This window comes from Limnobaculum xujianqingii, assembly GCF_013394855.1.
GTDB lineage: Bacteria > Pseudomonadota > Gammaproteobacteria > Enterobacterales > Enterobacteriaceae > Limnobaculum > Limnobaculum xujianqingii.
Window position 1 is genome coordinate 1210340 of sequence record NZ_JABMLK010000002.1, and the last position, 230686, is coordinate 1441025.

At 45.2% G+C, this 230686-nt stretch carries 214 protein-coding genes, 7 tRNA genes, 4 rRNA genes and 5 pseudogenes (2 of these 230 cut by a window edge); 167 read left to right on the top strand and 63 right to left on the bottom strand.

Annotated features, from left to right (window positions below; all coding sequences use genetic code 11):
* The 5 genes from GOL65_RS19520 to rlmG form a co-directional block, all read left to right on the top strand.
* Nucleotides 1-162, top strand: the end of a protein-coding gene (locus GOL65_RS19520) for a 2-hydroxyacid dehydrogenase (RefSeq protein ID WP_140917858.1). 777 nt of this gene lie to the left of the window's left edge; only the last 162 of its 939 coding nucleotides appear in the window; its start codon lies off the left edge, out of view; it ends in the stop codon at nucleotides 160-162.
* A 68-nt stretch (nucleotides 163-230) separates the two neighbouring features.
* Nucleotides 231-968, top strand: coding sequence for a phosphatase (locus GOL65_RS19525; RefSeq protein ID WP_140917857.1), 738 nt, complete (start codon nucleotides 231-233; stop codon nucleotides 966-968).
* A 65-nt stretch (nucleotides 969-1033) separates the two neighbouring features.
* Complete coding sequence (locus GOL65_RS19530) at nucleotides 1034-2713, top strand: DUF4139 domain-containing protein (RefSeq protein WP_140917856.1); 1680 nt, start codon at nucleotides 1034-1036, stop codon at nucleotides 2711-2713.
* A gap of 35 nt (nucleotides 2714-2748) precedes the next feature.
* Nucleotides 2749-3315: a TorD/DmsD family molecular chaperone gene (locus tag GOL65_RS19535; protein WP_140917855.1), complete on the top strand. Its 567-nt coding sequence runs from the start codon at nucleotides 2749-2751 to the stop codon at nucleotides 3313-3315.
* Nucleotide 3316: 1 nt separating this feature from the next.
* The gene (rlmG, locus tag GOL65_RS19540) at nucleotides 3317-4492 is read left to right on the top strand and encodes a 23S rRNA (guanine(1835)-N(2))-methyltransferase RlmG (protein ID WP_140917854.1); all 1176 of its coding nucleotides are present in this window, start codon (nucleotides 3317-3319) and stop codon (nucleotides 4490-4492) included.
* A 65-nt stretch (nucleotides 4493-4557) separates the two neighbouring features.
* Here rlmG and GOL65_RS19545 read toward each other — a convergent pair whose 3' ends face one another.
* Nucleotides 4558-5127, bottom strand: a complete 570-nt coding sequence (locus tag GOL65_RS19545; protein WP_140917853.1) for a lipoprotein — start codon at nucleotides 5125-5127, stop codon at nucleotides 4558-4560.
* Nucleotides 5128-5220: 93 nt separating this feature from the next.
* Entirely contained in the window at nucleotides 5221-6426 is a 1206-nt protein-coding gene (gene mdtH / locus GOL65_RS19550) for a multidrug efflux MFS transporter MdtH (protein WP_140917852.1), read from the bottom strand.
* A 141-nt stretch (nucleotides 6427-6567) separates the two neighbouring features.
* Between mdtH and rimJ the strand changes: the two genes are divergently transcribed.
* The 3 genes from rimJ (at nucleotide 6568) to murJ (ending at nucleotide 9586) form a co-directional block, all read left to right on the top strand.
* Complete coding sequence (gene rimJ, locus GOL65_RS19555) at nucleotides 6568-7152, top strand: ribosomal protein S5-alanine N-acetyltransferase (protein WP_140917851.1); 585 nt, start codon at nucleotides 6568-6570, stop codon at nucleotides 7150-7152.
* Nucleotides 7153-7163: 11 nt separating this feature from the next.
* Nucleotides 7164-7838, top strand: coding sequence for a YceH family protein (locus GOL65_RS19560; protein WP_140917850.1), 675 nt, complete (start codon nucleotides 7164-7166; stop codon nucleotides 7836-7838).
* A gap of 212 nt (nucleotides 7839-8050) precedes the next feature.
* Nucleotides 8051-9586, top strand: a complete 1536-nt coding sequence (gene murJ, locus GOL65_RS19565) for a murein biosynthesis integral membrane protein MurJ (protein ID WP_140917849.1) — start codon at nucleotides 8051-8053, stop codon at nucleotides 9584-9586.
* A gap of 119 nt (nucleotides 9587-9705) precedes the next feature.
* Here the strand turns inward: murJ and argS are convergent, their stop codons facing one another.
* Together argS and GOL65_RS19575 are read right to left on the bottom strand one after the other, a co-directional pair.
* Nucleotides 9706-11448, bottom strand: coding sequence for an arginine--tRNA ligase (gene argS / locus GOL65_RS19570; protein ID WP_140917848.1), 1743 nt, complete (start codon nucleotides 11446-11448; stop codon nucleotides 9706-9708).
* 268 nt (nucleotides 11449-11716) lie between these two features.
* Nucleotides 11717-12412, bottom strand: a complete 696-nt coding sequence (locus GOL65_RS19575) for a RipA family octameric membrane protein (protein WP_456152046.1) — start codon at nucleotides 12410-12412, stop codon at nucleotides 11717-11719.
* A 741-nt stretch (nucleotides 12413-13153) separates the two neighbouring features.
* Here GOL65_RS19575 and GOL65_RS19580 point away from each other — a divergent pair.
* Nucleotides 13154-13384: a hypothetical protein gene (locus tag GOL65_RS19580; RefSeq protein ID WP_140917846.1), complete on the top strand. Its 231-nt coding sequence runs from the start codon at nucleotides 13154-13156 to the stop codon at nucleotides 13382-13384.
* 3 nt (nucleotides 13385-13387) lie between these two features.
* On the opposite strand, the gene GOL65_RS19585 is transcribed toward GOL65_RS19580, so the two are convergent.
* Complete coding sequence (locus GOL65_RS19585) at nucleotides 13388-13624, bottom strand: hypothetical protein (RefSeq protein WP_140917845.1); 237 nt, start codon at nucleotides 13622-13624, stop codon at nucleotides 13388-13390.
* A gap of 397 nt (nucleotides 13625-14021) precedes the next feature.
* Between GOL65_RS19585 and GOL65_RS19590 the strand changes: the two genes are divergently transcribed.
* A complete protein-coding gene (locus GOL65_RS19590; protein ID WP_130591517.1) occupies nucleotides 14022-14270 on the top strand; it encodes a GlsB/YeaQ/YmgE family stress response membrane protein in 249 nt (82 codons plus the stop codon).
* A 91-nt stretch (nucleotides 14271-14361) separates the two neighbouring features.
* Here the strand turns inward: GOL65_RS19590 and pth are convergent, their stop codons facing one another.
* Nucleotides 14362-14952, bottom strand: coding sequence for an aminoacyl-tRNA hydrolase (gene pth / locus GOL65_RS19595; protein WP_140917844.1), 591 nt, complete (start codon nucleotides 14950-14952; stop codon nucleotides 14362-14364).
* Nucleotides 14953-15258: 306 nt separating this feature from the next.
* Here pth and ychH point away from each other — a divergent pair, with 306 nt between their 5' ends.
* Nucleotides 15259-15543 carry a stress-induced protein YchH gene (gene ychH / locus GOL65_RS19600; RefSeq protein WP_140917843.1) on the top strand — a complete coding sequence of 95 codons (285 nt, stop codon included), beginning with the start codon at nucleotides 15259-15261 and terminating at the stop codon, nucleotides 15541-15543.
* A 171-nt stretch (nucleotides 15544-15714) separates the two neighbouring features.
* Here ychH and prs read toward each other — a convergent pair whose 3' ends face one another.
* The 3 genes from prs to lolB form a co-directional block, all read right to left on the bottom strand.
* The gene (gene prs / locus GOL65_RS19605; RefSeq protein WP_047781175.1) at nucleotides 15715-16662 is read right to left on the bottom strand and encodes a ribose-phosphate diphosphokinase; all 948 of its coding nucleotides are present in this window, start codon (nucleotides 16660-16662) and stop codon (nucleotides 15715-15717) included.
* A gap of 150 nt (nucleotides 16663-16812) precedes the next feature.
* Nucleotides 16813-17655 (bottom strand): 4-(cytidine 5'-diphospho)-2-C-methyl-D-erythritol kinase, encoded by an 843-nt coding sequence (ispE, locus tag GOL65_RS19610; protein WP_140917842.1) that lies wholly within the window; start codon nucleotides 17653-17655, stop codon nucleotides 16813-16815.
* The gene (gene lolB / locus GOL65_RS19615; RefSeq protein WP_140917841.1) at nucleotides 17652-18278 is read right to left on the bottom strand and encodes a lipoprotein insertase outer membrane protein LolB; all 627 of its coding nucleotides are present in this window, start codon (nucleotides 18276-18278) and stop codon (nucleotides 17652-17654) included. The genes ispE and lolB overlap by 4 nt, the downstream gene beginning before the upstream one ends.
* A gap of 239 nt (nucleotides 18279-18517) precedes the next feature.
* On the opposite strand from lolB, the gene hemA reads away from it, so the two are divergent.
* From hemA to GOL65_RS19650, 7 genes are all read left to right on the top strand, one after another.
* Nucleotides 18518-19780 carry a glutamyl-tRNA reductase gene (hemA, locus tag GOL65_RS19620; protein ID WP_140918403.1) on the top strand — a complete coding sequence of 421 codons (1263 nt, stop codon included), beginning with the start codon at nucleotides 18518-18520 and terminating at the stop codon, nucleotides 19778-19780.
* Between the two features lie 37 nt (nucleotides 19781-19817).
* Nucleotides 19818-20903, top strand: a complete 1086-nt coding sequence (prfA, locus tag GOL65_RS19625) for a peptide chain release factor 1 (protein ID WP_140917840.1) — start codon at nucleotides 19818-19820, stop codon at nucleotides 20901-20903.
* 9 nt (nucleotides 20904-20912) lie between these two features.
* Nucleotides 20913-21749: a peptide chain release factor N(5)-glutamine methyltransferase gene (prmC, locus tag GOL65_RS19630; protein WP_140917839.1), complete on the top strand. Its 837-nt coding sequence runs from the start codon at nucleotides 20913-20915 to the stop codon at nucleotides 21747-21749.
* Nucleotides 21750-21797: 48 nt separating this feature from the next.
* Nucleotides 21798-22190, top strand: a complete 393-nt coding sequence (locus GOL65_RS19635; RefSeq protein ID WP_140917838.1) for a SirB2 family protein — start codon at nucleotides 21798-21800, stop codon at nucleotides 22188-22190.
* Entirely contained in the window at nucleotides 22187-23002 is an 816-nt protein-coding gene (gene sirB1, locus GOL65_RS19640) for an invasion regulator SirB1 (RefSeq protein WP_140917837.1), read from the top strand. The genes GOL65_RS19635 and sirB1 overlap by 4 nt, the downstream gene beginning before the upstream one ends.
* A 58-nt stretch (nucleotides 23003-23060) precedes the next feature.
* Nucleotides 23061-23915 carry a 3-deoxy-8-phosphooctulonate synthase gene (gene kdsA / locus GOL65_RS19645; RefSeq protein WP_140917836.1) on the top strand — a complete coding sequence of 285 codons (855 nt, stop codon included), beginning with the start codon at nucleotides 23061-23063 and terminating at the stop codon, nucleotides 23913-23915.
* Nucleotides 23916-24201: 286 nt separating this feature from the next.
* Entirely contained in the window at nucleotides 24202-24582 is a 381-nt protein-coding gene (locus GOL65_RS19650; protein WP_140917835.1) for a DUF1090 domain-containing protein, read from the top strand.
* A 78-nt stretch (nucleotides 24583-24660) separates the two neighbouring features.
* Here the strand turns inward: GOL65_RS19650 and dauA are convergent, their stop codons facing one another.
* Both dauA and eco read right to left on the bottom strand, forming a co-directional pair.
* Nucleotides 24661-26361 (bottom strand): C4-dicarboxylic acid transporter DauA, encoded by a 1701-nt coding sequence (dauA, locus tag GOL65_RS19655; RefSeq protein WP_140917834.1) that lies wholly within the window; start codon nucleotides 26359-26361, stop codon nucleotides 24661-24663.
* Between the two features lie 516 nt (nucleotides 26362-26877).
* A complete protein-coding gene (gene eco / locus GOL65_RS19660; protein ID WP_140918402.1) occupies nucleotides 26878-27414 on the bottom strand; it encodes a serine protease inhibitor ecotin in 537 nt (178 codons plus the stop codon).
* A gap of 367 nt (nucleotides 27415-27781) precedes the next feature.
* On the opposite strand from eco, the gene GOL65_RS19665 reads away from it, so the two are divergent.
* From GOL65_RS19665 to rtcA, 11 genes and pseudogenes are all read left to right on the top strand, one after another.
* Complete coding sequence (locus GOL65_RS19665) at nucleotides 27782-28873, top strand: M42 family metallopeptidase (RefSeq protein WP_140917833.1); 1092 nt, start codon at nucleotides 27782-27784, stop codon at nucleotides 28871-28873.
* A gap of 42 nt (nucleotides 28874-28915) precedes the next feature.
* Nucleotides 28916-29194, top strand: coding sequence for a PTS sugar transporter subunit IIB SgcB (gene sgcB / locus GOL65_RS19670; protein ID WP_140917832.1), 279 nt, complete (start codon nucleotides 28916-28918; stop codon nucleotides 29192-29194).
* Between the two features lie 13 nt (nucleotides 29195-29207).
* A pseudogene (gene sgcC / locus GOL65_RS19675) lies at nucleotides 29208-30522 on the top strand (PTS sugar transporter subunit IIC SgcC).
* 50 nt (nucleotides 30523-30572) lie between these two features.
* Entirely contained in the window at nucleotides 30573-31379 is an 807-nt protein-coding gene (locus tag GOL65_RS19680) for a BtpA/SgcQ family protein (RefSeq protein WP_140917831.1), read from the top strand.
* 126 nt (nucleotides 31380-31505) lie between these two features.
* Entirely contained in the window at nucleotides 31506-31952 is a 447-nt protein-coding gene (locus tag GOL65_RS19685) for a PTS sugar transporter subunit IIA (RefSeq protein ID WP_140918401.1), read from the top strand.
* 2 nt (nucleotides 31953-31954) lie between these two features.
* A complete protein-coding gene (locus GOL65_RS19690) occupies nucleotides 31955-32605 on the top strand; it encodes a beta/alpha barrel domain-containing protein (protein ID WP_140917830.1) in 651 nt (216 codons plus the stop codon).
* Nucleotides 32595-33398, top strand: a complete 804-nt coding sequence (locus GOL65_RS19695; RefSeq protein ID WP_140917829.1) for a DeoR/GlpR family DNA-binding transcription regulator — start codon at nucleotides 32595-32597, stop codon at nucleotides 33396-33398. The genes GOL65_RS19690 and GOL65_RS19695 overlap by 11 nt, the downstream gene beginning before the upstream one ends.
* Entirely contained in the window at nucleotides 33376-34032 is a 657-nt protein-coding gene (gene hxpB / locus GOL65_RS19700) for a hexitol phosphatase HxpB (protein ID WP_140917828.1), read from the top strand. The genes GOL65_RS19695 and hxpB overlap by 23 nt, the downstream gene beginning before the upstream one ends.
* A gap of 349 nt (nucleotides 34033-34381) precedes the next feature.
* Nucleotides 34382-35965: a vWA domain-containing protein gene (locus tag GOL65_RS19705; protein ID WP_140917827.1), complete on the top strand. Its 1584-nt coding sequence runs from the start codon at nucleotides 34382-34384 to the stop codon at nucleotides 35963-35965.
* A gap of 720 nt (nucleotides 35966-36685) precedes the next feature.
* Entirely contained in the window at nucleotides 36686-37909 is a 1224-nt protein-coding gene (locus GOL65_RS19710) for an RtcB family protein (protein ID WP_140917826.1), read from the top strand.
* A 41-nt stretch (nucleotides 37910-37950) separates the two neighbouring features.
* On the top strand, nucleotides 37951-38976 hold the full coding sequence (gene rtcA / locus GOL65_RS19715) for an RNA 3'-terminal phosphate cyclase (RefSeq protein WP_218652061.1): 1026 nt from the start codon (nucleotides 37951-37953) through the stop codon (nucleotides 38974-38976).
* A 1092-nt stretch (nucleotides 38977-40068) separates the two neighbouring features.
* Here the strand turns inward: rtcA and GOL65_RS19720 are convergent.
* Entirely contained in the window at nucleotides 40069-40875 is an 807-nt protein-coding gene (locus GOL65_RS19720) for a sulfite exporter TauE/SafE family protein (protein ID WP_228723162.1), read from the bottom strand.
* Nucleotides 40876-41323: 448 nt separating this feature from the next.
* Here GOL65_RS19720 and GOL65_RS19725 point away from each other — a divergent pair, with 448 nt between their 5' ends.
* Both GOL65_RS19725 and GOL65_RS19730 read left to right on the top strand, forming a co-directional pair.
* Entirely contained in the window at nucleotides 41324-42508 is a 1185-nt protein-coding gene (locus GOL65_RS19725) for a 5'-nucleotidase (protein ID WP_140917824.1), read from the top strand.
* 38 nt (nucleotides 42509-42546) lie between these two features.
* Complete coding sequence (locus tag GOL65_RS19730; RefSeq protein WP_140917823.1) at nucleotides 42547-42864, top strand: GNAT family protein; 318 nt, start codon at nucleotides 42547-42549, stop codon at nucleotides 42862-42864.
* A 235-nt stretch (nucleotides 42865-43099) separates the two neighbouring features.
* Here the strand turns inward: GOL65_RS19730 and GOL65_RS19735 are convergent, their stop codons facing one another.
* Nucleotides 43100-43753, bottom strand: coding sequence for a LexA family transcriptional regulator (locus GOL65_RS19735; RefSeq protein ID WP_228723164.1), 654 nt, complete (start codon nucleotides 43751-43753; stop codon nucleotides 43100-43102).
* Nucleotides 43754-43886: 133 nt separating this feature from the next.
* Here GOL65_RS19735 and GOL65_RS19740 point away from each other — a divergent pair, with 133 nt between their 5' ends.
* The 48 genes and pseudogenes from GOL65_RS19740 (at nucleotide 43887) to GOL65_RS19970 (ending at nucleotide 81214) form a co-directional block, all read left to right on the top strand.
* A complete protein-coding gene (locus GOL65_RS19740) occupies nucleotides 43887-44135 on the top strand; it encodes a helix-turn-helix domain-containing protein (RefSeq protein WP_130590485.1) in 249 nt (82 codons plus the stop codon).
* Between the two features lie 10 nt (nucleotides 44136-44145).
* Nucleotides 44146-46185: a Mu transposase C-terminal domain-containing protein gene (locus GOL65_RS19745; RefSeq protein WP_140921522.1), complete on the top strand. Its 2040-nt coding sequence runs from the start codon at nucleotides 44146-44148 to the stop codon at nucleotides 46183-46185.
* Nucleotides 46186-46189: 4 nt separating this feature from the next.
* Complete coding sequence (locus tag GOL65_RS19750; protein WP_140921521.1) at nucleotides 46190-47086, top strand: AAA family ATPase; 897 nt, start codon at nucleotides 46190-46192, stop codon at nucleotides 47084-47086.
* Between the two features lie 9 nt (nucleotides 47087-47095).
* A complete protein-coding gene (locus GOL65_RS19755) occupies nucleotides 47096-47380 on the top strand; it encodes a hypothetical protein (RefSeq protein ID WP_179038117.1) in 285 nt (94 codons plus the stop codon).
* A gap of 22 nt (nucleotides 47381-47402) precedes the next feature.
* Nucleotides 47403-47927, top strand: a complete 525-nt coding sequence (locus tag GOL65_RS19760; RefSeq protein WP_140921519.1) for a host-nuclease inhibitor Gam family protein — start codon at nucleotides 47403-47405, stop codon at nucleotides 47925-47927.
* The gene (locus GOL65_RS19765; protein ID WP_140921518.1) at nucleotides 47927-48127 is read left to right on the top strand and encodes an ANR family transcriptional regulator; all 201 of its coding nucleotides are present in this window, start codon (nucleotides 47927-47929) and stop codon (nucleotides 48125-48127) included. The genes GOL65_RS19760 and GOL65_RS19765 overlap by 1 nt, the downstream gene beginning before the upstream one ends.
* Entirely contained in the window at nucleotides 48117-48323 is a 207-nt protein-coding gene (locus GOL65_RS19770; protein WP_140921517.1) for a hypothetical protein, read from the top strand. The genes GOL65_RS19765 and GOL65_RS19770 overlap by 11 nt, the downstream gene beginning before the upstream one ends.
* Nucleotides 48324-48411: 88 nt before the next feature.
* Nucleotides 48412-49134, top strand: a complete 723-nt coding sequence (locus tag GOL65_RS19775; RefSeq protein ID WP_140921516.1) for a DUF2786 domain-containing protein — start codon at nucleotides 48412-48414, stop codon at nucleotides 49132-49134.
* Nucleotides 49131-49640, top strand: a pseudogene (locus GOL65_RS19780) (HD family hydrolase); the annotation flags it as partial. The gene GOL65_RS19775 and the pseudogene GOL65_RS19780, both read left to right, overlap by 4 nt.
* Nucleotides 49641-49797: 157 nt before the next feature.
* On the top strand, nucleotides 49798-50169 hold the full coding sequence (locus GOL65_RS19785) for a gp16 family protein (RefSeq protein WP_179038505.1): 372 nt from the start codon (nucleotides 49798-49800) through the stop codon (nucleotides 50167-50169).
* A 23-nt stretch (nucleotides 50170-50192) separates the two neighbouring features.
* Nucleotides 50193-50627, top strand: coding sequence for a Mor transcription activator family protein (locus tag GOL65_RS19790; RefSeq protein ID WP_140921514.1), 435 nt, complete (start codon nucleotides 50193-50195; stop codon nucleotides 50625-50627).
* Nucleotides 50628-50641: 14 nt separating this feature from the next.
* Entirely contained in the window at nucleotides 50642-51139 is a 498-nt protein-coding gene (locus GOL65_RS19795; protein WP_140921513.1) for a hypothetical protein, read from the top strand.
* Nucleotides 51140-51218: 79 nt separating this feature from the next.
* A complete protein-coding gene (locus GOL65_RS19800) occupies nucleotides 51219-51743 on the top strand; it encodes an N-acetylmuramoyl-L-alanine amidase (RefSeq protein WP_179038118.1) in 525 nt (174 codons plus the stop codon).
* Entirely contained in the window at nucleotides 51740-52018 is a 279-nt protein-coding gene (locus GOL65_RS19805) for a hypothetical protein (protein WP_228723027.1), read from the top strand. The genes GOL65_RS19800 and GOL65_RS19805 overlap by 4 nt, the downstream gene beginning before the upstream one ends.
* Nucleotides 52011-52616: a hypothetical protein gene (locus GOL65_RS19810; RefSeq protein ID WP_140921511.1), complete on the top strand. Its 606-nt coding sequence runs from the start codon at nucleotides 52011-52013 to the stop codon at nucleotides 52614-52616. Before GOL65_RS19805 ends, GOL65_RS19810 begins: the two co-directional genes overlap by 8 nt.
* Complete coding sequence (locus GOL65_RS19815; protein WP_130590468.1) at nucleotides 52613-52867, top strand: hypothetical protein; 255 nt, start codon at nucleotides 52613-52615, stop codon at nucleotides 52865-52867. The genes GOL65_RS19810 and GOL65_RS19815 overlap by 4 nt, the downstream gene beginning before the upstream one ends.
* Nucleotides 52864-53091: a hypothetical protein gene (locus tag GOL65_RS19820; RefSeq protein ID WP_140921510.1), complete on the top strand. Its 228-nt coding sequence runs from the start codon at nucleotides 52864-52866 to the stop codon at nucleotides 53089-53091. Before GOL65_RS19815 ends, GOL65_RS19820 begins: the two co-directional genes overlap by 4 nt.
* A gap of 4 nt (nucleotides 53092-53095) precedes the next feature.
* Complete coding sequence (locus GOL65_RS19825) at nucleotides 53096-53623, top strand: DUF1804 family protein (RefSeq protein ID WP_130590466.1); 528 nt, start codon at nucleotides 53096-53098, stop codon at nucleotides 53621-53623.
* Nucleotides 53616-54395, top strand: a complete 780-nt coding sequence (locus tag GOL65_RS19830; protein ID WP_140918442.1) for a hypothetical protein — start codon at nucleotides 53616-53618, stop codon at nucleotides 54393-54395. The genes GOL65_RS19825 and GOL65_RS19830 overlap by 8 nt, the downstream gene beginning before the upstream one ends.
* Nucleotides 54388-56040: a phage terminase large subunit gene (terL, locus tag GOL65_RS19835; protein ID WP_179038506.1), complete on the top strand. Its 1653-nt coding sequence runs from the start codon at nucleotides 54388-54390 to the stop codon at nucleotides 56038-56040. Before GOL65_RS19830 ends, terL begins: the two co-directional genes overlap by 8 nt.
* Entirely contained in the window at nucleotides 56022-57590 is a 1569-nt protein-coding gene (locus tag GOL65_RS19840; RefSeq protein ID WP_140918444.1) for a DUF935 domain-containing protein, read from the top strand. The genes terL and GOL65_RS19840 overlap by 19 nt, the downstream gene beginning before the upstream one ends.
* Nucleotides 57577-58073, top strand: a pseudogene (locus GOL65_RS19845) (phage head morphogenesis protein); the annotation flags it as partial. The gene GOL65_RS19840 and the pseudogene GOL65_RS19845, both read left to right, overlap by 14 nt.
* Nucleotides 58074-58205: 132 nt before the next feature.
* On the top strand, nucleotides 58206-58898 hold the full coding sequence (locus tag GOL65_RS19850; RefSeq protein ID WP_228723123.1) for a hypothetical protein: 693 nt from the start codon (nucleotides 58206-58208) through the stop codon (nucleotides 58896-58898).
* Nucleotides 58899-59375: a phage virion morphogenesis protein gene (locus tag GOL65_RS19855; protein ID WP_140918446.1), complete on the top strand. Its 477-nt coding sequence runs from the start codon at nucleotides 58899-58901 to the stop codon at nucleotides 59373-59375.
* A gap of 225 nt (nucleotides 59376-59600) precedes the next feature.
* Nucleotides 59601-60731 carry a phage protease gene (locus GOL65_RS19860; protein ID WP_140918447.1) on the top strand — a complete coding sequence of 377 codons (1131 nt, stop codon included), beginning with the start codon at nucleotides 59601-59603 and terminating at the stop codon, nucleotides 60729-60731.
* A complete protein-coding gene (locus GOL65_RS19865; protein WP_140918448.1) occupies nucleotides 60731-61111 on the top strand; it encodes a hypothetical protein in 381 nt (126 codons plus the stop codon). The genes GOL65_RS19860 and GOL65_RS19865 overlap by 1 nt, the downstream gene beginning before the upstream one ends.
* 17 nt (nucleotides 61112-61128) lie before the next feature.
* Nucleotides 61129-62037 carry a Mu-like prophage major head subunit gpT family protein gene (locus GOL65_RS19870; protein ID WP_228723028.1) on the top strand — a complete coding sequence of 303 codons (909 nt, stop codon included), beginning with the start codon at nucleotides 61129-61131 and terminating at the stop codon, nucleotides 62035-62037.
* The gene (locus tag GOL65_RS19875; RefSeq protein ID WP_140918449.1) at nucleotides 62037-62435 is read left to right on the top strand and encodes an HI1506-related protein; all 399 of its coding nucleotides are present in this window, start codon (nucleotides 62037-62039) and stop codon (nucleotides 62433-62435) included. The genes GOL65_RS19870 and GOL65_RS19875 overlap by 1 nt, the downstream gene beginning before the upstream one ends.
* A gap of 2 nt (nucleotides 62436-62437) precedes the next feature.
* A complete protein-coding gene (locus GOL65_RS19880) occupies nucleotides 62438-62872 on the top strand; it encodes a gp436 family protein (RefSeq protein ID WP_140918450.1) in 435 nt (144 codons plus the stop codon).
* The gene (locus GOL65_RS19885) at nucleotides 62869-63531 is read left to right on the top strand and encodes a DUF1834 family protein (protein WP_140918451.1); all 663 of its coding nucleotides are present in this window, start codon (nucleotides 62869-62871) and stop codon (nucleotides 63529-63531) included. Before GOL65_RS19880 ends, GOL65_RS19885 begins: the two co-directional genes overlap by 4 nt.
* Complete coding sequence (locus GOL65_RS19890; RefSeq protein ID WP_140918452.1) at nucleotides 63524-63757, top strand: DUF2635 domain-containing protein; 234 nt, start codon at nucleotides 63524-63526, stop codon at nucleotides 63755-63757. The genes GOL65_RS19885 and GOL65_RS19890 overlap by 8 nt, the downstream gene beginning before the upstream one ends.
* Nucleotides 63747-65177 (top strand): phage tail sheath subtilisin-like domain-containing protein, encoded by a 1431-nt coding sequence (locus GOL65_RS19895; protein ID WP_140918453.1) that lies wholly within the window; start codon nucleotides 63747-63749, stop codon nucleotides 65175-65177. The genes GOL65_RS19890 and GOL65_RS19895 overlap by 11 nt, the downstream gene beginning before the upstream one ends.
* A 10-nt stretch (nucleotides 65178-65187) precedes the next feature.
* The gene (locus tag GOL65_RS19900) at nucleotides 65188-65562 is read left to right on the top strand and encodes a phage tail protein (RefSeq protein WP_130590454.1); all 375 of its coding nucleotides are present in this window, start codon (nucleotides 65188-65190) and stop codon (nucleotides 65560-65562) included.
* Entirely contained in the window at nucleotides 65562-65960 is a 399-nt protein-coding gene (locus GOL65_RS19905) for a hypothetical protein (protein ID WP_140918454.1), read from the top strand. The genes GOL65_RS19900 and GOL65_RS19905 overlap by 1 nt, the downstream gene beginning before the upstream one ends.
* A gap of 140 nt (nucleotides 65961-66100) precedes the next feature.
* Complete coding sequence (locus tag GOL65_RS19910) at nucleotides 66101-67219, top strand: phage tail tape measure protein (protein ID WP_140918455.1); 1119 nt, start codon at nucleotides 66101-66103, stop codon at nucleotides 67217-67219.
* Nucleotides 67143-68216 carry a hypothetical protein gene (locus GOL65_RS19915; RefSeq protein WP_179038507.1) on the top strand — a complete coding sequence of 358 codons (1074 nt, stop codon included), beginning with the start codon at nucleotides 67143-67145 and terminating at the stop codon, nucleotides 68214-68216. The genes GOL65_RS19910 and GOL65_RS19915 overlap by 77 nt, the downstream gene beginning before the upstream one ends.
* Before the next feature lie 107 nt (nucleotides 68217-68323).
* Nucleotides 68324-68764, top strand: a complete 441-nt coding sequence (locus tag GOL65_RS22320) for a DNA circularization N-terminal domain-containing protein (protein WP_228723166.1) — start codon at nucleotides 68324-68326, stop codon at nucleotides 68762-68764.
* A 213-nt stretch (nucleotides 68765-68977) separates the two neighbouring features.
* Nucleotides 68978-69628, top strand: coding sequence for a hypothetical protein (locus GOL65_RS22325; RefSeq protein ID WP_228723168.1), 651 nt, complete (start codon nucleotides 68978-68980; stop codon nucleotides 69626-69628).
* Nucleotides 69612-70835, top strand: coding sequence for a phage baseplate assembly protein (locus tag GOL65_RS19925; RefSeq protein ID WP_179038508.1), 1224 nt, complete (start codon nucleotides 69612-69614; stop codon nucleotides 70833-70835). The genes GOL65_RS22325 and GOL65_RS19925 overlap by 17 nt, the downstream gene beginning before the upstream one ends.
* Nucleotides 70819-71463, top strand: a complete 645-nt coding sequence (locus GOL65_RS19930; protein WP_140918458.1) for a phage baseplate assembly protein V — start codon at nucleotides 70819-70821, stop codon at nucleotides 71461-71463. Before GOL65_RS19925 ends, GOL65_RS19930 begins: the two co-directional genes overlap by 17 nt.
* Nucleotides 71464-71521: 58 nt before the next feature.
* A complete protein-coding gene (locus tag GOL65_RS19935) occupies nucleotides 71522-71872 on the top strand; it encodes a phage GP46 family protein (protein WP_140918459.1) in 351 nt (116 codons plus the stop codon).
* Nucleotides 71872-72942 carry a baseplate J/gp47 family protein gene (locus GOL65_RS19940; RefSeq protein ID WP_140918460.1) on the top strand — a complete coding sequence of 357 codons (1071 nt, stop codon included), beginning with the start codon at nucleotides 71872-71874 and terminating at the stop codon, nucleotides 72940-72942. The genes GOL65_RS19935 and GOL65_RS19940 overlap by 1 nt, the downstream gene beginning before the upstream one ends.
* Nucleotides 72935-74323, top strand: a complete 1389-nt coding sequence (locus GOL65_RS22510) for a YmfQ family protein (protein WP_140918461.1) — start codon at nucleotides 72935-72937, stop codon at nucleotides 74321-74323. Before GOL65_RS19940 ends, GOL65_RS22510 begins: the two co-directional genes overlap by 8 nt.
* A 15-nt stretch (nucleotides 74324-74338) precedes the next feature.
* Nucleotides 74339-75019 (top strand): gp53-like domain-containing protein, encoded by a 681-nt coding sequence (locus GOL65_RS19950; protein WP_140918462.1) that lies wholly within the window; start codon nucleotides 74339-74341, stop codon nucleotides 75017-75019.
* A complete protein-coding gene (locus GOL65_RS19955) occupies nucleotides 75016-75441 on the top strand; it encodes a tail fiber assembly protein (protein ID WP_407657488.1) in 426 nt (141 codons plus the stop codon). Before GOL65_RS19950 ends, GOL65_RS19955 begins: the two co-directional genes overlap by 4 nt.
* 135 nt (nucleotides 75442-75576) lie before the next feature.
* Nucleotides 75577-79692, top strand: a complete 4116-nt coding sequence (locus GOL65_RS19960) for an RHS repeat-associated core domain-containing protein (protein WP_179038509.1) — start codon at nucleotides 75577-75579, stop codon at nucleotides 79690-79692.
* A 12-nt stretch (nucleotides 79693-79704) separates the two neighbouring features.
* Nucleotides 79705-80325, top strand: coding sequence for a hypothetical protein (locus tag GOL65_RS19965; protein ID WP_179038510.1), 621 nt, complete (start codon nucleotides 79705-79707; stop codon nucleotides 80323-80325).
* A gap of 322 nt (nucleotides 80326-80647) precedes the next feature.
* Entirely contained in the window at nucleotides 80648-81214 is a 567-nt protein-coding gene (locus GOL65_RS19970) for a hypothetical protein (RefSeq protein ID WP_228723170.1), read from the top strand.
* A gap of 311 nt (nucleotides 81215-81525) precedes the next feature.
* Here the strand turns inward: GOL65_RS19970 and cyaY are convergent, their stop codons facing one another.
* Complete coding sequence (cyaY, locus tag GOL65_RS19975; protein WP_130590115.1) at nucleotides 81526-81849, bottom strand: iron donor protein CyaY; 324 nt, start codon at nucleotides 81847-81849, stop codon at nucleotides 81526-81528.
* A gap of 78 nt (nucleotides 81850-81927) precedes the next feature.
* On the opposite strand from cyaY, the gene lptM reads away from it, so the two are divergent.
* The 9 genes from lptM (at nucleotide 81928) to GOL65_RS20020 (ending at nucleotide 91704) form a co-directional block, all read left to right on the top strand.
* Complete coding sequence (lptM, locus tag GOL65_RS19980; RefSeq protein WP_140921398.1) at nucleotides 81928-82116, top strand: LPS translocon maturation chaperone LptM; 189 nt, start codon at nucleotides 81928-81930, stop codon at nucleotides 82114-82116.
* A 124-nt stretch (nucleotides 82117-82240) separates the two neighbouring features.
* Entirely contained in the window at nucleotides 82241-83491 is a 1251-nt protein-coding gene (lysA, locus tag GOL65_RS19985; protein ID WP_140921399.1) for a diaminopimelate decarboxylase, read from the top strand.
* 116 nt (nucleotides 83492-83607) lie between these two features.
* Nucleotides 83608-84432: a diaminopimelate epimerase gene (gene dapF / locus GOL65_RS19990; protein WP_140921400.1), complete on the top strand. Its 825-nt coding sequence runs from the start codon at nucleotides 83608-83610 to the stop codon at nucleotides 84430-84432.
* Nucleotides 84429-85145 carry a DUF484 domain-containing protein gene (locus GOL65_RS19995; protein ID WP_140921401.1) on the top strand — a complete coding sequence of 239 codons (717 nt, stop codon included), beginning with the start codon at nucleotides 84429-84431 and terminating at the stop codon, nucleotides 85143-85145. The genes dapF and GOL65_RS19995 overlap by 4 nt, the downstream gene beginning before the upstream one ends.
* The gene (gene xerC, locus GOL65_RS20000) at nucleotides 85142-86068 is read left to right on the top strand and encodes a tyrosine recombinase XerC (protein ID WP_140921402.1); all 927 of its coding nucleotides are present in this window, start codon (nucleotides 85142-85144) and stop codon (nucleotides 86066-86068) included. The genes GOL65_RS19995 and xerC overlap by 4 nt, the downstream gene beginning before the upstream one ends.
* Entirely contained in the window at nucleotides 86068-86784 is a 717-nt protein-coding gene (gene yigB, locus GOL65_RS20005) for a 5-amino-6-(5-phospho-D-ribitylamino)uracil phosphatase YigB (RefSeq protein ID WP_140921403.1), read from the top strand. The genes xerC and yigB overlap by 1 nt, the downstream gene beginning before the upstream one ends.
* 43 nt (nucleotides 86785-86827) lie before the next feature.
* A complete protein-coding gene (gene uvrD, locus GOL65_RS20010; RefSeq protein ID WP_140921404.1) occupies nucleotides 86828-88990 on the top strand; it encodes a DNA helicase II in 2163 nt (720 codons plus the stop codon).
* A gap of 574 nt (nucleotides 88991-89564) precedes the next feature.
* Complete coding sequence (gene corA / locus GOL65_RS20015; protein ID WP_140921405.1) at nucleotides 89565-90515, top strand: magnesium/cobalt transporter CorA; 951 nt, start codon at nucleotides 89565-89567, stop codon at nucleotides 90513-90515.
* Between the two features lie 127 nt (nucleotides 90516-90642).
* Nucleotides 90643-91704 (top strand): AbrB family transcriptional regulator, encoded by a 1062-nt coding sequence (locus GOL65_RS20020; RefSeq protein ID WP_140921406.1) that lies wholly within the window; start codon nucleotides 90643-90645, stop codon nucleotides 91702-91704.
* On the opposite strand, the gene rarD is transcribed toward GOL65_RS20020, so the two are convergent.
* Entirely contained in the window at nucleotides 91701-92588 is an 888-nt protein-coding gene (gene rarD / locus GOL65_RS20025; RefSeq protein WP_140921407.1) for an EamA family transporter RarD, read from the bottom strand. The two genes, GOL65_RS20020 and rarD, sit on opposite strands and share 4 nt — an antisense overlap.
* 351 nt (nucleotides 92589-92939) lie before the next feature.
* Between rarD and recQ the strand changes: the two genes are divergently transcribed.
* The 4 genes from recQ to GOL65_RS20045 all read left to right on the top strand — a co-directional run bounded on the left by recQ (nucleotide 92940) and on the right by GOL65_RS20045 (nucleotide 97785).
* Entirely contained in the window at nucleotides 92940-94769 is a 1830-nt protein-coding gene (gene recQ / locus GOL65_RS20030) for an ATP-dependent DNA helicase RecQ (protein WP_140921408.1), read from the top strand.
* A 10-nt stretch (nucleotides 94770-94779) separates the two neighbouring features.
* The gene (locus GOL65_RS20035; protein ID WP_140921409.1) at nucleotides 94780-95901 is read left to right on the top strand and encodes a polysaccharide deacetylase family protein; all 1122 of its coding nucleotides are present in this window, start codon (nucleotides 94780-94782) and stop codon (nucleotides 95899-95901) included.
* Nucleotides 95902-96027: 126 nt separating this feature from the next.
* Entirely contained in the window at nucleotides 96028-96660 is a 633-nt protein-coding gene (gene rhtC / locus GOL65_RS20040; protein WP_140921410.1) for a threonine export protein RhtC, read from the top strand.
* A gap of 21 nt (nucleotides 96661-96681) precedes the next feature.
* The gene (locus tag GOL65_RS20045) at nucleotides 96682-97785 is read left to right on the top strand and encodes a hypothetical protein (RefSeq protein ID WP_140921411.1); all 1104 of its coding nucleotides are present in this window, start codon (nucleotides 96682-96684) and stop codon (nucleotides 97783-97785) included.
* 316 nt (nucleotides 97786-98101) lie between these two features.
* Here GOL65_RS20045 and gntT read toward each other — a convergent pair whose 3' ends face one another.
* Nucleotides 98102-99436, bottom strand: coding sequence for a gluconate transporter (gntT, locus tag GOL65_RS20050; RefSeq protein WP_130590128.1), 1335 nt, complete (start codon nucleotides 99434-99436; stop codon nucleotides 98102-98104).
* 255 nt (nucleotides 99437-99691) lie between these two features.
* Here gntT and GOL65_RS20055 point away from each other — a divergent pair, with 255 nt between their 5' ends.
* Nucleotides 99692-100216: a gluconokinase gene (locus GOL65_RS20055; RefSeq protein WP_140921412.1), complete on the top strand. Its 525-nt coding sequence runs from the start codon at nucleotides 99692-99694 to the stop codon at nucleotides 100214-100216.
* A 6-nt stretch (nucleotides 100217-100222) separates the two neighbouring features.
* On the opposite strand, the gene gntR is transcribed toward GOL65_RS20055, so the two are convergent.
* On the bottom strand, nucleotides 100223-101218 hold the full coding sequence (gene gntR / locus GOL65_RS20060) for a gluconate operon transcriptional repressor GntR (protein WP_140921413.1): 996 nt from the start codon (nucleotides 101216-101218) through the stop codon (nucleotides 100223-100225).
* Between the two features lie 787 nt (nucleotides 101219-102005).
* Here gntR and edd point away from each other — a divergent pair.
* Nucleotides 102006-103817 (top strand): phosphogluconate dehydratase, encoded by a 1812-nt coding sequence (gene edd, locus GOL65_RS20065; RefSeq protein ID WP_140921414.1) that lies wholly within the window; start codon nucleotides 102006-102008, stop codon nucleotides 103815-103817.
* 210 nt (nucleotides 103818-104027) lie between these two features.
* Here edd and GOL65_RS20070 read toward each other — a convergent pair whose 3' ends face one another.
* Together GOL65_RS20070 and GOL65_RS20075 are read right to left on the bottom strand one after the other, a co-directional pair.
* Nucleotides 104028-106310, bottom strand: coding sequence for a zinc/cadmium/mercury/lead-transporting ATPase (locus tag GOL65_RS20070; protein WP_140921415.1), 2283 nt, complete (start codon nucleotides 106308-106310; stop codon nucleotides 104028-104030).
* Nucleotides 106311-106443: 133 nt separating this feature from the next.
* Entirely contained in the window at nucleotides 106444-107190 is a 747-nt protein-coding gene (locus GOL65_RS20075; RefSeq protein WP_140921416.1) for an SAM-dependent methyltransferase, read from the bottom strand.
* Between the two features lie 234 nt (nucleotides 107191-107424).
* Between GOL65_RS20075 and GOL65_RS20080 the strand changes: the two genes are divergently transcribed.
* On the top strand, nucleotides 107425-108300 hold the full coding sequence (locus GOL65_RS20080; protein WP_140921417.1) for a carboxylate/amino acid/amine transporter: 876 nt from the start codon (nucleotides 107425-107427) through the stop codon (nucleotides 108298-108300).
* Nucleotide 108301: 1 nt separating this feature from the next.
* Here the strand turns inward: GOL65_RS20080 and metR are convergent, their stop codons facing one another.
* Complete coding sequence (gene metR, locus GOL65_RS20085; RefSeq protein ID WP_140921418.1) at nucleotides 108302-109198, bottom strand: HTH-type transcriptional regulator MetR; 897 nt, start codon at nucleotides 109196-109198, stop codon at nucleotides 108302-108304.
* Between the two features lie 101 nt (nucleotides 109199-109299).
* On the opposite strand from metR, the gene metE reads away from it, so the two are divergent.
* From metE to rrf (GOL65_RS20140), 11 genes are all read left to right on the top strand, one after another.
* Complete coding sequence (metE, locus tag GOL65_RS20090; RefSeq protein ID WP_140921419.1) at nucleotides 109300-111576, top strand: 5-methyltetrahydropteroyltriglutamate--homocysteine S-methyltransferase; 2277 nt, start codon at nucleotides 109300-109302, stop codon at nucleotides 111574-111576.
* Nucleotides 111577-111684: 108 nt separating this feature from the next.
* Nucleotides 111685-113016, top strand: coding sequence for a Xaa-Pro dipeptidase (pepQ, locus tag GOL65_RS20095; RefSeq protein WP_140921420.1), 1332 nt, complete (start codon nucleotides 111685-111687; stop codon nucleotides 113014-113016).
* Entirely contained in the window at nucleotides 113016-113627 is a 612-nt protein-coding gene (locus tag GOL65_RS20100) for an IMPACT family protein (protein WP_140921421.1), read from the top strand. Before pepQ ends, GOL65_RS20100 begins: the two co-directional genes overlap by 1 nt.
* A gap of 37 nt (nucleotides 113628-113664) precedes the next feature.
* Complete coding sequence (gene trkH, locus GOL65_RS20105) at nucleotides 113665-115116, top strand: Trk system potassium transporter TrkH (RefSeq protein WP_140921422.1); 1452 nt, start codon at nucleotides 113665-113667, stop codon at nucleotides 115114-115116.
* 31 nt (nucleotides 115117-115147) lie between these two features.
* The gene (gene hemG, locus GOL65_RS20110) at nucleotides 115148-115681 is read left to right on the top strand and encodes a menaquinone-dependent protoporphyrinogen IX dehydrogenase (RefSeq protein WP_140921423.1); all 534 of its coding nucleotides are present in this window, start codon (nucleotides 115148-115150) and stop codon (nucleotides 115679-115681) included.
* Nucleotides 115682-116069: 388 nt separating this feature from the next.
* Nucleotides 116070-117612, top strand: a 16S ribosomal RNA gene (locus GOL65_RS20115).
* A 90-nt stretch (nucleotides 117613-117702) separates the two neighbouring features.
* Nucleotides 117703-117778 (top strand) — tRNA-Glu (locus tag GOL65_RS20120).
* A gap of 229 nt (nucleotides 117779-118007) precedes the next feature.
* Nucleotides 118008-120914, top strand: a 23S ribosomal RNA gene (locus GOL65_RS20125).
* A 126-nt stretch (nucleotides 120915-121040) separates the two neighbouring features.
* Nucleotides 121041-121156: ribosomal RNA gene (gene rrf / locus GOL65_RS20130) — 5S ribosomal RNA — on the top strand.
* A gap of 143 nt (nucleotides 121157-121299) precedes the next feature.
* A tRNA-Thr gene (locus tag GOL65_RS20135) sits at nucleotides 121300-121375 on the top strand.
* A 30-nt stretch (nucleotides 121376-121405) separates the two neighbouring features.
* A 5S ribosomal RNA gene (gene rrf / locus GOL65_RS20140) occupies nucleotides 121406-121521 on the top strand.
* Together the 16S, 23S and 5S rRNA genes with 2 tRNA genes alongside form the textbook arrangement of a ribosomal RNA operon.
* Nucleotides 121522-122224: 703 nt before the next feature.
* Here the strand turns inward: rrf (GOL65_RS20140) and aqpZ are convergent.
* From aqpZ to acs, 4 genes are all read right to left on the bottom strand, one after another.
* Nucleotides 122225-122926: an aquaporin Z gene (gene aqpZ, locus GOL65_RS20145; RefSeq protein WP_140921294.1), complete on the bottom strand. Its 702-nt coding sequence runs from the start codon at nucleotides 122924-122926 to the stop codon at nucleotides 122225-122227.
* Nucleotides 122927-123503: 577 nt separating this feature from the next.
* Nucleotides 123504-125159, bottom strand: coding sequence for a cation acetate symporter (locus GOL65_RS20150; protein ID WP_140921293.1), 1656 nt, complete (start codon nucleotides 125157-125159; stop codon nucleotides 123504-123506).
* Entirely contained in the window at nucleotides 125156-125467 is a 312-nt protein-coding gene (locus GOL65_RS20155) for a DUF485 domain-containing protein (RefSeq protein WP_140921292.1), read from the bottom strand. Before GOL65_RS20155 ends, GOL65_RS20150 begins: the two co-directional genes overlap by 4 nt.
* Nucleotides 125468-125521: 54 nt before the next feature.
* Entirely contained in the window at nucleotides 125522-127480 is a 1959-nt protein-coding gene (gene acs / locus GOL65_RS20160) for an acetate--CoA ligase (protein ID WP_140921291.1), read from the bottom strand.
* Nucleotides 127481-128324: 844 nt separating this feature from the next.
* Between acs and gltP the strand changes: the two genes are divergently transcribed.
* The 3 genes from gltP (at nucleotide 128325) to GOL65_RS20175 (ending at nucleotide 131803) form a co-directional block, all read left to right on the top strand.
* Nucleotides 128325-129626 (top strand): glutamate/aspartate:proton symporter GltP, encoded by a 1302-nt coding sequence (gene gltP / locus GOL65_RS20165; RefSeq protein WP_140921290.1) that lies wholly within the window; start codon nucleotides 128325-128327, stop codon nucleotides 129624-129626.
* A 148-nt stretch (nucleotides 129627-129774) separates the two neighbouring features.
* Entirely contained in the window at nucleotides 129775-130377 is a 603-nt protein-coding gene (locus GOL65_RS20170; protein WP_140921289.1) for a TetR family transcriptional regulator, read from the top strand.
* A 97-nt stretch (nucleotides 130378-130474) separates the two neighbouring features.
* Nucleotides 130475-131803, top strand: a complete 1329-nt coding sequence (locus tag GOL65_RS20175) for an MATE family efflux transporter (protein ID WP_140921288.1) — start codon at nucleotides 130475-130477, stop codon at nucleotides 131801-131803.
* A gap of 33 nt (nucleotides 131804-131836) precedes the next feature.
* Here GOL65_RS20175 and GOL65_RS20180 read toward each other — a convergent pair whose 3' ends face one another.
* From GOL65_RS20180 to GOL65_RS20190, 3 genes are all read right to left on the bottom strand, one after another.
* Entirely contained in the window at nucleotides 131837-133732 is a 1896-nt protein-coding gene (locus GOL65_RS20180; protein ID WP_140921287.1) for a diguanylate cyclase domain-containing protein, read from the bottom strand.
* A gap of 92 nt (nucleotides 133733-133824) precedes the next feature.
* Entirely contained in the window at nucleotides 133825-134142 is a 318-nt protein-coding gene (locus GOL65_RS20185; protein WP_140921286.1) for an AzlD domain-containing protein, read from the bottom strand.
* Nucleotides 134139-134855 carry an AzlC family ABC transporter permease gene (locus GOL65_RS20190; protein ID WP_140921285.1) on the bottom strand — a complete coding sequence of 239 codons (717 nt, stop codon included), beginning with the start codon at nucleotides 134853-134855 and terminating at the stop codon, nucleotides 134139-134141. The genes GOL65_RS20185 and GOL65_RS20190 overlap by 4 nt, the downstream gene beginning before the upstream one ends.
* Before the next feature lie 263 nt (nucleotides 134856-135118).
* Here GOL65_RS20190 and GOL65_RS20195 point away from each other — a divergent pair, with 263 nt between their 5' ends.
* The 10 genes from GOL65_RS20195 to GOL65_RS20240 all read left to right on the top strand — a co-directional run bounded on the left by GOL65_RS20195 (nucleotide 135119) and on the right by GOL65_RS20240 (nucleotide 144312).
* Nucleotides 135119-135700 (top strand): NAD(P)H-dependent oxidoreductase, encoded by a 582-nt coding sequence (locus GOL65_RS20195; protein ID WP_140921284.1) that lies wholly within the window; start codon nucleotides 135119-135121, stop codon nucleotides 135698-135700.
* Between the two features lie 95 nt (nucleotides 135701-135795).
* On the top strand, nucleotides 135796-136632 hold the full coding sequence (locus tag GOL65_RS20200) for a helix-turn-helix transcriptional regulator (protein ID WP_140921283.1): 837 nt from the start codon (nucleotides 135796-135798) through the stop codon (nucleotides 136630-136632).
* A 52-nt stretch (nucleotides 136633-136684) separates the two neighbouring features.
* Nucleotides 136685-137329: a LysE family translocator gene (locus GOL65_RS20205; RefSeq protein WP_140921282.1), complete on the top strand. Its 645-nt coding sequence runs from the start codon at nucleotides 136685-136687 to the stop codon at nucleotides 137327-137329.
* A gap of 64 nt (nucleotides 137330-137393) precedes the next feature.
* On the top strand, nucleotides 137394-138380 hold the full coding sequence (locus GOL65_RS20210) for a zinc-binding dehydrogenase (RefSeq protein WP_140921281.1): 987 nt from the start codon (nucleotides 137394-137396) through the stop codon (nucleotides 138378-138380).
* Between the two features lie 7 nt (nucleotides 138381-138387).
* Nucleotides 138388-139302 carry a ribonuclease Z gene (rnz, locus tag GOL65_RS20215; protein WP_140921280.1) on the top strand — a complete coding sequence of 305 codons (915 nt, stop codon included), beginning with the start codon at nucleotides 138388-138390 and terminating at the stop codon, nucleotides 139300-139302.
* Nucleotides 139303-139640: 338 nt separating this feature from the next.
* Nucleotides 139641-140135, top strand: coding sequence for a GNAT family N-acetyltransferase (locus GOL65_RS20220; RefSeq protein ID WP_140921279.1), 495 nt, complete (start codon nucleotides 139641-139643; stop codon nucleotides 140133-140135).
* Nucleotides 140136-140451: 316 nt separating this feature from the next.
* On the top strand, nucleotides 140452-141243 hold the full coding sequence (kdgR, locus tag GOL65_RS20225) for a DNA-binding transcriptional regulator KdgR (RefSeq protein WP_140921278.1): 792 nt from the start codon (nucleotides 140452-140454) through the stop codon (nucleotides 141241-141243).
* A 232-nt stretch (nucleotides 141244-141475) separates the two neighbouring features.
* Nucleotides 141476-142435, top strand: a complete 960-nt coding sequence (locus GOL65_RS20230) for a D-2-hydroxyacid dehydrogenase family protein (protein WP_140921277.1) — start codon at nucleotides 141476-141478, stop codon at nucleotides 142433-142435.
* A gap of 260 nt (nucleotides 142436-142695) precedes the next feature.
* Complete coding sequence (locus GOL65_RS20235; RefSeq protein ID WP_140921276.1) at nucleotides 142696-143013, top strand: FaeA/PapI family transcriptional regulator; 318 nt, start codon at nucleotides 142696-142698, stop codon at nucleotides 143011-143013.
* A gap of 297 nt (nucleotides 143014-143310) precedes the next feature.
* The gene (locus GOL65_RS20240; RefSeq protein WP_140921275.1) at nucleotides 143311-144312 is read left to right on the top strand and encodes a ParB/Srx family N-terminal domain-containing protein; all 1002 of its coding nucleotides are present in this window, start codon (nucleotides 143311-143313) and stop codon (nucleotides 144310-144312) included.
* Between the two features lie 9 nt (nucleotides 144313-144321).
* Here the strand turns inward: GOL65_RS20240 and GOL65_RS20245 are convergent, their stop codons facing one another.
* From GOL65_RS20245 to GOL65_RS20265, 5 genes and pseudogenes are all read right to left on the bottom strand, one after another.
* Entirely contained in the window at nucleotides 144322-145125 is an 804-nt protein-coding gene (locus tag GOL65_RS20245) for an energy-coupling factor ABC transporter ATP-binding protein (protein ID WP_140921274.1), read from the bottom strand.
* Nucleotides 145112-145951 carry an energy-coupling factor ABC transporter ATP-binding protein gene (locus GOL65_RS20250; protein ID WP_228723172.1) on the bottom strand — a complete coding sequence of 280 codons (840 nt, stop codon included), beginning with the start codon at nucleotides 145949-145951 and terminating at the stop codon, nucleotides 145112-145114. Before GOL65_RS20250 ends, GOL65_RS20245 begins: the two co-directional genes overlap by 14 nt.
* Complete coding sequence (locus GOL65_RS20255; protein WP_140921273.1) at nucleotides 145939-146631, bottom strand: energy-coupling factor transporter transmembrane component T; 693 nt, start codon at nucleotides 146629-146631, stop codon at nucleotides 145939-145941. The genes GOL65_RS20250 and GOL65_RS20255 overlap by 13 nt, the downstream gene beginning before the upstream one ends.
* A 1-nt stretch (nucleotide 146632) precedes the next feature.
* A complete protein-coding gene (locus tag GOL65_RS20260; RefSeq protein ID WP_140921272.1) occupies nucleotides 146633-147211 on the bottom strand; it encodes an ECF transporter S component in 579 nt (192 codons plus the stop codon).
* 42 nt (nucleotides 147212-147253) lie between these two features.
* A pseudogene (locus GOL65_RS20265) lies at nucleotides 147254-147663 on the bottom strand (PPC domain-containing DNA-binding protein).
* Between the two features lie 358 nt (nucleotides 147664-148021).
* Between GOL65_RS20265 and tehB the strand changes: the two are divergent.
* Together tehB and GOL65_RS20275 are read left to right on the top strand one after the other, a co-directional pair.
* On the top strand, nucleotides 148022-148885 hold the full coding sequence (tehB, locus tag GOL65_RS20270) for an SAM-dependent methyltransferase TehB (protein WP_140921271.1): 864 nt from the start codon (nucleotides 148022-148024) through the stop codon (nucleotides 148883-148885).
* A gap of 174 nt (nucleotides 148886-149059) precedes the next feature.
* Complete coding sequence (locus tag GOL65_RS20275) at nucleotides 149060-149407, top strand: DUF4156 domain-containing protein (protein WP_140921270.1); 348 nt, start codon at nucleotides 149060-149062, stop codon at nucleotides 149405-149407.
* A 67-nt stretch (nucleotides 149408-149474) separates the two neighbouring features.
* On the opposite strand, the gene GOL65_RS20280 is transcribed toward GOL65_RS20275, so the two are convergent.
* From GOL65_RS20280 to aspA, 9 genes are all read right to left on the bottom strand, one after another.
* Nucleotides 149475-151628, bottom strand: a complete 2154-nt coding sequence (locus tag GOL65_RS20280) for a polysaccharide biosynthesis tyrosine autokinase (RefSeq protein ID WP_140921269.1) — start codon at nucleotides 151626-151628, stop codon at nucleotides 149475-149477.
* Nucleotides 151629-151670: 42 nt separating this feature from the next.
* The gene (locus GOL65_RS20285; protein WP_140921268.1) at nucleotides 151671-152105 is read right to left on the bottom strand and encodes an arsenate reductase/protein-tyrosine-phosphatase family protein; all 435 of its coding nucleotides are present in this window, start codon (nucleotides 152103-152105) and stop codon (nucleotides 151671-151673) included.
* A complete protein-coding gene (locus GOL65_RS20290; protein ID WP_140921267.1) occupies nucleotides 152105-153373 on the bottom strand; it encodes a polysaccharide export protein in 1269 nt (422 codons plus the stop codon). The genes GOL65_RS20285 and GOL65_RS20290 overlap by 1 nt, the downstream gene beginning before the upstream one ends.
* Nucleotides 153374-153488: 115 nt before the next feature.
* Nucleotides 153489-154574: a UDP-N-acetylglucosamine--undecaprenyl-phosphate N-acetylglucosaminephosphotransferase gene (gene wecA / locus GOL65_RS20295; RefSeq protein WP_179038513.1), complete on the bottom strand. Its 1086-nt coding sequence runs from the start codon at nucleotides 154572-154574 to the stop codon at nucleotides 153489-153491.
* An 852-nt stretch (nucleotides 154575-155426) separates the two neighbouring features.
* Nucleotides 155427-155502: transfer RNA gene (locus GOL65_RS20300), tRNA-Phe, on the bottom strand.
* Between the two features lie 137 nt (nucleotides 155503-155639).
* Nucleotides 155640-157385 (bottom strand): protein-disulfide reductase DsbD, encoded by a 1746-nt coding sequence (locus tag GOL65_RS20305; RefSeq protein ID WP_140921266.1) that lies wholly within the window; start codon nucleotides 157383-157385, stop codon nucleotides 155640-155642.
* Entirely contained in the window at nucleotides 157361-157705 is a 345-nt protein-coding gene (gene cutA / locus GOL65_RS20310; RefSeq protein WP_140921265.1) for a divalent cation tolerance protein CutA, read from the bottom strand. The genes GOL65_RS20305 and cutA overlap by 25 nt, the downstream gene beginning before the upstream one ends.
* 137 nt (nucleotides 157706-157842) lie before the next feature.
* Nucleotides 157843-159144: an anaerobic C4-dicarboxylate transporter gene (locus GOL65_RS20315; RefSeq protein WP_179038514.1), complete on the bottom strand. Its 1302-nt coding sequence runs from the start codon at nucleotides 159142-159144 to the stop codon at nucleotides 157843-157845.
* 148 nt (nucleotides 159145-159292) lie between these two features.
* Nucleotides 159293-160717: an aspartate ammonia-lyase gene (aspA, locus tag GOL65_RS20320; protein WP_140921263.1), complete on the bottom strand. Its 1425-nt coding sequence runs from the start codon at nucleotides 160715-160717 to the stop codon at nucleotides 159293-159295.
* 406 nt (nucleotides 160718-161123) lie between these two features.
* Here aspA and GOL65_RS20325 point away from each other — a divergent pair, with 406 nt between their 5' ends.
* The 3 genes from GOL65_RS20325 (at nucleotide 161124) to groL (ending at nucleotide 163769) form a co-directional block, all read left to right on the top strand.
* Nucleotides 161124-161603, top strand: coding sequence for an FxsA family protein (locus GOL65_RS20325; protein ID WP_140921262.1), 480 nt, complete (start codon nucleotides 161124-161126; stop codon nucleotides 161601-161603).
* A 173-nt stretch (nucleotides 161604-161776) separates the two neighbouring features.
* On the top strand, nucleotides 161777-162070 hold the full coding sequence (locus GOL65_RS20330; RefSeq protein ID WP_108901213.1) for a co-chaperone GroES: 294 nt from the start codon (nucleotides 161777-161779) through the stop codon (nucleotides 162068-162070).
* Nucleotides 162071-162122: 52 nt separating this feature from the next.
* Nucleotides 162123-163769: a chaperonin GroEL gene (gene groL, locus GOL65_RS20335; RefSeq protein ID WP_140921261.1), complete on the top strand. Its 1647-nt coding sequence runs from the start codon at nucleotides 162123-162125 to the stop codon at nucleotides 163767-163769.
* 89 nt (nucleotides 163770-163858) lie between these two features.
* Here the strand turns inward: groL and fliB are convergent, their stop codons facing one another.
* Together fliB and epmB are read right to left on the bottom strand one after the other, a co-directional pair.
* Nucleotides 163859-165076 (bottom strand): flagellin lysine-N-methylase, encoded by a 1218-nt coding sequence (fliB, locus tag GOL65_RS20340; protein WP_140921260.1) that lies wholly within the window; start codon nucleotides 165074-165076, stop codon nucleotides 163859-163861.
* Nucleotides 165077-165355: 279 nt separating this feature from the next.
* Complete coding sequence (epmB, locus tag GOL65_RS20345) at nucleotides 165356-166381, bottom strand: EF-P beta-lysylation protein EpmB (protein ID WP_140921259.1); 1026 nt, start codon at nucleotides 166379-166381, stop codon at nucleotides 165356-165358.
* Between the two features lie 42 nt (nucleotides 166382-166423).
* Here epmB and efp point away from each other — a divergent pair, with 42 nt between their 5' ends.
* From efp to sugE, 4 genes are all read left to right on the top strand, one after another.
* Nucleotides 166424-166990 carry an elongation factor P gene (gene efp, locus GOL65_RS20350; protein ID WP_130590181.1) on the top strand — a complete coding sequence of 189 codons (567 nt, stop codon included), beginning with the start codon at nucleotides 166424-166426 and terminating at the stop codon, nucleotides 166988-166990.
* Between the two features lie 82 nt (nucleotides 166991-167072).
* Nucleotides 167073-167204: an entericidin A/B family lipoprotein gene (locus tag GOL65_RS20355; RefSeq protein WP_140921258.1), complete on the top strand. Its 132-nt coding sequence runs from the start codon at nucleotides 167073-167075 to the stop codon at nucleotides 167202-167204.
* 42 nt (nucleotides 167205-167246) lie between these two features.
* The gene (locus tag GOL65_RS20360; protein ID WP_108901218.1) at nucleotides 167247-167600 is read left to right on the top strand and encodes a DMT family protein; all 354 of its coding nucleotides are present in this window, start codon (nucleotides 167247-167249) and stop codon (nucleotides 167598-167600) included.
* A 136-nt stretch (nucleotides 167601-167736) separates the two neighbouring features.
* On the top strand, nucleotides 167737-168051 hold the full coding sequence (sugE, locus tag GOL65_RS20365; protein ID WP_140921257.1) for a quaternary ammonium compound efflux SMR transporter SugE: 315 nt from the start codon (nucleotides 167737-167739) through the stop codon (nucleotides 168049-168051).
* A 42-nt stretch (nucleotides 168052-168093) separates the two neighbouring features.
* On the opposite strand, the gene GOL65_RS20370 is transcribed toward sugE, so the two are convergent.
* Nucleotides 168094-168789 carry a TetR/AcrR family transcriptional regulator gene (locus tag GOL65_RS20370; RefSeq protein WP_179038515.1) on the bottom strand — a complete coding sequence of 232 codons (696 nt, stop codon included), beginning with the start codon at nucleotides 168787-168789 and terminating at the stop codon, nucleotides 168094-168096.
* Nucleotides 168790-169157: 368 nt separating this feature from the next.
* On the opposite strand from GOL65_RS20370, the gene GOL65_RS20375 reads away from it, so the two are divergent.
* The 12 genes and pseudogenes from GOL65_RS20375 (at nucleotide 169158) to rbsR (ending at nucleotide 180788) form a co-directional block, all read left to right on the top strand.
* Nucleotides 169158-169931, top strand: coding sequence for a cyclase family protein (locus tag GOL65_RS20375; RefSeq protein WP_179038516.1), 774 nt, complete (start codon nucleotides 169158-169160; stop codon nucleotides 169929-169931).
* Between the two features lie 15 nt (nucleotides 169932-169946).
* Nucleotides 169947-171206 carry an MFS transporter gene (locus GOL65_RS20380; protein ID WP_140921254.1) on the top strand — a complete coding sequence of 420 codons (1260 nt, stop codon included), beginning with the start codon at nucleotides 169947-169949 and terminating at the stop codon, nucleotides 171204-171206.
* 1 nt (nucleotide 171207) lies between these two features.
* Nucleotides 171208-172041: a BKACE family enzyme gene (locus GOL65_RS20385; protein ID WP_140921253.1), complete on the top strand. Its 834-nt coding sequence runs from the start codon at nucleotides 171208-171210 to the stop codon at nucleotides 172039-172041.
* Complete coding sequence (locus GOL65_RS20390) at nucleotides 172038-173216, top strand: acetyl-CoA C-acetyltransferase (RefSeq protein WP_140921252.1); 1179 nt, start codon at nucleotides 172038-172040, stop codon at nucleotides 173214-173216. The genes GOL65_RS20385 and GOL65_RS20390 overlap by 4 nt, the downstream gene beginning before the upstream one ends.
* A 13-nt stretch (nucleotides 173217-173229) precedes the next feature.
* Entirely contained in the window at nucleotides 173230-173889 is a 660-nt protein-coding gene (gene atoD, locus GOL65_RS20395) for an acetate CoA-transferase subunit alpha (protein ID WP_140921251.1), read from the top strand.
* Nucleotides 173886-174553 (top strand): annotated as a pseudogene (locus tag GOL65_RS20400) (3-oxoacid CoA-transferase subunit B). Before atoD (GOL65_RS20395) ends, GOL65_RS20400 begins: the two are co-directional and overlap by 4 nt.
* Nucleotides 174554-174947: 394 nt before the next feature.
* A complete protein-coding gene (rbsD, locus tag GOL65_RS20405) occupies nucleotides 174948-175367 on the top strand; it encodes a D-ribose pyranase (RefSeq protein WP_140921250.1) in 420 nt (139 codons plus the stop codon).
* A gap of 9 nt (nucleotides 175368-175376) precedes the next feature.
* Nucleotides 175377-176882, top strand: a complete 1506-nt coding sequence (gene rbsA, locus GOL65_RS20410) for a ribose ABC transporter ATP-binding protein RbsA (RefSeq protein ID WP_140921249.1) — start codon at nucleotides 175377-175379, stop codon at nucleotides 176880-176882.
* A 6-nt stretch (nucleotides 176883-176888) separates the two neighbouring features.
* The gene (gene rbsC / locus GOL65_RS20415) at nucleotides 176889-177857 is read left to right on the top strand and encodes a ribose ABC transporter permease (protein ID WP_140921248.1); all 969 of its coding nucleotides are present in this window, start codon (nucleotides 176889-176891) and stop codon (nucleotides 177855-177857) included.
* Nucleotides 177858-177881: 24 nt separating this feature from the next.
* On the top strand, nucleotides 177882-178769 hold the full coding sequence (rbsB, locus tag GOL65_RS20420) for a ribose ABC transporter substrate-binding protein RbsB (RefSeq protein WP_140921247.1): 888 nt from the start codon (nucleotides 177882-177884) through the stop codon (nucleotides 178767-178769).
* 83 nt (nucleotides 178770-178852) lie between these two features.
* Nucleotides 178853-179782 (top strand): ribokinase, encoded by a 930-nt coding sequence (gene rbsK / locus GOL65_RS20425; protein ID WP_140921246.1) that lies wholly within the window; start codon nucleotides 178853-178855, stop codon nucleotides 179780-179782.
* A gap of 4 nt (nucleotides 179783-179786) precedes the next feature.
* Nucleotides 179787-180788, top strand: coding sequence for a ribose operon transcriptional repressor RbsR (gene rbsR, locus GOL65_RS20430; RefSeq protein WP_140921245.1), 1002 nt, complete (start codon nucleotides 179787-179789; stop codon nucleotides 180786-180788).
* Nucleotides 180789-180838: 50 nt separating this feature from the next.
* Here rbsR and GOL65_RS20435 read toward each other — a convergent pair whose 3' ends face one another.
* Complete coding sequence (locus GOL65_RS20435; protein ID WP_179038556.1) at nucleotides 180839-181453, bottom strand: trimeric intracellular cation channel family protein; 615 nt, start codon at nucleotides 181451-181453, stop codon at nucleotides 180839-180841.
* A gap of 723 nt (nucleotides 181454-182176) precedes the next feature.
* Between GOL65_RS20435 and GOL65_RS20440 the strand changes: the two genes are divergently transcribed.
* On the top strand, nucleotides 182177-182497 hold the full coding sequence (locus GOL65_RS20440) for a hypothetical protein (RefSeq protein WP_179038517.1): 321 nt from the start codon (nucleotides 182177-182179) through the stop codon (nucleotides 182495-182497).
* Nucleotides 182498-182726: 229 nt separating this feature from the next.
* On the opposite strand, the gene frdD is transcribed toward GOL65_RS20440, so the two are convergent.
* From frdD to purB, 6 genes are all read right to left on the bottom strand, one after another.
* On the bottom strand, nucleotides 182727-183083 hold the full coding sequence (gene frdD, locus GOL65_RS20445) for a fumarate reductase subunit FrdD (protein ID WP_179038312.1): 357 nt from the start codon (nucleotides 183081-183083) through the stop codon (nucleotides 182727-182729).
* 13 nt (nucleotides 183084-183096) lie between these two features.
* Nucleotides 183097-183486, bottom strand: a complete 390-nt coding sequence (frdC, locus tag GOL65_RS20450) for a fumarate reductase subunit FrdC (RefSeq protein WP_140921527.1) — start codon at nucleotides 183484-183486, stop codon at nucleotides 183097-183099.
* A gap of 18 nt (nucleotides 183487-183504) precedes the next feature.
* Nucleotides 183505-184239, bottom strand: coding sequence for a succinate dehydrogenase/fumarate reductase iron-sulfur subunit (locus GOL65_RS20455; RefSeq protein WP_140921526.1), 735 nt, complete (start codon nucleotides 184237-184239; stop codon nucleotides 183505-183507).
* Nucleotides 184232-186040, bottom strand: coding sequence for a fumarate reductase (quinol) flavoprotein subunit (frdA, locus tag GOL65_RS20460; protein ID WP_140921525.1), 1809 nt, complete (start codon nucleotides 186038-186040; stop codon nucleotides 184232-184234). Before frdA ends, GOL65_RS20455 begins: the two co-directional genes overlap by 8 nt.
* 230 nt (nucleotides 186041-186270) lie before the next feature.
* The gene (locus GOL65_RS20465; RefSeq protein ID WP_140921425.1) at nucleotides 186271-187674 is read right to left on the bottom strand and encodes an anion permease; all 1404 of its coding nucleotides are present in this window, start codon (nucleotides 187672-187674) and stop codon (nucleotides 186271-186273) included.
* A 176-nt stretch (nucleotides 187675-187850) separates the two neighbouring features.
* Nucleotides 187851-189203, bottom strand: coding sequence for an adenylosuccinate lyase (gene purB / locus GOL65_RS20470; RefSeq protein ID WP_140921426.1), 1353 nt, complete (start codon nucleotides 189201-189203; stop codon nucleotides 187851-187853).
* Nucleotides 189204-189535: 332 nt separating this feature from the next.
* Here purB and GOL65_RS20475 point away from each other — a divergent pair, with 332 nt between their 5' ends.
* The 12 genes from GOL65_RS20475 (at nucleotide 189536) to hypE (ending at nucleotide 200914) form a co-directional block, all read left to right on the top strand.
* Complete coding sequence (locus GOL65_RS20475) at nucleotides 189536-190585, top strand: LacI family DNA-binding transcriptional regulator (RefSeq protein WP_140921427.1); 1050 nt, start codon at nucleotides 189536-189538, stop codon at nucleotides 190583-190585.
* 381 nt (nucleotides 190586-190966) lie between these two features.
* Nucleotides 190967-192085: a hydrogenase 2 small subunit gene (gene hybO / locus GOL65_RS20480; RefSeq protein ID WP_140921428.1), complete on the top strand. Its 1119-nt coding sequence runs from the start codon at nucleotides 190967-190969 to the stop codon at nucleotides 192083-192085.
* Nucleotides 192086-192087: 2 nt separating this feature from the next.
* A complete protein-coding gene (gene hybA / locus GOL65_RS20485) occupies nucleotides 192088-193077 on the top strand; it encodes a hydrogenase 2 operon protein HybA (protein WP_140921429.1) in 990 nt (329 codons plus the stop codon).
* Entirely contained in the window at nucleotides 193061-194242 is a 1182-nt protein-coding gene (gene hybB, locus GOL65_RS20490) for a Ni/Fe-hydrogenase cytochrome b subunit (RefSeq protein ID WP_130593080.1), read from the top strand. Before hybA ends, hybB begins: the two co-directional genes overlap by 17 nt.
* Entirely contained in the window at nucleotides 194239-195942 is a 1704-nt protein-coding gene (hybC, locus tag GOL65_RS20495; protein ID WP_140921430.1) for a hydrogenase 2 large subunit, read from the top strand. Before hybB ends, hybC begins: the two co-directional genes overlap by 4 nt.
* Nucleotides 195942-196427, top strand: a complete 486-nt coding sequence (locus GOL65_RS20500) for a HyaD/HybD family hydrogenase maturation endopeptidase (RefSeq protein ID WP_130593078.1) — start codon at nucleotides 195942-195944, stop codon at nucleotides 196425-196427. Before hybC ends, GOL65_RS20500 begins: the two co-directional genes overlap by 1 nt.
* A gap of 2 nt (nucleotides 196428-196429) precedes the next feature.
* Nucleotides 196430-196921: a hydrogenase-2 assembly chaperone gene (gene hybE, locus GOL65_RS20505; RefSeq protein WP_140921431.1), complete on the top strand. Its 492-nt coding sequence runs from the start codon at nucleotides 196430-196432 to the stop codon at nucleotides 196919-196921.
* On the top strand, nucleotides 196914-197255 hold the full coding sequence (hypA, locus tag GOL65_RS20510) for a hydrogenase maturation nickel metallochaperone HypA (RefSeq protein WP_140921432.1): 342 nt from the start codon (nucleotides 196914-196916) through the stop codon (nucleotides 197253-197255). The genes hybE and hypA overlap by 8 nt, the downstream gene beginning before the upstream one ends.
* Nucleotides 197256-197362: 107 nt before the next feature.
* Complete coding sequence (gene hypB, locus GOL65_RS20515) at nucleotides 197363-198499, top strand: hydrogenase nickel incorporation protein HypB (protein ID WP_140921433.1); 1137 nt, start codon at nucleotides 197363-197365, stop codon at nucleotides 198497-198499.
* Nucleotides 198490-198783 (top strand): hydrogenase maturation factor HybG, encoded by a 294-nt coding sequence (gene hybG, locus GOL65_RS20520; RefSeq protein WP_140921434.1) that lies wholly within the window; start codon nucleotides 198490-198492, stop codon nucleotides 198781-198783. The genes hypB and hybG overlap by 10 nt, the downstream gene beginning before the upstream one ends.
* Nucleotides 198770-199885, top strand: a complete 1116-nt coding sequence (gene hypD, locus GOL65_RS20525; RefSeq protein WP_140921449.1) for a hydrogenase formation protein HypD — start codon at nucleotides 198770-198772, stop codon at nucleotides 199883-199885. Before hybG ends, hypD begins: the two co-directional genes overlap by 14 nt.
* A gap of 3 nt (nucleotides 199886-199888) precedes the next feature.
* Nucleotides 199889-200914 (top strand): hydrogenase expression/formation protein HypE, encoded by a 1026-nt coding sequence (gene hypE / locus GOL65_RS20530; RefSeq protein ID WP_140921435.1) that lies wholly within the window; start codon nucleotides 199889-199891, stop codon nucleotides 200912-200914.
* 132 nt (nucleotides 200915-201046) lie between these two features.
* Here the strand turns inward: hypE and GOL65_RS20535 are convergent, their stop codons facing one another.
* From GOL65_RS20535 to atoD (GOL65_RS20550), 4 genes are read right to left on the bottom strand one after another with little or no spacing between them, the layout of a single operon-like run.
* A complete protein-coding gene (locus tag GOL65_RS20535; protein WP_140921436.1) occupies nucleotides 201047-202231 on the bottom strand; it encodes an acetyl-CoA C-acetyltransferase in 1185 nt (394 codons plus the stop codon).
* A gap of 38 nt (nucleotides 202232-202269) precedes the next feature.
* Entirely contained in the window at nucleotides 202270-203592 is a 1323-nt protein-coding gene (locus GOL65_RS20540) for a TIGR00366 family protein (protein WP_140921437.1), read from the bottom strand.
* Nucleotides 203589-204254 (bottom strand): CoA transferase subunit B, encoded by a 666-nt coding sequence (locus GOL65_RS20545; RefSeq protein WP_140921438.1) that lies wholly within the window; start codon nucleotides 204252-204254, stop codon nucleotides 203589-203591. The genes GOL65_RS20540 and GOL65_RS20545 overlap by 4 nt, the downstream gene beginning before the upstream one ends.
* A gap of 2 nt (nucleotides 204255-204256) precedes the next feature.
* The gene (gene atoD / locus GOL65_RS20550) at nucleotides 204257-204916 is read right to left on the bottom strand and encodes an acetate CoA-transferase subunit alpha (RefSeq protein WP_140921439.1); all 660 of its coding nucleotides are present in this window, start codon (nucleotides 204914-204916) and stop codon (nucleotides 204257-204259) included.
* A 573-nt stretch (nucleotides 204917-205489) separates the two neighbouring features.
* Between atoD (GOL65_RS20550) and GOL65_RS20555 the strand changes: the two genes are divergently transcribed.
* On the top strand, nucleotides 205490-207334 hold the full coding sequence (locus tag GOL65_RS20555) for a polyurethane esterase (protein ID WP_140921440.1): 1845 nt from the start codon (nucleotides 205490-205492) through the stop codon (nucleotides 207332-207334).
* A gap of 54 nt (nucleotides 207335-207388) precedes the next feature.
* Here the strand turns inward: GOL65_RS20555 and GOL65_RS20560 are convergent, their stop codons facing one another.
* The 8 genes from GOL65_RS20560 to GOL65_RS20595 form a co-directional block, all read right to left on the bottom strand.
* Nucleotides 207389-208396: a purine-nucleoside phosphorylase gene (locus tag GOL65_RS20560; RefSeq protein WP_179038518.1), complete on the bottom strand. Its 1008-nt coding sequence runs from the start codon at nucleotides 208394-208396 to the stop codon at nucleotides 207389-207391.
* Between the two features lie 201 nt (nucleotides 208397-208597).
* Entirely contained in the window at nucleotides 208598-209974 is a 1377-nt protein-coding gene (gene atoC, locus GOL65_RS20565; protein WP_140921442.1) for an acetoacetate metabolism transcriptional regulator AtoC, read from the bottom strand.
* Nucleotides 209971-211821: a two-component system sensor histidine kinase AtoS gene (atoS, locus tag GOL65_RS20570; RefSeq protein ID WP_140921443.1), complete on the bottom strand. Its 1851-nt coding sequence runs from the start codon at nucleotides 211819-211821 to the stop codon at nucleotides 209971-209973. Before atoS ends, atoC begins: the two co-directional genes overlap by 4 nt.
* Before the next feature lie 223 nt (nucleotides 211822-212044).
* Nucleotides 212045-212638 carry an ATP-binding cassette domain-containing protein gene (locus GOL65_RS20575; RefSeq protein WP_140921444.1) on the bottom strand — a complete coding sequence of 198 codons (594 nt, stop codon included), beginning with the start codon at nucleotides 212636-212638 and terminating at the stop codon, nucleotides 212045-212047.
* Nucleotides 212622-213425, bottom strand: a complete 804-nt coding sequence (locus GOL65_RS20580) for an ATP-binding cassette domain-containing protein (protein ID WP_140921445.1) — start codon at nucleotides 213423-213425, stop codon at nucleotides 212622-212624. The genes GOL65_RS20575 and GOL65_RS20580 overlap by 17 nt, the downstream gene beginning before the upstream one ends.
* The gene (locus GOL65_RS20585) at nucleotides 213413-214183 is read right to left on the bottom strand and encodes an ABC transporter permease (RefSeq protein ID WP_140921450.1); all 771 of its coding nucleotides are present in this window, start codon (nucleotides 214181-214183) and stop codon (nucleotides 213413-213415) included. The genes GOL65_RS20580 and GOL65_RS20585 overlap by 13 nt, the downstream gene beginning before the upstream one ends.
* Nucleotides 214184-214215: 32 nt before the next feature.
* Nucleotides 214216-215184 (bottom strand): ABC transporter permease, encoded by a 969-nt coding sequence (locus GOL65_RS20590; protein ID WP_140921446.1) that lies wholly within the window; start codon nucleotides 215182-215184, stop codon nucleotides 214216-214218.
* Nucleotides 215184-216752 carry an ABC transporter substrate-binding protein gene (locus tag GOL65_RS20595; protein ID WP_140921447.1) on the bottom strand — a complete coding sequence of 523 codons (1569 nt, stop codon included), beginning with the start codon at nucleotides 216750-216752 and terminating at the stop codon, nucleotides 215184-215186. Before GOL65_RS20595 ends, GOL65_RS20590 begins: the two co-directional genes overlap by 1 nt.
* 362 nt (nucleotides 216753-217114) lie before the next feature.
* Here GOL65_RS20595 and GOL65_RS20600 point away from each other — a divergent pair.
* The 13 genes from GOL65_RS20600 to rpoC form a co-directional block, all read left to right on the top strand.
* Nucleotides 217115-217190 (top strand) — tRNA-Thr (locus GOL65_RS20600).
* A gap of 11 nt (nucleotides 217191-217201) precedes the next feature.
* A tRNA-Tyr gene (locus GOL65_RS20605) sits at nucleotides 217202-217286 on the top strand.
* 215 nt (nucleotides 217287-217501) lie between these two features.
* A tRNA-Gly gene (locus tag GOL65_RS20610) sits at nucleotides 217502-217576 on the top strand.
* Nucleotides 217577-217579: 3 nt separating this feature from the next.
* A tRNA-Thr gene (locus tag GOL65_RS20615) sits at nucleotides 217580-217655 on the top strand.
* A gap of 114 nt (nucleotides 217656-217769) precedes the next feature.
* Complete coding sequence (gene tuf / locus GOL65_RS20620) at nucleotides 217770-218954, top strand: elongation factor Tu (protein ID WP_179038519.1); 1185 nt, start codon at nucleotides 217770-217772, stop codon at nucleotides 218952-218954.
* Nucleotides 218955-219191: 237 nt separating this feature from the next.
* Entirely contained in the window at nucleotides 219192-219575 is a 384-nt protein-coding gene (secE, locus tag GOL65_RS20625; RefSeq protein WP_140921489.1) for a preprotein translocase subunit SecE, read from the top strand.
* 1 nt (nucleotide 219576) lies between these two features.
* Nucleotides 219577-220122 (top strand): transcription termination/antitermination protein NusG, encoded by a 546-nt coding sequence (nusG, locus tag GOL65_RS20630; protein WP_108901157.1) that lies wholly within the window; start codon nucleotides 219577-219579, stop codon nucleotides 220120-220122.
* A 176-nt stretch (nucleotides 220123-220298) separates the two neighbouring features.
* Nucleotides 220299-220727 carry a 50S ribosomal protein L11 gene (gene rplK / locus GOL65_RS20635; RefSeq protein WP_130593057.1) on the top strand — a complete coding sequence of 143 codons (429 nt, stop codon included), beginning with the start codon at nucleotides 220299-220301 and terminating at the stop codon, nucleotides 220725-220727.
* 3 nt (nucleotides 220728-220730) lie between these two features.
* Nucleotides 220731-221438: a 50S ribosomal protein L1 gene (rplA, locus tag GOL65_RS20640; protein ID WP_140921488.1), complete on the top strand. Its 708-nt coding sequence runs from the start codon at nucleotides 220731-220733 to the stop codon at nucleotides 221436-221438.
* 325 nt (nucleotides 221439-221763) lie between these two features.
* Nucleotides 221764-222261: a 50S ribosomal protein L10 gene (rplJ, locus tag GOL65_RS20645; protein ID WP_140921487.1), complete on the top strand. Its 498-nt coding sequence runs from the start codon at nucleotides 221764-221766 to the stop codon at nucleotides 222259-222261.
* Nucleotides 222262-222323: 62 nt separating this feature from the next.
* The gene (gene rplL / locus GOL65_RS20650) at nucleotides 222324-222692 is read left to right on the top strand and encodes a 50S ribosomal protein L7/L12 (RefSeq protein ID WP_130593054.1); all 369 of its coding nucleotides are present in this window, start codon (nucleotides 222324-222326) and stop codon (nucleotides 222690-222692) included.
* Nucleotides 222693-223022: 330 nt separating this feature from the next.
* Nucleotides 223023-227051, top strand: coding sequence for a DNA-directed RNA polymerase subunit beta (gene rpoB / locus GOL65_RS20655; protein ID WP_140921486.1), 4029 nt, complete (start codon nucleotides 223023-223025; stop codon nucleotides 227049-227051).
* Nucleotides 227052-227189: 138 nt separating this feature from the next.
* A protein-coding gene (rpoC, locus tag GOL65_RS20660) for a DNA-directed RNA polymerase subunit beta' (protein ID WP_140921485.1) crosses the window boundary here: on the top strand, nucleotides 227190-230686 show its 5' portion. Its footprint extends 721 nt past the window's final position; only the first 3497 of its 4218 coding nucleotides appear in the window; the start codon lies at nucleotides 227190-227192; its stop codon lies off the right edge, out of view.

Sequence of the window (230686 nt, forward strand, 5' to 3'; positions counted from 1 at the left end):
CGACAACATGTGTTCTGGCAGCGCCCGGAAATTACCATCACGCCGCATATTTCAGCCATTACACAGCCACAAACTACGATGGACCAAATTTGCAGTCGGTTGCTGGCCTTTCAGGCTGGGGAGCCAATCAGCGGTATTGTTGATATTATTAAAGGATATTGATCCATAACCAAACAGGAAGTGGATTAGAAACGTTTTACCAGCACAGCAATAAAAGAAGGAAGTTTGTTATGTACCCGGTTGATTTACACGCCCATACCGTAGCCAGTACCCATGCTTATAGCACGGTAAGTGACTATTTTGCCATCGCCAAACAGAAAGGTATCAAGCTGTTTGCTATCACTGACCACGGGCCAGATATGGCTGATGCGCCGCACCGCTGGCATTTTATGAATATGGCTGTAATTCCTCGTATGGTGGATGGTGTTGGCATTTTGTATGGCATTGAAGCGAATATCAAAAACCTGCAAGGTGAAACCGACTGTGATGAGCAGATGGATAAGCAGTTAGATCTGATTATCGCCGGATTCCATGAACCGGTACTACAACCCATGAGTCGCGAAGAGAATACACAGGCGATGATAGCGACGATTGCCAGCGGTAAGGTACATATTATTAGTCATCCGGGGAATCCAAGATATCCTATCGATATTATGGCGGTGGCGCAGGCTGCGGCTAAACATAATGTTGCACTGGAAATCAACAACTCTTCATTTATCCACTCTCGTTTGGGCAGTGAGAAAAACTGCATTGAAGTAGCAAAAGCCATTCGTGATGCAGGAGGCTGGGTGGCGTTGGGCTCAGATTCCCATGTGGCATTTGCTTTGGGTGGGTTTGATCATTCTCTCAAAGTATTAAAGGACATTGAGTTTCCGGAAGAGAGAATTCTTAATGTAACGCCACGGAGATTGCTAAACTTCCTGGAATCACACGGTAAAAAGCCAATTCCTGAGCTGGCTTCGCTTTAAGCCTGTGGGTAATTTGTTATCTGAGCGGTTAAACGAAATTCATTAATATTTAAGGATAAATATCTATGTCATTAATTACTTCCGGTCGTTTCCAAACCACGCTACTGGGTGCCGCCGTGGCACTGGCGTGTTCCGTATCCGCTCAGGCTAATACTCTCACAGAAAAGATGACGTTAGATAATGTTACTGTATTTATTCGCGGTGCTGAGCTGTTTAACAGCGGAAAAGTAACCTTGCCTGCCGGTGAGAGTGAAGTGATCTTCACCAATATTGCTACTGGTTTGAATGAACAGAGTCTGATGGTTGAAGCAGATAACGGCGTAGTGGTTCAGTCATCGGGTATACGCCGGGATTTTCTCAGTGAAAACGTCTCGCCTGAAGTAGAGTCACTGAAGAAACAAATTGAAGCGGAAGTCCGTGAGCAAAGCAAACTGAACGTACAACGTGAGGTGATTCAGGCTCAACTGGCAGTGTTGGAGAGCAATCGCGCACTGGGCAATGAGAAAGAAGGTACTTCGGTTGAACAAGTAAGCCAAATGCTACAGTTAGTTAATGGCAAAATGAACGAACTCTTAATGAGTGATATCGACCTCAGAGAGAAGATGGTCGAAGTTGAAAAGAACATTAATAAGCTGAACAATCAATTGGAAGAAGCCCAACAGAAAAGCGCTCAGGCGGTTAATCAGGTGGTAGTGAAGTTTTATGCACCGAAAGCGGCATCCAGCAATATTAAACTTTCCTATGTCATTAACTCAGCGGGCTGGGTTCCTACCTATGATGTTCGGGTTGATAGCATTACTGAACCAGTAAAACTGGGCTATAAGGCTAATGTGTTCCAGAATAGCGGCATTAACTGGGATAAAGTTAATCTGACCCTTTCTACCGGTAATCCAAGCGAAGGCGCTCAGGCACCGCGACTCTCCCCGTGGTATGTTGATCTGTATCGACAGCCAATTTTGTCGTCGAAAAGTGCCCGATATGAGAGAAATGAGACTGCGCCAATGCCAATGGCGACGCCTGCACCTGTGATGGAAATGCAGGAGGACAGGGCAAGAGAAGCACAGATGGCCGCTGCTGAGAAGAGATCCAAGATATCCAAACCGCTGTCTGATTATGTGGTTACCGATGTTGGTGGTGTGAATACTCGTTTTAGTATCGCTTTACCGTATAATATTGCCGCCGATGGCAAAGGGCATTCAGTGTTGATTAAACAGGTGGACGTTCAGGGTGACTATCGCTATGTCGTGGTGCCTAAACTGGAGCCTGATGCCTTCTTGCAGGTGCAGCTAAAAGACTGGGAGAAACTAAACCTGCTGCCAGGAAAATCCAATATTTTCTTTGAGGGTTCGTTTGTAGGACAGGGATATATTGATATCCGCCGGGTTAAAGAGACGCTGGACCTCTCTTTAGGCCGGGATAAGAAGATTGTAGTAACGCGGGAAAATGAAAAGCAAGTAACAGGAAAAGCTGAATTTTTTGGTAACTCAGTCAGCCAGCAATATACCTATACGCTGGACATTAAGAATACCCGCAAAGAACCAGTGAAACTGGTGGTGCAGGATCAGGTTCCCGTCAGTAAAGATGCTTCCGTTACCGTTGAAGGGCTGAAGTATGACGGCGCAACCTTTGATAAAAATACCGGCGAGGTGCAGTGGTCGCTGGATCTGACGCCAAATGAATTACGTAAACTGGGCTTGTCTTATACGGTGAAGTATCCGAAAGATCAGCAGGTTATTGGTTTATAATTATCGTTTTTTACTTAAGTTAACAGGTCAATTTGATGAATGAGTTTTCTGTAGTCTGCCGTATTCTGGGTTCACTGTTCTATCGCAGTTCTCAGGATCCGGTTCTGGATCCGTTGTTTGCTCTGATAGTAGATGGCAAGTTGAAACAACACTGGCCGCTGGAGCAAGACGATCTGCTGGACCGTATGGGACAGGGATTAGATCGTAAGGTTCTGGAGGCGGACTATCAGGCGATGTTTGCCGTACAGGGCAGCGTTTCACCATATGCTTCTGATTACGAAGATGGCGCAGAGGAAGCCGCAACGCGTGCATTTATGACTCAATGTGGTATGCCGTTAACTGACGCACCTGCCGATCATTTTGGCCTGTTATTACTGGCAGCTTCATGGATTGAAGATAACGCACTGGAGTCTGATGAAGTTCAGGCTCAGCTGGCGCTGTTTGATGACCATTTACTGCCGTGGTGCGGGCGTTTTCTGGGTAAAGTTGAAGCCCATGCCACAACGACTTTCTTCCGCACCTTATCCATGGTGACTCGGGAAGCGCTGCAAGCAATGCGCGATGAACTGGCTGAAGTTTCCTCAGATGAAGGAAATGAATAAGATGGAAACTGCCATTAACAATGATGAATCAGAACTGGCACCTTCGGTGTTTGCCCATTTGTTGTTAGCCCGCTATCCGGAGTTTGATACCGCCAGTAGTTTACAGGCCTGGGATGCGGCAGACGAATATCTGATTAATACCGTCGATAAGCAAAAACTGGCGCAAGGGCCAGTGCTGATTCTTAATGATACTTTTGGTGCTTTAGCCTGTGAATTGCATCAATACCATCCGATAAGTTACGGCGATTCCTACGTTAGCCAGCTGGCAACCTTGCGTAATTTGCAGCTAAACAATCTGTCAGCGGATAACGTTAGCTTTATTGATAGCGTGACGCCGCTATCAGATAAACCTGCGGTGGTGTTGATCAAAGTCCCTAAAGCGCTGGCACTATTGGAACAGCAACTGTATGCGCTGCGGGAAGTAGTAGGGGAAGAGACCCAAATTATTGCCGCAGGGAAAACTCGTGATATTCACACCTCCACACTGCAATTGTTTGAGAAGGTTCTTGGTCCAACCCATACCAGTCTGGCATGGAAAAAGGCGCGTCTGATTTTCTGTCAGTTTAACCAACCGGACGTTGCGCCCTTTAATGAGTTAGTCAGTTGGCCTCTGGATGGGACAGATTATCTTATCCATAACTATCCTAATGTATTTTCCCGTACTTCTCTGGACATTGGCGCCCGTTTCTTTTCTGAACATCTGCCGTCAGGTTTAACCGGAACACTGGTGGATTTAGGCTGTGGTAATGGGGTTCTGGGGCTTGGTTTATTGGCGCAGAATCCGCAAGCTGAAGTGATTTTCCGCGATGAGTCTTTTATGGCGGTAGAGTCGAGCCGGTTAAACGTAGAAAAGAACCGACCACAGGATATTGAACGCTGCTTCTTTGAAGCTGACCATTCGCTGGCAAATATTGAACGCAATAGTTTGCAGGGGATCGTGTGTAATCCACCGTTTCATCAACACCATTCAGTAACGGACTATATTGCCTGGCAAATGTTTAATGATGCCAAACGCTGTCTGGCAATTGGTGGTGAGCTGCGTATTATTGGCAATCGCCATCTGGGATATCATCAAAAGCTGAAGCGTCTGTTTGGCAACTGCGAATTGCTGGCCTCTAATAAGAAGTTTGTGATTTTACGTTCGGTAAAGGCACCAAGAAAGAGCCGACAAAGCTGAGTTAAAGAATAATAAAAAGGCGCATCGGATTTTCCGGATGCGCCTTTTTTAATGCTTTAAATTCACTATTTAATAAAGTCGAAAACCAGTTTGCCTTCTTCTACTTTAATACCTTTCGCCAGTTTTTGTGCCGTTGCTTCTAACGCACTGTTAGCAGGATTCAGAACATATACCGGTTGGTCATTGAAATAGAGTTGTAGTGCACTATTCAGTAATGGAATAAAGGTTTTCACATTTTTCACTGCGCCCTGAGTGGTTTTCAGGTCATAGTCTGCCAGTTCCAGATCTTTCAGATAAACCGCTCCTTTTACCGGGTCAAAGTCCGGGCGGGCATTAATGGTTAACTGAAGATTTGCGTCCTGATTACCCAAAATAGAGGAGATAGCGAACACGGCATTCCCGGTTAGCGTTACCTTATTTGGCGTATCGCGGCCAATTTTGGCATTCAGATTATTCAGGGATAGATCGGCATTAACCAGACCGCTCAGGTTAAAGCTGCGCGATGCTTTATCGGTATGGGTAGACAAATATTTATTAATCGATTGCTCGCTTAAAGCGTATTGAGAAACCTGATTACAACCAAACAGCAGCCCGATAGCCAGTACTGCACAAACGCGGGAAAAAATTCTAAACATACTCACCCTTATATAATCAATCAAACAGTCCATTACGCTATAGAGTAGCAATTCCTTTATAGACAGAGCAAACCTAATTCCGTTCAGAATATTTTATGATGCCATGGCTTTGGTGTTCATACTCCCCGGAGAGAATTGACGATGCAGTGCCAGTGCAGTGATTATCCCGACTACGCCTAAAAGCAACCAGGGGATTTCAGGCAGGTTCATTTCATGCCCGATATCATACAGCCACCCGCCACCGGTATAGCCAATTGCACCACCGAAAGCTAAACCTAATTTACTAAAACCCATATAGCTGGCACGAGCATGTGGGTTTGACAGCGAGGCGCTTAAGGTTTCCCGTGCAGGTTCAGCAATAATTAAACCCAGATAGAAAAAGAAGATCAGCGCCAGAATACCGGAAAGGGAGTGTACAAACCCTAGCGGCATCAGACTAAAGGTCATTAACAGTAAACCCACCATTAAACGTTGGTCGAGGCGGAAGTATTTCTCGCTCCAGCGCGCGATAGGATAGAGCAGGGAAAGTGAGAGAATAGCCTGGATTAAATACATCCAACGAATTGTCTCTGGCGCACCTGAAACTTCGTTTACCAGTAAAGGCAACATTAACATCACTTGTATGGACAACACATAATAACCGGTGAGGGTTAGCACATAGCGACGGAAGTAGCTGTCTTTTACTGCGGCTTTAATCCCATTCATGATCGGAGCGCGTACCGAAGTGGAAACCCGATAAGCCGGTAGTACAAATGCGTTTAATGCGGCGGCCAGTACGAAGAATGCCGCACCAAACCAGCAAACCCAATGAAAATCGTAGCGCAGCAACCAGCTACCCAATAGTGCGCCAATCACTACACCGGCGCTGTCCTGCATCATTAACAGCGAATAGAAACGACCGCGCTCATGGGGACGGGTCAATTTGATGACTAATGCCACTCGCGGTGGGTCAAACAGCGTGCCGCCAAAAGCCGAAAGGGCACAGGAAAAAATCAGAATCCAGGGCTGATCCGCTAATGCCATGGTTGCAAAGCCTGCTGCGCGTAACAGCATCCCGGTAACAATCAGCGGTTTGGCTCCAAAGCGGTCTGCCAGTGCGCCACCAAAAATCCCCAATCCTTGTTGCAGAAACTGACGTAGTCCCAAAGCTAAACCGACCATTAATGCGGCCCAGCCAAGCTGGTCTACAAATCGAATTGAAATTAGCGGGAAAACAACAAAAAAACCAAGAACAACTAGCAGGTTATCTAATAATAGAAAATACTTACCTAAGCTTCTGACTCGCGATACCCGAGGCATAATTTCACCGTCAGCGAAAAAATAAATAAAGAAGGGGGAATTCTGTCGCTATTTTGAACTTTATTACTGAATAACGATACCAATTTAGTACACTATCTTTGTCATTTAATGCTGTCTTTACATTTTTATAAGGGGTTCCGGATGTTTGGCTATCGTTCGAATGTTCCTAAGGTATCATTAACGACGGATCGTCTGACGGTACGTCTTGCCTGCGAACGTGATGCCTACCGGCTTGCAGACTATTATACCGAGAATAGAGAGTTCCTGAAGCCATGGGAACCGGTACGCGATCAGAGTTATTGTTATCCCTCTGGTTGGCAGGTGCGCTTAAATCTGATTAATGAGTTGCATAAGCAGGGCAATGCTTATTATTTCCTGTTACTCGATCCCGATGAAAAAGAGGTCAGAGGCGTTGCAAATTTTAGCAATGTCATTCGGGGAGATTTTCATGCCTGTATTCTGGGTTATTCACTTGGGCAAAAGTGGGAAGGCCAGGGATTAATGTATGAAGCGTTACAGCCAGCATTACGCTATATGCTTAACCAACAGCGAATGCACCGGATAATGGCTAACTATATGCCCCATAACCAGCGCAGTGGGAATTTATTATTACGATTAGGTTTTGAGCGTGAAGGGTATGCTAAACAGTATCTGCGAATTGATGGAAACTGGCAGGATCACGTGATGATGGCCCTGACAAACCCTAACTGGAAACCGGCGATTTAAGGAGTCGACAGATGAAATATCAATTAACGGATAGTGAAGCCCGGGTTATTGGCAGCATGCTGGAAAAAGAGGTGACGACACCCGATCAGTATCCTTTATCACTAAACGGTTTAATGACAGCCTGTAACCAGAAAACCAGCCGTGAGCCAGTAATGGATTTAAGTGAGTTGGATATTCAGGAAACGCTGGACAGCCTGCAAAAAAAGTATCTGGTACGTACTGCCAGTGGCATTGGTGGTCGGGTTGCTAAATATGTTCATCGCTTTTGTAATACCGAGTTTGGTGATTTTAAGTTATCGGCAGCTGAGTTAGCGGTTATTTGTCTGCTGTTATTGCGCGGTCCTCAAACTCCGGGTGAACTGAGAACCCGTTCCAATCGATTGTATGAGTTCTCGGATATCAGTGAAGTCGAGCAGGTGCTGGAAGGGTTATCCAATCGGGAAGATGGCCCTTATGTTGTCAAGCTGGCACGGGAACCAGGTAGAAGAGAGAGTCGTTATGCTCATTTATTCTGTGGACCAGTAGATGCAGCTTCTTTTAGTTTAACTGGTTCTGCATCAGAGAATAGATCGTCAGAAGCCTCTGAAGAGTTAACGGAACGGGTACAACAGTTAGAGGCCGAGGTTGCCTTACTGAAACAGCAAGTGGCAGAACTGAACGAAAAACTTGAGATTTTAGTTGGTTAACCGGTGACATTGTCACTAAAAATAAAATCAATTTAAATCAATTAATTAAATCATTACCTTCATCCTGAATTGTATTTGACAATGTATAATTCAGGATGAAAATCACATTTTTATACGCTTTTAGATTGGTGATTCAACAGACTAACCGTACACTACGCCTCAGTCAGCCGTCGCACAGTCAGCGATGCCATTAATAAGAATCGTTTAATTACATGAATTTATTAAAATCACTTGCCGCAGTCAGCTCAATGACTATGGTGTCACGTATTTTGGGATTTGCCCGTGATGCGATTGTGGCGCGGGCATTTGGTGCCGGAATGGCAACGGATGCCTTTTTTGTCGCTTTTAAGTTACCAAATTTGCTACGACGTATTTTTGCCGAAGGGGCATTCTCTCAGGCATTTGTTCCTATTTTGGCGGAATATAAAACTCAACAGGGAGAAGAGGCCACCAGAACCTTTATTGCCTATGTTTCTGGCCTGTTAACTCTGGTATTAGCACTGGTGACTTTTCTGGGTATTGTCGCTGCTCCGTGGGTTATTTGGGTTACTGCTCCGGGATTTACCGATGAACCAGATAAGTTTGCTCTGACGACTCAACTGCTACAGGTTACCTTCCCCTATATTTTGTTAATATCGCTGGCCTCGCTGGCGGGAGCAATCCTTAATACCTGGAACCGTTTTTCCGTACCGGCATTTGCCCCCACGTTGTTAAACGTGAGTATGATTGGTTTTGCTTTATTTGGTGCACCTTACTTTAATCCTCCTATTATGGCGCTGGCCTGGGCCGTGGTGGTGGGTGGAATCCTTCAATTACTCTATCAATTACCGCATCTGAAAAAGATTGGCATGTTGGTGTTACCTCGTCTTAATGTGCGAGACAGTGGTGTCTGGCGTGTTATGAGACAGATGGGGCCCGCTATTCTCGGCGTGTCAGTGAGTCAAATTTCGCTGATCATTAATACCATTTTCGCTTCATTTCTGGCGTCGGGCTCCGTGTCCTGGATGTATTATGCTGACCGCTTAATGGAGCTGCCATCAGGGGTATTGGGGGTTGCGTTAGGGACTATCTTATTACCTTCATTAGCCAAAAGTTTCTCCAGTGGTAATGCTGAAGAGTACTCTGGCTTGATGGACTGGGGCTTACGTCTCTGCTTCTTACTGGCATTACCTTGCTCGGTAGCGCTGGGGGTTATCTCTGAGCCATTAATTAAATCGCTGTTCCAGTATGGGCAATTTAGTGCCTATGATGCGATGATGACTCGTCAGGCGCTGATTGCTTATTCGGTTGGTCTGATGGGATTGATTTTAGTTAAAGTTTTGGCCCCGGGCTTCTATTCTCGTCAGGATATTAAAACACCAGTCAGAATTGCTATTGTCACTCTGATAGCCACCCAACTGATGAACCTGGCCTTTATTGGTCCGTTTAAGCATGCAGGTTTAGCTCTGTCGATTGGTGTTGCTGCCTGTCTTAATGCCGGTTTGTTGTTTTGGCAGCTGAAAAAACGTAAATATTTTCAGCCAAAAACTGGTTGGGGTATTTTCTTTCTGAAGCTGATAATTGCACTTCTGGTAATGACCGCGGCGTTGGTTGGCATGGTGTATATTATGCCCGCCTGGGATATCGGTAGCATGCTGATGCGTATATTGCGATTGTTGTTGGTGGTTGCTGTTGGGGTTGTAGCCTATTTTGGCACCTTGGGATTATTAGGCTTTCGTATCAGGGATTTTGCCCGTCGGATAGCTTAGGCAGAATGCTTGCTGGCTGAAAGCCAGATTCTGCCGGATAAAAACAGAAACTGAATAACAAAATTACCATTAACAATAAAGGCGCCGATGGCGCCTTTATTATAATCATCAGAACAACATCACATACGCTCAACCGTTTGAATACCCAATGTATCCAGACCTGTCTTCAGAGTACGAGCAGTAAGCGCGGCTAATTTCAGGCGGCTCTGACGTGTGCTTTCATCGTCAGCATTCAGAATCGGACAGTTTTCATAGAAACCTGAGAACAGACCTGCCACATCGTACAGATAAGCACACATCACATGCGGTGTACCTTCACGAGCTACGGCGTAGAGGGTTTCTTCAAATTGCATCAGGCGGGTAGCCAGCGCTTTTTCGCGCTCATCAACGATCTTTAACTTGCCTGTTAACTTACTTTCATCGATGCCAGCACGTTTAAAAATAGAGGCTACGCGAGTATAGGCATATTGCATATAAGGCGCGGTGTTGCCTTCCAGCGCTAACATAATGTCCCAATCGAACACATAATCCGTGGTGCGGTTTTTAGATAAATCAGAGTACTTAACGGCACCAATACCAACAGCGTTAATCACTTCTTTTAGCTCATCAGGCTGCATGTCCGGGTTCTTTTCCAGAATCAGATTGTGCAGCTTAGCATCCGCATTCTCAATAGCTTCATCCAGCAGATCGGATAGCTTAATGGTGCCGCCAGAACGAGTTTTAAACGGTTTACCATCTTTCCCTAACATCATGCCAAACATATGATGTTCCAGCGTCACACTGTCAGGGATATAGCCAGCTTTACGTACAATGGTCCATGCTTGCATCAAGTGTTGATGCTGGCGTGAGTCGATGTAATAAAGAATGCGCTCAGCACCTAAGGTTTCGTAACGGTATTTAGCACAGGCAATATCGGTTGTGGTATACAGGAAGCCTCCGTCATTTTTCTGGACGATAACCCCCATAGGTTCACCTTCTTTATTCTTGAATTCATCAAGATAAACCACAATTGCACCTTCGCTTTCAACCGCCAGACCTTTGGCTTTCAGGTCTGCCACGATACCTGGCAGCATCGCGTTATAGATACTTTCGCCCATAATGTCACCAACGGTTAAGGTAACATTCAGACGTTGATAAGTAAGGATATTCTGGTGCATGGTCACATCGACCAGTTTACGCCACATGGAACGGCAATACTCATCACCACCTTGCAGCTTCACCACATATTCACGGGCACGTTCAGCGAAAACCGGATCGGAATCGTAATGCTGCTTAGCAGAACGATAGAACGCTTCCAGATCGGATAAAGTCATATTATCCGCGTTCTCATTTTCCATTTTTTCCAGATAAGCAATCAGCATGCCAAACTGAGTTCCCCAATCGCCAACGTGGTTGGCGCGGATAACGTTATGGCCCAGAAATTCCAGCGTACGTACAACCGCATCGCCAATGACAGTAGAACGCAGGTGACCAACGTGCATTTCTTTGGCAACGTTTGGCGCGGAGTAGTCAACCACGATGGTCTGTTTATGGGCAGGGGTGACACTTAATTTATCGTCTTGTAATGCCAGCTCTACCTTGGACGCCAGCCAGTCAGGATCCAGAAAGATGTTAATAAATCCTGGCCCCGCTATTTCGATTTTACTGGCGATGGGGGAGAGATCCAGATGGGTTAATACCTGCTCAGCCAATTGACGAGGAGGAAGACCGAGCTTTTTCGCTACGGCCATAATGCCATTGGCTTGATAATCACCAAACTGTGCTTTGGCAGACTGACGCACTTGCGCTTCACAATCTGCCGGTGCGCCAGCAGCAACGAGTGCCTGGGTAATTTTATCTGATAAAAGAGCCTGTATATTCACCGGATTACCTTATTACGACTGGTTATATAATTCTGCGAAAAACAGCAGCAAGCGATGAGCGCCGTTATAACATTCTAATCGACGCAGGCTTACCACTTTCTAAAGAAAACCGGTGAATAATACCCGATCTTATGGATTACGTCAGCTTTAGTGCAGGGGAAGAGTGCGATATCAAAACGTTTTTTTGACCAGAAGGTATTCTGGTTGTGCAATTGACAGGGATAAATATCAAACGGTCAGAAACTAAACTATTAACGTATCGGGGAGATCAGTTGTTGGTTGTTTTGTACTGTTGCGCGATATCCAGCTCTTTGTTGTCTATTTCGGCATCATCTTTGGAAGAGAACATACATAAGAATATGTTTATAGCAATGGACAGAAATACCATGATCAGGAAAGGAATACATAAGAACAGAGTGTTCATCAAAGAGAGGGAAACACCATTGATATAAACAAGGTAATAGAAGAATTTTACCACTGAGATGAGCGGTAACACACACCAAAAGACAAAGAATATAACATTCAGTGTTTTATTGAGCAGCAGAGTCGTGTTGTTATTTTGATTAGACTTAAGCTCAGAGATCATGCGAACCGGTTTTTTGGAACATTCGGCCAGTTGACTCTCTAACTGACTGACATGACGATACCAGCTCTTATGCCAGTAATTATTATTAACCGTAATTCGATACCAGGCGTGAGAAACTGTAATACCCATAATCGAAATCACCATTTCAATAAAGTAGGTGATTAGCGTCGAGGTACTGAAAAATACAATGCCAAAAAACAATGTGATAATGGCACCCATAGCAAAAAAAAGCATACAGCGCTGCCAGTAAGACTGAGCTTCAGCTTTTTTCAAATTATGCGCGTGCTTGAGCGACATTCTTGTCAAGTGACATAAATCATTGCACACGTGTGCATCCTCGGATTTATGCACCGTATCTTTATTTAAGTGCATGTTCATCTATCATCCATTATAGATATACTCCTTACAACTTACCTGAACAGGCGTCAAGACTCAATGGTCAATACAGAACGCCTGCGTGAATAACACATATCTACAGTTTGGATTTTAACAGTTTTTTACATGCATATTTTACCATTAAATGGGGATTAAATTGTATTGTTTGTTAGGTTTAAGCAACAATATTCTTTAGTGATGTGACTTTACCGTGTAATTATATATATATTGCATAATAATTCTGGTAATTGTGTCGCAGAATGCATTAAAGCTAATCTAATGTGTTGCTTTAAAGCAATTATGGTGCTCAAAATAGATTATTTACATGATGAAACAGGCACGATAGGGTGATTTCGTGTCCCACGAACTGACTGATAAGCCTGAATTCAGTGGCATTTCAGGACGATTATTGTACATGCGAAAAATTTGATGTTACCGGGATATGATTGATAAATGAAATGGATCATCTATATCACTAATGATGAGTTTTTATAGCAGGTAAATTTAACCCTGAAATAGAGTTTAAAATATAGTCGATATTGCACATTTGGTATTATTTGATTAATTGAATATTGAAATAGCTAAATACGAGTTTAGTTATAGACGTAAGATAGCAGGGTAGCGTTAGCTGATTGCTTATAAAGCCTGACGGCAGAATTGGTGATACTGATTTTATCTGGTTTATTATGCCGTTATAAACGCTATACTAGTGCAATACCAAGAGTTATCAGGAATGCACTATTTATGAAGTTTTATCATGAGATTACCAGTGACGGGCTTAATACTGATATATGCTATAGCGTAGTTATTCTGGGCACACCATTAAGAGCTTCCCGGCGTATTAGCCATCCTGCAACGCGTATCAAACAGGAACAGGCAAAGAAAGCACTCAGACGCTCTTTGTGTAAAACCAGAAAGTTTATCCGTATTCATCAGCTATCCGAAGAAGCATGGTCTGCTTTTTGTGACAGATAGATTTTATACCCGATAATTATCTGCTAATTGTCGGGTTAGTGTTTCCAGCTGTTCAACAGCCTCTCTGAAGGTATTAAAGGGCTGTTCGGTTAATAAACGAAACCGACGGTAGCGAATTTCTGCTAGCAGATATTTAGAACCTTTTCCATAAATCACAAATCCATCCAGTATGTCGACCTCAAAGCTAATATTGCCATTAAATACAGTGACAATGTGGCCGTTAACTTCCAATCTGTTCATATTGACTCCAATCCATGTCATCACTATTGGTTAAAGCGGTAATTATTAGAAAAAGTTAAATCCGGATGGATAAAGATAATTGATTCAATGTTGAGCAATCATCCTGAGCTAACACGCCTGTGAAAGAAAAAAGAAATGAAGCGTATTTTTATCGATTTAATCAATCTGATAACCATTTAAATAATAATCTATATATATCAGTTAATTAAACTTAATTGATTAATGAGTGGTAAAGGTTATTCTGTTGAAATTACATGCAAAAATAGAAATTTAGACAAGTAACAACTATCATTAACAGGTAGCAACATAAAGGAAAAAGCTGTTCGGCTAATTAACCGAATTAAGGGAGAGTATGAACAGCTAGTCTGACAGGAATGGATTTTTTTTGGAGGTGAATATGGGTTTTATTGCTTGGATTGTATTAGGTTTAATCGTAGGTATTCTGGCTAAATGGATCATGCCTGGTAAAGATGGTGGTGGTTTTATCGTAACCGTTATTCTGGGAATTGTTGGTGCATTAGTTGGTGGATATATCAGTTCCTTCTTCGGCTTCGGTACTGTCGATGGTTTCAATATCGGTAGCCTGGTGATTGCCGTTCTTGGTGCGCTGTTAGTTCTGTTTATCTACCGTAAAATCAAAAGCTAATCAGTTAGTTATTGAATAATTTCAGCCGCTAATTTAGCGGCTGATGTTTTTTATATCTCTGCATTATTTGCCGGTAAACCCCAACTGACAATTATGCTGTAGCCTTAAAGGCATGTAACCGATTCATGGCTTTAGTTATATCTTCTTTGATTAGAATATCGGTACAACGTACGGCTTCATCGATAGCGTCATCTATCATCTTCTGTTCCGAAGCCGGTGGTTTACCCAGAACAAATCCGGTAACTTTATTTTTATCACCCGGATGCCCAATACCAATTCGTAATCGATAAAAGTTAGGGTTATTTCCCAGCTTATTTGCGATATCTTTCAAACCGTTGTGACCACCATTACCACCACCCAATTTTAGTTTAGCAACACCGGGAGGAAGGTCTAGTTCATCATGCGCCACCAGAATTTCGTCGGGGGCAATTCGAAAGAAATTGGCCATAGCCAGCACTGCTTTTCCGCTTAAATTCATAAAAGTGGTAGGAACCAACAGTCTGATATCGTTACCTGCAATATTCAGGCGTGCAGTGTAGCCAAAGAACTTAGCTTCTTCTTTTAACGGTTGGTTATTGCGCTCGGCTAGCAGATCAACGAACCAGGCACCGGCATTGTGGCGAGTTTGAGCATATTCAGCCCCTGGGTTAGCTAAACCAACGATTAATTTAATACTACTCACAGTTAATTCCTACAAAACAATATGATGGTATCGGGAAGATAAATAACAAGCGAGGTAGTTTACCCTTAGTCCTGTGAATTACAAAATTGTCGCCAGATTGCCCGTTTGAAGCGCTGTGCCTATCAACAAAGCGTTGTTATTGCCTTAGCACAAATTGCTAAATTTGCTATCTAATGAATTGTAAGCAAATTGTAAGGATTATTGGCCAAGCTGTGATCGTAGCCACACAAATAATGTATTTGCGTGTCTATACTCATAGTGAAAGTAAGGATAAATCACTTCAGCAAGCTTTTGGTGGAGGGTACTATGAAACGCAGAAACGCAGTTTTACTCGGCAATATCCTAATGGGACTAGGTTTGGTTTCAATGATTGGGGGCGTAGGCCTGACCATCGTTGGCCATCTGAAGGATGTGGTACTTTTACCGGGAGACCTGGCCCATATACCCGTAATGGGAATTTTTGTTGGTGCCTTGGTGTGGTTGGTTGGGGCTCGTATTGGTGGGCGTGACCGGGTTGCAGATCGCTACTGGTGGATAAAACATAGCGATAACGGTGCTCGCAGATGCGGATATCGCCATAAACATCTGTAGGTTAAACCTTTGTGTTAGAAAAGCTAAAGGGTTGAACGGTAGGGTGTTGTAAATATTCATTAACTATCATATAGGCATACACATCATGATGCTTATCAATTGAGAAGCCCGTTATTCAATATTGAATAACGGGCTTTTTTCATTAGACAACTTTTAGCCAATGTGGAGAAATTAATGCTCAAACATGGCAGAAATTGACTCTTCGTTACTGATGCGGCGAATAGCCTCAGCCAGCATGCCGGAAAGCGTTAACGTACGAACTTTATTAATCGCTTTAATTTCAGCAGATAGTGGAATGGTGTCACAAACCACCACTTCATCAATCACGGAGTTTTTGATGTTATCGACGGCATTACCTGAGAAGATCGGGTGAGTCGCGTAAGCAAATACACGTTTAGCGCCACGCTCTTTCAGTGCTTCAGCTGCTTTACACAGGGTGCCACCAGTATCAATCATGTCGTCAACTAAAACGCAATCGCGGCCGTTAACATCACCAATAATATGCATCACCTGAGAAACGTTAGCACGCGGGCGACGTTTATCGATGATAGCCATATCAGTATCGTTAAGTAGTTTAGCGATAGCGCGGGCACGAACTACGCCACCAATGTCTGGAGAAACAACAATCGGACTTTCCAGATTCTGTTGCAGCATGTCTTCCAGCAGGATCGGGCTGCCGAATACGTTATCAACCGGTACATCGAAGAACCCTTGAATCTGTTCAGCATGTAGATCTACGGTTAAAACGCGGTCAACACCAACGCTGGAAAGAAAGTCAGCAACAACTTTAGCAGTGATTGGTACACGGGCAGAACGTACACGACGATCCTGACGGGCATAACCAAAGTAAGGAATTACCGCGGTAATACGACCAGCAGAAGCGCGACGCAGGGCATCAACCATAACGACTAATTCCATTAAATTGTCATTGGTTGGTGCACAGGTGGATTGGATAATAAAAATATCGCCACCGCGTACGTTTTCATTAATTTGAACACTCACTTCACCGTCACTAAAACGGCCTACAGCGGCGTCCCCAAGAGATGTATAAAGACGATTGGCTACACGTTGTGCTAGTTCCGGCGTAGCGTTACCAGCAAAGAGCTTCATGTCAGGCACGAGAAGAACCTCAGGCTTGCATCCAGATAAGATATCATCGCGGGCAGGGATAGAGCTGACCCATTGATGATATACGGAAATAGAGACCACAAAATGCTGTAAACAGGGCTGACTCCAGAATAGCTTTGGTTACAACATTTAAAGTAGTGCTCATTCTTGCCTTGAGAGTACAGCTTGCAACGGTGAGGTATTGACACCTTGCGCAACAAAACCATGTAACCACTCAGGGGCTTGTTTTAACACGTCAACAGCCGCCGCCTGTGTATCGAATTCCGAAAATACACAAGCACCTGTTCCTGTTAGACGTGATGGAGCATATTCTAACAGCCAAGAAATGAGCTGTTCAACCTCGGGGAACCTTTTTCTTGCGATTGGTTCACAATCATTTAAAAAAGGTGAGTCCAAAAGTGTGGTGAGAGTACGTTTTGGCGTATTTCTAACCAGATCCGGATCGTTAAAGATAAAGGGTGTGGGAATATGAACGCCCGGGTGAGCAACTAAATACCATTTCTCTTTTGGTTGGGCGAGTTGTAATTTTTCACCAACGCCTTCAGCAAAAGCAGCATGCCCATAAATAAATACCGGAACATCAGCACCCAGCGTTAATCCAATTTTACACAATTGTTCTGTTGTCAGCCCGCATTTCCACAAGTGGTTGAGGGCGACAAGTACCGTTGCTGCATTAGAGGAACCACCGCCAAGGCCGCCGCCCATAGGTAAAACTTTGTTAATGGAAATATCAGCACCGACATGACAACCACTGAACTGTTGTAACATTCGGGCCGCACGGATAATCAAGTTTTGCTCATCAGGAACACCGCTAATGGGTGTTAATAAGATAATTTTCTCATCTGTACGTAATGCAAAATTAAGTGTGTCACCATAATTAAGAAACTGAAACAGTGTTTGTAAATCGTGATAGCCGTCAGGGCGACGGCCATTAATATACAAAAACAGATTTAGTTTGGCGGGTGAGGGCCAGTCAACCATCATTGCAGCGTCCAGTTGTCCATCTTCAATTTGATTCGTTCTTCGTCGTGGGATATTTCCAGACGGCTCGGCAGGGCTGGCTGAACGTCTTGATTATAAGCCTGATAGTCAACAGTCCAGGTTTGTCCGTTTTGTTCCAGTGTCACTTTATGCAGACGGGCTTCTGGCGTCAGGGTGTAGTTTTTTGCATCGGCTGGCAGGCCAAGCATCCACTTACGCATATTGTTTAGTGGAATAGACATACCGGTCATTTCCTGGATCATTTTCTCTGCATCATCGCTGACATAACGTTGGCCTTGATCGTCAGTTAACTGTACCAGACCTGGCTGGACGTTTAGTTCCATGACGGTATTACCTAATGGATTGGTTAATACTAAACGATACTGGTCAGGATTCTGCTGTTGCCAAAAGAATCGGGCATACACTTTTTGTTCAGACGAAAGATACGCAAAAGCACCACGAGTTTGATATTGAGTGAGCGCAGTCACTTGCTGTTGGTGTTTTTGCCACTCAGGTGAAGAAGGCGAAACCGCCGTACCTTGTTGACCGGTTAACGTACAGGCAGTCAGAAATATGCTGGCTAAAGGGATCAGTTTTAGAAAAGTAGAAGTCCGTGTAAATGTCATGATGTTCTCGCCGGGATCCTGTCGATAACCGATAACGCTAATGACCTTAAGGTAAAACGTCAATCGGATTGTTATTTCGGGTAAAAATTGATGACATAAAGTATATCTGTTTTATGCCGATAAATCCTGCAAACACACTCTCACGATAAGTAGTGACTTTTATTGGTAGTCAGCATCAAGTAGAATATGCCAACGAAATACCGATTCAACTGAGAATCTACAATAACTATAACTATTTCATGACGCTGTTTGCACTTGGAATCAATCATAAAACTGCCCCGGTATCATTGAGGGAAAAGGTTACCTTTTCTCCGGATACATTAGGTGATGCATTGCAAAGCCTGCACCACCAACCTTTGGTGCAGGGCGGTGTCGTGTTGTCTACGTGTAACCGGACCGAGCTGTATTTAAGCGTTGAGCAGGATGAAAATACACTGCAACAACTGATTAAATGGTTATGCCAGTATCATCAGTTATCGCCAGAAGAATTAACTAAAAGTCTGTACTGGCATCAGGATTCTGATGCAGTCAATCACTTAATGCGTGTTGCCAGCGGGTTAGATTCTTTGGTGTTGGGCGAACCTCAAATATTGGGGCAGGTAAAGAAAGCTTTTGCCGAGTCGCAGGAACATCGTAAGTTAAACACGGAGCTTGAGCGCTTATTTCAAAAATCATTCTCTGTCGCGAAACGCGTTCGTACAGAAACCGAAATTGGCTCCAGTGCGGTGTCGGTTGCTTTTGCCGCCTGCACGCTGGCTCGTCAGATTTTCGAATCAATGAGCGACGTGAATGTCCTGCTGGTTGGCGCCGGTGAAACCATTGAGTTGGTGGCTCGTTATTTACGCGAACATCAGGTTAAAAAAATGGTTATCGCCAACCGTACGCGGGAAAGAGCGCAACAGTTGGCGGATGAAGTGCAGGCAGACGTTATCACCTTGCCTGAAATTGATGAACGCTTATATAAAGCAGATATTGTTATCAGTTCAACCGCCAGTCCGTTACCTATTATTGGTAAAGGAATGGTTGAGCGCTCGCTGAAAGCACGTCGTAATCAGCCAATGTTATTTATTGATATTGCCGTACCGCGTGATATCGAACCCGAAGTAGGTAATCTGTCAAACGTCTATCTCTATACCGTTGACGATTTGCATGCGATTATTGAGCATAATTTATCACAGCGTAAAGCGGCCGCCGTTCAGGCTGAAGATATCGTTCAGCAGGAAAGCGCCAACTTTATGGCATGGATGCGCTCACAGTCTGCGGTCTCTTCTATTCGGGATTACCGTTCAATGGCGGATGGTATTCGGGAAGAATTAGTGGAAAAAGCCTTATCCTCCATTGAACAGGGGGCTGATGTTGAAAGCACCATTAACGAACTGGCCCATAAACTTACCAACCGTCTTATTCACGCACCAACCAAATCTCTCCAGAAAGCGGCAAGCAGCGGCGATCTGGAACAATTAAATGTATTACGTGACAGCCTCGGGCTCGATCAGTATTAGTTTTCTTTTATTTTATTCACAAGGTGTTTAGCCACGCATGAAACCTTCTATTGTTGCTAAATTAGAAGCATTACAAGAGCGTCACGAAGAAGTACAGGCTCATCTGGGCGATGCGTCTGTGATTGCCGATCAGGATAGATTCCGTGCGCTTTCGCGGGAATATGCACAACTGGAAGATGTCACCAATTGTTTTCGTCAGTGGCAGAAAGTGCAAGAGGATCTGGTTGCAGCCGAAATGATGCTGGCCGACCCTGAAATGCGTGAAATGGCTCAGGAAGAGATCGATGAGGCCAAACAGCAAATTGAAACGCTGGAGCAACAGCTTCAGGTATTGTTGCTGCCAAAAGATCCGGATGATGAGCGCAACTGTTATCTTGAAGTCCGGGCAGGAACCGGTGGTGATGAAGCAGCAATTTTTGCTGGCGATCTGTTCCGTATGTATAGCCGTTATGCGGAATCTCGTCGTTGGCGCGTTGAGATTATGAGTGCTAATGACGGTGAGCACGGTGGTTATAAAGAGATCATTGCTAAAGTGACCGGTGACGGTGTGTATGGTCAGCTTAAGTTTGAGTCTGGTGGCCATCGGGTACAGCGCGTACCAGAAACTGAATCTCAAGGGCGTATCCATACCTCTGCCTGTACCGTTGCGGTTATGCCCGAAATTCCAGAGGCAGAGCTGCCGGATATTAACCCGACGGATCTGAAAATTGACACTTTCCGCTCTTCCGGTGCGGGTGGTCAGCACGTTAACACCACCGACTCTGCTATCCGGATAACTCACTTACCAACCGGTATTGTGGTGGAGTGTCAGGATGAACGTTCCCAACACAAAAACAAAGCTAAAGCGCTCTCGGTATTAGGTGCACGTATTCGTGCTGCTGAAATGCAAAAACGTCAGTCTGAAGAGGCATCAACGCGCCGTAACCTATTGGGTACCGGTGACCGTTCTGACCGTAATCGTACCTATAACTTCCCTCAGGGACGGGTAACTGACCATCGTATCAACCTGACAGTTTATCGTTTAGATGAAGTGATGGAAGGGAAGCTGGATATGCTAATTCAACCTATTGTTCAGGAATATCAGGCTGACCAACTGGCAGCGTTATCTGAGCAGGATGCATAATTTGACACCATGACATTTAATCAATGGTTAGAACAAGCCATCGTCAGATTGACTGGCGGTGACAGTCCTAAGCGGGATGCTGAAATCCTGCTGGGGCATGTAACAGGAAAAACGCGTACATTTCTGATGGCGTTTAGCGAAACAGAGCTGGATGCTCAACAGGAATCTCGTCTTAACGAACTGTTGTGCCGAAGGCTACAGGGAGAACCTATTGCCTATCTGGTTGGTTCCCGTGAGTTTTGGTCGCTATTATTGAAGGTTTCACCGGTAACATTAATTCCCCGCCCGGATACCGAGAAGTTAGTCGAGTTAGCATTAGAGCGATTACCTACCATTGACTGCGATATTCTGGATTTAGGCACCGGAACCGGTGCTATTGCGCTGGCGTTAGGTCATGAGCGTCCTGACAGTTCAGTGACGGGTATTGATTATCAGGCGGAAGCGGTCTCACTGGCGCAAGATAATGCAGATAATCTGAACATTAACAACGTCCATTTTGTGCAAGGTGACTGGTTTGGGCCGCTGAATGACGCCTATTTTGATATGATCGTTAGCAATCCTCCCTACATTGATGAAAGCGATCCGCATTTGAGCCAGGGCGATGTACGTTATGAACCAAACAGCGCATTAATTGCCGCACAACAGGGTTTTGCCGATTTAGACCATATTATTGAACAAGCACCGGAATATCTTAAACCTGGCGGTTGGCTATTGTTGGAACACGGCTGGACGCAGGGGGAGCAGGTACGAGCTTTGTTTAAACAGCGGGGTTTTGAATTGATTGCTACCCATCAGGATTATGGCGGCAATGAGCGAGTCACTCTGGGACGTTGGTTTAAACATTAAACTTGAATTATCACCGATCGGACACCAAATAAACAGGAACAGCTTTATATGTACATATGGGTAAAACATTTACATGTTCTCACCGCAGTAATCAGTATTGTGCTGTTTATTTTGCGTTTTTACTGGAAGTGGCGTAGCTCTGCCATTATGCAGCAACGCTGGGTTAAGATTGCACCTCATCTGAATGACACTATTCTATTCGGCACTGGTGTAGTGTTAATCTTTATTACCCACTTTTATCCATTCTCTGTTCAGGGAACCTGGTTAACTGAGAAGCTGATAGCCGTGGTGATTTATATCGTTTTGGGATATATCGCTTTGGGAAAACGGGATCGGAGTCAGATGGTGAAATCAGTAGCCTTTATGGCTGCAATACTCTGCCTGTATCTGATAGTTACATTAGCAACAAATAAAATGCCGTTATTTATGGGGTATGCATGAAGCGCGGAAGCATAACTGATTTTGAGTTTAACAATCATCCATTAAGCGAAGGTATTTACCTGATTACACGTTTAATTCGTGATGATTTTCCAGAAGATCAGGTTCGTTATGAGTTAGACCAGTTAGCCGGGAAGGCCAGAGAGCTTATTTCCAAAGATCTGGATGCAGATCTACAGCTCGAACAGTTACTGGAGTTGTTCTACCATACCTGGGGATTTGGTGGTGCAGGTGGCGTCTACAATTTGTCAGATACTTTATGGTTAGATAAAGTGTTAAAAACCCATCAGGGAGCACCTTCGTCATTAGGTTTGATATTGATGTATATTGCTAATCGACTGGATATACCTCTTTATCCGGTGATTTTCCCAACCCAGTTATTGATTAAAGCAGAGTGGTTGGATGGTGACAGTTGGGTAATTAACCCACTGAACGGTGAGACACTAACCAGCCATATTCTGGATGTCTGGCTAAAAGGGCATTTGGGTATCAGCGCAAGGTTGAGTAATGATGACCTGAGTGATGCAGAAAACAGTCAAATCATTATACGTTTATTGGGTTCTCTGAAAGGTGCATTAATGCAAGAGAACAAACCGGAATTAGCCTTGAGAGCCAGCGAGTTGGCCCTGAGTTTTGATCCGGAAGATCCTTATGAGATTCGCGATCGTGGTTTGATATATGCACAACTGGAGTGCAACCACATTGCAGCAAAAGATTTAAACTATTTTGTAGAGCAGTGCCCGGAAGATCCGGTGACTGAGATTATAAAATTACAGTTGAATAATATTGAACAAAACACCGTTACGCTTCATTAAGATGTAGTCAATAGCGGTAGTTAAATCTGTTAATCAAAGAGATTAAGGAAAAGACAGCATGAGTCAGAAAGTAGTTAAAATTGGTGACATTCCGGTAGCTAACGACCTGCCATTTGTCCTGTTTGGCGGTATGAACGTGCTGGAGTCACGGGATCTGGCGATGCGTATTTGTGAGCATTACGTTACCGTTACGCAAAAGTTAGGTATTCCTTATGTCTTTAAAGCCTCTTTTGATAAAGCTAACCGTTCTTCTATTCACTCTTATCGTGGCCCGGGCCTGGAAGAGGGAATGAAAATTTTTCAGGAACTGAAACAGGCGTTTGGTGTAAAAATTATTACCGATGTACACGAAAGTTGGCAGGCTCAACCGGTAGCTGATGTGGTGGACGTAATCCAGTTACCAGCATTCCTTGCTCGTCAGACCGATTTGGTGGAAGCCATGGCGCGTACCGGTGCGGTTATTAACGTTAAAAAGCCACAGTTTGTCAGCCCTGGTCAGATGGGAAATATCGTCGATAAATTTAAAGAAGGCGGTAACGATCAGATTATTCTCTGCGATCGTGGTAGTAACTTTGGTTATGACAATCTGGTTGTGGATATGTTGGGCTTTAACGTGATGAAGCAGGCAACAGGTGGTCATCCAGTGATTTTTGACGTAACACACGCCTTACAGTGTCGCGATCCATTTGGTGCTGCATCTGGTGGTCGTCGTGCTCAGGTTGCTGAACTGGCTCGTTCCGGTATGGCAGTTGGTATTGCTGGTCTGTTTATTGAAGCTCACCCGGATCCTGTACATGCTAAGTGTGATGGTCCTTCCGCGCTGCCTTTGGATAAGCTGGAGCCGTTCCTGACCCAGATGAAAGCCATTGATGAACTGGTTAAGAGCTTCCCGGAACTGGATACCAGTAAATAATATTCTGGTGATAGCTAACAGATAAGGAGAGCCATGGCTCTCCTTATTTTTTAAATATAAAATACAGTGCCTGTATTAATTTTCTAACACATATTAATCCTGATAACAGGGATTATTTATTTTTCCGTGTACTAAGATTGAGTTATATTTTTATTAAGCTGAGTTAAGAATCCATCAGTAAGTGCTACTAATTGTTTCAATGGCTTGATAACAGGTATTTGCGTGTTATTATCCCCAAATTCTCAAAGGGTTGAGGATAATTAATTGCTTTCCAGGGAGATAGCATATGTTTAAGAAAATCTGTTTAATTGTTCCTTTAATTATTTCTCCGGCCGTCTTTGCTGCGGAATCTAACGCGGGTAAAGATTACTGTGCGATAAAAGAGGAGAAAATTAATCAGCAGATCGAATATGCAAAAAAATATAATAATCCGAATCGTTTAGCCGGGTTAGAACGCGCATTAAGTAATGTAAAAGCTCACTGTAGCAATAAAGGCTATATTGCCGATGCAGAGAGTAAGATTGCAGATAAAGAGCGTAAAGTTGAAGAACGTCGTCAGGAACTGGCTGAAGCTAAAGCTTCCGGTAAGTCTGACAAAGTGAGTAAAAAACAGAAAAAGCTTCAGGAAGCTGAGGCCGAACTGGATGAAGCAATCAATTCGCTGTAGTTAATACATTCTATCAGTGGAAATGTAAGCCCCGTTTAAAACGGGGCTTTATAATAATTATTTACCAAGACTTCCTGATTAATCAGGAATTCCAGACCCTGCCATCAACGCCTCTTCCATCGAGGCATAGAACGCCAGTTTACCGGCAATCGGCTTAATACCTGCCCGCGCCAGTGTCTTTAATGGTTGATATTGAATATCACAGTTAATCAGTTCGGTACCTTCCGGTAAAACATCGATAAACCGTTGGAATGCACTCAGGCCACCGGCGTCCAGTACTGGTACGGCATCCCATTGCAGGATAATCACCCGTTGGTTTTCAATACGCTGTGTTAACTCATTAAAGATTCTTTCTGCTGCGGCAAAGAACAGAGGGCCGCTAACCCGCATCACCAGCCGATCGGGGGTTGACTCCGAGGTCATTTCCGATAGGCGCGTCATACGCGCAATTCGGCGCATAAATAGTAATGAGGCCAGCACAATACCAACAGTGATGGCAATGACCATATCGAATAGCACCGTGAGGCTCATACAAAGAAGCATCACGATAATGTCGTCTTTTGGTGCACGGCGTAAAATATCGATAACTTTATGCGCTTCGCTCATATTCCATGCCACTAATAACAACAGGGATGACATGGCTGCCAGAGGCAAATAGGAAAGTGCAGGCGCTAAAACCAGTAACGCCATAATCACTAATATTGAGTGGACAATAGCAGAAACAGGGGAACTGGCCCCCGCACGCACGTTAGCGGCGGAGCGGGCAATTGCGGCGGTGGCAGTTATTCCACCAAAGAATGGCGCCGTCAGATTTCCCAGTCCCTGACCAATCAATTCACCATTAGAATGATGTTTTTTACCGGTCATTCCATCCAATACCACGGCACAGAGTAGTGATTCAATCGCTCCTAACATAGCCATTGAAAAAGCTGCAGGTAGTAAAGCAGAAATGGTATCCCAACTGAGCTCAAAGGTTTTACCACTGATATCCGGAATATTCCAGGGCAGTACAAACTGAGGAAGAATAGGTGGAATGCCCTGGCCGCTGCTGCCATCAGGCATCAGATAATGAAACTTAGAGCCTATGGTGGCAACCGAATAACCAAACCAGGACAGCAGGGCCATAACGGCGGTTCCTGCCAGCAACGCAGGTAAGTGACCAGGGATGCGTAATTTTAAACGAGGCCATAATATCAGCACGGCTAAGGTTACGCTGGCAATCAAGGTATCCGCCCAACTGATGGTCGGCATAGCAGAAGCCAATGCGACGACTTTATCAATGTAGTGTTCCGGTACATCCAGCGTCAGACCAAAGAAATCTTTAATCTGCATGGTAGCAATAGTAATACCGATACCAGAGGTGAAGCCTAAGGTAACTGAGATCGGAATATATTCAATCAGACGACCAAAACGAGCCAGCCCCATAATTACCAAAAACACTCCGGACATCAGAGTGGCAATTAATAAGCCAGATAGGCCAAACTGTTGGGATACCGGATAAAGAATCACCACAAAGGCAGCGGTTGGCCCTGAAACGCTGTAGCGCGAGCCTCCGGTAACGGCAATGACTATACCGGCAATGGCTGAAGTATACAGGCCATATTGTGGTGGTACTCCACTGGCGATTGCCAATGCCATTGCCAGTGGGATTGCAATAATCCCTACGGTAATACCGGCAATAATGTCTTTAAGGAAACGTTGAAGTGTATAGGATTCGCGCCAACAGGCATCAATCAGTGCACTGAACGGTCTGACACCGTTAATTCCATGCGTTTTCATCGTGGGATAACCTGACCCTAAAATAGAGCTAAAAAAATGGCGGGCTGTAGTAACCCGTCGCAAATTTATCTGATAACCATACTCCCTTTGTAAAATTATTGCATGGGGTATATCAATGAATCTGACTATTTCATTGTGAAGTAAAAATAATCGGTGTATTAACCGGTAAAAGATAATTAATGCTTTGTTTGCTAAGGGTAAATCAGCTGTTAAAAATCAAGATTAAATCAATCTGTGCGTTTAACCTGAAACGATCGTTATCAAACCGGGCTAACTATTTAATTAATTTAAATAAATATGAAAAATGCATACGAAAAAAGGGAGGGTGAAACGGGGAGTGCTTAAGACCTGCTTTATCTGGTTATAGCTATTAGCTCGCTATTATCCATCAGACCGGTTAAAAAACATATTGTGATATCAATAGGTTTAAACAGGAGAGAGTAAGGAGGGGAATAACGTGCAAACAGAGCTTCTGAATTCAGAAAGTATCTGAAAGCACGTTAACAATAGCAGAACTTATTTAATCTCTGCCGCAGTAGTCTCATCAGTGGTTGACCAAATGCGGTAACGAACCTGAATATCCTGTGGCGCATAAATCACAATAGGCAGTTTACTGTTATAGCGTTGCAGGAAGTCGCCGTGGGGAATCGTTACCAGCGCTTTGTGTTTCTTACCATCCGGACAAGCCATCATGGTTGAAACCGGGCCGCTTACATCACTTAAAACGAAATAGTTATATCCCCATCCTTCAAGAGTTTTGTTTTCTAACTTGCCACCGAGCATTTGACGGTTACAGTCGACTTCCATCTCTTTTCCCATCACCAGTTCAACTTTCAGGTTATTTTCATTCTCTACTGCAGGTAGAAAAATGGCGTGGCGAACCTGACCTTTTTGTGCTTCAGGATAAGGGGCGATCTCTTTTAGTTCCGGAGATTTAGAGGCTGGAGCAATCTCTTTTGACACAGATGTTTCTTCTTTAGGTGCTGAACCAATACGGTTTTGGCTTGGTGTTTCAGCTAATACATGAGTAGAGATACCAATTAAAGCGGCCATCAGAGTGAGCTTAATCTTCATTCGCTATTTTCCTTCTTTAAATAAACTAATTATAAGCATTATATGCTGATAGTGTTAATGCTTCTACTACAATCGTCGAATTCATACTTCAGCTTATTATCCATGCCATAAACCCCATAGCTAAATGGAAAGCAATCAAAGCCAGTGAGTGAATAATGCTAACAATCACTTTAATTGATTATTTTATTTTGAAATCAATCACAGAACTCACTATTGGTAAGGGTTTGACCAATCAGTAGTGATATTTGTCACAATTTTAACGCCATTGGAAGCATATAAACGTTCAGTAGTTGATTGAATGGAGGTGGTATTGAGCGCCTCCCAAATAGCGAAACGGGGCGTATATATGACTTTTGATGTGCAAAAAAATTTACTCAATTTATTGGCGCTGGATGGGATATCTGGCCACGAGCATAAAATAGCGGCTGTTATGCAGCAGCAGTTTAGTCAGAGCGCTCATCAGGTATGGCAGGATCGACTGGGTAACATCGTTGCTCAATACGGTAGTCGATCGCCTGATGCTTTTCGGCTGATGATTTTCGCCCATATGGATGAAGTGGGCTTCATGGTGCGCAAAATTGAAGAGAATGGTTTTTTGCGTTTTGAGCGAGTAGGTGGCCCAGCGCAGATTACCATGTCAGGATCCACTGTCAGACTGGATGGTGAACACGGCCCGGTGCACGGTTGTATTGGCATTAAATCTTATCATTTCAGTAAAGGCGATGAACGTACTCAACCTCCGGGGATTGAACATCTGTGGATTGATATAGGTGCAGCAGATAAGCAGGATGCTGCCCGGATGGGAATCAAAGTAGGAACGCCGGTATGTTTATATAACCCACCGCAACTTTTAGCCAATGATCTGGTTTGCAGTAAAGCGCTGGACGACCGGCTGGGATGTACCGCATTGCTGGGCGTTGCCGCAGCAGTAGAACAGCTGGAGCTGGATATTGCGCTTTATCTGGTGGCTTCGGTACAAGAGGAATTCAATATTCGGGGGATTTTGCCGGTATTACGTCGGGTTAATCCGGATATGGCAATAGGTATTGATATTACCCCATCTTGCGATACCCCCGATTTATCAGATTATTCCGATGTGGTTATCAATAAAGGCCCGGGTATTACCTGTCTGAATTATCACGGACGGGGAACGCTGGCCGGTCTTATTACGCCACCTAAACTGATTGCTTTTCTGGAAAAAGCGGCGGCCGAACATCAGATTCCGGTACAAAGAGAAGTGGCTCCGGGCGTGATTACTGAAACTGGTTATATCCAAATGGAGCAAGACGGTATTCCTTACGCAAGCCTGTCTATTCCTTGTCGCTATACCCATTCCCCCAGCGAAGTGGCCAGCATCCGCGATCTGAGTGATTGCATTCGATTATTAACCGCCATAGCCCAAATTGAGGGGCAACAGTTCCCTGTTGCTGCCAGATAAGCGTTGGCACATAACAACTCTCTTATGATGAGGTACAACAAGATGAAGAAGATATTGGTAGCCTGTGGAACAGGCATGTCCACCTCAACCATGATTGCGCAGCGATTGCAGGAATATTTAACTGCGCAAGGGATCCCGGTGAGCACATCTCAATGTTGTCTGAATGAGATCCCTTATAACTGCAGTGGAATGGATTTGATCGTGACGTCCATGAAAGTGGATAAGGATTACGGCATTCCCACGCTGAACGGTGCACCGTTATTAATCGGCATTAATGATGATGTGCTTAAAGAAAAAATCAAAGCACTGCTAAGCCAATAGGGCGGGAGGCGTTATGTTTGATTACATTTTGTCTCTTGGAGGAACCGTTTTTGTACCCATGGTGATGATTCTGATTGGTTTGATTTTCAGAATTCCAGTTCTGCAAGCGGTAAAAGCGGGGGGTAACGGTAGGTATTGGTTTCGTTGGTATGGGGTTAGTCATTGTTATGGCAATAGATAGCCTCAGCCCACCGATAAAAATCATGATTGAACGCTTTGGTCTGAACCTGCATATATTGGATGTTGGTGCAGGGCCAGCCTCCGGCGTTGGTTATGCCACCGCCATTGGCGCCATTATTATTCCGGTGATTTTCTTACTCAATATCGGCATGTTGGTGACCCGGTTAACTAAAACCATGAACGTCGATATTTATAACTACTGGCACTATGCTATTACCGGTTCGGTTGTTCAACTGATGACGGGAAATATGATTTATGGTGTGCTGGCTGCGATATGCCATGCGGCACTTTCCCTGAAAATTGCCGATCTGACGGCGAAACGAGTACAAAGCATTGTTGGGCTGGAAGGGATTTCTATTCCACAAGGGTATGGTTCCAGTTCAGTGCCGTTATTTATCCTGTTAGATAAACTTTATAGCTATGTTCCGTTCCTTAAGGGACGAAATATTGATGCGACCGAAATTCAGAAACGCTTCGGCATGGTTGGCGATCCGGTGATTATCGGTGTAGTGCTGGGGCTGATTTTTGGTTTATCCGCAGGAGAAAACTTTAAAGGCACCATGACACTGATGATCACTGTCGCGGCAATTATGGTGCTATTTCCTCGAATGATCCGCCTGATTGTGGAAGGTTTAATGCCTATTTCAGACGGTGCGCGTAAATTCTTCCAAAAATATCTTCACGGTCGGGAAGTTTATATTGGCCTGGACACCGCAGTGACGCTGGGGCATCCAACCACCATTGCTGTCGGACTGTTGCTGATTCCGATTATGTTATTAATTGCCAGCGTATTACCCGGTAATCAGGTATTACCGCTGGCGGATCTTCCCGTCGCACCATTTTTCATTTGTATGGCAACAGTGATTCATCGTGGTGACCTGATTCGCACCTTAATTAGCGGTGTGATTGTCATGATGACCGTATTACTTATTGCCACTCAGTTCGCCCCTTATTTTACCGAAATGGCCCGCAATGGTGGATTTAGCTTTGCTGCCGACGGTGCGCAAATCAGTGCGTTATCCGTAGGGAATATGTTTGGCTGGTCGATTGTTGAGTTAATGGCAATGGGCATTATTGGTGTGGTGATTGCAGTGGGTTCGGTATGTGCAATTGTGCTGTGGTTACGCACCAAAGAGCTATCGGCATAAAAGATTATTAACCATTTTTATAATGTCTAAATTGAACAGGAGTAACAGAAATGAGTTGGCTTAAGTCAGTTATTGGCACAGAAAAAGCGGTGATAGCCATGTGTCATTTTCGAGCATTGCCGGGAGATCCTGGTTTTGATAACAGCAAAGGGATGAGCTGGGTGATTGATCGGGCATATGATGATTTGACCGCTTTACAAAACGGCGGAGTGGATGCAGTGATGTTTTCCAATGAGTTTAGTATGCCTTACTTAACCAAAGTGAAACCAGAAACCTCAGCGGCAATGGCTCGCATTATTGGTCAACTGATGGCAGAAATTCGGGTTCCATATGGGGTAAACGTACTCTGGGATCCGGTGGCCTCTTTTGATTTGGCGATGGCGGTAGACGCACAGTTTATTCGGGAAATTTTTACCGGTGCTTATGCCAGTGATTTTGGTGTCTGGAATACTAATGTTGGAGAAACTATCCGGCACCAGCAACGAATTGGCGCAGGAAAAGTGAAGACCTTGTTTAATATTGTGCCGGAAGCCGCAGTCTATTTAGGCAATCGGGATATTCAGTCTATTGCTAAATCAACGGTATTTAACAATCGTCCGGATGCACTCTGTGTTTCAGGTTTGACCGCCGGAAGTAAAACTGACTCAGCCACGCTGAAGTTAGTTAAAGATACTGTACCTGGCACGGTGGTGTTGGCAAATACTGGGGTTTGTCTGGAAAACGTGGAAGAACAGTTATCCATTGCTGATGGTTGCGTCACTGCCACACACTTCAAGAAAGACGGCATCTTTGAAAACTTTGTCGATGGGGATCGTGTAGCGCGATTTATGGATAAGGTTCGTAGTATTCGCCAATAAAAAGGGATAAGCAAAGTGCTTACCCCCGGAAGTTAGCCATTGAACAGGCTATTCCCCCGAAGTCTTCGCCAAAAGTACCTTCGGGGGAATATTACAATAACCTAATGGTTAAAGGAGTCAACGATGTTGATTGAGGATTGTAAAGCCGCGCAGGCTTTACGCCATGCTGAATCATGGGCTGAAGCCGTGGCGCTGGCAGCCAACCCTTTGATTGAGCTTGGCTATGCAAAAACAGAGTATATACAGGGCATTATTGATAATACGCGGGAGTATGGACCCTACTATTTGATTGCACCGGGAATTGCCTTACCTCATGCGCGGCCACAGCAAGGGGCTATCCGTAACGGCGTGGCATTTACCACCTTGTCGCAACCTGTGAGTTTTGGTCATGACGAATGCGACCCCATCTGGCTGCTTATTTGCGTAAGCGCAACCGATGCTGAACAGCACATCAAGACTATTCAGGCCATTGCTTCTCTGTTGGATAATTCAGTACTGATAACACAAATTCAGCAGGCCAGAAATGATAATGAACTTTATCGATTATTAGCTTCGGCAACCGTGGATATCTGACTATGTTAACCACCATTCATCCTTCACTGGCCTCTGCCTGTCAGCTTGAGTTAGGGAAAACTCTCGATCAGTTGAATGAAGCAACTATAGGTTCGATACATTTGGATATTGAAGACAGCAGCTTTATTCGGAATATCACCTTTGGTTTAAAAACCGTTACTCAGGTTTCGGGGGCTACACATCACCCTTTGTCGTTTCATCTAATGGTCGGCGATCCTTTCCCGTGGATTGAGTGGCTGAAACCACTTAATCCTGCCTGGATATTTGTTCATGTTGAAACACTGGCGAATCCAGCCGAAATTCTGACCTTAATCAAAGGTATCGGGAGCAAAGCCGGGCTGGCGTTCAATCCCGCAACGCCACTGGCACCTTACTCTTATCTGGCTTCACTGGCAGATAGCCTAATGATTATGACCAGTGAACCTGATGGTATGGGGCAGCGTTTTAATCCGCTGCTGATTGATAAAGTTGCGCAGGCTACATCACTGTTTAAAGACATAGAAATTTGGGCCGATGGTGGTATTACGCTCGCAACAGCTAACAAACTGCATGCTGCCGGAGCACGACATCTGGTGCTGGGACGAGCGCTATTTGATTCAGAAGATTATGTAGCAAACGTCAATACTTTTCGGGAGGTTGGGGATGAGCGATAAACGTTCCGATCGAATGCGTAATATTTTGCACTATCTGTGGCAACATAAAAAGATAGAGACGCGTCAGGCAGTTGAACTGTTTGGTTATGCTGAAGCGTCTGTCAGACGAGATTTTCAGATTATTGTGGATGGCTATCCGGGAATGGTCCGTTGCCATGGTGGTATCGTTTTTGATAAAACCACCGTCGATCAAGAGTACATTTTTGACGTCAAGCAGAGTATTCAACGAGTGGCTAAACAGGATATTGCTCAGTTTGCCCGTAACATGATAAAGCCGGATGACTGCATTCTGTTGGATTCCGGATCAACCTGTCTGGAGCTGGCTAAGCGGCTGTCGGACATCTCTGCTAAAGTGATTACCACTGATGTAAAAATAGCCAATCAGTTGGGATGTTATAACCAACTGGAAAGCTATATCGTTGGCGGTATGATTCGCTCCGGGTATTTTTCTGTAGGTGAAAGCTTAGCCGTTGATATGTTGAAGTTATTTTCAGCGGATAAAACCTTTATGTCTTGTGATGCATTATCTCTGGAGAGTGGGATAACCAATTCCACCGTTTTTGAGGTTGGGGTAAAAAAAATGCTGATCCAGCGGGCCCGACAGGTGGTATTACTGGCGGATCACAGTAAATTTGATCAGATAAAACCTCACAGTGTGGCGACGTTGCTCTCTATGACCTGTATTATTACCGATGCATTACTGCCAGAGGAGACGTTTCAACGTTACCGGCAGGCAGGAATTAATATCATCAGAGCGGGAGAAAGAGGGTATGACGACGGCTATTATCTTTGATATGGATGGTGTACTGGTGGATTCCGAGCCTGTCTGGGTCAAAGTGGAAAAAGAGATTTATTTGCAGTGTTATGGTGTTCATTTAGGCGACGAAGATTTTAAAGATAGCGCCGGTATTCGTATCGATAAACAGCTGACAGAATACCATCATCGTTATTCACTCCCGTTGGAAGAGGTTTCACACCGCGCAGAAGAAATCGTTACTGAAGTTGGCCGTCGAATACAGACTAATCCTCAACCGATGCCAGGAGTAGTTGAATTGCTGGAAACTATTCAACAACATGGTTTGCCAATGGTTGTTGCGTCTTCTTCACCACAAAAGCAAATTGCCCGCGTATTAGATGCCTTAAATATCAGCCATTACTTTTCTCATCAAATATCTGCTGAAGGCATGATCAACGGTAAGCCTCATCCGGTTGTCTTTTTGCAGGCGGCAGATATACTCAGCGTCAATCCGGAAGACTGTATCGTGATTGAAGACGCGGTAAACGGTATGGTAGCGGCGAAAGCAGCGCAAATGAAAGTGATTGTTATGCCAGCACCAGAGGCGCGTCAGGATAAGCGATTTGGATTAGCCGATGTACAAGTTAATACGCTAAGCGAAGTTTGGCAGGCAATACAGCAGTTAAAATAGATACCGCCCCGGCTCTCATTGAAAAGAGCATCCAGAATGGCAGTGTGGTAATCAAACCTCGTTGCCATATTTATCCTGTTTTATAATTTCCTATCCAATTAGATAAATTAATTCGCAATGGTTTTTTGCGAATATATCCTCATAAAATTAATTTAAAAAATAATATTGATATGATTCAATAGATTAAATTTATTCTCTCATCTTTTTTAAAAGTTGGCACGCTTATCGCTATATATCTGGCATGAAGGGCAGCAACGTTAGAACAGATAATCAAAGATAGATAGATTGTGATAACAAAGAAGATTGCGTTCTGCTCACCAGATTAAATTTGTCTCAAAGGAGAATGAGAATGGCGAATATCCAACTATTTAAATCATTAACCGGTCGTAGTTTACCAAAAGCTAAGGATCTGAATGAAGCAGGTGGAACCGCATACCGTTTTAGTGCAGAACATGCATTGGCGCAATACGCCGCAACAGGCTGTTTAAATGGTACTTATTATGCTTCGGCAGAAATGCAGTTAGATACCGTTATGTCGTTGTGTGCTCAGGTCGACCCATTAATGCTGGCAAAAATAGCCGTGTACTCCCGTCAATATGGTTATATGAAAGATATGCCGGCATTGTTGTTAGCCATACTGTCAGTTAAGGGAAAAGAGTATTTACCGATGGCATTTCCACGAGTAGTGGATAACGGCAAAATGTTGCGTAACTTTGTACAAATATTACGCAGTGACACAGTGGGACGTAAATCCTTAGGTACACGTCCTAAAAAATTAGTGCAGGATTGGTTAAATAATGCCAGTGAGAAAGCATTGTTATCAGCGGCGGTAGGTAATAACCCTTCGTTGGCTGATGTTGTAAAAATGGTACACCCAAAACCACAAGAAAGCTGGAGAGAAGCCTTCTTTGCCTGGTTAATTGGTAAACCCTATGATGAAAAGGCATTACCGCCAATTACTCGCGCGTTTGAACAGTATAAACGTCAGGGTAACTGCGATGAAGGTGGATTACCGGCCGTGCCGTTTCAGATGTTAACGTCATTAAATTTAACCTCGGCAGACTGGGCAGAAATTGCAAAGCAGGGTAGCTGGCAGATGGTACGAATGAATCTGAACACCTTTGCTCGTCACGGCGTGTTTGAATTACCGGGCATGGCAAAAGTGATTGCTGATAAGTTGGGTGACAGAAAGAACATTATGCAGGCAAAAGTGTTCCCTTATCAGCTAATGACGGCATATCAGTCAGCCAGTAAAGATATTCCGCTAGTTGTGCGTGAAGCATTACAGGATGCGTTGGAAATTGCATTAGAAAACGTATTGCCGGTAGCAGGAAAAATGGTGGTGTGTCCGGATGTATCGGGTTCAATGCACTCTCCGGCAACTGGTTACCGCCCGGGGGCAACAACGGTAACTCGCTGTGTTGATATTGCAGCATTGATTGCGGCCACTTATCTGCGTAAACAGCGCGATACGTTAATCGTACCTTTTGAGTATCAAGTGGTAGAAAGTAATCGGATTGTGTTGAACCCAAGGGATACGGTGTTGACTAATGCGACCAAACTGGCGGCCGCTTGCGGTGGTGGAACAGATTGTAGCGCACCGCTGAAATGGTTAAATGCCAAAGGTATTCGTGCTGATGTCGTACTGCTGGTTTCGGATAACGAATCCTGGGGAAGTATTAATCGTCAGGGAAGTGGCGCAACTGAGACTATGCGCCAATGGGAGATGTTTAAACGTTTTAATCCGTCGGCCAGACTAATTTGTCTGGATATCCAACCCTATGCCACGACACAGGCCTGGGAACGAGAAGACATTCTGAATATTGGTGGTTTTTCCGACACGGTATTTCAGATGATTAGCGCATTTTCTCAGGGACAAATGCAATCTGAACATTGGTTAGGTGAAATTGATAAAGTGACATTGTCACAGTAACTGAGCATCGTGGCATAACAGCTAAAAGCGGGTAATAAGAGATTTGTCTTCCCGATCATCATAATGTTATGCCACTCCTGATAAAGGAGGAATGCCGATGGAACTACATCACTACGAATGAGGAGGTCACGGGTTCGAATCCCGTCGGTTCCGTCACAATGGAACCGTAGCTCAGAGGCAGAGCACCGGATGCTTGCATCCACTACGTTTCATCACTTTTGTCCTCCGCTTTTTCAGGGCCAGAGTCAGATTAAATAGTTAAAGTAATGGTTAGAACAATTGCAGAACAACGTAAACAGGTAACAAATGCTCGTAGAGATTACATGGTTTAGCCGGTTCGAACCCGGCCTCCGTAAGGAGATATCTCTGCATCACTGGTTGTTATCGGTTTGCTTACGAATAAGCGGTAAATGCGCGCGAAACTACAGTGTTCCCGGTTCGAGTCCGGGTTACTGAGTAATCAGCAATAGCTCAAATTGGTAGAGCGAGTGTTTCGTACAATACTTGTTACCGCAGCTAAATACAGGGCGAATGCCAGTGGAACTACATCCTAATGCAAAGGTCGCGGGTTCAACTCCCGCCGGAATCTAACCAGGTTCCGTAGCTCAGTTGGATAGAGCATTGTGAATGTTTCACCAAAACTTGTCGCCCGACCTTATCAATACCGTTTGTTGAAATGACAAGACAAACGACGAAATGGAAGAGAATAAAGGATAAATAATGAAACCCTCAATTCAGGTAATGAACGTTGAGAATGGCCGTCCGGTAAAAATGTGGACTCAGGGAGTTCCGGTTGAAGACGAAGCTAAACGTCAGTTAGAGAACACCGCAAAAATGCCGTTTATCTTTAAACATATTGCAGTGATGCCGGATGTGCATTTGGGTAAAGGTTCAACCATTGGGTCTGTGATTCCTACCATAGGAGCAATTATCCCTGCTGCGGTAGGGGTGGATATCGGTTGTGGAATGATTGCAGTGAGAACCTCCCTGCATGCCAGCGATTTACCGGATAACTTATCTGCGGTGCGTGATGCCATAGAACGAGCGGTACCACACGGACGAGAAGTGAATCGCTCCAAGCGAGATAAAGGAGCCTGGAATGATGTGCCTGAAGTGGTAAACCGTGCATGGTTGCAGTTAGACCCTGACTTTAAGCAGATTATTGATAAGTATCCTAAGTTGAAAAATACTAACAACCGCGTTCACTTAGGAACGCTGGGAACCGGTAACCACTTTATCGAGGTTTGTCTGGATGAGAATCAGGCAGTGTGGTTTATGTTGCACTCTGGTTCACGCGGTATCGGTAATGCTATCGGAAGTCTGTTTATTGAACTGGCGAAAAAAGATATGCAACGACATTTTATTAATCTGCCGCATCAGGATTTAGCTTATCTGGTTGAAGGTAGTGAGCATTATAACGATTACGTTTTTGCCGTTGATTGGGCGCAGCGTTATGCCCGCTTAAATCGTGAAACGATGATGAATAATGTGATTGCGGCGGTACGTAGTGTAATTACTAAACCCTTTACTTTAGAAATGGAAGCGGTGAACTGCCACCATAACTATGTACAGAAAGAGCAGCATTTCGGTCAGGATGTATTGGTAACTCGTAAAGGTGCAGTGAGTGCTCAGACCGGTGAGTTGGGTATCATTCCAGGCTCGATGGGTGCCAGATCCTTTATCGTACGTGGAAAAGGTAACCCGGACGCGTTCTGCTCCTGTAGTCACGGAGCGGGTCGGACTATGAGCCGTACCGAAGCCAAACGTCGTTTTTCAATAGAAGATCAGATCAAGGCCACAGCAGGCGTTGAATGCCGTAAAGACTCAGATGTTATTGATGAGATACCTATGGCCTATAAAGATATTGATGCAGTGATGACTGCACAGTCAGAGTTGGTAGAGATTGTTCATACTTTAAAACAGGTAGTTTGCGTTAAAGGGTAACCATCTGATGCTCTGAGTATAAAATTGAAAAGGAACTTAAAGTGCAATGGATTGAAATTGATGGTTCAAAAGGTGAAGGCGGAGGACAAATTCTCCGCAGCGGATTGTCGCTGTCGATGCTCACGGGTAAAGCCGTACGTTTTACTCATATTCGTGCCGGGCGAAGTAAGCCCGGTATTATGCGCCAACATCTAACCGCCATTCTGGCTGCGCAGCAGATTTGTGCTGCTCAGGTAAGTGGTGCAACATTAAATTCAACGGAATTAACGTTTATTCCGGGCCAAATTAAGTCCGGAGACTATCAGTTTGATTTGGGTGGCGCGGGCAGTTGTGCCTTGGTATTACAGACGCTGTTACCGGCCTTATGGTCAGCCAATGGTGAAAGTAGGGTTAGATTGAGTGGTGGTACCCATAACCCTATGGCGCCATCAACCAGTTTTCTACAGCAGGTTTGGTTGCCACTAATGGATAGAATGGGGGCGAAATCAACCTTATTGGTACATCGCTGTGGTTTTTATCCTGCAGGTGGTGGTGAGGTTGAGATTACTGTTTATCCCGTCAAACAATGGCAAACATTACATCTGCTTCAGCGCGGTAAGCTGATTGAGATTGGTGCACAATCCCTGATTGCTGATGTACCTGATTCAGTTGCTCGCAGAGAATTGAATATCGTAAAACAGCAGCTAAAAGTTGAAGAATCAAAGTTAAGTTCAGTTGACGTGTCTTCAGCAAGGTGTGCCGGTAATGCCCTGTTGGTGAAATTGCAATTTGAACATTTAACAGAACTATTTTGCACCATTGGTACTAAGGGCAAAGCAGCAGCCAAGGTGGCACAAGAAGCTTGTGATGAAGCACAAGCCTATTTGACGTCGACAGCGGCGGTGGGTGAGTATTTAGCCGATCAATTACTATTGCCAATGGCGATAGCGGGGGAAGGAAGTTTTACTACCTCTGAGATAACCGATCATCTCTCTACTAACGCTTTAGTCATCTGTCAGTTTTTAAATTGCCGTATTGATATTCAATCGGTAGATCAGGGAACTGAAGTAACCATACAAAAGCAGTGAAATTGCTGTTGCAATAAGCCTGACGATAGATATGAGTAGTACAAGACTCTGACAAAGGCACTCCAATATGGAGTGCCTTTGGTTTTTCAGCAAAAATATTGAGTAACGTATTAGGAATTAATTTGAAAAATAACATGATGTTTTGAAAAACGTGATGATTTGCATTTTTTAAGATACAGCTTATTTTAAATATCGGTTATCCCTAATTAAAAAGTAAATAAATAAGATTTTACTTATATATTTTCCTGTTTGTTTTGGTAATATTTATTTTCATCTACCTTTTAAATTCAGTTTTTTATATTTTCATTATTTTTAATTTACATATTGATTGATAAGTTATAATTCTGTTTTCAATATGATTATTTTAAATTAATAATTATATAAAAATATAAATAATGGCTTACTTGATATAAGTAATTACTAATTTACAATGCTTTGGATTAATTATAACTTATTGATTATTTTTAGTTTAATTATTCGGCTTGATGTTTAATTGGTGGTTTCGATTGTTTTTTAATGATCGAATGTTAATAACGATTTATTTTGATTTCACTTTCAATTTAATATTAAATCTCATTAGTAATACGTGCTAATGTATTATTAAATGGAATGGACTTAGATAATTACTTGTAAACTCTACTACGATACTTTGTTGTAAGTGGATAGTTATTTTTCTTAAAAAACAATAATTCAGAATATCTGAGTCCCGTCTCTATTACTTGGAAGTAAATAGAGAGCCTGTTGAAACTCTAATGCAGGTTCTCATTGGGAGGAAAACATGAAAGCTACTAAACCAATTTGTCATTACTGTGGTGATTCAAAAACGGTTAACCGGCATGGGACAGCCCAAAATGGCTATCCCAGATTCTATTGTAAAGCGTGCAAAACAACGTTTCAGACTAGCTACATCTATAAGGGTTATGAAGAGAATATCTTGCGACAAATAAAACGTATGTCGGAGGATGGTTATACGCCTGAAAGAATAAGCTATGAGCTAAAGATTGCTTTGACATCAGTACGTCAATATATGAAGTATGAGACCGTTGAACAGTAATGCTGTCAGGAAATCCCATACGAATACAGGGATAGTGTTTAGTGTGAAGTCAGCAGACGATAAAGCATGGTAATCGCGCTGCAAAGAATAAAAATAAAGGTGATTAGCTGAAAGGCGCGTTCTGAGACATTTTTAAGTAGATATTTGGCTACCGGGATCGAAAGTATTGAACCCAGACTGAGTAATACTGCCAGATGTAAATCAGTATACCCGCCCTGACCGTAAGCCAGCGCAGAAGCACCCGAAAGCAACATGGTAACAAATACCGAGGTTCCAATTGCTTGTTTGATATTCATTCCGGCATATTTGGTTAAAATCGGTAACATCACAACACCACCACCGACACCCGTTGCTCCAATAGTGATCCCGGCTGCAATACCCGGGAGAATAAAACGGGATGTCGGTGTTACTGTTTTTGTGGATGCGTCACTAATCAGGGTGACAGGATGAAACAGTTGAGTGCAAAATATAAACAGTGACAGTGCAATAGCCAGCACAATCAATATATTGATACTGAGTTGAACATATTGATGCCAGGCATCGATACTGGCTAATAGTGTGATTCCGTAGCTGGCGATCAGTGTACTGGGCAACATAACAGACAGAATAATCAGAGAACGTTTTAAGGGAATATTGCCTAAGCGAAAGTGAACGCCGGTTGATGATATCTTCATTAACATTGACATCAGATTAGCTGTTGCCACCGCCGTCAGAGTATCCATACCAAACAGCCAGATTAATACTGGTAAAACAAGTACGCCACCCCCAACACCGGTGGTACTGATAATCAGTCCCAGCAGAGCCCCAATAAAGAGTTTGGCAAACAGAGCCAGCAACATTGTCATAAGTAATTTCCGCTCAATTCCTCTGTAATAATACCACGTTAAAGATATCCCTAAACACGCTTATGAGTCATTTTCGATAACTGGAAGAAGAATCAGGCGGAGTGGCTCCAGTATAGCTGTGGGAATCAATATTTATCACAAGACATTCATCCCACTATAGTGCAATAAATAGAGAAAAATAGAATACATTCATTAACCTGACTGGAACAAAAATCAGAAATAATGAATACTGGATTTCAGTCGTGTGGTTTTTAACGAAAATAAATTTGATTTCGGTGGTACAAACGTTAAATTGACACCTGATTACAGACATAGCAAATACAGACATCAAGCGCTAAAAATAACTAACCAGAACGTTAGTGAATTTACCCATAATAAGCCATATGTCTGAAATCAATGCTATGGATGGTTGGGCATCTACAATATTAAAGGGAAATAAAAGAATATTATGGCAATCGATCTATCTAAAACGTTGGTGATAGGTATCTCAGCTACAGCGCTATTTGATTTATCAGCCGATAATGACATGTATCAGGAAAAACTACAGCAAGACCCTGATTCAGCCATGAAAGAGTTTCGTCTCTATCTACGGGGAAATGAAGATAAGCCGTTAGATGATGGTGCCGGTATGCCGCTGGTAAAATCAATACTGGCCTTGAATGAACATAAAAAAGCTAATGACGATGGTCCGGTAGTTGAAATCGTTGTGGTCTCTCGTAATGCGCCAGAGGTGGGGTACCGTGTATTAAAAGAGATTAAAAAACGCGGACTGAACATTTCCCGTTCGGCTTTTACTTCAGGTGAATCCATTAGCGATTACCTTGATGCATATTATATTGATTTGTTCCTGACAACCGATACGCAAGAAGCTAAGCGAGTGATGGATAACAATCAGTGCGCTACGGCTTTGGTATATGCGCCTAAGAAGACGATTGCACAAACTGCCTTGCCTCAACTCAGGTTTGCCTTTGATGGCGACGCCGGTATTTTTAATGCAATTACTGATGATAAGTCCGAAACATCCATTAATCCTGGCCCGCATGCCAACTTACTGATCAAATTATCTAAAGTACAAGAACGCATCTCTGAAAGCCTGGATCACTCACCGTTGCGGGTTGCGTTGATTACTTCTCAAAACAGCACCAGCGATCCGGCTGAAATGACCATGATTGATACGCTGAAGCATTGGGGTATCTATATTAATGATATTTTCTTCCTGGGTGGCTTACAGAAGTCTCGCTTCCTTAAAGCATTCAAACCGCACATTTTCTTTGATAGCCAGGATTCTCAGCAAGACGCATCTGAATTAGATATGCCTTACGCTAAAGTCATGTATACCAATCAAGCAGAGACATCAGAGGTAGAAGAGACGGAGGCGCAGGAAGAAGTAAAAAAGTCTGAAACGTCAAAAGCAGAAGCGAAAGAAACAACTGAGAAGAAACCTTCGGTAGTTGTGGAAAATGATGACGACGATGAAGATGAAGATGATGAAAAACTAACAACAGAAGCAAAGAAAAAAGAGGGTAAAGAGCTGGGCGTTTCTCTGGATGAATGCCTGAGTCCTGCTCCGCCAGAAGATTTAAGTAATTTGCTAAACAAGTTTATTCGCAAAAAACCTGCTGATGCAGAATAAGATTGTTTGACGATAAATATTAGGATCCGCTTTTCGTGATGAGTATTGAAATTGTTATTGCTGACTACCAGAATCCAGCCCAGGGAAATGATTTACTGATGTTGCTGGATGGTTATGCTCAAGACCCTATGGGGGGTGGTGAAGCGTTACCACCAGCAGTAAAGGCAAGCCTGTTGGCAGAATTGGCCAGGTTACCTCATGCCTTTACTGTTTTGGCTTATGTCGACAATAAACCTGCTGGCTTGATTAACTGTTTTCTTGGTTTTTCAACCTTTGCTGCCAAACCTCTGGTGAATATCCATGATGTAGTGGTTAGTGCCTCATTGTGGGGGAGTGATCAATATTACATAGGTTAAGGGAAAGCTGGATAAGTCCGACGCCTTTAATTGCAAGGCTTGAGGCTCAGATTGATAAAATCTTGCTATTGCATAGGAATGATTAAAACTGAGCTTTCTTGCGCTATTTATTGCATAACTATAAGCAGAAACTAAAAAGGTTTAAACAGGTTTTAAACCTTATTTAATTATCACTATAAATTCCGACCATACCAAACAACTTTCCCTATGATGCAAAAATCGTTCGGCGGGTTGTTCAAATCAACGGTAAATGACTCGTAAGCCGGGTTAGCGCTGGAAAACTTAATATCTCCCCCGGTAATCGCTGGACTAGTTTTACGAATAAGTGACCATCGATTCTAAGTACATAGATTCCCTCTTTTGCGTCAACATCAGCATGATTAATCAAGATAACATCTTTATCATTGAGAATGCCTTCCATCGAATAACCCTGAACAGATATGACGGATAGTTGTTTAGGGTCTGCGCGTAGATACTGCTCAATCCAATACTTGCGAAATGCCATTAAAAACGACGGTTCCTCTGTTTCATTCCAAGCCCCATCACCCGCCGCCGCACTGACGTTATAACGGGGGATAAAAGCAAACTCAGACGTGACGCCGCTATCATCTTTAAACTTCGGCCCTTCACCAGTAGCCAGCCATTCTATTGAGACACCCGTGTATTTTACGAGTGATAACAGATTATCTAATGTTGGTAATGTAGCCCCTGTTAGATATTTGTGTAATCCACCATAAGAAATCCCCACATCTTTAGCAAATGCACGAATACTTTGTTTAGGGCCGATAAGTTCTTTTAACCTAGTTGAAAAACTGGTTCCTATTTCATCCGCTTTAATCGGAACATTGATTCCTTTTGGAGTCGCTAGTTCCTTTGGTTTGTAACTCATTGATTCTTTTCCTCAATTAAAGCTAATAATTTAAGATTAAAAATATTCACAAAAAGAACCATTAAAAGCTTGATTGGTTCCTTTTATTGATCAATACTATTATTACTTTGTATAAGAACTATGGGTTATTACTATGCATAACTGTACAGAATCGCAGAAATTGACTCCGAATGGAATCAATAATCTTATTGACTGGCACCCAGCGGATATTATTTCAGCATTAAAAAAACGGGGAACTAACTTATCAAGGCTTTCTCGGGAGTCTGGTTTAGGCTCTCGAACACTACACAACACCTTGTATCGTAAATGGCCCAAAGGTGAAATTTTGATAGCAAATGCTCTCAACGTACAACCTGATGTTATTTGGCCTAGCCGGTACTAATGGGGTTGTTATGTGGATTACTGTTGCTGATCTTGTTGGCTGTAAAGGACTTCCATCAACTGAAAGAGGTTGCCGGAAGTTATTGGATAAAGTAGCCCTCAATATGCCCGATATTCGCCGTAAAAAGGCAGGCTCAAAGGCGTTTGAATATGACGTAAGCTATCTACCTAGTAACATTCAGTCACTAATAGAACCACACTTATTAAAACACGTCATCACATCAAGAGCACCTCAACGTAATGTGGCAAAACTGGACACAAAAAAGACAAGTAATTCATCAACACTGGATTTAATGCGTCAGTGTCCTTCGCTGCTTGAAAATAAAATAAATGAACTCACAGATAACCAGCGTCAAATTGCAGACGCAAGAATGAGTTTAGCTATTGAAGTTCTAAGAATTGAAGAGCAAGCCAGTACAAGTCGAATTCGGGCTATTCGTTTCATCATTGAACAGGCTAAAGCGGCAACGTTACCAGAAAGGTTAATGCTTGCTGTGAATAGAGCAAACGCCCGAAAAGGTTCTACAAGAGTTATTGGTGAGCGTTCTTTAAATCAATGGGTTGTTGATTATTTGCGGGGTAAGGATGCTGCTGAACGCCTCGCATTGTTAGCTCCCGGACATCATAAAGCCAAGAAGGCTGTTGAAATATCATGGCTTCCGATGTTTCTCGCCATCTACCGTCAACCGAACGGGATTTCAATTGCTGAAGCATATCGTCAATTTTGTGACGAATGGGCGGCAGTATATGAGGGGCAACCCGCAATGCTAAATGTGCTTCCCTCTCTTGATGCGGTACACCGTGCACTAGCTAAACTTCCTAAAATCACCCGAATGAAAGGCCGTGTCACTGGTGCTGCTCTTCGGGCAATTCAAACCTATGTTAAGCGTGACTGGTCACAACTAACTGTTAACGATGTTTGGATCGGTGATGGTCACGGATTAAAAATGAAAGTGGCACACCCGGAGCATGGACAGCCGTTTATTCCAGAAGTTACGCTAATTATGGATGGTGTATCACGATTTGTTGTGGGCTGGAGTATCAGTTTATCAGAAAACACCATTGCGGTTGCTGATGCTTTACGGCATGGAATGTCCCGCAATGGGCTTCCATTGTTCTACTATTCAGATAATGGTGGCGGCGAGAAAAACCATCTGTTCGATGCTGATATTACAGGTATTTTGCCACGTCTTGGCGTTGGTCATGAAACAGGTATACCGGGTAATCCGCAAGGCCGAGGCATTATAGAACGTGCTCACCAAACCATTTTGTTTCGCATTGCTCGCCAGTTTGCAACCTTTCACGGCTCCAGTGCTGATCGTGATTCTGTCCGTATCACATCACGTCAAATCGTGTCCGCAGTTAATGCAAGAAACCAAGACAAAGAGTTATCGACAACCCAACGAAACGCACTTGCAAAGCTCCCTAGCTGGAATCAGTTAATAGACGCTATTGAAAACGGTGTCGAGTGGTACAACAGCCATCATGAACACAGCGAGCTACCAAAACGCAACGGACGTCATATGACACCTGCGTCATATCGCGCAGAACTGCTGGAAAAAAACGAGTTGCACTATTTGTCTGAACTTGAACTTCGGGACATGTTCATGCCGCAAGTTGTACGCGTGGCGCAACGTGGGTGGCTTTCTGTATTCAATAACGAATATTTCGCCGAAGAGCTTATCAATGTTGATGGCGAGCGTGTTTCTGTTGCTTTCGATATTCACAGCGCAGACAGGGTCATCGTTAGAAAACTGGACGGAACGTTCGTTTGTGAAGCTGTGTTCAATGGCAATAAGCGCGCCGCATTCCCTGTCGCCTTCGTTGAAAAAGCCAGAGCAGAACGGACGAAACGCCGCCTTAATCTGGTTGAAAAGAAAGCTGAGGAAATCAAAGCAGAGTTACGCCCGGTTATTGGCATTGAAGATAAAGACTTTAGCTCCCTGCTGTCAGGTGAGTTCCAGCATATATCCGAAAATCCAGAACCGATTTTTATGTTTGAGTCAGAGCGCGAAGAGTATCGCGCAAAACAACTGAAAACCGCGAGGTAATACCATGTCTTTAATCAAAAATGAGTTAACAGAACTAATGGTGAACAAGGGCTTTAGCCAAGCCAAAGTAGCAAGGGCTATCAGTGTTAGCGGTTCAACGCTTAGCCAATATTTGAGCGGTAAATATCCGGGCAATATTACGGCGTTAGAAACCGAAATCAGCGCTTTTATTGAACGTTGCAATGAACGTGACCGGTCACACAATATTACTATTACATTTGTGATGACGCCATCCGCAAAAAAAGGATTAGAACTGATTAAACTCGCCCATGAGTGCAAGGAAATCAACGTTCTTTATGGTGAAGCCGGACTCGGAAAAACCATGATTTTAAAGCGCTATGCGGAGGAAAATAAAAATACCGTCATTTTGATTGAGGCCGACCCCGGCTACACCGCAAAAGTATTGCTTGGTGAACTATGCCGCCAATTAAATTTATCTGTTGTTGGCAACTTGCATGACCTGATTGAAGCCTGTGTCGGTAAGCTCAACGGTTCAGATATTGTCCTTATTGTTGATGAAGCAGAACTCCTGCCATTTCGAGCGCTGGAAGTCCTGCGCCGGATTTATGACCGTTCCGGAGTCGGTGTCGTTCTTGCCGGAATGCCTCGTCTGATTTTGAACCTGAAAGGCAAACGCGGGGAATTAGTCCAGCTCTATAGCCGCGTGGGATTTGCCTTGAATCTTGGAAATAGCTTACCGCGTTCTGATGTGAAGGCTATCTCAAGCAGTGTTATTGACGAATTAGACGAAGAAACTGAAGACGCTTTCTTCACTGCATCGAAGGGAAATGCCCGGCGCTTATCTAAGCTGCTGCGTGGTGCTGTTCGTGTTTGTCGTATTAACGATATGAATATCAATGCTGCGGCTGTTCAGCAATTCGCACAAATGCTGATTAATTAAGGGGGAATCATGTCACAAGTTAATAAAAATAATGCAGTGTTCACAGGCTCATTACCGAAAGTTGAATCAGCTTTGTTAGAGCTAACAGCTCAAGGAATTAATGTTACTAACGTTAATTTATGCCAGCCATCCGCACCAACAATTCACGTTGAATATAGCCCGTCTCTGGCTCGGTTTATTACTGAACGAATCGCGGTTTATTACGCTTTCGGGTGTAAAGAACGCGGGAAATATAAACAAGCTCAATATCCGCTACATGGCTGTCGTGTGGTGTGGGTTGAGTATCATCATTAATCAATAAAACAGGTGAAATATTATGGCTAAAACTCCTAAAAAACGTCTTAAATCTGCGGCAGCGGTTTATGTATCTCAATCCCGAGATGATGCTATCGCTGATATTAAAAAGATTGGCGACATAACTCGCGAGCTAATTCGCACGGAAACTGAAATGAATGATGAAATTGGCACAATTACCAAGCGTTATGTACCTGTATTAGAGGGGTTCAAATCTCAGGTTGAAACCCTTCAAACTGGCGTTCAAACGTGGTGTGAAACTAATCGTGACGAATTGACCAATAAAGGAAAAACCAAATCAGCAAACTTGATAACAGGTGAAGTTCAATGGCGAAACCGCCCACCATCTATAACCATTCGGGGTGCTGAAACGGTCATTGAAAATTTACGTCGTTTGAAGCTTGAACGATTCATTCGCACGAAGGAAGAAGCAAACAAAGAAGCCATGTTGAACGAACCAGATATTGTTAGGGGTATTGCTGGAATTACAGTCAACACAGGTATAGAGGATTTTGTCATTGTTCCATTTGAACAGGAATCCCGATAATGACTAATCGTGCTTTTCGAATTGTTTCACAACGAGCTGTCAATGCTGAGAAGTCCGGCAACTATGCGGCAGCTTATACCTACTGGCACGACGCTTCCTTGTTAGCCGTTAAGCCCGTTAACGTTTGGCATGCAGAAACCCGCCGGGACTTTTGCGCGACCTGCAACCGTTACGGATGGGGGAAGAAATATGCGAGCTAAAGAGTTTAATCAAAAATATCCGATCGGTACTGGTTTTATTTATCAACCAAATAAAATTTTACGGGGTGGTCGTGCTGTCCGAACGCTCGACAAGGCCAGAGATTTAAGCAATTGCACCACCGTTGAAATTAATTGCGAACCGTATTGGGTGAATGTTGATTCATTAACGGCAATTTCTGGAATAACTAAACAGTAATATTTTAATCAATATTTAAAGGCATTTTAAAAATTAATTGGCGTAAACCCGCCGGGGCTGGCTTACGCCAAAATCTAGAGGAATAGCAATGAAAGACAAAGAAAAATACTTAGCCAAAATTAAAAAGTTATTGAATTTGGCAAATCGCAGCTCAAATGCAAATGAAGCAGCAAACGCATTAAGTCAAGCGCAAAAAATGATGAATCAACATGGTGTTACATCAACCGATGTTGAATTGTCAGAAATCGCGGAAAGTGCCAGTAAAGGTGCGCCATCTGATGCAGCGACAATGCCTCGTTATATGAGCTTATTGTTTGGGATGATATGTCGAGCTTTTGGTGTTGATGGCTATTGGAGTTATCGAATTTCAGGTAAGTATGGAATTCCAAAACGCATCGCTAAATTTATTGGTGTGAATGAACGACCACAAATCGCAGCTTACGCCTTTGATGTGTTATCGCGACAAATAAAACGCGCTCGTAAAGAGTTTTTAACCACACAAAATAAACGAATTAAGACCAGCACAAAAACAGCCCGAGCCGATCAGTTCTGTGAAGGTTGGATCTCCGGTGCCTATAAAGCGGTAACGCCATTCATTATCCCTGATGATGAAAAAAACTTAATGGCTGTTTACATGGATAAACTTACAGAAGAACACAATTTAAAGGAAGGAAAGACCCGAGGCGCAAAAGATTGTCGGGGAAGTGATGACGCTCGCTTTTCTGGTTATTTAGCTGGTCGTGACGTTAAGTTACATGCAGCAGTTAACGGGGCAACCAATACTACTGTGTTATTGGGGGATTCATTATGACATGGCTTTGCACAGTATCAGGCCGTCAAGTTGATTACCTGAACCCAACCGCAGACAGTATCGATATTTCTGATATTGCACAAGCACTGGCCCATACGTGCCGCTATTCCGGACACGTTCGGTCATTCTATAGCGTTGCTCAACATTCCGTCATTGTGAGTCACATTGTACCAGAGTCGTTCGCTCTTGAAGGTTTGTTGCATGATGCCGCCGAGGCTTATTGCTGCGATATTCCCTCACCACTAAAACGCCTGTTACCTGATTACAAACGCATAGAGAATCGCTTTGATTGGGTTATTCGTGAAAAGTTCGGATTACCTTTACTCCCAAGCCATGAAGTGAAACAAGCTGACTTAATCGCACTGGCAACAGAGAAACTCGATCTCGGAATTGACCCACATAGAGAGTGGCCCATTTTAAACAACGTTGCTGCTATGCCCTTCAATATTGTTCCGCAATCCTCACACGTCGCAGAGGTGCTATTTATGGCTCGTTTTCGTGAGTTGTGCGGCGAACCATGCACAGGAACAGATTTACAAACCCTACAAGCGTTTGTCGCTTGCGATGGTGATGACGGCGAAGGTCAACGGCTTAACGAAAAGTTAACCAGTTTGATTAATTCCGCAGTGGAAGAAATCAAACATTATCGTTATGGGGTGAATAATGGCTAACCTCATTCAATTGATCCACATTGGAAAAAATGCGTTGCAATGGTCTGATGATGTTTACCGGGATGTTTTATACAGAATTACGGGCTGCACCAGTGCAAAGCAATGTAAGCCCGAGCAGCAACAGAAAATCCTTGATTACATGAAGGAGCAAGGCTTTACCCCAGAAAAGAAAAAAGACCACGGACGCCGCCCTAACGTTTCCGCCGGACGTCAGCGGACATTAAATAAAATCGAAGCTTTACTCACTGATGCTGAACGTTCTTGGGGGTATGCAGAAAGCATGGCGGGTCATATGTTTAAACAGCCTGTTATTGAGTGGTTGACCGACTCACAGCTAACAAAGCTTATGCAAGCTTTGATTTGATGCACGTCGCCGGAGGATAAGCGATGAATCTTGAAGAGTTAAAAGATTTCTTGCCGGGTAATATTCAGGAAGCCGCCGAAATCATCGGATATCCGGCAACGTTGAAGCTGGTCGAGAAATTGGGTGGAATCACTTTTCCGTTTAGTAAGGGAGTAGGCGCATTCGGTAAAACCCGAATTGCACTGTTAGTTCAGGCCATTGGGAAAGATCACGCAGATAAGTTAATGTCACATTTCGGCGGAGAAGATTTTTATATCCCTCGTTGTGCGGAGGCACTACGCGAACACCGTAACCGCCAATTTTTATCCGCATTTGATGATATGAAGAACGCGGGAGAATCAGCATCAATGAGCCTGACAATTCTTTGCCCTCAGTTTGGTTTTTCTGATCGTTTTGCGTGGGAGTTATTAAGTAAGTACAATCGCACCGATGCCAATAAACAAGACACCTTATTTTAAACGGAGTTAGCGCCATGAAGTTAAAGGTATTCGCAGCCACAACATTGTTAATCAGCCCATTGTTATTCGCTGGTCAGGTTGATAACTCCGCGATGGTTAAGAAGTATCATGCGCAGTTAGAGGATGTAAAAAGTCTTTTAAATGAAACAATAGTAACAACAGTCCTTAGTGTTCATATTGCTGATGCTTATCGACAGTTTGGCGGCGTTCTGCCAGAAGTTACCGCACACAGCAAGCACATTCAACGATTGAAAGAAGATGCCGAACATTTGTTCGGGAATGCATTAACTGAGACGCCATTTCCAAATTGTCGAGAACTGGTTTATGATGCCGACAAGATATGGGGATTGCGGTTGGATTTAGCGAAAACCAACAAAACACCGGGCAAAGAGATATCTTCCGCCGAGGATAAGTTTGTGAAAGCTCAAAGCGCATGTGTTAATGAAATTAAAACACCGCCTCCAGCAAAAAAAGACGAGTCAAAAACGGCGATTATCGATATAACCTCTTAACCCCCTGAACCCCATCACACCGCCTAAAACCACATAAAAAGTAACACTAACACCATCTTTAATCAGATGGTGTTTTTTTATGTCATATATCAACCGAATTGTTATCCACTGCGCCGCGACTGCCAACGGTCGCCGCCTCGCCAATGCTCGGGAAACTGCCGCCGCTGTTATTGACCGTTGGCATAAAGACCGGGGCTTCCGTCGTTCAACGCCGTTCGTTAATGAATTTAGTCCCGGCCTGCGTCATATCGGTTATCACTTTGTCATTGATACAAATGGAACCGTTGAAAAAGGCCGGGCAATTGGTGAAACCGGCGCTCACGCCAAAGGCTACAACACCGGCTCAATTGGTATTTGTCTTGTAGGTACGGATAAATTCACGCAAGCACAGTGGGAAGCACTGGCGCTGCTTTATGCTGATTTAGTCGAAAAGTATCCTCGCGCCGTTGTTTGTGGTCATCGTGACCTGTCCCCCGACCTGAACGGCGATGGGAAAATCACATCAAACGAATGGACAAAAATTTGCCCCGGCTTTGATGTTGCCGGTTGGCAAGCCCTTTTATTGTCGCCTCGCTCTGAATGGGTTTGCGAGGAAAAGCCATGAGCAATCAGAAATACCAGTCCAAAAGTGATATGACATCAATAACTGAGCGTCTGTTACAGCTCATTACCAATCCGGGAAGCGGACGGCTTTCAACCTCCGATACGTTGTTAGTGGGTGCCTTCGTGGCATCAACTATCGTGTTGATTTATTGCACCTTTACTGACCATTTAACTGAGTGGCTTTTCGCCGGATATATGGCGGCATGGGTTGTCCAGTCTCAAGCCTCAAAGCAAGCCGCTATTAAACGTGATCGGGAGGCTGGAAACCATGAGTAGCTTTCTTTCATTTGTGATGAATCACAAAGCTGTCTTTATCAAACTCACTATCAGTACCTTGCTCTTTGGTGTTGGCTGGGTTGCCGGGGCGAAGGTATCTGCCATAGCTCATAACATGACGCTTAATGACTTACAGGCCAAACACGCAAAAGCTGAATTGCAATGGGAGTCTGAGCGGAAAGCCGCCGCAGAACGCCAAAATCGGGCGTTAGATGCTGCCGTTCAAAAGCAACAGAACGCCACCACAGAAAGTCAGCGAATAACAGCACAACTGCTGGAGACACAACAGCAGTTATCAAAAACTGAACGTGAACTTAAAAAAAGGATTAATGATGCGACTAAAAGTGATGGGCGCAATTTTAATGGTATTGGCCCTTACAGCTTGCAACTCTACCGCGCCGCGCTCGGATATCCCATTGATAGTCGATGTTTGTCCGCCAATACCAGCGGCGCTACTGATTCTGCCAGTGAAACCACCTGCCCCGGAGCCGGGTTATCACCAGAAGATATCCTCGATCATATCACCGACTACGGCACCTACTGCCGCACAATCGAAAAGCAATTAATCAGCATTGAAAGTTGGGAGCGCAATAAATGACTGTTGATATTGCATTTCAAATTGCGCTAGCGCTTGCCGGGGTGTTCGGTGGGATATGGGTTAAACGTTTACAGGATGATATTAGCCGACTACAGAACGAACAGCAGGCATTAAGAAAGGAACTCTACGAACGCTACCAGCTAAAAGAAGAAGCCCACAAAGACGTAGGCTCCATCAAAGAGTTAATCGGAGAGCTGAAACAGCAACTTAACCGCATTGACAGCAAACTCGACAGGAAAGCTGATAAATGAGTAAAGCAAAAAAGACCAAGCGCTTAACCAGTCGGAGCACTGCCACAGAACTGGAAGAGTTACGAAGCATTAGCGCCCAATTAAACCGGATAGAAAGTCGTATTGACGCCATCCATCCGGCATCAGTGAAAAGCGGTACCATTGCCGGAGCTGTGGCGGGTGGTATGTCCGGCGGTCTGGTGTATGCCGCCATCGAAATTATTAAAACAATATTAAAGGTTTGACGTAATGGCGCACCCACGCGAAACAAGAGACAGGCTCCGCCGTTCCTATGTGTTTGATGGGTTATCAATGGAGATTGCCGCAGCACAACTGAGCGTTTCATTTGCAACGGCTCGCCGCTGGAAAAAAGATGCGCTCGACAAAGGGGACGATTGGGAGAAACAAAAGTCCGCGCACATGATGGCAGGAGGTGGGCTTGAGGATGTTTCGCGTTCACTGCTCTCCAATATGGTTATTCAGTTTAAAAGCACGATGGAAGCTATCAACGGCTTTGATATGTCTGTCATTGAGCCTGAAAAGCAAATGCCTTTGCTGGCAAAGCGCGTCGAAATGCTGGCAAGCCTCGCAGATGCTTATAACAAAAGCATATCAGCCAGTAAACGCCTGTTACCTGAAACCAGCCAGCTAGCCCTATCTCTGGAAGTTTTACAAAAGCTAGGTGTATTTATTTCAGAACACTACCCGCAGCATTTGCAAGCCTTCGCAGAAGTCCTAGAACCGTTCGGCGAGGTGATAGAGAAATCCTATGGATAAATTTAACTATACCCCTGAACGATTAAATGTATTGTCATCTGGAGGCGGTACACAAAGTAATGCGATTATATGCCTAATTCATGCTGGGGTACTGCCTAAGCCTGATATCATCGTAATGTCTGACACCATGCGCGAAGCGTCAAACGTCTTCACTTATCAGCGCGATCACATCGCGCCGTTATGCGATGAAATAGGCTTGGAATATGTAATTATCCCTAAGTCAGATTATGCCACCCATGACTTATCTATATCTCCCGCACATGCGCCTTTACCGGGCTATTTCACCGAAATGAACGGCAGAAAAAAGACAGGTTATTGCTCTGGAAAACAACCGGCGTTTTGTTCGGACAAATGGAAAAAGGAAGTCATTCAACGCTATTTAAATCAACGCTATGGTGAGAAGTATTTAACCCGACGTGGTGTGGATATGTGGATCGGCATATCCGTTGATGAAGCAGCCCGCCGCGCAAAAACGACTAAGGGAAAATGGCGTCGCCGCTATCCACTCATTGAACTGAACATCACTCAACCGCAGTCAGTTAAACTGGTTGAGGATTACGGCTTACCAACGCCCCCACGCTCACTGTGTTGGATGTGTCCAAATCGGTCTGATGATATGTGGTTATGGATGCGAGACAATGTCCCGGAGGATTTCGAACGCGCTTGCCTGCATGAGCGCGAGATTCAGAAAAACTGGCCTCATTTATGGCTCACAAAATATGGCGTTCCGCTTGCTACTGCCCCGATATCGAATGGGGTAACTCATGGCTAAGAAATTCTCTATCCGCGAATTTAAAAAGAATCTGGCGGAGTATGCCGCCAGCGTTCGTCGAACCATTGAGGCTAATTGTGTAGGCTTTGACCCTGACCCGCTCGCAGTACAGGAGCGCCGGAAGTTAGTCAATGAACCGGACAGCGGCTATGAGTATTTCGTTAATAACTACTTTCCACACTATGTCCGCCACACCGACAAAAGCGAACTACACAAGCACCTGTTTAAGCGACTGCCTGAAATTGTATGTCAGTTATTAGGCCAAAATGATGCTATCGCCGCCCCGCGTGGTGAGGCAAAGTCAACGCTCGTCAGTCAATTATTTGTGCTCTGGTGCATCATTCGGGGGATAAAAAAATACCCGGTTATCATAATGGACAGCATCGACCAAGCTTACCCTATGCTAGAAGCCATCAAAGCCGAGATTGAATTTAACCCACGAATAGCAATGGATTTCCCCGAGATTGCCGGAGGGGGGCGCGTATGGCAAGCCGGAACCATTGTGACCCGAAATGATGTTAAGGTCACTGTTGCGGGTAGTGGTAAGAAATTGCGGGGGCTTCGTCATGGTGCTTATCGTCCAGACTTGGTGGTGCTGGATGATATCGAAAACGACGAACAGGTCAGAAACCCGGAGCAGCGCGAGAAGCTGGAAAACTGGTTGAAAAAAACCGTGATGCCGTTGGGAGCCGCAGGGGGCAAGCTTGATATCGTCTATATCGGAACTATCCTGCATTACGATTCCGTATTAGCCCGGACGCAGAAAAACCCACTTTGGAAAACAGCCAAGTTTCAGGCCGTTATTGACTGGCCCGATAGTATGGATTTGTGGGATAAGTGGGAAGAAATACTCCGCAATGACAGCCCGGAAGCGGCAGAACTGTTTTATAAACAGAACGAAAATGACATGCTCAAAGGTTCCCGCGTTAGTTGGGCGGCTCGTCCGCTGTATGCCCTGATGTTGATCCGCGTTCGGGATGGTCATTCAACCTTTGACAGTGAGTATCAAAACGACCCGGTATCCGGCGAAGATGCCATCTTTAAAGGTTGCATTAACTTTTGGATTAACCGTTTAGCCGAGTGGGTTTTCTATGGTGCCGCAGATCCAAGTTTAGGGTTGAAAGGCGCGGGTCGTGACCCGTCAGCGTTACTTGGGGGAATGAATCGGACAACCGGCATTCTGGACGTTGTTGAAGCCTCAATTAGAAAGCGGCTCCCGGACAGGATTATTGAAGATATCATCACGTTTCAACTTGAATACGGTTGCGTCTTATGGGTTATTGAAACCGTACAGTTTCAGGAATTTTTAAGAACGGAACTGGTTAAACGCTCCGCAGAACGCGGCATCCCCGTACCGGCTCGGGCTGTAATACCGCACACAGACAAAATATTGCGAATTGAATCCCTTCAACCGCATATGGCAAACAGCTTGATCCGTCTCCATCCATCACAAAAGACATTAATTAGCCAGCTTGAGCATTTCCCCAAGGCCGATCACGATGACGGGCCAGACGCCCTGCATATGCTGTGGGCGGCGGCGCAATCAGGCATCGGCGGTCAGTTCAAATACACGCGTGTACCCGGCAAACGCGGCTCGCGATTCGGCTCTAAGGGGGCTGGTAAATCATGGCAGTATCTAAGATAGTGGATGCTAACGGGCGTCCGTTCACCAAAAAGGATTTAAAGAAAACACAGACGGCAGAAATTGCCGGGCTGCGTCATTCGTTCACCGAGCACCCCTCAAAGGGACTGTCGCTGCAAAAGCTGGCCCGCATCATGGAATCCGCAGAGCAAGGCGACCTAGCAGCACAGGCAAGCTTATTTAACGATATGCTGGAGCGTGACGGTCATATCTTTTCAGAAATGCAAAAACGCAAAAATGCATTGTTAAAACTGGATTGGAATATTAATCCCCCCGAAGATGCAACCCCGACGGAGAAGACGTTTGCAGCAAAAGTCGCGAAATGGTTTAAATCAATTCCTGATTTTGAAGACGTTATCTTAAATGCGTTGGATGCTATCGGTCATGGTTTTTCCGCACAAGAAATTGAATGGGAACAGTATCAGGGCGACTGGCTACCAAAGAAACTGCATTACAGAAAACAGACATACTTTAAAACCACCACGGAAGACGGCAACACTTTACTATTAAATGACTCGATTGAAGGTTCCCCGCTATGGCCTTTTAAATGGTTTGTCCATAAGCACAACGCAAAATCGGGCGATATTGCAGAGTCAGGGTTTGTCCGAGCGCTAGTGTGGCCTTACCTGTTTAAGAATTTCGCTATCCGTGATTTAGCCGAGTTTCTCGAAATTTACGGCCTCCCGGCCAGAATCGGAACCTATCTTCAAGGCGCTACCGAAGAAGAGAAAGACGCGCTACTCGAAGCGCTGGTTACATTGGGCCATGATGCCGCCGGGATTATTCCTTCCGGGACGGAAATAGAGTTTCAATCCGCCGCCGAGGGACAAGCGGCAAACTACGAAGTCATGATTAATTGGTGTGAGCGAACACAATCAAAAATCATTCTTGGTGCAACGCTCACCAGTCAGGCCGATTCACGCTCAAACACGAACGCCCTTGGCAATGTGCATAACGAGGTCAGGCATGACCTGACGGTCGCCGATGCCTGCCAGTTGGAAAGCACGTTCCGTGAACTAATCTTGATGTTATGTCAGCTTAATTGTGGTGAGGACTTCGACGAACGTCGGTTGCCCCGGTTTGTTTTCGACACACGAGAGATTGCCGACTTAGTAAAACTCGCGGACAGTGTGTCGAAACTGGTTGACGCCGGGGTCGATACAATCCCGGTATCATGGGTGCATGAAAAAACCGGTATTCCTCTACCTAAAGACGGTGAACCAACATTAAAACGACGGGATACTATCAATCCGGTTGCGTTATCCCAACGATATAAATCGTTTGCAGCACTCAGCCAGAAAGCCGACGACGATATCGATCAGGCACAATCCGTGCTTGATGATGCACCGGCGGCCCCTGATGCTGTTAATCAGGCTATGTTAAAGCTGATTGCACCAATGGTCACAGCATTGCAACAGGGACAAACGCCGGACGAAGCGCTCGACATTATCGCCGCCAGCTACCCGTTATTGGATGACAAAGAGCAACAACAACTACTGATGCAAGCCATCTTTGTTGCTGATGTATGGGGGCGGCTCAATGCCAACAGCTAACGGCGTTGATTTAAGCTACGTAATCGGCGTGCCGCCCGCAAAGGCTATCGAATATTTCGAATCAAAAGGCTATGCGGTTGGTTTCAACTGGCATGATGTCGAAGCCAGCGCCCACGCAAGCGCCTTCACGGTTGCCGGAATCCTCAAGCAAGATATTTTAGAGGATATCCGAAACTCATTAAACGAGCACCTAAAGAACGGCGGCACGTACAGTGATTTTCAAAAACAAATTATCCCCATTCTTGAGAAAAAAGGCTGGTTGGGTTCGGGGCTGGTTGCCGATAGCGACGGCGTGTTGCAAGGTAAGCGCATACAGCCGCGCCGATTAGAAACTATTTATCGAACCAATATGCAGGCGGCCTATAATGCCGGGCGTTATCAGGAACAATTATCCAATAAGGACAGTCGCCCTTATCTGGAACGTGTCGCCATTGCAGAACGCGCCCGGCGCACCTGTCGCTAAATGGTTTTATTGCTCACATTGACGACCCTATATGGGCCATTCTTTATCCCCCCGATGGTTATCGCTGCCGCTGTCGTTGCCGTGCTCGCTCGGGTCGTGACGTCGAGCGCTTGGGGCTAACGGTACAATCCAGTGAGGGACTATTGGTGGAGGTGTCGCAACCGTGGGGAAATGGTGAAACGCGCACCGTTACCGCGTTTAAAAATCCGCATGATGGCAAACTGTACACGCCGGACGCGGGATTTGGTCACAATCCCGGACAAGGCTATCTGTCATCATTGGGACAGCGTCTGCTTGATCGTGCCACCGTCGCAGATGTCCGCCTTGCCTCAACGGCGGTCAATGAAACACTGAAAAACCCGGCGTTATTAAACGCTGTTTCAAAGGATGTTAAAACGTTTATTGATAATACGTTAATCAATAAGCAAGCCAAAGGAATGCAACGCCATGTCGGAGCGCTCCCAGCCTCAACACTCGACCGATTATCCGAAAAAGGATTACATCCTGAATCAGCCGTTATCACCCTGACGGATAATCATTTGTTAGAAGCTCAAGCGGGGTCAGCCAGTTTGCCTGCGACATTCTGGCAACAATTACCCGCACATGTGCATAAGCCGTCAGCAATATTATTTGACACACAACAGGAAACCCCAAAGTTGCTGTATGTTTTTGATATCGATGATGCCCCCGGAAAACATGTATTGTCAGTTGCAACCCGCTTTAAAAAGCGCGACACACCTCAAGTGAAATCAGACAGCCGGGCAAATCCTATCACTCATGCAGAAACCCTACCCGATGCCGGGACGTTACGTGGCTATGAAATTTTATTTGGTGAGGTGAAATAGATGGTCAGGATTGTTATTGATATCACCCGTGCTGAAAGTGCCTTAAACGATGTGCTCGACAGCCTCGAACACAGGGAACCGTTGATGCGGGAAATTAGCGGCATCATGGCGGATGCAGTGGAAGAAAATTTCGCACAGGAAGGCCGTCCCAAATGGCTACCAATAAAGCGGGACGGAAAAATCTTACAGGATAAGGGGCATCTTGCATCCAGCATCACACCGTTTTCTGATAATGATACAGCGGGTGCGGGGTCTAACTTGAAATATGCAGCAATACAGAATAACGGTGGCACTACTCGCCCACACGTTATCCGCCCCCGAAATAAAAAGGCGTTGGCATTTGGTGGGCGCTTTGCTAAAAAAGTTAATCATCCGGGGTCAAAGATTCCGGCCCGAACGTTCTTGAGTTTAATGGATGATGATTACGACGAAATAGAAAACACCGGGATAGATTATTTATCCCGGCCTTTTGATTAAATGAAAAACGCGCTGCAATTATCGTAGCGCGTTTTTTATGACAATTTGGTAGCGTTACATAGTCCACCCCACAATAAATCCTCCTGAGAGTTTTTAAACGACGTTTAAACGCGGTTGCAATGTCTCGTTTGAATGTGCAAGATAGATTTAATCATTTCCCCTCTTATAACACCCCCTGAACCCCATCACGCCGCCGCCGTTTAATCGGGCTGTCATCATGCCCGAATGAAACTAAAAATCGCCGCATTAACATTCGAACTTCAAGACGCCGGTAACACCATTCAATTACTCCCGGCGGGTAAGTTTCGCGCCACTGATGGTCGCCCGTTTGAGTGCGACGATTGGTTTATCGATGCCGATATCGCCGCAAGCTTGATTGCAAAAGCACAGGCAAAAGCGAATCGCCTCCCCATTGATTACGAACACCAGACATTAAAATCCGCGCAGAACGGCAAACCGGCCCCGGCTGCGGGTTGGTTTAAGCAGATGGAATGGCGCGACGTTGTTGGCTTATTTGCTATTGACGTGGACTGGACAGCCGATGCCGCAAAAATGATTGCGGCAAAAGAGTATCGCTATATATCAGCGGTATTTATCTATGACAAAACCACCGGGCGAGTAATTGAGGTGTTACATGCTGCCCTGACCAATACCCCCGCTCTTGATGGCATGGAAGAAGTAACCCTCGCGGCGGCGTCTTATGCTGCGGGCTACCTTGCCGACTTATCCCGAAACCCACAACTTAACATTGAGGATACAACCGCAATGGAAGACTTACTCGAACAGCTCCGCTGGATGCTGAACTTGCCCCTGTCCGCGACACTGGAAGAGGTAAAAGCAGAGCTGCAAAAGCTGATTGATAAACTTACTGACGGCGCAGGCACCACGGCTGCAAGCGTTAATTTAATCACTTTGTTACAAGAGAAAGAGCAAAAAATCACAGCGCTTTCTCAGCAAACAACCGCGTTAGCCTCGCAGGTTGCCACGCTATCAACCAACGTCCCACAAGACGTCGTTATTAAGCTGCAACATGAAGTTGCCGACCTGAAAGCCGATCGCGAAAAGCGCGCAAAGGATGAAATGGAAAGCGCGATTGTAGCGGCATTATCTGACGGACGCTTAACTAAGGCGCTGGAACCGTGGGCGCGTGATACTGCAAAAACCAATCCGGATGCGGTGAAATCCTTCCTCGCCTCTGCCAAGCCGATTGCATCACTTAATCAGATGCAAACTGACGGTAAAGATTTTGCTCAGTCAGATAAAACCTACGGGCTGGACGCTGACGCGCTGGCGATGTGCGCCACCTTAGGCGTTAGCCCTGAAGAGTTCGCCGCAACCATGAAGGGGGATGCGTAATGGATAGAAAAACCAGCTACCGGGATGGAGAAATTATTCCGGTTCAAATTGCCGCGAACACGGTTATTTATGCCGGGAATATGGTTTGCACAAACGCTGCCGGATTTGCTGTTCTGGCAAGTACTACAACGGGCCTGACAACCGTTGGCATGGCAACAGAATTTATTGATAACCGTGGCGGTGCAAACGGTGATGCTTTTGTCCTTGTGCGTCGGGGTAAAGCCTTCAACTTTGCGAATAGTTCATCCGCCCCGGTATCGCAAGCCCTTGTCGGCAAGTCATGTTATGTCGCGGATAGTCAGACTGTCGCGGCAACGGGAGATATTGTCGCCGGGAAAGTGCTTTTTATCGATGCTGACGGCATTTGGGTTGAGATTTAACAACGGAGAAATGAACTGTGACTATTAACGGTGGAGCAATTAAGAATATTTATGTTGGTTTAAAAACGCTTTTCCAAAAAGCATTTAAAGAAACCAACTCCGATTGGGAAAAGTTGGCAATGAAAGTCACGTCAACAACCAGTGAGGAGCATTACTGGTGGTTAGACCGCTTCCCAAAATTGAAAAAATGGATTGGCGAAAAAGTCGTTAAAGCACTGGGCGCGTTTAAATACACGTTGGTGAATGAAGACTATGAAGCCACCGTCGCCATTAAACGCAATCACATTAAAGACAATCAACTTGCCGGATATAACATTCAAGCCAGTGCGGCGGGTAAATCGGCGAAAGAATGGCCCGCTGATTTGGTTTTTGCATTATTGCCCGGTGGTTTCATTAATGAATGCTACGACGGTCAACCGTTCTTTGATACTGACCATCCCGTCGGCAAAAGCTTTGTTTCCAATAAAGGGAAAAAAGCCTTATCCGCTGCTACGGCTGCGGCAGCAAAAGCCAGTTACGGGGCAGCAAGAACGGCAATGCGAAAATTTAAGGATGATGAAGGAGCTGCGTTAAAAATTAAACCCAATTTATTAGTGGTTCCGCCAGCATTAGAAGATGTCGCCCGCACGATTTGTGAGGCTGAAAAGTTCGAGAACGGCGACCGCAACATCTACAAAGGCACCGCAGAAGTATTGGTCGTTGATGACTTGGACGACGACGCACAATGGTTCCTGTTTGATACTAATCAGATTATCAAACCTCTGATTTTCCAAGAGCGCGAAGCGCCAGAGTTTGTTAATCAAACCAACATAGACTCTGACGATGTATTCAATAAAGCAGAATACAAATTCAGTGTTGAGGCTCGCGGCGCGGCTGGGTATGGATTCTGGCAAATGGCTTACGGTTCAACGGGAGAGGAAGCGTAATGAAAGTTCGTATTACTGCAAAACGTGACGGCTTTTGCCGTTGCGGCATGTCGCACTCAAGCGAAGCAACAACCCACCCGGAAGGCACATTCACGAAAGCTCAAATCAAAGAGCTACAGGAAAGCCCACAACTGGTCGTTGAGTTATTGAAGGATGACAAGGAAGCCACACCACCAACGGATATCACTGCGTTGTTAGTTGCCGAGCGTCAGAAAATAGAAGACGAATATAATCGCCTGTTGGTGGAGGAGAGAACCCGACTGGCGGAGGAAAGCGCCGCTGCTCTGGAAACGGAAAAAGCCAAATTAACGGCAAGTCTCGAAGCTGACAAGGACGATAAATCCAAACAGAACGAGGCTGACACTAAAGAAGACAAAGCCGCGAACAAAGGTAAATAGCAATGTACGCACAGCGACAGGACATGGAAGACGTTTTTGGATTGAAAGAAGTTATCACCCTGACTGACAGAAACCGGCTGGGAGAGATTGACGACGTGGTTTTGCGAAAAGCTTTAGCGCGGGCCAGTTCTGAAATTGATAGTTACATCGGTAGCCGTTACACGCTCCCTTTGTCTGCTGACATCATCCCGGAGGCGTTAGTGGATCGTTGCTGTGATATCACTCGTTTCAAGCTCTGCGGAACAAGTGGCGTACAACTGACAGAGGAAATCCGGGCGCGTTATGAAGACGCCGTCCGGTACTTGGAGCAAATCGCGTCAGGCAAAATCAAACTAGGCACAGGCGGGATAGGCACAGCAAAGACCACTAACACAGTGAAATTTGCGTCCGGTGGTCGCCAGTTTGGCAGAGATAAAACCAATGGAGGTGCATTTTGAATCCAAGTGATATCGAGCATGCTATTTGTGAGCGTCTTCGGGCTGGACTCGGCAGGATGGTTGACAGTGTACAAAGCTATGGCGGCGAGCTGGATGGCAATCCGCATGAAATTATCCGGGTATTGCCGGGCGCGTGGGTGACGTTTGGTGGCATTCACAAGACTGAGAAAACCAACACTACCGGACGTAAATTTCGTGACCATGCACGCTTTGCGGTGATAGTTGCTGACCGAAACATCCGCAGCGAAACAGCCTCGCGACAGGGTGGCGTATTGGAAAGCGAAGTCGGAACAAACCTTCTTGTGACTGCCGTTCGTCGTTTACTGACTGGACAGTCATTGGGCTTAAAAATCTCTTGTTTGACTCCGGGTCGTGTTCGCTCGCTGTTTAATACACAGTTAGAACAACAGGCCGTATCAGCGTTCGCTTGCGAATTCGACACCAGTTGGTTCTATTCCTCATTGGACGATAGCCGATTCCCTGAAACCCCATTAAACCCGGCTGGCGAAGTAGACATCACGCATCCGGATTACCCGTTCACCCGTTATCGGGGTGCGATTGATGAGCCGTACCCGGACTTAAAAACCATCAAGCTGAAAATTGATGAAGTCAACACCCCGTTAAACCCTGACTTAGAAGGACAAGTCACCTATGACTAAGACATTAACGGTCATTGCTGCAACGGGCGTTGAAGTCCCGATGTATGCAGACCCTAAACACTATATTACTGATGCAGAAGCGGTCACGGTTGAGGATAACGCCTATTATCGCCGCTGTATTAAAAGCGGTGATTTAGTGTATCCACCTGCGCTGCCGGAACCCGAAGTCCTGACAGTCGCAACCGACAGCAAAGCCAAGAAAAAAGGGGCGACAGATGGCGAGTGATAACATTACGCTTGAACAAATCCCGGCAAGCACCCGTAAACCCAGCAAGCATATTGAATTCAATTTAAAACTAGCAGTAACAACGTTACCCACTAACCGTCAGACAGTATTAATCATTGGTCAGATGTTATCACCGATTGCCGGAACAATGGTGGCACCACTGACAACACAATATGTGTTTTCCGATGATGAAGCAGCAAGCTATTTCGGGCGTGGGTCGTTGGCGCATTTGATGGCAAAAGAAGCCATGACCGCGAATCCGTATATCAATTTAAGCGTTATCGGGGTTGAAGATGCGGAAGGAAGTCAGGTCGCAAAAGGTTCATTAAAACTGACCGGTACGGCAACCAATGCAGGCGTAATCAGCTTGTATATCGCCACCACTCGAATTGATATAACCAGTCGTAACGGTGATGACGCAGCAACGTTGATGGCGTCACTTGTCACCGCTTTAAATAAAAACCCTGACTTACCCGTCACAGCGGCAATCACAGCCGAAACGGTGACAATTACAGCTAAAAACAAAGGCGCATTTGGTAACGATATTATTTTGCGGGCAACCTCTACCGTTGCCGGAATTACCAGTGAATTAACGCCGATGGCAGGTGGACTGCTGGAAGTTGATATCCGCGATGCATTAGCGGCTATCTTCGCCGCACGATTTAACATTCTGGTTTGCCCGTTCTCGTCTGAGGATGCGTTAACCGCATTACGTGACCACTTGGACAAGGTAAGTCATCCGATGGAGCAACGTCCCGCGATTGGCGTTGCAGGTTGGCGTAAATCGTTTGCAACCGGAACCACACTGACCAAGAAAATCAACAGCGGGCGAGTCATGGTCGGTTGGCACAATGATTCAGCTCTGATGCCGTGCATTATTGCAGCAGGATTTGCGGCAGTGACCGCCAGCGAAGAAGATCCCGCCCGCCCGTTAAATGGCCTGCCGATTTTGGGGCTGGACGTGACGTCGCTTGAATCTCAACCGGGACGAACAGAACAAGAAGCCACGCTCTATAACGGCTTGACACCGTTAGAAGTTGGGCCGGGAGACAAAGTTCAAATTGTCCGGGCCATCTCAACATATACCGTTAATGATTCTGGAACGGATGATATCTCACTATTGGATATCACCACGATCAGGACTCTGGACTATACCCGAAAAGCGATTGTTGAGCGCTGGAGCCTACGTTTTCCGCGTGAAAAACTGAGCGAAAGAACCCCACCGAAAGTGCGTTCTGAAACGCTGGACGTTTTATTCCTGCTTGAACGATTAGAGATTCTGGAGAACGTTGAAGCAAACAAAGCTAAGTTGCTTTCAGAGCGCGACTTACAAAATCCGGGAACGCTTAACGTTAAGATTCCTGCGGATGTGGTTAACGGCCTGCATGTTATCGCTGGCGTTATCGACCTGTATTTATAAGGGGGGTTAAATGGCTGATGAATACGTCGGCGCTATCTCGCTGGAACTGGATAGTCGCGAAATCGAAGTCACCGAAGTTTCGGTCAATATACAAACAGGCCGAAAACTGGTTAAAACGATGAATAAATCAGGCCGTGCGAAGGGCTTTGCGCGTGGTGTTGAAGAAATTGAAATCGATGTTACCGCCGTTGTTCCGCTTGATGGTGAAGTCGATTGGAAAGGCATTGAAGGTGCGAAGATTACCACAACGCCAATCAGCGGCAGCGGTGGTAAACGAACGTCTTATCAAGACTGTTTTACAACCAGCGTTGGTCGTCAGTACACCGTTGATAATGAAGCTCGCATCAATTTAAAAATGAATGCACTACGTGAGGTTATCGAGTAATGAACGGTATACGCATAGCGTTAGATTATGGTGTTGAATTCGACGGTGTTATCCACTACGACTGTGAAGTCGGCTTGCCGACGGTGGGAGCTTCCAGTGCGGCGGTGGTTGAAACGGTAAACCGTTTCGGCTCAATGGATACGCAGGAAGCACAGACATTCTATTCTGTTGCACTCAAAGCCTATTCATTAATCAGTTTGGGAGATATCCCGAAAGAGGAAATCACCGGAGCACTGATTGATGCCGCCTTATTGGACGATGATTACGACCTGATTGTCGCTGCGATTAATGACCTGAAAAAAAAGCGCAAGCGCGGGAAGACGCGCTCGCCGGATACCGTCTCGCCGTCCTTGCCCTCGGACGATACGGAATCACCGAAGGCCAAATCGGGCGAATGAGCATGACAGAGCTTGAGGGATATCTTTCCGCGTTCGGCAAGTTAAACGGCAAGAAAACCTCTCGCTTACCTTCTCGGGATAAAGACGGACACACAAAGCGCTTTATATCAAAACGTCAGAAAAAAGGAGCTTAACGCGCCATGAGTAATCGAAACCTTGAAGTTGCAATGACGCTGACAGCAAACGATCGGGCATCAAAGCCGGTATCCGCTGCTGTTAGTCAGTTAGTCGAGGCGACAAGCAAAGCAACCAAGGCAAGCGAAAAGCAAGGCGCAGCACAGACGAAAGCCGCTGCCGAGGGTGAAAAAGGTACAAAACAAGCATCCAAAGCAGCGGCAGAACTGGCAAACAGTATCGGTAAGACTAACCGAGCCAGTGAACAACAGGTTAATGCACAGCGAAAAGCCTCAGCCGAGGGAATTAAAACAGCCCGAACGCTAATGAGCGAACAACAAAAAGCTGCACGAGCAAGGGAAACTCTCGGCATTCGCTCTGAACATAGTATCCGTCGGGAAATTCAACAAACCGAGGCCGCTTATAATCGTCTAGCCCGTTCAGGCACCCTGTCTGCCCGTGAGCAATCCCGCGCTTACAATCAGATGCGCGGGCGTGTTGCTGAACTACGAAAAGAAATGCAAGGCGTTACCCGGTTACAGCAGATAAAAAACATCGGTTCTGGTGTGGCGCAAATTGGTGCAGGAATCACCGCAGGCGCAATGGTGCTGGCTCAACCGGTTAAAAATCAAATGAGTTTTGATCGCCGGGTTGCCATGATGGCAAATACAGCTTATGAAGGTGAAGGTATCGAAGGCCGTATTAAAGGCAAAGAAACACTATCTAAAAGCATTCGGACGGCGGTTGAGTATGGAGGCGGCACAAAAGAAAGCGCCGCCGAGGTGCTCGATAAGATGCTAGCATCCGGCGCAGTTAGCGCGGATTCTGCAAACAATTTACTCCCTATTTTACAAAAATACTCGACGTCTACCGGGGCCAGTACTTCTGACTTAGCCGGGATTGCGATTAGTTTAAAACGCTCATTTGGTGTTGAAGATAAAGACATCGAGAAAGCGTTAAACATGGCAATTGTTGCCGGGCAAGCGGGTTCATTTGAATTGGCAGACATGGCGCAATATTTACCCAACCATTTAGCCGCCGCCGGTAATGCCGGTATGAGGGGGTTAGATGATTTCGCAACGTTGCTGGCCTTTAACCAGACATCAGCAATTACCGCTGGCAGCAGCCCGCGAGAAAGGCGTTAACGCAATTGATGGTTTTGTCGGCATCATTGATAAAGTGGTCGCCAATGACAATCAATATCAGGCATTGCAGGAAAAATTAAAAACCGCTAAAGGGGCTGATCGTCTTGAAACATTGAACTCGATGTCCTCAATTTTGGAAGGTTCAGCCGTTGGTAAAATGGTTAACGACCAACAGGCACTAAAAGCCCTTATCGGTTATCGGGCCAACCGGGATTATGCAAAAGAAGTGACCGACGCGAGCAACGCTCAACGAAACCTATCCGGCGACCAACTGGCAGGTAATGTCAACTTTGAGGTGATTAAATCAACCAATGATTTTCAAACAGAACGCCTGAGCAATGCAAAAGATTTCGGCAGCATGGATGCCATGACGCCGCTATCAAATGCTATCGGAAAAGTATCTCAGGAGTTAAGCGATTTAAGCTTGAGATTTCCGGATTTTACCGCATGGGTTGCAGGTTCCACCGATGGATTAAAAGCGCTTGCCGCTGCTGCAATGGCTATCGGTGGCGCAAAAATGTTGTTAGGTAATGGTGGTTTGAGTGGTGCTGGTGGTGGCTTAGGTGGCCTTACTGGCTCCGGTGGTGGTGGCGTGATGCGGTTTCCAGAACGTTTATTAAACGCGACACAGGGAACCACAAACGCCGTTCCGGTGTTTGTAACCAACTGGCAGGATAACCAAGGCTCAGGTAATGACGACTTTGAAAAACCAGACCTTGATACAGGTTTATTAAATGGTGCGTTAGCATTGGTTACAGAGCAATGGAACATTGCGGAAGAGGCAAAAAGACAAGGTATTTCACCGGCTGAACTTGCCGCCAGGCGCGGCGAAGAACGCGGAGAAAAGGCCAATAAATGGTTAGAGGAAATTGGATTTAACCCGAATAAATTTCTTGAAGAAAACGTCTTTTCACCTGTCTCTGGTTGGTTCAACTCCCTTGTATCTGGCGGCAATGTAAATCAGCCTCCGGTTGTTTCAGGAAACCGCACCCATTAACCTTAGTAATATAACGAAATTAATTGTTGATGGACGCACTCTGCGGAAGTGGTTAACCAGCATAACGATATAAAAATAAAACGTGGTTATGTGGGAGCAGAATTATAATGGCATGGTCTGAATATATGCTTGATGCTTCATTTCGGGGCGTTCGCTTTGATGTCATTCAGACGCGGGACTCTGTATCACGTTCGGTGGCTGTTCATGAATACCCTTATCAGGACGGCGGCGACGTCGAAGATTTAGGCCGTCAGCCTCGCAATAGTCGCATGACTGCGCTGTTTTGGGGTGATACTTACGAACAACAATTACAAGCCTTTATCGTCGCACTGGATACTTACGGAAGCGCTGAACTGATACACCGATTTTTGGTTCAATGCCTAATATGCAATGTATCGAATACGGCATCGACCACACACGCCGACAATGTCGATCATTGCTATGTTGAGCTGGTGTTTCTCGAAGCTACCCCGGCAACCCGTTTTTTATGCAAGAGTTCACTCTGTCAAAACTGGACGAAATACGCAATAAAATTCAGGGGTACTTGATGGGTTGCAAGGTATTTTAGATGCAGTTATTGCGCCATTAAAGACAGCACAAAAATACATGGCAAAGATTAAAGCGCTTGGCTCTGTCATGGTTAATATGGTGACGGTATTTCGTGTGTGATATTGTTGGTTTTATCAGTAGTGTGAAGGATTTTATTAACTATCCGGGCGCATTTTCTTAGCGACCTGCGCTCCGCTTTAGACTTAACCTCGTTGAGTTCAAAATCATCAACAACAAACAGTATTACCGCATATAGTGATAATACGATTTCAGACTGGAAAGAAACCAAATATCAATTAAACGCGATTGCGGCTATCCCTAACGCCATGATAACCGGTGAAACTGACGCGCCGGTCAGTATGCCTGCCGGTGCCACACTGGATGATATCAAAGAGCTAAACGCCATTGTGACTGCCGAAGTTGCCGCCGAGCTGACAAAAAATGCCGTAGAGATTTTGACCGACAAAGAACAGCTTGAAAAGCTTTCCCCTGATGACATCGAAATGATTGTGAATGATGTCCGGGAATCACTACAGAACGTTATTGACCAACATCGCGAACTGTACGAGCCTGAAATGCAAAGCGTCAGCAGTAGCCCGACAGATATTGCGTTGCGCTGGCAACCGGTCGTCTTGTCGTTAAAAGATATCGCGCTTGATGTACAAAATCTTGGCAATGCCGCCATTATGGCCCGCCCACCACTGGTACGCCGACGCATTGAGTCTGACTGTAATTTCCATTTACTCGCGCATAAGTTATACGGGGATTATCAACGCGCCGCCGAACTGTATCGGTTAAATCCTACTATCCGGGATTCTAATAATATCAAACAAGGTGATTTCATTTATGCCTACGCCAGATAATCAAACTCAAGACAATATCGACATTAACACGGTGAGCGTGATTATTAATGGGAAAGCTCACAGCAGTTGGACGCAATACAGCATCGACTCAGATTTTCTGACCCCTGCGGATGCGTGGAGCGTGTCTCTTGGTATCCCGGACGGCATTTTCCCGGATGATATCGCCGCAGGGATGCCCGTTACGGTTCAGGTTGGAAATGATACGGTTTTAGACGGTCGCATAGACCGCCGCCGCCGTTCTGTTCGTCGTGGTCAGACTACGCTATCGCTTAACGGACGGGATAAAGCCGGGATGTTGTATGACTGTTCCGCCCCCATATTTACCGCAAAACAACTGACATTAGAAGAAATTGTCGCCAGTATTGTTCGCCCTTTTGGTATTACAAAAATCCGTATTGATGCTGAGGCAACCACTATTAGCGACAAAATCAGCGTTGAACCGGGGGTGTCAGCTTGGGAAGCGCTGACCCGTGCTGCTAAAAATAGCGGCTTATGGCCTTGGTTTGACCCTGATGGGACGTTAGTTATCGGCGGGGCCGACTACACAATGCCGCCTGTAGCGTCGTTAATAATGCGTTTTGAAGGGGACGAAAATAACGTGATTTCAATTGATGAAACCACATCAATTGAAGGCAGTTTTTCTGAGTTAACGTTATTGGGACAAGGTCACGCGCAACGGTCATCGGGTAGCAGCAAAAGTAAAGATATTGGCATTGTTGATATCAGTTCCAACGAAAGCAGCAATAATGATTATGTGACCAGTTCTGCCGAAATTGGCTCACACAACATGAAAGTGGTTGTCTCTGACCTTGACATCCCATTTTATCGACCTAAAATCGCTACAGCAGGCGATATTGATAATATTGAACAGTTACGCTATCAGGCGCGAAAAATGCTTTCTGATGCGAAGCTGAACGCGTTTGATTTGGTTGTCGAAGTCAGAGGCCACAGAACGTCTGATGACGTTTTATGGTCGCCCGGACAGCGCATTCATGTTATTAGCGAACCTCACGACATAGACAGCGTCTATTTTTTGATGTCTCGCACGTTTATTGGTGGGCGCAATTCTGGCACCTATACCGTATTGGGACTTAAACAAGATGGTGTCTGGATACCAGATGCATACAAGAAAAAGAAAGAAAAACGCAAAGCAAAAAAAGGCAGTAAAAAAGGCAAGAAGGAGATAGGCATTGTCGACATTAGCTGAAATCAGTAAACAGGTTAACCGTCAATTAAACGGCATTAGACAGGCATTTAGAGGGGTGTTAACTCGCGTTAACAGTACTGGAGCCGCACAGGCTGTGCAGGCCGAAGCTCTGAACAATGAACCGTTGCAAGACGTCGAATATTTCCAACATTACGGCCTGACCAGTAATCCGCCTGCCGGAACGGCGGCAATCATGCTACCGCTGAACGGTAAAACGAGCTATAGTATTGTTATTGCGACAGAGCATGGACAATATCGATTGCAGGGTTTGAAATCCGGAGAGGTGGCAATCTATACCGATGAAGAAGCAAAAATTGTTTTAAAGCGTGGACGAATCATCGAAGTTGATTGTGATATTTACCGGGTTAACTGCCTGTCATTCGAAGTCAACGCCAGTGATAAAACAGATTTTAATACACCCATGCTGACTACTAGTGAACAAATGACAGCAAAAGCCAAAATCACCGGGCAAGGTGGCATGGCGATATCTGGTGGAAATGGCGGCGTAAGCGCAACTATTGACGGAACGTTAAAAGCCACGCAAGATATTGTCGCTGGAACCGTTAGCGTACAAAAGCATATTCACAACGGCGACTCCGGCGGCACAACCAGCCCGCCGAAACAATAAATTCCCCCCTGAACCCCATCAACCCGCAATTGTTTATCCATGCAGCCATAATCGCTGCATGGATATGCTAATTGACCCAAAAACCCGCGATTACAACGGCTGTACAACTGACACACTGGCGAACGCCGTTTATTTGCGCCTGATGACTCCGCTTGGTAGTTGGTGGGCTGATCCGACATTAGGGTCACGACTTCACGAACTGGAGCGGGAGAAAGATTTATCCAGAGTTTATCGACTGGCGAAACAGTATGCCGAGCAGGCATTACAACCGCTAATTGATGATAAACGCGCTCGCTCTGTTACTGTCACGACAACCCGCTACCGAACAGGACTTTTGTTATTAAACGTTAGCGTTATTGATGCGACAGACAAAGAACAGGTATTTAAACACCCGGTGAGGCTGACATAGTGCCGTTCTTAACCAAGACTTTTGCCACTTTGCGCGATGAATTGTTGCGCGACCTGAAAAACGGTATCCCGGATGCTGATATCGACCCGGATAGTGATTATTTTATCCGGGCATCCTCTATCGCCAGTCTTGTTGCCGGAATTCATCGCGATCAGGCGTGGATTGTTCGTCAAATATTCCCCGATACAGCGGACACGGAATACTTAGAACTACACGCCCGGACGCGTGGTTTAAGACGTAAAAGTGCTACTTTTGCGACAGGTTCAATCACGGTTACTGGTGAACCGGGTTCCAGCCTTCCTGCGGGTTCCGAAATTAAGCGTGAAGCCCGGTCATTATTTACGACCGACGATGCCGTCATCGCTGATGATGGCGTCATTAATGTTCGCATTCAAGCGTCTATCGCGGGGACTCAAGAAAACACCTCTGCGGCAATGAATGGGACGTTAGTTAGTGCGCCGTTCGGTGTCGATAGTACAGTCATTATTGAACCGCTATCCGGGGGAACTGATAACGAAACCGACGCCGATTTACTCGCCCGGCTCTTAGAGTTAATCCGCCGCCCGCCTGCGGGGGGGAATAGATATGATTTTAGACGCTGGGCGATGGAGGTTGACGGCGTAACTGGTGCATATGTATATCCCTTACGGCGTGGTCTTGGTACAGTTGATGTTGTTGTCATCAGCGGTGCCGGTTTGGCATCACCTGAAATCATTCAAGCTGTTCAAGACTATATTGATGACGTCCGCTCAGTAACGGCAAAAAATATTCTAATTCTGACGGCAACATTAAAACCTGTTGATTTCGATATCGAAATATCGTTATCCGGTTTAACTGTAGAGGACGCATCAGCGCAAATCGTATCTGTTATTGAGGCTGCAATTACTCGATTAGCACCGGGAGAAGCCTTAATTATAAGCCAGATTGTCGCGCAGATACTGACCATAACAGGCGTTATGGACGTTAATATTGTTTCTCCTACTCGCAATATCTTGCCGACCGTTAATGAGCACGTCATTGAGTGGATTAAAGCAGGTAATATCCACATTAGGAGGATGTCCGATGAATAGCGCCAACCTCTTGGCGTTATTATTACCGCCAGTCAGTTATGATGATAAAGGCCCAAGGATAAGCGCTGAATTAGCCGCAGAAGGTGCACAACTCGATGCAGTGAAAGCAAAATCAATAGAGATATTAAGCGCGGTAACACCTTTTAATGCCGGAAATTTGCTTGCAGACTGGGAGCGGGTTTACGGTTTGGTTATACATGCTGAGGCAACTTATCAAGAGCGGTTATCTCGCGTTCTTGCAAAGATGGCGGAGACTGGCGGTTTATCTATTCCCTATTTTATCAACCTTGCTGCTGCAATGGGGTATGACATCACTATTGATGAACTACAGCCTTTTAGGGTGAGCGCTAATCGTTGCGGAGACACGCTCTACACTGAGGATATTATTTGGGTATGGCGTGTAAACATATTGAATTCAGAAATACCAACCTATCATTTCAGAACTGGCGCATCAGGTGCAGGCGAGAGATTATTAGCGTTTGGCGACTCACAACTTGAAACGGTTTTTAATGATCTAAAACCAGCCGAAACGTTGTGTATTTTTGCGTATCAAAAACCCCCTGATTTATCCCCAATTGATTTAACAACTCCAGAGTTAGATCTTCGCGTTCGTTATTTGTGTGCCAGTCCTCATGCTGAATGGGGTGAAGATGGCCTTCTACACTATGCGCCCCCTAACATCTGGCCTCTCGCATATAAGAATGGTATAGCTGTTGGTAGGCATGAGCCAGAGCGACAGTCCACGAACTATTTCCCACGAACAACCACACCAGAAACCGCGCCCAGCTCTAGCTCTGGCGCAGGCTCCGCGTTTTCTTCATCAAGAAAAACTATTGCGGGAATTCCTACAGCAACATACAGGTTTACGACCGCATCCAATTTAACGACTGCATATTCGTTAGTGGGTGGTACCAATTTCTTATCAGGTGGCGGGAAAATAGCGTATTCAGTTTTCGTCAGCACAGAGCAAGAGAATAAATCCATTGTTCTATATGCTGACATAACCGATTACACCCCCATTCCGATATCAAGTATGCCAAAGCGCCTCATGATTAAGCACGATAGACCGGTGGGGCAGCCGCGATTCTGTTGGCTAGGGCTTCGCGGAATAGCAGACGTCTTAATCGCTGATGTAAATGGATTTCAAGTCGAGGCTGGGGATATATGTAGTTCTCCTATACTGACGGGATCATCATCAGCAACACGTGAACAAGCTGATGTTTTCGTCCAAGCCATTGGCGCTAAGGGTATCAGGCTAATTTTCACCAACGGTGACGTGGAAGAACATCCGCACAATGGCGCATTTGAGTTCCAATTACCTCTATCTACTCGCGACTGGGGCACCAGATACTGCAAGCGGATTGAATTTATTACTAATTAATAAAAGGAGTGTCATATGAACAATCCTATGCCACCTATCAACACCCCGGACAATAAATTCCATGATGGAAATCCGTTAACTGGCGCTCAGGGGACAATTGTCACCGCTGATTTCATGAATAACACACAATCATCTGTTATTAATGTTCAGACTGAGTTAAAAAACATATTAACAGCCGCAAATATCCAAGCTAGTGATACTCAAACAGATCAAGTATTACAATCATTACGTTCATTATTTATGCAATGTGATAATAATTTTAATGATATTAATGATATAGCTACTGCCCGTCAAAATCTTAACTTGAAAGATGCCGCGCTCCGGAGCGTTGGCACTGGTGTGAATCAGATTCCTGATATGTCTTCGTTCAGCTCAAGCGTTGGCACGGGCGGAAGTTTGGGCGCTGCTGGCTTTCAGCGCCTCCCCGGTGGGTATATTCGACAATGGGGAACATCTGTTGCTAATGCCAGCGGCGACGTAACAATAAACTATCCAGTTGCTTTTTCGGTAAAACCGGATGCGGTTTACTTTGGATATAAGCAGTCGTCAGTGCCAACAGCCATACAGTCAATTATTGTCAATGATGCTGCGTCTTCTAATATTGGAGCAGTTTGTCGCGCTTATAAAATTGATGGGACAGGAGTCATTACGGGCAGTACTAATGCATTTTATTGGGTCGCAGAAGGAAAAATATAATGTTTTATTACAGTAAAGAAATGAACGCATTTTATCTGGCAGACGGTAAAGATAACTATCTTTCTGCTGGAACATGGCCTGCTGATGCCGTTGGCGTTTCACTAGATATTTTTAACGAATTTTCTGATGTGCCACCAGAAGGCAAAATTCGTGTAGCTGGTCAGGATGGATTACCTAAATGGCAAGACATTCCACCCCTTACGAAAGAGCAATCAATAGAATTTGCTGAAGTAGAAAAAAGTCGTCAAATTAGTAGTGTAAATAATTACATAAACAGTAAACAATGGCCCGGAAAAGCAGCAATCGGTAGACTAAAAGACGATGAACTGATGCAATACAATTTGTGGCTGGATTATCTCGACGCCTTGGAAGCAATAGATATAATTCAAGCTCCTGATATAAAGTGGCCCCAAAAACCATAAATAGGACACAGATGTTAAATAGTTATTAGGACAAGGTTAGTTCTCAGTGGTGTTGATCTATAAAAAACAATCTGTATTGCCGCCGCGATATTTATTGCATTGTGCAAAAGACTGGTAAAACATTAGCTGCTTAATATGCAATATACATCGCGTCGTTATGCAAAAAAAATCGCGTCGGTACACCCTGCGCCATTGCCAACGCCGCATATTTCTTTAGTGGTTGATATTTTCGATTATCTGCCAATTATTGGGGCAACGACAACCATTCATGGATTAAAAAGAACCGTAGCAGGAACGGAAGGAAAAGTAATTCATATCCCAATTGGTACCTGGGCACCGCCTTATGCTGCCCCCATGGGACCACAAAAGGATGATGAACTGTTTATGGGAAGCCGCACAGTGATTGTTGATGGTGACCCGCTTACTTACCGTTTATTACCAACGCTAAGCTGTAATATTGTCGGTATCCCCGCGCCATTTCGCCCGAGACAAAAAGATAAGCCCATACCTAAAGCGTTGAGCTTACCGCTTACCGCTAATATTGCCTTACCCCACAATGTTCATGTAGGGGGAATTCCCACCATAAGCATGATGGCTATGGCTATGAAGGCTGGTTTAGGCGCTTTTAAACGTCTTAAGAAGACCAAGGGCTTTAAAAATGCCATGGATAAATTTAAGAGCCTCCGCCAAAAATTGTTTAAAAACATGGATAGCGGTTTCTTTAAATGCAAAGTTTTACGCGCGGAGCCGGTTGATATTCGTGATCGCAGTGTGAGTTTACAGCACATTGACTTCACGGTGAGTGGCCGCTTTCCGTTAAATTGGGTTCGATACTATAGTTCCGCTAATATTGATGAGGACGGGTACTGTGGTCTTGGCTGGCGTACTCTGGCAGACACTGCTTTGCATTACCATCAGCAACAAGGTTACTGGCAGATTGAGCTACCTGATGGCCCACTTGGTTTTATGGAAACACCGAAAGCAGCGGGTCGGTCCCATGCTGTTTATGGTGTACCTGCGGGGCAGCTTTGGTATGAACAAGATCAACAGGGCACTCATTGGTTGGTGGAAGCCGATGATGTTATTTGGCGTTTTACCGATCAAAGTAAGCAAATATCTCCATATAACGTTCTTCATGTTTCAAAATTGGAAGACAGGAACGGTAATCAGTGGCAGTTTATTTATCAAAATGATCAACTTGTTAAGTTAGTTGAACATAGCAACATTGATGCTACCGGGCGAGAGATAATCGTTACAACGGAACAGCATCGTATTTTACAGATGTCTCTGTATGACACGCATCAATCTGATGACAGTCAATATGAACTGGTCACTTATGAATATGATGGTTTTCGTCAGCTATTTCACCATATCGATAATCAGGGCTACGCCCGGCAGTTTCTCTATCAGGATAATTATTATCTGTGTGCCCATCGGGATCGACTGGGGCAAACTTTCTATTATGAATATGATGATAATAAAGCCGTTATCCGCGCCTGGGGTGATGGCGGGCTTTATGATTACCACTTTAACTGGATTGAAGAGTGTAAAGAGCTTGAAGTAACAAATTCACTCGGCCATACCTCGTTAATTCGTTTCAGTGAAGATGGGATACCAGTATGTGAGATAGACCCAGAAGGCGGTGCAACCTTTTTTGCCTACGATGACTGGGGCCGCACGGTGATGGTAACGGAACCCGGTGGCAGAAAAACTCAATGGGAATACGATGAACAGGGGAATCTGGTTAAAGAGTCAGTTAATGGCGAAACTGAATTTTCTGTTATTTACCAGAATAATCAGCCGATAACCATTACCGATACTGGCGGTGGAGTCTGGCAATATGAGTATGACTCCCGGAATAATCCGACTAAATTGACTAACCCGCTTCAGATTAGCCAGCAGTATCGCTATGACGATTTAGGGCAGCAAATTGAAACTATCTATCCCAACGGTGCATCGGAGTTATTTTGCTATACCCCGTTGGGTTTTCTCCTGACCAGAACTGACACAGCACAACAGGTAACAACATACCGTACTGACTACCGTGGCAACCTGCTCGAAGAAACTAACCCATTAGGTCATATCATCCGTTATCGCTACGATGGTAAGGACCGGTTAATACGCGTTGATGGTTTCAATCAAAAGCCAGTGCATATTGCTTATGATGCCGAAGATCAGGTAATTGCTTACCGTGATGAAGCCGGGCTTGAAACTCAATTAACCTATAACGGTACCGGTGAAGTTACCGGTTGTCGCACACCAGACGGTGAATGGATCCGCTACTACTACGATACTGAAGACCAACTGACTGGCGTTGAAAACCAGCGTAACCAGCGCTGGCAAATTAAACGAGACAGCCTGGGGCGCATTATTGAAGAGGTTGATTACTGGGGGCAAAGCCGCCATTACCAGTACGACCTGAATAACCATATGGTGGCAAGCCGTGATGCATTGGGTGATACGCTGAATTTCCGCTATGACCGACAGGGAAATCTGATAGAAAAACGTCACAATGATATGCCGTTAACACAGTATCAGTATAACGCCAGACGGCAGATCACTGCATGTCATAACCCGTGGCGAAAACTGGAGTGGTCATATGATAACGCCGGGCGCTTAACCGAAGAGTCGCAGGACGGTTTTGTTATTCAGCATCGTTATAACGCGGCGGGGCAATACACGGGCCGCGTTAGCGATATGGGCAATGAGATAACGCTGGGCTATAACTCAGCGGGTCAATTGAGTGACATTCAGCTTAATCAGGATGAGCCAATAGCGTTTGATTATGATGAGCTGGGGCGGGTTAAACAGGAAAAATTCACGGAAACACTGAGGCGAGAGCTGGACTACAATGAGCAAAGTTACATTACCGCTCAACGGGTTTTCAGCGATACCCAGCCGTTATTTGAAACGATTTATCAGTATGACAGCGTGGGCCATTTAACTAAACGGCAGGATAGCCTGTGGGGGACTGATACTTATCATTACGATAAGGTGGGCCGTCTGGTCACCCATTCCGATCCGCTGGGTAAAATCAAAACCTTTGTTTTTGATGCGGCGGGTAATCGCCTGAAAGATGTGGTTCAGCAACGTTATCACCGGGATGAAGATGGCGAAGCGCTCTATCGTGACAGTACGCTGGATGGCGTTCGCTATGTTTATGATCGGGTGGGGCAGTTGGTTAAACGTCAGCGTGATGGCGGTGAAGCAGAACAGTTTGTATGGAATGAAAGCCGGCAGCTAATCGCTTATCAAAAGAATGGGATATCGACAGAATACGCTTATGATGGTCTGGGTCGACGCATCTGTAAGAAAACGCCTGAACGGGTGAGTTGGTATTTCTGGCAGGGAGATGCTTTGCTGGCTGAGGCTGAAAAGCCGATTGATTTTATTACTGAACCTGACAACAACAGCGATATTACCCAACCTTGCTTACTCACCAGAGCAAACAGTGAGCAATTCCGGCAGGCGCAGCTTAAATGTCTGTTTGAGGATTTAAGAGAGTACGTTTATTACCCCGGTAGTTTCAGGCCTCTGGCGCTAATTGATAACCAGCAGCGGCAAAAAACATCTTATTACTATCACTGTGATATTAACGGCGCACCGCTGCGTTTAACGGATGCCGCCGGTCATATTGTCTGGTCGGAAAGAAGTGGTGTGTGGGGTGAGAAAGGAACGGTTTATGCTAATCAAATCCACAACCCACTCAGGTTTCAGGGGCAGTATTTTGACGAGGAAAGTGGTTTACACTATAACCGGTATCGGTATTATGATCCGGTTAGTGGGGGGTATGTTAGTCAGGATCCGATAGGGTTGGCGGGGGGACTGAATATATATGCTTACACACCAAATGCGTTAAGTTGGATCGATCCGCTTGGGTTGAGTTGTTCAACGGATGCAAAAAAATTAGGTGATAATTTAGGTAACAGACCGACGGTAAATTATCGTGCTCACCATATGGTCATGTCTAATTCTAAAGATGTACGTATGCGTTGGCTAAGAAGGAAAATGGATAATTTGGGTCTTGATATTAATGATGCAAAGAATGGTGTTTGGTTACCGAAAAATTCAGCTTCTAGGTTACCTAATACATCAGCTACAGCTCATGGTGGTGAAGGGGTTCATGGGAATGCTTATAAACAGTATGTTTGGGACGCATTAAAAGATACCAGAACTAAAGAGGAATTTGAAGCAGGCTTAGCTTCAATCAAAAATGCACTTGAAAATGGTATGATATTTCCTAGGGCGTAGTGAGTAAAAAATATGAAAAATTATTTAACTAATATATTCAATGAATACAAAAATAAATATCCAGAGCTGAAGGCTTGGTTAAAGGATAATACTGTTGATCAAGTCTGGGGAATGGGAGTAATGCCAGCTTATTCTTTAGAACCATATAGTTGCGAGCTACAAGGCCACTCTCCTGGAAGAATGCTTGCTAAAAAAGAATCGTCTCCAGCTGCTAATAAGCAAAACTATAGTCTCGATGTGAACCGTCATATTATTGGAGAGCTAAGATACTCCAAGTTTATGGATAGAAAAAAAGAATGGATTGTGTACAGAAAATTTTATTTGCGAAAAGATAATGAAATAATTGGATTAATATTTGGGAGTGCTTTAGAGAGCAGAGATGACGCAAGCTTAAATAATGTTATTTTAGCCAAGTTAGATGGTGATATCATTACAAGCTCTTATTTTTATTCATATGATAATAATTTCTCAGAAAAAAAATATATTTATAAAGAAAATAATATTGTAAATATAGAGCATTATATGTGGTTAAATACATATATTGAACATTACTATAATATCGAAATTGAACCAACACTAAGAATTACAGAAAATGCACCTGAAGGTATAATTATCATATATCCTGAACAATAGTTTAATTAATTTTAGATCTGAATGTATTCGTTAAAAAAAGAGATCTTGGAGTAATTTGATATATAGTAGTGAATAACTCTAAATAATTATATTAGTTGTAAATTCATGAAATCAAGGTGAGCCGAAAAACCTCAATGAAGGCAGTGAAGCAGAGCAATTAAAGGAGATATAGGAAAAATTCAAGGGCCATGGACAGGAACGGCAGATGAGCTATTTGAAGCAACCAATAAAAATCTGGATTCTGTTTCTCATATAAAAGGTGACTTAAAAATACCTTCAACAGGAGAAGTATTAGCCAAAAATGTAACGCCTAAAGAAGCTCATGCAAAATTACTGGAATGGTTTAATAATAAGCGCTCAGGCAAAGCTTCAGGAGGTAAATGTGGTTAAAGTAATATCGGTTGACGTTGATTTTAATGGAATAATTATTTTTGATTATCCTGGGATATTAGAGCCTTTTGGTGGCGAAATAAAAGATGATGCTAATATCCTACAAGAATTTATTACAACGGAAAAAGGTGATCTTGTTCTTAATGAAGGTATTGCATTACCTATAATGGGAATTGATGATGGTGGATATTTTGTTCGTTTATTCTTGGATGAATATCCAAGCGACAACAATAGACGGGTCATATTTAGCGATAAATACTTTTATCTTAATGTGACGGGTGATTTATATATTGCCGATATGTCAGTTTTCTGGGAATGGGAAACCTACATGGGGTGGCATAACTCAAGTGTACCAAAAGGGATATACAAAGTTTGTTTGGAAGGTGTTCATTTGAAAAAAGATAATGATTTCTCATATTGTTATGATTTGATATTGGAGAAAGTTGATAATCTGGGGCTAAGAGACATAGAGCCGCGTTCAGATTCCAGACTGTATTAAAGAGGTCTGATACCCAACCGTACGAAAATATATATTAAGTATGTTTTTTAACCAATATAGTGTTTTTGTTGTCACGAAAACGGCCTTACAAAGGCCATTCATCATTTTTTTCAGAAATGCCATTCAAACCGACAGCGACTATTCGGAATTTCACTAATTATTCTACAGCGCTTTGTCTGCATAGCTGCGTTTAACAGATACCACCACCCATATTACCTGACCAGAAAAAAGCAGCATTTTGAGTGCGAGAAACCAATTTACACCCAGAAAACGGGAGCCATATATAGATGTACCCCCGATATAATTCCCACCTAATCCCGCAAATAAACCTCTTCACCCGCCTGTTCAGTACAGGCTTCCGACAGCACAGAGAAAAACTCCTGACCGCTGCGATCGCAAAACCATTGACCATCACGATAGTCAAAATGATATCCACCGCTTTTGGTTGCCAGCCAGACTTGATGCATAGGCTCTTGTTTGTTAATGATAATCTTAGTGCCATTCTCAAAAGAGAGTGACATCACCCCACCATTGATTTCATAATCGATGTCGGCATCGCTATCGATGCTATCAATGGCTTCTTCGATGTTATGCATCAGTTTTTCGGCCAGTTGATGAAACTCAGTATCATTCATAATCAGAATTCCTATTGCTTTTCGTGATCTAGCTGCGATTATAGAGGGCTAAACAAAATGAATCACAGGCTTATTTTAATGAATAGATTTTTTCGTTGCTCACTCTTAGTACTGACAACCTTTTGGCTTGCTGGCTGCGGCTTGAAAGGGCCTTTATATATGCCAACAGACGAGCCACCTAAGAAGGAGTCTCCGCTAAAACCGACGCAATCACAACCTGCACAAACAGAAAATAATACTCAGGGTGATAAAGCGACCAAAGAGTAATCTTTGGTTTATCCGCTAAAGTTTACTTTTATCACGTAGCCAACAGAGTACGTGATACGGACATTCAGGGTATTTCGGTTGTACCAGATAAATACAGCATAAAAAAACAGATTAGGCAGACACTATGGATTACTTTAATTACAAAGACGGGCAATTATTTGCCGAAGATGTACCGGTGGCAGAGCTGGCCGCTCGTTTTGGTACACCTCTTTATATCTATTCCCGGGCGACGATTGAGCGCCACTGGCATGCATTTAATGATGCGTTATCCGGTCACCCTCACCTGATTTGTTATGCGATTAAAGCCAACAGTAATCTGGCATTTCTGAATATTCTGGCTCGTTTAGGCTCCGGTTTTGACATTGTTTCGCAGGGTGAGCTGGAGCGCGTTCTGGCCGCTGGCGGCGATCCGGCTAAAATCGTGTTTTCTGGTGTAGCTAAATCAGAAATTGAAATTCGTCGGGCGCTGGAAGTGGGTATCCGTTGTTTTAATGTGGAATCTATTCCTGAATTACACCGCATCAATCAGATCGCGGGTAAGATGGGGGTAAAAGCACCCATCTCGTTACGCATTAATCCGGATGTGGATGCCAAAACTCACCCTTACATTTCTACCGGGTTAAAAGAAAATAAATTTGGTATCAGCTATCAAAAAGCGCGTGAGGTTTATCGATTAGCTAATGATATGCCAAATATTGAGGTCAGAGGTGTGGACTGTCACATCGGTTCTCAGCTTACTGAGCTTTCACCTTTTCTTGATGCTACCGATCGTTTATTGGTTTTGCTGGATCAGCTTAAAGAAGATGGCATTGAGATCCATCATCTGGATCTGGGCGGTGGATTGGGCGTACGCTATGACGATGAAACGCCACCAGAACCGAAAGAGTATGCCGCTGCCTTGCTACAAAAGCTGAAAGGGCGTGAAGGTTTAGAGCTTTGCTTTGAACCAGGACGTGCGATTGCCGCCAATGCCGGAATTATGCTGGCAACGGTAGAGTACCTGAAAGATCAGGACGATCACCATTTTGCCATTGTTGATGCAGGTATGAATGATCTGATCCGCCCTGCGTTGTATGAAGCATGGATGAAGATTATCCCGGTTATCGAAAAGCCATCAGGTCAGCATCAAACCTATGATGTAGTTGGTCCGGTGTGTGAAACCAGTGATTTTCTCGGTAAAAATCGTGAATTGACGCTGAATCAGGGTGATTTACTGGCGGTACGTAGCGCCGGAGCCTATGGTTTCACCATGAGTTCAAATTACAATACTCGCTGCCGTCCGGCAGAAATTATGGTTGATGGTGCTCAGGCTCATGTGGTGCGTGAGCGAGAGATTTTTGAAGATTTGTGGCGTGGTGAGCATTTGGTGAAATAATATATCAGGATATACGTTTTCTGGTTTCACAGCTTCAGAATGGCTGGCCCGGCAAGACGAGAATTTAACTGGCGATAAATCAGTAAGATATAAGGTCGTCGAAAGTGGGGTATGAAATGCAATTCTCTAAAATGCATGGCTTGGGCAACGATTTTATGGTTGTCGATGCGGTGACACAAAACGTCTATTTTTCACCAGAGCTCATTCGCCGTCTGGCGGATCGCCATTATGGCGTTGGTTTCGACCAGTTGTTGGTGGTTGAGGCGCCTTACGATCCTGATTTAGATTTTCATTACCGGATATTTAACGCTGATGGCAGTGAAGTTGCTCAATGTGGTAATGGTGCCCGCTGCTTCGCTCGCTTTGTTCGTCTGAAAGGATTGACCAATAAGCGGGATATTCGGGTCAGTACGCAAAATGGTCGTATGACGCTCTCGGTCAGTGAAGACGATCTGGTTACCGTTAATATGGGCGAGCCTGATTTTGACCCATCCCATGTGCCTTTTCGTGCGGCAAAAATGGAGAAAACCTACATTTTTCGTGCCGCTGAACACACGGTGCTGTGTGGTGTAGTGTCGATGGGTAACCCACATTGCGTTTTACAGGTGGATAACGTGGAAACAGCCAATGTGGAAGAGTTAGGCCCCTTGTTAGAAAGCCATGAGCGTTTTCCTGAGCGTGCTAATATTGGTTTTATGCAGGTCATTCATCGCGGAAGCATTCGTTTGAGAGTCTATGAGCGCGGAGCCGGCGAAACCCAAGCCTGTGGCAGTGGCGCTTGTGCTGCTGTTGCTGTGGGTATTATGCAGGGTGTGCTTGACGAAAATGTGAAAGTTGAACTTCCCGGCGGAAGTTTACAGATAAGCTGGAAAGGTCCGGGGCATCCGCTGTATATGGTAGGGCCTGCTTCACATGTTTATGATGGGTTTATTCACCTATGAGCCAGCGTAAAAAAAAGGGATCAACCTCGGAGACTCCGCCAGTCAGCCTTACCGATGACATGGTCAGTCAGTATCTGTTGAACAATCCTGATTTTTTTATCCGTAATGCCCGACAAATTGAGCAAATGCGGGTTCCTCACCCGGTGCGAGACAGCATCTCGTTAGTTGAATGGCAAATGGGCCGCCAGCGTAATCATATTGAACAGTTAGAAGAAGAGATTACGTTATTGATGGAGCAGGCAACCACCAATGAGATTCTGTTTACCCGACTGATTAATCTGCAATGCCAGCTGGTGCAGGCCGATAGCCTGCAAGATTTATTAGATCGCTTACGGCAATGGGCCCGTTCTCTGGGGCTGGTAGATGCCACCATTCGTCTGTTTAATGAGAAATGGCATCTGGGTGCTCCTTCGGATTTCACCCATCTTTCCCTGCCTCGCCAGTCATTTGAATCGATGCGCATTCAGCGGCTGGGTAGCCGTAATCAATATTTAGGTCCACTGAATGGCCCGGAAATTCTGTTGTTAATGCCTGAGGCTAAAATGGTCGGTTCGGTTGCGTTATCCCTGTTAGGAAAAAGAGGGGATTTAGGTATGGTGATATTTACCAGCCGCGATCCTCAGCATTACCAGCAAGGCATGGGTACACTGATACTCGATCAGCTCAGCCTGATTCTGCCCGGTCTGTTATCCCGATGGATAGAGCCGGTATGACAGAACATCATGATGAATTAGGTTGCTCATCTTTACAGAATCCCGTCGATAGTTTTCTGCGTTACCTGCGGGTCGAGCGCCAGCTCAGTCCCTATACTCTAAAAAGCTACCAGCGGCAGCTGGCGGCGCTTATTGCTTTATTGGTTGATATTGGATTGACGGACTGGACTCGACTGGATGCTGCGGGTGTAAGGATGCTGGTCACGCGCAGCAAACGTTCTGGCCTGGAGTCTGCCAGCCTGGCGCTTCGGCTCTCCGCCCTGCGCAGTTTTCTGGACTGGATGATTGGTCAGGGGCAAATCACCGCCAATCCGGCGAAAGGAATTTCAACGCCACGTAAAGGGCGTCATCTACCGAAAAACATGGATGTGGATGAAGTGAATCATCTGCTGGATATCGACTTAAACGATCCTCTGGCCGTCAGAGATCGCACCATGTTAGAGCTGATGTATGGCGCAGGTCTGCGTCTGTCTGAGTTGGTTGGTTTAGATTGCCGTCAGGTAAATCTGGAGTCCGGAGAAATTCGGGTGGTGGGTAAAGGCAGTAAAGAGCGTAAATTACCTATCGGAAGAATGGCAGTAACCTGGCTCAATCGCTGGCTACCTATGCGTGAGTTTTATGCACCGGATGATGATGCGCTGTTTGTCTCAAAACACGGCAACCGAATTTCAGCGCGTAATGTGGAAAAGCGTTTTGCTGAATGGGGCGTTAAGCAGGGGGTGAATAGCCATGTTCATCCGCATAAGCTGCGGCACTCTTTTGCTACTCATATGTTAGAGTCCAGTGGAGACCTGCGAGCCGTGCAAGAGCTGCTGGGACATGCTAACCTCTCCACAACCCAAATCTATACCCATTTGGATTTTCAGCATTTAAGCTCGGTATACGATGCTGCTCATCCACGCGCCAAGAGAGGGAAATCCTGATGCATTTTTATCGACCACTGGGACCGATCAAAGCACTGACCTTCGATCTTGATGATACGCTGTATGATAATCGCCCGGTTATTGAGCGCACTGAACGTGAAGTTGTGAGCTTTATGCAGCAACAGTTTCCCCAGGTTGCTGACTTAAGCCGTGAAGGATTTAATCGAATTCGCCACCAATTGTTGGAGCAGGAACCTGATATCTATCACGATGTCAGCGAATGGCGCCGCCGGGCATTTGAGACCACATTACAGGTTCATGGTTATAGCGATAATGATGCCCGACAAGGGGCAGAAGTCACCATGGAACATTTTAGTTACTGGCGTAGCCGTATTGATGTACCCGAATCCACCCACACCACATTGAGCCTGCTGGCTACACAGTATCCATTAGTCGCCGTCACTAACGGTAATGCAAATCCGCATATGTTCGGTCTGAGTGATTATTTTCAACTGGTGTTACGCGCCGGGCCGGATGGCCGGGCAAAGCCGTTTGGCGATATGTATCTGAATGCCGCCCGGCAGCTTAAATTAGCACCAGAAACTATTTTGCATGTCGGGGATGATTTGATTACTGACGTTGCCGGGGCAATACGCCATGGCCTTCAGGCATGCTGGATTAACGATCGCGAAAGAAACATTATGCATGAACCAACCGGCTGTTTATTACCTCATATTGAAATTTCCCGGTTGGAATCGTTGTGTCGATTGATATAATCTATCCATTCATCTGTATAAATTAACAGTATATGGCCTAATAATGGACGTTTCCTACCTGCTAGAAAACTTAAATGATAAACAGCGCGAAGCTATCGCCGCTCCCCGGACCAACATGTTGGTGCTTGCCGGAGCAGGTAGTGGGAAAACTCGTGTATTAGTGCATCGTATTGCCTGGTTGCTGTCAGTTGAGCATTGTTCTCCCTATTCCATCATGGCGGTAACCTTTACCAATAAAGCCGCCGCAGAGATGCGCCATCGCATCGAACAGCTGATAGGGACTAGTCAGGGTGGCATGTGGATTGGAACCTTCCACGGTCTCGCGCATCGCCTTTTACGGGCACATCATCTTGAGGCTAATTTGCCGCAGGATTTCCAGATTCTGGACAGCGAAGATCAACTGCGATTATTAAAGCGAATTATCCGGGCAATAAATCTGGATGAAAAGCAGTGGGTTCCTCGTCAGGCCATGTGGTATATCAATAATAAAAAAGATGATGGCCTACGCCCACAGCATATTGATACTTATGGCAATGTAACAGAAGGAACCTGGTTGCGTATTTATCAGGCCTATCAGGAAGCCTGCGATCGGGCCGGTCTGGTGGATTTTGCCGAGATTCTGTTACGTGCCCATGAACTATGGTTACACAAGCCTCAAATTCTGAACCATTACCGTGAACGTTTCACCAATATTCTGGTAGACGAATTTCAGGATACCAACCGTATTCAGTACGCATGGATACGTATGTTGGCCGGTGACAGCGCTAAAGTAATGATTGTCGGCGATGACGATCAATCGATTTATGGCTGGCGCGGTGCGCAGGTAGAGAATATTCAGCGTTTTCTGGATGATTTTCCGGGGGCACAAACCGTTCGTCTGGAACAAAATTACCGTTCAACCAGCAATATTTTGAAAGCGGCTAACGCCCTGATTGCCAATAACGATGGTCGTTTGGGTAAAGAGCTGTGGACTGATGGCGAGCAAGGGGAACCCATTTCCCTTTACTGCGCGTTTAATGAGCTGGATGAGGCCCGTTTTGTGGTCAGCCGTATTAAAACGTTTCAGGACGGCGGAGGTGCTTTAACTGATTGTGCCATTCTGTATCGCAGCAACGCCCAATCGCGGGTGTTGGAAGAGGCGCTAATACAGGCATCGATGCCCTATCGGATATACGGTGGCATGCGATTCTTTGAACGGCAGGAAATTAAAGATTCTCTGGCCTATTTACGCTTAATTGCCAATCAAAATGACGATGCTGCATTTGAGCGAGTGGTAAACACCCCAACGCGCGGCATTGGCGATCGCTCTCTGGACGTTATCCGCCATGCCGCCCGTGACCGTCAGGTTACGCTATGGCAAGCATCCATTGCTTTGCTACAGGAAAAGGTACTGGCCGGTCGGGCTGCCGGGGCTATTCAACGTTTTATTGAATTAATTGAAGCGCTGGGCCGTGAAACCAGCGAATTGCCTCTGCATGTACAAACCGATCGGGTAATCCGTGATTCGGGCCTGCGTCAGATGTATGAGCAGGAAAAAGGCGAAAAGGGTCAGGCTCGCGTAGAAAACCTGGAAGAACTGGTGACAGCAACCCGTCAGTTCAGCTTTCAGGATGAAGATATGGATTTGACGCCGCTACAGGCATTCTTATCCCATGCGGCGCTGGAAGCGGGAGAAGGGCAGGCGGACGCCTATCAGGATGCGGTACAGTTAATGACTCTGCATTCAGCCAAAGGTCTGGAGTTCCTTCAGGTATTTATCGTTGGTATGGAAGAGGGGATGTTCCCCAGCCAAATGTCGTTGGATGAAGGCGGCAGGCTGGAAGAGGAGCGTCGTTTGGCCTATGTTGGTGTAACACGAGCCATGCAAAAGCTAACCCTGACCTACGCTGAAACCCGTCGCTTATATGGTAAAGAGGTTTATCACCGCCCATCACGTTTTGTGGGTGAGCTGCCGGAAGATTGTATTGAAGAGGTTCGTCTGCGGGCCAGCGTATCGCGCCCGGTAAGCCATAGCCGAATGGGAACACCAATAAGCCAGAATGATAGCGGATATAAGCTGGGCCAACGAGTTCGTCATCCTAAGTTTGGTGAAGGCACGATCATCAATCTTGAAGGCAGTGGTGAGCATGCCCGATTACAAATTGCGTTTCAGGGAGAAGGCATTAAGTGGCTGGTGGCCTCTTATGCCAGACTGGAAGTTCTGTAATTCATTCTGAGATCGTCGGGCACGGCCCGACGATTAACTTTTTAGCATAGCCATCAATTTACTGGAATATGAGTTTTGTGTTCCTGACTGCCCACTACCCCCGATGTTTTTGGTCATAAAATTGACCAGCTCTCGTTGTTACCACCGGTTGAGCCTTTCTGTTGATTTCAGAGCTTGGTTTAAACTGTAAAATCCAGAAAAAATAATGAATTAATAGAGGAAATGCTGGCTGTGCCTGTTATACCTGCTATTTTCGGTGCGAAAATAAACAATAAATACTTTCCAATGGTTGACAGAGTTTTTCCCGAAGGCGTAACATGCGCGCACTATTTTCCTATGGGGGCAACAGCTTTGGACATTCCCAGTCGATACTGGCTCAATGATCTTTTAATTAAGTTCAACTTCTAAGGCTATCCCTATTTGCTGATAGCCTTCGTGGTTGTCAGCGACCTCTTATATATTCCCGTCGCTAATGAGCTGGATCTAATCTAGGTCTGATTGATATGGCTTTTGCCAGCATGTCAGATTGTTCAATGCGTTGTCTGTATCTCCACTGTAAAAGAGGGATGACGCTATGCTAAGCGCATTTCAACTAAATCATTGCCGCTTATCTCGTTTAGAGTTGGACGAGGGTGATAATCTGGCCTCGTCTGTATGGGTCGATCTGGTGGAACCAGAGGATGAAGAACGGGAACGCGTTCAGGAAGAGCTGGGTCAGTCACTGGCAACTCGCCCGGAACTGGACGACATCGAAGCATCGGCTCGTTTCTTTGAAGATGAAGATGGCCTGCATATTCACTCCTTCTTCTATTACGAAGATGCCGAAGACCGTGGTGGCAACGCCACCGTAGCATTTACCATTCGGGATGGTCGTTTGTTTACGCTACGTGAGCGCGATCTTCCTGCTTTCCGTCTTTATCGGATGCGTGCCCGTAATCGGGCGATGATCGATGGTAATGCTTATGAGCTGCTGTTAGATCTGTTCGAGACTAAAATTGAACAGTTAGCTGATGAAATCGAAAATATTTACAGCGATCTGGAAGCCCTGAGCCGAATTATTATGGAAGGGCACCCTGGTGATGGTTATGACGAAGCGCTGTCTACACTGGCTGAGCTGGAAGATACCGGCTGGAAAGTACGACTGTGTTTGATGGATAGCCAGCGGGCATTAAATTTCCTGGTGCGCAAAGCGCGGTTACCAGGTAATCAATTAGATCAGGCGCGTGAAGTATTGCGAGATATCGAATCTCTGTTGCCTCACAATGAATCCCTGTTTCAGAAGGTTAACTTCCTGATGCAGGCCGCGATGGGCTTTATCAATATCGAACAAAGCCGCATCATCAAGATCTTCTCGGTGGTATCCGTAGTGTTCCTGCCGCCAACGCTGGTGGCATCAAGCTATGGTATGAACTTTAAGTTTATGCCTGAGCTGGATTGGTCATTCGGTTACCCGGCGGCAATTGGTCTGATGGTTTGTGCGGCGTTAGCGCCTTATCTCTACTTTAAGCGCCGTAATTGGCTCTGATACCCCGTTTCCGTCAAAGATTTAACGCTTGATTGGTATAGAGTGTGCTATAAACATTTTATATCAATCAGCGGTAATGCCCTTGCTGGCCCAGTCTCCGCTGCGTTAGTTATCAGGATGTGTAACCGTGGCAGAACGCTCTCCCATTTTCCAATGGGTCATATTGTTAATTCTCTCTTTGTTGTTATCGCTGGTGATGCTGCATTTTCACATTCCGGCAGCGATGTTACTTGGACCGATGGTGGTTGGAGTAACCATGAGCCTCTGTGGCGCAACGGTACGCATTGATAACCGCTTCTTTATCTCTTCTCAGGCCATTCTTGGCTGCATGATTGCTCAAAATCTCTCTTCATCCATTTTGGTATCTCTGGCGGCAAACTGGCCTATTGTTCTTTCTATTCTGTTGGCAACGCTGTTTGCCAGTGGTATGTCAGGCTGGTTGTTAGTTCGCTTTAGCAGCCTGCCGGGTACCACCGGAGCCTGGGGATCATCACCGGGCGGTGCAGCGGCGATGGTTGCCATGTCGGAAGAGTATGGTGCTGATGTTCGGCTGGTGGCTTTTATGCAATATCTGCGGGTATTGTTTGTCGCTGGTTCGGCTGCACTGGTGGTACGTATTGCTATGGGAGGAGAAGCAAAAAGTGTGGTACAGGAGTTGATATGGTTTCCTCCGCTGGATTGGGATTTTGCCGCCACGCTGGCGCTGGCCGTTATTGCCGGTTGGTTAGGGCGTCGTTTGCGTTTTCCCTCAGGTACCATGCTGTTTCCGATGTTGATTGGTGCAGGACTGCATGCGGGTGATGTATTGACCATTCAATTGCCCGAATGGCTGCTGGCGATGGCTTATGCTTTTATCGGCTGGAGTGTTGGTTTACGTTTCAATCGGGCGGTTTTTCTGCTGGCGTTAAGAACACTACCACAAATTGTTATCTCGATACTGGCACTGATGTCACTGTGCGCATTAATGGCACTGGCGTTGACCAAAGTATTGGATATGGATTTCCTGACCGCCTATCTGGCAACCAGCCCTGGTGGTTTAGATACCGTGGCAATTATTGCTGCCGGTAGCGGAGTGGATATGTCTTTTGTCATGGCGATGCAGACACTGAGATTATTCAGTATTTTGATGACGGGCCCGGCGATGGCGAAATTTATCTCTCGCCATGCGCCAAGAAAGGCTGAAAATTAACGTAATTTGCGTTGGTAATACAGGGCATCAAACACAAAGATAATCAGTGCCACCCAAATAAAGCCGAATGTAATCAGCTTATCTTTACCAATGGTTTCACCGTAAAATACTGTCGCCAGTACGAACATCATTGTTGGGCCAATGTACTGGAAAAAGCCCAGCGTGGACAGACGCAACTTAGTTGCCGCAGCGGTAAAGAACAACAGAGGAACAGTAGTGACAACGCCCGCAGCAACCAACAATAAATTCAATGACATAGTATTTTGGCTAAGATGGCTGGTTGTGGTATCTGCAATAAAGAACAGATAGATCGCCGCGATTGGCAGCAGCCACAGCGTCTCAATTAACATACCGGTTTGTGAGTCTACGCCAATTTTTTTACGTACCAACGCATACAGGCCAAAAGTAAAAGCCAGTATCAGGCTGATATAAGGAATAGAACCAAACTGCCACAGCTGGATAGCAACGCCGCTAAAGGCCAACGCTACTGCAACCCATTGCATACGGCGAAAACGTTCGCTAAGAAATAACATGCCAAGCAACACGTTAACCAATGGGTTAATAAAATATCCCATGCTGGCTTCCAGCATATGATGATTATTCACTGCCCAGATAAATGTCAGCCAGTTACTACCAATTAATATTGCGCTAACCGCCAGTAACAGTAATTTAGTTTTATTACGACAGGCCTGACGTACAGTATTCCATTGCCGACTAACGCTAATCAGCAATATCATAAAGAAAAATGACCAGATAATTCGATGGGTCAGTATCTCATTGGCAGGCACGTAATCGATTAGCTTAAAATAGGCCGGGGCGATACCCCAGATAAAGTAAGCGGCTAAAGCGAATAAAACACCCTGACGAGTCTGCTGCGATTCCATGAAATACCTTGTACTGAACACTCAAAATAGAATTTGCCAGTGTACTTCATTTTAGCGCTTCTTTATGTCTGAAATTAACACAAGTTATAGGATAAACAGGTATTAAATACCGGGAAATACTCCATTAATATCGGATGGGATAATATGCACTCTATCGATAATAACCATTCTTATTATGTGGATAAAGATCGGGAAAGATCGAAGAATTTGCAGGAAAAGAGCCTGTTTGCATTAAAGATTGCGGGATACCCTGCCTTTTATCAGTTATCTGTCCTTTTTCCCTTTTCGAGGGACGACAAACGACATGAATGAGCCTAAAATACCCCCCAATAAAAGTTACAGGGGATTAAGGTGTCAACTGCGGTTGTTATTAATACAGAACCTTTAGCCGCACAGGTATTACGCGACACCTTTGGCTATCATCAGTTTCGTCCCGGGCAGCAGGAGATTGTTCGTGAGGCGGTGTCTGGTCGCGACTGTCTGGTCGTGATGCCAACCGGCGGTGGTAAATCATTATGTTATCAGTTACCAGCGTTGCTGCTGGATGGTATGACATTGGTGGTGTCTCCGCTTATTTCCCTGATGAAAGACCAGGTCGATCAACTTCGTGCTAATGGCGTATCTGCCGGTTGCCTTAACTCCAGCCAAACTCGTGAACAACAGTATGAAGTGATCTCTGCTTGTCGTTCCGGGCAGATTAAACTGCTGTATGTTGCCCCTGAACGGCTGATGATGGATAACTTCCTCGAGCAACTTAGTGGTTGGAATCCAACACTGTTGGCGGTTGATGAAGCCCACTGTATTTCTCAATGGGGGCATGATTTCCGTCCTGAATACCGCGCTCTTGGCTCTATACGACAACATTTCCCTGACCTGCCATTCATCGCTCTGACCGCCACGGCGGATGAAACTACGCGTCAGGATATTATTCGCCTGTTAGATTTACGCGATCCTCTGATCCATATCAGCAGTTTTGATCGCCCTAATATCCGCTATACCCTGATAGAAAAATTTAAGCCAACCGATCAGCTACAACGTTTTGTTCAGGATCAGCGTGGCAAAAGCGGCATTATTTACTGCAATAGCCGCAAAAAGGTGGAAGATGCCGCCGACAGGCTCAGAGCAAAGGGGCTTAGCGTCGCTGCTTACCATGCGGGTATGGATAATGACAGCCGGGAGCGGGTGCAGGAAGCATTCCAGCGTGACGATTTGCAGATCGTGGTAGCGACAGTGGCCTTTGGTATGGGTATCAATAAGCCCAATGTGCGGTTTGTCGTGCATTTCGATATTCCCCGTAATATTGAATCTTATTATCAGGAAACCGGACGGGCAGGCCGTGATGGTTTACCGGCGGAAGCGGTACTGTTTTACGATCCGGCGGATATGGCCTGGCTGCGCCGCTGTCTGGATGAAAAACCACAGGGTGCATTACAGGATATTGAACGCCATAAGTTAAATGCAATGAATGCTTTTGCTGAGGCGCAAACCTGCCGTCGTTTGGTGTTGCTTAATTATTTTGGTGAAAGCAAACAGCAGGCTTGTGGTAACTGCGATATTTGCCTCGACCCACCTAAACAATATGATGGTTTAGTGAATGCACAGAAGGCTCTTTCTTGCGTTTACCGGGTAGGTCAGCGTTTTGGTGTTGGCTATATTGCTGAGATTTTACGTGGTGCAAACAATACCCGAATTCGGGAATTTGGTCATGATAAGTTGCCGGTATATGGTATTGGTAAAGATCAGAGCCACGAACACTGGATTAGCGTATTACGCCAGCTGATCCATTTAGGTCTTCTGACACAAAATATTGCTCAGTTTTCTGCGCTTCAATTGACCGAAGCCGCTCGTCCCGTTTTGCGTGGAGAGCATCCATTGCAACTGGCGGTACCAAGGCTACTTAATCTCAAATCACGTAGTAGTGCAGCCACTAAGAGCTTTGCCGGTAATTACGATCGCAAGCTATTCGCTAAATTACGAAAGCTGCGTAAATCTATTGCTGATGAAGAGAATATTCCGCCCTATGTGGTATTTAATGATGCAACATTGCTGGAGATGGCGGAGCAACAGCCAACCCGTGAAAGTGAGTTGCTGTCAGTTAATGGTGTCGGCTACCGCAAGTTGGAGCGTTTTGGTCAAGCCTTCCTGACGCTAATCCGCGATCATTTAGTTAGTCCTGATTAAAGGTGTTTGCATGAAAAAACTTATTTTGCTCATCGGGTTAATCAGTTTTAATCTGATGGCCGCGGGGCCTCAGTCGATGGCTGTTATCGATCGCAGCCAATTATCTGATGCAGGGATTACTGACAGCGCCAGCTTTGATAAAGCCTCTCAGTTAGAGATTTTAGCGTTTGCTAAAGCACTGCTGGAAAGTGAATCAATACCTGAGGCGCAACTGCCAGACACGTTATCCTTGCCCGCTAAGCGAATTGATATTAAATCGCTGGAGAAGGTACGTCAGCATTTTTGGCAGCGTTTGACCAGAAATTACCAGCTAGCTAGCATCTCTTCTGTACAGGGTATGGAGAGACGTATTGTAAAGGCGTTGAGTGTTGACGAGTTTCGTCAGATAGTTCAACAGGCTAATGTATCACCGGTAAGACTAGCTTTTCATCGCACCTATGTGGTGGAACAACTTCGACTGGCTGCACTGTTCCCTAAAACCAGCAGTGAGATTTCGACTTTCTCAGATAATGAAGTGACGGGAGAGGGCTTTGCTGACCGCCAGTTCGTCTTAACGTTTGATGATGGTCCCAGCCCGGAGAATGGAAACACAGATCGGCTTATGGATACCCTTAATCAGCATCAATTACATGCCTATTTCTTTGTTTTGGGAGAAAGTTTTCAGCGTCGTTTACAACAGCAGTCAAAAGAACAGCTGATGGATTTGTATCAGGGGCAATGTGTTGGCTCCCACGGTTGGCAACATAAATCCCATGCCACTTGGGCTGATTGGCAAAATTCGGTGCTGGAAAGTTTAAATCTGATTAGTAAAACTATCCCTGATAGCTATTCACCCAGTTTCCGTCCTCCTTATGGTCAGCGCCGGGCTGACAGCGGGGCTTTTTTCAAACAATATCAGATACCTGTAGTGCTGTGGAATATTGACTCTCAAGACTGGAGCCAAAAAGTTAATACGCAACAGGCCAGCGATCGCGTTCTTACGCTAATGTTGCTCTGGCGCAAAGGTATTATTCTTTTCCATGACATACATACTAAGGCACCTGCTTCAGTTGATTATCTGTATACCCTGACGCGTAATGCAGGTGTTACCTGGCAAGATTGTCGTCGCGGTGAGATAACTAAAACTCAATAAAACCTGACTGTTATCTTTGGCTCGGAAGAGTACAATGATTTGCTAAATAGTAGATGATTGATTGTCTCTACTGCTATTTTTCGTTATTCCAATATCCTATTTTTCTGAAGATTAAAGAGAACTCCCATGACGCTATTTTTAACCGTTGCGGTGGTCCAGTTGGTGGCGCTGGCTTCACCGGGACCCGACTTCTTTTTCGTGTCGCAAACGGCTGTTAGTCGCTCGCGACGTGAGGCAATGTATGCCGCGATCGGTATTATGAGCGGTGTTATGGTTTGGGCCGCTGTTGCGTTATTAGGGCTTCATATTCTGCTACAACAGATGTCCTGGTTGCATAGTCTGATTGTTATTTGTGGTGGTGCTTATTTGTGCTGGATGGGGTTCTGTCTGTTACGATCTGCGTTTAGCAAGTCTCAGCCACAGTCACATGATGTTTCTGCTGAATCAGAAGAAGCTCCGCACAATAGCCACGCTTTCCTGCGGGGATTATTTACCAATCTGTCCAACCCTAAAGTGCTGGTCTATTTCGGTAGTGTGTTTTCTGTATTTGTGGGCGACGATATTGCCAGCAGTACTCGCTGGGGATTGTTTGCACTGATCGCAGTCGAAACGTTAATTTGGTTTACTCTGGTTGCCTTTATCTTTGCACTACCGGTGATGCGCCGTGGTTATCAACGCGCGGCCAAGTGGATTGATGGTATCGCCGGGACGTTGTTTGCCGGTTTTGGCTTGCACCTGATTACCTCTCGCTTTTACTGATTTCAGTAAGGTATCAGCCTGATGCATACCTTAACCACTCAGGGAGATAGTTTGGCTGATTTACCTGACTATCGCATCAGGCTTGCTAATCCTCAGGTTATTACTCCTTTAAATATTCCTGCTTTCTCTCAGGCTAATACAATTGGTGAAGGGAAAGTAGGTTTCTGTATTGAAAACAATGGTATCGTTGCTGATTCTCTGTCGTTAGAGATTATGGCTGGCGATCAATTGATATATCGTGAACAGGATACTCGTCGTTTCTTGTCGCCCGGTTGCCATTTCTGGTTTTGGGATGGTTATAGTGATACCGGAATTCTGGATACACAGACTCTCAAGCGCTCCGATCTTCGTCTGCGGCTGGTTGCTTCTCATGCCTCGGAGTTCTTTACTGCTGAATGCCCATTTCAGGGAAAAGCACAGCATGTCTATTGGGTAGATGTGCGAGTTGATCGAATAAAACGTCAGGTTGATGTACTGGTGCGCCTCAGTTTCTCCGACGGTGGAACCAGAGGACGGGAAGGTAATTTCCACTGTCCTGATTACTCAATATTAGCCATGATGGCTTGTGAAGGTGTTGAGTTTTACTGGTCCCGAAATGGTCATCGGGCTGGTGGTATTGGTAATGATATTCAGACTGAACTGGGACTATTTAATGTAACAGTGGCAGTCGATCGGTTTACTAAGCCCGGTATGCCTGACTTTAAATTAATTGGTTCTCTGTCTGAGCGTTTTGGTCGCTCTACCAGTCTGAAAGGGTTTCGCCGAATTTTTTATAATCAGGGGTTCTACGGTAAACATATTACCAGCCAGACTAACTTGAATCGCTTCTGTGAGCTGAATTTTAAAATGACAGCGGCCCATGAAATAGGGCATATCATTTTGGATCGCTACGGTGCAGGCTCTTTTCCTGATTATTCATGGAGCCATAAAGGAACGTCCACAGTGCTGACTCAACAGGCAAAACGCGGTGTTACTATGCCGCTACAGGGGGAGATTGACCTGATGAAATATGCGGATGCCAGAGTGAATCGCGTGACGCCTGCGGATCGTTTTTTACGATCTGTTGCCGCTTCAGAAGATGTTAAAGGGCTGATTTGGTTATCGGCAGTGATTTTTAACGCATAGCTGTATAACTAAGCACAATTTGATAACAACGTCTGATAGTTCAGTTTAGTCCCTTAAGATAGCCAATTGTTGGGAGGGACGGGTGTTGGGGTCGACTTGGCGTAAGCCAACGAAGCGCCCCTAACCCGGCCAGGCCCAACACGCACTGAAGCCAAGTACAGATGGTCTTCCGGCCGAGCACAATGGTGATATAAGCAACATCGTTTTTACGGCCGGAATATTTATTGAGGTAAATCGAGCTTGGTTGTCAGCAATTAAAAAAGCCGGTCTGTTATCCAGACCGGCTTTTTATCATTCAGATAATTATTAATCTGAATTAGATAACAGAGCTCAGAAGCAGACAGCCAATCAGGCCACACACAGAGATGATAGTTTCCAGTACCGACCATGACTTCAGCGTTTCAGCGATAGTCAGGTTGAAGTACTCTTTAAACAGCCAGAAACCAGGGTCGTTTACGTGAGAGAAGATTACGCTACCTGAACCAACGGCTAATACCATCAGTTCCGGGCTTACACCAGAGATGGTTAGCAGAGGTGCAACGATACCACCAGCGGTCATTGCCGCTACGGTTGCTGAACCCAGAGCTAAACGCAGCGCTGCGGCAATTGCCCAACCCATTAACAGCGGAGACAGGGTGCTGCCAGCCATCAGGGTTTCGATATATTTTGCTACGCCACCATCAACCAGAATCTGTTTGAAGGCACCGCCACCACCGATGATCATCAGCATCATGGCAATGATTTTGATGGAGTCACCAATAGTATCCATAATCTGATCCATTGAACGACCGCGGTTCAGACCAAAGGTGAAGATAGCGATTAATACGGCAATCATGGTTGCCATTACCGGGTCGCCAAGGAATTCTGCATAAGGCAGAACCGCATGGCCTTTTGGCAGTGTCATTTCAGCAACAGCACGACCAGCCATTAAAATAACCGGTACTAATGTGGTTGCAACGCTAACGCCAAAGCTTGGCATTTCGCTTTCGGTGAACACTTTAGGGTTATGCAGACCTTCCGGAACAGGTTTATCAATGCTTTTCAGGAAACGAGCATAAACCGGACCAGCCAGAATAACGGTAGGGATGGCAATTAAAGTACCGAACAGCAGGGTTTTACCCATATCTGCTTTAAACAGAATGGCGATAGCTGTTGGACCCGGGTGTGGTGGTAACAGTGCATGGGTTACGGATAACGCCGCTGCCATTGGTACACCAATGAACAGAAGAGGAATACGTGCTGATGCTGCGATAGTAAAGACTAAAGGTAATAACAGCACGAAGCCGACTTCGTAGAACAGAGCGAAGCCAACAACGAAACCTGTCAGTACGATAGCCCACTGAATACGCTCTCTACCAAATTTTGCAATCAGGGTAGTTGCGATGCGTTGAGCGCCGCCACAGTCTGCCAGTAATTTGCCTAACATGGCACCAAAGCCCATGATTAAAGCTAAACTTCCCAGCGTCCCGCCGACACCATTTTTAATTGAAACGATAACGCCGTTAACGTTGAACGCGCCCTGAGTTGTGTAACCCAGTGCCAGGCCAACGACCAGCGAAACCAGTATCAGTGAAATGAAACCGTTCAACTTGCAACGGATCATCAGTAGCAGTAGTAGGGCTACGCCAATGACTACGATCACTAATGGCATAATAATTCTCCGATGTATGTACCGTATAAACCTAATTGTGACTATTTTAGGTTAGTATAGAAATATGACTTTTTTCCAGAAGATGGCGTCATATTTCTATTTTTTGTCTGCAATATTTGTGATTATTGCTTTGCTTTCTCTTTGTGATATTTATCACATCTTTGTTTGTTACCGGTATCATGATACCGGTAACGTGGTAGCATAGGGAACTATAGTGAAGGCCTAAATGTTCATTTTGAGATAGAGATCAAACTTATGACAGGACAAAGCATAATTCTTATGGGTGTGTCAGGCTGCGGTAAGTCCAGCGTTGGTGCGGCAGTGGCCAGAAAGTTAGGTGCCAAATTCATTGATGGAGACGATCTACATCCAAAAGCCAATATCCAAAAAATGGCTGGTGGTAATCCTCTGAATGATGACGACCGCGCACCATGGTTAGAACGTCTAAATGATGCGGCATATAGCCTGCGTCATAAAAACGAAGTTGGTATCATTGTATGTTCCGCGTTAAAACGCCGTTATCGCGATAAATTGCGTGAAGGCAATCCAGAAATGCTGTTCCTTTATATGAAAGGCAGCTTTGATGTGATTCTCGAGCGTCTGAAAGCACGTGCTGGTCACTATATGCCGACCGAACTGTTAAAAACTCAGTTTGACGCGCTGGAAGAACCAGGCGCCGATGAGCCGGACGTATTATGTATTGATATTGACGCTGATTTCGATGAAGTGGTTAATCGTGGTACCGAAGCGCTGCGTGAAGCGGGCGTTAAGTTTCGCTGATAACCATCAGATACTGCCGCCGTGCAGTATCTTAAAGCCCAAATCAAGCATTTTTGGCGTTACGGTCTCTCCCCGTAAACGGGCAAGAAGTCTCTCAGCAGCCACTTGCCCCATTTGTTCGCGGGGAGTTAATACGCTGGTAAGTTTGGGCTCCATTGACTGACCAATGTCATGACCATGAAAACCGGCAATTGCCATATCATCCGGGATACGTAGCCCTAAACGCTGACATTCAAAAGCAGCACCAATAGCGATATCGTCGTTAGTACAGAATATGCTGTCAGTTTCAGGGTAACGCCGGAATGCTTCTTTCAACAGCTCACAGCCCAGGCTATAGGATGACGAGCGATCGGTACATACGCTGCGGGGTTCCAGACCAAACTCACGCATCGCCTGCTCATACCCTTGCATTTTAATCACGGTACGTTCGTCCTGCCGGGCGCCAAGGTAGACGGTATGCAGATGTCCGTTTTGCAGAATCTCTTTGGTCATCTGGTAAGCGGCATCATGGTTATTAAAGCCCACGGCAAGATCGATGCAGGGAGAAGCGCTGTCCATGATTTCGATGACCGGAATGCCTGCCACCTCGATCATTTTCCGCGTCCGCTCGGTGTGAGTTCGTTCAGAAAGAATGAGTCCGTCGATATTGTAAGAAAGCAGCGATGTTAAACGCATTTCTTCGCGTTCTGGTCGATAACCATAGTGCGCCAGCATCGTTTGATAGCCGTGAGAATCCGTTACGCTTTCAATACCGCGTAGAACTTCGGCAAAAACCTGGTTGGTTAATGAAGGCAGTAATACGCCAATGGCTCTGCTGGTGGCGTTGGAAAGAATTTCTGGAGCCCGGTTTGGAATGTAGCCTAATTCATCCAGTGCTACGGCGATTTTTCCGCGCAATGTGGCTGAAACTTGCGATGGATCGCGCAAATAACGGCTGATGGTCATTTTGGTCACGCCAACCTGATTAGCTACATCCTGAAGTCCGGGTCTTTTTTTCTTCATTTTCAACTGATTAAAATAGTAAACCACCAAGGGTTTAGTTTAACAAAGAAAACGCAGGGCGCATATGCCCGTAACGATTTCAGCATATCAATTAATAGCTTTACCCACGATATTATCAGGTACGTTTAGATTGCTTATCACTTCCCGATATAACATGAATTAATTACAGCATGGATAATATACTATTTACCTTATGTGGGCTTAATTTTTATTTTGAATAATAATATTTATTATTATTTGATTATATTTACTCTGTCTGAATGTTAAATAAAAGTGTTTCTATTGTTTGGTAGTAAATGATAATTCATTATTTCCAGCGAAATACCATGCCTCTCTCTCAAACCCGATTTTCCTGTCAGATAACATCTTTGAGATAAATGTGATTTTCGTCACAAAAATATCCTGAGCTTAAGCTGAATCGAGTAAAGTTAGAGTAAAAAAGGCATTGTTACCGGTATCATTTGAGTATATAGTGATACTGTAGTGTAGCTAAAGTGGTATAGCGAGGTGAGTAAACAGCGATAATCACGAGTGAAAAATAGATTTGACTGGTCATGAAGTTAGCCTGTTTAGCTTTTAAATAAGCAGCAATAATTTATTTTCTATTATTCAAATAATTTACTGCTTATTTAAGATTTAAATTAATAGTCATAGCGCTATTGGTCATTGATTGGCAATAAGCATTATTCGTTTAATTGGGTGTTCAGCTTATTTCTCTTCGGCATGTAATAGCGTTATTTTTTGAATATCACTATTTATACACTTGAACAGGAAGTGAGGATACCGCATGAACCCTACTGTTGAACGCGTTACTCAGAAAATCATTGCTCGTTCTCAAGCTGACAGAACCCGTTATCTGGCCAGAATCGATGCGGCTAAAACTAAAACTGTACACCGTTCACAACTCTCATGCGGTAATCTTGCCCATGGTTTTGCCGCCTGCTCGTCAGATGATAAATCCTCTTTAAAAAATATGGTGAAAAGCAATATCGGGATTATTACCTCTTACAACGATATGCTTTCTGCTCACCAGCCGTATGAACATTATCCTGAACGTATCAAGAATGCTCTCCATGCTGTAGGCGCTGTTGGTCAGGTTGCCGGTGGTGTACCTGCTATGTGTGATGGTGTGACGCAAGGGCAAGACGGCATGGAGCTCTCTCTGTTAAGCCGTGATTTAATTGCTATGTCCGCGGCTATTGGCCTGTCTCACAATATGTTTGATGGCGCGCTATATCTGGGGGTTTGTGACAAAATCGTACCGGGATTATTTATTGCCGCCATGTCATTTGGTCATTTGCCGTCAGTGTTTGTACCTGCTGGTCCTATGCGCACCGGTGCTTCAAATAAAGAGAAAGTACGCGTACGTCAACTCTATGTCGAGGGCAAAGTAGGGCGAGATGCATTACTAGAATCGGAAGCTAACTCTTATCACTCCGCCGGTACCTGTACTTTCTACGGCACAGCAAACTCGAACCAGATGGTTTTGGAAGTGATGGGTTTGCATTTACCCGGTTCCTCTTTTGTCTATCCGGATATTCCATTACGTGATGTTCTGACTGAAGCGGCAGCGCGTCAGGTAACGCGCATGACCGAGTCTTCCGGTGATTATCTGCCGGTTGGTCGTTTAGTTGATGAGAAAGTGGTGGTTAACGGTATTGTTGCGTTATTGGCGACGGGTGGTTCAACCAATCACACCATGCATTTGGTGGCGATGGCGAAGGCCGCGGGTATTACTATTACCTGGGACGATTTCTCTGAACTGTCGGAAGTGGTTCCATTATTGTGTCGCATCTATCCTAACGGACCGGGAGATATTAACTATTTTCAGGCTGCGGGTGGTGTTTCGCTGCTGGTTCGTGAATTGCTGAAAGGCGGGTTGTTACATGAAGATGTGCATACAGTCGCCGGTTTTGGTTTACATCGCTACACTCAGGAACCATTCCTTGAGAATGGTGAATTGGTTTATCGTGATGATCCTCATGCGTCACTGGACCCGGAAGTTATTTCTACGTTAGAAGCGCCGTTTGTTAAGCACGGTGGTACTAAAGTGCTGTCCGGTAATTTAGGTCGGGCAGTAATGAAAACTTCTGCTGTGCCTGAAGACCGTCAGGTGATTACTGCTCCGGCGGTGGTATTTGAAAGTCAGTATGATATTGATGCTGCATTTGATGCCGGTAAGTTAGATCGCGATTGTATTGTGGTGGTGCGTTTTCAGGGGCCAAAAGCTATTGGTATGCCGGAATTACATAAACTGATGCCACCGCTGGGTGTATTAATGGATCGCGGTTATAAAGTTGCGCTGGTGACGGATGGTCGCCTGTCCGGCGCTTCCGGTAAAGTTCCGGCAGCGATTCATATTACTCCTGAAGCTTATGTTGGTGGCTTGCTGGCTAAAGTACGGGATGGTGACCTGATTCAAGTTGATGGCACTACCGGACAAATCAATCTGTTGGTAGATGAAGCAGAGCTGGCGGGGCGCGAAGTTGTCCAGCCGGACCTTTCTGATTCGCATGTAGGTATGGGACGGGAACTGTTTTCGGCGCTGAGAGCGCAGATTTCGGGGGCAGAGGAAGGAGCGAGTTGCTTCAAACTTTAAAGTGATTACAAGATTAATCAAATTGGCTTTAGAGATTATTCCGGCCGAAAGGACTATGTATTTATATTGTCATTGTGCTCGGCCGGAAGACCGTCTGTACTTAGCATTGGAGAGCGTTGGGCCTAGTCCACTTAGGGGCGCTTCGTTGGCTTACGCCAAGTCGACCCCAACAGTGGCCTCTCCCAACGATTAACTCTTCTAAAAGGCTCGTTAACCTTCCGTCTCTTCCTTTCTTTTCCGCAGTAATCTTAGCGAGTTGGCGGTGACCAGTGCGGTGGCGCCGGAGTCGGCCAGAACGGCTAGCCACAGGCCGGTTAAGCCGATCAGGCTGGTGACCAGGAAGATGGCTTTCAGACCAAGTGCGATAGTTATATTTTGACGAATAATCTTACGAGTGGCCCGGGAAAGGACAATCATATCTGTCAGGCCAATCAGTCGGTTATGGGTTAGTGCGGCATCTGCGGTTTCTAGCGCCACATCGGTGCCGCCACCCATGGCTATACCAATGGTGGATGATTTCATCGCGGGTGCGTCGTTAATACCATCTCCCACCATTGCCGTTGGTTGCTCTTTATTCAGGGTGATAACGGCGGTGACTTTGTCTTCCGGCAACAGACTCGCTTCATATTCAATATTGAGTTCGTGGGCGATAGCCGCGGCAGCACGTGGATTATCACCTGTCAGCATTACGCCATTCACACCAATCTGTTTTAAGGCTGCCAGAGCCTGTTTGGCATCTGCCCGTAGCGTATCGCGCAATGCTAATAACCCGATAACTTGATTGGATTTAAGGGTAACCACTACGGTTTTCCCTTGTTCTTCCAGTTGGGTAATTTGTTGCTGCTGCTCAGCAGACAGTTCATTTTGTGTCAGCTTGGATGGAGAGCTGATCAGAATAGTTTCATTATCTACGTTACCCTGAACACCAACTCCAGCAATTGCCCGGCGATTTTCCGCCTGAGCATAGGTGATACCATTCTCTTCGGTTTTACGAATAATGGCCTGTGCCAGAGGATGGTGAGAGCCAGACTCTACCGCGGCAGATAAACCTAACAGCTGAGCTTCGGTCATCTCATTCACAGGGATGATATCCGTTACCATTGGTTTGCCTTCTGTCAGGGTACCGGTTTTATCAAAAGCGATTTGGCTGATGGTTCCTAATTGTTCCAGTGCAGCACCGCCTTTAATCAGAGCCCCACGGCGAGTCGCCGCTGCCAGAGCCGAAGTAATTGCCGCAGGAGTGGAAATCACTAATGCGCAAGGGCAACCAATTAACAGCAGTGTCAGGCCGCGATAAATCCAGGTTTCCCAAGGCTGGGCAAACATCAGCGGTGGAACAATGACCACTAACAGTGCAAACAGCATAATGGCTGGCGTGTAGTAGCGGCTGAAACGATCGATAAATCGTTCAATGGGTGCCCGACGTTCTTCCGCTTCTTCAATCAGCGTCAGAATTCTGTCGATGGCGTTATTGCCCGGCTCAGACAGTACTTTTAGCTGCATTACGCTATCAACGGCCAGGCTGCCTGCCGCGACTTTTTCGCCCCGCAAACGCTCTACCGGAATAGATTCGCCGGTTAATGCACTTTCATCAAAGCTGGCGCTGGCGGCCTGTAATTCTGCATCGACAGGTAGCCGGGTTCCGGGGGCGATTTCAATAATATCTCCCGGAATCAGGCTGGCAGCGGCAACTATTTCTCTGGTTCCATCTTTGCTGAGTCTGACTGCTTCTTCCGGTAGCAGCGCCATCAGTGCAGATACCCCCTGGCGAGCGCGGTTTGCTGCATATGATTCCAGTAACTCACCAATCATAAACAGCATTAACACCATGGCCGCTTCTTCCGTTGCACCAATAAACAGGGCGCCAATAGCGGAAATGCTCATCAGTGTTTCTATAGCAAAAGGCGTTCCGCTACGGGTCAGTCGAATGGTCTGCAAGCCAATTGGGATCAGACCAATAATGGTGGTAATGGTAAAGGCGATACGACCGTAAGTTGGTGAAAATAATTCTAATAACCAACTGAGTAAGATCAGCGTAGCCATAATGACCGGCGGGCCATACTCTTTTAACCGCTGTTGTTTGACCGACGGTTTTGCTGCTGGTGTGGCGTTGGCTCCCGAACTTAATGAGTAACCGGCTTTTTTGACGGCCTGTTCAATACGCGGTGCAATATCCTGAGTTTCTTTGGTATCAACCACTAGCTTTTCTGTGGCAAACAGGATTTTGGCATGTTCAACGCCCGCTACCTGGCTTACCGCGGTTTCTACCTTTTTAGCGCAGCTTGGGCAATCCATGCCAAATACTTGCCATGTCAGACGTGTACTTCCGCTGGAGAGGGTGGCTAAGGTTTCTGTTTTATCTTGTGAACAACAGCTCGATTGACTACAGCTGTTTTCCTGCTGATGGTCATGCTCATGATGATGTTTATCCGATGAGGCATGATCATGTGCCTTATCTGATGGTATGTGATTGTTATGGCTGTGATTGTTCATAAATATATACCTTCACCCATTGTTTAATGGAGTTACTCTACACCTTAGAGTCTACTCCAGAGTCAATGGGTGAAAATGATATATTTTAGGCTGTATGGTGAGAGTGTTTTAGATACCGTAATACAGCCTCACATTATCGTGCCATCAGTGCGAATACGCCCCATCCAAGATACTCACGCGTATAGGTAGCGTAACGTTTTGGCTCCTGAGTTAGCATATCCCGAATCTCTTTTGCCATTTCGTCATCAGGGTTTGCCTCCAGCCAGCGGCGCATAGTCAGCCATTTAGCTGCTTCGTACCTGTCCCAACCTTGCTGATCGGCCAGAACCATTTCCACAACGTCGTAGTTGAGGTCGCCAAACGACGCAATAAGTTCTGGTAAGATAAGAAAGTCGGAGGCAGAACTGGCAAAGCATGCTTTGGCAATCTCTTCCGTTGGTGGTAACTGGCGCCAGTAGGGTTCACCAATCAGGATAATCCCGCCAGCATTGAGGCTTTTCGACAGAAGCTCGATAGTGCCAGCAACTCCACCGGCAATCCATGTGGCGCCGATACAGGCAGCTATATCGACCTTTTTATTGGCAACATAACCGGCAGCATCATTGTGGATAAATTCTACATGATCGACGACGCCAAGTTCTTCCGCACGGCGTTTTGCTTGTGCAGAAAACAGCTGGCTCATATCAATACCGACACCCGTGATTCCATAGTCCCGTGCCCAGGTACATAACATCTCTCCTGAACCACTGCCGAGGTCGAGCACTGAAGTTCCCTGTTCCAGACGCAATGCTGCGCCGAGAGTGGCAAATTTTTCTGGTGTGAATGGGTTATGGATGCGGTGAGCACTTTCAGTAATAGTAAAAATACGTGGGATATCCAATGCGGAAATTCCTTTTATTAAGTAACTTAATCACTGAAATGTAACCTTAGTGGCTATAATGAACAAGCGTTGTAAATATCAGGTCATCACTTTAGCGTTCGGTCATTAAGTCTGAATTCATATTTAATAATTGCTCATATAATAATCAGATGTAAAGTAAATATGTTTGGTATCAAAAACAGCGATAACCTATACTTGGCGTCCTTTAACGATACAAACAAAGGTAAATAAAGCATGCCATTATTGATTGCAACCACAGTTCTGTGGGCATTCTCTTTTAGTTTAATTGGCGTTTATTTATCGGGGCAGGTGGATACCTGGTTTGCGGTTTTAATGCGAGTGGCGCTGGCCTTTTTAGTCTTCTTACCTTTTCTACGTTTACGTCAGGTAAGTTTGAAGCAGGCATCATTGTATATGACCGTTGGTGCTTTTCAGCTCGGTATTATGTATCTGTTCTATTACCAGTCTTTTCTCTATCTCAGCGTACCGGAAGTTTTACTGTTCACTATTTTGACCCCTGTTTATGTCACGTTGATTTATGACCTGATGGCAGGTAATCGTCTGCGAGTTGGCTATTTGTTGAGTGCATTACTGGCGGTAGTGGGTGCAGCAGTCATTCGTTACGATCAGTTGAGCAGTCAATTTTGGTTGGGATTAATCTGTATTCAGGGTGCCAATATCTGTTTTGCTATTGGTCAGGTTGGATACAAGCGACTGATGGAAATCTACCCAATGCCGCAGCGGAATGCTTTCTCGTGGTTCTATTTGGGTGCGCTGTGCGTTGCCGTGGTAGCGTGGTTTATATTTGGTAATTCGGGAAAACTACCGACTACCCATTTACAATGGGGCATTCTGATCTGGTTGGGTATTGGCGCTTCCGGATTAGGCTTCTTTATGTGGAACTATGGTGCAACGCAGGTGGATGCCGGTACGTTGGCTATTATGAATAATGCGCTTATTCCGGCAGGGTTGGTGGTGAACTTTGCCCTATGGCAGCACGATGTTAACTGGGTCAGATTAATTATTGGTGGTGGAATTATTGTAGCGTCCCTGCTGGTGCATAAGTGGTGGGTGGTTCCTAACGCTGTTACGGTCAAAAAGTCCGCCTGAATCACGCCAGTCTGACAAAGGGCAGGCTACCGCCATGCTGATGAGCAATATCAATAAACGCTTTTACCGCCGGTTGATGTTGCTCTCCATCACGAACAGCGGCATATAGCCTGCGCCATAGCCCTTCTGCTAAGGGTTTCGTTACTACCAATCCCTGTTTTTCGGCATTCTCAACCACCCAGTGTGGAAGGGCAGCAATTCCCATTTGAGCCGACACCATCTGAATCAACAACATGGTATTGTCCACGCTCTTTAACGCCGGAGAGATACCAGCCGGCTGTAGAAAGTGTTTCCAGACATCTAAGCGCTGACGCTGAACCGGGTAGATTAGCAATGTTTCATCAGCCAGATTTTCAGGCGTAATTTGCTGCTGAAGGGCTAATGGGTGTTCCGGGGCCAGCACCAGACGAACTTCAAAATCAAACAACGTTGAATAGTGCAAGCCACTGCGCGGCAAAATATCAGATGTCATCACCAAATCTAACTCACCTTGTTGCAGCTCAGGCTGAGGGTCAAAGGTCACTCCTGCTTTAAAATCCATCTGAACTTCAGGATAAATCTGGCGAAACGAATTGAGTGCCGGGGTTAGCCACTGAATACAGCTGTGACACTCAATAGCCAGACGGAGAGTATTTTTAGGTGGAGCACTACAACTTTGTAGCGCCTGCTGAATTTGCGGTAATACCCGATCTGCCAGTTCTAATAAAATATCCCCCTGTGGCGTAAAGCGAATCGGCTGACTTTTTCGCAGATAAAGACGATAGCCAAGACGTTGTTCAATTTCGTTCAACTGATGAGAAAGGGCCGATTGTGTTAAGTAAAGTTGAGTTGCTGCGCTGGCCAGAGAGCCACCCTGACGTAAAGCCTGCAGTGTTCGTAGATGTTTTAACTCGATCATGAATATTTTTCACTCTCTGTATGAAAAAGTTGCGCTTGTGGATCACACCATACCTGTTGATTATGGATGTGTAAACATCTAGACGGCTAAATGAGGTTGATATGAGTATCCAGAGTCACATTTTAGGCTTCCCGCGTATTGGCGTGGAGCGAGAGTTGAAAAAATCATTAGAGCGCTACTGGAGTGGCGATATCGACAGACAAAGTCTGTTAGAGACCGGACGTGAACTGAGAGCCCGTCACTGGCAACAACAATGTGATGCCGGAATCGATCTGCTGCCAGTAGGGGATTTCGCCTGGTACGATCATGTTTTAGCAACCAGCCTTTTGCTGGGTAATGTACCTGAGCGTCATCGTAATGAAGATGGCACTATCGATATTGATACGCTATTTCGCATTGGTCGTGGCCGGGCTCCAACCGGTAAGCCAGCGGTAGCGGCAGAAATGACCAAATGGTTTAACACCAACTATCACTACATGGTGCCAGAGTTTGTTCGTGGTCAGCGTTTTGATCTGGCGTGGAATCAGTTATTTGATGAAGTGGATGAAGCCATTGCTTTAGGCCATCGGGTTAAGCCGGTATTACTGGGGCCACTGAGCTACCTGTGGTTAGGAAAAGTAAAAGGTGAATCATTCGATCGTCTGACACTGTTGCAGGACATTTTACCGGTCTACCAGCAAGTACTGACTAAACTGGCAGAGCGCGGTATTGAATGGGTGCAAATTGATGAACCTGCACTGGTGTTGGATCTGCCAAAAGAGTGGCTGGCGGCCTGGCAACCAGCCTATCAGGCACTAACTGGAAAGGTGAAAATATTACTCACCACCTATTTTGACGGAATCAGCCATCAGTTGGAGACCATTCGTCATTTACCTGTGCAGGGGCTGCATGTCGATTTAGTGGCGGGTAAAGATAATATTGAACAGTTGCATCAAGTCTTGCCACAAGATTGGCTGCTCTCGCTCGGTGTTATTAATGGTCGTAACGTATGGCGGGCAGATCTATCACGTTGGTTTGAACAATTACGTCCGCTGGTGGGGCAACGAGCCTGGTGGATTTCTGGCTCCTGCTCATTGCTGCACAGTCCAATCGATCTGGCTCGTGAAACCAGACTGGATGAGGAAGTGAAGAGCTGGTTTGCCTTTGCCTTGCAAAAATGTAGCGAAATTAGTTTGTTAACTCAGGCTCTGAATAATGCGCAAGACAGTGAATTACAGCAAAAACTGGCGGAATACAGTGCGCCTGTCCGCAACCGTCAAAAATCTGCACGAGTACATAATTCGGCGGTGGAACAGCGTTTAGCAAAAATTGGCCCGCAGGATAGCCAACGCCAGCAGCCTTACACTCAACGTGCTGAGCTGCAACGGGCAAAATATAATTTACCGTTGTGGCCAACCACTACCATTGGTTCATTCCCACAGACTGCGGATATTCGTACTTTGCGCCTCGATTTTAAACAGGGTCGTCTGGACGGCGGTAAATACCGTACCGGAATCAGCGAACACATCAGACAGGCCATACTTGAGCAGGAGCGCTTAGGGCTGGATGTATTGGTGCACGGTGAAGCTGAACGCAATGACATGGTTGAGTATTTTGGTGAACATCTGGACGGTTTCGTGTTTACGCAAAATGGCTGGGTACAGAGCTATGGTTCACGCTGTGTAAAGCCACCGATCATTATTGGCGATATCAGCCGTCCGCAACCTATTACCGTCGAATGGGCGCGTTATGCTCAGTCTCTGACTGAGAAACCGGTGAAAGGGATGTTAACTGGCCCGGTAACCATTCTCTGCTGGTCATTCCCGCGTGAAGATGTCAGCCGGGAAGTGATTGCCAAACAAATCGCTTTGGCTCTGCGTGATGAAGTCAGTGATTTGGAAGCGGCGGGTATTGGCATCATCCAAATTGATGAGCCAGCGTTGAGAGAAGGATTACCGCTGAAAAAAGCAGAGTGGAATGATTATCTGGACTGGGCAACAGAAGCATTCCGTCTGAACGCTTCTTCGGTGAAGGATGAAACCCAAATCCATACCCATATGTGTTACTGCGAGTTTAACGACATTATGGATTCCATTACTGCACTGGATGCGGATGTTATCACTATTGAAACATCACGCTCTGATATGGAACTGTTGGAAGCGTTTGAGTCATTTGAGTATCCAAATGAGATTGGGCCAGGGGTATACGATATTCACTCGCCTAACGTACCGAGCGTGGCATGGATTGAAGCATTATTACGTCGCGCGGCCCAACGCATTCCCGCGGAACGCCTGTGGGTAAACCCGGATTGCGGTTTAAAAACCCGCGCCTGGCCGGAGACCCGGCAGTCACTGGAAAACATGGTGCAGGCAGCCCGTTCGCTGCGGGAATCTTATTAATAGTTGATTCTGCATCACTTAATCAGAAAATCATTGGGCGCATTCAGCGCCCCTTTTTTATAGCTGTGATAAAATTAAACGGATTAATAATTTTAATAGGGTGATCTGATGGAAAAGTTAGCATCGTTATACCAGGCGCATCTCTCTGTATTACAGCAACGTACCCAGGCCGTTTTAGAACGGAATCAGCTCGACGCTTTGCTTATTCACTCTGGTGAATTGATTCGACTTTTTCTCGACGATCGAGATTACCCGTTTAAAGTTAACCCTCATTTCAAGGCTTGGGTGCCGGTCACCGAAGTGCAAAATTGCTGGATTTTGGTAGATGGTGTCAATAAGCCAAAACTTTGGTTCTACTCTCCGGTTGATTACTGGTACAGCGTTGAACCATTACCAAATAGTTTTTGGACTCCTTACATTGATATTCAACCGCTGAAAAAGGCTGATGACATTAATAGCTACCTGCCGACGCAACGAGACAAGGTGGGTTATATAGGACCAAATTCTTCCAGAGCCAAGTGGCTGGGTATCTCAGAAAAAAACATTAACCCTAAACCGGTCATCGACTATCTGCATTACTATCGTTCATACAAAACTGACTATGAGCTGTTTTGTATGCGTGAGGCACAGAAAGTCGCGATTAATGGTCATAAAGCCGCCCGGGATGCGTTTTATTCCGATATGAGTGAATTTGATATTAATCTGGCCTATTTGACGGCAACTGGTCATCGGGATACCAACGTTCCTTACGATAATATTATTGCGTTGAATGACCATGCGGCGGTGTTGCATTACACCAAGATGGAGCAATCTACTCCGGCGGAATCTTTCAGCTTTCTGATTGATGCCGGTGCTGAATATAACGGTTATGCCGCCGATCTGACCCGTACCTACGCCAGACATAAAGACAGCGATTTTGATTTGCTGATAAAAGATCTGAATGCTGAACAGCAGGCGCTGATCGCTACGTTAAAAGTCGGGGTTAACTTTGTGGATTATCATCTGCAAATGCATCAACGCATTGCCAGGCTGCTGAAAAAATACGATCTGATTGTGAATATGAGCGAAGAAGATATCGTTGAAACTGGAATCAGTTTCACTTTCTTCCCTCATGGTCTTGGCCATCCGTTGGGGCTACAGGTTCATGATGTTGCCGGATTTATGCAGGATGATACCGGTACCCATCGCCCGGCACCGGAAAGACATCCACCGCTGCGCTGCACGCGTGACCTCGAACCGGGTATGGTGATGACCATTGAGCCGGGCCTCTATTTTATTGATACCCTGCTGGCTCCATGGCGTGATAGTCAGTTCAACCCTAACTTTAACTGGTTGCGCATTGATAAATTCAGGCCGTACGGCGGTATCCGTATTGAGGATAACGTGGTGATTCGTAAAGATCGGGTGGAAAACATGACGCGGGATTTGAAACTGTCCTGATGGAATCCTATTTAATACCTGCTGAAGCGGTGACATTTAATGAAGAAATTAAAAAGAGCCGCTTTATTACTTATCTTGCACCGGTAAACGGTGCCGATAAGGCTAAACTGTTTATACAACAAATCAGGGATGAGCATCCGGATGCACGGCACCACTGTTGGGCATTTGTTGCCGGTGCACCAAATGATTCTCAGCAACTGGGTTTTTCTGATGACGGTGAACCCTCAGGAACCGCGGGTAAACCAATGCTGGCCCAGCTTATGGGAAGCGGAGTGGGCGAAGTGGTGGCAGTCGTGGTTCGCTATTATGGTGGTATTTTGTTGGGTACCGGCGGACTGGTTAAGGCGTATGGTAATGGTGTTCAACAGGCGCTGAAGATATTACCCACCCAGTTGCGCATACCTCAGTCAGAATTTTTGCTGGTGTGTGATTATCAGCAATTAACCATGGTAGAAACCTTAGTTCAGCAGTCTGGTGGCGAGATTGTGCGTGCCGACTATGGTGCAGATATTCGTTTAATATTGTCATTACCGACATTACATATTGAGCAAATTGCCGGTAAATTACGTGATGTCAGCCGTGGAGCATTGCTTTTGTCTCCGGTTACGTAATAATCCTCAGGTTTTTATTGAAAAAGGTCGAACCGGAATGCACTTTCGCACAATAACCCGTATTGTCGGGCTCTTGGTTATCCTATTTTCCGGATTAATGGTAGTCCCGGGGATAGTTGCACTGATTTATCGCGATGGTGCCGGTAGTGCATTCACCCAAACCTTTGTTGTGGCGATTATTATCGGTCTGTTCCTGTGGTTCCCAAATCGTAATCAAAAGCACGAGTTGAAGTCCCGCGAGGGCTTCCTGATCGTGGTACTGTTCTGGACGGTACTGGGTAGCGTAGGGGCATTGCCGTTTATTTTTGCTGAATCGCTGGGAATGAGTATCACCAATGCGTTCTTTGAATCATTCTCCGGATTAACCACCACAGGTGCTACCACTCTGGTTGGTCTGGATAGCCTGCCTAAAGCCATTCTGTTCTATCGCCAGATGCTCCAATGGTTAGGGGGTATGGGGATCATCGTATTAGCCGTGGCCATTTTACCGCTACTGGGCGTAGGTGGTATGCAGCTCTATCGGGCAGAAATTCCCGGCCCGTTAAAAGACAGTAAGATGCGACCACGAATTGCAGAAACGGCAAAAACGCTGTGGTTCATCTATGTACTAATTACTATTGCCTGCGCTTTGTCTCTTTGGGCGGCGGGTATGAGTCCCTTTGATGCCATTGGGCACAGTTTTTCCACCGTTGCTATTGGTGGGTTTTCTACTCATGAAAGTGGTCTGGCGTTTTATAACAGTTCATTAATTAATAATATTACTGCCGTGTTTTTGTTTATTTCCGGGTGTAACTTTGGCCTGCACTTTGCCGTATTAAGCGGGCGCAGCGTTAAGGTGTACTGGCGCGATCCGGAATTTAAAATGTACTTCTTCTTTCAGGTTGCCCTGATTGCCATTTGTACTTTAATGCTCTGGCAGAAAGATGTGTACGGCACCCTGTTGGAATCGCTGAACCAATCGTTTTTTCATGTGATATCCATGACCACTACTACCGGTTCCTCTACAGAGGCGATTGCCACCTGGCCGACCTTCTTACCGGTGATGTTGCTTATGGCGACATTTGTTGGTGGCTGTGCGGGCTCAACCGGTGGTGGACTTAAAGTTATTCGCGTACTGTTACTGTTCTTACAGGGAGTACGTGAGCTGAAGCGTCTGGTTCATCCTAATGCGGTATATACCATTAAGCTGGGAAACAGGGCTTTGCCGGAACGCGTCATTGAAGCGGTTTGGGGCTTCTTCTCCGCTTATGCGCTGGTGTTCATCATTGGCATGTTGGCGCTGATGGCTACCGGATTAGATGCATTTTCTGCCTTCACCGGCATTGTCTCTGCATTAAACAACGTGGGGATTGGTATTGGTGACTTTGGCAGCCACTACGCGCAGGTTAATGATGCTGCCAAGTGGATCCTGATTGTGAGCATGATGTTTGGTCGTCTTGAGGTCTTTACGCTTCTGGTTCTACTTACGCCAATTTTCTGGCGTGAGTAACGGGAAACAAACAATAAGAAAGGAATAACCCATGAAAGCATTGCTTATTTATTCAAGTCGCGAGGGGCAAACGAAAACTATTGTCTCCAGTATTGCTGATGAATTGCGTGAGAAGAATATCCAGGTCGATCTGTATAATGTGGATGATGTCCCGCAAGTTAACTTCGCAGACTATAACGGCGTTCTGATTGGTGCAGCTATTCGCTATGGTCACTTCCATAAAGAGTTCAGGACATTTGTTGAACGTCACTATCAGGCATTAAACCAAATGCCGAGCGCCTTTGTTTCCGTTTCGCTGATTGCCCGAAAAGTAGAAAAACAAACGGCGGAAACTAACAGCTATACCCGTAAGTATCTGGCGGCGACTCAGTGGCATCCAACCCTTTGCGGCGTTTTTGCCGGCGCATTACGCTACCCTCGTTATACCTGGTTAGATCGAGTCATGATTCAGTTAATTATGAAAATGACTAAAGGGGAAACGGACAGCAGCAAAGACGTAGAATATACCGATTGGGATAAAGTGAAGCAGTTTGCCGGGGAATTCGAACGTTTAATCAGCAAATAGCCTGTTTATTATGGCATTGTGGCGAAAAATAAAGCGGTTAAAATTATTTTATCAATTAGCACTTGCCAGATGATTCTGAGTCCCTATAATGCGCCTCCACTGACACGGCAACAGCTGCTTCAGTTCAGACGTTATCGTGCATAAATCTGTGATTTAACACTTGACTCTGACGCGGGAAAGCGTAGTATACGCAGCCCGTGTTGCGGGAAGTTTTTCGCCGCAACATCGCTCTTTAACAATTTATCAGACAATCTGTGTGGGCACTCACAAGACGGTATCTCACGTCATTGCACTTCGGTGTAACGACACAAAAAATACCAAGTCTTAAAGAGTGACCAGACAGTAATTCATTTGAATTATTGAAAGTAATCTTTGAGCATCAAGCTGTTAATTGAAGAGTTTGATCATGGCTCAGATTGAACGCTGGCGGCAGGCCTAACACATGCAAGTCGAACGGTAGCACAGGGGAGCTTGCTCCCCGGGTGACGAGTGGCGGACGGGTGAGTAATGCCTGGGAAACTGCCCGATGGAGGGGGATAACTACTGGAAACGGTAGCTAATACCGCATAATGTCTTCGGACCAAAGTGGGGGACCTTCGGGCCTCACACCATCGGATGTGCCCAGGTGGGATTAGCTTGTAGGTGAGGTAATGGCTCACCTAGGCGACGATCCCTAGCTGGTCTGAGAGGATGACCAGCCACACTGGGACTGAGACACGGCCCAGACTCCTACGGGAGGCAGCAGTGGGGAATATTGCACAATGGGGGAAACCCTGATGCAGCCATGCCGCGTGTGTGAAGAAGGCCTTAGGGTTGTAAAGCACTTTCAGTGGGGAGGAAGGATGTGAAGTTAATAGCTTCATGTATTGACGTTACCCACAGAAGAAGCACCGGCTAACTCCGTGCCAGCAGCCGCGGTAATACGGAGGGTGCAAGCGTTAATCGGAATTACTGGGCGTAAAGCGCACGCAGGCGGTCTGCCAAGTCGGATGTGAAATCCCCGGGCTTAACCTGGGAACTGCATCCGAAACTGGCAGGCTAGAGTCTTGTAGAGGGGGGTAGAATTCCATGTGTAGCGGTGAAATGCGTAGAGATGTGGAGGAATACCGGTGGCGAAGGCGGCCCCCTGGACAAAGACTGACGCTCAGGTGCGAAAGCGTGGGGAGCAAACAGGATTAGATACCCTGGTAGTCCACGCTGTAAACGATGTCGACTTGGAGGTTGTTCCCTTGAGGAGTGGCTTCCGGAGCTAACGCGTTAAGTCGACCGCCTGGGGAGTACGGCCGCAAGGTTAAAACTCAAATGAATTGACGGGGGCCCGCACAAGCGGTGGAGCATGTGGTTTAATTCGATGCAACGCGAAGAACCTTACCTACTCTTGACATCCAGAGAAGTTTGCAGAGATGCGAATGTGCCTTCGGGAACTCTGAGACAGGTGCTGCATGGCTGTCGTCAGCTCGTGTTGTGAAATGTTGGGTTAAGTCCCGCAACGAGCGCAACCCCTATCCTTTGTTGCCAGCGCGTAATGGTGGGAACTCAAAGGAGACTGCCGGTGATAAACCGGAGGAAGGTGGGGATGACGTCAAGTCATCATGGCCCTTACGAGTAGGGCTACACACGTGCTACAATGGCGTATACAAAGAGAAGCTACCTCGCGAGAGCATGCGGACCTCATAAAGTACGTCGTAGTCCGGATTGGAGTCTGCAACTCGACTCCATGAAGTCGGAATCGCTAGTAATCGTAGATCAGAATGCTACGGTGAATACGTTCCCGGGCCTTGTACACACCGCCCGTCACACCATGGGAGTGGGTTGCAAAAGAAGTAGGTAGCTTAACCTTCGGGAGGGCGCTTACCACTTTGTGATTCATGACTGGGGTGAAGTCGTAACAAGGTAACCGTAGGGGAACCTGCGGTTGGATCACCTCCTTACCTGAAAGATACTGATTGAGTGCAGTGTCCACACAGATTGTCTGATGAAATGAAAAGAGAGCAAAGCGTCTGCGAAGCTGACATATCTGTGTCCCCTTCGTCTAGAGGCCTAGGACACCGCCCTTTCACGGCGGTAACAGGGGTTCGAATCCCCTAGGGGACGCCACTTGCTGATGATGGGTGAAAGACATTGTCGATGAATATCTCAAAACTGATTTCGCTGTATTCACAGCCCAGTCATGTTTGAGATATTTGCTCTTTAACAATCCGGAACAAGCTGAAATTTGAATCCTCAGCCAATAGTGAGTAATACACTGACACTAATTGGACTGAGCGAGTCTCTCAATTGTTTACGACTTTAGAATGTTGTCTTTCGAGACACCTTCGGGTTGTGAGGTTAAGTGACTAAGCGTACACGGTGGATGCCTAGGCAGTCAGAGGCGATGAAGGGCGTGCTAATCTGCGATAAGCGTCGGTAAGGTGATATGAACCGTAATAACCGGCGATACCCGAATGGGGAAACCCAGTGCAATTCGTTGCACTATCATACGATGAATACATAGTCGTATGAGGCGAACCGGGGGAACTGAAACATCTAAGTACCCCGAGGAAAAGAAATCAACCGAGATTCCCCCAGTAGCGGCGAGCGAACGGGGAGGAGCCCAGAACCTGAATCAGTTTGTGTGTTAGTGGAAGCGTCTGGAAAGTCGCACGGTACAGGGTGATAGTCCCGTACACCAAAATGCACAGATTGTGAGTTCGATGAGTAAGGCGGGACACGTGACATCCTGTCTGAATATGGGGGGACCATCCTCCAAGGCTAAATACTCCTGACTGACCGATAGTGAACCAGTACCGTGAGGGAAAGGCGAAAAGAACCCCGGCGAGGGGAGTGAAACAGAACCTGAAACCGTGTACGTACAAGCAGTGGGAGCACTCTTTATGGGTGTGACTGCGTACCTTTTGTATAATGGGTCAGCGACTTATATTTTGTAGCAAGGTTAACCGAATAGGGGAGCCGTAGGGAAACCGAGTCTTAACTGGGCGTATAGTTGCAAGGTATAGACCCGAAACCCGGTGATCTAGCCATGGGCAGGTTGAAGGTTGGGTAACACTAACTGGAGGACCGAACCGACTAATGTTGAAAAATTAGCGGATGACCTGTGGCTGGGGGTGAAAGGCCAATCAAACCGGGAGATAGCTGGTTCTCCCCGAAAGCTATTTAGGTAGCGCCTCGTGAACTCATCTTCGGGGGTAGAGCACTGTTTCGACTAGGGGGCCATCCCGGCTTACCAACTCGATGCAAACTCCGAATACCGAAGAATGTTATCACGGGAGACACACGGCGGGTGCTAACGTCCGTCGTGAAGAGGGAAACAACCCAGACCGCCAGCTAAGGTCCCAAAGTCATGGTTAAGTGGGAAACGATGTGGGAAGGCACAGACAGCCAGGATGTTGGCTTAGAAGCAGCCATCATTTAAAGAAAGCGTAATAGCTCACTGGTCGAGTCGGCCTGCGCGGAAGATGTAACGGGGCTAAACCATGCACCGAAGCTGCGGCAGCGATACGAAAGTATTGTTGGGTAGGGGAGCGTTCTGTAAGCCTGCGAAGGTGGACTGTGAGGTCTGCTGGAGGTATCAGAAGTGCGAATGCTGACATAAGTAACGATAAAGCGGGTGAAAAGCCCGCTCGCCGGAAGACCAAGGGTTCCTGTCCAACGTTAATCGGGGCAGGGTGAGTCGACCCCTAAGGCGAGGCCGAAAGGCGTAGTCGATGGGAAACAGGTTAATATTCCTGTACTTGGTGTTACTGCGAAGGGGGGACGAAGAAGGCTAGGCTATCCGGGCGACGGTTGTCCCGGTTTAAGCGTGTAGGTGGGTTGACCAGGTAAATCCGGTTGGCTGTTAACACTGAGGCGTGATGACGAGCCACTACGGTGGTGAAGTAGTTGATGCCCTGCTTCCAGGAAAAGCCTCTAAGCTCCAGGTAACATTAAATCGTACCCCAAACCGACACAGGTGGTCAGGTAGAGAATACTCAGGCGCTTGAGAGAACTCGGGTGAAGGAACTAGGCAAAATGGTGCCGTAACTTCGGGAGAAGGCACGCTGGCATTAGGTGAAGTCCCCTGCGGATGGAGCTGAAGCCAGTCGAAGATACCAGCTGGCTGCAACTGTTTATTAAAAACACAGCACTGTGCAAACACGAAAGTGGACGTATACGGTGTGACGCCTGCCCGGTGCTGGAAGGTTAATTGATGGGGTTAGCGTAAGCGAAGCTCTTGATCGAAGCCCCAGTAAACGGCGGCCGTAACTATAACGGTCCTAAGGTAGCGAAATTCCTTGTCGGGTAAGTTCCGACCTGCACGAATGGCGTAATGATGGCCAGGCTGTCTCCACCCGAGACTCAGTGAAATTGAACTCGCAGTGAAGATGCTGTGTACCCGCGGCAAGACGGAAAGACCCCGTGAACCTTTACTATAGCTTGACACTGAACATTGAGCCTTGATGTGTAGGATAGGTGGGAGGCTTTGAAGCGGTGACGCCAGTCATCGTGGAGCCAACCTTGAAATACCACCCTTTAATGTTTGATGTTCTAACTTTGGCCCGTAATCCGGGTTGAGGACAGTGTCTGGTGGGTAGTTTGACTGGGGCGGTCTCCTCCCAAAGAGTAACGGAGGAGCACGAAGGTTAGCTAATCACGGTCGGACATCGTGAGGTTAGTGCAATGGCATAAGCTAGCTTGACTGCGAGAGTGACGGCTCGAGCAGGTACGAAAGTAGGTCATAGTGATCCGGTGGTTCTGAATGGAAGGGCCATCGCTCAACGGATAAAAGGTACTCCGGGGATAACAGGCTGATACCGCCCAAGAGTTCATATCGACGGCGGTGTTTGGCACCTCGATGTCGGCTCATCACATCCTGGGGCTGAAGTAGGTCCCAAGGGTACGGCTGTTCGCCGTTTAAAGTGGTACGCGAGCTGGGTTTAGAACGTCGTGAGACAGTTCGGTCCCTATCTGCCGTGGGCGCTGGAAGATTGAGAGGGGTTGCTCCTAGTACGAGAGGACCGGAGTGAACGCACCACTGGTGTTCGGGTTGTCATGCCAATGGCATTGCCCGGTAGCTACGTGCGGAAAAGATAACCGCTGAAAGCATCTAAGCGGGAAACTTGCCTCGAGATGAGTCTTCCCTTGGACTTTAAGTCCACTGAAGGAACGTTAAAGACTATGACGTTGATAGGTCGGGTGTGTAAGCGTAGCGATACGTTGAGCTAACCGATACTAATGAACCGTGAGACTTAACCTTACAACACCGAAGGTGTTTTGGGATTGAGAGAGTAAAGAAGTCAGATTTCAGCGAATGTTCAGGATTGGAATGAATGGTTGTGTGCGATAGTGATATTGAATGCAACGGTTCATGAAACAGAATATGCCTGGCGGCGATAGCGCGGTGGTCCCACCTGACCCCATGCCGAACTCAGAAGTGAAACGCCGTAGCGCCGATGGTAGTGTGGGGCTTCCCCATGCGAGAGTAGGGAACTGCCAGGCTTTAAATTTGATGTAAACAGTATCAGTAGCTGAAACCAGGGAATGGTACAAACCTTGTCCCGATGGTTAAATGACAAAGTCATTTAAACTACTAGACTGTAGATATTGTTATCAGGTTTGTATCTGATAAAGCCAGTTTTGGCGCTGATATGGCTCAGTTGGTAGAGCGCACCCTTGGTAAGGGTGAGGTCCCCAGTTCGACTCTGGGTATCAGCACCACTTAATTATGTTAGACATAGAAAGAATTTGTCTGGCGGCGATAGCGCGGTGGTCCCACCTGACCCCATGCCGAACTCAGAAGTGAAACGCCGTAGCGCCGATGGTAGTGTGGGGCTTCCCCATGCGAGAGTAGGGAACTGCCAGACTTTAATTAAGAGAAACCTCAGTCGAAAGACTGAGGTTTTTTGCTTTGGTGGTGATGCAGTTCGTTATTTGATGGAGAGTAGGGTAAACCTGTGACGCATTGATCTGAAAGGTGAATGACATAGTTATTAATAAACTGCCAGGCTTTAATTAAATTAAGAGAAACCCTCAGCGAAAGTTGAGGGTTTTTTGCTTTAATAGTGATGTAGTTTGGGTGTAGCTTGCTACCCGAAAGAAGCCAGAACAAACTTCCAGAGAGAGTTTGAGAAAAAGTGATGTCTAAATACAAAAGTAGAAGCGAAGCCATAAATAATAAACGGCAGAAGTGATTAATAAGATTTTCCAATGAAAAACGGTCTTCTTAATTTGATAACAACGTTGATCTTGCTTATCTCTATAGTGTCGAGTTAATAGTAATTTACCTTTGTAACAGCTAAGAGCTAAACATTTCCCAGCTAATTCAGGCTGAGTCTAAATATGAAGCTGTGAGATGAATACAGAGAGTATGCAGATATCACTGAAGAATTAATTAAGACCGAACTATGGCTGGTTTATGAGGGATTTTGAGGCATATGGAATTTCTTGTGCTTAGCTGAGTTGTATTTATTTACCTCTATGAGTGAATGTATCTGAAAGAAGATGCTGGAGTGACAATAAAAAAACCCGCCATAAATTAGCGGGTTTAATATTAATTTCAGGTAGTGCTTAGTCTGCTTTTTTACATTCCAGCAGGCCACGGTAGATCAGACCACCGACGATACCACCAATGATAGGCACCAGCCAGAAAATCCACAGTTGTTCTAACGCCCAGCCGCCCTGGAAAATCGCAACGCCAGTACTACGCGCTGGGTTAACAGAGGTATTAGTCACCGGAATGCTGATTAAGTGAATCAAAGTCAGACCCAGACCAATCGCGATAGGAGCAAACCCGGCAGGGGCACGTTTATCCGTTGCACCATGAATGATGATTAGGAAGAATGCAGTTAATACGAATTCAGCTGCAATGGCAGCCTGCAGAGAGAAACCACCAGGAGAGTGCTCGCCATAACCGTTAGAAGCAAAACCACTGGCGCTGGCATCAAAGCCTGCTTTACCACTGGCGATCAGGTATAACACTGCACCAGCAGCAATACCGCCAATAACTTGTGTAATGATGTATGGAACAACATCTTTAGCAGGAAAACGACCACCTGCAAATAAACCAAGTGTTACTGCTGGGTTAAAATGCCCACCAGAAATATGACCGACAGCATAAGCCATGGTTAATACGGTAAGGCCAAACGCCAGCGCAACGCCAGCAAAGCCAATGCCTAAGCCGGGGAAAGCAGCAGCTAAAACAGCACTACCACAACCACCGAAGACTAGCCAAAAAGTACCAAAGAACTCAGCTGAGAGTTTTCTTAACATGATGTAATTTTCCTTAAAAGAATAAACAGACATACCAACGATTAGTACGCCCATCCTATGAATATAGTCCATTACGACTGACGGGCCAGAGTGTATACCGAGCAGTGGTTTTTATTCAAATGTGCGATATTAGTCACATAAGAAGCGTTGTTTGTATTGTTTCAGGAATATATTAATTTAATATATTGATATATAAGATTTTTTAAGGTTTATTCGCTATAAGGTGACCGTATGTTAATTATTCAAATTCAATATTATTATTTTATGCGATTGTTTATATCGGTTTAAGCTGTAATTTAGTATTTATTATTATTCTCAGTTTCTATGCGGTAGTATTTCATGTAAAAATATTTAATATGAAGTAGTTATTACTGAACAATGAGTTGTTTTTCAGGGAGTGAAACAAAATGCAGTGCCCTAAATGTAAAACAGATACATTACAACCTGCAATTCTGAATAATGATATTCCATGTTAAATCTGCAAGAGTTGCGGTGGTGACTGGCTGACGATCCCTGTCTGCTATTAAATTAACATTAAAGGCGCCAATGGCGCCTTTAACATAGCTAGCTTTTTTAATTAATGGGATACGCTACCTGAAGCACCATAGCCCGTTTGTGAACGAATGGATTGAGAGTAGAACAACTCTCTTTCCTGAACTGCATTTGTTGATGTATCAGTAATGGAGAAGAACCAGGTTCCCATAAAAGCAATTATCATCGAAAATAATGCAGGGTATTCATAAGGATAGATAGCTTTTTCATGACCCAGTATTTGTACCCAGATGGTTGGGCCGAGGATCATCAGTCCTACAGCACTGAGCAATCCTAACCAACCGCCAATCATGGCTCCTCGAGTGGTTAGTTTTTTCCAATACATTGACAGAATAATGATTGGGAAGTTACAGCTTGCCGCGATGGAGAATGCCAGGCCCACCATGAAAGCGATATTTTGCTTCTCAAACAGAATACCCAGCCCAATGGCGACAAATCCTAATACCACGGTGGTTATTTTTGAGACTTTTAACTCATCGCGTTCGGTAGCCTGACCCTGCTTGATAACATTAGCATAGAGGTCATGGGAAACGGCAGAGGCACCCGCCAGAGTTAAACCTGCAACCACTGCCAGAATCGTGGCAAATGCAACGGCAGAGATAAATCCAAGGAAGAAACTACCACCAACGGCATCAGCAAGATGAACTGCCGCCATGTTGGTTCCTCCAATCAGGGCTCCGGCTGCATCTTTAAACGCCGGATTTCCACCTACCAGGAAGATGGCTCCAAACCCGATAATAAAGGTAAGAATATAGAAATAACCGATAAAACCAGTGGCATAAAATACGCTCTTGCGTGCTTCTTTGGCGTCACTTACGGTAAAGAATCGCATAATGATATGTGGTAATCCGGCAGTACCAAACATCAGCGCTAAACCTAATGAGAGCGCAGATATTGGGTCGGAAACTAATCCACCCGGACTCATAATGGCGGCACCTTTCGGGCTGGTTTTAATTGCCTGAACGAAGAGTTCATTAAAATTGAAGTTAACAGATTTCATGACCATGATAGCCATAAAGCTGGCTCCGGCCAGTAACAGCACGGCTTTGATTATTTGCACCCATGTTGTCGCTAACATGCCGCCAAACAATACATACATCACCATCAGGATACCAACTAAGACGACTGCTACATGGTAGTTCAAACCAAACAGCAACTGAATTAGCTTACCTGCTCCTACCATCTGAGCAATCAGATACAAAGCCACTACCACCAACGAGCCACAGGCTGATAGGGTACGGATCTCTTTTTGTCCCAGACGATATGATGCGACATCAGCAAAAGTATATTTCCCCAGATTACGCAAGCGTTCGGCTATCAGGAATAGAATTATCGGCCAACCAATTAAGAACCCGATAGAGTAAATAAGGCCATCGTAACCAGAGGTATAAACCAGTGCAGAGATACCAAGAAAAGATGCAGCAGACATAAAATCACCGGCAATGGCTAAACCATTTTGTAATCCGGTGATTTTTCCGCCAGCGGTGTAGTAATCAGAGCGGGAACGGGTACGTTTAGAGGCCCAGTAAGTGATGTAGAGTGTTGCGCCAACAAACAAAATAAACATCACTATCGCTTCAATATTTAGCGGCTGGCGTTTGACTTCACCACCAATGGCGTCAGCAAAAACCATTGGTGAGGCTGCCAGTAGCGCTAAGGCAGAGAAAAAACGAGTTTTCATTGGTGTGCCTCATTCAAAATTTGCGCATTGAGTTCATCAAACTCTCTGTTCGCCCGATAGACATAGATTCCAGTTAAAATAAAAGAGGCAACGATTAAACCGAGGCCAATTGGAATACCGCGAGTAATACTGATGCCTTCTGCAACAGGTGTTCCCAACCACTGGGGTTCAAAAGCGATAAGCAGAATAAAGCCAACATACAGGGCTAATGTAATAAACGAGAGCGTCCAGGCAAAGATGTCCCGTTTGCGCACCAGATCTTTGAAGCGCGGGTTATTTTCAATCCGTTGATAAATGTGGTCATTCATCAGAGCGTCTCCTGTGAGATAAAGATTGAATATCGCCGCGCAAGGCGGCGTAGATTATGAGGCTGCTTTCATTAACTCTTTTTCCTGCAATAGTTTTTCAACTACGCCTGGATCGGCTAGCGTAGAGGTATCTCCCAGATTACTGGTATCGCCGTCGGCGATTTTCCGTAGAATGCGCCGCATAATTTTACCCGAACGCGTTTTAGGAAGGGTTTGGGTCCAGTGCAAGATATCGGGCGTGGCTATCGGCCCAATCTCTTTACGTACCCATTTAATAACATCGTCATAAAGCTCATCGCTGGGCACCTCACCGTAATTCAGTGTGATATAGGCATAAATAGCCTGCCCCTTGATGTAGTGAGGAATACCGACAACGGCAGCTTCGGCGATTTTAGGATGAGCAACCAACGCCGATTCTATTTCTGCAGTTCCCAGACGATGTCCCGATACGTTCAGAACATCATCTACCCGACCTGTTATCCAGTAATATCCATCTTCATCACGGCGGGCACCGTCGCCACTGAAATAGAAGCCTTTGAATGAAGCAAAATAGGTCTGTTCAAACCGGTCATGGTCACCATAGAGTGTACGCGCCTGACCTGGCCATGAATCGGTTATCACCAGATTGCCTTCACAAGCATTACTTAACAGGTTTCCGTCATTGTCGACCAGTGCAGGCTGGACACCAAAGAAAGGTAAGGTCGCTGAACCTGCCTTTAACTCTGTAGCGCCAGGAAGAGGCGTTAACATAAAACCGCCGGTCTCCGTTTGCCACCAGGTATCAACAATTGGGCATTTACCGTTACCAATAGTGTAGTAATACCACTCCCAGGCTTCCGGGTTGATAGGTTCACCCACGCTGCCCATAATTCTTAATGAGCTACGTGTGGTATCCGTAACTGCCAGATTGCCTTGTGCCATTAATGAGCGAATGGCGGTAGGGGCGGTATACAGAATATTGACCTGATATTTATCTATCAACTGTGACATACGATTAGGGCCGGGATGGGTTAATAACCCTTCAAAAAAGAGGGTAGTGGCCCCGTTACACAATGGTCCATACAGCGCATAGCTATGGCCTGTCACCCAGCCCATATCTGCGGTACACCAATAGATTTCACCTTCATGATAATCAAATACATATTTGAAGGTCAGTGCAGCATAAACCAGATAACCTCCGGTGGTATGCAGCACGCCTTTTGGCTTGCCGGTTGAACCAGAGGTGTAGAGAATAAACAGCGGGCTTTCAGCAGGAAGTTCTACCGGAGCACACTCATCATTTGCAGCATCGACCAGTTCATGCCACCACAGGTCATGATTAGGCTTCCAGTTGATGGTATTACCGGTTCGTCTGAAAACAATGGTGTGTTCAACGCTATTCACGTTAGGATTTGCTAATGCATCATCAATATTCTTTTTCAGCGGGATGGTTTTGCCTGCTCGTAATCCTTCATCCGCGGTAATCACTAAGCGGGAACTGGAATCAATAATACGACCGGAAATAGCTTCCGGAGAAAAACCAGCAAAAATAACGGAATGTATTAGCCCTAAGCGTGCACAGGCCAACATTGCAATAGCGGTTTCCGGCACCATTGGCATGTAGATCGCCACCACATCGCCCTGCTTCATGCCCAGTGATTTAAGTACATTGGCAAATTTACAGACCCGATGATAGAGCTGACGATAGGTAATTTTTTGCGTTTCACTGCCGTCATCGCTTTCCCAGATAATTGCCGTCTGGTCACCTCGGGTTTCCAGATGGCGATCCAGGCAGTTAGCTGACAAATTCAGTGTTCCGTCTTCAAACCAACGAATATCGATATTGCCAGGAGAAAATGATGTATTTTTAACCCTGGTATAAGGCTTCACCCAATCAATAATTTTCCCCTGCGTACCCCAAAACGTGTCAGGATCTTCTACTGACTGCTGATACATAGCTTGATATTGCTGTTTATTGATCAGCGCGTTTTCTGCTATAGCGGCAGGAACGGGATGTTTATGAACAGTGCTCATTATTGTCCCCTTTATAATTTTGTTAACATTATGTAATTTAGTTGTTATATGGACATTGCGCACATTTTATGTTTGTTTTTTGCGCGGAAGATCACGCTTCATTACAGTGGATAATGATGGTGAGGTGAAAAATTGTTTTAAAAGACAAATGAATAGGCTGTTATGAACTTAACCACGATTATTTATTCTGACGGGCTAAAATTGACACGATTTTGATGCACCAACGAGGAATGGTGAGAGGATAAAATTAAGTCCGAATGATTTCGGGCAAAAAAGGCGTTGGATATAAAGTAGCCTGATGACATATCAATTCAGTAAAAGACACGCTTTATCCCCCACTTTTATCTGCATTTTGACCATTAGCTTTAAAAATTGGAACTAATATACCAATACCGTCACTTATTGGGTTTCTACCATCGCTATCTTGCCATACTTACAATGAGTTATTATTCCTTTCAGTTCTCTATGATAAGTTATTTATATCAATTAATTAGATTTAATTTTATTTGATAAAGAGTAAATTATTTTCACTCAATAAAATCAGAAAATGGTGGTAAATCTCTCTTTCTTTTTTCGCAATTCACAATGCTATCTTGTAGGGTTTCAGCTAGTGAATTCGTCTGAATTTCAGTATTTATGTAAAGAAAAATGTAATTTTGCTGCATAAGATGCTAAAAAGAGCGCCTGTGTTTTTTCTATGGTGCTTTTTGACCATAAAACTAGGGAGTGTTAACCATTCTGGCGGGGTGTTATCTGTTTGAAGACCCGCATAAAAATAATGAAAAGCCTTATTTAAGGCGAGCCTGTAAGCAGGCACTTAACGAGATTGAAGGATTTTTGATATATGAAAGGTTTTAAATTTACTTTAGCCTGGCAGATTTTGATTGCTCTGGTACTTGGGATCATTGTTGGTTCTGTAATGCATGGGAGTGAATCAACCGATTGGTTAGTGGTTAACTTCTTCAAGCCTGCCGGCGACATTTTTATCCGTCTGATTAAGATGATTGTGGTACCGATTGTGGTATCAACATTAGTGGTCGGTATTGCCGGGGTCGGTGATGCTAAAAAGTTGGGCCGCATCGGACTGAAAACCATTATTTATTTTGAAATTATCACCACCGTAGCCATTGTGATTGGTCTAATGGCGGCTAATGTTTTTCAACCCGGTCACGGTATCGATATGTCCCAGCTTAATGCGGTGGACATATCCCAATATAAAGCAACAACGGCAGAAGTGCAGAGTGGGGCTCATAGCTTAGTCATCACTATTATGTCGTTAATTCCAACCAACATCTTTAAAGCATTAGCATCAGGCGAGATGCTACCGATCATTTTCTTCTCCGTATTGTTTGGATTAGGGTTATCGTCACTGCCTAAAGAGACTCGGGCACCTCTATTGAACGTGTTCAGATCGATGTCTGAAACTATGTTCAGAGTGACCCATATGATTATGCGTTATGCGCCTGTTGGTGTGTTCGCATTGATCTCAGTGACTGTTGCAACCTTTGGTTTCTCTTCATTAATTCCGTTAGTGAAGCTTGTTGCGTTGGTTTATGGCGCGATTATTTTCTTTGCATTAGTTGTTTTGGGTTCCGTAGCACGTATATGTGGTCTACGTATCTGGACTTTAATCCGCATTCTGAAAGATGAGCTAATCCTGGCCTATTCAACCGCCAGCTCAGAAACCGTATTGCCGAGAATTATTGAAAAGATGGAAGCCTATGGAGCACCTAAAGCCATTACGGGCTTTGTCGTTCCTACCGGTTATTCTTTCAATCTGGATGGCTCAACGCTTTACCAAAGTATCGCAGCTATCTTTATCGCCCAACTGTATGGCATTGAGTTGTCGCTGATGCAGGAAATCACGCTGGTATTAACCCTGATTGTGACCTCTAAAGGTATTGCTGGCGTACCTGGCGTATCCTTTGTGGTGTTATTGGCAACGTTAGGTAGCGTTGGTATCCCTCTGGATGGTCTGATGTTTATTGCTGGTGTAGACCGTATCATGGATATGGCCCGTACTGCTCTGAACGTTGTAGGTAATGCGCTGGCGGTACTGGTTATCGCTAAGTGGGAAAGACAGTTTGATAAAGATAAAGCTCGTGCTTACGAAGAAGAGATTTTTGGTAAGACAAAAATAGTCTGATAGCGCTTTTCTAGTCTGATAAACAGCCACCTTAGAGTGGCTGTTTTTGTCTCTTTTTCTTATGGAAATACAAACATAAAAAAATGGACATATGTTCAAATTGAACATATGATCAATTTCGTTTTGTGGCAGAAGCTGAGAGTGAACAATGTCCTACATGGCAAAAGATGAACGTAGAAACGCGATTCTGGATGCAGCGATTAAAGTTGCACTGAGGGATGGATTTATGAATGTGACTACGCGAAAAGTCAGCGCTGAACTGGGGGCTGCGACAGGTATTATTCATCACCATTTCTCCTCGACCGCGGAACTGCGTCGAGAGGTATTCCGCCTGTTTACTCTGCAAGATCATCAGGCTATTTGCGATCAGATTGCTGAATTAACTCCGCCAGAGCAGCTGTTTCAACTGCTGGATTATTCCACATCATCACCAAACGATCCGGTGAATAAGCTCTGGAACGATGCATGGGCAGAGGCAGTGCGTGATAAAGCACTGGGAGAGGTATACAGCGATTCTATGTTGATGCTACATCGAGAGGTAGTAAGCATTATTGAATCAGGGTGTCAGAGCGGTTTTTTTCATCATGATGTACGGCAGGAGAGTATTGAGGTGAAAGCATGGCGATTAATGTCAGTTAGCTTCGGTACTATTACCATCTCATATATTAATCCATCGATTATGCAGCCCGCATCCGCTGCTGAGTTACTTAAAAATAGCATTCGACATGAGTTAGGTTATCAGCCTGACTAACCATCTTCTGGTGTAGCTCATTGTTTTACAACAATGATATTGCTGTCATGTTTTTAAACGTTGATTTATTATTGATTAAGGCTATTCAGGTATTTTTATGCAAAACCAGCGTATTGGAGCGCTTTTTGCTCGCTATGCGATTCCGGCATTAATTGCGATGCTAGTTAGTGGTACCTACCAAATTATTGATGGCATCTTCGTAGGAAGATATATCGGTAGTGATGGGCTGGCCGCTATTAATCTTGCCTGGCCACTGATTGGTGTCATGCTGGCGGTAGGGCTAATGGTGGGTATTGGTATTGGTAGTCATGTTTCTCTGTCTCGTGGAGCAGGGGATCGTGAGATTGCGTCATCGTATATAGGTCAGTTGCCATTACTGATGATTATTCCCGGTATTCTGTTGAGTATTATTCTGTATTTCTTTGGGCATAATATTCTGGCCTTTCAGGGAGCGACCGGCAAAGTGTTGGAGTATGGTAATGACTTTCTGATCGTCGTAGCCTGTGCGGCTCCTCTGGTATTAGGCAGTATTGCGGCACCTTATTTGATGCGTAACCTGAATGCGCCTCGTCTTGCTACAACGTTTATGGTGATAGGGGCGTTAATCAATATCCTGCTGGACTACATTTTTATTGTGTTGCTGGAAATGGAGCTGGTGGGTGCTGCTCTGGCAACAGTGATTGCAGAAACAACAGCAATGGTACTGGCGCTGATTTATATCTTTAGTCGGCGCAGTCCGGTAAGAGTGCAGAGACGCCATTTTAGACCTCGTATAGACCTTAGCTGGAAGATCAGTAAAAACGGCTCATCAAGTCTGTTTATGTATCTCTATTTAGGGGCAACGATTGTTGCTTATAACTTTATGTTTATGAGATATGGTGGCGCTATTGAAGTAGCAGCTTATGCAGTAACCGGCTATTTGCTGACATTTTACTATTTGTTGTCTGAAGGGCTGGCTCACGGTATGCAGCCAATTGTTAGCCGCTTTTATGGTGAAAAACAGGTTGTTCCAGCGAAACAAGTATTAAAGCTGGCTATGATGTTTAGCGTCGGAGGCGGCGTGTTTTTTACGGTGGCTCTGTTGCTATTCCCGGCTCTGTTTGCGAGCTTTTTTGCCGGTGATAATCAAAGTTTGCAGCAGGTAATTATTCATGCGATCCGTATCTCCTTATTTGTGCTGTTTATTCAGGGCTTCTTTGTCGTTACAGAAGCATTCTTTCAGGCAATCGGAGAAGGACATAAGGCACTGATAATTACGATTTGTAATATACTGATTCAACTACCGTTCTTGTTTATTTTACCGCGCTATTTAGGTACTGATGGTATCTGGCTGGCGATGCCACTTTCGGCCATATTTCTGATGATTCCGGTGCTGTTTTTGCTGATAAAACAGGTTAAGCAGATGGATCAAATCATCGTGGCGTAATCATTTCCCTGACCGCTCCGGTATTTGGCGTGGTCAGGAGTGATATTCAATGCAAAATGTACCTTTGCCCAGCTGTTTAGCCTGATACATCGCTTTATCAGCCAATGACAGTAATGTCTCTGGTTTAAGCAGGTCGTCATTTAATCCAATGGCAATACCGATACTGGCGCTAAGTCTGACGGGGATTTGGTCAATATGGGTAACTTCAGCTAATCCCTGTAATAATCGTTGGCTAATCGCCGATACGATATGCTGGGGATTATCAGGATGGCTAAAAAGAATAGTAAATTCATCCCCAGCCAGACGAGCGGCCATATCGTTTAGCCGTACTGATTTACAAATAATTTCAGCGACAGTTTGCAAAACTTTATCGCCAAACTCATGACCGTAGCTGTCATTGATACCCTTAAAGCCATCCAGATCCAGGAAAAATAGCGCCAGCCATGTGTGTTGCTCCGGATCGAGCAGCATATTGTTTAAGGTTTCAATAAACGATCTGCGGTTTGGCAGATTGGTCAGCATATCGTGGGATGCTTCAAAGATCAGAGTTTGCTGCAGCTGTTTAAGCTCAGTGATATCAAGAGAAAGAATATAAAACTCACCCTGTTCACGATCTCTGTTAGGGATAAGAGTGGTTTGAACATATTTCAAGCCCTCTTTGGTGGGCAAGGTATTTTCAAACGAGACTTTTTGGCCAGCAATGACCTTTTCAATGTAGCGTTGAGCTGCCCGAAAACTGGTTTTGCCTATGACGTCAGGCATATACATTCCGATAATATTTTTGGTCTGCAAACCGAACCAGTCTTCATAGGTTTTATTATTAAAGGTGTAATGAAGCTGATGGTTAACACAGCTGACTAAAGCAGGAACGTTATCCGTAATCTCTTTCAGACGCTCTTTTTCAATATTTAATAAATTCTGAGTTTCAATGCGTTGTTCTACTTCTTCATTCACCAGATGCAACATTTTTTCCAGTTGTTCGGTACGATCTTTGACTCTGATTTCCAGTTCATCAGTTAATTTTTTAAGTTCATATTCGATGGACACTTTGTCATTAATGTCCACGATGATGGAAATAAAGTGGTGGGGCATTCCCTGACTGTTTCTCACCATAGAGACAGTCAGTAGTACCCAGAAAATATGTTTTTGTTTAGTGATGTAGCGTTTTTCAATGGTATAGGTTTCTATCTTTCCATCTAATACGTCTTGTAATAAACCAAGGTCGGTATTCAGGTCGTCAGGATAAGTGATCTCCTGGAACGTCTTGTTTAATAATTCTGGCTCAGGATAACCTAACAGTTCACAAAGTTTTGGGTTTACCCGTAGCCATTGCCCGGTTAAAGAGACGTTTGCCATCCCAACTGCTGCCTGATTGAAGGTTTGAGCAAACATCGATTCCGTATTACTCAGGTTATCTTCAACTTTACGGGTATAGGTGGTCTCTTCCAGACTGTGAAAATACTGCTCAACAATTTTGGCAAAGTCGCTCAGTTTACGTTCATCATCGTGGCTGAATTTATGTTTTTTAGAATCGATGATACAAAGTGTACCCAGTGGAATACCCTGGCGAGAGTGAATCTGGCAACCGGCATAAAACACCAGATGCGGTGCTTCAACTACCGGAGGAATATGACAAAAACGCGGATCTTTACGCAAATCAGGAACGACAAATACCGAACGTTGCATGATGGCGTGACTGCATACCGAAATATCCCGTGAAGTTTCAGTCAACGATAAACCAAAACAGGATTTAAACCACTGTCTGTCACTATCAATCAGGGTGACCAAAGCGATAGGCACATTAAAAAAATCTGCCGCTAAACGGGTCACACGGTCTAACTGCTCTGAAGGCGGAGTATCCAGTATCTGAAGTGATTTGAGTATTTCAATTCGTTGTTTTTCAGTATTGGGTAGCCGTACAGGAATCATTAGCGCGTTCTCATTGTTATATATACATGTTAAGTATAGACAATAATTTATGCTTTACAGGCAAGCGATTGAAATGATTCCTGTATTACTTCTCAGGAAAGTATCACCTGTTTCAGTAGCATAAATATCATCAGGCTGAGAACCACTGAGACCAGCGTATTACGAATAAACAGCGCCAGTAAAACAGAGATAACAGCACCAATAAAATAAGGATTGAGAGGAATCTCCCGAAATCCATGGTCATCCAGAAAAATAATGGGCCCACAAATAGCGGTTAAAATTGCCGGTATTGAAAACCCCAACAGTTTCTTGATGGTGGGACTGAGTTTGATTGGCAAACTGGGTTCTAAAAACAGGTAACGGTTTACAAACACCACCAATGCTGTAGTAAAAATAACTAACCAGATCATTCTTTATCTCCCATAACCAGCGAAGTGATTAATCCGGCAAACATGGCGGTTACTCCAGAAATGATTAACGAACTGGGGACATGAAAATAACCTAGAACAATGGACAGTATTAATGCAGTCAATACGCAAACAATAGTTGGAATGTTTTTGATTAACGGAACCACAATGACAATGAAGGTTGCCGCGATGGAAAAGTCTAATCCATAGCTGCCTAAATTCTCTATCTGAGTGGCAGCTAATACGCCAGCCAGAGTTGACAGTAGCCAAAAGATATAGAAAAACAACCCAACGCCAAGGGCATACCAGCGGTCAAACTCAGCGGCACTGTGTTTTCCTATCAACGCAAACAGCTCGTCGGTTAATAAAAAACCTAAAATCAAACGCCATCTTAACGGCAATGGTGCGATGCGATCTCGCAGGGTCAAACTGTAAAGCAGGTGTTGTGAAGAGATAAAGAAGGCAGAGACCATAATTGCCATCACTCCGGCACCGGCTTTTATCATTCCCATTGCTGCCAGTTGGGTGGCGCCAGCAAAGATGATAGCAGACATACCAACGCCTTCGGCGGGAGTCATACCGCTTTCAATCGCCATTGAACCTGCCAAAATTCCCCAGGGTAATACAGCCAGACTTAACGGTAATATTGCAATACAACCCCTCAGAAAGCTGTTCCACCCAGTTGGATGTCTATTTTCTGATGTTAATTCACTCATGATGATGCTGTTTATCCGTAAATTTCACTTGTTTCTTGTGTTGTTTTTATACCACAAACTGGGGATAACTATGATTCTATAAACTATTTCTGACAGAGATATTTATTGTCAGATTATTATTGTTGACTATTAATCAATTATCTTATGAATTTATTGCGATTTTATTAATGAATAAAACAGGTACACTATCTCCATTAAGTTAGGGTATCCATCAGGCAGTTTCCGCTTGGTGTAACATCAAATTAATTAAGCGAAACAAAATTATGAGTAAGATTCTGATTATCAATGCAATGAAAAAATTCGCTCACTCTAATGGTGAGCTGAACTTAACGCTGCATCATGCTGCCGCTGATTTTTTACGCCAGGCCGGGCACGAAGTGAAAGAGACTATTATCGACCATGGTTATGTTGTGGAAGATGAGATTGAGAAATACCTTTGGGCTGATACGGTGATTTACCAACAGCCAGGCTGGTGGATGGGTGCTCCATGGATTTTGAAAAAGTATATTGATGAAGTGTTTACTGAAGGTCATGGCCGTTTATATGCCAGTGATGGTCGTTCTCGTTCAGACGCTGCGAAAAAGTATGGTTCAGGCGGTTTGATTCAGGGGAAAACCTATATGCTGTCAGTGACCTGGAATGCTCCGCAAGAAGCCTTTGACGATCCATCCCAATTTTTTGAAGGTGTTGGTGTGGATGGTGTTTATCTGCCGTTCCACAAGGCGAACCAGTTTTTAGGTATGAAACCACTTCCGACCTTCCTGTGTGTTGATGTGATGAAACAGCCTGATGTAGAAAATAACCTTAAGCGCTTGCGTGAACATCTGGCTACTGTTTTTGCCTGATTTTGTCGAGTTGTCTAAAAAACGGTCATCAATAGTGACCGTTTTTTTATATCAGGGGTAATATGGCAGCACGATAGCGCAAAGGAACAGTGATAATGAGTCAGCAGGTTAAGTCAGTGAAACAGGAATATTGGCGGTATGATGCATTACCCCATATTGAGCTGCGCTCGACTCACCGGAGCCGTATTGGTTATAAAGCCCACCTGCATCAGGCCCTCTCTGTGGGGGCAATACAAGAGGGTTGTACTTGCGTTAATTACGCTGGTCGTAAATATATAGCCCGTGCTGGTGAGTTGGTGCTGATTGAACCTGAAGCGGTGCACAGTTGTAATCCGATAGAAGGTGAAAGCCGCAGTTATCATATGCTTTATCTGGATACAGCATGGTGTCTGGAACGTCTCTCTTCTCTGTTATCTTTCCCGGTAGAACATATTTATTGTGACTGCTTTGCCATTCGTGAACCAACGCTGTTTGCGCAATATTTGGCGCTGGTTGATCTATTACAACAGGGAAACGTTAAGCTAATACCTGAGCTTCTCGACCGCTTTACTTTCACGTTATTTAGTCGTTATTGCTCATCGACGGCTTCCTGCGAGCCTGAGCGTGAAGTAACTCTCTATATGCGCCAGAGATTGCAGGAAAATTTGATTGATCCTCCTTCTTTATCTCAACTGGCTGATGAACTTAGTCTGCGGCCAGAAACACTAATTCGTATTTTTTTTCATGATGTTGGTATTACGCCAAAAGCGTTTGTGAATAATTTACGTATTGAGTATGCCAAGCAACTATTGCGGCAAGGAGAGGAGATTGTCGATGTAGCGCAATCAACAGGATTTAGCGATCAGAGCCATTTTCATAAGCTTTTTGTATCGAATACTGCGGCAACACCAGGTCAGTACCAACTGAGCCGATCAATTTCTGACAATCGTTAGCCGGTTACTATCGTTAGAGTCTGCCTTATCTATTTCTACTGGAAGATAAGATATGACAACGATAGCGTACTGGTTACCCGAAGCTTTTCCGTTATTGGTTTTGGCTCACGGTGTTGCCCTGTTAAGTCCGGGGCCTGATTTTTTTCTTTTGACGGGTTATGCCGTGCGCTATCGCCTGAAGGGGAGCGCGCTGATTTGTGTTGGTATTGCGCTGGGGAATGCAATCTATATTGCCGTTGCCATCGTGGGATGGAGTGGATTACGCCACAATACCTGGTTATTTAGTGCTATCGAGATTATAGGGGCATTTTACCTTATTTATCTGGGGATTATGTTATGGCGTAGTCAGCCAAGGGTACTGGAAATTGGCATCGAGGATGCAGGTCTGGTATCACCCACTAAACAACTGGCTTTAGGGTTAGCTTCAGCGTTGTTGAATCCTAAAAATGCCTTATTTTACATGAGCCTGATGACGGTTATTCTCGGAAGTCAGGTTACGTTAGTTCAGCAGATTAGCAGCGGTATCTGGATGTTTTTAGCTGTGTTAGTCTGGGATTTATTAGTCGCTGCCGTGATTAGCTTGCCGCTGTTACAGCAGCGGTTAAGTAATAGTATTCACTGGATTGAGCGCTCGGCGGGCGCAGTATTATTGATGATGGGATTATGGCTGATAATTCAGGTCGCGACGGATAGATAACCGCACATAGCGTCTGTATGAAGAAGCCACACTATCCTGATTGAAAGGTTTGAGGAGCATAAAAATGCAAAAACAGACGTTATCATGGTGTTGGTCACAGCCAGGCAGACCTGATGAACTGGAGCTTAGTCATACAGAGATTCCGTACCTGGAGGACGATCAGGTATTGATTGCCAATAGTGTTAGCGGATTGAATCCGGTGGACTGGAAGTTTATTGAACAACCTTTTGATTTATGGCAATCGGGCCATGTTCCCGGTGTTGATGGAATGGGTATCATTATTGCTAAAGGCTCCCGGGTGGCTCATTTGCGCATTGGAATGCGAGTGTGTTATCACACCAATTTACGAACCAATGGCAGCTTCAGCCATCACACTGTGGTGTCAGCGAAAGCGGTTATTCCTGTTCCTGATGGGGTTAGCGATGAAGCGGCGGCCGCATTACCTTGCCCTGGGTTGACGGCGTGGCAAGCAATGAAAAAAGTACCTGAACTCAAAGGAAAGCGAGTGCTGGTCAGCGGCGCCGGTGGTGCGGTAGGTTCTATCCTTACTCAGTTACTGATTCGTCAGGGCGCTTTGGTCTATGCGACAGCCAGTTCAATTAATCATGCTCGTTTGGGACATTGGGGTGTGATTCAATCCTTTGATTATAAAGATGATGACTGGCGGCAACAGTTAAGGCAACAACTGGGCTCACATGCGTTACATGCAGCATTTGATCTGGTGAGTGGTGAACATGCAGCCACGTTGGGGGCATTACTGGGCTATTATGGGCATCTGGTTTGTGTACAGGACAGGCTTGAACATTCTCCTGTAGGGCCATTTACCACCTGTATCTCTCTGCATGAAATTGCTTTAGGGGCGATACATCAACATGGTAGTGATGCTCAATGGGCTGAGTTAGTAGCAGCCGGACAGTCACTTTTGGCTGATGTTGGTCGCGGAGCGCTGATTTTACCTAAATTTCAGTTAGGGAGCTTTGAGCAATTACCAGAAAGCCTGACTGAGCTGAAACGTAATGACAGAGCAATTAAATATTTGATTCAGAATTAACTTAATTATGGAATTGATTTTTTTAGGTACTGGTGCCGGTACACCAAGTAAAGAACGAAATGTGAGCAGTCTGGTACTGAATCTGCTGAGTGAACGCAATAGTTTTTGGATGTTTGATTGTGGAGAGGGAACTCAGCATCAGATTTTACATTCTTCAATAAGAATGGGACGTCTGGAAAAGATCTTTATCACTCATCTGCATGGGGATCATATTTTTGGCCTGCCCGGATTGCTAAGTAGCCGTTCAATGGCTGGATCTCAGGATCTATTAACGCTTTATGGCCCTCCTGGCATTAAAGCCTTTGTGGAGACAGCCTTGAATCTCAGTGGCTCTTATCTGACTTATCCATTGGAGATTATAGAGATTCAATCGGGTAAGGTGATGGAGGACCAACATTTTTGCGTCACGGCATTACCGCTGGTGCATGGCATAGAGAGTTTTGGTTATCGTATCGAAGAAGCCGATAAACCGGGCACATTAGATGCTTCTCGCCTGTTGGCTGAAGGGGTACCCGCAGGCCCAATTTTTCAGCGACTGAAGGCAGGTGAACAGGTTCAGTTGGATGATGGAAGAGTGATTAATGGCCTGGATTACCTTGGCCCTGCCCAGAAAGGACGAGTGTTAGCAATATTTGGTGATACTTCCCCATCTGATACTTCATTAGTGATAGCTAAAGATGCCGATGTGATGGTTCATGAAACCACACTGGAAGCGTCAATGGCCGAGCAGGCCAATAGCCGAGGGCATTCGACCACTCAGCAAACCGCAGAGTTAGCAAAAGCGGCCGGAGCGAAACGCTTAATTATCACTCATTTTAGTGCTCGTTATGGAGCAGAAGAGAGCTTACGCTTGTTGGCTGAATGTCAGGCAATTTTTCCTCAAACCGAGATGGCCAGCGATTTAGCTGTGTTTGCACTTTAGTTAGTTTATCGGGTATTTGCATAGCAGATACCCGATAGTCTTCATCCATAGAATATACGATCTTTTTTATTATTTATGGCAGGTTGGTGAACATAACAATATTGATAGGAGTGTTTTCACTGATGAGATAATGAGTGTTTTTGAGCGTTTTAAATAATTATCATATACGCAATGTGTCTCCAATTTGTTATTTTTAATTATTGTTTAACATGCCTGTTTAGTAAAATAATGCTCAGATTAACAATTCCATAAAAATAATGTTTTTTGTGGTTTATGACAGGTGAAAATATTTTATTAGTTGGTAATATTCTGCATTCTAATATAGATCAGAGAATGCTATGTACAGTAAATTGGTTGTTTCATTAGCTGAGCACCCTCAGTACTTTGATGATGTAATGGAGTGGTGCTACCGGGAGTTTTGGGAAGGGCCAAGAACCGATAATTTTGAACTTAAAGAGTTTTTGAGTGAACATCTCAGGAAGAATAAAATTCCCTGCTCTTTAGTTGCATTATGTGATGGGAGGCCTGTAGGTTCTGTACACTTGATGGGAAGAGAGCATGATATCAATCCCTTTTTCCCCTGCCTGAGTGGTTTATATGTTTTACCCGGGTACCGAAAACTTGGTTTTGGTTCAATGCTGATTGAGAATGCATTAGAGCGAGCACGTACTAATGGTTTTTCGAATGTCTATTTGGCAGCAGATGAGAGCATTACTTATTATGTTTCCCGTGGATGGACTGTAATTGCACCCGATGAACAAAGCGAACTCTATATTATCTCAAGACCAAGTCGTATACCTTTCTTTCCTGCGAATCCTAATATGCTGCATTAATATATTTAAATAGTGATTAAATATTAAACTGACTACCTAATTTTAATGGTATATGTATTTTATTATTCATATTATTTCCTGGCGGCTAATGTTGTTAATAATATCTATATGGAACTATTTGTTTTGATAAATTTCATTTTGATTAAAACAATAGAGGTTATAAGCATTAAGATAATTGTTAATTATAATTAATATAATTCTGAAGCGTGACATCGATTGATATCATCATTGATTGTCAATTGCTGGTCTTTAACATTATAATAAAAACACTGTTCCAATTTTTCTGAAACGAATACCAGCATAAGGTGGCAACCAAATGGCCGCGGATGATTTAGATAAACAGCCAGACTCAGTCTCATCGGTACTGAAAGTTTTTGGTATATTGAATGCGTTAGGTGAAGAGCGTGAGATGGGAATCTCCGAGCTGGCCCAACAGGTAATGATGTCAAAAAGCACGGTATATCGTTTCCTGCAAACCATGAAGACATTAGGGTATGTTACGCAAGAGGGGGAATCCGATAAATACTCTCTTACTTTGAAGTTATTCGAGTTAGGTTCAAAATCACTACAGAATGTTGATTTGATTCGTTATGCCAATGTTCAAATGCGTGAAATATCGAAACAAACTAAAGAGGCTATTCATCTGGGCGCTTTGGACGATGATGCCATTATTTATATTCATAAAATCGATTCCTTGTATAACCTGAGAATGTATTCGCGTATTGGACGCCGTAACCCAATTCATACTACGGCGATTGGCAAGGTGCTGATGGCATGGAGCGATCCGCAGGAAGTACAAGAAACGTTAAGCAAGATTACTTTTACCCGCAGTACAGATAATACCATTCTGTGTGCTGAAGATTTTATCTCTGTGCTAGAGTTGGCTAAAGAGCAAGGCTATGCAGAAGATATTGAGGAGCAAGAAGAAGGTCTGCGTTGTATCGCGGTACCAGTATTCGATCGTTTCGGTATTGTCACCGTTGGTTTGAGTATCTCATTACCGACTATCCGCTTCTCAGAAGAGAACAAGCCTGAAATTATTAAGATGCTGCATGATGCGGCCCGGAATATCTCTTCACAAATGGGTTATCACAACTATCCATTTTAAGTGAGTGGTAGTAAAAAGGGGACTTTAGGCCCCTTTTTACTACCATCAACAACAGCTAGTAACGCATGATTCTGTAAAATATTATCCACTTCCAAACGTATTAATTACTCCACGCAACAAAAGTCAGACGCCAGACAAAGTTTTTTGTCATATATCAGTGTACATTTCGGTCAGGATTTTAGAAAAATAACTTTATATCAATCGGATATTACTCTCTGACAGGATTCGGTTTATGAAATTGAAATGTGCAATTATTGATGATTTCCAGAATGTCGCTTTATCTATGGCTGATTGGTCTTTGTTACGGGATCGGGTAGAGGTATTTTCTCTCTCTCAACATATTTCCGATGAACAGGAATTGGCTGACAGAATTGGTGATTGTGAAATCGTGATCATTATGCGGGAACGTACGCCGTTTACCGGATCGCTATTGACTAAGTTACCTAAACTTAAACTACTGATTACTTCCGGTATGCGTAATGCCGCCATTGATGTGAAGGCAGCAACGGCTCAGGGCGTTACCGTTTGTGGAACACCAAGCGGTTCTGAGCCACCAATGGAGCTGACCTGGGCTCTGATTTTGGGGCTGGCTCGCCATATTGTGCCGGAGAATAATGCTTTTCGCCAAAACGGAGCATGGCAGAGTACTGTTGGCGTAACACTTAGCGGCAAACGCCTCGGATTGCTGGGGCTAGGTAAAATCGGTGGGCGAGTTGCTCAGGTTGCCAAAGCGTTTGGTATGGAGGTTTCGGCCTGGAGCCAAAATTTAACGACTGAGCGGGCAAGTGAAGTTGGGGTTGAATTGGCACCATCAAAAGAGGCTCTGCTGGAGAGTAGTGATTTTGTTTCTATTCATCTGGTTCTGGGAGAACGTTCCCGAGGGTTAATTGGTGAAGCTGAATTAAACAGAATGAAGTCAAAAGCATTTTTGATTAATACCTCGCGGGCAGCCATTGTCGATCAGAAGGCTCTCATTGATGCTTTGAGCCATCAGCGTATTGCCGGTGCAGGGTTGGATGTATTCGAAATAGAACCATTACCAGAAGGCGATATTCTGCGTACTTTACCTAACGTTCTGGCAACACCTCATTTGGGATATGTATCTGACAGTAACTATCAGGGTTATTTTCAGGGAGCGGTTGAAGATATCCTCGCTTATCTTGCAGAAAAGCCGATTCGACAACTGAGCTGAGTTTATTAAGGATTTTCTCTGTAAGCCCCCTCATAATAAATTATGAGGGGGCTTTTTTGAATTATCCATATCTTTTTTTAGTTTTTACAACGCTTTGGGTTGAAGGGCTCGGTTTCAAATCAAATATTTAGTTTTTCAATAGTTAGTCTGAGTCAAAAAAAGATCGGTCTCTGTTACTCGCTGATAGATGAAAGATTTGTGACTGGTGTATACTCCGGACAGGTAATTTTCTATTTAGGTTATGTAGCGTTGGAGGCTGAATGATAAATAATAATAAATCGGATGAAAAAATGACAAAAGGCGCAATGATTACTCAGGAAATATTGGATACTTTAGCCGAACAATGTGCTGCAAAATATGCAGCAGTAAAAGATAAGGTTTCTCTTACTGATGAAATTAGCGATGAGACTCTGCGTCTGATAGGACCTACAACCAATGACATTGCGGAAATTTGTGTGATTAATGTTTATCAGGCTCGTTATTATCTGTTGAAATTGATGGAAGAAGGCCGAGTATTAAAAACTGGCGTGAAGAAAGGCTATCCATTGCATTGGTGGTTGATTGGTGCTGAAAAATAGTATTTGTATTGAAGTATTCTATCTTTAAGGAAATTAATATCAGGGATGAATTAATAACAGAAGGATAGCAGCACAATTTGTGTTTTTCTGTTATCTAAAAGTATATTTGCTAAATATCAATTCATATTTTCTCATCTGTCTTCAATTGGTTAGTTATAGTTCTCCAGATTATTCCCATTAACTTTTACCAATTAATCAATTTATTCTATCTACATTTTGTGGCTGTAAAGCAATTCATATCTATCTGGCTATAATCAGTTATTATCGGTAAATATCTGTCAGCATAGGGTGACATTGATGTTCATCAATCGATTTTCTGTTTCTATCGTGCCTGTTATTGGGGCTTTTTCTGGCATTCTGCTGAGTTCAATGGCTATGGCAACACAGAATTCTGATAACCAAATGTTAGCTAAAACCGGTGATATTATTCAGGTACGCCTTGATGAGTTACATCCAACACAGGTTGCTGTGGGTAAGTTGCAGATTGCTGGTGATTTAGACGAATATACCACTAAGCCTGAGAAGCTGTTTATGGATCTCTGCAAAGTTCAGGGAGCGGGTAAACTGGAGCAGCAAACTCAATCCTCTTCTCCAGAGGATCCCTCGTCATATCGCTGTTCATTGCCCGTTGGAACAGATAAATCAGCAATGAATACTGTCGATATTGGCCCGGGTGGGAAAATTTATCTGACTGACGGACATCATGCCTTTAATAGTTTTTGGGAAGCCAGCGGTGGTGATGTCCGTTTAAGCGTATTAGTCGGCGATAATTTGAGCCATGATGCAAAGGGAAATCCTGTTACTCAGGCTCAATTTGAGCAGAAAATGGCGGAGCTAAAACATTTCTTACCCATTGATGCTAAAGGTAATGCTATTACATTTGCACAATTGCCATCATCTCTTGGATTGAAATTATTTCAGGACGATCCCTGGCGTTCAATGCTCTACTATTTAAGGGGCATTTCTTATGATAAGTCAGATAATAATTTTGATCCGAAAACCGGAAAACCTTATCCGGAAGTACCTTTTCTGGAGTTTTATTGGGGGCAATTGCTAAACAACAAAATGAATTTAAGTCAGTACTCACTATCAGAACTGGATGGATATATTAAAGCATTGAAAGATGCCGCTAAAATAATGATTGAATTACCTCCGGATCGGCTGGTCGGCGGCTCGGGAAAAAGTGCCGCTGAGTTAGGTAAGTTGGACAAGATACATAAGAAGAAATTGAAAAAATTGTCAGAACCAGATTCTAAACTGGCAAGAGCCCTGGCTTATCAGATGTCTCATCAACCATAATTTCTGCTTTTAGCGTGACCGGTTTAACCAGCTGTGACTCCATTCTTCTGGTGTATTCGGATAATCGAGTGACAATACCTGATTGAGAGCATATAGCGTTGGTGATGGTAGCTCTCCGGGTTCTTGTAGCTCTTCGGTACGCAGGACGCACGACGGAGAACCATCGTTTATAATATTCCCTCCGGATAAATGTATGACTCGTGAATAGTGGCGAGCAACAAAATCTAAATCGTGGCTAATGGTTAAAATGGTGGCGCCTGACTGTTGGCAATGGGCCAGCCATTTCTCAAAAACCTTAAGCCAGTAAGCGTCAAAATCACGGCTTGGTTCATCCAGAAGTAGTAATGGCGGAGATAAGGCGGCCAGACAGGCAACGGCGACCATTCTTCGCTGGCCCGCGTGAAGATCTAACGGATGTTTGTTTGCCAGTTCAGTTAGCTCGCACAGTATCAATGCTTGTTCTGTATATTCTGCTATTTGTTCTCGCGTTAAATTCCGTTGTTTTAAGCCAAAGGCAATTTCATCTCTCACGCTGCTATGAAATATCTGCTTTTCCGCTTCCTGAAACAGGATGCCGATATTCATAGCCCTTTGCCGGGCTTTTTGCTGTGAAAGGTCCATGCCATTCAACATAATCTGACCTTCATCTGCTTTCAGTAAGCCTGCCGCCAGACGTAACAATGTCGATTTTCCCGCGCCATTATCACCAACCAACGCGACGCGCTCTCCCTGATTCAGGCTTAAGTTGAGATTATTCAGACAATATGTCGAAGCCTCTGGCCAACGAAAGGAGACATGATTAAAAGCCAGCATATTGATCCTTAAAAGCGCAGATGAGTTCATTTTCCGTGCGGGGAATTTCTCCCGGCCAGGCATGATGAGTTGAGAGTAAATGAATGACCTGCCAGGCATCCGGAGCATTAATCTGAGTCATCGCCATCTGAAAAATTTGTGAGATAGCCCCTTGAATCAGCTGTTGTCCTTGTTTGAGTACCAGAGCCTGGGCACAATATTTTGCAGCTGGTAAAAATGCCCGCTCAAATAAAATGATTTTGCAGTTGTGGCGTAAAGCATAGCTCTTGAGCTCGGATAACAATTGTACTGTCGCTTTGGGTGTTAATCGGCTAAACGCTTCATCTAACAACAGTAATTTAGGACGCATTGCTAAAGCACAAGCCAGAACGACTCGCTGGGCCTCTCCGCCAGACAGCGTTGAGGGATGTCGTGTACGTAAGTGCTGACTATGAGTACTGTCCAAAGCTTCATTTATACGCTTAAGAATCTCATCGGGTGGCAAAGCCAAATTCTCAGGCCCAAATGCGATCTCTTCTTCAACGCTGAATGTACAACCAGAAAGCTGAAGCTGTGGTGATTGTTGAATGAGTTGTACCTGTGCCGCGTGAGTTGATAGCGGGACTTGCCCTATATTCTCGCCAAATATTTGTAATGTGCCGTTTAGATTACCTGTCAGTTGTTCCGGAAACCATCCAGCCAGCAGTTGGGCCAGTATGCTTTTTCCACTGCCGTTACCTCCATAAATAACAAAAAATGGATCGTCTGGCAGCGTAAGGCTCAGAGGGCCAAGTAGCGGTTTTTCTTCTCCACGTGGTGTAAAGGTGACATCTTTTAATATAACCACCAGAGATACCCTCCGATTTGAGCTAAACAAAGCAGAAGTAAAGCGTAACGACTGGCTTGCTGTAGCCGGCTGTCTGGTGGTGCCCACAACGTTGTCCGGTGAGCATGCACTCTGAAAGCTTTCATATCCAACGCAGCCCCTCGTATTGCCAGTTCATTAATCGCATTACTGGTTAATGGTAGTAACAGGGCTGGAATGGCTCGCAATCGTTGATGCCAGGAACCGTCCAGAGGAATTCCCCGGGCTAGTTGTGCATCTCTTATCGTGTGTAATTGTTGGCGTAATTGTTCCACAACCAGCAACGGACCTGCTAAAACATAAGCAAAGCTGATGGGTAATCGGCTGGCAAATAGCGCTCGTACAAACTGGCGAGTCGGGACTTTTTGTAACCAGATTTGGGCGCTACTGACAATTGCCAATAGTTTTAGCCAGAGTGCGATAGCCATTGGCATTCTTTGCTGATCCAGTGGGGTTCCATTTAACCAGTGTGCCAGCCATAATCCTAATCCCATTGGAACCATAAACCAGACGACATAGCGCCAACGGTGTCGGGTGTCTGGCAGTATTAAAAGCAGCGCAAACATACTTGCACTGTAGATTAATAGGGCATATCCCAACGGCAAAAGTAGTGCTGTCAGAGCTAGCCATCCCCATAATATTAATGAGGTGAATGGATGCATATTAGCGAACTGCTGCCATATTAGGAAAGCTGTTATGTGTTCTTTGTGGCAATCCTCTGACTAATAGCCAGGCAATAATGGCAGTCAGAATTTTATCAACCAGATTTACCCCAATCACCGTAATAGCGACAGATTCAACTAAGTTCTGTCCTACCGCATTAATATAGGCAACAAAGAAATCTGCACCACTACCGGTAGCACCACCAAACAGGTAGGTACGAATGGGCACTGCGATTAACGTTAATGCCAGCGTGATAACGATGCCAGAGACGATAACTTTTGGTAGTGAGCGAAACCAGCCAATGCGAGCCATAATGCCGCAAACCAGACCAATCACCATAGCAACAGGAGCGAAGGCCGCCGCAATTGGACCGGAGATTAATCCCCAGAGCAGATTAGTTAATAATCCAGTGAACATCGCAGCCCAGGGGCCGGCCAATAAAGCACATAACATAGTGCCTATAGAATCAAGAAAGATGGGGAGTTTGAGCATGGAAACAATTTGCCCACCAATCATATTAATTGCAATAGACATAACCATGAGAACCAGAGTACGACTGGAAACGGCATTACTTGCCATAGAAACCTCGATGACGAAATAAATTTAAAATAATAAGTGCTATTAACGGTTATTAATAACCAGTTCTTCATAACCTGACAATAAACAAGGCTGCCGACTGAAACGCAATTGTTCCAATTCTCCCAGTACTAACTCCAGTGTTGTTCTGACCGTGCATCCTGGCATGATGTGGCCACCAGTAACTTTCCCCGTCCGATCGGAAACCGACAAATGCAGATGTTCCCCTTGTTGCTCCAGAGTACCTATCAGCGAAACAACTTCAAATTTTCCACTGAATACTGTGGTATCCGATTCCCCGGCGAAGCGCAGTGCAACATCTGTCAAACTACCCACGCACCCTGCAGATTTTGTTCAGTAATAAACGTTTTTAGCGTGCTTAATAGCTCCTGGCCGGGATAGAGGCGTAAAGCAAAAAAGCGCGCGTTAGAATAGGAGCTAATCTGATGATTCATAGAATATTTGCCTGCTATTTCACTGGTGTTAGTGATGGCTTACATACCCAATTTTATGGAGAGCCGACATATCATAGCGTTATCTGTAAAAGATAGAAGAGATGAAGTGAGAAATCACCAGATCTGAGTATGCAGAGAGATCGAGAGGACGTTGTCAGATGAATAGATGTTTATTATGGGAAGATAAACAAGAAACAAAACAGTTGCAGAACTTAATTTTTATAAACTGAAATAAATAAAAGTAAATTAAGGAATGTGCTTTTATTCAGCTCAACAGTAGGAATTGCGTTACTATCGATGCTATAGCAAAGATAATCACTGTTTTTAGGCCGATTAATTCAAGCATAAGAGATTCAATATGGAAAACCTTGTTTGTTACAAGCAACTGCCTCGTTGGAACAGCGAAACGTTACCTGCCATGTTTCAGGAAAAACATAATACTCAGCAAGGAACTTGGGCAAAATTGACGTTATTTAAAGGTGAGGTGACGTTTGCTTTTTTAACTGGTGATGGTGAGATTATTCGTACCGAACAGTATTCTGTTCACCGTCAGCCTGAACTGATTAAGCCACAGGAGTGGCATAAGATCGTTAGTTGTTCTTCGGATATTGAATGTCAGTTAGATTTTCATTGTCGACCAGAAGACTATACCAATAAGAAGTATGGTATGACGAAAACACATTCTGAAGTGCTCAATGCAACGCGTTATGTTATGCCTTGCAAGGTGTTGGATTTGGGATGTGGCTCAGGCAGAAACTCTCTTTACTTAAATAAACTTGGTTTTGATGTCAAAGCATTAGACAAAAACCAACAGAGTATCAGTGCACTTCAGGAGATTATCCATTCTGAATCGCTAAGTGGTATTCAGGCTGATGTTTTCAATATCAATGAGCAGACGATTGATGATACATACGGTTTTATTCTGTCTACCGTAGTATTTATGTTTTTGGATCGAGAAAGAGTACCTGCCATTATTAAAAATATGCAGGATAAGACCGAGAACAACGGCTACAACCTAATTGTTTCTGCAATGTCGACGGAAGACTACCCTTGTTCGGTACCCTTTTCTTTTACCTTTGGTCAGGGAGAATTGAAAGATTATTATCAAGGTTGGGAGATTATTAAATATAACGAAGATGTAGGGGAGCTACATAAGACAGATAGTGATGGTAATCGTATCAAGCTACGTTTTGCGACGCTTCTGGCGAAGAAAGTTGCCTGATTTTTCATTATCTCATCAATTATTTACTTCGGGCACGGATAAAAAGAATAGGGTAAGCTGGGTTGGTAACTCGATCCAGAGTCATGATTCAGGTAAATGTGACAGGGGATGCTTAAAGCAACCTGTAGTTTTTTGTTAGAATCAGTCAGATTCTCAATATGATATGGGGGAAACATGCGGGTTAAATTGTGTTTAAACCTTGTGGCAGCGTTACTGTTGGTTGGTTGTTCCAGCACTAACACGCTAAGCGGTGCCGGGCAGCAAGTCAGGATAGTTGATGAACAACCAGGTGCTACATGCCAGTTATTAGGCTCAGCAGAAGGTAGTCAGAGTAACTGGTTGTCTGGAGCTAACAGTGAATATGATTCAGTAACCAGCGCAACGAACGATCTACGTAATAAAGCGGCCGCCATGGGTGGAAATGTTATTTATGGTGTTAGTGGACAAGGACAAAGCTTCTTATCTGAGTTTGTTCCTCTGGACAGTAAAGTCAGCGGGCAGGTTTATCGTTGCCCAAATTAACTGGCTGATGAATTCAGCTCCGGCGCGTACCGGAGCTGACGTTGTTTAGTTTATAAATGCTATAACGTTATGAGTTATTTTCTGATTTATAAGAATAATACTCAAAGACCCCGTCGCCGTAGAATTTGGATGCTCTTTGTTGGACGGCGTTAAGAACAAGTCCTTTTATCGTCAGACCATTCTGCTCAAAACGCTTAAGTGACATTTCCACTTCCCTGACAGAGCTGTGTTCAAATCGGGCAACTAACAGATTTGTGCCTGAATATCTGCCAATAATCATTGAGTCTGTTGTGGCGAGTATTGGTGGGGTATCAAAAATAATCAGATCATAATTTGTACCAGCCCATTCAACAAATGCAGAGAAATACTTATTCATTAATAACTCTGATGGGTTAGGAGGAATTGCTCCTCTGGGAATAAAGTCCAAACCATTAACACCTGTTTTATAAACACATTTTTCGATTTCTTTATTATTAGAAAGAATGTCGGAGAGCCCATTATTCATCGTTATCTTGAATAATTTATGTAGTCCTCCTTTTCGCATATCGGCGTCAATCAAAAGAACTCTGACTCCTGATTGTGCTACAACAACAGCAAGATTACTGCTGATGAAGCTTTTCCCGATGCCTGATGTAGCGCCAGTAATCATTAAGATTCGATTGCTGGCATCAAGCATAGCAAAGTGCAAACTGGTTCTCAGGCTTCTTATGGCCTCAACCGCTAAATCAGTTTCTTGCTCTACTGCTAACAATTTTGTGTTATTTGTTGACGGTTGTTTTCTATTTCTGTTTTTTAAATTTTTAGATAATGGAATATTGGCATAAATATTGATACTTATACTTTCAAGTTGTGATGAATCGTTAATGGTTCTTCGGAACAGTTCCTGGATGAAGATGATTAAGATCGAGAGAAATATTCCAGCAACAAATGATAACGCCACAATTAACAATGATTTTGGTTTTATTTTTTCTGGTTGTGTAATCGCTCTGTCAATAATTCTGGCATTTCCTACCGTACTGGCTTTACTAATATTGAGCTCTTGTTGTTTATTTAATAACAACATATAGATTTCCTGACCAGATTGTACATCTCTGGTTAACCTTAAAATCTCTTGTTGTGTTTTAGGCATATTAGTAACGCTTTTGTTCAGGCGTTCTTTTTCCTGCAGTAATGTATTCTTCTTCTCTAATAGCGAACGGTAAGCTGGATGTTCTTTAGTATATAACTTTGATATTTCAGCTTCTTTAAACGTTACTTCATTTAATTGCGAGGTAATTGCAACCATAGAATCAAGTATAGATTTTGCCTCTAAAGTTAAATCAACAGACTCGTTGGTTTGTCTGAAAGTATTTAGTTTAAACTCGGCCTCTTCCAGTTGCTTTTTTATCAGTGGTAATTGTTCTTTGAGAAAGTCTAAACTATTTGCAGCTTCTTCTGATTTTCTCTCGACATTCTGCTGTAAATAATTATTACTAATGCTATCCGCAATTTTTTTGATTTTTTCTTTATCTTTTCCCGTTACGTAAAGTCTAAGTATGCCACCATCTTTAGTCGTATCTTGAATTAATAAATCTAATAACACATTATTAATCGTAGTAAGGTAATCTTTTTTCTTTATCTTAAATGTAGTTCCTACAGGAGCAATAATGTCACTGATTAAAATAGAGATGTTATTGTTTTTTTCAAGTGATGCTATTTTTCCTGTTATATCAATACCATCCCCTTTCAGATTATATTGATTATCGGATAAGATTGTAAGAGTGAATTCATCATTATACATTGTCTCTGGAATATCAAATTTAGATATAGCAACCTGAGCTGGTTTGATTTTTAGCCATTTAGACAGTTTTTCTCCAACAATGGGAAAATATTTTTCTGATACTTCAATGTCTAAACTCAGGTCGGAAACAGTTTTTCCTATGACCATTCGTGATTTTATCAGCTCGATCTCTGTCGCTGTTGATGGTGTAATATTACTGGATAAAATTTCGGAAACGCTATTTAAGAGACTATTGGTAGGATTTTTTTCTATTTGAATAAGTACGTCAGCTCGATAAATAGGAGTAGCAAATAAAGAGTAAAAAGCTCCAATCAGAGTCAATAATATGGTTATAGAGATGAGTAACCATTTTTTATCGATAATGGTTCCTAGAATCTTTCCTAAATTTATCTCGTCTTCTTCTTTAGGATTCTTATGTGAGGTACTACGATTTTCTGACATACTCATTCCTACTTATTCTAATGCTATCTTCATTGATATTTATTAGTGTTTAAGCACTTTTACCCACATATCAGCAGATTCAGATAACTGTTGATAAATTAATTCAAACATTTCTCTGCTCTTTCTATAAGGATCGGCAATATCACGTTGGTTATTCCAGTGACCAAATAACATTGTTTTGCCACTGGCTTCTGGAGCCAGATGATTTATCATTTCCATATGCATTTTTTCCATGACCAAAATTAAGTCATATTGGCGACAGAGTTGAGCATTAAACTGTTTAGCTTTGTGATCTGAGACCGAAATTTCATGTTGTAGTGCAATTTCTGTCATTGTTTTTTCTACTGGATGGTCCACGACGGCTTTTAAACCCGCGGATTCAATAGTTTTATCAGGGAGCTGTATTTGTAACAGCCGTTCCCCTATTGGAGAACGGCAAATATTACCTACACAAACCACCAGAATAGAGTTAAACATTAGTTTGGCCAATTTCTCATCCAACGAGTTGACTCAGTCATACTGTTAATACTGGTTATTGTTGGGGCTAGCTGGCTAATCACACGATTCCAACGGGATATTGGGGCTGTTGTAACATAAACAATATCATAAGGTTGCAATTGGAACTCAGTACCTAATACCAGAGCAGAAGCATCTTTTGCATCTAACTGATATATATTGGCTAGTTTATTATCAGCATTATCATCAGATTTAATATCGTCATTATCCTCTTCTTCTTTCAGAGGACTAAATAACAATGAGTTATCTGCAGTGTCGCTACTTTCTTTAAGAATGGCATTATTCTTTGTTGTATCCGTGTTTTTATGAATAGAACGAATAACAAATATACCGCTGGCATCACTTGCTGCTTGATCAATTCCATCGGCATTTCCCAGCGCTTCAGTTAATGTCATACCACTACGATCCATTCGTAATGTACTTTGTTTTTTGACCTCACCCATAACAAAGACTTTTAAATCATCATTGCGTGGAATATATAAAATATCACCATCATGCAACAAACGGTTCTGGGTTAAATCACCATGTTGCATTAATGCATTTAAAGATACAGGAAATTTCTCGCCATTGCGGGTAAGTATTGCATTGTTCCAGTTAGCATTTTCCGTAAGCCCTCCCGCCTGATTAAGTGCATCGATGATGGTCAATGGAATGTTGGTGATAGATTGTTGACCGGATTTCGTTACTTCGCCAGTAATATAGGCCTTTTTAGCTCGAAAAGCGGCAATACTGACATCGACTTGGGGAGATTCAATATATTGAGCAAGCTGGTTTGTTATCGTTGTACGTATTTGGGCCATTGTTTTGCCTTTAACGGATATTTTACCAATATAAGGGTAAAAAATAGTACCGTCAGATTGTACCCAGTTCCCCGTATCGCTGGCGCTACGATACTGGCCTGCCGGTGTCGTCAACTCAGGATGGTCCCATACGGTTACCATTAGTACATCACCAATGCCGATACGATATTCGTAGTTTTGTAGTTCTTTTTCCAAATCGGGGTTAGCCTGAGCAACTACGGGGTGAGTCCGCTGTTGTTCAACTAATTGTGGAGTAATGGTATAAACATTAACCATCTGGTTAATATCAAAATTCTCATCTCCCTGCTCCTGAATTGTCTTATTTGAGGTCGAAAGATGGCTACCAGGCTCCAGAGTACAACCATTTAGAAAGACCATGGTTATTAATGATGGTATTATTATAGATATTTTCATTTCATATACTGCCATAAAGTTTAGGTCATATTAGGAATGCGTTAGTAATCTGATAATTTGTGATAGCGCGATTACTGATAAGTGCATTGTTGTATAGTCAAGGTAAAAAACTAAGGCTATTTTATTAAAATCACTTATATATTACTTGGTTAATATTACTATCATGTGTCCGCAGTTCTTTTACAGCCTCTGACGTAACCGCGGTTAATTGTAATTTTCTTATTAAATAGAAATAGATGGAAAATACGCTTAAAAACAGAAGAAGAGAAATTATCTCTTTAATTTTAAATTGTTCTAATACAATACCCAAACAAGTCAGAAGTAGTGCGATAGTTACTATGATAAGAAGCATTTGGTGTGAACTTAGCCCCTGATTCATTAAAATATGGTGCAAATGTCCCCGGTCTGGTTTAAAAGGACTATTTCCCTTGAGAATGCGACTAAGCATTACCGTGACCATATCCATTAAAGGAATCGCTATTAGCCATAGGCCTGTTACTGAAGCAATAACTGCATTATTACCTTGGGTGGCTAATAATAATAGCCAAAGAATAGTAAAGCCAATTAACGTGCTACCCGCATCTCCCATAAAGACTTTAAATTTCTTGCCAAATGGAATACTTAAATTAAGTAATAAATAAGGAATAATAATTGCGATAAGAGTAAGACACCATACGGATAAATTCTGTTGCTTTCCTAAATAAAAACAGATGCTCAATCCTAATAGTGAAATACATGTAAGTCCACCAAGCAAACCATCTATGCCATCGGTCATGTTAAATGCATTAACGGATGCCCACATGGCAAATAAAGTTATAATATATCCAGCCCAGCCTAATATCAGAATATCATGAGGTAATAAATTACCCAGTGAATAAAGATGAGCTCCATCCACCATTAATAGAATAATAACCAGAGCTTGAATAATTATTCTTGGATAAACTGGTAAATCAAAACGGTCATCTAATATGCCAACAATAAGCAACATTGACGCACCAATCAAATAGGCGGTGCTGTGTGGCAGGTATCCATCTGAAAAGAAATACATAACACACATTGAAAGGTAGATTGAAATACCTCCAACCAGTGGAATATGCCCTTGATGCAATTTACGACCATTGGGTTTGTCTACAAGATCAATCTGGATAGCGAAAGTTCGGCTTATCAATAAGATGGTTAAACAGCAAGCCGATGCCGAGAGTAAAAAGAGTAACACAGAATACCTTTCGCCCTTTTGTGCAAATTTGCAGGGTTTTTTAGAGCAAGCTACCGCCCATGACTTACAGCTGCCATTTTGCTGAATTAATATAATTGATAATTTATTTGATGCTATTTCATATATAAAAACAGATAGTTTCAATCGATAGATAGAAATTATGCATAATATAAAATAGATAGCTAACGAAAGGAGTATCCAGTGGGAATACGCATAACATGACTTCCTGTCAGTTTACTATCTTTTTTCTTTTATCCATTTAAAACAATTATGAGACAACAGAATCATAATTGTTTACTTACGCGATAGTATATACTGATTCAAATTACAGTAATACGTATATGTGAATTCTAAAGGAGTAGATGGATTAAAGCAACGGGCAGTTATTTTCTGATGATTTTCAGGAACTATTCCATTTTAATATTAAAATTGTCTGAATATTAGTAGGTTGCAGCACTAATCATTAGTTGATAATCAATGTGATTTATTAAGTTGAGTAATATGATTATGGAGAGTAAATCACTATAACATAATGATTTTAATTAGGTTGTTATAAAAATTTATGAAATTCTTGAGTGATTCTTAAGAGGGGGACTATTTTTATAGGCTCAATAAATATAACTGTCATAAAAATAGCTAGTATATCTGACAGGTAATGGATATTTGGTAATTATAATTCGCCAATTAGGATGATCATAAATTACTTTGGTTCTGTATTTAAATTTTCACTTGTTACAAATATGTAATTATTGCCTTGAAAAAAATTCATATAAAAATAATACGAATTCTAATTATTGATGTTTCAGGAGCCACAAAAGCAAAAACCCGCCAATAGGCGGGTTTTCTAAATGATGGTGCCCGGACTCGGAATCGAACCAAGGACACGGGGATTTTCAATCCCCTGCTCTACCGACTGAGCTATCCGGGCAACGGGGCGCATTAAACCGGATCTGCGCCTTATCGTCAATGGCTTTCTGTCTTTTAAGCAGCAAATTCCGATCAACCGCTGTTTTTTCACTCGAATTTTATGGTTATGTCTAAATATTCAGCGAAACAGGCGCAGGATTATTCTGTTTGGGCGCTATGCTTTTTGATTTTTTCAATATGCTCAGTAAACTGTCCGGCATCCATAAACCCTGATACTCGCAGCTCAGTGAGCTCTCTACCTGCTTTATCGAAAAACAGGATGGTAGGTAGGCCTAGTACCTGAAACTCCTTCAGTAACGCGATATGCTGCTTATTATTCGCTGTTACATCCGCCTGAAGTAAAACTGCATCAGACAGTGCATTCTGTACAGATGGCGCACTAAAAGTATATTTCTCGAATTCTTTACAGGTCACACACCAGTCGGCATACAGGTCAAGCATAACGATTTTGCCCTTGGCATTAGCCAGAGCCTGATGTAATTCATCACTATCATTAACAGGCATAAATAAGCTATGTGTACTAGATTGGGCCTGTGGAGTTGCAGGACCAAATGCCCAATCCTGTAATGGGCGGGTAACAATAAGCGCAGCAGCCAGTAATAGTAATTGAAGGAATCTGATCCATCCTTGTTGGGAACGTAGACTGATAATAAAAGCCCAGCCAAAGAAAGCTAATCCTAGTGCCGACCACATCCGTAGTTCCCAAATCTCGCCATACAGGCGGCCCAGTAAAATCACCGGGAGTGCCAGGATAAGGAACCCAAATCCTTCTTTGACATATTGCATCCATGGGCCGCTGCGTGGAAGCACTTTATTGCCAAACAGCGTAACCAGAATGAGGGGAATTCCCATACCTAAGGCATACAGATATAGCGTTCCACCACCGGCGAGCAGATTGCCGCTTTGAGCAATATAAAGCAGAATTGCTGTTAATGGGGCGGTTGTACATGGAGAACTGATAAGTCCAGCCAACGCTCCCATAATAAAGACACCTAAGGGAGAACCACCTTTTTGATTATTACTCCAGCCGGTCATTTTAGTTTGTAATGAAGAGGGGAGCTGTAGGGTATAAACTCCAAACATAGAGAGCGCCAGCAGAATGAATAATGCTGATAAACCAATAAGAACCACAGGATGTTGGAAATAGGCCTGAAATTGCATACCAGCAGCAGCCACAACTATACCCAATGCGGTATAAGTTAATGCCATTCCCTGAACATAAACAAAGGCCAGAAAAAAAGTGCGTTTCAGGCTATAGCTTTGTTTATTTCCCAAAATAATACTGGAAATCAACGGATACATAGGCAGCACACAAGGGGTTGCTGCGGCAATGATACCAATGACTAAGGCCCACAAAGGGGAGAAGGGGAGTGATTCTTCAGTATTTGTACTGTCAGTTTGTGGTGGTAATGTTGTTGGCGCAGCATTACTACTTGCAGTTATTTCACTTAATGGAACCGTGCGCGTTTCAGGCGGATAACAAAATCCGGCTTCAGCGCAACCCTGATAGCTAACGGTAATTACCGAATTATTTTGAGCTTGTGAAAGCGTTAAAGGTATTGATAACGCATTTTTATAAATTAAGGTATCGCCATAGAACGCGTCATTATGTTTTTCCGCCGTAGGAAAAGTATAAGGAGCTATCGTTGTATTCTGGGGCTCAATTTTTATTTGGTGTTGGTAGAGATAGTAACCCGGTGCGATATCCCATTTGAGAATTACATGTTGGTTATTCTGGCTAAAATCAAAGGCAAAAGCCTGATCGACACTGACAAACTTTCCGGCAGATGGCGTTTTATCGAAGAGTGAAGCCTGTGCACTAAATGAGGTGCAAAACAGTGTCAGCCAAAAGAGAACAATTAATTTAGTGATGTGTCGAGCCATGATAGATATTCTTTGTCGCCTCTGCTGACAGGTAATGCCAGTAATTCTGGTAATTCGTAAGGGTGATGCTGTTTTAGCTTTGCCATCAGAGCATCCTGATGCTGACAATTAGTTTTGAGCAACATCTGGACTTCATATTCCTGCTCCAACTTACCCTGCCAATAATACAAGGAAGTGGCACCAGGTAAAATCGTGACGCAGGCGGCCAATTTTTCAGCCAATACTAAAGTAGCAAGCTCTTGTGCACTCGCTTCATCGGGCGCAGTACAGAGAATTACAATGGCGTGGGTATCGGTACTGTCAGAAATTGCTGCTGTCATAATGTTTACCTCTGGATGATGGAAAACATGTTGCATTCAGCAAAACACTATACTGGTTGAGTGGGAGTTTGTCAGTAACAGGAAGAGAAAGAAAGGAATAGACCTGAGATGCAAGCACCTCAGGTCTATAAAGGCAATTACAGAACCATATTACCTACAATGAATCCAAACAGTACTGACAGGGCAATAGCAATAACGCCCGGAACCAGGAATGAGTGGTTAAACACATACTTACCGATACGGGTTGAACCCGTATCATCCATCTGAACTGCTGCCAGCAGAGTTGGGTAAGTTGGCAGAACGAACAGAGCAGAAACAGCGGCGAACGACGCTACAACACCGACTGGTGTTACGCCAAGAGCCAGAGCTGCTGGTAACAGTGCTTTAGCTGTCGCGGCTTGTGAGTAAAGCAGCGTAGCAGCAAAGAACAGGATAATTGCTAACATCCAGGAATGCTCTTGCAGCAGGCTGCCGGAGAACTCTTTAATTTCGTTGATGTGAGCTTGAACGAAAGTATCACCTAACCACGCAACACCCAGTACGCAGACACAAGCACTCATACCTGATTTGAAGGTACTCGCATTCAGGATCTCGTTAGTATCAATCTTACAGAACACACAAATTGCGGTAGCGATACTTAACATGAAGACAACGATTGCATGGTCACGGCCTAAAATAGGGTTTTCGATCAGGCCTACAGACTTACTAATCGCTGTTGCGTACAGCATAACGGCAACGATACCAAGCAGGAATAACAGAACAGAAAGTTTCGCACCCGGTTTAATCACGATGTCGGCAACTTTTGTATTGCTAACCAGCCCTTTAGCCAGACGGTCTTTATAAACTGGATCGTCTTTTAACTCACTACCCAGGAAGTTACTAACAACAGCAGTCAGCATAACCGCTACAAAGGTAGTTGGAATACAAATACCTAACAGGGCTAAGTAACTGACACCAACAGGCTCCAGAATACCAGCAGTAAATACAACCGCAGCTGAAATTGGTGATGCTGTGATAGCGATCTGTGATGCTACAACTGCAATAGACAGAGGGCGAGAAGGACGGATACCCTGACCTTTTGCTACTTCAGCGATAACTGGCATAGTGGAGAAAGCTGTATGACCAGTACCAGCGAAGATTGTCATGACATAGGTAACGACTGGCGCCAGAAACGTAATGTACTTAGGATGTTTACGTAACAGTTTTGCAGCCAAACTAACCAGATAGTCCATACCACCGGCAACCTGCATTGCTGCGATTGCCGCGATAACTGACATGATAATTTGAATAACGTCGAACGGGATATTACCAGGGTTGATTTGACAAACCGTAGTAAGAACCAGTACGCCTAGTCCACCGGCAAAACCGATGGCGATACCACCTAGTCGTGCACCAACATAGATGGCCAGCAGGACAATCACAAATTGCACAGCTAACATATATTATTTCCTTGATTTTATGCGTGTTATTAAAAATAGATAACACAAAGTTAACGACTACAAGTTCCTACGGGTATTAAAAAGGCATGCTATTTTTCAAATGACATGCCTTTTGTTTGGTTATTGCAGAGTCTTAGTTCTCTCGCAACTAGTCGTCGTAACGTTTTGCTTTATATTCTGGGTGCATCAGGTTCTTGATGGAGAAAATATCATCAAGTTCTGCTTCGGTCAGAAGACCGCGCTCCAGAACAACTTCACGTACGGTTTTGCCGGTTTCAGCACAAATCTTACCAACAATGTCACCGTTGTGGTGGCCAATGAATGGGTTCAGATAAGTCACGATACCGATTGAGCCGAACACATAGGCTTCACAAACTTCTTTATTGGCAGTGATGCCATCAACGCATTTTTCAACCAGGTTGTGACATGCGTTAGACAGAATGTGAATTGATTCAAACATAGCCTGACCGATAACAGGTTCCATTACGTTCAACTGTAATTGACCAGCTTCAGCAGCCATAGTTACACAAATGTCGTTACCGATAACTTTAAAGCAAACCTGATTAACTACTTCAGGAATAACCGGGTTAACTTTAGCTGGCATAATAGAAGAACCAGCTTGCAGCTCAGGTAAGTTGATTTCGTTTAAGCCAGCGCGTGGGCCTGAAGAGAGTAAACGAAGGTCATTACAGATTTTAGACATTTTTACTGCAAGGCGTTTTAATGCGCCATGAACCATAACGTAAGCGCCACAGTCAGACGTTGCTTCAATCAAGTCTTCTGCAACTACGCATGGGAAGCCGCTAACTTCAGCCAGCTTCTGCACCGCCAGAGGTGAGTACTCTTTCGGTGTATTCAAACCGGTACCGATAGCTGTTGCACCAAGGTTAACTTCGAGCAAAAACTCAGCAGTACGGGTAATATTTTTTACTTCTTCTTTTAGTAACACGCTAAAAGCATGGAACTCTTGGCCTAAAGTCATTGGTACCGCGTCTTGTAACTGAGTACGGCCCATTTTCAGGACTTCTTTAAACTCAACTGCTTTACGATCAAAGCCTGCACGCAGTACTTCAATAGACTCAACCAGTTTCATTAATGAGGCGTAAACCGCGATACGGAATCCGGTAGGATAAGCATCGTTGGTAGACTGGCATTTATTGACGTGGTCGTTAGGGTTCAGGTACTGATATTCCCCTTTTTGATGACCCATCATCTCCAGACCAATGTTGGCGATAACCTCGTTAGTATTCATATTGACAGAGGTACCTGCACCACCCTGATAAACGTCAACAGGGAATTGGTCCATACACTTACCGTTTTTCAATACTTCATCACAAGCCTGAATGATGGTATCAGCAATTGAACGAGGAATGGTTTTCAGTTCCTTGTTAGCCATTGCTGCTGCTTTTTTTACCATTACCATGCCGCGAACAAACTCTGGGATATCACTGATTTTGCTGTTACTAATGTAAAAGTTTTCAATGGCACGCAGAGTATGCACACCATAGTAAGCTTCAGCAGGCACTTCACGTGTCCCTAACAGGTCTTCTTCGATACGGATGTTATTTGACATGTAAACCTTCTTTAATATACCAAGATGAATAAATAGTGAAAAACTGTGTTGCTAAATGATTACAATATTATAAAAGCGTTGGCGCCCTTGGTGTGGAGATCATAAGCTCCTTTTGATTAAAAGTATGAACCTAGATCAGATTATTGGCATCATAAAAAATATTAATGACATAAACGTGATTTAAATCACACTAAAGAGGTAGTTGTTGTTTTTGTCGTCAGAGTTGATTTTTTAAGATGTCAGCACTATATCAAGGCTATATATATAGTATATTAAACTGCTTTTGCTAATTTTAATGATAGGTTATCAAAACGTCACTTTGATGTTAATTATGCTTATTTTTGATATAGCTTCAGTATGTTACTATGTAAAAAATTATTTAATTTCTGAGTGTTAAGGAGCTTATGTGCGTTGGCTACCGTTAATTCTATTGTTTTTGCTAGTTTATATCGAGATCACAATTTTTATTAAAGTTGCTGCTGTTTTTGGCGTTGCACTTACATTAATTCTGATAATTCTGACATCGTGTTTAGGTGTATCTCTGGTCCGCCATCAGGGACTAAAAACATTAATACAAATGCAAGAGAAGATGGCTACTGGTGAAAATCCTGCTGGTGAGATGGTGAAAAGCGTTTCGCTGTTGCTTGCGGGCTTCTTATTATTGATCCCCGGCTTTTTCACCGATTTTTTAGGGTTATTACTGTTGCTGCCACCAGTCCAGAAACTACTGACTTTAAGAGTGATGCCATTTATTCATGTGTTTCGTCCAGCTCCCGGGAATTCATCAACGACCGGTCAGAGTGGATATACCGTTGAAGGTGAGTTTCAACGTAAAGAAGATGATACAAGCAAACACATTGGTGACAAAAAAGATCCAGACCTCTAAGTCATCATATCGATCGTTGTTCATTGTTTATGCAAAACAGCTTATGCAAATTTTTTTCACCTCCCCCCTTGAAGGGGAGGTGAATGCCCCCAATATCACTTCCACGAGGCTGGTAATTTAATGTACCTGCTCAAACCTAACCTGGTAAGGACCTTCTCAAAGGAGAGCTATCAATGAAAATTCGTCCACTACACGACCGCGTAATCGTAAAACGCAAAGAAGTTGAAACTAAGTCAGCTGGCGGTATTGTGCTGACTGGTTCTGCAGCAGCAAAATCCACCCGTGGTGAAGTATTGGCTGTTGGCAAAGGTCGTATTCTAGAAAACGGCGAAGTGAAAGCACTGGATGTAAAAGTTGGCGATGTCGTTATTTTTAACGATGGCTACGGTGTCAAAGTAGAAAAAATCGATAACGATGAAGTCCTGATTATGTCCGAAAGCGATATTCTGGCGATTGTTGAAGCGTAATTTAGAGCGCTCTTTTTTTGAACTGAATTGAAAAGTTAAGGGAAACCTGAAAATGGCAGCTAAAGACGTTAAATTTGGTAATGATGCTCGTGTAAAAATGTTACGCGGCGTAAATGTTCTGGCCGATGCAGTAAAAGTGACTCTGGGACCAAAAGGTCGTAACGTAGTTCTGGATAAGTCATTTGGCGCACCAACAATCACTAAAGACGGTGTATCCGTAGCGCGTGAAATCGAGCTGGAAGATAAATTCGAAAATATGGGCGCACAAATGGTTAAGGAAGTTGCTTCCAAAGCCAATGATGCAGCAGGTGACGGTACCACTACCGCAACTGTACTGGCCCAGGCTATTGTGACTGAAGGTTTGAAAGCCGTTGCTGCGGGTATGAACCCAATGGACCTGAAGCGCGGTATCGATAAAGCAGTTATCTCTGCAGTAGAAGAGCTGAAGAAACTGTCTGTACCTTGCTCTGATTCTAAAGCGATTGCTCAGGTTGGTACTATTTCTGCTAACTCCGACTCAAGCGTTGGTTCGCTGATTGCAGAAGCAATGGAGAAAGTAGGTAAAGAAGGCGTTATTACCGTTGAAGAAGGCACAGGCCTGGAAGACGAGTTAGACGTTGTTGAAGGTATGCAGTTTGATCGTGGTTATCTCTCACCTTATTTCATCAACAAACCAGAAACAGGTGCTGTTGAGCTGGAAAGTCCTTTCATCCTGTTAGTGGATAAGAAAATCTCTAATATCCGTGAAATGCTTCCAGTATTAGAAGCTGTTGCTAAAGCGGGTAAACCACTGGCTATCATCGCTGAAGATGTAGAAGGTGAAGCACTGGCAACGCTGGTAGTGAACACCATGCGTGGTATCGTGAAAGTAGCTGCTGTTAAAGCACCTGGCTTTGGCGATCGTCGTAAAGCTATGCTACAAGACATCGCAACTCTGACTGGCGGTACAGTCATCTCTGAAGAAATCGGTTTAGAGCTGGAAAAAGCCACTCTGGAAGATTTAGGTCAGGCGAAACGCGTTGTTATCAACAAAGATACAACCATCATTATTGATGGTGTTGGTGAAGAAGACGCTATCAAAGGTCGCGTAACGCAAATTCGTCAACAAATCGAAGAAGCAACTTCCGATTACGATCGTGAAAAACTGCAAGAGCGCGTAGCTAAATTAGCTGGCGGCGTTGCCGTGTTGAAAGTAGGCGCTGCAACTGAAATCGAAATGAAAGAGAAGAAAGCACGCGTAGAAGATGCACTGCAAGCGACTCGTGCAGCGGTAGAAGAAGGCGTTGTTGCTGGTGGTGGTGTAGCATTAATTCGTGTTGCAGCGAAAATTGCTGGTCTCCAGGGTGATAACGAAGATCAAACCGTTGGTGTTCGTGTTGCGGTACGTGCAATGGAAGCTCCATTACGTCAAATCGTTGCTAACGCAGGTGAAGAACCATCTGTTGTGGCAAACAACGTGAAAGCCAGTGACGGCAGCTACGGTTATAACGCCGCAACTGAACAGTATGGCGATATGATCGATATGGGTATCCTGGATCCAACCAAAGTAACCCGTTCTGCTCTGCAATATGCAGCATCAATCGCTGGTCTGATGATCACCACTGAATGTATGGTGACTGACCTGCCGAAAGATGACAAATTAGACATGGGTGCTGCTGGTGGTATGGGCGGCATGGGTGGTATGGGCGGAATGATGTAATTCCCCTCTACATTCAGCCAGTCTGAATAGTAAAAACCCCGGTGTAAACCGGGGTTTTTTTATGCCTTAAAACCAGATTAGGTAAAATGTTAAGGTGCGGGATTCAACAATAACTGGAGGATATTTTCCGGATGGTAAAGCCCGCTTTCTTTTAGACTGTTGGACGACAATTTAAATGTTTCCGGATATTGACGGCGCCAGCGGTGATAAATATTCACAATATCGATCATCTTTGATTTTCTGAGCTGGGAATATTTTAAAGCCCAGTAACCGAGCAAATTGCGCAAGATAAAGCAGTCAGTAATTAGCTGATAATAGGTCTCTGTCTCAGACATTTTTGCATGATAGGGGAAGCTATCGTGATAAAGACGATAAAACAAATAGTTGGTCACTACATGGGGGAATTCATTAAATACTGGAGTGACGGTCTGCATCCAGGCGTTTTCAAGATCCATAATTTTTTGCGCACCACTCTCAGTGGACTGCTGCAGAATATCATGGTGAACCTCTTTCCAGAATGTCGCCATAGTCGGCACCGTCTCAACGTTGGCTAATTCCGCTACCTGAGACCCAATTTGAGCAAACAACTGCCAACGGGCCACATTGTTGGTGGGAATCTTACTCATGCGAGAATTAATATAATCATGAGTTAATGATGCCGCTCGCAAATGTAGCTTTTCAATCACCTGATGTTTCTGCTTTGTATTGGTGTAATCATCCCGGGCTATTGGCAATATTAATTCACCGATTGCCAGTAATCGTTCTGAAAGTGATAGTTCCGGGCGTAGGGCAATGGCAATACATTCGGCATTAACCAGATGGTAAATATCGTTGAGCGGTGATTGGCTTCGGGATGAAATTAATTTTTTTGATTCCAACCAGATAGATGTCTGGCTCATCAGGATCTGACCGCAAGCTTCCGGACACTCAATCGCTAAACTTTTACGTAGCTCATTTTGCCAGCGAATATCCACATAGGGGTAATCTAGGCAGAATTTAGGACGAGTATGAAGATCGTCCCTGCGGCCAATAAGGCAGTAAGTACAGGAACGGCCCTTATCAAAAAACGGACAGTAGTTATCTGTGGTTAGATGAATAGTGCCCCAGTTTTCCAGATCGGTTTTTGCCAGTTGAATGCTTTGTTGAGCTACCGTGCGGATATCTTCATCAGAGCTCTTCAGATAAGCCTGAGTGCTGATTTTATCCAGAGGAATCTCTTTACCAATACAACAGGTACATAAGCATCCACCGCCATTACATTGAAACCGGCGTACATATTCAGGTTCATAAATATTGATAATATTCATCCCAGCCTATCCAATGTATATTTATTCCATTAACAGTTATAGTACGGTTTTATTTCTAAATGGTAAATAAGTAAAGCCAGCATAAAGAACAGAGAATTATATTAGCTTGATAAAAGAGTTTTTATATTTATTTTTGTAAGATATTAGTTGTAATAATGATGTAAAAATATATTTATTTAAATTATTTTAAAGCTAACTGTTTATCTTGCCCTGCTAGAAAAAACTCATCTGTTATCAAGAAGGTTTGAGATGAGTTTTTCTGTAGATTGTTTTTTATTATTAAATTGTTACGTTAAGATCTATTGGTGTTTTGCTCGGTTGCCCGCCTATTTCCCGGGTTAGTTTTGGAACCAGATAGCCTGATGTTGTTTTCAACATTTCCCGCATGATATGGCGAGCTTCGTTATCATCAACCATAAAATGTGCGGCCCCCTGAACTTTATCTAATACGTGGAGATAATAAGGTAATATCCCTGTGTTAAATAATGCATTACTCAGATTAACCAAAGCGTTGCAATTATCATTAACACCTTTCAATAATACGCTTTGATTTAATAAGGTTACTCCAACATTTTTTAATTTTCGTATACTGTTTTTTACATCAATATCAATCTCATTTTCATGATTAATATGGGTAACCAGAATGATTTGTAAGCGCGAACGGGCAAAGCGTTGGCATAGTTCATCGGTTATTCTGTCCGGGATAACGACAGGTAAGCGGGAATGAATGCGTAAGCGTTGCAGATGAGGGATTTTTTCTACTTCTGTTATCAGCCAGTCCAGTTCATGATCTTTGGCCATCAGCGGGTCGCCTCCGGAAAAGATAAGTTCGTCCAGCTCAGTATGCTGACTAAGATAATTCAGTGCGTTCTTCCAGCTCTCTTTATTACCCGGATTATCATGGTAGGGAAAATGGCGACGGAAGCAGTATCGACAGTTAACGGCACATCCACCCTTAACCAGTAATAAAGCCCGGTTATGATATTTATGTAATAAACCAGGGACGGCCGTACTTTGCTCTTCTAAAGGATCTACACTGTAACCTGGCGTTTCATAAAACTCATCTTGTAGTGTAATGACCTGTCGCAGCAGAGGGTCACTGGCGTCACCTTTTTTCATTCTGGCTGCAAATGCCCGGGGAACACGTAAGGCAAACAGACGACGAGCCTCGATACCGGCACGTAGTTCAGGGTGATTCTCAAGAGATAAAAAACGTAATAATTCTTCAGGATCGGTAATAACATCCGATAACTGTTGCAACCATCCTTCTCTAGTTGCGGTGTTATAGGTTACAATGTGCGCCATTTTTAGCTGAGCTACCTAAATTAATCAAGAAAGAGGACCATCATGGCGACTTATTCTAGCAACGATTTCCGTCCGGGTCTTAAAATCATGCTAGACGGCGAACCTTGTGCCGTTATTGAAAGTGAATTTGTGAAACCAGGTAAAGGTCAGGCCTTTGCTCGCGTTCGTCTGCGCAAACTGATTTCTGGCAAGTTATTAGAGAAAACCTTCAAATCTACTGATAGTGCTGAAGGTGCTGACGTTATGGATATGAACCTGACTTATTTATATAACGACGGTGATTTCTGGCACTTCATGAACAATGAAACCTTTGAGCAATTAGCTGCGGATGCGAAAGCCGTTGGTGATAACGCTAAATGGTTGGTTGAACAGGCTGAATGTATTCTGACCCTGTGGAATGGTTCTCCAATCGCAGTAACCCCACCTAACTTCGTTGAACTGGAAATCGTTGATACCGATCCAGGTCTGAAAGGTGATACTGCAGGTACCGGCGGCAAACCAGCAACTCTGTCTACCGGCGCGGTAGTTAAAGTTCCATTATTTGTTCAGTTAGGCGAAGTGATTAAAGTTGACACTCGCTCTGGCGAATACGTATCTCGCGTTAAGTAATTATCTTAATCGCCAGATAAGGCCGTTTTACGGCCTTATCTGTTTTTCCTTCCAAAACAATTCTGACGATAAGGAGTGCTGCATGGTTAAGGTTATTAGTGCTATCTTTTTATCACTGGTTGTGGTTTCAGCACTCAGTGGTTGTAACACCATTCGTGGTTTCGGAGAAGATATCCGCCATGTTGGTAGTGCAATTGAACGTGGGGCCAGCTGAAGTTAATTTCTCAGGTTATTCTGTTATCAGGGTATAGCCGTCATGTCATCATTGATTATCACTGTTTGCATGTTGACGTTGAGCAACGTGTTCATGACTTTTGCCTGGTATGGGCATCTGAAATATTTTCATAGTAAAACCTGGGTAATTGCTGCACTAGTCAGTTGGGGCATTGCTCTGTTTGAATATCTATTGCAGGTACCGGCTAACCGTATCGGTTATGAAGTTGCCAGCGCGGGTCAGCTAAAGATTATTCAGGAAGTGATTAGTCTGACAGTGTTTATTCCTTTCTCTATGTACATACTTAAAGAACCTTTCCGTACCGACTATATTTGGGCCGGCTTGTGTTTGCTGGGCGCGGTGTTCTTTATGTTCAGGAATAAAATCATGGTATAATTACAGAACTGCACTATTTTATTTCAAGGTTTACAGAAATAAGATAGGCAGTATCTGTTAATTGGCTGGTTGGGACGACCTGACCACGCGTCATCATTTCAGGGGACGACCCCAAAGTATCAGGGGAGTACCTATTATGGCCTGGATTATTCTGTTTATTGCCGGTTTACTGGAAGTGGTATGGGCTGTCGGTTTGAAATATAGCCACGGATTTACCCGCTTAACCCCCAGTATTATTACCGCAGTAGCAATGGCCGCCAGCGTTTTTCTGTTGGCAAATGCGATGAAAACACTACCCGTGGGAACTGCATATGCAGTCTGGACTGGTATTGGTGCCGTCGGAGCTGCAATAACGGGGATCGTTTTGCTGGGAGAGTCTGCCAGCGTAATGAGAATAATCAGCCTGTGTCTGATTATTGGCGGTATCATTGGTCTGAAGTTTAGTTCCTAAAAAACATTAGCCCACCTGGTGTTAAAGCGGCACTCGGTGGGTTTATTTTTCGACTGTGTTATCAAGCGGATTAAGCGATTTAAGCACTGACAGGCTATGGTTGAGATTCTGTTTGTTGTTGATGGCTAAACGTTCCAAACCAGCAACAATAAAGGAAAGTAAGTATTCGCAAGCCTGTTCTTTATTTTCCACTGAACAGAGTTGCTGCGACAGGCCTCCGATACGATCGACTTCCGAGAAAGTGTTACACATCACACCTACCATAAAGTCAAAACCCCATTGAATGCTGGCCTCATCGGCTCCTGGCATAGCACGACGCATCTCCTGCTGAAAGCGTGCGGCACCAGAATCAAACTGCTCCTGTAATAGTGACAGGTTATAGCCTAATAACGTAGATACAATGCGCGCATAGCTGCGCCAACCGGCACCACCGTTCAAATGCCAGAACAGATAGGGCGTCACGAAAGCATGGACAATTTGCTCAATGGAAAGCGGCTTATTGCTATTCTCATGACTGAAGTAGTCAAGAAGCTGCAGGCGAGATTCGCTTAATAGTCCAATTCTGCGTTTAATCACTGCATCAAACAGTGCTTCTTTGGTACCAAAATGGTAGTGAGCCAGCGCTAATTTTACATCGGCTTTTTGAGTTATCTGACGGATAGATACGGCATCATAGCTACTCAGGGCGAAGAGTTCTTCAGCTGCATTAAGAATTTTTTCTGATGTTGATATTTGCATGTCGTATTTTATACCGTCAAAGAGGCGACCAGCGGCTTCCTGGCTAAACGTCTGATCATTATAAAGCCGCATAGCAGAAATACATCTAATTTTATCCGCTTGCGACCAGCCGTTGTACTTTCTCTTAGATTCGGCTTCTGTGTACAGACTTTAATTACATCTCTCAATTACCCTATTTTTTAACACATTAGAAACTCCCTATTTACCTGATAACGATTTTTCAGGATCCACTTCACGATCTTTCAAAAATGAGTTGGACGACTGTCTAAATAACTTATAGGTTGGACGTACGACCAAATAATATTATCTAACTAATTAAAGAAAAGCAGTGGATACCCGTTTAGATAAATAAAAAGTGAGTGTGTCATATGAAAATCATCGATCTCAGCGTAACTATTGAAGACAGTACCCCTTGCGATCCGCCTTCAATGCCTACCAAAATTGATTATTGGGGCCATGAAAAAGGGGCTGAACATATGCGGCAGTTTTTCCCAACCGCAACGGACAAAGACCTGCCAGAAGGTCTTGGCTGGTCAATTGAATATGTACAGTTAACCACTCATAGCGGAACTCATTTGGATGCGCCATGGCATTACCATCCCACCATGAATAAAGGTGAGCCAGCTCGTACTATTGACCATATTCCTCTGGAATGGTGTTTTTCTGATGGCGTTAAGCTCGACTTCTCTAAAGTTCCTGGTGAGGGTGGAAAAATCACCGTAGCTCATCTGGAAGCAGAGCTGGACCGTATTGGCTATAGCTTAAAACCGCTGGATATCGTTGTGATTCATACCGGTGCAATGAAGCACTGGGGAACAACCGCATACACTAGTGCAGGCTGTGGCATGAGCCGTGAGGCGACGTTATATCTGCTGGAACGAGGCATCAAAGTGGTAGGGACTGATGCCTGGAGTTGGGATCGCCCTTTATCGCTGATTGCCGAAGAATTTGAGAAAACTGGTGATTCCTCTTTGATATGGGAAGGTCACTTTGCCGGTATTGAACGCGAATATTACCACATGGAAAAAATGAATAATCTTGACCAGTTACCGCCATTTGGCTTCAAGATTGCCTGTTTCCCTGTGAAGATTAAGGCCGCCAGCGCCGGTTGGTGCCGGCCAGTAGCCATGTTCGACCTCTGATAGGGAGACAACATTATGACGAATTCCAGTAGTACCCCAACGGGCAAGAAGAATACTAAATGGCATGTGCTGTTTGGCGGTTTCTTTGGCTATATGTTTGATGCAGTGGATATATTGCTGCTTGCGGTTTCTATGCCGGTAATTATTGCCGACCTTGGTATTTCGAAAGCAGATGGTGGTTTACTTGCCACATCTACCATGGTGGGGATTGGCCTGAGCAGTATTGTTGTTGGCTGGTGTGCGGACAACTATGGCCGACGTAAAACGCTGTTTTGGAGCCTGATGCTATTCAGTATCCTGACGGCAGCGATTGCTTTTACCAGCACATGGTTTGAAATACTGGTACTGCGCTTTCTGGCTGGCCTGGGGTTGGGTGGGGTATGGAGCATTATTGTTGCTTATATTTCTGAAACCTGGCCAGCGAAACAGCGTGGGCGTGCGGCTTCTTTTGTGTTGAGTTCATTTCCGGTTGGCGCCGGGCTGGCTGCATTCCTGTCATATCTGATCATTCCTAGCTACGGCTGGAGAGCACTGTTCTTGTGTGGCGCAGGTGCCATTATCGCGGCGATCTATTTCCTGATTTTTGTACCGGAATCAGAAACCTGGAAGAAAGAGAAAGAGTCACGCAAAAATAAAAGTGAACGCGTATCTATTTCAGAGATTTTCTCACCTGAACTGGCTCGTAATACCGTGCTTGCCACTATCGTTGCCAGCTTTGGTCTGATCGGTTACTGGGGTTGTACCACCTGGTTACCGCTGTTTTTAACTCAGGATCGTGGGCTAAGCCTGGAAAACATGTCTCTGTTCTTCGTGGTGCTCAACGTCGGTATGTTTGTTGGCTATAACGTTTTCGGCATCGTGGCGGATAAGGTCGGTCGCCGTACCGCTTTGATTTGGTCATTTATCGGCACCGCTATTACTTTACCTATTTATGTCAGCATGACCGGAGAAATGGCTCTGTTGATTATGGGACCGGTATACGCCTTCTTTACCGCTTTCGTTGGGTTGATGGGGTCTTACTTCCCTGAATTATTCCCAACCAGAGTACGCACTATTGGTGCAGGTTTCTGTTTTAACATTGGTCGCGGCGTATCTGCATTCGCTCCATTCGCCATGGGCTTTATTGCTCAAAGCTATGGCTTAGTCACCGGCATTATGATCTGCGCAGTGTTCTTCTGTCTGGCGGGATTCATGATGTTTGCACTCCCTAATATCGACGGCAAAAAACAGCCGACAGCAGCACAGTCTAATCTTGAAGCGCAGGAAGGAAACTAACATGAACAACAAAACTATTATTACCGTTGCGACTACCGGAGCTTTTCCAACTAAGGAAGACAATCCGAATATTCCTCTGACGCCAAAAGAGATTGCCAATGATGTTTATGAGTGTTGGCAGGCAGGCGCTGCGATTGCGCACTTACATATGCGAGATGACCAAGGCAAAGGGACGATGAATATTGATAAATTCAGCGAAACTGTCGCCTTAATCCGTGAAAAATGCGACATCGTGATTAATCTCACCACGTCAGGTGACCTGAATGCTACTGATGAAACCCGAATGATGCATGTGGCTGCCCTGAAACCTGAACTGGCCTCTTATGACTGCGGTTCAATGAACTGGGCCCATAGCGGTTTGTTTATCAACCATCCTAAATTTTTAGAGCAGCTTGGTCAGGTGATGATCGACAGTGGTGTAAAACCAGAAATCGAAATTTTTGATGCCGGTATGTTTTATAACTCGCTCTATTACATTAAGAAAAATCTGATTAAAACCCCAGCTTACTATCAACTGGTGTTGGGTGCCGCAGGTGGTACGACCGCAACGGTAGAAAATCTGGTGTATCTGCGAAATCTGTTGCCGCCAGAAGCACACTGGTCAGCATTTGGCATTGGTAAAGGCCATATGCCGATTCTGCTGGCAACGCTGGCTTTAGGTGGGCATGTGCGGGTTGGCATGGAAGATAACGTCTATTACAGCAAAGGACGCCTGGCACAATCTAACGCAGAGTTTGTTTCCCGTGCGGTACGTCTGGCGGATGAAGCGGGACGCGGTACGGCAACGCCTGCAGAGGCACGTCAAATTCTGGGCCTGAAAGGAGCTGCATTATGAGTGATATCGTCATTGTTAATGCGGCGAGAACGGCTATTGGCAGCTTTGGTGGTGCTTTAGCCTCTATTCCTGCACCCAGACTGGGCACATTGGTGGCGGAAGATGTAATTAAACGCGCTGGTATTGAGGCCAGCGATATTGATGAAGTGATTCTGGGTAATGTGCTGCAATCGGGTCTTGGCCAGAACCCGGCACGTCAGGCTGCATTGAATGCAGGAATATCAGAAAGAGTACCAGCAACCACCATTAATGTGGTTTGTGGTTCAGGCTTGAAGAGCGTGATTATGGCTGCACAAATGATTGCCGCAGGAGATGCCCAAACCGTTCTCGCTGGTGGTATGGAGAATATGTCGGCTGCACCCTATCTGTTAGATAAGGCTCGTTGGGGCTATCGCATGGGTAACGGTACTCTGGTGGATACGGTGGTGCATGACGGGTTAAGTTGTGCCTTTAATCAATATCATATGGGAATGACGGCAGAGAATATTGCCGAGCGCTATCAAATCAGTCGTGCTGAACAAGATGAAGTTGCTTTGCGTTCCCAGCAGCGCGCAGTTGCCGCCATTAATCGTGGTGCCTTTGTTAAAGAAATTACCCCGGTTACGATCCGACAGAAGAAAGCTGAAATCCTGTTTGAGCAGGATGAATACGCACGGGCTGATGCATCAGCAGAAGCATTAGCAAAATTACGCCCGGCATTTAAAGCTGATGGTAGTGTAACTGCTGGTAATGCCTCTGGTATTAATGATGGTGCCGCAGCGTTGATTGTGATGAGTGGCGAAAAAGCAAAAGCGCTCGGTTTAAAACCAATGGCACGTATTCGCGGTTATGGCTCCGGTGGTGTTGACCCTGCATTTATGGGGATGGGTCCCGTTCCGGCAACGCTAAGGGCGCTGGAAAAAGCGCGCCTGAGTGTGTCTGATATTGATCTGATCGAAGCGAACGAGGCTTTTGCCGCACAGTTTATCGCGGTTGGCAGAGAGTTATGCTTTGACGCCGAAAAAACCAACGTGAATGGCGGAGCTATTGCGCTGGGGCATCCAATTGGGGCCTCTGGTGCTCGTATTCTGGTGACGCTTCTGCATGCATTACAGGCACAAGATAAAACCTTCGGACTGGCAACCCTATGTGTTGGTGGCGGGCAGGGCGTTTCTGTCATTGTCGAACGGATATAAAAGGAGAAGGGCAATGAAATCCAAAGTGATGAGCAAGGATGATGTTACCCGCCATTTCCGTGATGGCATGAGCGTGATGTTTGGCGGTTTTATGGGCAGTGGTACTCCGCCAACCATTATGAGAATGCTGTTTGAATCGGGCATAAAAGACCTAACGCTGATTGGTAATGATACCGCGATTCCGGGTATCGGCGTCGCTCCTCTGATTGCGGCGGGGCGCGTAAAAAAAGTGATCGCCTCACATATTGGGTTAAACCCGGAAACCGGTCGCCAAATGATGGCAGGGGAGATGGAAGTTGAGTTAGTACCACAGGGAACACTGGTGGAGCGTATTCGTGCTGGTGGTTCCGGATTAGGTGGTTTTCTGACGCCAACCGGAGTTGGAACTGTTGTGGAGCAGGGTAAGCAGCGTATGACCATTGACGGTCGCGACTATCTGTTGGAGATGCCGTTGAAAGCCGATCTGGCGGTTATTCATGCCAAACGCGGCGATACGGCGGGCAACCTCTACTATCGACGTTCAGCCAGAAACTTTAATCCGATTATTGCGCTGGCGGCAGAGCAGGTATTTGCTGAGGTCGAGGAACTGGTTAATGTCGGCGATCTTGATCCGGACATGGTGATGACACCCGGCATGTTAGTCAGTGGCCTGATAAAAGGAGATGCGTCATGAGTCCGAAAGAGTTTATTGCCCGTCGCGTGGCACAAGAGCTAAAAGACGGTGACATCGTGAATCTGGGTATCGGTTTACCTACGCTGGTGGCTCATTATCTGCCTGATGATGTGGATATTGTTCTGCAATCGGAAAACGGGTTTTTAGGTATTTGTCCGGCGGATGAAGCTAATCCCGATCCTGATTTAGCGAATGCGGGCGGTCAGCCATGCGGAATTATTTCCGGAGGCTCCACTTTTGACAGCTCCTTTTCTTTTGCCCTGATCCGCGGTGGTCATGTTGATGCTTGTGTTTTGGGGGGACTGGAAGTCGATCAAAAAGGCAATCTGGCTAACTGGATGATACCGGGCAAGATGGTACCCGGTATGGGGGGGCGATGGACTTAGTTACCGGGGCTCGCAAAGTTATTGTTGCCATGGAACACAATGCAAAAAATGGTGCAGCAAAAATTCTTAAGCAATGCGCATTGCCGTTAACTGCTGAAAATTGTGTATCGATGATTGTCACCGAGCTAGCCGTATTTCGCTTCAAAGACGGAAAGTTGGTACTAACCGAACATGCTCCGGGAGTATCCATTGAAGAGATTACGGCAAGAACAGATGCTGAGTTTGTTATAGATGAACAGCTCAAACAGATTGCGGTGGGAGAGCCTCTCACTGCCTGAGGATTATAATAAGACAGCTAACAAACTAACTCCTTGATTACCCCTTTGTACCATCCGGCAAAAGCTTCTCCTCCTGCGTAGTCGGATGGTACTTTTTTCAAATCTTTCGTGCGATAAACAGAGTGATAAGCCCGACCACTCTTTTTTAAGCTCTGAATATAAATTATCCAACTATACTTCTGGTAATCCTGAAATTGGGGTGAAATGACTCAATTCAGACTTAACCGTTTCAGCTACATCAGGCACTGACGATAAATCGAAACGTTTCGATGAAGGTCACAAATTTTCCAAAATCCTTTTGCTTTCGCCGACAATTTTTCTAATACTCCCGATAACAACGAAACGTTTCGATGACGGTAAAACCGCCAAACCAGTTCAACAGAAGGTGGGATAAATGAAAAAAGGTAAGCTGCTTAACTCCATGCTCTCTTCCGTGATTTCGCAGTTAGGGCACACCGATACGCTGACTATCGGCGATGCGGGTTTACCTATTCCTGCATCTGTTGAGCGCATTGATTTAGCACTGACGCTCGGTGTGCCTTCATTCTTACAGGTATTTGATACCGTAACGGATGAAATGCAGGTCGAAAAAGCGATTATTGCCAGTGAAATCAAAGAAAAAAACCAGCATATTCATCAAGAATTGCTGACCCGTCTTAAACAGCTGGAACAGCGTCAGGGCAATGTTATTGCGTTGGAGTATGTCTCCCACGAACAGTTTAAGGCTTTATCCCATAACAGCCGGGCCATTGTACGTACGGGCGAATGTTCCCCTTACGCTAATATTATTCTGTGCTCCGGCGTTGTGTTTTGAGGTACTCCTATGCAACCTCTGCTTAAACTTAACGGTATCGATAAATCCTTTCCCGGCGTGAAAGCGCTATCCGGTGCCAGTCTTAGCGTTTATCCCGGCAAAGTGATGGCCTTGCTGGGAGAAAACGGTGCGGGCAAATCCACTCTGATGAAGGTACTGACCGGTATTTACACCAAAGATGCCGGAACTATCGAATACCTCGGTAAAGAAGTGGCCTTCACTGGTCCTAAAGCCTCTCAGGAAGCGGGAATTGGTATTATCCATCAGGAATTAAACCTGATTCCACAGCTGAGCATCGCTGAAAATATCTTTCTTGGGCGGGAATTTGTTAACGCTATTGGCCGTATCGACTGGAAGAAAACCTATGCGGAAGCCGATCGTCTGCTGCGTCGCTTAAATGTCGACTACAGCAGTCGCCGTCTGGTTAGTGAACTGTCTATTGGCGATCAGCAAATGGTGGAAATCGCCAAAGTGCTGAGCTTTGAGTCCAAAGTTATTATTATGGACGAACCGACAGATGCATTAACCGATACCGAAACCGCCTCGTTGTTTAATGTGATTAACGAGTTGCGGGCTCAGGGCTGCGGCATTGTTTATATTTCCCATCGTCTGAAAGAGATCTTTGAGATTTGTGATGATGTGACAGTGCTGCGCGATGGTGCTTTCATTGGCGAACGCCCGGTAGCGGATTTAGATGAAGACCGATTGATTGAAATGATGGTGGGTCGTCGTCTTGAGGATCTCTACCCTCGTCTGGATCAGCCTCGCGGTAGTTTGCGTTTACAGGTGAAAAATCTTTCCGGTAAAGGCGTCCACGATGTCAGCTTCGATCTTTATCGCAGTGAAATTCTCGGTGTTTCCGGCCTGATGGGTGCTGGTCGTACCGAATTAATGAAAATGATTTATGGTGCGCTGCCTCATAGTTCCGGCAGTGTGGTTCTTGATGGCCATGCAATAAAAATTCATAGCCCACAAGATGGCCTGAAAAATGGCATCGTCTATATTTCTGAAGATCGCAAAGGTGATGGTCTGGTGTTGGGCATGTCGGTTAAAGAGAATATGTCTCTTACCGCATTGCGCTATTTCAGCAAGCAGTGGGGGTCACTAAAGCACGCTGAAGAACAGCAGGCGGTCAGTGATTTCATTAAGTTATTCAATATCAAAACACCATCGATGATGCAGACTATTGGCCTGCTGTCCGGTGGTAATCAACAAAAAATTGCTATTGCCCGTGGCCTGATGACACGTCCAAACGTTCTGATTCTGGATGAGCCAACGCGCGGTGTGGATGTTGGTGCTAAGAAAGAGATCTATCAACTTATTAACCAGTTCAAACGCGAAGGATTAAGCATCATCTTAATCTCTTCTGAAATGCCGGAAGTTATTGGCATGAGCGATCGTATTCTGGTTATGCATGAAGGCCGTATCAGCGGCGAATTCCCTATTGAACAGGCAACACAAGAAGTACTGATGGCGGCGGCGGTCGGCAAACAGTACGGTGTTACGCAGGAGTAAGACACAGTGAATACCTCAAAAACACCTTCAACCAGTCGCTTCAATAAGGAGTGGTTGCTTGAGCAGAAATCGCTGATTGCTTTGATCGTTTTGATCATTGTGGTTTCGTTTCTTAGCCCTAACTTCTTTACTATCGATAACCTGTTCAATATTTTGCAACAGACTTCGGTAAACGCCATTATTGCCGTGGGTATGACGCTGGTAATCTTAACCTCAGGCATTGACCTGTCGGTGGGTTCAATACTGGCGTTAACCGGTGCCGTTGCTGCATCACTGGTTGGTCTTGAGCTAAACGTTTTTGTTGCTCTGGCGGGCGCACTGGTGCTGGGAGCCGGTATTGGTACCATCACCGGTGTAATTGTAGCTAAAGGCAAAGTGCAGGCGTTTATTGCTACGCTGGTAATGATGCTAATGCTGCGCGGAGCAACGCTGGTCTACTCGGAAGGTAGTCCGATAAACCTGGGCTTTACCGACTCGGCAGAAGCTTTTGAATGGTTTGGTGTAGGCCGCCCATTGGGCATTCCGGCTCCAATCTGGATTATGGTTATCGTATTTATTGGTGCCTGGTACTTACTGAATCATACTCGTCTGGGACGTTATATTTATGCACTGGGCGGTAATGAGTCGGCAACACGTTTGTCGGGTATCAGTGTCGATAGAGTTAAAATTATAGTGTATGCACTGTGCGGTATGTTAACCGCGCTGGCAGGCATTATTGAAGTTGGACGTTTATCCTCAGCTCAACCAACGGCAGGCCTTGGCTATGAATTAGATGCCATTGCTGCGGTAGTGTTGGGGGGAACCAGTCTGGCAGGAGGAAAAGGACGGATCACTGGTACATTAATTGGTGCTCTGATTCTGGGATTCCTGAGCAATGCGCTCAACTTATTAGGCGTATCTGCTTACTTCCAAATGATAGTGAAAGGCGCCGTCATTTTACTGGCGGTATTAGTAGAAAACAGAAGCAGTAAATAACCTTTTTATACAGGAATAATGAAGATGAATATGAAAAAGCTGGCTATGTTAGTTTCTGCTACCGCGTTAACCCTTTCTGTCAGTGCTGGTGCGATGGCGAAGGATAACATTGCGCTGGTAGTCTCTACGCTTAATAACCCATTCTTCGTATCTATGAAGGATGGCGCTCAGAAAAAAGCCGATGAATTAGGCTACAACTTGATCGTACTGGACTCCCAAAACAACCCGGCTAAAGAGTTAGGTAACGTGCAGGATCTGACCGTTCGCGGTACCAAGCTACTGCTGATCAACCCAACGGATTCTGATGCTGTGGGTAACGCAGTACTGATGGCTAACAAAGCTAAGATCCCTGTGGTCACTCTGGACCGTGCTGCTAATAAAGGCGAAGTTGCCAGCCATGTTGCTTCTGATAACGTTGCTGGCGGTAAAATGGCTGGTGAATTCATCGCCAAGAAATTGGGTAATGATGCCAAAGTCATTCAGTTAGAAGGTATCACCGGAACTTCTGCCGCTCGTGAGCGTGGTGAAGGCTTTAAGCAATCTATGACTGACCATCCATTTAAACTGCTAGCCAGCCAACCTGCAGATTTTGACCGTACTAAAGGTTTGAACGTCATGCAAAACCTGCTGACTGCTCATGCTGATGTTCAGGCTGTGTTTGCTCAGAACGACGAAATGGCATTGGGTGCAATGCGTGCACTGCAAACCGCTGGTAAGAAAGATGTACTGATTGTTGGCTTTGATGGTACTAACGACGGTATTAAAGCAGTGAAAAGTGGTCGTATGAGCGCAACTATTGCTCAACAGCCAGAACTGATTGGTAGCATGGGTGTTGAGGTTGCTGACAAGATCCTGAAAGGCGAAAAAGTAGAAGCAAGCAACCCGGTAGCATTAAAACTGATCACTGAATAAGTCTGTACAGACAGAACGTTATCAGTATGTAGTACACGCGGTAAAATCGCATTTACCGCGTGATCTTTCCCAAGGGGGCGATGATGTCAGCGAATAAACTGGTGGTGCTGGGAAGTATTAATGCAGACCACATTCTCAATGTGAATGAATTTCCCCGCCCGGGTGAAACGATTACCGGCAAAGACTACCGAATTTCGTTTGGTGGTAAAGGCGCTAATCAGGCTGTAGCCGCAGGCCGCAGTGGTGCCAATATTACCTTTATTGCCTGTGTAGGTGATGATGATATCGGTAAGCAAGTGTGCCGACAGTTAACGCTGGATAATATTGATATCCAACCAATTGAGAGCATCAGCGGTACTAATACCGGTGTTGCTATGATTTTTGTTAACGGCAAAGGCGAAAACGTCATTGCTATTGATGCAGGTGCTAACGCAGCGGTTACTCCTGACTATCTGAATAAATACCGTCAGCAAGTTATTGATGCTGATGTGCTGCTAATGCAGTTGGAAACACCACTGGAAACCATTCTGGCAGCCGCCAAACTGGCGAAGCAGAACGATACACTGGTTGCTCTGAATCCGGCCCCTGCTCGTGAGCTGTCGGACGAACTGTTGGCTAATATCGACATTATTACTCCTAATGAAACAGAAGCGGAGCAACTAACGGGCATCACCATTGTTAACAGTGATGACGCCAATAAAGCTGCTGGTTTGTTACATGCGAAAGGCATCCGCACGGTGATTATCACCCTGGGTAGCCGTGGCGCCTGGGTAAGCATTGATGGCATTGGTAGCCTGATTGAAGGCTATAAAGTTGAACCCGTTGATACTATTGCAGCCGGTGATACTTTTAACGGCGCTTTGATTACCGCAATGCTTGAAGGTCAGGAACTGTATCAGGCGGTTAAGTTTGGTCATGCGGCGGCGGCAATAGCGGTAACGCGTCGGGGAGCTCAGCCTTCCGTGCCGTGGCGTAAAGAGATCGATGCTTTTTTAGCAACCAGACAGGGGTAATGTTTTGGCAACGATGAAAGATGTAGCCCGTCTGGCGGGAGTCTCAACCTCAACGGTGTCTCATGTGATTAATAATAATCGTTTCGTGAGCCAGCCCGTCAGGGATAAGATTCTTTCTGCTGTTGCTGAACTTAATTACTCACCTTCGGCGGTGGCTCGTAGCCTGAAGGCTAAAGAGACACGCACTATCGGTATGCTCCTGACCTCCAGTAATAACCCGTTCTATGCGGAAGTGGTCAGGGGAGTAGAAGAGAGCTGCTATGAGCGTGGCTACAGCCTGATATTGTGTAACACCGAAGGTAATACTGAACGAATGGGAAGTAGTCTGGAAACCCTGTTACAGCGTCGGGTTGATGGTCTGATTTTGATGTGCAATGACCGAAACCCGATTTCCGAAGTGCTGTTTTGTCATTATCCTAATTTACCCGTGGTGATGATGGACTGGGCACCGTTTAACGGCGTTTGCGATACTATTCAGGATAACTCATTGATCGGTGGCAAACTGGCGACAGAGTATCTTATCTCCCGAGGCTATCATCGTATTGCCTGCATTACCGGACCACAAGATAACACTCAGGCTCGTCGTCGTTTACAGGGTTATCAGCAGGCGATGGAAAATGCTGGATTGATTGCGCCAGAATCCTATCAGATATTTAGTAATTTTGAATTTTCCGGTGGTCTTGAGGCAATGCAGCAGCTACTAACGCTGCCTGAGCCACCAAAAGCTATTTTTACCTGCAATGATGCAATGGCAGTTGGTGTTTATCTGGCAATAAATCAGGCTGGATTAAAGGTGGGGCAAGATATTGCGGTTATTGGCTACGATGATATTGAACTGGCAAAGTTTATGTCACCGCCACTGACTACAATTCATCAGCCAACCGATGCATTGGGAAAGCTGGCCATCGACACATTACTGCAACGTTTAGAAAAGCAAATCACCGAACCCCGTACTCTTGAGCTAACTCCGGAATTAGTAGAACGCGATTCTGTTGACTCATGTTAAGTCAACCAATACCGTTTTTCGCAATATAACGGTATTGGTTGATACCATCGTTACTCATCAATCTGATAGCTGAAAACCGGCAAACCGATCTTGAACCAGATGGCTAACATTCTGAAGATAAAACCAAAAATCAGCGTAGCGATGACTGCAATATCCGCCATAATATTCAGATGAATCAGCCCGATATACAACATGGCTGAAGCAAAAGAGACACTGGCATACAGCTCTTTTTGAAAGACTAACGGGATACGGTTGCAGAAGATGTCCCGCAATACACCGCCAAACACCCCGGTAATTAATCCGGCAATGCCCGCTATCAGAACTGGCAGGTTCATGCTCATAGCAACCTGAGCACCAATGATAGAGAACACCACCAAACCTACGGCATCTAACACCAGAAAGAATTTTCTCAGGTAGATCATAATGCGTGAGGTAGCGACGGTCATTACCGATGCGGCAGCAACAATCAACACATATTCCGGATGAGCCACCCAACCTAAGGGATAGTGACCTAAAATAATATCCCGCACGGTTCCACCACCAATAGCGGTGACGGCAGAGATAATGATAACGCCAAAAATATCCATTTTACTTCTACCCGCAGCGAGCGCTCCTGTCATTGATTCTGCGGTGATACCGATGATGTATAGATAGAAAAGCATGATGCTTCTTATTTTGGTTATTGGGTGGGTTGGTATGCTTATTATTTCAGATTTTAATGGGGTTTTCAGCTGCTTTGTTGATTTTATTTTGGGGTAAAGTGCTGGCTTTTGTTGTGTTGGGAAGTAAGATGTTTGGTACAGAGTGTATTTCGTCTGTGTCCTCACTTAATTCTATGTACTCCGTACTTATTGAGTTTTGAGCAGGTTTCGTCCGCTAATGGTGTTGAGTCTGACTCAATTGTTGTGCGGCGGCCGAGCATAGGGCATTAAGGTGGATGCCCTATGCACCTCCGGCCTTCAATCAGGTTTACGTACCTGTATTTATTGAGTTTTGAGCAGGTTTCATCCGCAAATAGCGAAGTGTATGACTGAGCTATTGTGCGGCGGCCGAGCAGGAGGCGTTAAGGCGAACGCCTCCTGCACCTCCGCGCCTTCGCACACGAATCCAGGTCGCTACGCGACTTCCTTCCTCTTTCGTTCGGCCTTAACGCACCGGCACTGATTCGCTCCCGGCGAAGCAGTGCCTCGACCAACATCCCTGTTGGTCGTGCTGGCCTCTCTCAGTCGTCAGCTGAATTCCAGTGCTCCCTAAGGTCAGGGGATGGGTTAGTATTCAGGGGGGGCCCCCTGAATATGGGGATTTCGGTCTGGTTTGAATATCAGAGAATCATCATTAAGTTGATTAGAAAATCAGTTAATAAATGACTTTATTAGTGAAATAGGTTTTTGTCCCATTTTCTGGCTGTTGGCTGTTGGCTGTTGGCTGTTGGCTGTTGGCTGTTGGCTGTTGGCTGTTGGCTGTTGGCTGTTGGCTGTTGGCTGTTGGCTGTTGGCTGTTGGCTGTTGGCTGTTGGCTGTTGGCTGTTGGCTGTTGGCTGTTGGCTGTTGGCTGTTGGCTGTTGGCTGTTGGCTGTTGGCTGTTGGCTGTTGGCTGTTGGCTGTTGGCTGTTGGCTGTTGGCTGTTACTTTTTAATTCTGATCTTGGTTTTTGCTTTTCAACAAAGCCAATCAGAGGGAGAGATTTCCGTTGGGGTCGACTTGGCGTAAGCCAACGAAGGGCCCCTAGGGAATCTAGGCCCGATGCACTCCAAAGCTAAGTATAAGGCCCTTCCGGCCGTACACATCAGGTTATATAAGCACTTAGCTATTACGGCCGGAATATCCACAGTCGCTGATTTAAAAACTAAAACTCCCATCCCCATATACAAAAAGCGCCCCAACGGGGCGCTTCCTTACGTCTTAATATCTGATGCAATCACATCATCGGGCATGCTGCTTACAGCATAAACACCCCAATCACCGCAATCACACTCAGCGCACTCGCCAGACCGTAAAATACCAGCTTGCCCGCAGGCACATGCCACTTCAGGTCATGGGTCATATGGTGCATACGGTGTAAACCACACCATATCGGCAGGATTATCATCAGCAGCAAAAATACACGGCCAATAAATCCCTGACAGAACGCCAGAATACGCGGGTAACTCAGCGCCTCCGGTGCCCAGCCCATCGGAAGAATAATCGCCACCAGTAAAATAATCACCGGCGCAATAATCGCTCCCCACATACCGCCCGCACCAAACAGGCCCCAGAATACCGGCTCGTCAGAGCGCTTCGGATTTTGTTCAATCATGTCAGTCGACTCCTTAAATCAGTGCCACGGCCAGAATTATCAGGCTCGCCACAATCGTTACGCCCCAGAAGAACATCACAATCGGCTTCGCACTCAGCTTCTCTGTGCCTACCACAATGTTCGCCGCCTTCGGTGCAAGGTCAAACCAGGTCTTGGTATGAACCAGCGCCATTATCAGCGTGATGATATTTATTACCATCACCACCGGGTTGGCTAAAAAGCCCACAAAACCATACCAGCTCTCTGCACTGCCCAGCGCAAACACACCGTATATCAGCACCAGACTGAACCACACGGCAGGCACCGCCGTACTCTCACGGAACATGTAAAACTTATAAAACCCGAGTCGCTTCCACCAGTCAGCTTTCACCTCGCGGACATAGGGTTTACGTTTGGTCATCATAATAGTATCCCTCTCCCTTTATTGAGGTTTCAGCATGGCAATCATAAAGTCTTTCGAACTCTCCACTTTACCCTGCTGAATAGCCGCAGCCGGGTCAACGTGTTTCGGACAGACTTCAGAACAGTAACCGACAAAGGTACAACTCCATACGCCATTCTTGCCGTTAAGCTGTGGCATACGGGCCGCTTTACCCTTATCACGTGTATCCAGGTTGTAACGGTGTCCCAGCGTAATCACCGCCGGACCAATAAACTCCGGGTTCAGACCAAACTGAGGACAGGCGGCATAACACAGACCGCAGTTGATACAACCGGAAAACTGATGGTATTTCTCCATCTGTGCCGGCATCTGAATGGTCGGACCGTTCTCCGGCTTCAGACTGTCATTAATGATATAAGGCTTAATGGCTTCCAGACTCTCAATAAAGTGAGTCATGTCCACCACCAGGTCGCGCTCAATCGGGAAGTTACCCAGCGCTTCCACCTTAATACCGTCCGTGTAATCACGCAGGAAGGTTTTACAGGCCAGTTTAGGCACCTTGTTCACCATCATGCCGCATGAGCCACAAATCGCCATCCGGCAGGACCAGCGGTAAGACAGGTCCGGAGCCAGGTTGTCCTTAATATAGCCCAGCGCATCCAGCAATGAAGTGGACGCATCATAAGGCACATCATACGCCTCGAAGTGGGGTTCACTGTCGCGCTCCGGGTTATAGCGCATGACTTCAACTTTGAGGGTTTTCATCTCAGACATTCGCCTGCTCCTTCTTTAATGCCTCTTCTTTAGCCTGGGCTTCCGCCTCGGCACCGTATACACGTTTGGCCGGCGGGAGGGTGGTAATTTTCACATCACTGTACTCAATGCGCGGCGTGGTGCTGTCCGGGCTGTAGAACGCCAGTGAATGTTTCAGGAAGTTCACATCATCACGCTCGGTACAGCCGTCATCCAGACGCTGATGCGCGCCACGGGATTCACGACGTAACAGCGCAGAGTGAGCCATACAGTCAGCCACATCCAGACCATGACCCAGCTCAATGGTGTACAGCAGGTCAGTATTGAACACGCTGGTGCGGTCAGTAATGCTGACGCGCTTGAAGCGGTCTTTCAACTCAGCAATCTTGTCGACGGTCTTCTGCATCAGTTCTTCGGTACGGTAGATACCACAACCTTCTTCCATGCTCAGGCCCATCTCATCACGGATTTTCGACCAGTTCTCGGTGCCTTCCTGCTTAAGCAGGGCATGCAGACGGCCTTCGATATCCGCCACCTGGGCATCCAGCGCGCTGCCGTTAGCCGGCGCGGCAGATTTGGCACGCTCAATGGCATGCTCACCGGCCACGCGACCGAATACCACCAGCTCAGCCAGGGAGTTGGAGCCCAGACGGTTAGCACCATGCATACCGACAGAGGAACATTCGCCCACGGCAAACAGACCCGCCAGACGGGTTTCACACTGCTGGTTGGTTTCAATCCCACCCATGGTGTAGTGCGCGGTAGGACGAACCGGAATAGGCTCTTTCACCGGGTCCACGCCAACATAGGCTTTGGACAGTTCACAGATGAACGGCAGACGCTCAAGCAGTTTCTTCTCACCCAGGTGACGCAGGTCCAGATAGACCACATCGCCGCGCGGAGAAGGAATGGTACGACCGGCGCGCCATTCGTGCCAGAAAGCCTGGGAGACTTTGTCACGCGGACCCAGCTCCATGTATTTGTTTTCAGGTTTGCCCAGCGGGGTCTCAGGACCCATGCCGTAATCCTGCAGATAACGGTAACCGTCTTTGTTGACCAGAATACCGCCTTCACCACGACACCCTTCGGTCATCAGGATACCGGAGCCCGGCAGACCGGTCGGGTGATACTGAACAAATTCCATATCACGTAACGGAACGCCATGACGGAATGCCATGCCCATACCGTCACCGGTGACGATACCGCCGTTGGTGTTGTAACGGTAAACGCGTCCTGCGCCGCCGGTGGCCATGACCACGGCATTGGCACGGATTTGAATCAGGGAGCCTTCCATCATGTTCATGGCGACTAAACCGCGGACATGACCTTCGTCAGACAGCAGGTCGAGAACGAAGTGTTCATCAAAGCGCTTGATGTTAGGATACTTGAGTGAGGTCTGGAAAAGGGTGTGAAGCATATGGAAGCCGGTTTTATCGGCGGCAAACCAGGTACGCTCAACTTTCATGCCGCCGAAGCGACGGACGTTGACGGAGCCGTCTTCTTTACGGCTCCAGGGGCATCCCCACTGTTCCATCTGCACCATTTCGCGGGGGCTGTTTTCGACGAAGTACTGAACGACGTCCTGTTCACAGAGCCAGTCACCGCCGGCGACGGTATCATGGAAGTGGGACTCGAAGCTGTCTTCGGGCTTGATAACGGCAGCGGACCCGCCTTCGGCGGCCACGGTGTGGCTGCGCATGGGGTAGACTTTAGAAATCAGCGCAATGGTACTGTTGGGATTCGCTTCGGCAGCGGCAATGGCTGCACGAAGACCGCCACCACCTGCTCCGATGATAGCAATGTCTGCGTTAAAGGTTTGCACTGCATTCCTCCAAATGTTCCAGTTTAGTGGATGGGTTAAAGTTTTCTTATTGTGTGTGTAGCAACAGATTAATTATATGAACCGGCATATTATAGCCGAGCTGGCGAGCTTAATATGGCATTTGCATCACTCTTTTGTTGTATGAGTGACAAAATATTTGTGCATTTGCCATATTAAGTATGTGCTTTATTATTTTTATTGATTTAATTTCCAATGGGATATTTAGGTAGTTACCATAAACCTAATACTTTCCACCACATTGATCCCACCCCGATCCAGATAATTAAATTTACTACCGAGAACAAAAATCCTATTTTCCACCAGGTGCTAAGGTCAACATATCCGGCACCATAGTAGATAGGACCTGGTGCTCCGCTATAGTGTGTTATTGGCAAACAGATATTAGCCGTAAAAGCGAGTGCTAATGCTACAAGATAAGGTGGTGCACCAGCGGCAACCGCCACGGCAATAAATGCCGCATACATTGCGGAAATGTGCGCAGTCAGGCTGGCGAAAGCGTAGTGCGAATACATATAGATGATGACCAGTAAAAATAGCGTCATGATCCATGAATAGCCGCTCATAGAATGGCTGGCAGCATCGGCAAACCAGGGAATAAAGCCTTTTGCTGATAGCTGTGCCGCCAGCCCCACCAGACTGCCCATCCAGATTAAGGTGTCCCAGGCACCGGTTTCTTTGATCACATTGTCCCAGGTTAGTACCTGTGTCATTAGCAGAAAAGAAACTGCCAGCATGGCTACCGTTGTGGCGCTTAAACCATTCCAGCCAGAAGTACACCATAGAAAGAGGGATATTAAGAAAACCGCTGCCAGAATTTTTTCGTGAGTGGTGATGGCGCCCATCTTTTTAAGCTCTTCACTGGCTATTATTTTTGCCTGTGGGATCTTCTTCAATTCTGGTGGATAGACGAGGTACATCAGCCATGGAATGGTAATAAAGGCAATCATTCCCGGTACGCAGGCTGCCAGAGCCCAGGTCCCCCAGGTGATTTCTACGCCGATGGTTTTAGCGGCCAGCTCTACGATCATTGGGTTACCTGCCATGGCGGTCAGGAACATAGCGCAAACGACAGATTCAGTTTGATAAATAACCTGTAAGAAATAAGCACCGGCTTTACGACTGGTTGGTCCGGGTTCAGAATCCAGCGCAGAAGCAAGACTACGGGCTATTGGAAAGATGATTCCCCCGGCACGAGCGGCGCTGGATGGTGTTGCTGGTGCCAGAATCAGATCGCTTAATGCCAGTGCGTAGCCCACTTTTAAAGTGCTGTCACCGATGGCTCTGAGGATCATATAGGCAATACGGCGACCCAATCCGGTTTTGATAAATCCTCTGGCAAACAGAAACGCAGCCACAATTAGCCAAATGGCGCCAGAGCTAAAGCCTGATAAGGCTTCAGAGAGCTTTAACGTGTCGGTTAGTACAATCGCTGTGATACCGATAAAGGCAACCGCGCCAACAGGCACGGGTTGCAGAATGAATCCGATGATGATGGCAACCATTAAGGCAAACAGATGCCACGCCTGAGGTGTTAACCCTTCTGGTACCGGAATAAACCAGATAGCTATCCCAATCAGAATCGTCACCAGCCCTTTTATTAAATTATTGGACATATGACCTCCATGCAGGGGGTATTACTGGCCGGGCAGATAAAATAATTGTTTGAGCTTTCTTTATTTTTATCTCTTTGCTGGCGCAATAATAACCACCCCATTTATTGTTATTTTTGTACAGTCATTGATATCGGGTACCAATGACAGAAGCCGCAATTAGCTTTTGTTGCCATGCATTACTTCACTGCCGGACGTTTAGCCAACACGCGGTCAACAAAGGTGGTTGCAAGTCCGATGTAGTTATGTGGGTTCAGCATTTGTTTGATCTCATCAGTAGTGAAGTGCTGCATGACTTCAGGATGGGCGAGCAGGGCATCCTGCATGGCGATGTCTTTTTCGAAGGCATCCATACAGATGGTGTAGACAATTTCGTGGGCAGTTAAGCGGCCCATTTTAGCGCCCAGATGCATCATCACTGACTCTGACAGCATCAAACCTTTCAGGCAGCTAAGGTTTTTCTCCATTTTTTCCGGATAAACCATCAAGTTTTCCAGAATATCTACGCTTTTCTCTAATGCGGCATCCAGCAGGTGACAGGCTCTCTGTACGAAATCCCATTCGGCAATTTCACAGCTCCAGTCACGTTCGTTTTCACAGTTCATAGCTTCAACCGCTAATGGTGCCAGAGCGCGTACGCTGCGGGTCAGGGCGATGACGTTTTCACAAACTTGTGGGTTGCGCTTATGTGGCATGGTGCTGCTGCCAACTTTGCCCATAAAGAACGGCTCTTCCAGTTCGCCAATCTCAGTACGTTGTAAAGTGAGAACTTCACGGGTAACTTTACCGATTGTGCCGGCAACTAGCGCCAGTACGTTGATAAATTCGGCAATATTGTCTCGTGCTGAGTGCCATGCAATATCTGGCGCGTTTAGTTTTAGCTCTTTCATCATTAATTCTTGTACTTTGAGCCCCTCAGTTTCTAAAGAGGCTAAAGTGCCTACTGCGCCGGAGAATTGACCGACAAACAGACGTGGCGTGATCTCGTTCAGACGAGTAACGTGACGAGAGAACTCTGATGCCCACACAGCGGCTTTAAAGCCCATAGTAATTGGAAGTGCATGTTGTACGTGGGTGCGACCTGCCATCACCACATGCTTATATTTTTCCGCCAGTACATAGCAGGCCGATTCACACTGTTGCACTTTTTTTAGCAGTACCGCATGGGCCTCACGAATTTGCAGAACCAGGCCGGTATCCACGATATCCTGGCTGGTAGCTCCCCAGTGCACGAATTCCCCGGCGTTATTATCCAGTACGTTTTTAAACGCTTTTAGCAACGGAACGATAGTGATAGAGCTTTTATAGAATTCACCAATGGAAGGGATATCCAGCAAATCGGCATTGGCTTTACTGCAAATTTCTTTCATGGCTTCCTGTGGAATGATTCCCAGCGTGCCTTCGGCTTTTGCCAGTGCTGCTTCAGTATCCAGCCATTTCTGAACCAGATTCTTATCGCTAAAAATAGTGCGCATTTCTTGAGTGCTGAAAAGAGGGCCAAAAACCTGACTATCGATAACAGTAGAGTTCATGTTACATCTCCAGTTTAACGTTAAACTAAAAAGGGAAAAATAATCAGGAAGTGGGCCATCAGCATTTTTGAAGCTGGCTTATAGGGTTTAAGCCACCGCTGAGATACCTGTTCCTGAGTAGTTTGTTAAATTCACTTTAACGTTAAACTTGTGCGTAAATTATTTCCATACAAAAATTGTGGTTTGTGAGCTGAGTTACAAATAAAAATTTTTAATGTTATAAAACAATGTGTTGTAAAATGACTAAATTATACCTGTGATGGGTGAAGCGGCTAGCGTAATTCCGTATACTGTTTTCCCGGTTAAATATTGATGTTTGTTAAAGGTTGGACATGAGCGAAAAGCGTAGCAGTCGAATTACGGTAAAAGACATAGCAAAGATTGTCGGAGTATCGGCTACCGCTGTTTCAATGGCCTTAAATAATCGGGGGGCGTTGACTGATAGCCGTCGGGAAGAGATTAAAAGAGTCGCGGCGGAATTAGGTTATGTGCCGAATGCCGGGGCGCGTTCTTTACGCGGTAGCCACACACGCTCATTTGGTGTGGTGATTAACTATTTCAATAACCCATTTTTCCATGACTTTTTTATGGGTCTGGAAGATGTAACCAATAAGATCGATTTTTCTTACTGGGTATCTCAAACCTGGGACGATTTGGAGCAGGAGCAAAAGCAGGTAAGAAAACTGGCTCAGCTTGGTGTGGATGGGTTGATTGTACTTCCCTGTTCCAAAGAGATTTCCCATCTGACAGAGATGACTTCCCGCTTTAATATCCCTCTGGTGTTAATCAGTCACTCGTTGGAACAGCATTTTCCGGCGGTAGTGGCGGATAACATTGTCGGCGCCAGAATGGCAACGGAGCATTTGCTGTCGCTGAAAGACCGACCTGTATTACATATTGCCGGACCGGTGCAGGCTAAGTCGGGTATTCAGGAGCGATATCAGGGCTATTGCCAGGCAATGGCAGCGGCAGATCCTGAGTTTGATGCACAGCGTAGCGTGTTTTATGTTGAACGATTACGTGCTGAAGATGGCTATGAAATTATGTCGGAAATTTTGAAATATTATTCATTACCGCTGTCATTATTTGTCGTGAATGATGAAACTGCTTTAGGGGTGTTGAATTATTGCCATAATAATAACTTAAGGGTGCCTGAAGATATTTCAGTGGTTGGTTTTTCTGATATTGATTTATTAGAGAGTTTGAATATTTCTCTATCTACAGTGGCTATTCCCCGTCGTGAAATGGGACAATATGCGGCACATAAATTATTATCTAAAATAGATTTACCACATCAAAATAAACACAATTTAGGTGACAATGAAATAATAACAACCCTACCGGTATCATTGATTATCAGAGATTCTTCGCGTATCAGGTAATATTATTATTTGTGAAATGATTCCTATTTGTAAATTAATTATTTAATTGATTTTAAAGTATATTTATATTTTGTTACTTATTGTTTTTTCCTATTCTGACCCCTCCTGATCAATATCAAAAATTTTGAATATCGTCCTGAGTATAATCAAATATGGTTATATAAAATAAGCTAATGTTACCAATTATTAATTCATTGTTAATTTTATGTTCATGGCATGCATTTGCTGAATCGTTTTTAGTCACATATCAATGAAAAATTGGACCTATGTTCCATGGTGTTTGATAAAGATCAAACGAGGTTTGTTTCATAGGCCTAACATTTGTCCACTAAATTCGTATAAATGAACAATGTCGTTAGTCACCGTAAAGGAATAATTATAATGATAGAAGACAACCCTCTTCTTCCTTCCCACGGTATTAATCGCCGTGATTTTATGAAGCTGTGTACTGCGCTGGCTGCCACTATGGGCCTGAGCGCAAATGCAGCAGCTGAAATTGCGGAATCGGTTAGTAACCCTCAACGTCCGCCGGTTATCTGGATCGGGGCGCAAGAGTGTACGGGATGTACGGAATCGTTGCTGCGTGCGACTCACCCAACCGTTGAGAACCTGATACTGGAAACCATTTCACTTGAGTACCATGAAGTGCTTTCTGCTGCTTTCGGTCATCAGGTTGAAGAAAACAAGCACAATGCCATTGAGAAATACAAAGGGCAGTATGTACTGGTCGTTGATGGTTCGATCCCATTAAAAGATAACGGCATCTACTGTATGGTGGCGGGTGAACCAATTATCGATCATATTCGTAAAGCGGCTGAACATGCTGCGGCGATTATCGCGATTGGTTCATGTGCGGCATGGGGTGGTGTAGCGGCTGCGGGTGTTAACCCGACCGGCGCTGTTGGCCTGCAGGAAATTCTTCCTGGTAAAACGGTAATTAATATTCCTGGTTGCCCACCAAATCCACATAACTTCCTGGCAACCGTTGCTCACATTATTACTTTCGGTAAAGCGCCTAAACTGGACGCTAAAAACCGCCCTACCTTTGTTTATGGTCGTTTGATTCACGAACACTGCGAACGTCGTCCACATTTCGATGCTGGTCGCTTTGCGAAAGAGTTTGGTGATGATGGCCACCGTGAAGGTTGGTGTTTATACCATTTAGGCTGTAAAGGCCCTGAGACTTACGGTAACTGCTCAACGCTACAATTCTGTGACGTTGGTGGTGTATGGCCTGTTGCTATTGGTCACCCTTGCTATGGCTGTAACGAAGAAGGGGTTGGCTTCCATAAAGGTATCCACCAACTGGCCAGCGTTGAAAACCCAACGCCGCGTTATGCGAAGCCAGATGTTGATAACCGGGAAGGTGGAAGTGTTTCACCAACGGCTGTTGGCCTGATTGGCGGTATAGCTGGTCTGGTTGCCGGGGTAAGCGTGATGGCGGTTCGTGAACTTGGACGTCAGCAAAAGAAAGACGATACTGACTCACGGGGAGAATAACCGTGAATAGACGCAATTTCCTTAAAATAGCTTCAGGTGGTGCGCTGCTGGTGGGTGGTACGTCTACCGCCCTTGCGGCTGCTGAGAATAAACCACCTATTCCGGGTTCTCTGGGGATGTTATATGACTCAACACTTTGCGTGGGCTGTCAGGCTTGTGTGACAAAGTGTCAGGACATTAACCATCCACAGCGTAATCCTATTGGCAATCAAACCTGGTCAAACAACGATAAGCTGTCCCCTTATACCAACAACATCATTCAGGTGTGGAGTAGTGGTACTGGCGAACATAAAGATCAGGAAGTAGACGGTTACGCCTATATCAAGAAGCAGTGTATGCACTGTGTTGATCCAAACTGCGTTTCAGTTTGTCCGGTATCTGCGCTGAAGAAAGATCCAAAGACCGGCATCGTTCACTACGACGCTGATATCTGTACCGGCTGTCGTTACTGCATGGTGGGTTGCCCATATAACATTCCTAAGTATGACTATAACAACCCGTTTGGTGAGTTACATAAATGTGAGCTGTGTAATCAGAAAGGTGTTGAGCGTCTGGATAAAGGTGGTTTACCGGGCTGTGTGGAAGTCTGTCCTGCTGGTGCCGTGATTTTTGGGACGCGTGAAGAACTGATGGCGGAAGCCAAGAAGCGTCTGGCGTTGAAAGCGGGTGATGAGTATCACTATCCTCGTCAAACGTTAACCAGTAACGATCCTTATATTCATACGGTTCCGAATTACTATCCTCATCTCTATGGTGAAAAAGAGGGCGGTGGTACTCAGGTATTAGTGCTGACTGGTGTTCCTTTTAAAAACCTTGATTTACCAGAAGTTGCAGAGCTCTCTACCGGCGCACGTTCTGAAAATATTCAGCATACGGTTTATAAAGGCATGATGTTGCCGCTGGCCGTTTTAGCGGGCTTAACCGTGTTGGTTCGTCGTAATACTAAAAACGACCATCACGAAGAAGGAGATGATAATGAGCACACATCATAAGCCAACGCCGCTGGGCGGCAAACTTGTCAGCTGGCCGATTATCGTATTCGGACCGTTGGTTGTGCTGTGCTTAATTTTTGTGGTTAAGCGTTTAGTCTTTGGTCTGGGCTCAGTATCCGATCTGAACGGCGGTTATCCGTGGGGTATCTGGATCGCTTTTGACCTGTTAATCGGCACCGGTTTTGCCTGTGGTGGTTGGGCGTTAGCCTGGGCAGTATATGTCTTTAATAAAGGCGAATACCATCCTCTGGTTCGTCCTGCGCTGTTGGCCAGCCTGTTTGGTTACTCTCTGGGTGGTCTGTCGATTACCATCGACGTAGGCCGTTACTGGAACTTACCGTATTTCTACATTCCGGGTTATTTCAACGTGAACTCGGTGCTGTTTGAAACGGCGGTATGTATGACCATCTATATTGGCGTCATGGCATTAGAGTTCGCTCCAGCACTGTTTGAGCGTATGGGATGGAAAGTTTCTCTGAAGCGCCTGAATAAAGCGATGTTCTTTATTATTGCGCTGGGTGCATTACTGCCAACCATGCACCAATCATCAATGGGTTCTCTGATGATTGCTGCGGGCCATAAAGTCCACCCAATTTGGCAAAGCTATGAAATGCTACCGCTTTACTCATTGCTGACTGCGTTCATTATGGGATTCTCAATAGTGATATTCGAAGGATCGCTGGTGCAGGCGGGGCTGAGGGGTAAAGGGCAGGATGAGAAAGATATGTTCAGGAAGCTGATGGGTATCATTAGCGTATTCCTGCTGCTCTTCCTGGTATTGCGTTTTGGTGAACTGGTTTACCGAGATAAGCTGTCCTATATCTTTGCCGGTGACTTCTATGCACTGATGTTCTGGATTGAAATCGCACTGCTGCTATTCCCGCTGGTGGTCTTCCGTTTCCGTAAATGGGCTAACGATTCTCGTATGCTGTTTATCGGTGCCGTCAGTATGCTGTTGGGTTGCGCTATGTGGCGTATGTCTTACTCCCTGGTGGCGTTTAACCCAGGTGGTGGCTACCACTATTTCCCAACCTGGGAAGAACTGTTAATTTCAATTGGCTTTGTGAGTATCGAGATATGTGCCTATATCTTGTTGATTCGTCTACTGCCGATTATTCCTTCTTTAAAAAATCTTCATAAGAATCAAGAGGCTAGTAAAGCATGAGCCAACGTATCACTATTGACCCGGTAACTCGTATCGAAGGTCACTTACGCATTGATTGCGAAATTGAAAACGGAAAGGTCTCCAAAGCGTGGGCGTCAGGTACTATGTGGCGTGGCATGGAGGAGATCGTAAAAGGGCACGATCCGCGTGATGCATGGATGATTATGCAACGTATCTGTGGCGTTTGTACCACCACTCATGCTATTGCATCAGTTCGTTCTGTTGAGAGCGCATTGAATCTGGATATCCCGGTAAACGCACAATACATTCGTAACCTGATACTGGCCGCGCACATGACGCATGACCATATCGTGCACTTCTATCAGCTTTCAGCGTTAGACTGGGTGGACATTACTTCTGCACTACAAGCCGATCCTGCTAAAGCAGCGGCCTTGTTGAAAGGTGTTTCCAACTGGCACCTGAATAGTGAGGAAGAGTTCACTAAGGTTCAGAACAAAATTAAAGATCTGGTAGCCAGTGGTCAATTGGGCATTTTTGCTAACGGTTACTGGGGACACCCGGCGATGAAATTACCGCCAGAGGTGAACCTGATTGCTGTTGCTCACTATCTGCAGGCTCTTGATTGTCAGCGTGATGCTAACCGTGTGGTGGCATTACTGGGTGGTAAAACACCTCATATTCAAAACCTGGCTGTAGGCGGGGTAGCTAACCCGATCAATCTGGATGGCTTAGGTGTGTTGAACCTTGAGCGCCTGATGTATATCAAGTCTTTCATTGATCGTTTAAACGACTTCGTTCAGCAAGTGTACAAAGTGGATACGGCTGTGATTGCTGCATTCTATCCGGAATGGCTGGAATTGGGCAAAGGGGCCGTTAACTATCTGAGCACCCCTGAATTCCCTACCGATAGCAAAAACGGTAGTTTCGTATTCCCTGGTGGTTATATCGCTGACGGTGATTTATCTACTTATCGTCCGATTACCTCTCAATCAGATGAGTTTCTGATTAAAGGTATCCAGGAAAGCGCTAAGCACGCATGGTATAAAGATGAAGAGCCGCAGGCGCCGTGGGAAGGTACGACTATTCCTAACTACAGCACCTGGGATGAGAACGGCAAATACTCATGGGTTAAGTCACCAACCTTCTACGGTAAAACGACTGAAGTGGGTCCATTAGCCAATATGCTGTGTAAACTGGCTGCTAACCATGAACCAACCAAGAAGCATCTGAATGATATCGTGGGCATTTATACCGCATTAACCGGTAAAACCATTGAAGTCGCTCAGCTACATTCAACACTGGGACGTATTGTTGGCCGTACTGTACACGCCTGTACCCTGCAAGATTTGTTACAAAATCAGTATAAATCACTGATTGAAAACATCGGCAAAGGGGACCATGTTGCCTATGTGAAGCCAAATATTCCAACAACCGGCACTATTAAGGGTGTAGGTTTTGCGGAAGTTTCACGCGGTATGTTATCCCACTGGATCGTCATCAAAGATGGTAAAATCGAGAACTATCAGGCAGTGGTTCCATCCACCTGGAACTCCGGTCCACGTAACTTCAATGATGACGTAGGGCCATATGAGCAGTCACTGGTAGGTACTCCGATTGCCGATCCGGCGAAACCGTTAGAAGTTGTACGTACCATTCACTCCTTCGACCCATGCATGGCTTGTGCGGTACACGTGGTTGATGCGGATGGTAATGAAGTCACAAAAGTTAAGGTTCTTTAATGCGGATATTAGTTTTAGGCGTTGGTAATGTTCTTTTAACCGACGAAGCGATAGGCGTACGTGTTGTTGAAGCACTGGAGCAAAACTACGTCCTGCCCGACTACGTAGAAGTTCTGGATGGCGGAACCGCCGGAATGGAACTGTTGGAAGCGATGGCAAACCGCGATCATCTGATCATTGCTGATGCTATCGTTTCCAAAAAGCGTACGCCGGGCACCATTATGATTTTGCGTGATGAAGAAGTGCCAACGCTGTTTACTAATAAGATCTCTCCGCATCAGTTAGGTTTGGCCGACGTTCTGTCGGCCCTCCGTTTTACCGGGGAATTCCCCGGTAAGCTGACTCTGGTTGGCGTTATTCCTGAATCTCTGGAACCGCATATTGGTATGACCGCAACGGTTGAAGCCATGGTTGAACCAGCGTTACAAGAGGTGATAGCGGCCTTGCGCTCATCTGGTGTAGAAGTTTTACCCAAGGAGAAATAAGCATGTCCGATGAGATTTATGGCTACGCTGAGGAGCCAACGGCTCTGGTTCAGCGCGCTTTTCAGGATGTTGCTGATAAAGCCATGCATGACCTCTCTTTCCTTCATCCTAATATGCCGGTGTATGTTTCCGGCTTTAAATTGTTTGAAGGTCAGTGGGTTGGCTGTGTTATTACCCCGTGGATGCTGAGTGCATTGATTTTGCCAGGACCGAATCAGGTTTGGCCATTGCGCACTATCAGCGAAAAACTGGGGTTAGCTATGCCTTATGACAATATGACCTTTACCGTTGGTGAGTTGGAAGGTGTTTCTCAATACCTGACGTGCTCACTGATGTCCCCGCTTGATCATTCTTTAACGCCTGAACAGGGTGTACAATTGGCCAACGATTGTGCGCGCATGCTGTTGTCGATTCCGGTCAGCGATCCGGACGCTCCGGCACAATTAGGGCGGCGTGCACTGTTATTAGGCCGCAGGAATTGTAGTAATGCATGAAATATCATTGTGTGAAAGCACAATAGAAATTATTCAGAAACAAGTTCAACAGCATGGTGTAAAACGGGTTACCGGCGTATGGTTAGAAGTCGGGGCCCTTTCCTGTGTGGAAGAGAGCTCTCTGCGATTTTGTTTTGATGTTGTCTGTCGTGGTACTGTAGCCGAAGGCAGCCAACTTCATATTATTCACAAACCTGCTCAGGCCTGGTGTTGGGACTGTAGCAGTGAAGTGGAAATTACTCAGCATGAAGCCCAGTGCCCAAAATGTCAGGGTTTTAGTTTGCGTGTCGACAGTGGCGATGCTCTGCAAATTAAAGAGCTGGAAGTTGAGTAACACCTTGAATAACTAATTCAAATATTTATCTCATATTGCTAATGCAAATGAGCTGGTCGAATTTACTGATTGAACTGTGACAAGATAATGTCTTGAGGGGGAGTTATATGTGTACTACTTGCGGATGTGCTGCGGGCGAGCGGCGAATTGAAGGAGAGGAACACGCGCATTCTCACCATCATGGACAAGATCATCATCACAGCCATGAGCATAGTCATGCTCACGATCACGGCCACCATCATCATGACCATGAGCACCACCACCACGATCATGGCCATAGCCATTACGGGCACGACCATGTTCATCATGGGCATAATCACGAGCATAGTCACGACCATGGTCACCACCATCATGGTCATCATGAAACTCCGCGTACCATTGTTATCCATCATCATTACCACCATCAAGGGGATGTGCATCACCATGTGCATACCGCCATCGCTCAAAAGATGGGTGATGTAGAGTTTGAGCTGGAGATGGAACAAAAAGAGCTCGCAGAGAAGAACGAAGAAAAATTTCAGCCGCGTGAAATCGAACAGGATCTGGATTATGGTCACGGCGAAGCGGGCACTCACGCACCGGGCATGAGCCAGAAAAGAATGCTGCAAATTGAGATGGATGTGCTGAGTAAGAACAACCATCTGGCGGAACATAACCGCGAATATTTCGCTGAAAAACACATTCTGGCGTTGAATCTGGTATCAAGTCCGGGTTCCGGCAAAACCACATTATTAACTGAAACCCTGATGCGTTTACGGGAGCGTTTATCCTGTGCGGTGATTGAAGGGGATCAGCAAACCACCAATGATGCCGAGCGTATTCGTGCTACTGGCGTACCGGCAATTCAGGTGAATACCGGTAAAGGCTGCCATCTGGATGCACAAATGGTGCACGATGCAGCCACTCGCCTTGAATTGAAAGAGAAGAGCCTGCTGTTTATTGAAAACGTGGGTAATCTGGTTTGTCCTGCCAGTTTCGACTTGGGGGAGCGGGCAAAGGTTGCTGTTTTGTCTGTGACTGAAGGGGAAGATAAACCATTAAAATATCCTCATATGTTTGCAGCATCAGAACTGATGATTTTAAACAAAATCGATTTACTGCCATATCTGCATTTTGATGTTGCCGCCTGTATTGCCAATGCTCGCCGAATTAACCCGAATATTCAGGTTATTCAATTATCAGCAACCAGTGGCGAGGGTATGGAAGCCTGGGTCTCATGGCTGGAGACACAGTTATGTGCTTAGGCGTTCCGGGGCAGATTGTTGCCGTAGGTGAAGATATTCATCAGTTAGCTCAGGTTGATGTTTGTGGCGTAAAACGCGATGTGAATATCGCCCTCATTTGTGAAGGTGAACCGGCTGAATTAGTTGGTCAATGGGTTTTGGTTCACGTTGGTTTTGCTATGAGCATTATCGATGAAGAAGAGGCGCAGGCTACACTGGAAGCCCTGATGGCTATGAGTGTGCTTGAGCATGAAGTAGGTGATTTCCTCGGGATCAATGCCGGAGCGGATGATGCAGTACGTTGATGAATTCCGCGATCCCGAACTGGCAAAAACGCTACTGTCCCATATTCGACATAAAGTTTCAGCTATTGCTAAGGCCAGTGAACGTCCGCTGCAACTGATGGAAGTTTGCGGTGGGCATACTCACGCCATCTACAAGTTTGGTATCGACCAGCTGTTACCTCCAGAAATTGAATTTGTGCATGGACCGGGCTGCCCGGTGTGTGTATTACCGATGGGACGTATTGATGGCTGTATTGAAATAGCCGAACGTCCTGAGGTGATTTTTTGTACTTATGGCGATGCGATGCGGGTTCCCGGGCGCAATGGTTCTCTGCTGGATGCCAAACGCCGTGGTGCTGATGTGCGTATTGTCTATTCTCCATTAGATACCCTGACCTTTGCCGAGCAAAATCCGGATAAACAGGTGGTGTTCTTTGGCCTTGGTTTTGAAACTACGATGCCAAGTACCGCACTGACGCTACAACAGGCGAAACGTCGTGGTTTAACTAACTTCAGCATTTTCTGTCAGCATATTACTATTATCCCAACCCTGCGTAGCCTGCTGGAGCAGCCCGATGTCAGAATTGACGGCTTTCTTGCTCCCGGCCATGTGAGTATGGTGATTGGTACTACGCCTTACGGTTTTATTGCCGAAGATTTCCATAAACCACTGGTAGTCACCGGATTTGAGCCCTTAGATATTTTGCAGGCACTGGCTATGCTGGTGGATCAGATACATGATGGTCGCTGTGAAGTAGAAAACCAATATAAACGCATCGTCTCTCAACAGGGGAATGCGCTGGCGCGTAAAGCACTGGATGAAGTTTTTGAACTGAAAGAGAGCAGTGAATGGCGTGGATTGGGTTCGATTGCCGGGTCTGGCGTGCAGCTTACTCCTGCCTATCGCGAGTTTGATGCGGAGTTGCGTTTCAATACCCAGGAGCATCAGGTAGCTGACGATCCTCAAGCCCGCTGTGGCGATGTTCTGACCGGTCGCTGTAAGCCAAATGATTGTCCGCTATTTGGTACCCGTTGTACGCCACAAAATGCATTTGGGGCACTGATGGTTTCCTCTGAAGGCGCTTGTGCCGCCTATTATCAATATCGTCGGGGGCTCGCTTAATTTATGGCTTTTACTGAAAAAGATGTCGTTACCATGGCTCATGGTAGCGGCGGTCAGGCTATGCAGCTGCTGATTGAACAGCTGTTTTTACAGGCTTTTGCTAATCCGGCATTGAATGAGCGGGAAGATCAGGCGCGTATTCCATTGTCATTGCTTACATCCGTTGGCGATCGTCTGGCGTTTAGTACCGACAGCTATGTTATTGACCCTATTTTCTTTCCCGGCGGTAATATCGGTAAGCTGGCCGTTTGTGGAACGGTCAATGATGTGGCGGTGAGCGGTGCAGTTCCGCAATATCTCTCTTGCGGGTTTATCCTTGAAGAAGGGTTACCGCTGCAACAGCTGGAACAAATTGTTAAATCTATGGCTGATACTGCGGCTGCGGCAGGCGTAGAGATTGTTACCGGCGACACGAAAGTGGTGCAGCGCGGAGCAGCAGATAAAGTATTTATTAATACGGCAGGAATTGGTGCCATTCCGTCGACCATCAAATGGGGTGCTCAACATATTCGCTCTGGCGATCGCATTCTGGTGAGTGGGACGCTGGGAGATCATGGTGCAACCATTTTGAACCTGCGAGAGAACCTGGGCCTTGAGGCTGAGTTAACCAGTGATTGTGCGGTATTGACGCCATTGATTGCGCCACTGCGTGATATTCATGGTGTCAGAGCATTACGTGATGCAACTCGCGGTGGGGTAACCGCCATACTGCACGAATTTGCCGCTGCCAGCGGTTGCGGTATGTCGATTAATGAAGGGGACCTGCCGGTAAATCCTGCGGTTCGTGGCGTATGTGAACTGTTGGGGTTAGAACCGCTAAACTTTGCCAATGAAGGTAAGCTGGTGATAGTGGTAGCGCCAGAAGCGGAGCAGGCAACCTTAGCGGCATTACGCGCACATCCTTTAGGAAAAGATGCTGCGGTGATTGGTACTGTAACCGATACCGCCCGAGTCCAACTAAAAGGGATCTTTGGCGCTTCGCGCCTGCTGGATTTACCACATAGCGAACCATTGCCAAGAATCTGTTAATAATAACATTGATAAAAATAGCCCCGACAGGTGAGAGCCGTCGGGGCTATTTTTATATTAGTTAGAGCGTCAGTCGAATAATGAAATAGTCTAACAGATTGTAGGACTATTTCTTTGACAGAAGCCTGTAACTTAACTCATACGCTCAACAATCATTGCAGTACCCTGACCACCACCAATACACAGTGTTGCCAGACCTAAAGTCTTATCTCTGGCCTGTAACGAGTGCAGCAGAGTTACCAGAATACGCGCACCAGATGCACCAATTGGATGACCCAAAGCGATAGCGCCACCGTTAACGTTAACTTTGGCAGCATCGAATCCCAGCGTTTTACCTACTGCCAGGAACTGAGCGGCGAAAGCTTCGTTAGCTTCAATCAGGTCGATATCAGACAGTGACAGGCCGGTTTTCTTTAACGCGTTCAGCGTTGCAGGAACCGGGCCCATACCCATCAGTGATGGGGCGACACCGCCGTTGGCATAGCCTCTGATGCGGGCTAAAGGCGTTAATCCGAGCTCTTTAGCACGGCTTTCAGACATAACCACCAGTGCTGCAGCGCCATCGTTAATACCAGAAGCGTTACCTGCCGTTACCGTTCCCTCTTTGGTGAAGGCCGGGCGTAGTTTTGCCAGACCTTCTGCCGTGGTATCGGCTTTCGGGAATTCATCAGTATCAACAATGATTTCGCCCTTGCGAGTTTTTACCGTTACCGGAACGATCTCTTTGGCAAATGCACCGCTGTTAATGGCAGCAACTGCTTTTTGCTGTGATGCCAGCGCCAGTGCATCCTGTGCTTCGCGGCTGATATCATACTCTTTAGCCACGTTTTCTGCGGTGATACCCATATGGTAACCATGAGTGGCACACATTAAGCCATCCTGCAGGATAACATCCATCAGTTTGCCATCACCTAAACGGTAACCCCAACGCGCTTTGCTATCCAGCAGGTAAGGGGCCTGACTCATGTTTTCCATGCCGCCAGCAATAATTGCCTGAGCATCACCGGCAAGAATAGCTTGTGCTGCCAGAGCGACGCTTTTCAGGCCGGAGCCACAGACCTTGTTAACGGTATAAGCACAAACCGTTTCAGGGATACCGCTTTTCAGCAGTGCCTGACGAGCCGGGTTTTGACCTAAGCCAGCCTGTAATACATTACCAAAAATAACTTCATCAACTGTTCCACCGCTGATACCAGCACGGGCCATTGCTTCACGAATAACCACTGAACCTAAATCAACGGCGGAAACCGAAGCCAGTGCACCATTAAAGCTGCCAATGGCGGTGCGCGCTGCGCTGACGATAACAATGTTGTTCATAACTCAATTCCTTAATTTTTATCTATTTTCTATTGGCGTCAGAATACGGTGAGGCCGATAACAAATATGATTCCGGAGAATAGCAGGGCGGTAACGCAATAGCCCATAATGTCCCGAACCCCTAAACCAGCAATAGCCAGAGCAGGCAGAGCCCAGAATGGTTGCGCCATGTTCATCCACTGTTCACCGTAGGCAATTGCCATAGCTGATTTACCCAGATCGGCGCCTAAAGCTTGTGCCGCAGGCATAACGAATGGACCCTGAATAACCCAGTGACCGCCGCCTGATGGTACCGCGAAGTTAATCAACGCAGAGCTGAAGAAGGTCATGATTGGGAAGGTATCTTTGTTGGCGACGTTAATAAACCATTCGGTGATCAGGCCACCTAAACCGGAGTGTTCCATCATTAACTGGATACCCGCATAGAACGGGAACTGTACCAGAATACCTGCGGTACTTTTCGCTGCGGCAGAAATGGCGCGCATATAGGCCATTGGTGTTTTGTGCAGCAGCAAGCCGGCAATCATAAACATCATGTTGACGGTGTTGATAGTGATATTGAAGCCTTTCTCGTAAAAATACATGCCTAAGTAAGCAATACCCAGAACTCCAATGATCCACGCGATAATACGGCTTTCTTCCATTTTCTCTGCCACTGGAGCATCAGCAGGAAGTTTTTTCTGGAAGTCAGGCTCTTCAGCCAGCAGAGATGGATCAACGGTTACCACATCTTCTGGTTTTGGCATCATCATACGGGTAACAAACGGCATCACCACAATCAGAGATAATGTAATAAAGATGTTGTAGTCAGTAAAGATGGTTTGAGAAACCGGAATCAGCCCAGCGATATGTTCAACAGGGTTGCCCGGAGTTGCCGCCAGCAGAGGCATTGAACCAGAGAAACCGCCACCCCATGTCAGGAAGCCGATGTAAGCACAGGCAATCAACAACGGATAGTCAGAGCCTTTCACCCGACGAGCAACTTCACGAGCAAACATGGCGCCTACTACCAGGCCAAAGCCCCAGTTAATCACACAGGCAACGGAACCGAAGAAAGTCACCAGCATAACGCCTTGAGCAGGCGTTTTAGCAGCAGATGCAGTTAACTTCAGAATGCGTTTAACCGGCGCGGAACTGGCCAAAGCATGTCCTGTTACGATAATCAACGCCATTTGCATACCGAAACCAAGCAGGTTCCAGAAGCCGTTACCCCACATTTGCACCATATCAACAGGTGTATGCGGTGTCAGAGCCAGTGCAATCACAAAAGTGAGCATGGTTAACAGCATGGCGAAAATTAATGGATCGGGTAAATAGCGGCTAACAAAGCCGGTTAAGAAGCGAGATATGCGGCCGATCATGCTACACCTTCCTCAACAACGATTGGCATAACTTTAAAGTTTGCAGCAACGCTGAATTCAGCATCGGTTGCAGCTTTGATAGCTTCAAGCGTTACGCCCGGAGCATGTTCTTTAAGAATTAGCTGTCCCTTTTCAAACTCGAACACGCCCATCTCAGTCACAATCATGCTGACTTTGTTTTTGGCGGTTAACGGTAAAGTGCACTGCTTGAGGATTTTTGATGAGCCATCTTTAGCACAATGTTCCATAGCGATAATGACGCGGCGAGCACCGGTCACCAGATCCATTGCACCACCCATGCCCGGAACCATTTTTCCCGGAACCATCCAGTTTGCCAGGTTGGCATGTTGGTCAACTTGCAGACCGCCTAAAACGCTGGCATCTACATGACCACCACGAATAAGGGCAAAAGAGAAGGCACTGTCAAACATGGCTGCGCCCGGCAGAACACCACAAGGTTGTCCACCTGCGTTGACCAGATTAGGATGCGCTTCAGTTACCGGACCTAAACCCAGAAAACCGTTTTCTGACTGTAGGGTGATATGAATGTCTTGTGGTAAATAGTTCACTACCTGAGTTGGTAAGCCGATACCCAGGTTCACAATGTCACCATCATGCAGCTCAAGGGCTACGCGGCGAGCGATGAGTTCTTTTGCATTCATGATTAGCTCTCCTTTGGATAAACAATGTGATCGATTAATGCACCAGGCGTCATGACGTGGTCGGGAGCGATATCGCCCACAGCCACCAGACTATCCGGTTCAGCAATAACCACATCTGCGGCCAGCGCGATGATCGGGTTAAAGTTACGTGTGGTTAACTGATAAACCAGATTGCCCTGATGATCGGCTATGTGAGATTGAATCAGTGCTAAATCAGCACGCAGAGGGAGTTCCAGAAGATATTCAACACCGTCGATGGTGAGTTTTTGTTTGCCTTCTTCAACGACAGTACCTACACCAGTAGGGGTTAAGAAACCACCTAAGCCAGCACCGCCACAGCGGATTCGTTCGATCAGCGTGCCCTGAGGTACCAGTTCAACTTCCATTTCTCCGGCAATCATACGACGACCCGTTTCAGGGTTGGTGCCGATGTGTGAAGCAATGACTTTCTTAACCCGGCCGTTAACCACTAACGGGCCAATGCCGGTATCAACAAATGCAGTATCGTTAGCAATGATAGTTAAATCTTTCACACCAGAATTAAGGAGGGCCTCGACCAGACGCGGCGGTGTCCCCACACCCATGAAACCGCCAACCATGATAGTCATACCATCACGAAAATATTCAGCAGCCTGCTGTATATCAATATGTTTATTTTTCATAATTATTCCTTATGTTTTGACGTCCGAAGAAGGACTCACACAAGGAATTGCAAGGGATGTGCCACTTATGGTTTTTATGCGGTTTTTTGCGCGATTTGAAAATTATTTATTAATAATCAATTAATTAGTTATTATTTATGCAAGGGCTGAAACGAGGCGGTGGTTAAAATCAGCAAGATGAAGTGTGCAATTATTTGCACAGGTGTGCACCTTTTGTTTCACCACCACGATATGGAAACCGTCAGGCTTTACTATTTCAGAGATAGGATTGAAGCAGAAACAGAAAGTTAAGGCTCACATTGAGAATTTTAAAATCATATTTGGCATAAGCCAAAATTGAGTCTTATTTAATTTTATATTCTTTTATTTTTTATCTGCAAGTGACTTATGAATGGATTATTTTCAGTCAAATATTATTAAGGTACACTTTTATTATTCAATTATTTGTTTAAATTTCCAGTTCATATTTATTCTGATAAATAGATTTTTCCATTCATCATTTTTCTATCTATTTAATTTTCATTAAAAATAAATTATCACTTATCGAATTTACTTTTGTACAGAGGAGAAAATATGGCTATCTTTGATATAAAAGGATATTCCAGTAGACAGTCAGCAGAATTAGTTTACCAGTCTTTAGCAATTAATAATTATTCATTTCGAGGTTTATATGAAGGGCTGGCAGAGGGGTATTACCAATATGGTATGACGACCACAGGAATTGTTCCAATGGTGTGGACCGGTCTGTTTGGTTCTAAAACTTCTCAGGGAGTAATGAGCTGGAGTGGGTTACGAGGTGCTGAAGAACGAAGCTATCAGGATGTCGTGGATAGTGGATGGCAGCGAATTTCCGCCAGCGAATTAAACTATCAGGGAAAAGAAGACCAATGGAATGCTATTGTTGGTGAACATCCATTATTCCGCGCTGCTCAGGCTGATGTTTTAGGATTACGCGACGAGCAAGGGCAGCTAAGTAAAATCACTATTGCTTTTCGTGGCGTTACTGGTGAACGGGAAAATCTGATTGCCGATACGGTGATGGATGTAGTGAATCTTTATAACAGCATTTTAAAACCTCAACCGGATTATCTACCTAAAGCCTTCGGTAATTTACTGCAAACTATTGCTGAATTCGCTCAGGCAAACGGCTTGAGCGGGGAGGATATCATTTTTACTGGTCACAGCTTAGGTGGTTCGCTGGTTAGTAATATGGCGATGTTAAGCGAAGCCGAATGGAATGGTTTTTATAAAGACTCAGTGTATTTATCTTCAGCTTCTTCACGTATTGATGGCAATGCAACGAATGTTTTGCATTATGGCCTGGAGAACGATCCCGTTTATCGGGTAACTGATAGCGGAAAAATTATGTTCTTTGATTCGTTATTTGTACACGATCAGGAATATCCTAACTCCACAGATAATATTGTCGGCTTTAACGATTTTTATGCAGGTAAAGCAGGATTACTGAACTGGTTACCCTATAGCATTGCTAATTTGGCGGCGTGGACCGTGCATATGTCGTTTACCTATGACGATACCATTAAGAGTATTATTCGTTCTCAATTCTGCGATTTAACCGAGCAAGATTCAGTGATTGTTGTATCCAGTTTGTCTGATGTGACGCGGAGTAATACATGGGTGGAAGATATTCAATCCGCAACCTCCAGCCATTATGGAAAAAGCGCATTTATTCTTGGTTCTGACCATGATGACCTGTTACGTGGTGGCTCAGGTAACGATCGCCTGGAAGGTTTTGCTGGCGATGACCGTTTTCAATTAGGGCAAGGGCATAACATTGTCGCCGGTGGTGATGGGAATGATGTGCTTGAATTGACCTATCCTCTGTCTGAATACAGCATCAGCCGTGATAGTGAAGGAACTTTGTATTTATATCACGCTCAGCAAGGCACATTAAATACTTTATATGATGTGGAATATCTGACAGATAACACTGATAGCGGCACGACCTATCGAATAGGTGAAAGTGGATTACAGCGAGTAGATGATCCTTCGATTGTTTATGACTATGCCACAACAACAATAGGATCTGCAGATAATGACCAACTACAGTTAATGGAAAATGGCTGGATATTTGGTGGTGATGGTAATGACACGTTAACCGGTAGTGATGAGGGCACGTTATTTTTTGCCGGTAAAGGTGATGACGCATTGGTCAGTTTGGCTGACGATCTGTTTGTATTTAATGATGGTGATGGCGCTGATGTGATTCATGGTTTTGATCAGGGAGATAGGGTTCAGTTGGTTGGCGTAGTGGGATTAACTCATGTTGAAGATTTATTTAAAGATATCATGATGACCGAACAAGGTGCGATGATAAATTATGGGGAAAATAACTCAATATTGCTGATTGATGTACCTCGTGAACAGCTGAGTATGGACCAATTTATTCTGGTTTAAAGGGATTGCCGGGAGTAAAAAGGGCTGCAATAGTTGCAGCCCTTATGAGTAAGATTATTTCAGTGGCGGTACGCCGTTCTGCCATGTATCCCAATGGGCCACAATGTAATCCGTCATTTTTCCGCCCACCGTAGCAATATTCTCTACAGTTTCTTTAAAACCGCCAGCAGTTTGGCCTGGAGCCGGGTCTAAGTGCTCCAGCGTGGTTTCGTTAGGATTGCCCTGATCGAAGTTAACTGAACCACGCAGGCTGAATACGCGCTGAGTGGTGCCTTGCGTGCGGGCAATAACCTGAGTGATGGCCGCAATTTCCATTTCTGTTACCAGATAGTCATCCGCACCGTACAGTTTAGCAATGTACTGAGCCTCTTTTGACATTCCCGGACCATGGAAGAAAGTATCGCCCGTCATGTGAGTACCAGTCAGAACCTTTGGTGCACGTCTGGCGTTATCATCAGGGTAACGCTCACGGTATTTTTGTGCGCCTTCAGAATCCAGTAGTTTGGTTTGCCCGGTGATATTCATAGCCCAGGAAACCAGCGTAGAATTAAGCTGATAACTGCGGATATTTTCGTAACCTTTACGCGGCATAAAAGTCTGGCCGTTGTGTAATCCTTCTTCTGGCGCCCAACGGTGACCCAAATCGTAATCGATTGCCCATGAGCCCCAGCTTACATCACCGATAGTTCCGCGAGATGGCGGAGTGCCAGCAACGCCGTTAATCATGAAATAAGTTTGCGACATATCAAACTTTGGATTTAACAGGATAGCCTGTACAGAGGCGGAAGAGGCTACTTTACCCATGCCTAATACGGAACCGCATACGCCATCGTCATTACAGAAAACCGGTGATGCAGCACCTTTAACCGTGATTGGTTGGCTATTTTTAAAATATTTCTCATACCAATACTGGAATTCTCCGGCTTTATCTCCGGTGTTTTGGCCGATCTCAAACATAGAACCGACGAACACTTTTACTTTAATTGGGGCTTCGTTGGCCAGAGCCTGACCAGAGATAAAAAGGGGAAGAAAAAACAATGGGTACACACTCTTTTTAAACATCACTCATTTCCTGTTATGGTTCACGTAATCGTTTGCGCTATTTTCCCTATTCATGAATAAAAAAACCAGCCGTTATTGTTCATTCATGGAAATAATTTCTTAATCTGTTGGTAGAATGAATTTCCCCGGCATTGAAAAACACCCGGTTAAGGTATGACGTAACCGGCCTGAAGGCCGGTGATAACAGAAATAAATGCGATGTTAGTCAATACGGTATTCTTGTAATTTATACATTAATGCCCGACGACTAATCCCCAATACTCGGGCGGTCTGAACCCGATTACCCTGATTGTTAGCCAGCGCAGTGCAAATTAATTCACGCTCATATGCTTTCAGATTTTCTTTTAGCGTATGCCCTATCAGGGTGTGTACCGTTTCGCTGATATGGGGAACATTGAGCTGTTGCTGTAAGTGTTCCGGCAATTCATCAGGGAAGATAATAAATCCGGTACTCATGATAACCGCGCGCTCAATGGCGTTGGAGAGCTCTCTGACGTTTCCTGGCCATGGATAGCTTTCAAGAATGGTTAATGTGCTGGGGTCCAGTTCTACTATCTCTTTGCCGTTTTCCGCACTGAATTTTTGTAAAAAATGCTGAGCCAGTAAAGATATATCTTCCGGGCGTTCACGCAGAGGGATTGGTGAAAGATGTATTACGTTCAGGCGATAGAACAGGTCCTGACGAAACTCTCCCTGTTCTACCATAGCCGCCAGATTACGGTTAGTGGCAGCAATCAGACGGATATCGGTTTTAATAGTCTGGCTTCCACCCAGTCGTTCAAACTCTCTCTCCTGCAAAACCCGTAACAGCTTTACCTGTAAATTATGGGGCATTTCCCCCACTTCATCTAATAGCAGAGTCCCTTGGTTAGCGCGTTCAAATAGCCCCTGACGCTGAGTTTGTGCACCGGTAAATGCCCCTTTCTCATGGCCAAACAGTTCACTCTCCAGTAAAGACTCCGGTAGCGCACCACAGTTAATTTTTATAAAAGGGCCTTTGGCGCGTGGGCTGTTGTAGTGAATTGCTTTGGCGATTAACTCTTTACCGGTACCGCTTTCTCCGGTAATCAGCACGCTGGCGTTACTCTGAGCTATTTTTGCCGTATCTCTACACAGTTCCATCATTTTAGGGCTGTTAGTCAGAATACGATCCCACTGATAGCTGTCTGACAATGCGCGATGCAGCAGATTAATTTCCTGCTTCATTTCTCTTAGTTGCATGGCACGGCCGATCATCATTTTCAGCTCATCGAGATCGAAAGGCTTAATTACATAATCAAACGCCCCCAGACGTAGAGCCTCTACCGCGGTTTCTACCGCCGCATAGGCGGTCATCAAAATTACCGGTATGTTTTGATGAGTTTGCCGCATCACCTGTAGTGCTTCCATACCGTTTAGCTTTGGCATGCGGATATCCATTAGAACGATATCCGGCGTCTGTTGTTCAAACAGTTCTAACGCCTGCTGACCGTCTTCTGCACAAATAGGCTGGTGTCCGTCACGGGTAAATACCGTGGTTAGCATACGACGAACACTCTCTTCATCATCAACGATCAGAATACGGTAGGATTTTTTCATTGTGGAATTCCTTCGCTATGCTTAACCGGTAATACGATGGTAAAGGTGGTTCCCTGATTAAGCTTACTTGTCAGCGTAATATCCCCATCGTGGGCGGTAATAATGCGGTGGCTGATTGAGAGACCGAGCCCAGTACCCGATGGTTTGGTGGTATAAAACGGATCAAATATTTTAGTTTTTATTTCGTCACTGATACCACAACCGTTATCGGAAATAGTGATTTCTTGCCAGTCTGGTGATAGCGCACGAGTAGTAATAATTATTTCACCACGAGCAGCAATAGACTGCACGGCATTGATCAACAAATTGAGCAATACTTGCTTTAATAGTTCTCCATCGGCTTCAATATCGGACAACGACTCTTCGAGTTGAACCACAAAATCAATTCTGGCCTCAACCCCTTTGGTTTTTACCAGAATCAGGCTTTGATTAATAATCTGATTTAAATTTATTTTCTGGTACAGGCTTGGCCTTGGGCGAGCAAAGTCTAATAGCTGTTGAATGACTTTGTTGATGGAGTGGACTTCTTTCAGAATGATTTGAGTATATTCCAACCGCTGTGGGTCGGTTTCACTGTCTTTTAGGATCTGAACAAACCCACTAATAGCGGTTAACGGATTACGAACTTCATGCGCCACACCGGCCATCAACTCACCTAGGGTCGCCAAACGCTCTGCCTGTTCAATACGGCGTTGAACCTCTTTTTTAGCGGTTAAATCAGTAAAAATAACCAGAGCACCAACAGTATCTCCCTGAGCATTACGCAGTTGGCTGGTGCTGACGCTAATCTGTATGGTGCGGTTTTTACCTGGATAATCTACTTCCAATGCCACATGCTCGATATCGTGGATTAAGGTGTCGAGTACCGGGCTAAAGAAATTGGTGTTTTCAAATATTTCTGCATAGGGCCTGCCGATCAGCTCTTTTTGACGATAGCCAGTAATTTCTTCTGCAGCCGGGTTCATCATAGTGACACAGCCTTCGATATCCACAGAGATCACTCCGTCGGCAGCGCTTTCAATAATCAACTCGTTTAACGTTTTTGCTTCTCTTAGCGCGCGGGAGAGTGAGTTTACGCTGTCGGATATTTCTCCCATTTCCCCCTTCATGGGTGGGATTTGTGTTTTTAGATTGAGGGGTAATTCATTCAGACCTGACTTAATTGTATCAATATCTGAGGCAAATCTGCGGGAAAAAGCGACAATCAACCAGATACTGAACAGCATACCAATACAGATTACGGCAATGATCTTCAAATCCATGGCTAACGCCTGACGGGCAATATCATTGGACAGCTCATTGGCCCAGATATAGCCAATGACCTGATCATCACGCTTAATTGGGATCATTGAGTTCATGATGTTGCCCCGTACCTGCGACCCCCAACGAACAAGTGGTTCTCCGCTTGCCATCACGTCACGACCGGGATGGTCTTGCTTGATCGTGACGCCTACGGCATTGCCATGTAGTGCTTGTGGGCCATAGGTAATAATGGCATCCAGTTCCCGATTGTAATACCCCGCGCCTACGCCGGAAAACGCTTTGGTAATAGTGTCAGTAACCGGTGCCAGCTGTTTATTCAGTGCGGCTATACGTTGATCGCGAGGCAGGTCAGGATAGAGTTTAAATGAATCTTTTAGTGCATCATCTAGCAATTGCGTTACGGCAGATAATTTAATCTTTTTTTCCTGCAGAAGTGCATCCCGGCCTTCAGTTTCAACAAAGTAGCCAATAACCAGCGTAGGCAGCGAAACCATTACAATCGCCAATACCATCATTTTGCTGCGTAAAGTATGTGGCCTGAATCGTTGAATGAACCGTTTGTAGTCCAAAATGGGAGAAGACATTGCAGTCGGTTCCTTAGATATTAATAGCATGTTTTCTGGCGATTGAGCTGTAGCCAGAGTGTTGGTCCTGACTATAGTTCTTCAATCGGATGGTACAAGAGGTACTGTCTCAAAATGTGAGGAATATCCTACAGCATGTAATAGTAACGAGGCGTAATTTTAAATTTTATCGATAAGGTTCTAACTGTTTTGTGATGGGGGAGCTCACTGATGAAAATGGTAGTTACGGCTCAGATTGCCAGACTTGCGTACACACCTGCTCTAACAGTGCTTTGCTATGGCTAATAATAACCATGCCTAAATTGCGTTGTTGGCTCTGCTGCAAAATGAAACGCCAGGTTTGAGCTTGCATCAGCGGGTCCAGTTGAGCGGTTATTTCATCAGCAATCAGAAACCGTGTTTTTGGGGCCAGAGCTCTGAGAAGGGCAATACGAGCGAGTTCGCCACCGGAAACTTCTGATGGATAACGTGTTAATAATTCAGGATCAATCGCCAATGCTTCCAGCCACTCATTTCCCGGTTGCCAAACGTCATACAGAGCGGCACCGGTGGTTCTGGCTGGATTGAATGTACGTTCAGGGTGTTGTGGAACCAGTTGTACCGGACAGTAGCCTTTGAGAGGCAATGGCTGGTTATCTAATGTGATATGACCTTTCGTTGGCAGTTGCCAGCCAGCTAATACTCTACCCAGTGTGGTTTTACCATAACCGCTGGGGGCGAAGATACCCAGTCGTTCCCCAGGAGATACGGACAAATTAAGTTCATGCCAAAGAGTGGTTTCCCCTTGAATGATGCTTAAGTTATGCGTTTGCAGCATGATAAAGCGGCTCCGGATTATGAATAAAATGCTGCTCCGGTAAGGCTTGCCACAGAGATTGAAGCCATGAGCTACCACCGCCATGACGCAGTGCACTGGAGTGAATAACTTCTTTGATCGTCCCTTGGTGTAACACGGCAATACGATCGGCAAAATTAGCCGCCAGATGTAGGTCATGAGTGATCCACAACACTCCACGGCCCTGGTGACATAAGCTTTTCAGGTGGTTGAGTAAGATCTCTGCATGCTGATTATCCAGCCAGGCGGTGACTTCGTCTGCCAGAATAAAACGAGCCTGACTCAGCGTGGCACAACTCACTAAAACGCGTTTTGCCATCCCACCGGAGAGTGATAGTGGATATTGCTCCAGCAATTGTTCTGACAAATTATATTGCTGTAATTGTTGAGACATAGCCTGATATGAAGGTGTTTTTCCACTGAGTTTTGCTGCTCGTTGAATCTGCTTTCCTGTTTGAATTAAAGGGTTCAGAGCGCTGACACTTTGTGGAATATAACCCAGAGTATTGCCTCTCAGGGTCTGTTGTTGAGCAGCATTGATAATACAGTCATCAATTAAAATCTGACCGGATGAACGCATGGTGGAAGGCAGCAATCCTAAAATGCTTTGTAGTAATAGACTTTTACCTTCCCCGCTTCCACCAACCAATGCAACCAATTCACCTGCCTGAACTTTCAGGTTGATATCATGCAAAATTGAGTTCCAGACTGGAGGGCGAAACCAGCGCTCTTTGGCACAGGACAATTCAAGGTTTTTTAGTTGTAACATGATGATTTCCTTAGCCAGACTTTTTGCAGGCTACGGGCTAATTGATCGATAGTCAGAACCAGAATGACCAGAGTCAGGCCGGGATAAACCGCCAGCCACCAGTCGCCGCTGCTCAAATAGCGCAGGGCATCGGATAACAGCAATCCCAGCGAAGGCTCATGAGGCTCAAGCCCAAATCCAAGAAAGCTAAGTCCGGCGCTATGTAGCACTGCATGAGGGAAAATTAGTAGCGACCCCACTAACAGTTGAGGTAACAACAGCGGCAGATAGTGTTTATAACAGCATTGCCAGCGGCTGAGGCCGGTACGCTGAGCCAGCAAGATATAGTCAGCCTGACCGATTCGTAATAGTTCTGAACGCAGAATCAGCGCCAGTTTGGGCCAATGGGTCAGAGAGACGGCAATAATCACGCCCCATTTTCCCCCACCAAAAGTAAAACAGATCAGAATCAATAACAGCAAATGGGGCAGGGCAATAAACGTATCAATCAGCATGCGAATAAGGTAATCCATGCTTTTGCTTAACTGGCTGAGAACAGCAATAACCAGCGCCAGAAAACCACTGCATAACGCAGTGATAAAACCGATTTGTATGCTGGTCATCATACCTTGCAAGCAGCGTAACCACAGGTCACGACCCAAATTATCAGTACCAAACCAAAACTGTAGAGAAGGAGCACTGCGGCGGCTAAGCAGATTCAGAGTAATGTCCTGATAGTTGCTGTGAATTCCCAGAAACAGCAGGATGCTAAGTAACATTGTTGCCAAAAGCAGTTGAATCAGCGTTTTGTTCACTGAACCCTCCGCAGCGGCGCATTAATGTGATTTAGTAATATTGCAGCGCAGGTATTACCAATAAACACCAGTAAAGTGATAAATAACACAATGCCCAGTAATAGCGGCACATCACCACGTAGTCCCGCATCAATCGTAGCCTGACCTAACCCGGGATAGGCAAATACCTTTTCGGCCAACAGTGCACCACCTAGCAATTCTCCCAGCGAGGCAAATTGCAGACAGATAGCAGGGGTTAGTGCGTGGCGCAGCATATGAAATCTAATCAACGACCAGCCTTTGTCGCCTTGTGCATGGGCGTAATAAATAAATTCGCTTTGAGTCACTTCTTCAATACGGGAACGAGTATGCAGGGCAATATTCCCCACACCTAGCAATCCTAAAGCAATGGTGGGCAAAATCAGATGATGAAGGCGCTGAATCACGGTAGCTTCACTTCCTGTTAATCCCGGTGGCCAGGCGCAGCAGATAGGAGCCCATTCCAGTTTTACTGAAAAAAACGCCAGCAGTAGAATACCAATCCAGAAAGTGGGTAATGAAGACAGCAGATAACACAAGGTGCGAATAATACTGTCGGGCCAACGATTCAGATAACGACCGGCGATAAGCCCTAACGCAATGCCTGATACACCAGAGAGAATCCAGGCAGATGCCAGCAGCATGAAGGAGGTAAGAAATCGCTGGGTAATAACTTCAGTAACAGGTGCGTTATACACCATGGAGTAACCAAGGTCGCCCTGTAATAACTGTTTTAACCAGAGAAGAAAACGCTGCCATAGCGGTTGATCCAAACCCCAACGGGCGGCGATTTGTGCATATTGCTCAGGTGGAACATGCAGCAAGTCGTTACCGATATAGGCTCGAATAGGATCTACTGGAGAAAAACTCAGTAAAACAAAGGTACCTGCTGCCACCATAAGCAGCAGGCTGATAAGTCTTAAACTAAGCAGTGGCAACTGGCGCATTACTTACAGGTCCAGCTCCAGTTCTCAAGATTATTGAGCACTGTCCAGTCGCCATGGGCTTCCGGGGCACCCTGACCTAAGCTAACACAGGGATTAACCAGATAAGTATGATTCAGGTTAATCAACCATGCCCAGGCTGCATCGCCTTTAATACCTACACCGGTGGTTCCGTCCCAGTCAACTTTTTGCCAGATAGGGGTTGCCGCTTGCCAGTTCGGGGTTTCTATGGCCTGCTGCAAATGTTTATCCACTTTAGCATTGGCGTAGTAGCCCGGATTAAAATAGCCTTCTCCTTGCAATTTGCTGGAGTAGTGATGATACAGTTCCATTGGATCCAGACTTCCCCAGCCAAACAGGGTTGGATTCGCGTGCATGTAGCGTTCTACCGTTTCCCAACTGCCTGATTTGAGGGTAACTTCAATACCTATTGGTTTTAGCATTGAGCTAAAAGCCTGCGCCAGATCGCGACGGGTGCTGTCACCACTGGCATACCAGAGAGTCAGCTTAGCTGGGGTGCCATTTTTCTCGCGAATCCCGTCAGGGTTTTTGCTAACCCATCCAGCCTGTTGCAGAATTTGACGGGCTTTTTCAATATCCCCATCTTTGAATTGTGTTTCAGGGTTGTCCCATGGAAGCCCTTTGACAGCGGTATAAGCCGGAGTTGCATGCCCGTCAAACAGTTGGCTGGCCAGAAGCTGGCGGTCGACGGCATAGTTAATTGCCTGACGAATGGCTATATCAGCAGTGATGTTATTACCGATATCATTACCTTGAGCATCTTTTTTACCTGCCGGAATCATCGGAAACATGATGCCTCGGTTTTCAACACTCGGCTGAACCAATAGTTTCATATTATTCACGGGCTGGTTAGCCAACGTTTGTGGAACGCGAACTAAATCCAGTTTGCCGCTGCTGGCTGCGGCATAGGCGCTATCCTGATCTAAAAATACAAATACCAGTTTGTCGAAGTCATTCTTTTTACCCACGTAGTAAGGGTTTGCTTCAACAATTAACTGTTGTCCTGGTTGTAAACTGGTTAGTTTATAAGGGCCTGCACCAATAGGCTGGCGGGCAAAGTCTCTGCCATATTTTGCTTGCGGGACAATGCCCAGCGCACCAAGCACATTGATAAAGGTACTTTCAGGGTGTTTAAGCTGAATGGTTAGCGTTTGTTTATCAATCGTTTTAGCCTGCTGAAAACTGCCCATATCGGCTTTGCCACCGCTAATCGCTGCCTGATTATAGGAAAACACTACGTCATCAGCGGTTAACGGTGAACCATCAGAAAATTTTAAATCAGGTTTCAGATGCACCGTCCAGGTCAGGCCGTCATCACTCAACTTATAGCTATTAACCAATACCGGTTGCCAGCTCAGGTCAGCATTTTGTCGCAACAACGGGCTGTGAAGTAACACGTAGCTACCGTGACTCCAGCCCAGTAACGGATCAAAGCCTTCAGACGGTTCTGCGCCTATGGCCAGTTTTAACGTGTGGTTTTGTGCTATAACAGACGTAGAGGCCGCTGCTGTTAGCAGGCAAAGTGCAAAAAAGGATAACCTGGACTTCATGAGATAACGTTGCTCCTGATATTTTATTAATAGAGTTTGGGATGCGTTAAAACGTTCATCATAACTTTTCATGAAAACTTCATACTTTAGGTGCGTTTTATAACAAGGATGAAAATTTCGCACTTTGATATAGATCGGATATCTCGAAATTTAAGTAAAATGTGTGGTAAAAAACGCAAATCAAAAAGCGGGTAAAAATAACTGGTTAAAAATTGTTTAGTTCAGGCCTGAAAATTGACTATAATCTGCTCGCTGTGGATGAAAAAAGGACAGGTTTGGTCAAAAAGTGAGCGATAGCGCATTAAACTGAATTTTTTTGTTGCATCGTCCTTCATGTCTCCCTAGAATGCGCAGCACTTGATGCCGGCTTAGCTCAGTAGGTAGAGCAACTGACTTGTAATCAGTAGGTCGCCAGTTCGATTCCGGCAGCCGGCACCATCAAGTTTTTGGGCGGGGTTCCCGAGCGGCCAAAGGGAGCAGACTGTAAATCTGCCGTGATTCACTTCGAAGGTTCGAATCCTTCCCCCGCCACCATATTTGATTGTATTGACGCGATGTGGCATCAATACAGTGTCTGAAAAGACACCTGAAAGGGGATGAGTTAAGAATTTCAATTGAAGTTCAGTACTCAGCAAAGCGAGAAAAACTACTAAGTAGTTACCCAACGGGTGTATCGCAGTGTCTGAAGTCATTCCTCCCCCACCACCGAGTTTAGAGTGTTGAAGCACCAGGTCACTGAGTTCGGAACTGCGGGCATCGTATAATGGCTATTACCTCAGCCTTCCAAGCTGAAGATGTGGGTTCGATTCCCACTGCCCGCTCCAAATGCTGATATAGCTCAGTTGGTAGAGCGCACCCTTGGTAAGGGTGAGGTCGGCAGTTCGAATCTGCCTATCAGCACCACTTTCCCTTCTACAGTAAATTCCCCTGATAACTTCTAACTCGAACTGATATTACAAGCTTTTGCTTGGTTAATGTGGTTTAACCACGATCTATCGTGTTTTAGAGGGACTATCGATGTCTAAAGAAAAATTTGAACGTACAAAACCGCACGTAAACGTCGGTACTATCGGCCACGTTGACCACGGTAAAACAACTCTGACAGCAGCTATCACCAACGTATTAGCAAAAACTTACGGTGGTCAGGCTCGTGCATTCGATCAAATCGATAACGCACCAGAAGAAAAAGCTCGTGGTATTACCATCAACACTTCTCACGTAGAATACGACACCCCAAGCCGTCACTATGCACACGTTGACTGCCCGGGACACGCCGACTACGTTAAGAACATGATCACTGGTGCTGCTCAAATGGACGGCGCTATTCTGGTAGTAGCTGCAACTGACGGCCCAATGCCACAAACTCGTGAGCACATCCTGTTAGGTCGCCAGGTAGGCGTTCCTTACATCATCGTGTTCCTGAACAAGTGTGACATGGTTGATGACGAAGAACTGTTAGAATTAGTTGAAATGGAAGTTCGTGAGCTTCTGTCTCAGTACGATTTCCCAGGTGATGATACTCCGGTAATCCGTGGTTCAGCTCTGAAAGCGCTGGAAGGCGACGCAGCATGGGAAGCAAAAATCATCGAATTAGCAGAAGCACTGGATTCTTATATCCCAGAGCCAGAGCGTGCAATTGATAAGCCGTTCCTGCTGCCAATCGAAGACGTATTCTCTATCTCTGGCCGTGGTACAGTAGTAACCGGTCGTGTAGAGCGCGGTATCGTTAAAGTAGGTGAAGCGGTTGAGATCGTTGGTATCAAAGAAACCACTCAAACCACTTGTACCGGTGTTGAAATGTTCCGTAAATTACTGGACGAAGGTCGTGCGGGTGAGAACGTCGGTGTTCTGTTACGTGGTACTAAGCGTGAAGAAATCGAACGTGGTCAAGTACTGGCTAAGCCAGGTACAATCAACCCACATACCCAGTTCGTATCAGAAGTTTATATTCTGAGCAAAGATGAAGGTGGTCGTCATACTCCATTCTTCAAAGGCTACCGTCCACAGTTCTACTTCCGTACAACTGACGTGACCGGTACTATCGAACTGCCAGAAGGCGTAGAGATGGTAATGCCAGGTGATAACATTCAGATGACAGTAACGCTGATCGCGCCAATCGCGATGGACGAAGGTTTACGCTTCGCTATCCGTGAAGGTGGCCGTACTGTTGGTGCTGGTGTTGTTGCTAAGATCATCAAATAAGTTTGACGTAACTAGCTTTAAGAGGGCATCATTTGATGCCCTTTTTCAACGTTGTGAATTAAAAAGAACCTATCTCATCAAGTTTTTCTGTCTTGTTATCTGGTATAAGGGCAGTGAGAGCTAGGGTGAGATAGGCTCATATACGGCGTATTATGCCGAAGAACGAGCATTCGGCTTGGTTGCTCTGCTATAATGCGGGGTGAGAGATTTACTTAAGTCATAATGACAGGTTGGTTTATGAGTGCGAATACCGAAGCTCAAGCAGGCGGGCGCGGACTAGAAATAGTTAAATGGCTGATTGTTGCTGCATTATTGCTCACTGCTATTGTAGGTAATTATATCTATCGTGGATATAGTTTACCGATACGTGCAATTGCGGTTGTAGCGATTATTGGCATTGCTTTTGTGATTGCGTTGTTTACCGTTAAAGGTAAAGCAACCGTCGAATTTGCGCGCGCTGCACGCATTGAAATGAAAAAAGTAATTTGGCCTACACGTCAGGAAGCGCTGCAAACAACGTTGATCGTTGCGGCGGTGACTGTTGTTATGTCACTGATTCTATGGGGGCTGGATGGTATTCTGGTCCGTTTGGTCTCATTTATAACTGGCCTGAGGTTCTAAGATGTCTGAAGCCCCTAAAAAGCGTTGGTACGTAGTGCAAGCATTCTCTGGTTTTGAAGGTCGCGTAGCGCAGTCTCTGCGTGAGCACATCAAACTGAATGAGATGGAAGATCAATTTGGTGAAGTGATGGTTCCAACCGAAGAGGTTGTTGAGATTCGCGGTGGCCAACGTCGTAAAAGCGAACGTAAATTCTTCCCAGGCTATGTATTAGTTCAAATGGCGATGAACGATGCGACATGGCATCTGGTTCGTAGCATTCCACGCGTTATGGGCTTCATTGGCGGCACTTCAGACCGTCCAGCTCCGATTAGCGACAAAGAAGTTGATGCGATTATGAATCGCCTGCAACAAGTTGGCGATAAGCCACGTCCGAAAACGCTGTTTGAGCCGGGTGAACTGGTCCGTGTTAATGATGGTCCATTTGCTGACTTTAACGGTGTGGTTGAAGAAGTTGACTATGAGAAGAGCCGCCTGAAAGTATCGGTATCTATCTTTGGTCGTGCAACACCAGTTGAACTTGATTTTAGTCAGGTCGAAAAAGGCTAATTTACTAATCAACATCGATTAGTAAAAGATAACCGTCAGGTTATTAGATTACTATATTGTAAGATGCGCGGGGTTATCGTATAATTCCGCGCCTTTTATTTTATAAAAGCACTCACAGTTTTATTTAAAAACGGGGAGCCTTTCGAGGCGTTATCACCCAAACCGAGGAAATACACATGGCTAAGAAGGTCCAAGCCTACGTTAAGCTGCAAGTTGCAGCTGGTATGGCAAACCCAAGTCCACCAGTTGGTCCAGCTCTGGGTCAACAAGGCGTGAACATCATGGAATTCTGTAAAGCGTTCAATGCTAAAACTGAAAGCATTGAAAAAGGCTTACCAATTCCTGTGGTAATCACCGTTTATGCAGACCGTTCTTTCACGTTTGTTACTAAGACTCCTCCAGCGGCTGTTCTTCTGAAGAAAGCTGCAGGTATTAAGTCTGGTTCTGGCGTTCCAAACAAAACTAAAGTTGGAACTGTTACAAACGCGCAAGTTCGTGAAATTGCACAAACTAAAGCCGCGGATATGACTGGTGCTGATGTAGACGCTATGGTGCGTTCTATTGAAGGTACTGCTCGTTCCATGGGCCTGGTAGTGGAGGGTTAATCAATGGCTAAGCTAACCAAGCGCATGAGCGTAATCCGTGACAAAGTTGACGCAACTAAACAGTATCAAATTACTGAAGCTGTTGCTCTGCTGAAAGAATTAGCAACTGCTAAATTCGTTGAAAGTGTAGACGTTGCCGTAAACCTCGGTATCGATGCTCGTAAATCTGACCAAAACGTCCGTGGTGCAACTGTACTGCCACACGGTACTGGTCGTACCGTTCGTGTAGCTGTATTTACTCAGGGTGCAAACGCTGAAGCAGCTAAAGAAGCTGGTGCAGATCTGATCGGTATGGAAGATTTAGCAGAACAAATCAAAAAAGGCGAAATGAACTTCGACGTAGTTATTGCTTCTCCGGATGCAATGCGCGTTGTAGGTCAATTAGGCCAGGTATTAGGTCCACGTGGTCTGATGCCAAACCCGAAAGTGGGTACTGTTACTCCTAACGTTGCTGAAGCGGTTAAGAACGCTAAAGCTGGTCAGGTTCGTTATCGTAATGATAAGAACGGTATTATCCATACCACTATCGGTAAAGTTGACTTTGATGCAGATAAACTGCAAGAGAACTTAGAAGCTCTGCTGTCTGCTCTGAAGAAAGCTAAACCATCTACAGCTAAAGGTGTTTTTGTTAAGAAAGTTAGCCTGTCAACCACCATGGGTGCTGGCGTAGCTATCGATCAAAGCAGCCTGAGCTCAGCAGCGAACGTTTAATTCACTGCTTTACTATGGAGCCAGATTCGTCTAGAATTTGGCCCCTTAGAATTTTTCGGTTGGAGCCTGGCCTTATCCAGGCCTCCGTCCAAGACCGCAGGTGTATGGAAACATACTTAATTGCTTGTTCTTAATGAAAAAGTATAACGACCTGCGTAGACGGTGAGAGAGCCAAAAGAATGTTTTTCTTATTAAAAAGAATAGTCTTTGCTGGATTCTGCTCACCGTGTTTTAACGCCTGTTCATCGTTTTCTTCGGGAAACGATTGATTCAGGTGATGTGAGTTCCGGGAATTATCCCGGTCTAATCCAGGAGCACAAAGCCAATGGCATTAAATCTTCAAGACAAACAAGCGATTGTTGCTGAAGTTAGCGAAGTAGCCAAGGGTGCGCTGTCTGCAGTAGTTGCGGATTCCCGCGGCGTTACTGTAGCTAAAATGACTGAACTGCGTAAAGCAGGTCGTGAAGCTGGCGTATATATGCGTGTTGTTCGTAACACCTTAATGCGTCGCGTAGTTGACGGTACTCCATTCGAGTGCCTGAAAGACACGTTTGTTGGTCCAACCTTAATTGCATTTTCTACTGAACATCCGGGCGCAGCAGCTCGTTTATTCAAAGCGTTTGCTAAAGAGAATACAAAATTTGAGGTTAAAGCAGCAGCCTTTGAAGGTGAGTTGATTACTGCGGCAAATATTGACCGCTTAGCAACCTTACCAACCTACGACGAAGCAATCGCACGCCTGATGGGAACCATGAAAGAAGCCGCTGCCGGCAAATTGGCTCGTACCTTGGCTGCGTTGCGCGATCAGAAACAAGCAGCTTAATTGCTTATTCTATCGTTGCTTTTTAGCGTATAAACTATTTCTATATTTTAGGATCACTTGTTATGTCAACTATCACTAAAGACCAAATTTTAGACGGTATTGCAGCTCTGTCTGTAATGGAAATCGTTGAATTAATTTCTGCTATGGAAGAGAAATTCGGCGTTTCTGCAGCAGCTCTGTCTGCTGGCCCAGCTGCTGTTGTTGAAGCTGCTGAAGAGAAAACTGAATTCGATGTAATTCTGACTGCTGCTGGTGCTAACAAAGTTGCTGCTATCAAAGCAGTACGTGGCGCAACCGGTCTGGGTCTGAAAGAAGCTAAAGACTTAGTTGAAGCTGCTCCAGCTGCTGTTAAAGAAGGCGTGAGCAAAGACGAAGCTGAAGCTCTGAAGAAAGCACTGGAAGAAGCTGGTGCTTCTGTTGAGGTTAAGTAAGACCTCGTTCCAGTTTGCAGCCTGACTTACAGGCTGATGGCTGGTGACTTTTTAGTCACCAGCCTTTTTGCGCTATAGGGTTTCAGTAGAATTTCACACTGTTTGCCTACTGAGTAACCCCAATATTTCTTTCTATTGACGACTTAATATACTGCGTTCCCAGCCTGGTTTGCTGACCAGCTACCGACGTAATGAAATGATTTAAGAGTAATAGAAATGGGTATTGCGGAAGATTTTCATTCTTCCGATCGAAATAAATAGTGTTGCATGAAGAACTGTCCCTGTTCGGACGGACAGAGTGGGTCACTGATCAGCGAGCTGAGGAACCCTATGGTTTACTCCTATACCGAGAAAAAACGTATTCGTAAGGATTTTGGCAAACGTCCACAAGTTCTGGACATTCCTTACCTTCTTTCTATCCAGCTTGACTCGTTCCAGAAGTTCATCGAGCAAGACCCGGAAGGCCAACATGGACTGGAAGCAGCATTCCGTTCAGTGTTCCCTATCCAGAGCTACAGCGGTAACTCAGAGTTACAGTATGTAAGCTATCGTCTTGGTGAACCTGTATTCGATGTCAAAGAGTGTCAAATCCGTGGTGTGACCTATTCCGCACCGCTGCGCGTAAAACTGCGCCTGGTGATTTACGATCGTGACGCTCCGGCGGGCACGGTTAAAGACATCAAAGAACAAGAAGTTTACATGGGTGAAATTCCACTCATGACCGATAACGGTACCTTTGTTATTAATGGTACAGAGCGTGTTATCGTTTCTCAGTTACACCGTAGTCCGGGTGTGTTCTTTGATAGCGACAAGGGTAAAACCCACTCATCGGGTAAAGTGCTGTATAACGCACGTATTATCCCTTACCGCGGTTCCTGGTTGGATTTCGAGTTTGATCCGAAAGATAACCTGTTTGTTCGTATTGACCGTCGTCGTAAGCTGCCAGCGACTATTATTTTGCGTGCGCTGGATTTCTCGACTGAACAAATTTTAGATCTGTTCTTTGACAAGATCGTATTTGAAATCCGTGATAACAAGCTGCAGATGGAACTGGTTCCTGAGCGCCTGCGCGGTGAAACTGCCTCTTTCGATATCGAAGCTGGCGGTAAGATCTTTGTAGAGAAAGGTCGTCGTATTACTGCTCGTCATATTCGCCAGCTTGAAAAAGATGGCATTGATAAAATTGAAGTTCCGACCGAATACATTATTGGAAAAGTCGTTTCTAAAGATTATATCGATGAGAAGACCGGGGAAATTATTTGCCCTGCGAATATGGAGCTGACGTTGGATCTGCTGGCTAAGCTGAGCATGGCTGGCCACAAGCGTATTGAAACGCTGTTTACCAACGATCTGGACCACGGTGCTTATATCTCCGAGACTGTACGTGTCGATCCAACCTCCGATCGCTTAAGCGCGCTGGTTGAAATCTACCGTATGATGCGTCCTGGTGAACCACCAACGCGTGAAGCTGCAGAAAACCTGTTTGAGAACCTGTTCTTCTCTGAAGATCGTTACGACCTTTCTGCGGTAGGCCGCATGAAGTTCAACCGTTCTTTAAGTCGTGAAGAAATTGAAGGTTCAGGTATTCTGAGCAAAGACGACATCATCGAAGTGATGAAGAAACTGATCGGTATCCGTAACGGTATCGGTGAAGTGGATGATATCGATCACTTGGGTAACCGTCGTATTCGTTCTGTTGGTGAAATGGCTGAAAACCAATTCCGTGTTGGTTTAGTGCGTGTTGAGCGTGCGGTTAAAGAGCGTCTGTCATTAGGCGATCTTGATACTCTGATGCCTCAGGACATGATCAACGCTAAGCCGATTTCGGCAGCGGTGAAAGAGTTCTTTGGTTCAAGCCAGCTTTCACAATTTATGGACCAGAACAACCCACTGTCTGAGATTACGCACAAACGTCGTATCTCTGCACTGGGCCCGGGCGGCTTGACGCGTGAGCGTGCAGGCTTCGAAGTACGTGACGTACATCCGACTCACTATGGTCGCGTATGTCCAATCGAAACGCCGGAAGGTCCAAACATCGGTCTGATCAACTCCCTGTCTGTATATGCACAGACTAACGAGTATGGTTTCCTGGAAACCCCATATCGTCGCGTACGTGACGGTCTGGTGACCGATGAGATTCATTACTTATCCGCCATTGAAGAAGGCAACTACGTTATCGCTCAGGCGAACTCCAACCTGGATGACGAAGGCCGCTTCATGGAAGATCTGGTGACCTGTCGTAACAAAGGCGAATCAAGCCTGTTCAGTCGCGATCAAGTGGACTATATGGACGTTTCAACCCAACAGGTTGTCTCCGTAGGTGCTTCTCTGATCCCGTTCCTGGAACATGATGACGCCAACCGTGCTCTGATGGGTGCAAACATGCAACGTCAGGCGGTTCCAACCTTGCGCGCTGATAAGCCGCTGGTAGGTACCGGTATGGAACGTGCTGTAGCAGTTGACTCCGGTGTAACCGCCGTTGCAACTCGCGGTGGTACCGTTCAATACGTCGACGCTTCTCGTATCGTAATTAAAGTTAACGAAGACGAGATGATGCCGGGCGAAGCAGGTATCGACATTTATAACCTGACTAAATACACCCGTTCTAACCAGAACACCTGTATCAGTCAAATGCCATGCGTTTCTTTAGGCGAGCCAGTTGAACGCGGTGACGTGTTAGCTGATGGTCCGTCTACTGACCTGGGTGAACTGGCTCTTGGCCAGAACATGCGCGTCGCATTCATGCCTTGGAATGGTTATAACTTCGAAGACTCCATCCTGGTATCTGAGCGTGTTGTACAGGAAGACCGTTTCACAACTATCCACATTCAGGAACTCTCTTGCGTATCTCGTGATACCAAGTTAGGGCCGGAAGAGATCACTGCTGACATCCCTAACGTGGGTGAAGCAGCGCTGTCTAAACTGGATGAATCCGGTATCGTTTATATCGGTGCTGAAGTAACCGGCGGTGACATTCTGGTTGGTAAAGTAACGCCTAAAGGCGAAACTCAACTGACACCAGAAGAGAAACTGCTGCGCGCGATTTTTGGTGAGAAAGCGTCTGATGTTAAAGACTCTTCACTGCGCGTGCCAAACGGCGTTTCAGGTACCATTATCGACGTTCAGGTATTTACCCGTGACGGCGTAGAAAAAGATAAGCGTGCGCTTGAAATCGAAGATATGCAGCTGAAGCAGGTTAAGAAAGACCTGACCGAAGAGCTGAAGATTTTCGAAGCTGGTCTGTTTGCTCGTATTCACGATGTGCTGGTTTCCGGCGGCATCGAAGAAGAGAAACTGAGCAAATTGACTCACGACAAGTGGCTTGAAATCGGTTTAAGTGACGAAGATAAGCAAAACCAACTGGAACAGCTGGCAGAGCAATACGACGAACTGAAATCCGAGTTTGAGAAGAAACTTGAAGGCAAGCGCCGTAAGATCACTCAGGGCGACGATTTAGCCCCTGGCGTTCTGAAAATTGTCAAAGTCTATCTGGCGGTTAAGCGTCAGATTCAGCCTGGTGACAAGATGGCAGGTCGTCATGGTAACAAAGGTGTTATCTCTAAGATCAACCCGATCGAAGATATGCCTTACGATGAAAACGGCGTGCCTGTTGACTTAGTTCTGAACCCGCTGGGTGTACCATCGCGTATGAACATCGGTCAGATTCTGGAGACCCACCTGGGTCTGGCTGCTAAAGGTATTGGCGATAAGATTAACGCCATGCTGAAACAGCAGCAGGAAGTTGCAAAACTGCGTGAATTTATCCAGAAGGCTTATAACCTGGGTGATGATACGCGTCAGAAAGTAGACTTAGCTAAGTTTACCGATGAAGAAGTGCTGACTCTGGCAGAGAACCTGCGTAAGGGTATGCCAATTGCAACACCAGTGTTTGATGGTGCAAAAGAGAAAGAAATCAAAGAGCTACTGACTCTGGGCGGTTTGCCGACCTCTGGTCAGATCACGCTGTTTGATGGACGTACCGGTGAACAGTTCGAACGTCCGGTTACCGTTGGCTATATGTACATGCTGAAACTGAACCACTTGGTTGATGACAAGATGCATGCACGTTCTACCGGTTCTTACAGTCTGGTTACTCAGCAACCGCTGGGTGGTAAGGCTCAGTTCGGTGGACAACGCTTCGGTGAGATGGAAGTGTGGGCGCTGGAAGCTTATGGCGCAGCGTACACGCTACAGGAAATGCTGACCGTCAAGTCCGACGATGTAAACGGCCGTACCAAGATGTACAAAAACATCGTGGATGGCAACCATCAGATGGAGCCAGGCATGCCGGAATCCTTCAACGTATTGTTGAAAGAAATCCGCTCGCTGGGTATCAACATCGAGTTGGAAGAGGAATAAGTTCCTCTTATTTCCAGCCCCGGTCGCCGGGGATGGTTGCAGGGCACAGGGGCGCTTAACTCCTTAACTGTCTGTTTAAATACAGATTTAAGAATAAGTTGAGCGCCCAACAGGTTTAACTCCGACAGGAGCCGATCCGTGAAAGACTTACTGAAGTTTCTGAAAGCACAAACTAAGACCGAAGAGTTTGATGCAATCAAAATAGCGCTGGCTTCGCCAGACATGATCCGTTCTTGGTCTTTCGGCGAAGTTAAAAAGCCGGAAACCATTAACTACCGTACGTTCAAACCAGAACGTGACGGCCTTTTCTGTGCCCGTATTTTCGGACCAGTAAAAGATTACGAATGCTTGTGCGGTAAGTACAAGCGTCTGAAACATCGCGGTGTCATTTGTGAAAAATGCGGCGTTGAAGTGACTCAGACTAAAGTGCGTCGTGAGCGTATGGGCCATATTGAACTGGCTTCTCCTACTGCGCATATCTGGTTCCTGAAATCACTGCCATCGCGTATCGGCCTATTGTTAGATATGCCATTACGTGACATCGAACGCGTACTGTACTTCGAATCTTATGTCGTTGTTGAAGGCGGTATGACTAATCTGGAGCGTCGTCAGATCCTGACTGAAGAGCAGTATCTGGATGCGCTGGAAGAGTTTGGTGATGAATTCGATGCCAAGATGGGTGCCGAAGCTATCCAGTCTCTGCTGAAAGGCATGGATCTGGAAGCTGAGTGTGAACAACTGCGCGAAGAGTTAAATGAAACCAACTCTGAAACCAAACGTAAAAAGCTGACCAAGCGCGTTAAGCTGCTGGAAGCGTTCATTCAATCTGGCAACAAACCAGAGTGGATGATCCTGACCGTATTACCGGTTCTTCCACCAGATTTACGTCCGCTGGTTCCGCTGGACGGTGGTCGTTTTGCGACTTCTGACCTGAACGATTTATATCGTCGCGTGATTAACCGTAACAACCGTCTGAAACGCCTGTTGGATCTGGCTGCGCCAGATATCATCGTACGTAACGAAAAACGTATGCTGCAGGAAGCGGTTGATGCGCTGTTAGATAACGGTCGTCGTGGGCGCGCTATCACCGGTTCTAACAAACGTCCTCTGAAATCTTTGGCCGATATGATCAAAGGTAAACAGGGTCGTTTCCGTCAGAACCTGTTAGGTAAGCGTGTTGACTACTCCGGTCGTTCTGTAATCACCGTAGGTCCATACCTGCGTCTGCATCAGTGCGGTCTGCCTAAGAAGATGGCATTAGAGCTGTTCAAACCGTTCATCTATGGCAAGTTGGAACTGCGTGGTCTAGCGACTACGATTAAAGCTGCTAAGAAGATGGTTGAGCGTGAAGAAGCCGTGGTATGGGATATCCTGGATGAAGTTATCCGCGAACACCCGGTACTGTTAAACCGTGCACCAACTCTGCACCGTTTAGGTATTCAGGCGTTTGAACCGGTACTGATCGAAGGTAAAGCGATCCAGTTGCACCCATTAGTGTGTGCGGCTTATAACGCCGACTTCGATGGTGACCAAATGGCGGTTCACGTACCGTTGACGCTGGAAGCCCAGCTGGAAGCGCGTGCGTTAATGATGTCTACCAACAACATCCTGTCTCCTGCGAACGGTGAGCCAATCATCGTACCATCTCAGGACGTTGTTTTGGGTCTGTACTACATGACCCGCGACAAAGTGAATGCGAAAGGCGAAGGCATGGTCCTGAGCGGACCTAAAGAAGCCGAGCGCGTATATCGTGCTGGCCACGCTGAGCTACATGCTCGCGTTAAAGTTCGTATCACTGAGTATGAAAAAAATGCTGAAGGCGAACTGGTTGCCAAAACTGGTCTGGTAGACACTACTGTTGGTCGTGCCATCCTGTGGATGATCGTACCAAAAGGTCTGCCTTACTCAATTATCAACCAGGCGTTAGGTAAGAAAGCCATTTCCAAGATGATTAACACTTGTTATCGCATCCTGGGTCTGAAACCTACCGTTATTTTTGCTGACCAGACGATGTATACCGGCTTTGCTTATGCAGCACGTTCCGGTGCGTCTGTAGGTATCGATGACATGGTGATCCCTGCTAAGAAAGCAGAGATCATCAATGAAGCCGAAACCGAAGTGGCAGAAATTCAGGAACAGTTCCAGTCTGGTCTGGTTACCGCCGGCGAACGTTATAACAAAGTTATCGATATCTGGGCTGCAGCTAACGAACGCGTAGCGAAAGCGATGATGGAAAACCTGTCTTCTGAAACCGTGATTAACCGTGACGGTGAAGAAGAGAAACAAGTTTCCTTCAACAGCATCTTTATGATGGCTGACTCCGGTGCACGGGGCTCGGCAGCACAGATTCGTCAGTTAGCGGGTATGCGTGGTCTGATGGCTAAGCCAGATGGCTCAATCATCGAAACCCCGATCACTGCGAACTTCCGTGAAGGTCTGAACGTACTCCAGTACTTCATCTCTACTCACGGTGCTCGTAAAGGTCTGGCGGATACCGCACTGAAAACAGCAAACTCCGGTTATTTGACTCGTCGTTTAGTTGACGTGGCACAGGATCTGGTGGTTATCGAAGACGACTGTGGAACTCACGATGGTATCGTGATGACACCAGTTATCGAAGGTGGCGACGTTAAAGAACCTCTGCGTGAGCGTGTATTAGGTCGTGTAACGGCTGAAGACGTTCTGAAGCCAGGTACTGCTGACATTCTGGTGCCGCGTAATACGCTATTGAATGAAAAATGGTGTGACCTGTTAGAAGAGCACTCTGTTGATATTATCAAGGTACGTTCTGTTGTTAGCTGTGATACCGATTTCGGTGTTTGTGCTAACTGTTACGGACGCGACCTGGCCCGTGGCCATATCATCAACAAAGGTGAAGCTATCGGTGTTATCGCCGCTCAGTCAATCGGTGAACCTGGTACACAGTTAACCATGCGTACGTTCCACATCGGTGGTGCGGCATCGCGTGCGGCTGCTGAGTCCAGTATCCAGGTGAAAAATACGGGTAACCTGAAGCTGAAAAACGCTAAGTTTGTTATCAACGCTGCTAACAAGCTGGTTATCACTTCACGTAATACTGAACTGACTTTAATCGATGAATTTGGTCGTACTAAAGAGAGCTATAAAGTACCTTACGGTGCAGTTATGGCGAAAGGCGATGGTGTTGGCGTTACCGGTGGCGAAACTGTCGCTAACTGGGATCCGCATACCATGCCAGTTATCTCTGAGGTAGGCGGTTTCATTCGCTTTACCGACATGGTTGATGGCCAGACGATTACTCGTCAAACCGACGAATTAACCGGTCTGTCTTCAATCGTTGTGCTGGAAGGTGCTGAACGTACTGGTAGTACCAAAGACCTGCGTCCTGCGCTGAAAATTATTGATGCTAAAGGTAATGATGTCCTGATTCCAGGTACTGATATGCCAGCTCAATACTTCTTACCGGGTAAAGCAATTATCCAGTTAGAAGATGGCGTAGAGATTAATCCTGGTGACACACTGGCGCGTATTCCTCAGGAATCTGGCGGTACTCGTGATATCACCGGTGGTCTGCCACGCGTTGCTGACCTGTTTGAAGCTCGTCGTCCGAAAGAGCCTGCGATTCTGGCTGAAATCAGCGGCGTGATCTCCTTCGG

Bases quoted from the DNA above. Each gene is read 5' to 3' on its own strand.
- tuf (WP_179038519.1), top strand. From the start codon at position 217,770: ATGTCTAAAGAAAAATTTGAACGTACAAAACCGCACGTAAACGTCGGT.
- GOL65_RS19745 (WP_140921522.1), top strand. From the start codon at position 44,146: ATGTGGATTACTGTTGCTGATCTTGTTGGCTGTAAAGGACTTCCATCA.
- GOL65_RS19875 (WP_140918449.1), top strand. From the start codon at position 62,037: ATGAAAGTTCGTATTACTGCAAAACGTGACGGCTTTTGCCGTTGCGGC.
- GOL65_RS19915 (WP_179038507.1), top strand. From the start codon at position 67,143: ATGATTTCGCAACGTTGCTGGCCTTTAACCAGACATCAGCAATTACCG.
- GOL65_RS20305 (WP_140921266.1), bottom strand. From the start codon at position 157,385: ATGGCTCGACACATCACTAAATTAATTGTTCTCTTTTGGCTGACACTG.
- GOL65_RS20045 (WP_140921411.1), top strand. From the start codon at position 96,682: ATGCATACCTTAACCACTCAGGGAGATAGTTTGGCTGATTTACCTGAC.
- epmB (WP_140921259.1), bottom strand. From the start codon at position 166,381: ATGGCGCACATTGTAACCTATAACACCGCAACTAGAGAAGGATGGTTG.
- GOL65_RS20175 (WP_140921288.1), top strand. From the start codon at position 130,475: ATGCAAAACCAGCGTATTGGAGCGCTTTTTGCTCGCTATGCGATTCCG.
- GOL65_RS20195 (WP_140921284.1), top strand. From the start codon at position 135,119: ATGAGTAAGATTCTGATTATCAATGCAATGAAAAAATTCGCTCACTCT.
- hybG (WP_140921434.1), top strand. From the start codon at position 198,490: ATGTGCTTAGGCGTTCCGGGGCAGATTGTTGCCGTAGGTGAAGATATT.
- GOL65_RS19785 (WP_179038505.1), top strand. From the start codon at position 49,798: ATGGCTAACCTCATTCAATTGATCCACATTGGAAAAAATGCGTTGCAA.
- GOL65_RS20355 (WP_140921258.1), top strand. From the start codon at position 167,073: ATGGTTAAGGTTATTAGTGCTATCTTTTTATCACTGGTTGTGGTTTCA.
- sgcB (WP_140917832.1), top strand. From the start codon at position 28,916: ATGAAGAAGATATTGGTAGCCTGTGGAACAGGCATGTCCACCTCAACC.
- GOL65_RS19790 (WP_140921514.1), top strand. From the start codon at position 50,193: ATGAATCTTGAAGAGTTAAAAGATTTCTTGCCGGGTAATATTCAGGAA.
- nusG (WP_108901157.1), top strand. From the start codon at position 219,577: ATGTCTGAAGCCCCTAAAAAGCGTTGGTACGTAGTGCAAGCATTCTCT.
- hemG (WP_140921423.1), top strand. From the start codon at position 115,148: ATGAAAGCATTGCTTATTTATTCAAGTCGCGAGGGGCAAACGAAAACT.
- GOL65_RS19760 (WP_140921519.1), top strand. From the start codon at position 47,403: ATGGCTAAAACTCCTAAAAAACGTCTTAAATCTGCGGCAGCGGTTTAT.
- frdC (WP_140921527.1), bottom strand. From the start codon at position 183,486: ATGATGACCAAACGTAAACCCTATGTCCGCGAGGTGAAAGCTGACTGG.
- GOL65_RS19905 (WP_140918454.1), top strand. From the start codon at position 65,562: ATGAACGGTATACGCATAGCGTTAGATTATGGTGTTGAATTCGACGGT.
- GOL65_RS19925 (WP_179038508.1), top strand. From the start codon at position 69,612: ATGCCTACGCCAGATAATCAAACTCAAGACAATATCGACATTAACACG.
- GOL65_RS20255 (WP_140921273.1), bottom strand. From the start codon at position 146,631: ATGCATCCATTCACCTCATTAATATTATGGGGATGGCTAGCTCTGACA.
- groL (WP_140921261.1), top strand. From the start codon at position 162,123: ATGGCAGCTAAAGACGTTAAATTTGGTAATGATGCTCGTGTAAAAATG.
- kdgR (WP_140921278.1), top strand. From the start codon at position 140,452: ATGGCCGCGGATGATTTAGATAAACAGCCAGACTCAGTCTCATCGGTA.
- purB (WP_140921426.1), bottom strand. From the start codon at position 189,203: ATGAACTCTACTGTTATCGATAGTCAGGTTTTTGGCCCTCTTTTCAGC.
- GOL65_RS20385 (WP_140921253.1), top strand. From the start codon at position 171,208: ATGAACAACAAAACTATTATTACCGTTGCGACTACCGGAGCTTTTCCA.
- GOL65_RS20150 (WP_140921293.1), bottom strand. From the start codon at position 125,159: ATGAAAACTCGTTTTTTCTCTGCCTTAGCGCTACTGGCAGCCTCACCA.
- GOL65_RS19895 (WP_140918453.1), top strand. From the start codon at position 63,747: ATGGCGAGTGATAACATTACGCTTGAACAAATCCCGGCAAGCACCCGT.
- GOL65_RS19910 (WP_140918455.1), top strand. From the start codon at position 66,101: ATGAGTAATCGAAACCTTGAAGTTGCAATGACGCTGACAGCAAACGAT.
- GOL65_RS20245 (WP_140921274.1), bottom strand. From the start codon at position 145,125: ATGCTGGCTTTTAATCATGTCTCCTTTCGTTGGCCAGAGGCTTCGACA.
- GOL65_RS19830 (WP_140918442.1), top strand. From the start codon at position 53,616: ATGGATAAATTTAACTATACCCCTGAACGATTAAATGTATTGTCATCT.
- GOL65_RS20200 (WP_140921283.1), top strand. From the start codon at position 135,796: ATGAGTCAGCAGGTTAAGTCAGTGAAACAGGAATATTGGCGGTATGAT.
- atoD (WP_140921439.1), bottom strand. From the start codon at position 204,916: ATGAAAAATAAACATATTGATATACAGCAGGCTGCTGAATATTTTCGT.
- GOL65_RS19525 (WP_140917857.1), top strand. From the start codon at position 231: ATGTACCCGGTTGATTTACACGCCCATACCGTAGCCAGTACCCATGCT.
- aqpZ (WP_140921294.1), bottom strand. From the start codon at position 122,926: ATGTTAAGAAAACTCTCAGCTGAGTTCTTTGGTACTTTTTGGCTAGTC.
- GOL65_RS19690 (WP_140917830.1), top strand. From the start codon at position 31,955: ATGTTAACCACCATTCATCCTTCACTGGCCTCTGCCTGTCAGCTTGAG.
- ychH (WP_140917843.1), top strand. From the start codon at position 15,259: ATGAAACGCAGAAACGCAGTTTTACTCGGCAATATCCTAATGGGACTA.
- GOL65_RS19725 (WP_140917824.1), top strand. From the start codon at position 41,324: ATGGCAATCGATCTATCTAAAACGTTGGTGATAGGTATCTCAGCTACA.
- gntT (WP_130590128.1), bottom strand. From the start codon at position 99,436: ATGCCATTAGTGATCGTAGTCATTGGCGTAGCCCTACTACTGCTACTG.
- GOL65_RS20545 (WP_140921438.1), bottom strand. From the start codon at position 204,254: ATGAATGCAAAAGAACTCATCGCTCGCCGCGTAGCCCTTGAGCTGCAT.
- GOL65_RS19810 (WP_140921511.1), top strand. From the start codon at position 52,011: ATGAGTAGCTTTCTTTCATTTGTGATGAATCACAAAGCTGTCTTTATC.
- GOL65_RS20240 (WP_140921275.1), top strand. From the start codon at position 143,311: ATGTTCATCAATCGATTTTCTGTTTCTATCGTGCCTGTTATTGGGGCT.
- GOL65_RS19740 (WP_130590485.1), top strand. From the start codon at position 43,887: ATGCATAACTGTACAGAATCGCAGAAATTGACTCCGAATGGAATCAAT.
- hybB (WP_130593080.1), top strand. From the start codon at position 193,061: ATGAGCACACATCATAAGCCAACGCCGCTGGGCGGCAAACTTGTCAGC.
- GOL65_RS20055 (WP_140921412.1), top strand. From the start codon at position 99,692: ATGACAGGACAAAGCATAATTCTTATGGGTGTGTCAGGCTGCGGTAAG.
- pepQ (WP_140921420.1), top strand. From the start codon at position 111,685: ATGGAAAAGTTAGCATCGTTATACCAGGCGCATCTCTCTGTATTACAG.
- GOL65_RS19530 (WP_140917856.1), top strand. From the start codon at position 1,034: ATGTCATTAATTACTTCCGGTCGTTTCCAAACCACGCTACTGGGTGCC.
- GOL65_RS19765 (WP_140921518.1), top strand. From the start codon at position 47,927: ATGACTAATCGTGCTTTTCGAATTGTTTCACAACGAGCTGTCAATGCT.
- rbsB (WP_140921247.1), top strand. From the start codon at position 177,882: ATGAATATGAAAAAGCTGGCTATGTTAGTTTCTGCTACCGCGTTAACC.
- GOL65_RS20540 (WP_140921437.1), bottom strand. From the start codon at position 203,592: ATGATCGGCCGCATATCTCGCTTCTTAACCGGCTTTGTTAGCCGCTAT.
- GOL65_RS19770 (WP_140921517.1), top strand. From the start codon at position 48,117: ATGCGAGCTAAAGAGTTTAATCAAAAATATCCGATCGGTACTGGTTTT.
- GOL65_RS22510 (WP_140918461.1), top strand. From the start codon at position 72,935: ATGAATAGCGCCAACCTCTTGGCGTTATTATTACCGCCAGTCAGTTAT.
- hybE (WP_140921431.1), top strand. From the start codon at position 196,430: ATGTCCGATGAGATTTATGGCTACGCTGAGGAGCCAACGGCTCTGGTT.
- rarD (WP_140921407.1), bottom strand. From the start codon at position 92,588: ATGGAATCGCAGCAGACTCGTCAGGGTGTTTTATTCGCTTTAGCCGCT.
- prfA (WP_140917840.1), top strand. From the start codon at position 19,818: ATGAAACCTTCTATTGTTGCTAAATTAGAAGCATTACAAGAGCGTCAC.
- rpoB (WP_140921486.1), top strand. From the start codon at position 223,023: ATGGTTTACTCCTATACCGAGAAAAAACGTATTCGTAAGGATTTTGGC.
- GOL65_RS20190 (WP_140921285.1), bottom strand. From the start codon at position 134,855: ATGAGTGAATTAACATCAGAAAATAGACATCCAACTGGGTGGAACAGC.
- frdD (WP_179038312.1), bottom strand. From the start codon at position 183,083: ATGATTGAACAAAATCCGAAGCGCTCTGACGAGCCGGTATTCTGGGGC.
- GOL65_RS20070 (WP_140921415.1), bottom strand. From the start codon at position 106,310: ATGAACAATCACAGCCATAACAATCACATACCATCAGATAAGGCACAT.
- rplJ (WP_140921487.1), top strand. From the start codon at position 221,764: ATGGCATTAAATCTTCAAGACAAACAAGCGATTGTTGCTGAAGTTAGC.
- GOL65_RS20535 (WP_140921436.1), bottom strand. From the start codon at position 202,231: ATGAACAACATTGTTATCGTCAGCGCAGCGCGCACCGCCATTGGCAGC.
- GOL65_RS19890 (WP_140918452.1), top strand. From the start codon at position 63,524: ATGACTAAGACATTAACGGTCATTGCTGCAACGGGCGTTGAAGTCCCG.
- rbsK (WP_140921246.1), top strand. From the start codon at position 178,853: ATGTCAGCGAATAAACTGGTGGTGCTGGGAAGTATTAATGCAGACCAC.
- sugE (WP_140921257.1), top strand. From the start codon at position 167,737: ATGGCCTGGATTATTCTGTTTATTGCCGGTTTACTGGAAGTGGTATGG.
- tehB (WP_140921271.1), top strand. From the start codon at position 148,022: ATGGAAAACCTTGTTTGTTACAAGCAACTGCCTCGTTGGAACAGCGAA.
- gntR (WP_140921413.1), bottom strand. From the start codon at position 101,218: ATGAAGAAAAAAAGACCCGGACTTCAGGATGTAGCTAATCAGGTTGGC.
- GOL65_RS19995 (WP_140921401.1), top strand. From the start codon at position 84,429: ATGAGCCAGCGTAAAAAAAAGGGATCAACCTCGGAGACTCCGCCAGTC.
- GOL65_RS19545 (WP_140917853.1), bottom strand. From the start codon at position 5,127: ATGTTTAGAATTTTTTCCCGCGTTTGTGCAGTACTGGCTATCGGGCTG.
- GOL65_RS20260 (WP_140921272.1), bottom strand. From the start codon at position 147,211: ATGGCAAGTAATGCCGTTTCCAGTCGTACTCTGGTTCTCATGGTTATG.
- GOL65_RS22320 (WP_228723166.1), top strand. From the start codon at position 68,324: ATGGCATGGTCTGAATATATGCTTGATGCTTCATTTCGGGGCGTTCGC.
- hybO (WP_140921428.1), top strand. From the start codon at position 190,967: ATGATAGAAGACAACCCTCTTCTTCCTTCCCACGGTATTAATCGCCGT.
- GOL65_RS19865 (WP_140918448.1), top strand. From the start codon at position 60,731: ATGGATAGAAAAACCAGCTACCGGGATGGAGAAATTATTCCGGTTCAA.
- rplA (WP_140921488.1), top strand. From the start codon at position 220,731: ATGGCTAAGCTAACCAAGCGCATGAGCGTAATCCGTGACAAAGTTGAC.
- acs (WP_140921291.1), bottom strand. From the start codon at position 127,480: ATGAGCACTGTTCATAAACATCCCGTTCCTGCCGCTATAGCAGAAAAC.
- terL (WP_179038506.1), top strand. From the start codon at position 54,388: ATGGCTAAGAAATTCTCTATCCGCGAATTTAAAAAGAATCTGGCGGAG.
- GOL65_RS19665 (WP_140917833.1), top strand. From the start codon at position 27,782: ATGACTTTTGATGTGCAAAAAAATTTACTCAATTTATTGGCGCTGGAT.
- lptM (WP_140921398.1), top strand. From the start codon at position 81,928: ATGAATAGATTTTTTCGTTGCTCACTCTTAGTACTGACAACCTTTTGG.
- hypD (WP_140921449.1), top strand. From the start codon at position 198,770: ATGCAGTACGTTGATGAATTCCGCGATCCCGAACTGGCAAAAACGCTA.
- GOL65_RS19965 (WP_179038510.1), top strand. From the start codon at position 79,705: ATGAAAAATTATTTAACTAATATATTCAATGAATACAAAAATAAATAT.
- GOL65_RS20185 (WP_140921286.1), bottom strand. From the start codon at position 134,142: ATGATCTGGTTAGTTATTTTTACTACAGCATTGGTGGTGTTTGTAAAC.
- dapF (WP_140921400.1), top strand. From the start codon at position 83,608: ATGCAATTCTCTAAAATGCATGGCTTGGGCAACGATTTTATGGTTGTC.
- GOL65_RS20555 (WP_140921440.1), top strand. From the start codon at position 205,490: ATGGCTATCTTTGATATAAAAGGATATTCCAGTAGACAGTCAGCAGAA.
- GOL65_RS20375 (WP_179038516.1), top strand. From the start codon at position 169,158: ATGAAAATCATCGATCTCAGCGTAACTATTGAAGACAGTACCCCTTGC.
- GOL65_RS19730 (WP_140917823.1), top strand. From the start codon at position 42,547: ATGAGTATTGAAATTGTTATTGCTGACTACCAGAATCCAGCCCAGGGA.
- lolB (WP_140917841.1), bottom strand. From the start codon at position 18,278: ATGACATTTACACGGACTTCTACTTTTCTAAAACTGATCCCTTTAGCC.
- GOL65_RS19935 (WP_140918459.1), top strand. From the start codon at position 71,522: ATGGATATGCTAATTGACCCAAAAACCCGCGATTACAACGGCTGTACA.
- hxpB (WP_140917828.1), top strand. From the start codon at position 33,376: ATGACGACGGCTATTATCTTTGATATGGATGGTGTACTGGTGGATTCC.
- hypA (WP_140921432.1), top strand. From the start codon at position 196,914: ATGCATGAAATATCATTGTGTGAAAGCACAATAGAAATTATTCAGAAA.
- GOL65_RS19880 (WP_140918450.1), top strand. From the start codon at position 62,438: ATGTACGCACAGCGACAGGACATGGAAGACGTTTTTGGATTGAAAGAA.
- GOL65_RS20580 (WP_140921445.1), bottom strand. From the start codon at position 213,425: ATGTTACAACTAAAAAACCTTGAATTGTCCTGTGCCAAAGAGCGCTGG.
- GOL65_RS20275 (WP_140921270.1), top strand. From the start codon at position 149,060: ATGCGGGTTAAATTGTGTTTAAACCTTGTGGCAGCGTTACTGTTGGTT.
- rhtC (WP_140921410.1), top strand. From the start codon at position 96,028: ATGACGCTATTTTTAACCGTTGCGGTGGTCCAGTTGGTGGCGCTGGCT.
- rplL (WP_130593054.1), top strand. From the start codon at position 222,324: ATGTCAACTATCACTAAAGACCAAATTTTAGACGGTATTGCAGCTCTG.
- trkH (WP_140921422.1), top strand. From the start codon at position 113,665: ATGCACTTTCGCACAATAACCCGTATTGTCGGGCTCTTGGTTATCCTA.
- GOL65_RS20500 (WP_130593078.1), top strand. From the start codon at position 195,942: ATGCGGATATTAGTTTTAGGCGTTGGTAATGTTCTTTTAACCGACGAA.
- eco (WP_140918402.1), bottom strand. From the start codon at position 27,414: ATGGCCGCTTTAATTGGTATCTCTACTCATGTATTAGCTGAAACACCA.
- GOL65_RS19705 (WP_140917827.1), top strand. From the start codon at position 34,382: ATGGCGAATATCCAACTATTTAAATCATTAACCGGTCGTAGTTTACCA.
- atoC (WP_140921442.1), bottom strand. From the start codon at position 209,974: ATGAAAAAATCCTACCGTATTCTGATCGTTGATGATGAAGAGAGTGTT.
- GOL65_RS19695 (WP_140917829.1), top strand. From the start codon at position 32,595: ATGAGCGATAAACGTTCCGATCGAATGCGTAATATTTTGCACTATCTG.
- GOL65_RS20035 (WP_140921409.1), top strand. From the start codon at position 94,780: ATGAAAAAACTTATTTTGCTCATCGGGTTAATCAGTTTTAATCTGATG.
- GOL65_RS19720 (WP_228723162.1), bottom strand. From the start codon at position 40,875: ATGACAATGTTGCTGGCTCTGTTTGCCAAACTCTTTATTGGGGCTCTG.
- GOL65_RS19755 (WP_179038117.1), top strand. From the start codon at position 47,096: ATGTCACAAGTTAATAAAAATAATGCAGTGTTCACAGGCTCATTACCG.
- GOL65_RS20285 (WP_140921268.1), bottom strand. From the start codon at position 152,105: ATGTTTAACTCTATTCTGGTGGTTTGTGTAGGTAATATTTGCCGTTCT.
- edd (WP_140921414.1), top strand. From the start codon at position 102,006: ATGAACCCTACTGTTGAACGCGTTACTCAGAAAATCATTGCTCGTTCT.
- GOL65_RS20330 (WP_108901213.1), top strand. From the start codon at position 161,777: ATGAAAATTCGTCCACTACACGACCGCGTAATCGTAAAACGCAAAGAA.
- GOL65_RS20585 (WP_140921450.1), bottom strand. From the start codon at position 214,183: ATGTTACTTAGCATCCTGCTGTTTCTGGGAATTCACAGCAACTATCAG.
- GOL65_RS19820 (WP_140921510.1), top strand. From the start codon at position 52,864: ATGAGTAAAGCAAAAAAGACCAAGCGCTTAACCAGTCGGAGCACTGCC.
- GOL65_RS19805 (WP_228723027.1), top strand. From the start codon at position 51,740: ATGAGCAATCAGAAATACCAGTCCAAAAGTGATATGACATCAATAACT.
- GOL65_RS19590 (WP_130591517.1), top strand. From the start codon at position 14,022: ATGGGTTTTATTGCTTGGATTGTATTAGGTTTAATCGTAGGTATTCTG.
- murJ (WP_140917849.1), top strand. From the start codon at position 8,051: ATGAATTTATTAAAATCACTTGCCGCAGTCAGCTCAATGACTATGGTG.
- sirB1 (WP_140917837.1), top strand. From the start codon at position 22,187: ATGAAGCGCGGAAGCATAACTGATTTTGAGTTTAACAATCATCCATTA.
- GOL65_RS19900 (WP_130590454.1), top strand. From the start codon at position 65,188: ATGGCTGATGAATACGTCGGCGCTATCTCGCTGGAACTGGATAGTCGC.
- GOL65_RS19815 (WP_130590468.1), top strand. From the start codon at position 52,613: ATGACTGTTGATATTGCATTTCAAATTGCGCTAGCGCTTGCCGGGGTG.
- GOL65_RS19535 (WP_140917855.1), top strand. From the start codon at position 2,749: ATGAATGAGTTTTCTGTAGTCTGCCGTATTCTGGGTTCACTGTTCTAT.
- GOL65_RS19735 (WP_228723164.1), bottom strand. From the start codon at position 43,753: ATGAGTTACAAACCAAAGGAACTAGCGACTCCAAAAGGAATCAATGTT.
- GOL65_RS19580 (WP_140917846.1), top strand. From the start codon at position 13,154: ATGAAGTTTTATCATGAGATTACCAGTGACGGGCTTAATACTGATATA.
- GOL65_RS20390 (WP_140921252.1), top strand. From the start codon at position 172,038: ATGAGTGATATCGTCATTGTTAATGCGGCGAGAACGGCTATTGGCAGC.
- GOL65_RS19855 (WP_140918446.1), top strand. From the start codon at position 58,899: ATGGTCAGGATTGTTATTGATATCACCCGTGCTGAAAGTGCCTTAAAC.
- GOL65_RS20205 (WP_140921282.1), top strand. From the start codon at position 136,685: ATGACAACGATAGCGTACTGGTTACCCGAAGCTTTTCCGTTATTGGTT.
- GOL65_RS19680 (WP_140917831.1), top strand. From the start codon at position 30,573: ATGAGTTGGCTTAAGTCAGTTATTGGCACAGAAAAAGCGGTGATAGCC.
- uvrD (WP_140921404.1), top strand. From the start codon at position 86,828: ATGGACGTTTCCTACCTGCTAGAAAACTTAAATGATAAACAGCGCGAA.
- GOL65_RS19575 (WP_456152046.1), bottom strand. From the start codon at position 12,412: ATGAACATGCACTTAAATAAAGATACGGTGCATAAATCCGAGGATGCA.
- GOL65_RS20475 (WP_140921427.1), top strand. From the start codon at position 189,536: ATGAGCGAAAAGCGTAGCAGTCGAATTACGGTAAAAGACATAGCAAAG.
- GOL65_RS19710 (WP_140917826.1), top strand. From the start codon at position 36,686: ATGAAACCCTCAATTCAGGTAATGAACGTTGAGAATGGCCGTCCGGTA.
- GOL65_RS19750 (WP_140921521.1), top strand. From the start codon at position 46,190: ATGTCTTTAATCAAAAATGAGTTAACAGAACTAATGGTGAACAAGGGC.
- rnz (WP_140921280.1), top strand. From the start codon at position 138,388: ATGGAATTGATTTTTTTAGGTACTGGTGCCGGTACACCAAGTAAAGAA.
- kdsA (WP_140917836.1), top strand. From the start codon at position 23,061: ATGAGTCAGAAAGTAGTTAAAATTGGTGACATTCCGGTAGCTAACGAC.
- ispE (WP_140917842.1), bottom strand. From the start codon at position 17,655: ATGATGGTTGACTGGCCCTCACCCGCCAAACTAAATCTGTTTTTGTAT.
- GOL65_RS19635 (WP_140917838.1), top strand. From the start codon at position 21,798: ATGTACATATGGGTAAAACATTTACATGTTCTCACCGCAGTAATCAGT.
- rimJ (WP_140917851.1), top strand. From the start codon at position 6,568: ATGTTTGGCTATCGTTCGAATGTTCCTAAGGTATCATTAACGACGGAT.
- lysA (WP_140921399.1), top strand. From the start codon at position 82,241: ATGGATTACTTTAATTACAAAGACGGGCAATTATTTGCCGAAGATGTA.
- GOL65_RS19650 (WP_140917835.1), top strand. From the start codon at position 24,202: ATGTTTAAGAAAATCTGTTTAATTGTTCCTTTAATTATTTCTCCGGCC.
- GOL65_RS20100 (WP_140921421.1), top strand. From the start codon at position 113,016: ATGGAATCCTATTTAATACCTGCTGAAGCGGTGACATTTAATGAAGAA.
- hypB (WP_140921433.1), top strand. From the start codon at position 197,363: ATGTGTACTACTTGCGGATGTGCTGCGGGCGAGCGGCGAATTGAAGGA.
- GOL65_RS20155 (WP_140921292.1), bottom strand. From the start codon at position 125,467: ATGAATGACCACATTTATCAACGGATTGAAAATAACCCGCGCTTCAAA.
- GOL65_RS19825 (WP_130590466.1), top strand. From the start codon at position 53,096: ATGGCGCACCCACGCGAAACAAGAGACAGGCTCCGCCGTTCCTATGTG.
- rbsD (WP_140921250.1), top strand. From the start codon at position 174,948: ATGAAAAAAGGTAAGCTGCTTAACTCCATGCTCTCTTCCGTGATTTCG.
- rplK (WP_130593057.1), top strand. From the start codon at position 220,299: ATGGCTAAGAAGGTCCAAGCCTACGTTAAGCTGCAAGTTGCAGCTGGT.
- GOL65_RS19795 (WP_140921513.1), top strand. From the start codon at position 50,642: ATGAAGTTAAAGGTATTCGCAGCCACAACATTGTTAATCAGCCCATTG.
- GOL65_RS19860 (WP_140918447.1), top strand. From the start codon at position 59,601: ATGAAACTAAAAATCGCCGCATTAACATTCGAACTTCAAGACGCCGGT.
- GOL65_RS20180 (WP_140921287.1), bottom strand. From the start codon at position 133,732: ATGATTCCTGTACGGCTACCCAATACTGAAAAACAACGAATTGAAATA.
- GOL65_RS20360 (WP_108901218.1), top strand. From the start codon at position 167,247: ATGTCATCATTGATTATCACTGTTTGCATGTTGACGTTGAGCAACGTG.
- corA (WP_140921405.1), top strand. From the start codon at position 89,565: ATGCTAAGCGCATTTCAACTAAATCATTGCCGCTTATCTCGTTTAGAG.
- GOL65_RS20595 (WP_140921447.1), bottom strand. From the start codon at position 216,752: ATGAAGTCCAGGTTATCCTTTTTTGCACTTTGCCTGCTAACAGCAGCG.
- GOL65_RS20315 (WP_179038514.1), bottom strand. From the start codon at position 159,144: ATGTTAGCTGTGCAATTTGTGATTGTCCTGCTGGCCATCTATGTTGGT.
- yigB (WP_140921403.1), top strand. From the start codon at position 86,068: ATGCATTTTTATCGACCACTGGGACCGATCAAAGCACTGACCTTCGAT.
- GOL65_RS20170 (WP_140921289.1), top strand. From the start codon at position 129,775: ATGTCCTACATGGCAAAAGATGAACGTAGAAACGCGATTCTGGATGCA.
- cyaY (WP_130590115.1), bottom strand. From the start codon at position 81,849: ATGAATGATACTGAGTTTCATCAACTGGCCGAAAAACTGATGCATAAC.
- aspA (WP_140921263.1), bottom strand. From the start codon at position 160,717: ATGTCAAATAACATCCGTATCGAAGAAGACCTGTTAGGGACACGTGAA.
- GOL65_RS20380 (WP_140921254.1), top strand. From the start codon at position 169,947: ATGACGAATTCCAGTAGTACCCCAACGGGCAAGAAGAATACTAAATGG.
- GOL65_RS20370 (WP_179038515.1), bottom strand. From the start codon at position 168,789: ATGCAAATATCAACATCAGAAAAAATTCTTAATGCAGCTGAAGAACTC.
- GOL65_RS20575 (WP_140921444.1), bottom strand. From the start codon at position 212,638: ATGCTGCAAACGCATAACTTAAGCATCATTCAAGGGGAAACCACTCTT.
- rbsA (WP_140921249.1), top strand. From the start codon at position 175,377: ATGCAACCTCTGCTTAAACTTAACGGTATCGATAAATCCTTTCCCGGC.
- metE (WP_140921419.1), top strand. From the start codon at position 109,300: ATGAGTATCCAGAGTCACATTTTAGGCTTCCCGCGTATTGGCGTGGAG.
- atoD (WP_140921251.1), top strand. From the start codon at position 173,230: ATGAAATCCAAAGTGATGAGCAAGGATGATGTTACCCGCCATTTCCGT.
- GOL65_RS19800 (WP_179038118.1), top strand. From the start codon at position 51,219: ATGTCATATATCAACCGAATTGTTATCCACTGCGCCGCGACTGCCAAC.
- GOL65_RS20280 (WP_140921269.1), bottom strand. From the start codon at position 151,628: ATGTCAGAAAATCGTAGTACCTCACATAAGAATCCTAAAGAAGAAGAC.
- secE (WP_140921489.1), top strand. From the start codon at position 219,192: ATGAGTGCGAATACCGAAGCTCAAGCAGGCGGGCGCGGACTAGAAATA.
- GOL65_RS20290 (WP_140921267.1), bottom strand. From the start codon at position 153,373: ATGGCAGTATATGAAATGAAAATATCTATAATAATACCATCATTAATA.
- gltP (WP_140921290.1), top strand. From the start codon at position 128,325: ATGAAAGGTTTTAAATTTACTTTAGCCTGGCAGATTTTGATTGCTCTG.
- GOL65_RS20230 (WP_140921277.1), top strand. From the start codon at position 141,476: ATGAAATTGAAATGTGCAATTATTGATGATTTCCAGAATGTCGCTTTA.
- GOL65_RS19840 (WP_140918444.1), top strand. From the start codon at position 56,022: ATGGCAGTATCTAAGATAGTGGATGCTAACGGGCGTCCGTTCACCAAA.
- cutA (WP_140921265.1), bottom strand. From the start codon at position 157,705: ATGACAGCAGCAATTTCTGACAGTACCGATACCCACGCCATTGTAATT.
- GOL65_RS19585 (WP_140917845.1), bottom strand. From the start codon at position 13,624: ATGAACAGATTGGAAGTTAACGGCCACATTGTCACTGTATTTAATGGC.
- GOL65_RS19560 (WP_140917850.1), top strand. From the start codon at position 7,164: ATGAAATATCAATTAACGGATAGTGAAGCCCGGGTTATTGGCAGCATG.
- GOL65_RS19950 (WP_140918462.1), top strand. From the start codon at position 74,339: ATGAACAATCCTATGCCACCTATCAACACCCCGGACAATAAATTCCAT.
- efp (WP_130590181.1), top strand. From the start codon at position 166,424: ATGGCGACTTATTCTAGCAACGATTTCCGTCCGGGTCTTAAAATCATG.
- GOL65_RS19775 (WP_140921516.1), top strand. From the start codon at position 48,412: ATGAAAGACAAAGAAAAATACTTAGCCAAAATTAAAAAGTTATTGAAT.
- hybC (WP_140921430.1), top strand. From the start codon at position 194,239: ATGAGCCAACGTATCACTATTGACCCGGTAACTCGTATCGAAGGTCAC.
- GOL65_RS20465 (WP_140921425.1), bottom strand. From the start codon at position 187,674: ATGTCCAATAATTTAATAAAAGGGCTGGTGACGATTCTGATTGGGATA.
- dauA (WP_140917834.1), bottom strand. From the start codon at position 26,361: ATGAAAACGCATGGAATTAACGGTGTCAGACCGTTCAGTGCACTGATT.
- metR (WP_140921418.1), bottom strand. From the start codon at position 109,198: ATGATCGAGTTAAAACATCTACGAACACTGCAGGCTTTACGTCAGGGT.
- mdtH (WP_140917852.1), bottom strand. From the start codon at position 6,426: ATGCCTCGGGTATCGCGAGTCAGAAGCTTAGGTAAGTATTTTCTATTA.
- GOL65_RS20590 (WP_140921446.1), bottom strand. From the start codon at position 215,184: ATGCGCCAGTTGCCACTGCTTAGTTTAAGACTTATCAGCCTGCTGCTT.
- GOL65_RS20560 (WP_179038518.1), bottom strand. From the start codon at position 208,396: ATGTTTAAAAAGAGTGTGTACCCATTGTTTTTTCTTCCCCTTTTTATC.
- hemA (WP_140918403.1), top strand. From the start codon at position 18,518: ATGACGCTGTTTGCACTTGGAATCAATCATAAAACTGCCCCGGTATCA.
- GOL65_RS20235 (WP_140921276.1), top strand. From the start codon at position 142,696: ATGATAAATAATAATAAATCGGATGAAAAAATGACAAAAGGCGCAATG.
- atoS (WP_140921443.1), bottom strand. From the start codon at position 211,821: ATGTCTTCTCCCATTTTGGACTACAAACGGTTCATTCAACGATTCAGG.
- GOL65_RS20455 (WP_140921526.1), bottom strand. From the start codon at position 184,239: ATGTCTGAGATGAAAACCCTCAAAGTTGAAGTCATGCGCTATAACCCG.
- rlmG (WP_140917854.1), top strand. From the start codon at position 3,317: ATGGAAACTGCCATTAACAATGATGAATCAGAACTGGCACCTTCGGTG.
- prmC (WP_140917839.1), top strand. From the start codon at position 20,913: ATGACATTTAATCAATGGTTAGAACAAGCCATCGTCAGATTGACTGGC.
- GOL65_RS19970 (WP_228723170.1), top strand. From the start codon at position 80,648: ATGCAAAATTACTGGAATGGTTTAATAATAAGCGCTCAGGCAAAGCTT.
- GOL65_RS20210 (WP_140921281.1), top strand. From the start codon at position 137,394: ATGCAAAAACAGACGTTATCATGGTGTTGGTCACAGCCAGGCAGACCT.
- GOL65_RS20080 (WP_140921417.1), top strand. From the start codon at position 107,425: ATGCCATTATTGATTGCAACCACAGTTCTGTGGGCATTCTCTTTTAGT.
- GOL65_RS20220 (WP_140921279.1), top strand. From the start codon at position 139,641: ATGTACAGTAAATTGGTTGTTTCATTAGCTGAGCACCCTCAGTACTTT.
- GOL65_RS19960 (WP_179038509.1), top strand. From the start codon at position 75,577: ATGCAATATACATCGCGTCGTTATGCAAAAAAAATCGCGTCGGTACAC.
- xerC (WP_140921402.1), top strand. From the start codon at position 85,142: ATGACAGAACATCATGATGAATTAGGTTGCTCATCTTTACAGAATCCC.
- hypE (WP_140921435.1), top strand. From the start codon at position 199,889: ATGGCTTTTACTGAAAAAGATGTCGTTACCATGGCTCATGGTAGCGGC.
- fliB (WP_140921260.1), bottom strand. From the start codon at position 165,076: ATGAATATTATCAATATTTATGAACCTGAATATGTACGCCGGTTTCAA.